This is a genomic window from Pelagicoccus sp. SDUM812003, assembly GCF_031127815.1.
GTDB lineage: Bacteria > Verrucomicrobiota > Verrucomicrobiia > Opitutales > Opitutaceae > Pelagicoccus.
Map to the genome: position 1 here is coordinate 115,344 of NZ_JARXHY010000004.1, position 230,686 is coordinate 346,029.

Here is a 230,686-nt window from a genome sequence, read left to right on the forward strand (position 1 = left end):
ATCGCGTTCAGGACAAGCGGATCAACTCCGAGCTAGCGAAGGCGACACTGGCTTTCCGCAGGACGCTTGAGAGGGCGAAGGCCAATGCCGCAGAACGTAGCCAGAATGCGAATACGGGTGATGTTCAGTTCGCCGCAGCCTACCACGGAAGCCCGCACCGCTTCGACAGATTCACGACGGCGAAGATCGGTACCGGAGAAGGTATGCAGTCTTATGGATGGGGGATGTATTTCGCAGGGAATAAAGAAGTTGCCGAGTACTACAAAAAAGCTCTCACCGAAGGCAGGGGACTAAGAGCTAGAGACGTCGCCGCCAGATTGCTCGAATCGCTTCCTGATACCATGAGCCTTCAAGAAAAGGAGCAGTCTGTTATCGAAGAGCTTGAGAGACGCCGCGACAGATCGACCAACCCAGAGTTTATCGAACGAATGAACTCCGCTATCGAGGCTACCCGTAACGGACTTACGGGAGCGTTCTACACAGTCGATCTCAAGCCATCAGAAGACGAGTATTTGCTTTGGGATAAGCAAATGACCGAACAGAGTGACAAGGTTAGAGAAGCCCTTTCAATAGACACTGATACGTTTTCCGTCGAGCCGGATGGAAGGCAATGGAAGGTTGTCAACGACCGTACTGGGGAAATTGTATCCAAAGGTTGGAACAATAAGAACACAGCGAACCGCATGGCTTCGATGGGAGTATCTCAAAAAGGCGAAGCCTATTATGCGACACTAGCTGCTAAGCTTGGCAACGAGCAGAGATTAGGAATAAACCGAGCCAAAGAAGCTGCATCCAAGTATCTCAGGTCTTTAGGAATTCGCGGCATCAAATTTCTCGATCAGGGAAGCCGCCAAGATGGCGAAGGCTCCTACAACTACGTCATCTTCGACGATGCGGACGTAGAGATAACCGACATCCGCTTTTCCCGTTCCTCCGACCGTATTCAAGAACTGAGGACACGGCTAGACGACCTGACCCGCCAGATAGAGGAGCTCGAGGCCAAGGGCGACGCGATGACCTACCGCGACACCGCCAAGCTCCGAAATCTGCTAGGCCAACGCTCCGAGGCGCGAGTCGAGCTGATAGACGCCGAACGCTTCAACGACACCGACGAGACGACCGACGCGCCTACCAACGAGCAGGAGACGATCGACCTCATCACCGACCCGGCGATCATCCGCACCGGAACCGCCACGCTCGAGAAGGAGCCAAGCGGCAAGTCGATCCTGAAGGACATCTACAAGGTCGCCTGGAAGGGATGGAGACGCTTCACCGAGCTGAACGAGGATCCGAAATGGCAGCGCTTCAAGGAGCAGATCGCCGATCTGGAACGTTCGGGCGAGATCATCCGCGAGGAGGTGAATCGAAATATCGAATACATCCTCGATCCGGTCAACCGAGGCCGCGAGGACGTGGGAGCGGATCTGCAGAAGGACTACCAGATCATCAGCAAACGGCTTCAGCAGGCCATGAACGCGGGCAAGTCCACCGCCGACCTTCAGAAGAAGGTTACGGACGCCTACAACCGCATGATCGAGGCCCCGTATCGGCTCTTCCGCCAGCTTGTGATCTTCCAGGACCTCAAGGTCCGCGCCGCCATGGTCAACCCCACCACCGGCAAGCCGCTCGCCCTGCCTAACAAGCTCACCCCGGAGCAGGTGGAGAAGCAGCTCGCGGCATTGGTGAAGAAGCTCAGAAACCACAAGGACCGGGCCAACGTTCAGGAGGCCATGCGACGCCACTACGACGCCATGGAGAAGGACCGCCAGCTTCTCGAGTCGTTCGGCTACGAGATCCCGCCTGACCAGAACAATCCCTACTACTATCCGCACAAGGTCATCGAGTACGAGATGAGCCGACTTCCCCAGCCGAAGTTTCTCAGCGACAAGCCGTTTCGCGGCTACCTGCAGGAGCTCACCGGCAGCGATAAGGACATCGACAGCGACTACCTTCAGGCGGTCTACTCCCACATGTACGAGGTGCGCCTGCACAATCAGCAGCAGCGGACCTTCGAGGAGGGCGTGAAGCCCTACGACATCGCCGACAAGGTGCTCAAGCAGGCGCAGGAGCGGGAGGACCGCGAGGCCGCGATGCAGAAGCGGAAGGCGCGCAAGTTCAACCGCAACATGATCCGCGAGGAGAACCTGCCCGAGGGCTACGTGAAGCACGCCCTGGACATCAACACGCCCATGCGGCTCGCCGACGTGATCGACCGCGAGGCTTTAGCCAAGGAGCTAGGGGTTCAGATCAGCAGCGAGCAGCCTCTGATGCGACAGCTCTTCCAGATGGGCGTAGACGCGAAGCTCACCCCGGAAATGCTCAGCCGCGCTCTTGTGGCCAGTCCGAAGCGTATCGTCGTGATCCCCAAGGAGCTCAGCCAGCAGATCAGGACCATGATCAGACAGCAGGACGCCCCGGAAAGCTTCGTCGGAAGGACCGCCAAGTCCTTCAACAGGTTCTGGAAGTTCACCAAGCTCTTTCTCCCCTGGAACTATATCCGCTACGAGTACGGCAACACTCTGACCGACCTCGAGAAGCTGCTCAGCGGAGACCCGCGCGTCTATCAGTTGCTAGGCCAAGCCCATCGCGAGGTTGTCGAATTCATGAAGACCGGAAAGGGAGGCGTCAACGTGCGTCAGGCCTTCAGGAACGGAGTCTTCGATACCGTCACCCAGCAGGAGATCGAGGCTCTGCCCAAGCTGAAGGCCTTCGAGAACTTCACCCCGTCGGGCGAACAATGGAAGGGGCAGCTCGAGGACCTCTGGAAGGGGACGGCCAAGATCAGCCGATATCGCGAGGCCCTCTTCCGCTACGCCAAGTTCCTGAGCGCCGTCGAGGCCTACGAGAACGGAGCCTATCCGAAGTACCAAGGCGCCTACTCGAAGGAGGTTGAGGCCATGACCGACACCTATCAGGGAGCCGGGGACGCCATGTATCGCAAGGCCGGAAAGATCAGCCGCGAGACCTTCGGCGACTACGGGGCGATAGGCTACAACGGAAACCAGCTACGCCAGCACATGATCCCGTTCTACTCGTGGATCGAGATCAACTTCCGCTACCATCGGAACATCCTCAGAAACTACCGCGATCTGATGCAGAACGGGCGTTTCGAGGACGCCAAGGGGGTAAGATACCATGGGGCCGCGATGGCCGCAGGATTCGCCGCTCGGCTTCTTCTGCCCTATCTGGCAATCCAGATGTGGAACAACTCCGACGAGCGCGAGGAGCTGGAGAAGACGCTCAGCGAGCACGACCGCCGACGCCTTCATATCGTTCTCGGAAAGGACGACGAGGGGAAGACCATCGTGGTCTACGCCCCGACCGCTCTCGGCGACATCGCCGAATGGTTCGGAGGCAACGACATGGCCCGCATCGCCGGCGAGATGTACCGCGGCGAGATCGATTTCGCCCAGGGGCTTGAAAGCTGGATGAAGGGCAGACCGGGAGATCTCGGAAACAAGGTGCTCCAATCAGTCGGTCCTGTATTGAAAATCCCATACACGTACCTGTCCAAGCAGTACTCGTTTCCGGATGCGTTTGATCAGCGATCGATTCCCGAGTATGAGATTCTTCCGGTCATCATCGGTCAGGCTTCTGATCAGTTCGCCGTGGACTTGATTCGCCGCATTGTTGATGAGGACTATTACCCGATCAAGGATCTGGGAGACTGGGCTCAGCAGCTCATTCTTCAGCGTCGCAAGCGCGATCCTGAGCAATGGGCCTACTACTCGATTAGGGACAAAGCCAACGACTTCATGTCGAAGCATGGGAAGTCGTTCGACCCCGGAGTCAACAACAGCGAAGACGCCCAGCTTCTGCGATCGTTTCGCAAGGCGATCTACGATGGGGACGTTCGCCTCGCTTCAAAGTTCTACCTGCAGCTTCTCGACCACGGCTACACCTACGAGAGGTTTCAAGCGAGTTTGAGATCGCAGAATCCTCTGTCTTTTGTGCCGAAGCGTGATGGGCTCAGACGCAAGTTCGTCGAAGACCTCACGCCATGGGAAAGGGAACAACTTGATTTGGCTTTTGCCTACTACGCGAAGATAGGCGACGCCCGCGGAAGCGAGAGGTTTCTTTTCCCTTCGAACAGAAAGCTCCAGAGCAGATCAGCGTTCGAACCAGAGCTGGATAGACTGCGGAAAGTAGTCGACCAGCAGCTAGAAAACGACCGAGAGGCGCTAGCGAAGCGGCTTCTGAAACAGTCTCTATAATTCATGACCAACAGAACGAAGGATAACATCGGCCCCCTGTATTTTATGCCAGCACCTAAAGGAAACGAATATTTGAAGCTTCGGAAGAGCAACGGTACCAAGCCGAAGTTTGATGACCCCGAAGAATTTTGGGATAAATGCTGCGAGTATTTCGAATGGGTTGAGGCGAATCCGATCATCGAGAAGCGGTCCATCAAGGTTCGAGACGTGTCAACGGAAGTGGAAGTCAACCTCGTCCGCCCGATGTCGCTTGCCGGCCTGCTTGAGCATATCGGATTGGATGAAGATGGTTTTGAACGGATAGGAAAGATCGACGGATATGCCTACTTCTTCGAGAGAGCAAAGTCCGTTATCTATGTTCAGACATTCGAGGCCGCTGCCGCGGGGCTGATTTCGCCAGAAGATGTGGCCTGGGAAATGTCAAAGGGCGACGAGTATGGCGCAGCGAAAAGCCCAAAGGAGGGAGAGCATGTCGGCTCCTAGAGGAAACGAGTTCTGGAAGTCTCGCAGCAAACACGGGAGAAATTTTCTCTTCGCGACCCCCGAGAAGCTGTGGAATGCGGCTTGCGAGTTCTTCGAGTGGTGCGACGACAACCCGTGGCTGAAGAAGGATTTCAAGGGCAAGGACTGTAAGGAGGTAGATCTGCCTACCCAAAGACCTTACACGCTCTCTGGGCTATGCTTCTATCTGCATTGTTCCGAATCCTATTTCAGGCAGTTCAAAAGCGAGCAGACAGGGAAGGATCATTCTGAAGGTTTTCTGACGGTCATTGAGGATATCGAGGCAGTGATTTACACCCAGAAGTTCGAGGGAGCCGTGGTAGGCGCGTTCAATGCGAATATCATCGCGAGAGAGCTAGGTCTAGCGGACAACCAGAACATCAAGCACGACGTCAGCGAGGAGCTCGCCACGCGACTAGCCAACGCCCGCAAGCGGCTTTCTAAACCAGAGGAGACCGACTCCCTATGAAACCAAGTGTCGACGCTTGAACTTGGTTTCGTATCAATCCCGTCTTTGGAGTGCCCAAGAAGAGCAAAAAGGACTTAATCAGGCTGATCGATTGGCCCAGTGACGAAAAGCTTCAAGCGATGCTCGAGGAGGAAGTCCCAAGCTCAATCGCTCGGAGAATTAGCGTAAAAACGAAAGACCTGCTAGCCTATTGCAGGAAATGCCGGATTCGAGTGCCTGAAGAGGAGTACTACTTCAAGCTCGATAGGCTGCTCGCTTCTTCTGCTGATAGGAGGATTGTCAGAAAGCCCAGAAAGACGCTTCAATGGCCTTTGCCTGCTCCATCTATTGCAGACTGGCAGGAGGATCTCATAGAGCTTTCAAGGTACTGTAAGGCAGGGGATGTCTACCGGGTCGAAGATTGGATATCCTTGGGATTGCCCATCCAGTACTTCAGGCGCGATGAGGAACTCGTCCGCGAGCTTCGTAAGTCTCCCCTTGTTTATGCGCTTGAGTCAGGCCACTATTCAGTCTGCGAGCTGCTCCTGTTGAACGGATTCGACCCGATGGCAGATGAGACATTTCACGCGAACAGACTGTTCGAATCCAGGCGACACGATCTGATCCACCTTCTATTGGATTTCGGTTGGTGGGACGACGATCTGGAGGCTGGCGAGGTTCTTTCGACGTACAACAAGAAGCTGGCTCTCCGACTGTTCTCGATGGGGTGGAATCCTTGTCGAGAAAACCAGCTAGCAGAGTCTCTGAATTGGACGCGAAACTACGCTCCCATCGCTGGGATCGTGAAGGAGCTAGTGAAATTGGATCCCGAGCGAATCCGGCCGCAACTCGACATGGCGTTGGCTGGGGAGATCAGGGATCGGAACCTATCCAAAGCCAGGAGCTTGCTTCACATGGGAGCTCGCAAGAAGTGGAAGGCGGTCGAGATTGAACAGCAGGGTTTTCGTCGAGGCCATCCGCTTTGGGAAGCCATCCACACAGGGAGGGCGAAGTTCTGGAATCTATTCGAGTTAGACTACTCGGATGTCGATCCGGTTTACTTGCTGAAGTTCGCTCTTTCGGAAGGGAATGATGAGGTCTTCGATAGCATGGTAGCTGGTTTCCGGCGCTATGGACAGCTTGACGACATGACCGATCAAGCAGTCCGATTCGAAGTGGAACGAGCCCTGGCCGACTAGTTTATTCCGAACTTGGCGGACGCGCTAGATTTAGGCTCTAGCGCAGTTTCGCTAGGCGACACTCTTCAACTCGTTCGACTGGCGGTTTCGGAGCACCAACGTTATTTCCTTATCTCGGTCGTAAGCCGTTAGCATTTGCTTCAGAGCTATGTTTGCAGCTTCTTCGAAATGGAAACCGCATTCCTTGAGAAGTTGGTCCAGAATATGTTGGTCGTCGTCTGATAGGCTTAAGGTAACTTTGCGTTTTTGTGTCATACAACAGTGGGTTTAATGGGTGGGTTTTGTAGACTATAAACTACAAACATAGAGATTGAGTCAAGCGAGATTGTAGTTTTTAATCTACAAATCATGAGTCTGGACATCGAATCGGTGAAAAAGCGGCTTGGGGAAGTTGTGAAGGAAAAAAGGGAGCTCTGCGGACTCTCTCAAACCAAGCTAGCCGAACTCTCGGGGATTCACAGAACTCATGTGGCGGGCGTAGAAAGCGGAGGTAAAAACCTCACTGTTGAGAGTCTTCTGAGACTCTCTGAATCACTCGGAACACTCCCTTCTAAGCTGCTCAAGGAATCTGGTTGCTAGCTAATGCTCTCCATTCGTTGAGAATTGGATGGATTTAATCTCTTGCTCCCTTTCTTGGAATCTGTTGCCACTCTACCGACTCATTCGAAATCCATGCAACTCCTAGTCCAAAATTGTAACCTAGTAATCGCGGGAGGCTGGAATCCTCACATAGTTTTGCAGCCAAACTGGTTAAGAGAGTTCCTATTTCCTGATGTCGAGGACTTCGAAATCGAATCTTTTGGGATTGGACCCATCATCAATCCGACAGTCAAAGCGGGGAACTACGTTATTTCCTCAAATGGGTCGAGATTGACGATTGGTAATAGAAAAGACCATGTTAATTGGGAAGATGGACTACAGGATGTCGCAACCAAGGTAGCTAACTTTTTGCCCCATACCCCAGTATCTGCGGTAGGATTCAATTACGATGTTGAATTCACAAAAGAAGAAGTTGGGGATCTGAAGTACGAATCGCCATTTGGTCATGCGGTAGATTCTCCTAGTCTAGAGATGCAATTTCATGAATCATTTGATTTAGGAACCGGACAGCTAAATGTTCGACTCATAGTGCACGAGAGTGGGCCTAACCCATTGCTAAAGGTGAACTATCACTACCCGATTAAGAAGATCGCAGGCGTAAAAGCGATTTTAGATGAAGCGTCGGTGTTGGAGCAAAGGAACAAAGCTGAGGAGTTGGCTAGTCGGATTTTAGAAAAATGATGGAGTTTTCAACAAATTCTGAGCGAGACGAAGAGCCAGGAAGTCTCTTTTTCGATTGTCAGGACCCCACAACCTCGAGCGACCTGACCCCGGAGACTTGGGGCCATTTTGTGACAAACAGTAGCGGGAAGTTTCAGAAGGTATCCCCAGAGAAAAACAGGATACCATCAGCCTTGGATGTGGCGGCGTACATCGTAGAACGTCTAGGAGAAATTAGCACTATGAAGCTTCAGAAGCTGGTTTACTATAGCCAAGCATGGAGCCTTGTTTGGGATGAAAGGCCTTTGTTCAAAGAACCCATTGAAGCTTGGGCGAATGGACCAGTAGTTAGAGATTTATACGACTACCATAGGGGGGCGTTTTCGATTGGAAGCATTCAGACCGGAAATCCCAATCGGCTGGACAGCACTGCTCGAGAGACCATCAACGCGGTTTTGGACTTTTATGGAAACAAGTCAGCTCAGTACCTAATTCAACTCTCTCATTCAGAAGAACCCTGGCTGAACGCTCGGAAGGGGCTAAAGGATGGAGAGCGGGGTAGCAGATTGATACCGAACTCGTTCATTGCTGAGTATTATAGTAGCCTCTAGGGGCGATGGCTAAAAAAAAGTCACCCAAAATCAAAAGCGATCCTCTTCCTTCAAAGCAACCTAGAGTCGCTGTGAAAGTCGAAGCAGGCGGGAAGCCTTGCTGGAGTTTCAGTCGGTTGGATTGGGACGGGCCCTTTGGGTGGTCAAAAGCTCCGTTTGAAGAAGTCGTACGCAAACTAGGCAGTACCGAGCAGATGGAGTGGAATGACATCCTCAAAAAGTCGCATCCCATACACATCTCTAAACTGTCGAAAGCGGCTCAAGATAGGCTTCGAGAGCTAAGAAATGAGGATATAGAAGAACTGTTTTCTTTAAGGATAACGGGCCCAAAGAGGATTTTTGGAATTCGAATAGGAGACCTAATTCGAATTATGTGGTGGGATCCCAACCATTTAGTGTGCGTCTCCCACCTTAGACATACTTAGTAAATCCTTCTGGCATAACATCAACCACTCTCGTCGCGTTTAATCGGTTGGCTCTATAAAGTTAGTCTGACTCAGGTCCTCATATATGTCGACCAATCCTCTAGTTCATTGGTGGTGAGATAAGGGATCCTAGGTCGTGTTTTGTGATCCGTTTGTGTGCCTGTAATGCCGGCTTTCGAGCTTGAGGTGTGGTTGGGGGCGTCGGTATGAGATAGTGATGAAATCCAATTCCTCTAGTCTTGTTTGGAGTGCTGTGATCGTGGGGTTGTCAGCAATAGTTTGTACCGTATTATTTATCGAGTACCCGCCAGATGGGCGTTTCGAATTAGAGAAAATAGACAGCCTAAATGCTATGTGGGTTGTGGATAAACAAACGGGACGTGCTCGATTCTACAGAGTTAACCTACAAACCCGAAAAATCGAAATTGTTAGTGAGGTCGATTACCAGTTTAAACCATGAACTCCACTGATATTCTTCAGTCGTTGGGCATTCTTACCGTGTTCTTGACATTTGTAGGAACTGTTTGGATACAGGAGCAACGTAGGAGGCACGACTTGTTGCGTGAGAAACTTGAAGCACTGATAGAACACTTGCACACTATCGCTTGGGCGCCTTTTCAGGTCTCTGTCGAGCTTTCAGATGCCAAGTGGGATTCTGATCCTGATTCGGTGTTGAGCCGAATTCGGATTTTAAACGAGGCAGGGTTTTCGAATTATATCCATTCGGTTAGTCGGTCTATCTCGATCGCTGATGTCTACTTTCACCGATATTCGAGGGATTTGTATGAACTAGCAGATCGTGCTCACGCGCTGCAGAACTATGTGAAGAATGGAGACCTTGATTCTTTCCTCGATACGCTCAAACCCACTATGAACAAGGCGGGTTCTATGCTTGAGGCAATTCACAAGGATTTTGCTTCGATAACCAAATCAACGCACATTCCAAGCGAACTGTAGTCGATCACTATGGATGATAATAGAACAAGATCGATCAATAGCTTCCTGGACACAATCAGTGCTGATCTAGGGAGCCTTTACAAGCCCAAGGCTATTTCTGAAAAGCTAGTGAATGTCGAAAGTTTGGATAAAACCGTCAGCGAAATCCAAAGCTCAGAAACCCTTTCGAGAGCCCAGAAGAGGCTCGCAATGCAAGAGGCTAGACGGCAGGTCAATATCGATTCCGTGGTCGAGAAAAGCCTTGAGGAGATTTCTGAAGAAATTCCGAGTAAGCAGATGGATCCTGATTGGATCGCGAGATTCTTTCAAGAAGCTAAAGATACATCAGATGAGGATGTACAGAGTATTTGGGCAAAGGTTCTCGCTGGTGAATATGAGAACCCTGGGAGTTTCTCGAAGCGCGCTTTGAGTATGGTGAAAGACCTCTCCAAAGAGGAAGCCGAAGAGATCCAGACAGCAGCCTCTAGGGTATGGGAGGTTGAGCTTTCGGACGGCTCTAAAGTGAAGTACCTGAACGTTCTAATCGTAGACAAATGGTCTCTCGGCACAGGGTATGATGAAAGCACCCCATTTGTTGCTGATTACAAGGGCGTTTGTCAGCTCCTACAGGATTGCGGTTTTCTGCACTCGGACGATTTCCAGTTCCATTTCTCGGGAGAAGGCTATCTTGACCCCGAAAAATATCGGCTTGGTGATAGTTCGGCCAAGGCTTTAACCTTCTATGACAAAAGGTTGGTCGCGCGAACGAATCAACCAGGGTTTTTAAAGGACGAGGGACCGACCGTCACTGAAGATGGAAGGCCTAAAAGCAATACCTGGCAGCGGCAGATCTTTTTCGATGCTTGGAGGCTGACAAGAGAGGGTGAGGCTCTTTTGAGGGTTATTAAAGCGAAGCCAGACCTTGCTCTATTCCAGAAGATCTCAGAGGTGCTCGAAGAAAGAGGATTCTCTTATGACACGGTTATTCTGAATGAATCGGACCCTGAAGAAGGCTATGAGAGATCTGGTCATAATGCTTCCGCTTAGGGTTTCTTGAATCCAATTTCTCGCTGTTTTCTTGCCAAACCAGATTCCACTCAAAACAACTCAATTCCCCTAAATAACAGGGGAATAGGCACTTTTGAGGCTCTCCCTAGGCAAAAAAGCGAATTCGATTCCCGGTGGCCCTAGAGTGCGAGGTTGGTGCTTAAACGGGATGGGAATCTCACCCGCGGTGGTCCGGTTCCGCTTTGCGAGGAACTCGTTCGAGTCGCCTCAGCGATAAGGGCTCGAACTTGATTAGCTGCGAGAGTCGCCGCCGGCTCCGCCGTCAACGCCGTCTCCCGGGAGGCCGGCCGTCTTGTCGATGGAAAGTTCTATCAGGACGGGCGTCTCCCATTCCTGCTGTGAGCCTTGCGTTGGCATTTCGTTGGAATTCGTTTCGGTGTGTGAGGCTTTGTCCATAGCGGTTCATACTAGAGGGTCGGTTTCAAATTGCAAATGAAGCGCGGGCTTTTCTTGGTCATCGTTGGCTGGCGGTGACGTCTGGGGATTGTTGTGGAGCGGTTTGCGTTTTAGATGCCTTTTGGAAAGACTTCTCCGTGATATGTTGTCCCGATGGTTGAATGCAGTTTTGTTTGACGATGCTTCTCTGAGCCAGTTTCGAGACCGTTTTCGGCGAAGCGGAGTATGTGTGGTGGACGACTTTCTGTCGCCGGAAATGGCGGACCGGATCAGCGCGTTTGTAGCGCGAGAAGCGGAATACGAAAACCGGTACGGAATTTTGGATACGAAGGGTGGCATCTCCCGGGAGGAGTGGGAATCGAAGGACGATGCCAGCAAGCTCTTCAGTCTCTCGCGCTTTTCGAAGGTGGGGGATCGCTACGCCCTCAGCCCAAACTGGCTTTCCTATTTACGTTTCACGAGCGCTAGCACTCAGCTTGAGCTGGGGAATCTCTGGGCTCGGATCTGTACTGACGATACCGCAGACGCGGTGGTCACGGGGAGTGAATGCCTTCTTGGGGCCTTGAGCGGAAACCAGTTCCTTCGCTATCATACGGACAAGGGCGAGGGCGCCGAACGTTTGTTCTGCACCGTTCTCTATTTGTCGAAAAACTGGCAAGAGCGCGATGGTGGCCACTTGCACATCGATGCCGAGGGTGGCGAGGTGGTGGTAGTCCCGACGTTCAATCGCTGCGTGGTGTTTTTGCCTGGGCTGAGGCACGCAGTTGGCGAGTTTGCGGAGTCTTCCACTGGTAAGACTCGGTACAGCCTTACGACCTGGTACACCTAGCGAAACGCTTCGAGCGCGATGGCGTGCGAGAGGGCTGGATAGATCTTGAACTGAATCGCGTTGTCCCAGTAGCCGTAGTTGTAGTTTCGCTGGTCGGAAAGCGTCTGATCGACAGCCTGCTCGACCTTTTCGAAGTCTATCGCTTCCTGGGCGATTTCGCTCTGTCGGGCGCGCTCGAGGAGCTGGCGGATCTTCGTTTCCTCGGCCCGAGCCGTCGCATGAAACGAAGGGACAAAGGCTCCTTTGCTTGTTCGCAAGCGCACCGAGTCTGGCAGGATCGACTTCATGGCTTCTCGCTGAAGACCTCGGTCCATGGGGTGATCGGCGAAATGCTGGAGTGGCAGCCCGACGGCGAATTCAAGGAAACGCGTATCGTAGTAAGGGCGCAGATTCTCTAGGCCAAGTCGGCGAAACATTTGGGCCTGCTTGGATCCCATTCTGCCGGAATCGAACTCGATGGCCATGGCTTCGCGGATATCGCGGACGGGGAGAAGCGCGAAGTCGACGTGCTCTCGCAAGAGCTCTTTCAAGCCGGTCGACTCGATGAAGCCTTTTCGGAGCGAGCAGCCTTGGAGGCGACGCTCGATGGCGCCTCCTCGACTCAGAGCGCGCATTCGTTCGACGAAGCGAGGGGCCAGAGGCCCGAGGATTTCAGCTTTTAGAAAACGCTTCACGCTCGGGTGTTTGCCGAAGCCGAGCTTGAGCAGTCGAAGCGTCTCCCATATGCCAACGGCGGGAAAGCTGGCTAGGGCGCAGCCGTATCCACGGTTCGAAGCAAGGTGGTCGCCGCCCATCCCGGCGATGAGGCTTCGGGCTCCACGTTGGGCGACCGCGGTACCCATTTGCTGGTAGATGTGTCCGTATTCCCAGCGCGGTTCGTCGAGGTGTCGAGCGAATGTCTCCAAGTCCCTGAACGGCCCGTATTCATCGGAAAATACAGCGAGATGTTCCAGGTTCGAGTGCGACTTGGCGACCGTATCCATATGTTGGATCTCTTCGGTAGCGATCGGATCCAACGGAATGCGTGGACGCGCGGAGACAGCGAAGATGCGCGCGTTGATCGTCGCCCCGTATCGCGCAGCCAATGCGGTGACAGCCGACGAATCCAATCCGCCACTTAAGTTGGTCGCAACAGGGAAACTGCTCTTCATCCGCGCTTCAACGGCTCGCTGCAGATGGTGGCGAATCCCTTCGATGGATTCGCTCAAGCTGAGTCGATTGGAATCGATGAACGACGCCAGCCGATGAAAGCGATTCATCTGCTCTCCATTTTTGGATACGCGAAGCGTGTGGGCGCTTTGAAGGCTGCGAACGGCCTTGATGAGAGTGCGCTCGGGGTAGGGATTGCGAACGCGGGCGATATTCATAGCCAGTACCAGCCGATCGACGTTTTTCGGAAAGTCTGGAATAGCGATGAGGGCATCGAGCGAACTCGAGAAGGCGAAGTAGTTGTCATTGCTCGCGTAATACAGAGGACGGTTGCCTTCCGGGTCGCGGGCGAGCAGAAGCGTTTGATCCGTATCGAAAGCCATGGCGAGGGCGAACTCGCCGTTCAAGCGGAGCGCGTCTTCCCCGTCCTTAAGAAACAGCTCCAGCACGAGTCGACCGTCGGGCGTGTCGGGCGGCAAGCGATTTCCGAGTCGAGCGAAGGCGATCTCCCGCTCGTAAAGTCGGCCGTCGAATACGATGGATGCTTCGGCTTCTTCATTGCGAAACCGCTCCGCGCTATCGGTCGCTTGGTTAGAGTCGATCTGGAGCGTCTGTTGAGAGAGCAAAACCCACGACCGCTGGTGAGTGAAGGCGCTGTCTGGTCCGATGGAACCCATTTGGGCTCGCATCGCTTCGAGGCGCTCTTGAGAGAATGCGCCGGAGGCTTGTTTGGACAGGATACCGCAGATGGCGCTCATGGCAGGTCTTGGAGTGAAACGTTTGCCTTTCGGAGAAATCGTCCGCGGGCTTGCGCGATGCTGCTCTCTGGCTCCCTTTGTGTACCATGCAGAGCCAACTCGCAACTCAACTGCTTCCGGACTCGTTTCTCGAGAAGGATTGGGAACGAAACTTCCGGTTTCTCGAATCCTTTTCCACCCTGGATCACAAATCCTACTTTTCGTTGGAGGATGCCGAATCGATCTTTCGCTTTGCTGGTCCGGTCTCCGAGGTGCGATGCTTGATGGCCTTCCGAGGAAAGATCGTCAAGCTGGATAGTCTTCTCGATGGCCCGCGAGCATTCAGGGTCGAAAAGATCATGCGTCATTTCAAAGGCGGAGCCACGCTTCGGCCGACCAATGTGCATGAGCGTTCGGAACGGATCCGCGCCTTGGCGTCGCGCCTCACGGCGGAAACAGGCTCCATCGCACGCGTCAATGCGTATCTGACGCCGTCTCGCTCCTATGCCTTCAAGCCGCATGCTGATCCATATAATGTAGTTGTTTATCAACTTCGTGGTAGGAAGCGCTGGAAAATCTGGTCCCGGCGGGCGGATCGTCCGCTGGAAGGTGAGCATCCGGAAATCGACGCGGACAGCTTGGGGGAGCCGGAGCGGGAATTCGATCTCGAACCGGGACAGGCCATCTACATCCCGCGTGGATTGGCGCATGCCGCGTCCGCTTTGTACAACGAGCCATCCATCCATTTGACGATTGGCTTGCACGCCCCGCTGTGGCTTTCGGTGGCCCACGACGCGCTGGCTGCCTGCGCCGATCGCGACGGTTTTCTGAGAGAATTCGCTCCGGTGGCCGGCCAGGTCGCCATGGATCGCGACACGGCGTTCGAGACTTTGGGTCGCGTTTTAGGAAGCGTCCAATTGGAGGACCTCGACGAATCGTTGCGTCGGCATGAAGAACTAAGGCAAAGCATGATCGCCGCCAAGGAAGATTCGCTCGCAGATGCGGAAGCGGTTCAGTCGCTGAACCTTGATTCGGAGGTAGGGGACGCTCGTTCGCGTATTCACGGTATGGATTTCGAGGATGACTACTTGTCATTGAATCTTGGGCACAGGAATTTGAAGTTGCAGCCGAGCCTCAGGAAGGCGGCGGAGTTCGTTTGGAAGACGGAGCGCTTTGAAGTGAGTTCAATCCCTGAGCTGCCAGGCGGTGAGCGTTCGAAGCTGCTTTTTGCTCGCTATTTGCTGAACAATGGCGCTCTCGGAGTCTAGCTGGTTGCGGCGATAGTGGTCAGGCAGTCTTCGATTTGTTGGCGCAGGGTTTCAAGGTCGGTAGGCTTGTGGGAGGGTCTTCGTAGTCGAATCACGGGTACGCTTGAAGCGACGATGATCGCGTTTTGAAGCAGTTGCGAATCTGTTCCGAGAGGCACCGTCCAATGACGTTTGAAGATGCTGCTCGCGATGAGCGACAGCTTTCGTTTCCCCGAGCAGGACATCAACTGGTGGGCCTCGATTTCCGGACGCGCTTGCACCGCGAATATGGCTCGAATGGGGATCGATGCCTGGTTGCTCCAATTCAGGTTGTGGAAGTGATGCTTATCCTCCACGAACGGGATTTCGCGTGGATCACGACCGAGGAGGGAAGCTGACGACGGGTCGAGACGATGGACTCGCGGCCCGCAGTCGCAAACGGGAGGTTTGCCTTGGAAAACGCGGATGGGAAGAAGGTCGTCGGAAACGATGGGGTGGCCGATCGTTTCGAAATAGGAGCTGATGGTGGATTTGCCGCTGCCGGAGTCGCCAGCGAACGCTACGACGGCGCCGTCAACCTCCACGGCGCTCGCGTGCAGGGGGACGATTCCGCGCAGGCTGAGAACGGTGGCCAGACCCACGCCGAGGAGATAGCTAGTCAGATCGGCGATGGCGTCGGGGCGCTCGAGTTCGACCTTGATGGTGTTTGGTCCGTCGACTAGGAAGCGTCCGGCGCTCTCGATTCGGCCCAAGAGCTTTCCCGGACACGCTTCAAACCGCGGCCGTTTCAGGAGCGGCCGTTCGAGACGATCGGGGACGGAGGCCCCTAGAAACACCAGATCAGGGGCATGGCTAAACGTTTGCTCGTTTCCGAGTTCGGGCAGGGCAAAATCGCTTTCGATCGCGAGGCCGCAGCAATGGTAGCGAAATCGATCTCCGCTTTGGGGCGAGGGGTAGAGGCGCCGCTTGGAGGATTTGTAATGCGAGGCCATCGCCTCTTAGGCGGTGACTTTAGTCACAAGTCCGTTTTCTTGGAGCTCGGAAATGAACTGGCCCACTTCCTCTCTGCAGGTCGATTGGTCGACTTTGAACTCGCTAAGAATCTGAGCATAGATCTGTTCCGGCGATGTCGGGGTTTCCAGAAGGTCCCAAATCCGACTAGCGACTTGGTTCATGCCGAAGTACTTTCCGGATTCGGCATCGAGAAAGACGCGAAGGTCCTCGAGTTCGGTATCGACGAGGTCCGAGCGACGTTTCAGAAGGGGGCTTTGAGTGGTGTTGTTCATAGTAGCTCGCTACAATCGAAGTGAGTTCAGCGGCAAGTCAAACGGTGTCTGGTTTTTTGTCCCGGGCTCTTCGCATCTCATGGTCCTTCCGGTTGCCAAATGCCCTGCTTCGTGTCCAAATGGACTTACATGACATCGCTCTTCCTCAAATTCGGCACTGGCAGCACGCTGCGAAGGGCTCCTCATGAAAGGCTATATGAACGATAGCGTATCCATACTTTGGAAGGCCTGCGTTCGCTTTATCCGTTTCGCTCCCAAGCGGCAGGCTGCGCTCATCGGTTTGCTCCTGTTGCAAGGGGTGACGACCGGGGTTGGGCTCTTGATGATAGTCCCGCTTCTGCAGGTGATTGGCATCGAAACCAGCGGCGAGGTCGGGCGGGGATCGAGCGCGGCGCTCAAGGCGATTGAATGGATCGGGATCGAACCGACTCTCGGGCTTATGCTCATCGTGTACGTCGGTGTGGTCGCTCTTGTAGCGACGGTGAGGTACTCCGTAGCCTCTCTTGCGGCGTCATTGCAATTTGGTTACATAAGCTACAATCGCGATTCGCTTTTTCGTTCCCTTCTCAGGGCGAAGTGGGAGTTCATCGTGACGCGGCGCATGTCGGACTTTTCTCATGTGCTATCCAGCCAGGTGCAGGCCATCGGACAGGCATCTTATTTGATGGTGAACTTCATCAGTCAGCTTGTATTGGCGAGCGTGATGATGGCTCTCGCTTTTTTCGCTTCTTGGCAGCTTGCGTTGGTCGCGATCGCAATGGGTGGAATTTTGCTGGTCATGCTTCTTCCGATCAATCGAATCGTCTACGGTTCCGGACGCCTGCAGCTGATCGGCTACAAGTCGGTATTTCAGTTGCTGACGGAGCAATTGGGGTGTCTAAAGATGATAAAAGGCTTCGGCGATGAAGAAGCCTACGCGGAGCGACTGTATCGGGCAGGTTCGACAGTGGAAACCCAGAGCGCTCGGGTCTTGAGGCTCAACGCCTTGACCCAATGGGTCTACGTCACCGGAGCAGTGGTGGCTTTCGCGGTTTTCTTTTATCTCTCCCAGACGCGCTTTTCGGTCTCTCTGGTGACGGTGATTCTTCTGCTCGTCATCTTTTCGCGGTTGCTGCCGCAGCTTTCCTCGATTCAAAAGACTTATCAGCAGCTTGTCCACAAGGTGCCAGCCTTTCGGGATGTAGAGGAGATGAAGCGAGAATGCGACGCGGCTTGCGAAGCGGGTGATCCTGTCGATGTCGGGCCGGTATTTGATCGAGAAGTCTCTATCGAGAACGTCTCCTATCGCTATCCCGGTCGGGAGGACTTCGCGCTTCGGCATGTGACTGCGTGTATTGAGAAGAATAAGACAACTGCATTGGTCGGACCCTCGGGCTCAGGGAAGTCGACCTTGGCGGATTTGGTGGCTGGGCTCTTGGAGCCGACGTGTGGAGAAATTCGTTGCGATGGGGTGGCGCTCACTGCCGAATCGCGTCGAGCATGGCGGCGGAGCGTCGCCTACGTGACGCAGGAAGTGTTTCTGTTTCACGACACGATACGGGCCAATCTGGAATGGGTGGCGCCGGTTCCTCCCGCTGAGGAGGCGATTTGGCATGCTCTCAAGCTGGCTGCCGCTGACGAATTTGTGGCGCGACTTCCGGATGGGCTGGACACCATCGTAGGGGATCGGGGGATACGCCTTTCTGGCGGTGAGCGTCAGCGGATCGCCCTTGCCAGGGCGCTGTTGGCGAAGGCCCAGTTGCTGATTTTAGACGAGGCGACCAGCGCTTTGGACTTGGAGAGCGAGCGTCAAATCCAGAGAGCCTTGGAAGGTTTGCGAGGCAAGGCGACGTTGCTGGTCATCGCCCATCGTGAAACGACTATCCAAATGGCGGATACGCGAATTGAGCTTCTAGATTCGCGAACGGAAGGTGCGAATCGTTTTGCAAGCGAGGAAGGGGCGAGCGACTGAGGCGCTTTAGTAGCGTTCTCAGATGCGCCTGTGAGCGAGGCTTGCTTTCAGGTGTGAATACGCGGCTTGGATCGCCTCGAGGGACCTTGATCCGACAAGCGTTTCTGTTTCTTGGGCGCATCGATTCGAAGGGGCGACATACGGCGGTTGCTCTCCCGCAACGCGTTTTGCGTAGTAGGAGTTCTGGGCGAGCATCATTGCTATGCTCGATTCGCTAGGCTTTGGGAGTGCGAAGTGATTGAGAATCGCTGTCAGGCTTGAGCTGATCTCTTCGTAGTCGACGAAGCGCAGGGTAGAGCTTTCTGCCATATCGACCGCATGGCGAGCGTGTGACAGGTAGGTAGCGACGGCGGCGTTCGCAAGGTCCGCTCTGGAAGGTGAGTCTTTTCCCAGTCTTGCGAGCAGCCAAGCTGGTGGACCGAGCGAGAGGGATTCGATGACAGGGACAGGGCTCCTGAAAAGGAGAAGCTTTGGGGTTTTGGGTATCGAAGAATCAACTACATTCCGATGCTCGAGGATCCAAGAAGTAAGCTTGACGACGAGTTTTCCGCCTCGAGATCTTGCCCATTCGCCATAGACCGAGAAGACGGCTCGCAACGCATCGACACGCTGTTCGTGGCTCAGGTTTGGCAACGCTAGAATATCTCCGAGAATCGGCGGCTCGCTCACCACGATTAGGTTGGGATGCTGCTTGAGCATCTGGCACAGCAGAGTCGATCCGCAGCGTCCGCAATGGTAGATGACTCCAGCTAGGTTGTTCGGTGATTTGCGAGTGGCTGACAGCAAGGAGTCCAGCGGTCCGATGGTGGCGTTTTGTTCCATCGAGGGCAGTGCCTTGGCGCTATCCTCGAAGAAACCCGCGGAAAGATCGAGATTCGTTCCGTTTATCCATCGCGTGAGGATCCTGTTTTGGACGCTCACTATTCGATGCGGGAGCAGTCGCTCGATAGGCTGTGAATCGAAGTTCATGGAGAGTGCAGGAAGCGAAGGCCTGCTGGGGCTAAGCGATTAACAAAGCGGACCCCAAAAGGTGGCGCACACGACCTCGGCCGACCTTTTGAGGAGTCTCCACTCTCTAATGGCCCGACTCAGTTGTAGTTGAAATAAGGTTACAGCGTTTTCCCTTTGCGACCGAGCGATGTCACTCGATCCAGGAGACGGTGGTGAGGCTGCTTTCGTCGAGGATGCCGTACTTGTGGCGGATTTCGAAAATCGTCGATTCGGCTTCGAAGATTCGAGAAAAGTTACCTTGGGTGGGGGCTTGCTCGTAGCACTTGATCTCGTAAGTGATGGTGGTTTCGTACCTCGAGTGAATGGTGGAGCTTTCGTAGGTCGTCTCTTCGTATTCCACCTTGCCGTTCTCCTTTTTCTCGGAGACTCCCTTGGTGGTGGAGGCGCTGGAAACGTGTATCGGATCGCTGGTGACATCATGGCCGTCTCCTTCGATGGAGAAATAGCTGAACTGGTACTCCTTGGTGACCTCGGCGCAGCGAAGCAGGCAGTAGTCGCGAAGCCTTTGCTCGTCGAAGCCCACGCTGGGCGAGGAGAAGGTCACGAGAAATCGGTCGTTGCCGAGCCGTTTGTGCGAGTAGCCGCCGTTGGCTCCGGCGGGTTGATAGGGAACGGCGCAAGCGGTTAGGAAGAGGAGGGAGAGGGCGGTGGCTGTTTGTAGAAGATGCTTCATGGCTTTTTAGGGGGAAGGTGGGATTGGTCAGCTAGGTGTTGATGGCGTCTGGGCGTGATATCCGTTTGGGAGAGCTCTCGCGTCGCTGATGCGTCTTGGCGGCTAGATGATCGGATGCTCTCGTTTCTCGGCCTCCGGCTCGTCCAGCAGGGACCGGTCTGGCTTCAGGTAGATGCTTCGCAGCGCCTCTCGAATAGCGGCGTCGTACATGGGCATTTCGTCCTTGGTGGTGATGACGTTCACCGAGACGAGCGAGCGTTCTTTCACGGTGGTCATGAGGTAGTTGTAGCGCCGGTCGTCTTCGTTCCGAGGGTAGAATTCCGCGAAAACCCACTTGTCGCCATTCACTTCAACCAGGCCGTAGAATTCGAATTCGACTCCGGGAATCGTCGATTCCAGGTGAGGTCGGGCATTCGCCAAAAGAGCGGAAAGGGAGAGGGACTTGTCCGGATAGTGAACCAGGTCGATACTGTAGATCGTGTTTTCGGAAGGGCTGACACTGCTCACCCAAGTTCGCTCGCCATCCGGCTTGATGGCTTTGGGATCGTCCGGCGGGATTGGCGTGAAACCGGCGGGAAGCACGAACGTTGGTTTGAGCGGGCCTTGGTAGTGATAGCCGGGCTCGGGCCCGTCCAGCTCCTCGATGAAGCTCTCCGTCCGGGCTGTCGATGCCATGATGCAGGCCAGAGCTAGGAAAAGGAGCGGGAGAGGACGCATGGCTTAAGGGGTTGAGGAATGTTGATCCCCATCGCGCGGGCTTTTGCCGGGGGCCTTCTTCTTGCCTTCATTTGGGCCGAACGCCGAGTGAACTACGATGCCGAGGACGCCGCCGACCGCGAAGACCAGAAGGACGAAGCCGACGCTTAGGCTGACGCTGCCGCCCAGGAGGAGGCCGATCAGGATGATGAGGGCGAGGGCGATCGTTGCGAACATGCCGCCGAGGAAGAACGCTTTGGTCCAGGTGAAAGGTCCCGTTTCTGGTGTTGCGAGATTCTCAGGATAGGGCTCGGGTGGTACGAAATCGTCGGGTAAGGGGGCTACCAATTCTTGGTTGTCGAGAATGCGCCGGGCTTTTTCCTCTTCCTCCGGGGGCACTTGCAGTCTGATGCCGTCTGGCACGTATTGAGCCCCGAGAGAGTAGGTGTGCTCGTCGGCAAGCGAAACGGCGATGCCAGCCGTTTCGAGAACGGAGCGGGCTAGCGAGGCTTGGGCTTGGCTGGAGAAGCTGCGGATGGTGATCATGCGAGTTGGCGAGGCATAACGAGTCTCTACGGCTGTAAAATACAGTTAGGAGAAACTACTTAAAGAAGTGGCGGTAGGTCAATGCTTTAGCGGTCGGAGGCCGAGGCGGGGCCGCATGAGACGTACAGCTCCAGCCGTTGGCGGCATCGACTCGCGTTTAGTGGCTGGGGAGCGGTGGAAACTCCGTTTCGCTAGGGTGGCCGCTTTTTTATGATACCGGTTGAGGTTCCGCGTTTTCGGGCGAGGCGTCGGTCGATTTCGTTTGTCGAACCACTACGGTGCCGGCGATGAAGTCGTGCAGGGCCCGACGTTTTTCGTTGGTCAGCATGGTGATGACCTCCGCGATGAACCAAATGCCGGCGATGGAGGGCACGATGGCGAAGGAGGCGCTTTGCTCGACGCTGCCGGATTCTGCTCCCTTGAAGGCGTAGGCGTAGAGTGAGATGGAGACCAGGAAAGGGATAGCGTCGCGCTTGAACGCCTGGACGAAGGTTATGGGCTGCTCTGTCTGGTGGTCGACCACGCGGATCTTGCATGCCAGCTTGCCGATTGTGCCGCCCCGGCTGCCATGAAAGTAGATCGAGTAGGCGTAGAAGAAGAGCGTGGTAGCGATGTTGATGGCGATGTGGGAGGAGGGCGTCAGGGCGAACGCGATGAAGGGAAGCAAGGAGGTGATGGGCCAAAGCACCACCGCGTCGATCGCCGGCGAGAGAAAGCGTGGCCAGAAGGTGGAATAGCGTTCGTTTTCCTGGATGTCCCGCTCCTTGTAGTGGCTGTATATCAGCGCCGCCAAAAGCAGGCTCACGCCGAGATTGATGAGGATGGAGAAGAGTTGGACGTCGTGCATGCTCGAGGATCTGGAGACTGGGCGGGGCTGCGCTGATCGGCTTTCGATTTGCGGAGCCGTTCAGGCGGGCTGGAGAAGGGTAACAGAACCTTTAAGCTGCCGTCGAAGGGCCTCAAGTCGTTTTTTAGCCCTTGTGTCGATGAGAGGCTGGACCGGGCGAAGCCATGCGTGACGCCACGCTAGAGCGCGCCTCGGATTTCCAGGGTCAGGGTGTGCGGGCTGGAAATCTCCTCGGGGATGAGCACGTGCAGCCCTTCGGCATCTCGGCTCCATTCGATTTCCTGGCTGGCGCCGAGCAGACGCACGCTTTGGATCGTCTTGTCGGACGCCAGATCGGAGTCGCTGCCTAGCGCCTTTATGGTGATCGTTTGATCGGAATCGGGATGCTGCATGACGATGGCGTAGAGCGCCTCGTCCTTGGTGGTGAAGCGGATGTCGGCTGCGGTATACGGAGCTTCGCGAACGTCCTTGGCGCCGCCGTAGTGGCCAGCTTCCGGTTCCTCCTCGGTGGACGGACCCTCGCCGTAGATTTTCCAAGGCCGAGTGCTGAAGATCGCCTCGCCGTTGATGTCCATCCAATCCGCCAGACCTTCGAGGAAGGCGATTTCCGCTTCGTCGAGCGTTCCGTCGCCGCGTATGGGGATGCTGAGAAGAAGGTTGCCGTTCTTGCTCACGATGTCGGCGAGCATGCGCGCCACTTGGGAGACGCTCTTGTATCGACCCTCTTCATACACGTCGCGATTGTAGTGCCAATCTCCGATACAAGTGTCGGTTTGCCAGGGGTTCTCGCGAATACCGAACGCCACGCCGCGCTCGATATCGTCGATCACGGCGCCCAAGCGGTCCTCCGAGGTGCCTTTCACGTTGATGACCGCTTCGGGCTCGCCGTCATGCCAGTCGAGGCTGGCGTTGTAGTAGTGGGCGGCCACATCGAGGCCGGCTTGGCCGAGCGGGAGGGTGTAGTTGTCGAAATAGAGCAGGTCGGGCTGATACTTGTCGACGAGGTCCTGCGCTCTCAGGAACCAGGTATCCACAAATTTCCTACCGAGCTCGCCTTCGGGTGGTTCCTCGGTCCAGTCGGCAGTGTTTTCGGTGTGCCACTTGGATTGAGCCTCGATGGTATTCAGGCCATCTGGCATCGCCATCAGCGGGCCGTTGTAGAGGGTTTGCGGGTCGAGGCCTTCCCACCATTTCCCTGCTCCATCCTCTTTGGTGAGGGTGTAGGCATCGTAGCGCTCCCCGGCTCTTGGCCCCGTCGCGTCGTAGGCGTACGCGGCCTGGTACCAGTGCCAGGAGTGGGCGGAGTGGTTGCTCACGCCAAATCGAAGCCCGTGCTGGCGAGCGATTCTCGCCCACGTCCCCACGATGTCCTTCTTCGGACCGACATCGACTGAGTTCCACTCGTGATGATCGGAGTCGAAGCAGTCGAAATTGTCGTGATGATTGGCGAGGGCCACGAAGTATTTCGCCCCGGCTCGGACGTAGAGATCCATGAGCCTTTCCGGGGCCCAGTTCTCCGCTTTCCAAAGGTTTTCGATTTCCATGAAGCCGGAATCGGCTGGGTGCCCGTAGCGCTCCAGGTGGTCTTCGTATTGGCGATGCCCTTGCAGGTACATGTGGCGGGCGTACCAGTCTCCCGCCTCCGGCTCGCATTGGGCGGACCAATGGGCCCAGATGCCGAACTTGGCATCGCGGAACCAATCGGGCGCCTGGTAGTTTTCTGCCAGCGACGTCCAGGTCGGCTCGAAGGGGCCTTCGGCGATTTCGCGCCGCTTGTCGGTTTGGCTCTCCTGGGCGTGGCTAATGCCGATGGAAGCGAGAAGGAGCGAAGCGGCGGCGAGGGCGGTGACCGGTTTCATTGGTATCCGAAAACGGGAGCAAGAGAGCTCTATATGAGTTCCTCGTCGAAGCACACCGCGACCTTGCCGCATTTGCCGGAGGCCATGAGCTTGTAGGCTTGCTCGACCTGGGAGAGTTCGAAGCGATGACTGATCAACTCCGCCGGGTGGAGGTTCCAGCGAACGAGGCGTTCCACCAGCTCCATCATCTTCCAGGTGGAGGTGACCCAGGATCCGTAGAGCGTCTTCTGGTCGTGGATCATGTCGGGGGACGGGTTGAGGCTCATGGGGCCGCCTTCGCCGATCATGACCATTTTGCCCCATTTTCGCGTGGCCTGTATGGCCATGTTGCGCGCGTTTGGATGGGCGGAACATTCCACGGCTCTCTCGACGCCCTGACCATGGGTGAGCGATCGGACTTCCGCGACGTTGTCGGGTCCTGCGGCCAAGGTCTCGTCGCAGAGCTTGAGCTCGCGAGCCAGCTGGTTGCGCTCGGCGATGGCGTCTATGCCGATGATCTTTTCCGCTCCCAGCTTGCGGCAAAGGGCGGCTGCGGCGAGTCCGACCGGTCCGAGTCCTGTGATGAGAACGGTATCATTTCCGCTGATACCGATCTTTTCCAGTCCTTCGTAGACGGTGCCGAAACCGCAGGCCACCTGAGCTCCGTCCGCGTAGGAAAGCTTGTCTGGAAGGTGGACCAGATCCTTCTCCTCAGCGATCATGTAGGCCGCCATACCGCCGTCGCGCTGCCATCCATAGGCGCGTCGAAGTGTGGGGTGGGTGCAGGAGATCATGTATCCTCGTCGACAGTCGTAACACTGTCCGCATCCGGAAATGTGATACACGATCGCTCGATCACCCTCGCGGAAGACGCGGCAGCCAGGGCCGGTTTTCACCACTTGGCCGGACGGCTCGTGTCCCACGATGACGCCCTGATAGCCCTCTGGACCCTTGCCGAGGTGTTCGTGATAGATGCAGCGAATATCGGAGCCGCAGATGGTTGAGGCTTTTACGCGAATGAGAACTTCGCCGAATCCCGGCTGGCGCAACTCGAACTCGTCGAGCTTGGCGGTGCTGTCGCCGGGAAGTATGGCTCCTTGGATACGGTCTGGAATGGTAGGGCTCATGATAGGAAAGGGCTATTGGGTGATGGCTCCGGCCAGGTCCCAAAGGTCTCGCCAGTCTTTGGCGGATTCCCAGAGGAAGACCTGTCCCTTGATGAGTCGGCAGTCGCGGTCGATCTTTGCGATGGCGCTCATTTGCTCGTCCGTCAGCGGGTCTTCGACCACGGCCTTGAGGTTGGCGAGGTAGTTGCGAGGGTTTGTTGACATGGGGATGGGAACCTGCCCGCGCTGGACAGCCCACTTGATGCAGATGGTGGCGGGATGTACGCCGTGCGCTTGAGCTATGGATACGATGACGGGATCTTCGATATCCACGGTATCGTCGGGAGTGCGATCGCGTTCCGGGCGGGCGGGCGAGCCGATGGGGCAGTAGCCGACCGGCAGGATCTGCTGGGCTTCAAGAAACGCGATGAACTCCGGTTGTTGGAAATGGGGATGGAGCTCCATTTCGTTGCAAGACGGTTTGATCGAAGCGTCCTCGAGCAAGCGCTGTAGCTTGGGCACCGTCATGTTGGAGGTGCCGATGTTTCGAACCAGCCCGCGTTGGACGAGGGACTCCATGGCGGCCCAAGTTTCCATGAACGCCTCGTGGCGATAGGGGGTCGCGTCCGGGCTGCGCGATTCGACGGAGCAGCCGGGAGGGTGGTGGTTGCGAAAGGGCCAGTGAACGAAATAGAGATCCAGGTAGTCGAGCTGAAGATTGCGGAGCGAGCGTTCGCAGGCGGCCGCCACGTCGGCGGGGCGATGGTGATCGTTCCAGACCTTGGAGTTGATCCAGAGCTCGTCGCGGGCGATGCCGCTTCCCTGCAGCCGTTTCAGGGCCTCGCCGATTTCCGCTTCGTTTCCGTAGACTTCGGCGCAATCGAAATGGCGGTAGCCGACGGAGCCGGCGCCTCGTACGGCTCGAGCCATTTCGTCAGCGGAAACGTGGTCGGATCCGAAAGTGCCCAAGCCGATGGCGGGCATGGCGCCGTCGGCGAGCTGTATTCTAGGCACTAGATTGGGGTCGACGGCGTCGAGAGAAGGGTGAGAGCTCATAGGATGGGCGGTTTGGAAATCTGGAGAAGCGAGAAGACAGGGGCGGAGATGGGGCGGGATGACGAATTTAGCGCAATCCGCGGTTGCAAGCCATGGATCGCATTGACAGAGTTATGGACGAATTTTACCTCGTTTACTCGTGTCGGATCCCCATGTTTCCCAGCTCTTCTCTTCGCAGACCAACCGAGGCCTCTACATGGTGCAAGAGGCTATGGGCGGAGGGGACGCCGCCGTGAGCGTGGTCTGCTCTGGTTGGGAGGAATGCAGCGCGGACTATCGAATCGAACGGGAGAGCTTTCCCTATTTCGCTTTGGAATACATTGCCGGGGGCGATTGGGAGATCCGTTTTTCCGAGGGGAAGAGGCGCCTTGGGCCGGGCGCCGTGATCTGCTACGGACCGGGGGTTCGCTACTCCATGCGGCCTCTGAGCGACGCTGGGCTGAGCAAGTACTTCGTCGATTTCACGGGAGAGGAGATGGAGGCGCGGCTGAGGCGGATCGGACTGCCGCCGGGCAGCGAGCGCATGGTTTTCCAGCACCGATGGTTGAGGGATCTTTTTGACCAGCTCATCGACACGAGACGGTTCGATGCCCAGGCGAGGGAACGCATTTCCGCCATGACGCTGGACCTCTTGCTCGAGCGCTTGCCGAATCACTTCGCGGGCGAGCAGCGCAAGACGCAGGCCTGGCAGAGTTTCGAACGCTGTAGAGCGTATCTTTCCGAGCACTACGCTCGAGCTCAATCCTTGTCCTCCGTCGCCGAGGCCTGCGGGGTTTCGCCGGCCTATCTGTCCCGCCTCTTCAATCGGTTTTCCAACGAGTCGCCCAAGGCCTTCCTCGACCGTCTGAAAATGAGTCGGGCCGCTCAGGAGCTGCTGCGGGGGAACGTGCAAGTCAAGGAGGCCGCCGCTGAAGCGGGCTACGAGGACGTGTTCCATTTTTCCCGGGTTTTCAAAAAGCGTTTTGGCCTGCCGCCGAGCGTGTTCGCCAATCGATCTGGAGCCCGGGCGAGCTCCCCGAGCGGTCGTTCGACGGGTGGCGCCTAGGGCTCTGCCATTAGCTTCGACGCGTGGCGTTTCATGCGCATTGCGTGCCGGATAGATGCGGATAGATGCAAAATGAGCCTAGCTCTTTTCCGTCCCGCCTTTGGCCTTCCGGACAAACCCTAGTTGGCGCAGGAAACGCAATTGGTCTTTCCTAGACAGAGCTGCAGGGCTGACGGGCGCTTCGAGAGGAAGGAATTCCTCGGGCGTCTCGGCGGGACTTTCCGCATCGGATCCACTCGGCTCGAAACCCATAGACTTATGAAAACGAAAACAGTAGCTTCAGCGGCGTTGCTCGCGTGTACCCTGTCGGCCTCCAGCGTCCTGGCCGAGATGGCGGAATCCACCAAGAGCGGCGACCTCACGGCCAAGGACTTCGACCTGTCCCGCGAATCTCAGGAGCGCTTGGAAAACGCGTTGACGGCGAAGGACCTGATCGGCGCGTCGGTCCTTGATCGATCGGGCGAAAGGATCGGCAGCATCGAAGACATTCGGATTTCGAGTCTGGCCCGGAAACTGGAGTCGACCGGCCTCGGCACTCAAGCCAGCTCGGGGCAGGCCTCTTCCGGTACCGGTCTGGAGCAGTTCGTCGATCCCGATCAAGGCGACTTCGCCTATCTCTCGGTGGGCGGACTTTTCGGAATCGGAGACGACTTGGTGAAGGTGCCTCTGGATCGACTGAGCGCCCGGACACCTGACGGGCCCTACGTGCTCCAGGGCTATTCGAGAGACGAAGTGGTGGCCTTTGCGGAGGGCGGCGCTACCGAAACGACGGTCGAAGTCATACAGGACGAAGCGACGTTGTACGAAGAGACAAGCTCGGCCGCCAAGATGGTCTGGACCGAGGACGATGTTTCCGTGATCCGCGAAGCGTTCAACGAGGATGAACGGATCAGTGGTGTGGCCTCGGTGATCACGATCGAAAAAAGGGGGGACAACATCGTGATCAGCGGTAGCGTCGCGAATGAAACGGAAAAGGAGGTCGCGGAAGAACTGGCCGCGCAGCATACCGATCTGACCGTGGTGAACGCTTTGGCCGTGCTGGGAAGCGACTAGGGGCACGGCCCTGCGTCGCGCCGTCGGGCGTGCGCTGAGGCGTTCGAACAGGAACGCGGTTGCCCCGATCGAGGCCTCGCTCCGGTTCGCGAGCCTGTTTTTCGGAATTCAAAAGCCAGTTCGCGACGCCCAGCTGGGAGGGCGCGTTGGCTAATGCCGTGCATTACGCCTGCTTCACTTTGCTGGCGTAAATTAGGCGCTCGGCGATGTTGGTACTTCGGTTGCTAGGCGGCCTTCGCTGGTCGTTATTATCCAGATAGTGGATACGATCGTGATCGAATTTAACCAATAGAAGAAATGTCGAAGGAAAACGTAGAGAAGCTATTGCTCGCAGGTGGCTCGGACAAGGCGCTGAGAGCGAAGTACAATGTGATCGAGACGAAGGAAAAGTTCGTGGCTGCGGCGGAGGCGGATGGCTACGTCTTTTCCGTGCAGGAGCTGGACGAGTTTTTGGACGAGGAAGGGCTGGATTTCGAGTGTTCTGGAAATCCGCGCTCCCGCCAGGTCTGGCTGCGTTGAGCGGTTGGCCGAAGCAGGCTCCTGCTTGGGGCGCTCCGAGTGGGCCCTTCGCGTTCTTGCGTCAACTGTCGAATGGGGCGAATCCTCCGTTCCGCTCTCGACCGCCGCTTGGCTCGACTGCTACCTGCTCTGCAGGGCTTGGGCGAAACCTTCGTTTCTAAACTGGCTCGTGTAGAGATCGTAGTAGTGCCCGCGTTGGGCCAACAGCTCGTCGTGCGTTCCTTGTTCTTCGATTTGACCTTTGTTGATCACGAGAATTCGGTCCGCTGAACGAATGGTGGACAGGCGGTGGGCGATGACGAAGCTGATGCGGCCTTCGAAGACTTGCTGCATCCCGTCCTGTATCCGCTTTTCGGTTTCAGTATCGATGGAGGATGTGGCCTCGTCCATGATGAAGATCTGCGGGCCGGCTAGCAAAGCCCGGGCAAAGGAGATAAGTTGGCGTTCTCCGGTAGACAGTCGGGCTCCGCCTTCGCCGATGACCGTTTCGTATCCATTTTCCAATTTCGAAATGAAATCGTGGGCATTGACGAAGCGGGCGGCGTTTTCGATCTCCTCGTCGCTGGCATCCAGACGTCCGTAGCGGATGTTTTCCTTCACGGTGCCATTGAACAGGTGCGGCGTCTGCAACACGATGCCCAATTGCGCCTGCAGCCAATCGAGGCTGCGTTCGCGGTAGTCGATGCCATTGAACAGGATTTTTCCTTTCGTTGGTTCGTAGAATCTGGATACGAGACTGACTATGGTGCTTTTCCCTCCTCCGCTCGGGCCCACGAGGGCGATGGTTTGCCCGGCGCTCACGGTGAGGCTGAAGTCGTCCAGCACAGGTTCCTTTTGGTTGTAGGAAAAGCTCACGTTCTGAAACTGAATCTCGTCGATGCGTTTGGGATAGCCGTCGGATGCCAGCTCGGCATCGCTCAGGCTCTCGTTCTTCTCGATGCGCTCGAGAACCTGTGGCGAGTCCTTGATCTTCGGCTTGGTCGCAAGCAGGCTCATGACCCGCTCGCCTGCGGCTTGGGCTCCTTGAATTTCCGCGAGAATCATCGCGATCTGGTTGATCGGGTGGAAGAAGTTTCCCGCGTAGCTGATGAAGGCGATCAAGGTGCCGATCTGTATGGATTCGTTCAATACGTTTATGCCGCCGTACCAAAGCGCTAGACCGGAGCCGACGCTTCCAATGAGCATGACCAGCGGCAGGTAGATGGCGCTGAGAAAGGCGCGCCGCACCGATGCGGCGAACATGTCCTGGGACATGCCTTCGAATTCGCCGAGGTTTTCCTTTTCTCGACCAAGGGTTTTGGTCGTTTTGACGCCTGCGATGCCTTCGTTGTAGGAAGCGGTGATGCGAGCGTTGTGCTTCCTGACCTGGCGCGATGTGATCAGCATGCGCCGCTGAAAGAAGATGCTGACTGCGATCAGGACTGGCATCGTGGAGAGCACGATCAAAGCCAGTTTCAAGTGTAGGAACAGCATGAATACGATCATGGCCAGCACGAAGCAGCTTCCCCACATGAGATCGAGAAAGCCCCAGGCGAGAATGCGGGAGAGGCGATCGCAATCAGCGGTGAGCCGAGAGATCAGCCAGCCGGTGGGTTGCTTGTCGTAGAAGGCGAACTCCAGCTCCTGCAGTCGACGGAAGCAGTCGCGCTTGATATCGTGGGCGATATGGTGCGAGATGCCACCGGCGCAATTGATGAAGATGAATACGCCGACGCCGAGGCACAGGGCCAGAGCGAGATAGAACGCCACCACGGGCAGCAGCTCCGAAGCGTCGCCTCCAGCGTGGATGACGTCGACCGCGAGTTTGGTAGCGATCGGAAAGCAGGCGTCGATCAAGCTGAGGATAAGGGCGGTGACGGAAAGCGGGATGAGCAGTCGCTTGTGTCCTAGGGCGAAGCGGAAGATGCTGCGCCAGAGACCGAGATCGATCTTCTTGCTGAATTCTTCTTCTGGATACGGAGTTGGCATTTTGGAGATTGGATTAGCGAGAGGATGGTGACGTTTGCGGTCGACCTTATCTCGTTTCGGCGGCGAGGCTCGCTTCGAGTTGGGTTTGGATGTTCCAGAGTCGCTGGTAGAGTCCCGGCTCCTGGCTTAGGCTGCGGTGGTTTCCGGTCTGGGTGATGCGACCGTTCTCCAGGACGATGATCTTGTCGGCATGCGCCAAGGTGGAGAGGCGGTGGGCGATCACGATCGTGGTGCGATTCCCGTGCCGTTTCTTAAGGGCTTCGATGATCGAGTTTTCGGTTTCCGCATCCACGGCGCTGAGAGCGTCGTCGAGCAGCAGCACTGGGGGATTTCGCAGCAGGGCTCGGGAAAGCGCAACGCGCTGACGTTGCCCCCCAGAGAGCGAAATGCCGCGTTCACCGATCTCGGTCTGGTAGCCTTCGGAAAAGGTTTGTATGGTATCGTGGATACAGGCGGCTCGAGCGGCCGATTCAATCTCCATCTGTTTGGCTCCCCCGACGCCGAAGGCGATATTGTGAGCGATGCTGCGCGAGTAGAGAAACGGCTCCTGGAGAACGACGCCGAACTGGTCGCGCAGGTAGGCCCGCTCCAGTTTTCTGATGTCGACGCCATCGATGCTAATGGTCCCGCTATCGCAGTCGTAGAAGCGAAGCAGCAGGTGCATCAGGGTGGTCTTTCCGGAGCCTGAAGGGCCGAGAATGGCAAGGGTCTCGCCAGCGTTCACTTCGAAATCGATATCGCGTACGGTGGGGTCTCCATCCTCTTCGTGAGAGAAGCTTACGTTTGCGAAACGAATGGCGCCCGAGGCAGGGCCCTTGGGATGTACGGATGCGTTGTCGGTCTCCGTTTCGAAAGGATGTGTCAGTATTTCTTCGATACGGCTGAGGGCGACGGAGGTCTTTCCGAAATCGGTGAGGATGCGTCCGATCATGCGGACCGGCCACAGCACCATATTCATCAGGGCCAGGAAGGCGAACAAGGTGCCCACGGTGGCGGAGCCTTGGATGGCGAGGTAGGCGCTGGCGAACAAGGCGATGCCGATCTGCAGCAGGCAGACCAGGTCGGAGATGGACCAGAACCACGACATGAGTCGGATGAGGTGGATGCCGGTGTCGCGATACTCGCCATTTGGTTTGGCGAACTTCTCTATCTCGAAGTCGTGGCGGCCGAACGCCCTGACCACGCGGATCCCGGTGATGTTTTCCTGCACCACCGTGGTCAGCCGGCCTTCGGCTTCGTCCACCTCCTTGAAGACGTGTTTGACCCGTTTGGTGTACACGTAGCTGTATAGGATAATAAAGGGTATCAGTCCCATTGATACGAGCGTGAGGCCGACGTGCATGGAGAGCATGATCGGGAGCACCGCGAGGATGAGCACCACCGAGCGACCGATTTCGACCACGTGGGCGGCGAGGAAGATGCGGATGGTTTCCACGTCCGAGGTGCAGCGTTGCAGCAGGTCGCCGGTCTGGCTCTGGTCGAGGTATCGATTGTCCAGCCGTTGGATGTGATCGTAGAGCTGGTCCTTGAGGCGCTTGCATATTCCGTCCGAGGCCTTGGCGGCGGCCAGTTTCTGGTAGTAGTTGAACACGCCGCCAAGAATGGCGAAACCGGCCATCGCGACCGCGGCGACCCAGAGGTGTTCTTTGATGAACGCTCCTCCGCCGATCGTTTTGATGACGAACGCGAGCAACCGGTTGCTGTTCTCCCCTTGATCGGTGAGAGAGAAGTCGATGGCGGCGCTCCCGATGAGCGGCGTCAGGAACTGGAACACGGTGGAGACGAAGAGGGCGGCGGCGGCCCAGCCGAAGAGGCCGCGATAGCCGCGCATCAGTCGCCACGCCGGGGCGAGCCCGGAGATTTCGGCTTTAGGAGAGGGAGTCGAGTTGGATGGCATGTCCGCGAGCGGTTTTCTGTAGAAACGAAAAAGGCGAAGGCGCGGCTTCAGTTTCGGATCGGAAGCGGACAAAAAAGAAGGCCCGCTGTTAAGCGGGCCATAGGGATGGGAGGGAAAATTCTTTTTGGCCCGCGATCGTTAGCGAAAGGAGCCTTCTTTTCGGTCAGTTTCTAGAGGCGCCCTTCTTGACGTGATAGAATCACGTTGGTCATGTGAATGGCGCGTTTCATAGTCTTAACCGATTACCTAGTGTTATCGCTGATAAGTTAGGATTCACGGACTAAAAGGTGTTGGATTGCTTCAGGCAAGAAAAACTTTGTGGAAAATGCTCTTTATGAGCAAGTATTGCGATTTTCCAGGGGGCAATGGATAAGAACGCTATGACAGGATACCGAGGACGTATCGCTCCCACACCTACAGGTCTGATGCATCTAGGGCATGCTCGAACCTTCCTAGAGGCGCAACGTCGGGCCCGCGAGGCGGACGGCAAGCTGTTTCTGCGTATCGAAGATTTGGATCAGGCCCGCTGCAAGTCGGAGTTCGTTGACGCCCTGAAGGAGGATCTCGCTTGGGCGGGCTTGAGCTGGGAGCCGGAGGTCTGGGTGCAGAGCCAGCGGTTGGCGAGCTTCCGAGAGGCTTGGCGACGCTTGAGGGAGGCGGGGGTGATCTTCCCGTGCAGCTGTTCGCGCAAGGATGTGGCGGAGGCGGCTCGAGCTCCGCACGAGGAGGGGCAGGAGCCGCTATATCCCGGCACCTGTCGAGAAGTTGAGCGTGAGTTCGAAAGCGAACGGGACGCTTTGTCGATCAATTGGCGCTTTCGCGTGCCGGAGGCGGAGGTGGTCGCGTTCGAGGACGGGAGGCTCGGCCCGCAGCGTTTCGTGGGACAGCGCGACTTTGGAGATTTTCTGGTGTGGCGAAAGGACGGTTTCCCCAGCTACGAATTGGCGGTGGTGTCCGACGACATCGCTCAAGGGATAACCGAGGTGGTGCGGGGGCGGGATCTGCTGACGTCTACGGCGCGGCAGCTGTTGCTCTATCGAGCGCTCGGCGCTGCAAGCCCCGCTTTCTTCCACTGTCCTCTTGTCGTGGATACAGAGGGAAAGCGACTTGCCAAGCGAGCGGGTTCGATGGGGTTGCGCGAGCTGAGGGCCCGTGGCGTCACGGTCGCGGACGCGTTGACGAAGCTCTCGACTTCGTGAACCCGCCATAGGCGATGGGGTATCGGCGCTGGAGGGCTGGAGGCGCGTGCTTCGGCCAAGGCGTTTCGGTCTGAGTCCTTGACCTCGCGCGGGGATGGCGTTGGCCTTTTCTCCAAACCCGTTTCCGTACGCATTGCCTGGGGCTTTTGACGTATCCGCGAGTAGGCGCGATGGTACGCATTGGCTCTGGCGGCGTTTTGCTTCTTCCGGCCGCGCTCAGGGCAGTCGGAGTTTCATCTCTCCGTTTAGGCGCCGCGTGTCGGACGTCGCATTCGAGGCCTGTTCCACAAAGGGCCGCACAGATCTCCCATGACTCTCTCAATCGATTTTCTTCTGCTTTCGGTCGTCTCGCTGTTCACGATCATCAATCCGTTTTCGGTGGTGCCGGCGTTTCTGGCCATCACGCCGGGCGATGCCGAGGAGGAGAGACGGCGTTCGGCGCGGCTCGCTTGCATCATCGGGGCCTGCCTTCTGTCTTTCATGGCCCTACTGGGGGAGTTCATTTTCAGTCTGCTTGGCATCACCATGCCCGCCTTGCAGATCGCGGGCGGCATCATCCTTTTTTCGATCGGCTTCGAGATGGTGAGGGCTCCGGACGCTCCCAAGCGCTTGAACGAAACGGAGCGCTCGGCGGCCCGAGAGAAGGAGGACGTAGCGGTCACTCCGCTGGCGGTGCCGCTGCTTTGCGGACCGGGGGCGGTCTCCACCGTGATTCTGCTGCAGGGACAGGCGGATGCGTTTTCCGAGAGCGTGATGCTTCTTGTGAGCGTGGTGGTGGTTTATGTGGCGAGCTACTGGATTCTGAGAACCTCGGCCAAGGGGGGCGATTGGCTCAATCCCATCCTGCTGCGCATTCTTCGGCGAGTGATGGGGCTGTTGTTCGCGGTGATCGCGGTGCAGTTCGTGGTCAATGGGGTGGAGCGGCTGCCATTTATAGAGGGAAAGGCGGCGTTGGAACAAAGCGCTGAGGAGCCGACCGGCGAAGCCGAGTCAGAGGAATTCTAGCAATCTAGAAACGAATCAATGGTTATGGAAAAACAAGAAGAGAAGAAGAGGAAATCCCCGTTTCGCATGGAGATCAATCCGCCGGTGTTCTACGGATCGGCGGCGCTGATACTGCTGTTTGTGCTCTTCGCGGCCTTGGCTCCCGAGCAGGCGGACGCTCTGTTTAGCGGTCTGCAGTCGCAGGTCACCGACAAGTTCGGCTGGTTCTACGTGCTGGCGGTGGCGGGCTTTCTGGTCTTCGTGATCTTTCTGGCGGTGAGCCGCTGCGGCGACGTGAAGCTCGGGCCGGACCACAGCAAGCCCGACTACAGCTATCGGTCGTGGTTCGCCATGCTCTTCTCGGCTGGGATGGGCATTGGGCTGATGTTTTTTGGTGTGGCGGAGCCGGTGATGCACTACGCGAGTCCGCCGGAAGCGGATCCCGGCACGATCGAGGCGGCACGCGACGCCATGCGCATCACCTTTTTCCATTGGGGACTGCATGCCTGGGCGATCTACGCGGTGGTGGCCTTGTCGCTGGCGTATTTCGCATTTCGGCACAAGCTGCCGCTCACCATTCGTTCGGCGCTCTATCCTCTGATCGGAGACCGCATCCATGGCTGGATCGGGCATGCGGCGGACATCTTCGCGGTTCTCGGCACGCTTTTCGGGGTAGCGACTTCGCTGGGATTCGGGGTCATCCAGGTGAACTCCGGCTTGAACTACCTGTTTGGCATGCCGGTTTCGCCGCAGATGCAGATCCTGCTCATCGTGGTGATCACTGGATTCGCCTCGCTTTCGGTCGGTTTGGGACTGGACGCGGGCATTCGACGGATTTCCGAGCTCAATGTGGTGCTCGCGGTGCTGCTGTTGGGATTCGTCATCATTTTCGGCCCCACCTTTTTTCTGGCCGAAACCTTCGTGCAGAACATCGGGATCTATCTTTCGAGCCTGTTCGACAGCACCTTCAATCTCTACGCCTACGAGCCGCGCGGCTGGATCGGCGGCTGGACCTTGTTCTACTGGGGCTGGTGGATCGCCTGGTCGCCCTTCGTGGGCATGTTCATCGCCCGCGTCTCCAGGGGGCGCACCATTCGGGAGTTCGTGGTGGGCGTGCTTTTCGTGCCGGTGGGCTTCACTTTTCTTTGGCTCACGGTTTTCGGCGACACGGCGCTGCACTTGATCATGCAACAGGGCATGCTGGACCTCGCGGAGGCGGTCTCGGCGGACACCTCGGTCGCTCTGTTTCAGTTTTTCGAAAACCTTCCGCTGTCCAGCGTGACCTCCTTCCTGGCCACCTTGCTGGTCGTGACCTTTTTCGTGACCTCCTCCGATTCCGGATCTCTGGTGGTGGACATGCTCACCTCGGGAGGCGATCTTGAATCCCCGCTTTGGCAGCGGCTCTTTTGGGCTTCGGCGGAGGGCGTGGTGGCCATCACGCTTCTGTTGGCGGGTGGTTTGGGGGCCCTGCAAGCGGCCACTATCGCCAGCGCCTTGCCGTTCACCCTGGTGATGGTTTGCATGTGCTGGGGTCTGATGCGGGCTCTCCGAGTGGATACGGCGAAGCAGAACGCGCTGCCAGGTTCGCGAACGGGGGCTCCCGCGGCTGGAGCTTCCCTGCCTTGGCGCACGCGTTTGAAGCAGTTGCTTTCCAACCCGAAGTTCGGAGAGGTCGAGGGCTTTATCGAAAAGACGGTCGAACCTGCATTTCGCGAGGTGCAGGCGGAATTCGCCTCCCAATCCATCGAGAGCAGGGTGGAGCGAGGAAGCGATGGCCGGTGTTGGATCGAAGTGGGCCATGGAGACGAGCCGGACTTCTACTACAGCGTTCATCCGGTTCCTTACGAGGCGCCCGCTTTCGCCATGCAGGACCTGCGAGGGAATCGTCTCGAGGAACTCAAATACTACCGTCCGGAAGTCTTCCTGAAGGAAGGCGGTCAGGACTACGAGATCATGGACTGGAGCAAAGAGGAGGTGATCCACGACGTGCTGGATCAGTACGAGAGCCACTTGAAGTTCATGGAAGCCATTCGATAGGAAGGAGTCGCATCATGAGAACGGGAAAACGAATTGTATCCACACTCTCTTACGCAGCCATCGTCGCGGCGATCGCTTTGCCGACGACTGGAATCGCTCAAGCCGCCGGGGACAGGGCAGAGCTCGCTCAGCGGGTCGTGGAGTTGGAAAGGGAGCTGGCGGAAGCGAAAGCCGCGTTGCTTGCGGCGCAGGAAAGCCAGACTGCCGAAGAGTCGGGTTTGGGCAGCGGCATCGAGATCGACGCTGGCGGTTCGGGGACTTTGGAGATCGGCGGGGCGGTGCGAGTGAACTACGTGCTGGGCGATTACCCCGGAGGGGGTGACGCTCCCTCGCGCGGCGGTCATGGTGGGGTGTTCGAACTCGATACCTTCCGAATCAACATGTACTATGAGAATGGCCCTTGGATGGCCAAAGGGGAATACCGTTTCTACAGCGGCTACAATTTCCTGCACACGGGCTGGCTCGGGTATCAGGTGAACGCGACGGACCACGTGGAAGTCGGCATGACGCGCGTGCCGTTCGGGGCTGGGCCGTACGGCGTTTCCCAGAGCTGGTTCTTCGATCAGCACTACTACGTCGGCTTGGCTGACGACATGGACCTGGGGGTGAAGTACCGGACGGAGCGGGGCGACTGGGCTTTCGATCTCGCGTATTTCGCCCGGTCGGAACAGAACTGGCGCGGCGGCACGGAGCGCAGCGCTCGCTACTCCTATGATGTGGTAGCGGAAGGCGGCGTGGGCTATGAGGAACGCAACCAGGTCAACCTCCGGGCCATTCGCTCATGGAGCGATGGGGCCGATCGCTCTGGCGAGTACGGAGCGTCGTTTCAGCTGGGCGAGCTCGATGGCGTCGGGGGACTGGATGACGAGACGCACTGGGCGGCGTCGCTGCACGCGGTCACGGATATTGGTAATTGGAAACTGGGTACGCAGCTCAGCTATTACGAGCTGAACGGCGTCGGCGACACGACGACATTCGGGGCCTACGACTTTCCTGTGGAGACCGCAGCGAAGGCCTGGGTGCCGGCCGTTTCGGTAAGCTACCTCGTGGAGACTCGATCCTTGGAATGGCTCGATTCGGTGCGTCCGTTTTTTGAATACAGCAATGTGATGAAACCGGAGGACGGTCTAAACGACAGCGCCTTCATGACCTTTGGCACAGCGTTCGCCAGAGGCCCTTGGTACGTTTATCTCGATTGGGTGTTTTCCAATGGAAACGAGTTCGTGGGCGGGGAGGTTCCCTATGGCGATCGTCTCGGCCGAAATCCGAACGACGAATGGCAGCAGCGGATCAATTTGAACTTCGGCTTGTATTACTAAAATCGATACGACGACGCAAGCGAGTTGCGAAGGTCGGTGACCTCGCGCGCTGCTCTAGCCTAGCGTAAACGTCGGCAGGGCGTTCGCGGCGCGGGCGATTTGCATCGCGAGCTTTTCGGCCCGCCGCATTTCCGCTCGATCGGATTCCTCGATATCGTCGAAACCGCAGAGGTGCAGGTAGCCATGGATGACGTACAGGGAAAGTTCTTCCGAGAAGTCCAGGCGTTCGCGCTGGGCGTAGTCGCGAGCCACTTCGGGACAAACGCAAATCTCGCCGGCAAGCTCGATATCGGGATCGCCCGGGAAGGTGATGACATCGGTGGGCGTGGGGTCGTCCATGAAGTCGGCGTGCAGGCGGGCGATTTCCTTTTTGCTCACGAACGCGATAGAAAGCTCGCCGGCTGGGGCGTCGAAAGCGCCGTCTCGGTCGAGGACTTCGATCAGGCGCTCGATCTGGCTTTCCTTGAGCCTTAGTCCCGGGCAGAGGTTATTTACTAGCGCCCGCTTCGGCTGCTCGTTCGTTCTTTCGATCATCGGATTTCTTGGACGGTTTCTCGATGGGCTTCTGTCCTGGGTAGGCGATGCGCGAGTGCAGCGAGTTGAGTAAGGTAAAGATGAAGCTTTCGCGGATGGCGGCCACTTCGGCGATGGTGATGGGGCAGTCGTTGAGCTGTCCGTCGTCGATGTTCGACTGGAAAATGCGGTCCACCAGTTCCTCCACGTTCTGCGGAGTGACTTTGGCGAGGGATCGGCTGGCGGCTTCCACGGAGTCGGCTAGCAGGATGACGGCGCTCTCCTTGAACTGCGGTTTCGGGCCGTCGTAGCGGTAGGTCGACTCCTGCACATGGGCCTCGTGGTCGGCCTTTTGTTTCGCCTTGTGGAAGAAGAAGCGGATCAGGTTGGTGCCATGGTGCTGGCGGATGACGTCGATGACCGGTCGCGGCAGCTTGTAGGTGAGGCCCAGGTCCACCCCTTCCTTCACGTGGCTCTTGATGACCAAGGCGGAGAAGGAGGGCGATTTCTCGTCGTGCGGATTGAAGCCGTCGAGCTGGTTTTCGGTGAAGTACTCCGGTTTCACCAGCTTGCCGATATCGTGGAACATGCAGGCCACGCGGGCCAGCAAGCCATTGGCGCCGATGGCGTTGCAGGCGTTTTCCGCCAGGTTCGCCACCATGAGGCTGTGGTGCCAGGAACCGGGTGCCTCCATCTGCATGCGACGCAGAATCGGGTGATTGTAGTCGCAGAGCTCCAGCAGGGTGATGTCGGTAGTGCGGCGGAAAATGCCTTCGAGAATCGGCAGCAGGCCCACCACCAGCACGCCCTCCGCCAGGCCGGTGAGCAAGCCGCCCGTCATCTGGTAGATGATGGTCGGCCAAGGCAGCCCGTCCACCCGATTGAAGAGCAGGGTGAAGATGGCCACGCTGACTCCGGCGAAGAAGCCGGCGGTGACCACGCGACCGCGTTTGCGCAGGTTGCGGCAAAAGTAGATGCCTACGGTGGAGGCCAGGAAGGACATCACCAGCAGGTCGAGGCGGTTGCCGAACATGACCGCGGTGAAGAGGCTGATCATCAGGGCCATGAGCAGGCCCGGACCGGTGCCGATCAGCACTGCCACCAGGATCGGCGCTAGCACGGTCGGGGTGATGTATGGCAGGATGGCGGACAGTTTGTTGTCGTAGAGGAAGGCCTCGAAATTGCCGAGCTCGAAGCACGCTCGCACCAGGATCAGGTTGATCACTACCAGCAGAGCCAGCAGTCCCAGACGTCCATTGCTTTGAAATGTGACCTTGTGCTCCAGGCGAATGAAGAAGGTCGCGGCGATCACCATGGCCAAAACAAGCAGAATGCGGCCGAAGAGCTGGTTGTCCAAGGTGCTGACGTTCTTGCCGGCGAGGTGTCGTTGGTAGGCCACCAGCTGCTCGTGCTGCTCCGGAGTGACCGGCTGTCCCGGTTCGATGATGCTCTCGCCCTCCTGCACCTGCACGATCACCGGTTCGAAGGAGGCCCGCATCTTTTCGCGCAGGCGTTCCATCTCCTGGGCGCTTTTGCGCAGGTTGGGCTTGAGGGCGTCGCGGAAGAGGCGGATGACGGACTCGGCGACCTTGGGCGGCACGTTGGTGGCCCCGAGATTGATGCGCACGGAGCGCAGGGCGTCGTCGATGGACTCCACCCGCTTCTGGCCGACCTTGTTTTCCTGATTGACGATTTGGAAGACGGCCACCGCGTTTCGGCCCACGTTGAAGGTCGGGTCGTCCTCGTCGTAGATGCCCAGCTTGTAGCTTTCCTCGATGCTGATCAGGCCGGTGTTGATGAGCTCCTTGAGGGTTTCGACGTTGGCGTAGTCGAGCATCGCGGCGACGTTTTCTGGGGAAAGCCGGTAGCCGCCGCGGGCGTTGAAGTCGTTGGCGATGCTCTCTATCCGGGCCTCGGCCTGGCTGGCGGTGAGGTCGTCGTCGATGGACTTGAAGTCCTCGATATCTTCGATGAGGGCCTCCACGTGCTCCTTGAAGGTGTTGTAGGGGCCCATGTCGATGCGGTAGACGTGGGGAACCTCCTCGAGGAGCTGCTGTTGCTTGCGTTCGCTGAGGATCTTGCTGCGGTAGGAAAACTCCTCGCCGGCCACGATGCGGATGGATGCGACCTGGTTGGGCAGGATCTGAAAGCCGGTCGGCTTGATGCCTACGAAGGTGGTGACCACGATAGCCGCTACGGTGAGGACGAAGACGGCGATGCCGACGGCGGGGCTTTCCTCGAGAAAGCGCGGCAGGGTGGATGGCGTCTCCGTGCGGCGCTTTCGCTTCTTATGGGGAAAGGCTTTTTGGATCCACGCCTTAAACTGCTCTGAGAACGGCATATGTCTGATGGACTCGCTGATATCGAAATGATTCAAACAAGGGCAAGTTTATCTTTGCGGTGGGCCAAGGGTGGTCCGATGCGTGAAAACCCGCTGCGCGAGCGCCTGTTTGAGTAACGGTTTTCGAGGACTGAGTTGAAGCGAATGCTTGGTTTGCTGGAAGCGGTGGGTGGTTTGCGGCCGGAGAGGAGGGGGGATTCGGCCAGCCGATTGAGTAAAGTCGACGGGAGCTCAGCTGTGCGCTTCCCGATAGCGACCGTAGGCGTCGATGATCTTCTGCACCAGATGGTGGCGCACCACGTCGCTAGATTCGAATCGGTGGAAGTGGATGCCTTTTAGGTTTTTGAGAATCTTTTTGACCTCCAGAAGGCCGGAGACGCGGGATTTTGGAATATCGATCTGCGAAACGTCGCCGGTGATGACCATCTTGCTGCCTTCTCCCAGGCGGGTGAGAAACATCATCATCTGTTCGGAAGTGGTGTTTTGGGCTTCGTCGAGGATGACGAAGGAGTTGCTGAGGGTGCGTCCGCGCATGTAGGCGAGAGGCGCGATTTCGATCAGGCCGCGCTCGGTGAGCTTTTCCACGTCTGTGGGGGTGAGCATGTCGTGCAGGGCGTCGTAGAGCGGGCGCAGGTAGGGCAGGATCTTCTCCTGCAGGTCTCCTGGCAGGAAGCCGAGGGTCTCTCCCGCCTCGACGGCCGGTCTGCTCAGAATGAGGCGTTCGATGCTGCCATCGAGCAGTTTTGAAACGGCGGCGGCCATGGCGAGATAGGTTTTTCCGGTACCAGCAGGTCCGATGCCGAAAATGACGTCGTTTTCGAAGATGGAGCGCAGGTAGCGTTTTTGGCCGAGCGTCTTGGGCACGATGCTCTTGCGCTTGGTACGGATGACGGTGCCGCCCTCGTAGAGTTCGGCCATCTCCTCCTGGCGACCTTCGGAGACGCCCAGAGTGGTCTTTTCGAAGTCGCGGTCCTTGACGGCGAGCCCTTGCTCGCGGCCCTGCAGCAGCAGGTCGAAGACCTGGGCGATGGACTCGATGGAGCTTTCCTTCTCCGCTTCGATCTGGATCCAGTTGTCGCGAGCGACCACCGAGGCGTCGAAGGTGCGTTCGAGCAGTTCGAGGTTTTCCTCATGTCCGCAGTAGAGCTCGTTGAGCTGCCGCGGGCTTTGGAAGTGGATTTTGCGGGAAGGCATGTTAGGGAGCGAATTCCGTGTGGCGAGTGATCGGGAAAGGATGGGGAGAAGGGGCTCTCGTTCTCCAATCAAAATTCACGTTTCAGGGTTTCTGAAAGGTGGTCCCACATGGCGGCGAGGGATTGCGGGAGGACTCGGGTTTCGCCCAGCACGGGCATGAAGTTGGTATCGCCTGACCAGCGCGGCACAATATGCTGGTGGAGGTGGCGCGGCACGCCCGCCCCGGCGGCTTCCCCGAGATTGATGCCGATGTTGAAGCCGTCCGGCCGGAGGGCTTTTTCGAGCAGCTTTTTGGCTTTGATGGTGGTTTTTGTGAAGCAGAGCAGCTCTTCGTCGCTGAGGTCCTCCAGATGGGGGGCTTCGCGGTAGGGCAGCACGAGCAGGTGGCCGGCGTTGTAGGGGTACCGGTTCATGAGGATGAAACTGTGGGCTTCCCGGGAGAGGACCAAGTTTTCCTTGTCGTTGTCCAACTTGGGCAGATCGACGAACGGTCGGCGCTCGGACGGAGTTTTGTCCTGCTTGACGTACTCCATTCTCCAATATGCGTGAAGATGCTCCATAGTGATAAGGGGCTGGAGAATAGGTGCCGCCGGTCGCTTGTCAATGAGAGCGAGACGGGGGCGCGATCGAGCGGAGGAGGTCGCCAGGGGCTGTCTCGGCGGCGTCGAATTTGCCGTTCGGGGAGCTTGCCTTGTGGGTCGGTCGTTGTTTTTGAAGGCGGGAGTGTTTATTTGGATCTACAGGATTCTGTTTCTGCCATTGGCCCTACTGAGCTTGCCGGGCTATCTGCTGCATATCCGCAAGCGCGGCGGGTACCGCGACCGTTTTGGCACCCGCTTTGGCAAGGGCTTGAAGGTGCCGCCGAAAGCTCCCGGGAGGAAACGCATCTGGATCCAGGCGGTCAGTCTGGGGGAGATGCTGGCCATCGAGCCCCTTCTCAAGCGGTTGGAGTCCGAGCCGGAAATCGAAATCTATCTCACCGTCACCACCAGCACCGGCTATGCCCTCGCCAAGGAAAAGTACGGCCGGCAGGCGGTTGGCATTTCCTATTTTCCCATGGACTTCTGGCTGTTCAGCCATCGCGTCTGGAATCGTATCGACCCCGATCTGGCGATCTGCGCCGAGACGGAGCTGTGGCCTGAGCACCTGCAGCAGGCCAAGCGTCGCGGGGTGCCGTTTCTGCTGATCAACGCCCGTCTTTCGGATCGATCCTTCCGCCGCTCGCTGCAGCTTCGCTGGCTCTACGGCGGTTTCATGAATCGCATTTCCCGAGTCTTCGCTTGCTCCGATCAGGACCGCAAACGCTTCATCAAGCTCGGAATGGATCCTGAGCGGGTGGAGACCACTGGCAACATCAAGGTCGACGTGACCATCGAGCCAATCCTGGACGAGCGGGAGAAGAGCGATCTCAAGGAGAGGCTCGGCCTGGGCTCCGGGTTTCTGTTGCTCGGCTCCTCCACTTGGCCCGGGGAGGAGGCGATGCTGCTCAAAGCCTTTCGAGCCCTGCGCGAAACCCAGCCCAGCGCCAGACTGCTCATCGTGCCGCGCCATGGCGAACGTCGGGATGAAATCGAAGCGTTGCTGCGTCGCGACGCCTCGGATCTGCGCACCCATTTCAAGTCGCGCGGACTTCCGCAGGGCGAGGTGGATGCGCTGATCGCGGACACCCATGGCGAGCTGAGGCAGTTGACCCAGCTGGCCGACCTGGTCTTTGTCGGAAAATCGCTGCCGCCGCACACCGAAGGCCAGACCCCGGTGGAGTGCGGCATTCTGGGGGTGCCGCTCCTTTTCGGTCCTGGCATGTCAAACTTTCGCAGCATTCGGGCGGGACTGCTGCAGTTTGGAGCCGCTCGCCAGGTGAACGACGAGCTCGAGGCCTTGGAAACCATCGTCTCTCTCAGTCAGGATGCCGAGTCGCGCAGAAGGATGGGGCAGGGCGGCAAGCGTTGGAAAGAGCAGAGCCAGGGAGCGGTCGATCGCACCGTGGACGGCATAAAGGCTTGGCTCGCTTCGAAATAGGGAGCGTTGCTCGATCCTCTTCCAATAGCGGGCTTCAGGCCGCGGATACCCACTTGACACTGCCAGCCGAATGGCGATTTATACGGTCTGTATGGCAGACAAATCCGAAAAGTGGTCCGACAACGTAGCAGGCAAGTTTTACGTAGATGAGCAGTGCATCGACTGCGATCTCTGTCGCGAAACCGCCCCTGACTTTTTTACCCGAAACGACGACGAGGCGTATTCCTTTGTCTTTAAGCAGCCGGAAAGCCAGGAGGACATCGATCTCTGCATGGAGGCCTTGGAAGGCTGTCCGGTAGAGGCCATTGGCGACGATGGCGACGAGTAGGACTCCCCACAGGTAGACTTTTGGAAAACGCGGTCCCATCGGGGAGCGCGTTTTTTTGTGTCGGGATCCTTTGGGGTCGGCTCAAGAAGGCCTCAGGAGAAACGCTTCCAGAGGGACGGAGAGAACAGGGCCAGGATCGCGTACAGCTCTAGGCGGCCCATGATCATGAGCAGAGACAGGAAGATCTTGGTGTGCGAATGCAGAAATCCGAAGTTTTCGGTGGGGCCGACCTCGGCGATGCCGGGCCCGACATTGAAGAGGGTGGCGTAGACCACGGAGAGGCAGGTATCCACCTGGTGCGTGGTTTCGAAAATGGCTACTACAACCATGGAGGAGCTGATCACGCCGCCGATGAGAATAAGGTAGTTGACCACGTCGGCCAGGGGCTGCGGTCCGAGAACGATGCCGTTTATCTTGATCTGGCGCACCACCCGCGTGCGGAAGGAGCGCTCGATGCTCAGCAGGCTCATGCGCGCGGCGATGACCACGCGGGAAATCTTGATGCCGCCTGCGGTGGACCCGGTGCAGCCTCCCAATACCATGAGCAGCAAAAGAAGCATTTGCGGCAGGGCGCTCCATTGGGCGAAGTCCTCGGTGGCGAAGCCGGTGGTGGTCATGATCGAAACCACCTGGAAGGTGCCGGCGCGGATGGCGTGCTCCGCGTCCCAGGCGGTCCCATCGAGCATGAGGTAGGCGCTCACGAGCGCGGATGAGCCGAGCAGGAGGCTGAAGTAGACGCGAAACTCGGTGTTGCGGCGCAGCAGGTGGAACTTGCCGAGGCAGAGGCGCAGGATGAAGAGGAAGTTCAAGCCGGCCAGGGACATGAAGACGATGGATACCCACTCGATGGCGGGGCTTTGGAAGGCGGCGAAGCTGTCGGTCCGGGTGCTGAAGCCAGCGGTGGAGACCGTGGTGAAGGAATGGTTGATGGCGTCGAACCAGCCCATGCCGGCGAAGTGGTAGGAAAGGCAGCAGGCGACGGAGAGGCCGAGGTAGACCCAGACCAGTCGCCCGACGGTGGATTGGATGCGGCTTTCCTCGAACTCGGCCACGGAGCCCGAGGCTTCCCCGGCGTAGAGCATCTTCCCGCCAACTCCGATGAATCCCAGCACGGCTACGAAGAAGACCACCACTCCCATGCCGCCGATCCATTGGCTCAAGCAGCGCCAGAACATGATGCTGGGCGGAAAGGACTCCAAGTCGGTGAAGACGGAGGCCCCGGTGGTGGTCAGACCGGAGGAGCTTTCGAAAATGGCGTCGGCGAGGGTGGCGTCCGGAAGGGCGATCACGTATGGGACCGAACCCACCAGGCTGGCGAGCAGCCAGGCGATGCCGATGGTGGCTAGGGCTTCCTTGCGGAAAAACTTCTTGGTGTGGCGGCGGCCGATCCAAAGAAAGGCGGTCGCGGCGGCCATGGAGATGCCGCAAGCGGTGTAGAACGCCTTGTGCGTGATGGCCGCGTGCTCGGGCGAGTCCATGAAGAACGACACGCCGATGCACAGGAAGAACGCCATGGCGAGGATCAGCATGGCGACGCCGATGAGCCGTGATACGAGGGGAAAATTCATGGATGCGAAAGCGGGAGGAAGCGAGCGGCGCGCCCAGCGGCTCGGGAGTGGTTTCGATCTATTTGGTCAGCTTTAGCAGCTCCTTGATGCGGCTCTTGCAGATGATGGCGATGATGGAGTCGCCCGCTTGCAGCACGTCGTCGCCGGTGGGCGTCTTGGGCATGTAGTTGTGTTCGTGCCCCACCAGCACGCATTCCTTGGGCCAGGCCACGTCGCGAATGCGCTTCCCGGCTACGGCGGACTTTTCCGCGATGTCGAGCTCGATGATGCAGTTGCTGTCCTGCGCGCCCTGAGCGTTTTCCTCCAGCTCGATGAAGGGCTTCTTGCCGATGTAGCGCAGCACCTCGTTGGTGGCCGCCACGCGCGGCGAGACCGCGAGCTCGACGCCGAGCGAGTTGCTGAGCTTTTCAAGAATCTCGATGTAGTCCGCCCGGTTGATGGCCAGCATGGTGTGCTTGGCCCCGAGCTTGAAGGCCTGCAGGCAGGTCATGATGTTGTCCTCGTCGTCCTTGCGGCAGGCTACGAAGAAGTCGGAATGTCCGACCTCCTCCTCTTCCAGGACGCGCAGCGAGGTGCCGTCGCCATGGATCATGGTCACGTTTGGCAGGCGCTCGGCCAGGGACTGGCAGAGTTTCAGGTCCTTTTCGATGATGCGGATCTTGAAGCGCGGATTGGAGAGCAGGCGGGCCAGCGAGATGGCGATTTCCGAGCCGCTGAGGATGGTGACGGCGATCTTGGCCGAGCCTTTCGACGAGGGATCGAAGAGGGCCTTGGTCTCGAAAAGGGAATCTGGATGACCGAAGACGGTGACTTGATCGCCGACCTTCAAGGTGGTGTTGGCGTTGGCGACCAGGTTTTCTCCCTCCCGATTGATCAATCCGATGCGGATGTTTCCGGGCAGACGGAGTTCCTTGAGCGGGATGTTCACCACCTTGGCCCCCTGCTGGATCTCGATGGACTTCACCTCGATCTGGCCGCGTCCGAAGTCCTCCACTGCGACTCGGCCGGGATTGCGGATGCGTTTGGCGAGTTCCACTGCGGCGAGGGCTTCCGGATTGACCAGGTGGTCGATGCCGAAGTGGCGCTGGTGATTGATGAGGGAATTGTCCCGGTAGGTGCTATCGTGAGCCCGGGCGAAGGTCTTTTCCGCCCCGAGAGCCTTGGCGAGCGAGGCGGAGACCAGATTGATCTCGTCGCTGCTGGTCATGGCCAGGAAGAAGTCGCACTTGTTCACCCCGGCTCTGAGCAGGGCGCTGGCGGAGCTGCCGTTTCCTTTGATCACCCGCGCGTCGATGGTCTCGCTGAGGGCGTCCGCCAGCGTCTCGTCGCGCTCGATGACGGTAACGTCATGATCCGCAACGCTTAGGGTTTCGCTTAGATGGGTGCCGACCTCGCCAGCTCCGACGATAACGATCTTCATTGAGAAGAGCGTCTAGGCGATCGAAGTAGACGGGGCAAGGAAAGCTTTTTGTGGAAAACGAGTAGGCGGAGCGGCGAACCGGCCGTCTCCGAACGCGGCTATCTCGTCCCTTTTTTGTACCAGGCGCCGTCTTCCGCTTGCAGCCAGACGCCGTCGGCGGACTTCTTTCGCAGCTCGGCGGCCCGACCTTGGCCCACTACCGCGGTGGTGAGTCCCAGCTTCTGAGCCACGATGGTGTAGAGGGCCCGGCGGTCGGCGTTTTCCTCGTTCATCAGCTTGGTCTGTTCCGGGGTGAGCATGGCTCGCTGCTCGAGCAGCCCGTTTTTGTTTTCTCCCACCAGACCTTTGGTTTTCAGGGCGTCGATCTGGTCGACGCGCTGGAGGATGCGCTGTTTGATGGCCTCTTCGTCGTCGCTTTGGGCTGAGAGCGGAGCGGTGGAGAAGAGCAGAGCGATGAGGGCGAGAAAGAGAGGGAATCGAACGGTGTTCATGGCTGTTTTGACGGATGGTTGTCTTGGAAAATTCATTGTTCGGTTACGGTGGAGGACGCGGCGTCGATTTCGCTGAAGATGTCGGCCAGCTCCTGTTGAAGCTGAACCTTCAGGTTGATATCGAGATTGAGGTAGATGGGGTCGAAGGTGCTGTGCGTTCGGACCGAGAGGCAGCCGGAGGCGCTCAGGGCGAGAAGGGCCAGGGTGGCGGCCGCGAGCATCGGTTTCGGCGAGGGAGTTTCAGGTGGTTTCATAGTCGGAATGAGCATGGAGTCTAAAGGGAATTGAGTCGAATGAGGAAGTTATAAAGTTCGCTCATGGTGCCGTGCACGCGCACTGAGATGACCACCGGTAGCGTCATCTCTTCGGTGCGCGCGGAACCGGAGAGCTGCACCCGCAATGGCGTATCGGGATCGTCTTCGGGAAAAAGCTGGGCGTCGAACTGGTCAATGGTCACGTTTGAGAGCGATCGTTCGACGATGCGTTCCGGCTCGATATTCAGAAATTTCAGCACTCGGTCGGAAAGGCTGGGCTTCTGCTTCGGTGCGTTGGGATCGGAATCGGTCAGCAATCCCTCCGCGTGGTAGCTCAGCGTGGCCGTCTCTCCGCTGGGAAGCTGCAGGTGGCCTCGTTGCGGCTCGAACTGCCCATCGCGCAGCCTGAAGGGAAGCCGACCGTTGACGTTTCCTTCCATCTCCCCATCGAAAAGGTCCGCGTAGCGCGACAGCTCCCCAAGCGAGATGCGCTCAAGCTGGATGCTTCCTGCGAAGTCGGATCCATCGAGTGGCAGCTGAAGGGGGTCGAGGCGAGCGGCTCCGGAAAAGAGCTGGAGCTGGGCCAGGCGAATGTCCAAGTGTGTCCCGTCGCGAACGATGAAGTCGACCGCGGCTCCCGAGGAGCGCAGATCGCCCGCTTGCAAGGCGTCGATGCGCAAGGACGATTGCAGATCGCCACCGTCCAGTCGGGTCAGCGATTCGAGAAGCACGCGACCTTCGATTCCGCTTGCCGAAAGCTGAGAAGGGGGATGGTTGAAGGATCCATCCGAGAGCTTGAGCGAGAGACTGGCGTCTGCTTCCGCAGCGGAGGCGCGGAACGCTCCCTCCGCTGAAATCGCCGCGGAGAAGGACGCTCCCATCGCCTGCGGAGCGAATCGGGACAGGAGATCCGAGTGGGCGAAGGTGGCGGGCTCGAGGTGGTAGCTTCCGGTGAGCTGGGCGTCGCTGAGCGGTTGGGCGAGATGGTGTTCGATGAGAAGGGAAAGCGGAACTCCGTCCAACATGGCGCTTGCGGTCGACGAGCCGCTGATCCCGTCTACAGTTCCTCGATGGGTTTGGTTCAGGTAGAGCTGATCCAGTCGCAGCGTATCGATGTTGAGGATACCGCAGCTCAGGGCGATTTCGAGCGAATAGTCGCCGCTCTCTTCGTTGGCGAACTGAAGTGAACCGCCGCTCCACTGCGCTCGTGCGGAGGCGCTCTCGATCTGGCTGGCTTGCCAATCGATTTTCGCGGTGAGCTTCGAAGCGATCCGTTCGAAGGAAGCAGGCCCTGGCGTCGTCTCCAACAGCTCGGTCGTGATGTCTGAAAACGCGACCTCTCCCTGTAGCGAAAGGCCCTCGCCGCGCAAGCTTTCGAACTGTGTAGAAAGGTTGGATACGGAAAACGTAGCGGTGCCGCGATAGGTTTCCGCGATGGCGTCTTCCGTCGCGTCAATGATGATCTGGAGGTCTCCCTCCGCGCTCGCTCCCTCCGCGCTGGCGAATAGCTGGGCTGCATCGGAGTTCTTCAAGGTCAGGAGATAGGTGGATTCTCGGTCCCCGATGGAACTGCCCAGAGAGAGCTCTAGCGGGGCGACGCTTAAGGCCACTGGAAACCCCTCCAGACCTTTGGCGTGGAGGATGGATTGGAATCGAAAATCGATCGGCAGTTCGTCGTCCTCCGGAATGCCGATGCTCCCTGTTCCGGCTTCCAGTACCGCGTCGCTTGAGCTGCGGAAGCGAATCGGATCCGATGTGAAGGCTATCTGGGAGAAGTCTCCGGAAAACCGAGTCGAAAATGGGGCTATGGCGTATCCGGAAACAGAAGACGTTTCGAATCTCGCTGCGCCTGAAAGTTGGGGAGATGCTTCATCGTCTAGCTGCAGGTTCGCTTCCAAGGTGAAGATGCCTTGAGCGGTGTCCTGATCATAACGCCAAGCGATCGGTTGAATCGATTCCACGGATACGCTAGTCGAATCTTCGGACCAGAGTTTCAGAGAAAGGGGAGTGTTCGGAACGAGGGCGAAGGTGTCCCACTCGAGACGCTGAGGCGTGGTCTCTAGCTGCGCCTCGAAGCTGTTCAGGTCGTCGCTATGAACGCTGATCTTGAGTTTCGGGAGCGTGGCGGTCAGATCGTCGTATGAGAAGTCGAGATCCGCTATTTCCAGGGTAGCCGTCGATTCGATTTGCTTGGCGTCGGAGAAGCGAAGCCCGAACTTTCCGTTTGTCTGCCCCAGGGTATGGATTGACGTATCAGGCAATCGACTACGCCAGTCGGGTAGGAGCCGGTCGAGTGTTGCGCTAGGGTCGGAAAGCTGAAATTGGGCGCCGATCTGCAGCTTTCCGTCGTTGTCAAGCACCCCATCGAGCGTCAGAGCGTCTGTGGCGTCAGCGAGCTGGAGGTCGAAGCGAAGCCCTTGCTCGGGCGTTCGGTTGGCTTTCGCATCGAAGGATATTTCCTCTACGCCAAAAGCGCTGACCACGGTCAGCGACGCATTTGAAATGCTCAGCGCGTCGAGGGGAATCTGTTGCAAGGGCAGGCTCTGAAGAAACGAGTGGAGATTGTCCGGGCTGAGCTCGAGGTCGCTTTCTTCATCTCCGTCGGATTCCGGGATGTGGACGCGCGCGCGAAGTCCTTCTATGGTTAGGCCGTCTATCTTGCCCGCTTCCCATAAGCCATCGATCGTGTAGTTGATGCGCAATGACTCTATTTGCGCCTCGCCGAACTGTGTCGCCAGAGAGATGCCGCTAGCCTGCGTGGTTTCCAGGGAAAGCTCGTCGACAGTGAGCTCCACGCTTTCAAAACCCAGTTTAGCGAGCTCGCGCTGCGCCAGGGAGCTCGCGATCGGAGCTCGAAAGATCCAGGCGCCGAGCAGCGCCAGGAGCAGGGCGATGGCAAAGGCGGCGAGAGATAAGCCGGCTTTTTTGGCGATGGCGGGGAGTCTTTTCACAAGATGCGACAACAGGAGTAACAGTTGACTAGTGAAAAGCTCCTAGGTTGCAACTGGATCGAGCAGCGAAACCTATTAGGGCTTGGAAAAATGCTTCCGCATCGCCGCCACCCCGCGGGCGAAGGATTCCGCAGGGTCGCCCTCGGGCGCCACGATCGTCGCCGCCTCCCGCGCCGCGGGCCAAGCGTGGTCCATGGCTACGGAGAATCCTGCGAGCTCGAACATGGGGATGTCGTTGTTGGCGTCGCCGAAGGCCGCTAGCTGTTCGGGGTCGATGCCGAGGTGCTTGACGAGGGCTTCGAGGGCCGAGCGCTTCGAGGTCTTCGGGTTGGCCTGCTCGAAAATGTTTTTCAAGCTGCGAACCGTGTACAGCTTGCTCTCCTTCAGGAAAGGATCCTTTTCCAGCTCGTCCAGGCGCTCATCCGTATCGAAATAGACGACTTTGAAAATGGCCTCTTTCACCACCTCCTCCGGAGTCGTAAGCGTAGGGCGGATACCAGCCAAGTCGCTGTAGTAGTCGATCCAAGGTCCCTCGCTGAGCGTGTAGATTCCCGAAACGGTGTAGATGGCGATGGCGAGTTCGTTTTTCAGTCCAAACTCGAGAGCGCGGGTCGCGTCGTCCGCGTGCAGATGAGATTCGAAGATCGTATGGGTGTTCTCGATGTCGGAGGCGTATCCACCCTGAGCGGACACCATGTATTCGATTTGGGGGAGCTTCCTGGCATGCGGCAGCATGCTCAGATAGTGGCGCCCGGAGGCGAGAATGATATGGACTCCCTGCGCATGGAGTTGCTCGATCGCGGCCCGGTTGGCGTCGCTGATCGACAGATCGGGAGCGAGCAGCGTGCCGTCAAGGTCGATGGCGACCGCTTTGATCGGAAGGGGTGGCGTTTGCGAAGCTTGGCTCATATCGGCCGCGAATTCAGGCCGAAGCCCGCCAACGGCGCGAGAAAATACCTTTGCCGACCCGCAATTGTAAGCAAACCGATTGCAACTCGTTTTCGCAACGTGGCGAAAAAGCGTTGCTCGCCAAGCCGCTCCGATGGAGCGGTCGTCAGTCGAAGTGCCTTAGCAGGGAATCGTGGATGTCGAGGCTGTCGAGCGCTTCGTCTTCGGTGGCTTGAGAGGAGATGTATACCGGCCAGTCGCGGGTGTGTTTCGGGGTGCAGCCGTGGGAGCCTTTGACTAGGCTGGCGTCGAGCGGGATTACATCGAGCAAGGCCCGGAAGCCGAGTTTCTTCTTGAGAAGGAACGTGGCGATTTTGGCCGGCGGGAAACGGAGTTTCGGATCGATGAAGAGCTCCACAGGGTCGTAGCCCGGCTTGCGATGGATATCGACGCAGCGGGCGAAGTCGGGCGCCACGGCGTCGTCGAGCCAGTAGTAGTAGGTAAACCAGCTGCTTTCGTCGGCCACCGCGATAAAATCTCCCGATCGGGCATGCTCGATGCCGGCTTCGCTTCGGCCGCTGCGATCCAGCACCTTGGCTATGCCGGGCAGCGCTTCCAAGGTGGAGCGGACCTCCGAGGCGATGCTTGGATCGTTCAGGTAAACGTGAGCGACCTGGTGATCCGCGATGGCGAAGGCTCGGCTGGCCCCGCAGTCGAGCTGTTCGCGTCCCAGTTCGTCCTTGATGGTGATCCAGCCCTTTTGGCGCAGGGCGCGGTTGATGTGAATCGGGCGGTCCACCTCGGTGATTCCGTATTCGGAAAGCAATACGACCTCCACGTCGCGACTTTGGTAAAACGCGATCAGATCGCCCACGACCTCGTCGATGAGCTGAAGATCCTTGCCGATGTCGGGATGGTTAGGGCCAAGGCGCTGCAGGTTGTAGTCGAGGTGGGGCAGGTAGACCAGACTGAGAGTTGGCTGGGACTCTTTCTCGGTCCATTTGGCGGATTCGGCGATCCAGCGAGAGCAGTCGATGCCAGCTTTCGGACCCCAGAAGGTGAAGAAGGGAAAGTCCCCGAGCTCCGCTTTGATCCGTTCCCGCATATCCATGGGCTGGGTGTAGATATCGAAAACCTTGCGCCCGTCCGCTGGATACATCGGTCGAGGGGTGATCGTGTAGTCGGCTGACGAGTACATGTTGTACCACCAGAAGAGCTTGGCGCAGGTGAAGTTGGGATCGCGTCGCTTGAGGGTCTGCCAAAGCTTGGGCTGGGTGACGAGGTGGTTGGACTGCTTCCAGAAATGGACCTCGCTGTACTGGCGATTGTACCAGCCGTTTGCCACGATGCCGTGGTCCTTCGGAGGCTTGCCGGTCAGGTAGTTCGACTGGGCGGTGCAAGTGACGGCGGGGAAGGCCGGCTTCACTGGGCGCGAGTGGCGGGTCTCGGCGAAGGCCTTGATGCGCGGCGTGCGCGCTCCGATGTGTCCTTGGGTGAGACCGACGACGTTGAGGACTGCGAGACGCATGGCGAAAGGATGAAATCCGTTTGGAGGGTGGCGGATGCGGCTTCGCTACGGCTATCGTCCTAGTTCGATGGATACGGGTAGGCGTAGGTCGCTGATCGACTGGAGAATGGTCTTTGTATCCATCTCGTGGATTTCAAGCCGTTTCCCGATGGCGCTGAGCAAGGTGATGGTGAGCTCGCCTCCGAGGTGCTCGCGAAATTCCTCCAAGCCCGCGAGGGTGGCGTTTTGCCCGAGATCGTTTTCCAGCTCCAATTCCGGAGCGTAGGTTTCGAAGCCCAGCTTGCGGATCAGATCCAGGATGCGCTGGGCGCTATGCGGGTCGAGCAAGCCCATCCTTTCGGAGTAGATGGTGTCGAGAGCGATGCCGATGGCTACCGCTTCGCCGTGGGAGATGCGGAAGCCGGATAGCTGCTCGAGCTTGTGGGCGGCCCAGTGTCCGAAGTCCAGCGGGCGCACGCTCCCGGTTTCGAAGGGATCGCCCGAGGTGGCGATGTGGGCCACATGGTGCTGGGCGGAGCGGTGAATGATCTCGCGCATGGCCGCGGTGTCGAAGGCCGCCAGGGCTTTGGCGTTTGCTTCGATCCATTCGAAGAAATCGCGGTCCCGAATGAGGGCCACCTTGATGGCTTCGATGTAGCCGTTGCGAAGGTGCTTCTCCGGCAGGGTGTCCAGCAGTGAGAAGTCGTTCACCACGGCGAAGGGAGGGGCGAAGGCGCCTACGAAGTTTTTCTTTCCGCGGAAGTTGAAGCCGTTTTTCACTCCTACCCCAGCGTCGCCTTGCCCCAGGGTGGTGCTAGGAAAGCGAACTAGGCGGATACCCCGATGGGCGGTCGCCGCCGCGAAGCCCACCGTATCGAGCAAGGCTCCGCCGCCGATGGCGACGATGTAGCTGTGTCGGCAGATCTTCTGGGCTTCGATCTCAGCGTAGATACCTTTCAGGTAGTCGGTCTCGTTTTTGATGGCCTCGCCGGCGGGCAGGAGGTGAATGCCGCGCAGGTCGAGCGTCTCCCCATGCACGGCGCAGTAGGAGGCGATGTTGCGGGCGAGCTGCGGCTGGGCGGCGGCCACGCCTTCGTCGATGTAGAAGATCACACGGCTGGCCCCCTGGTTGCTGCCTGATCGGATCAGGTTGCTGAACAGCAGGTTACGCGAGTCGAAGGCGTTTTCGGTGAAGAGGACGCGAAGTTGGTAGGGGATCGCGATCGAATGTTCGATGTTGGGCAGATTCGACATTGGAAAGGTGACGGCTAGGGCCCCAAGGGCGATTGCTTTAGAGATGGATTAGTAACAGGCGCTCAGGTCGACGCAACGTAACGTTGAGCGGCGGTGGTCGCCGCGAAGAAGGCGGCGAAGATGAAAAGGTGGTTTTGCGTAGCGAGTCCAAGAGTGGAGACGATCATCAGATCGAGCAGCGGAATGCTGGCCAACAATGGAGCAATTGTTTTGCCAATTACGAGTTTACCCTCGATTCGAGCGCGAAGGAAAGCCCTAACGTACCAGGCGAGCACCAGAGCGACGACGGCCCCGCGTTGGGCGTCGAAGGATTCGGATCGGTAGTAGAAGGCCCCGACGATGGGCAGGGCGATCATGACCAGGGCAGGGTAGTCGATGGCGTTGTCCGTGGCTTCGCTGCGGGCGAGGAAGGTGACTCCCATGATGAAGGTGAAGACGGTGCCGGCGGCGATGAGGTTGTAGGTGTCGATCCCGTTGGGGAAGGCGCCGGCCACCATGAGAAACAGGCCGGCGCGGCAGGCCGCCATGTAGACCGGAGAGATCGGGTTGTTCTTGTGCCCGATGTCGTAGAGCAGGATGAAAACCGTCACGCCTGCGGCGATGGCCAGCGGAGTCCATCCGATCCACCCGATGGCGGCAAGGCCGGCACCCAGGTAGGCGAAGCCCCAGTTTCGAACGGCGTTCGCGGGTATCTTTCCGGAGGGGATGGGCCGCTCCGGCCTATACCGCTGATCGAACTCGCGATCGAAATAGTCGTTGAGGTACATGCCTCCGGTGTAGAGCAAGCTCGAGCCGGCGAGGAATCCCGCGAGCTCGAGGGCGTCGTAGCCGCCCACGATGATCCAGGCGCAAACGATGTTTGACCAGACGGTGGCGAGGTTCGAGACGCGTCCGAGGACTAGGTGGGTGCGAAGGGATGTCACGTAGCGGCAGGATGCGACAGTTTTTGTAAAAGGAAAGCGGGAAGGGCCACGAGTATCCTGTCCCTCAGGGGAAGAAAGGAAAATCCCTGAGGAGCGAATCAACTTTTCTCGGTGAGTCTCCAGAGTGCGGGGCGAGCTGCGGGCCGCCTTGGCGCTTCTATTCGAGCTGTTTCCGCGCAATTGCGGATTTGTGTTGTGTCGGACGCGTCAAAACGCCGATGAATCTGTCGGTACAGTTTTATGCTAATTTGGGTGGATTTTCGAAGGGGGCGGGGGCGTCGGAAGATGGTGGCCGCCGCGCTGACGGGGCTGGTTTTTGCGGCATGCGCGATGGGGCAGGTTCTGGTGGTGAGCGAGCTGATGTATCATCCGCCGGGGCGCGATGCGCTCGAGTCCCGGGAACTGGAGTTTCTGGAGCTCCACAACCGTGGCGACCTGACCTTGGACCTGTCTGGCTACGCCTTTACCGAAGGCATCGACTTCGCCTTCGCGGAAGGCAGTTCTCTGGCCGCGGGGGAGTATCTGGTGCTGGTTTCATCGACAGCGGCATTCGCAAGCGTCTACGCCGAGGTGTCGCCGTTTGGCGAATACGAAGGGCAGTTGGCGAACTCCGGGGAGACTGTCGGGCTGGTGGATGGACTCGGCCGCCAGGTCGCCCGCCTGAGTTTCGGGGATAAGAGCCCGTGGCCTGTCACGCCGGATGGCTTCGGTCCGTCCCTGGTTTTGAAGGACGAGTCTCTAAGTGAAATCGCGTGGACGGATCCCGCCGCTTGGCGTGCGAGCTCCCGAATCGGCGGATCGCCTGGAGGGCCAGATGCCGCGTTGGAGGAGCCGGCGATCGTGGTGAACGAAGTGCTTTCGCATACCGATCTGCCGCAAGTCGATGCGGTGGAGCTGCGCAATCTGGAGAGCGAGGCGGTGGATATCAGCGGCTGGTATCTGACGGACAACTACGAGCAGCCGAAGCGCTACCGAATCCCGGAGGGCGCTGTGATCGAGGCTGGCGGCTATCTCGTCATAACGGAGGAGGCCTTCGCCGCGTTCTCCCAAGGGGAGAACGCGTTTCGTCTCGATAGCCATGGAGAAGCGGTTTGGATCTTTTCGGGCGACGAGCAGGGCGAGTTGAGCGGGTATGTTCACGGCTTCGAGTTCGGAGCCACCGCGAATGGGGTTTCGCTTGGCCGTTTCGTCGACAGCGGAGGCGTCGAAAGGCTGGTCGCCCTCGAATCGCTCAGTCTAGGGGAGCCCAACGGCGAAGCGTTGCTCGGGGATATCGTCATCTCGGAGCTCATGTTTGATCCGGCCTCAGGGGAAGCGGAATTCGTTGAGATCGTGAACCGGAGCGGCGACGCGGTGAGCTTGTTCGATGAAGCGAATCCGAGCAACGTCTGGAAGGTGCAGGGCATCGACTTCTCGTTTCCCCCTGGGGTCGTCCTGGCAGCGGATGAGGTCGCGATCCTCTGCGGCGTGGAGCCGGAGCTGTTTCGCGAGCGCTATGGACTGCCCGATTCGATCCAGGTATTTGGCCCGTTTGCGGGAAAACTGAGCAACGAGGGGGAGCGCCTGGCTCTCCAACGTCCCGATTCGCCGGACTTGTTGGAAAACGGCGAACTTTACGTGCCCTACGTCGATGTGGACTGGCTGATGTACTCCGATGCCGCTCCCTGGCCCGCAGCGATGTCGGAAGGGTTTAGCATCGAACGGCTTACGCTTGACGCGAAGGGATTCGATCCTGCTTCGTGGCGCCTCAGCCAATACCCGTCTCCGACGGCGGGCTGGGTTCCGACAGGGGTGTTCGAGAAGTGGATACAGACGCATTTCCCGGGAAACCAAGCCAATGAGCACGATGCCCAGCCCTTGGCCGACCCGGATCAGGACGGATTGGTGAACCTGCTGGAATATGCCCATGGTAGCGATCCGCGCCGCGCCAACCTTCCGTTGCCTGCGACGATCGCAGTGAGCCAAGCGACGCAGCTAGCGTTTGCGGGATCGAGCGATCCCAGCGACTTGAAGGTCCATCTCCTGGTCTCCTACGATTTGCAGTCGTGGGACGTCTTGCCGGAGTCCGCCTACGCGATTTCGGAGAGCCTGAGCCCGAAGGACGAAGGGGTGAAGCTGATTCGCTTCGCCTTGGGCGAAACGCCAGGCGAGAGTCGTTTCTATCGCATGGCGATCGAGCTGATGACAACGGATTAAACGCCTGGCCGCGGTTCGTGTTGCATTCACGTTACGAGTTGTATGCTGTGCATCGATCATCTATGGACGTCCGTAGGAATAAGTACGTTTTCGATTGCCGTGAGGTCCCACCATGGAGGGGACGAATTGCGAAGTGAAGCAGGATAATCCATTACTCTGTTCATCGGGAGGCGCGGAGACGGTCGAGGCGCCGCAGCCCCTGATCGCCCCTCCACGGATTAGGCATGAGCTGAAGTACATCGTGCCTGAGCGATACGCGGATGAGATTCGCGAGTACCTGCAGGTGTTTTGCGAGCCGGACTCCTTCGCCCAAGGGGAGCCACCCGTCTATACGGTATCCACGCTCCAGCTCGACACGCCGGCCTTGAGCTTGCACTTCGCCAAGGAACGCAAGCAAGTGAACCGTTTCAAGCTGCGCGTTCGCACCTATGGCGAGGAGCCCGCCGGAACGGTTTTTTTCGAGGTGAAACGCAAGGAGGAGAACTACGTGCGCAAGACGCGCTCCCGCGTCGCAGTCGCCGACTATGGGCCGCATTGCTTCGGCGAGTCACCGATGGTGCCGCGATTCAAGACCGAAGCGGAAGCGATGAACCACTACGAGTTTCTCCGACTCTATCGGTCCCTTGGGGCGTTGCCGATGGCCCATATTCGATACGAGCGCGAGTCCTGGATCGGAAATCCGGATACAAGCGTTCGAATCACCATGGATCGACGCATAAGGTATCGTCGAGCGAAGGACTTTTCGCTTCACGGCTTGTCGAAGCTTCCTTGGAGATCCATGGATACGCAGGTAGCCTTGCGTCGGCCTTTCGCAGGATTCGTGCTGGAGATGAAGTGCTCGTTGGAAGTGCCGACCTGGATTCTGTATCTCGTGAGGAAGTACAATTTGGAGCGGTCCGGGTTTTGCAAGTACTCCACCGCGATGCGGCTGGAGTCGCTGTTCCTGGGGGATACCTACACCGCGGGATCTGAACGTTGCTTTGGTTAACCGGAAAATGGATACGTTTATAGAAGGATTTGGGGCGATTCGCGAGCAGGGCCCGGTGGAGATCTTGACCGCTTTCGGCTTGAGCGCCCTGCTAGGGGTCCTGCTGGCATCGGTCTATCGTTGGACGCACTCGGGGTTCACCTATTCGCGTTCCTTCGTGCAGACGCAGGTGTTGGCCTGCGTGGTGGCGACGATCATGATATTGGCCATAGGCAACAACATGGCTCGAGGGCTCGGCATCTTAGGAGCTCTGGCTATCATACGCTTCCGCACGCCTATTCGGGACCCGCGCGACATCATCTTCCTGTTCGCCTCGCTCGCGGTAGGGATCGCTTCCGGGGCGGGCATCTACGCCATCGCGACCATCGGAGCCTTGGTGTTCAGCGCCTGCGTGCTGATTCTCAACTGGGTGCCGTCCTCCGCCAAGCGCAAGAACGAAGGCTTGCTGCGCTTCGTGGCGCCCAACGGGGTCAACTTGGAACTGTTGCTAGCGGACGTCTTCAAACACTACACCACGAGCGTGGAAATGGTCGCCATGCGGGAAGGCGCTCAGGGGGACGATATCGAGTATGCGTACCAAGTCTGTTTGGCTGACGCCTCCCTTTGTAGTGGTTTCATTGGTACGATCAAGCAAATCGAGGAGATTCGTGAAGCGAATTTCGTTATGCAGCGCGAGACGGTGGAGATCTAGGCCATGGCGGAGGATACGGAGACTTATCAGCTGCCGCCTCGCGTGAAGGCGATGATTCGGTTGAAGCGCTGGACCCGGCATTGGCCAGTTCTGCTTTGGGTCGGTTTGGCGTGGCTCGTGGCGCAGGGTCTTTTCTACTCGCGGGCTTCGCACGCGGTCTGGGGGATCGTCGACTACCGCAATGTTAGGGTGCTGGCGAAGGAGTCCGGAATCTTGAAAGAGGTCGACGCGTCGGTCGGGGGCGCGGTCAGACGCGGCCAGATCCTGGCGAGCGTGGACAGCGATCGCATCCGCTACGAGATCGCGGCGGTACGCAGTTCGGCTGATCGACGTCGAGTCGACGCGGATCGAGAGCTCTTTCGGGTCGAGCAGCGCATCGAATCGGAGTCGAGAGAGCTCGAGGCGCGACAAGCTCGCGAGCGGGCGGAGCGCGAGCTCCTGGTGGAGGAACTGGATCGGATGGAGGAGCTATTTGGCAAGCGGCTGATCGACCAATCGGCCGTAGTGGAAATGCGGACACGCTTGTCGGTGCTGGAGTCGTCGATCGAGTCGCTCTCGGAGAACCGCAAGGAGTTGGAAGAGGAGAGGGCGCGCATCGCTGAGCTGAGGCAACGCTGGCGTGACGAGGGGCAGCAGCATGGTGAGCTCGCGGCCTTGCTCGATTGGGAGCAGGCTCAGACGCTCTTGGCTCCCTGTGACGCCACGGTTTTGCGCGTGGATGCGCAGCAAGGCGATTTCGTTCAGGAGGGCGACAGCGTGCTCGAACTGTTGGCGGACGAAGCTCCGGTGGTTCGCGGATTCGCCCCATTGTCCTCCGGCTTGGATCTGATCGAGGGTCGCGAAGTGTTTTTGCGAGGTGAAGGCCTCGGGAGAACGGTTTGCGTGGGACGTATCGCTGCGGTGAATCCTTCGGTGGAGTCCCTGCTCGACACTTCCAACCCGATCATGAATCGCTCCATCCGGGGTCGTTTCTTTCAGGTCGCGTGCGACGGGCTGGAGGGACGCGTGGAGGGCGAGCGCTTGGAGATCCACTTCAAGGATCCCTCGGATAGTCCGGTGGCGACTTTGGTGGAAAAGGGATTCGCTATGCTGGGCTTCGAGAGATGAAGCCTCTGCGATCGAGTTGCGAGAGAATCCATCGGTATTCGTCGGAGACCTGATCGACAACGCTCTTGTTTTGTAGTTGATCAGGCAATACAGCCCAGGTGTAGGTTTCCATCTCGAAATGCTGACAGAGTTCAGGGGATTTCGAAATGAAGTCGAGCGTTTCGAGCAGATGGTCCGAAGTCGATTCGAGAGGGAGCTCGGGATCGGCGTGCAAGGGGATGTGAAAGTGGATACGCCACTCCTCGCTCGCGTCCCTCCCGTTTTCGCGCGCCTCGAGGGCGAGCGGCAGGTCCTCGTATCGAACGATTGGTGACTGGTTCGACCGTGCTAGGACCTGATGCAGGTAGGTTTCCTCGCGGAAGCTCTCGATAAGCGTTAGCGAAGGCTTGTCGAAGGTCCGAAGCTTGAGAGCGGAGCTGAGGTGGATCTTGCTCAACCTGATCCCGTTGCTTGAAAGCCTCTGGAGGGAATCGGCCGCCTTTTCGTATTCGAGAGCGAAGTGGCAGGTATCGTAGTTGAGCCCGACGCGTTGCAGCAGCTGTTCCGGGTCTGGATGACCGTCGACCAACTGGTCGAAAAAGGAAAGGGTTTCGGAGGTGTTTTCGAACCAGCCTAGCGGTTCCGGTTCCAAGCCGAGGTGCAGGTCGAGCTGATGCGTTTGGCAAAGGCTGTCGATATGATTGAAGCAGCGGTAGAGGTTTTGGCGCATCGCCTCGCTCTGCTCGGATGAATGGATGAAGCGCTTGAAGGATCCTGGCAGAGTGGATACGCTCCCGGAGACGCCCGGAGGGAGCAGCTGGGCGAGAATATCGAAGAGCCGATTGGTGTACTCGAGACGCTCAGGTGTGGTCCAGTCCGGGCGGTAGACTTGCTCCTTGACGCGCTGGTTGTGAAAGTTTCCGTAGGGAAAGCCGTTGATGGTGAAGACGTAGCAGTCGTTTTCCTGCAGCCAGTCGCGAAAGGCCAGCAAGGTCCGCGGATCGCTGAGCTCCTGGGCCGACGCGGCGCTGAGCCGCAGCCCGATGGCGTAGGGCTGCCTCGGGCATACGTTTCTTCGTACGCGCAGCACGTCGTTCTCCAGCGAACGGAAGGTCTCCTCCCAGTCTTTGCCTGGGTGAACGTTGGTGCAGTAGGCGAGGTGGGCGTTGTGGGCGAGTCGCATGGCCAGATCGTCAGGATCTCCTCAAGGGAAGGCCGTCTGGTGGAGGCTGGCAACCAAATGATTCGCCCTGATGGCGAAAGATGGAAGCCTCAGGAGGGGGGGCGGCTGCTGTGGCCGGCGCGGCGTTGGGCGATCTCGTGGCGAGCGCGTGCCAGGGCGGATTGCAGTTTCTCCGGCACGATCGGCTTGCTGAGGTAGTCGTTCATGCCTGAGGCGAGGCAGGATTCGCGATCGCCTTCCATCGCGTCGGCGGTCAGCGCGATGATCCAGGGGTCGGGATCCGTATCGGATAAACGACTACGAATGCGCTGGAGCGTCTCGAAGCCATTGATGCCTGGCATTTGGATGTCCATGAAAATGATGTCGTACTGGCGTTGCAGGCAGCGATCGAGGGCTTGGAAACCGTTTTCCGCAAGGTCAGCTTGATAGCCGAATTTGTCGAGCAGGCGAATCGCGACCATCTGGTTCACGTTGTTGTCCTCCACGATTAGCACGGACTCGGGATGGCGGACGCGCTCGGCAGGGAAGGGCTTGGGAGCGGAATTGGGGACCGGGGCGGTTTTGCTTCCCAGGCAGGTAGCGAGCAGGCATTGCGATAGATCGTAGGGGGAATAGGGCTTGATGATCCGGTTTGCGTAGAGCCCAGCTTCGCGCAAGCTAGGGCGGGCCTTGCTCAGGGGGGCCACGGCCACCAGCGGAAGCGGGTAGCGGCTATGCTCGATTTTCAGGGCGCTGGAGAGGTCGACCGCGGAGTCCGCCTTGAGGTCGAGATCGATCATGGCGCAGGAGAAGGGCGGTTCTTCGCGAAGCGCCGTCAAGGCTTCGCTTTCGGTGGATACGCGTCGGGACAGCATGCCGAAGGTCTCGAGCGTCTGGCTGAGGATCTCGCAGCCGCGACCTTCGTCGGCGACGATGAGGATGCGTTTGGATTGGAGCTCTGGGAGCGGAGCGATGGCGGGCTCGTCTTCGTAGTCGGCTTCGAGGATGCAGCGAAAGACGCTGCCTTTGCCGTACTCGCTCTCCGCTTCGATGCGGCCGTTCATGAGCCCCAGCAGGCGCCGGCAGATCGCGAGCCCCAGCCCGGTGCCGCCGTATTTGCGAGTGGTGGTGGCGTCCGCTTGGGAGAACGGCTCGAAAAGCCTCTTGATCTTTCCTTTTTTGATTCCGATGCCGGTGTCTCTGATCTCAACCACGATGCGTTTGACGTTGGGCCTTGCGGTGTCGGCATTGGTGAAGACGGCGAGTTCGATGCGGCCTTGTTCGGTGAACTTGATCGCGTTTCCCAGGAGGTTGACGAGGACCTGCCGCAGGCGGGTGGTATCTCCCACGATGCGCGCTGGGGTGTCGTCCGACACGGAGAACAGTAGCGCCAGTCCCTTTTCCGAAGCCAGAGGGCGAACCACTTCCAGGGACTGATGCAGGCAGTCCACCAGTTCGAAGGGCTCGTTTTCGGGCTCCACGCCTCCAGCTTCCAGCTTCGAGAACTGAAGGATTTCATCGATGATCGTGAGCAAGGCGTTTCCGCTTTCGGAGATGGTTTTGAGAAACGACCGTTGCTCGTCGGTGAGCTCGGTGTCTTCGAGAAGCGTCGCCATGCCGAGAACGCCGTTCATGGGGGTGCGGATCTCGTGGCTCATGGCGGCCAGAAACTGGCTCTTGGCCAAGTTGGCCTGTTCCGCTTTCACGCGGGCCTGCTTGAGTTCGTCTTCCGCCATCTTTCGTTCGGAGATCAGAGACATCGAGCCGATGAGGTGGTCGGGGTTGCCCGAGGAATCGTAGCTCGGCTTTCCGCGCAGCTGTATCCACTCCCATCGGTCCGACTTGGTGCGGTACCGGCATTCCACGTTGAAGCTGTCCGACGTCTTGAAGCGGATGCGGGAGAGTGCGGCTTCGAAGTGGGGCTTCTCTTCGGGATGCAGGCGCTCGAGGAGCTCGGTCAGCGTGTATTCGCGCTCGCGCATGTCCTTTTCCAAGTTCACCTGCCATCGTGGCGAGGTCCAGATGAGCTCCTTTTTCAGATCGATATCCCAGGCGCTCTCCTCGCTGGACTCCATGGCGTTTATCCAGCGGTTTGCCAGGCCGTGCAGCTTTCGCTCCTCAGCCGAGCGGTCCTCCACCACGCGGTCGAACCCGATGGCGACCGGCTGGCCGTTCAGCGTGAGGAAGGTGAGCGAGTACTCGATCAGAAACCGGTTGCCGTCCTTGTGCCGGTGCAGGGACTGGCCGGAAATGCTTTCCCCGACTTCGGGAGCGTCGAACCAGGTCTCATCCACCGTGGTGGTCCAAGGCACGTCGTGAAACAGGTCCAGGGACTTGCCGACCACCTCGTCGCGCCTCAAGCCGTGGCAACGGGCTGAAGCTTCGTTGCAATCGCCTAGAATGATAGGGATCTCCTTCGAAGGTCCCTTCACGATGAGATTTATTCCGTAGGGCGAGGTTTCCCAAAGGGCGTTGAGAAGCGGGTTTTCGCTGGCGATGTCCTTCAGGAAGTCGGGAGAGCGAGGGTGCTTTCCTGGCGGATGATCGATCGAGGGCATAAAGCGGAGAAGTTGATTGGCGTGAGGGAGGTGACCTCCGGTCTAGGTGTCGGAAGTCGCTCTCGAAGAGAGTTTAGGGGAAACGTTTGGGCGTTCAACGGCTGATTGGCTCTCTGTAGTGATAAAATCGTCAATCGCGCGGAGATTCGAGGACCGTAGAGGGCTTCGCAGGGCAGCTTCGCATCGCGTCCTGGAAAGGGGGCGTTCAGACCTCGAGGCGATCCTGGATCCAGCTGTGGGCTCTCTCCAGCACGCCGGTCACGGCCTCCACTCGGGCAGGTTTGGCCACGAAATCGTGCATGCCGGCCTCGATGCAATCCTCCTGGTCGCTCTGTCGAGCGTTGGCGGTGAAGGCGGAAATGTAGACTGGATGTTCGATCAGATCCGAGGCCAGGATGCGCCGAGCGCTTTCCAGGCCGTCCATCACGGGCATTTGCAGGTCCATCAAGATGGCGTCGTAGCGGATGCTCTCCGCGGCTTTCAAGCCCTCCTGGCCATTCTCGGCGGTATCGGGCGCGTAGCCGAGCTTCTTGAGCAGCTTGACCAGGACCTTGGTATTGATGGCGTTATCCTCGACCACCAGCAGGCGAAGCGGGTGCTTTGTCGCGAAGTCGCTGTCGTATCCTTTTCTTGGCGACGATTTGGATGGCTTTTGCTCTTGGCTGGATTTCTCTTCGGCCTCCGGTTCGGGCTTGGGCGCTACGGCCGGTTCTCGGGCGGGCTCCGAGTCGGATGGTCCGATGAAGATCGGCAGCTCTGTCGTTTGGCGGGATGGGCCGCCAAGCACGAGTTCGCACATCGAGCGGTGAAGCGCGGTGGGGCGAGCGGGCGTGCGGATGGCCTGACTGTTCACGCAAGGCGTCAGCTCGTCTTCAGTATCCAATGACAGGAGACGAATGAAGGGAGGAAACGCCCCCTTGCTTCGTTCCTGGCAGTCGATGAGAGCTCTTATGGTATCCAGTCGAGTGGCCGATGGGTCGACAATCAGCAGGTCGAATTCGTTTTCCACCAGGCTCCTGGTGACTTGGTCCGGGTTCGAGCGGCAACGCCGAGAGGACATGCTCCAGAATCCGAGCTGCGCCTGAAGGGCCTTCCACGCCAGTTCGCTGTCGGTGATCACGAGGACGTTTCGTCCACTGATGGGCGCAAGGGTGGTGACGGTTTCGATGGCGTCGGCCTTGATGGTGAAGGAAAAGCGCGAACCTTTTCCGGCTTCGCTCTGCGCGGTCACGCGTCCGCCGAGCAGCGACACGATATTGCGCGTGATGGTGAGGCCGAGGCCCGTGCCGCCATATTGGCGGGAGGCGGAGGACTCCACTTGATAGAACGGGTCGAAAAGGTGCCGGATCTTCTCCGGCGGTATTCCAATGCCGGTGTCCTCAATCGAAACCGCTAGCTTCTGCTGAGAGTGTTCGTAGTCGACGCTGACGATCGCTCCACCGGATTTGGTGAACTTGATGGCGTTTCCGATGAGGTTTACCAGCACTTGGCGCAGGCGGCTGGCATCTGTATCCACAATTCCAGGAACGCCCGGTGCAATGACCAGATGCAGCTCCAGACCCTTCTTCGCGCAGTCCGGAGCGAAGAGCTGGACCGTCTCCTCCACGCATTCGATCAGGTTGATGGGCCCGGTCGAAATCTCGAGTTGGCCCGCCTCGATCTTAGCGATGTCGAGAATGTCGTCGATGATGGCGAGCAGGGAGTCCGCGGAATAGCGGATGGTTTCCACGTACTCGCTCTGTTCCTCGCTCAGTTCCAGGCTGCTGAGAAGCCCTGCCATGCCGATGATGCCGTTCATGGGAGTGCGAAACTCGTGGCTCATGTTGGCGAGGAATTCGCTTTTCGCCCGATCCGAGGACTCCGCGGCGTCGCGAGCCTTGCGCAGGGCCTCTTCGGCCTCCTTGCGAGCGGTGATGTCGCGGGCGATCTCCACGAATCCGCCGGTCTCCGAGCCGTCGACCTTCGCCAGGCGGGAGAGGGTGACGTCCGCCCAGAAGCGCGTGCCGTCCTTGCGTACGCGCCAACCTTCGAAAGAGGCTTGGCCCGTCCGTCGGGCGATGATCAGAAGCTCCTCCGGCGCTTCGTCGCTCAGGTCGGTCGAGTGGAAGAGGCGGGAATACTCCAGAGCGTTGGCCTCTTCGGAGGAATAGCCCAGCATGCGCTCGGCGGCGCTGTTCCAGCGGAGCGGGCGTCCATGATCGTCCAAAGTGAAGATCACATGGTCTCTGGCTCCTTCGATGATGAGGCGCAGCCCCTCCTCGCTTTCACGCAGCCTGGACTCGCGTTGCAGGAGCTGGGCCTGGGTCTCTCTCAACTCGCTGACCGTGTTCTCGAGGTCGCGTCGCGAGCTCTGCAAGTTCGTGGTCATGACATTGAAGGCGCCGGCCAAGGCTCCGCATTCGTCATTGCTCTGGCAATCGACCCGTTGGGAGAAGTCCCCGCGTCCGACCGCTTCGGCGCCGCGCTTCAGGGCCCTCAGGGGACTTGTGATGCGGCGGATGAGTATCCAGATAATGAAGACGCTCGCGCTTATGCCTCCAAGACTGATGGCTAGGAGCAGGTTTCTCGTGTTTGAGAGGGCGAGCAGCTCCTTTTCGTAGGAGGTTAGCAACGTGTATCGAATCGGTGGTGACGAACTCGAATTGACCTGAAGCTGGTTTGTGAGGAGATGGAAGTGTTCGCCATTCAAGAGGGCGGTTTGGACAAACTTATCCTGTCTGCCGCCATGGTTCGAGACCAATTGCAGGGCTTCCAGCTCCTGCTGGCCTGAGAGCGAAGTGCCGAGGGTCGAACGATCCGAGACGAAAGCGAGCTCCGCTCGGGTGAGAGCTTTCAGCTCGGAGATCGGCTGGTCGCCAAGTTTGATTCCTATGGTTAGGCAGCCCACCGGGTAGCCGGCGTTGGTGAGAAAGGCCGGCACCGAGATGACGTTGAAAAGGCTTTCGTTGATCGCGTAGTAGTCAGCTGAGAGCTCTCCTCCGAGAGCGGTGTCTATGCTGTCGGCCACGGTGTCGGCAAAGGTTGACAGGTTGATGGTGGTGTCACGTCTGACCAGGCTCTGCTCGGAGCCGTCGATCGGCGTGTAGACCAGAGCGAGAACGTCCGCCTCGAATTCTCGAAAGAGGTTTCTCAGGTAGGAACGCATCGTTTCCTCGTCGAGTTGGGAAACCGCCTTGAAGCGAGGCTCGTTGACTGCGTTCTTGAACTGGATCTGTCGGGAGCGGCTGTGGATTTCCAGAGAGTTCAGGAGAACCGCTTCGGCGGTGGCCAGCTGGTCCTGAGCCTCTTCCAGGGTCATTTTTTGGACGTGCTGGTTTACCAAATACACCGTGCCTGCTGGCAGAGCGATCAGCAGAAAGAGCACTGGGACGAGTACCTTCGTCTGAAATGAAAAATATCGATTGCTCTTGCTCGGATTCACGGGTGGGGGTGGGGCTTAGATCTTGGGAAGGTCGAGCAGTCCCATCACGATATCGATCTCGAGGTCTCCCTGCTCGGGCACTTCGATGTCGAGGTATTTTGAGGGAAGCCGCTCGTGCCAGGCCTTAAGTCGATAGGAGCCAGGAGGGACGTCTTTGATCTCGAAGCGGCCCCGTCGGTCGCTTTTTGAAAAGTAGGCGTTTGGCAATACGAGCACGATGCAGTGCATTTGCGAATGGATGGCGCAGAAGACGTCGACTTGTCCTGGCTTATCGAATACGAGGCGTTTGGGGTCGTCTTCGCTTTTGTACATGCCGAGGTCGAATGGTCTGACCTCCGACATGGAGAAGACGTTGTGGTAGATCTCGTCGCGATTTGGCCACTCGACTTCCGTGCCTGCCGCGATGGGCAGCACGTGGGGAATGAAGGCGCCGTCCTTTTGCGACACGCTGGCGAGTTTGCTGTTTTGCCGAGCTTGATCGCTCTCCTCGATGGACTCGATGCTGACTACGAAATCGCGCAGGCTTTCGTAGTCGATGGTGTCGAGGAACTTGTATCTGCGAGATTGATACGCGCTGTCGTTCGAGCGGGAAGTCTCGATGTTCGGGGCGGTTGCCTGGATGGAGCCCACGATGTCGCCTCCTTCCGAGCAAGAGAGGGCGAGGCCGAGGCAGGCTGCGAGGCCGAGGATGGACCGTGTGGCTTGCATTAGAAGCGAACCCCCAGCTCCGCGGCGAATTGATCGGTATCCTGGCGTTTGTTTCCATCGGTCTGCTCGCCGTTTTCGATGGTGTATTCGACTTTCATGACGGTGTCGTCGTTGATCCAGTAGCCAAGGCCGAGAGAGGCGCGTTCGAGCTGTTCCGTGAGCGTTCCGCCGAAAAGGTAGATGGAGCGGGCTCCGTTGCCAGCGATAGGGTAGCCGCCATCCACCTCCATGGAGCTGAAGCGGGCCGCTAGGTAGAGCTGGTCGGAGAGGCTTTGACGAGCTTCCAGGTGGTAGAAGGAAAAGTCTCGGCCGTTGTCGCCAAGCGGATCGTCATCATGGTACCAAGCTTCGCCGTAGGCTCCGAGCAAGGAACCGCCCTCCCAGAGGTAGCTGAAATCCAACTGGGCGAGCTCGGCGCTGAACTGGGTGGTCTGGTCTGAGCCGATCGGCACGAACACCACGTTTCCTATCCAGAGTTCGGACTGCTGATCTCGAGCTGCGTCGAGGTCGCCGGTGCGCATGAGGCTGAGGCTCAGGTCGAGCTCGTTGGTGACTTGGTAGCCGATGCGGCCGGCGATGGATTTGTCTGAGTCGAAGTCGCGCAGCAAGGAGGTGTTTCCGTTTTGCACTGCCACTGCGTAGGAGAAGCGATCGAGATCGCCATAGAGTTCGACGCCTTGGTCGATGCCCCAAAGGTCGGCCACGGAATGGGAGATGAGCGGATTCTGCATGACGTAGCGATTCAGGTACTCTTCGCCGAAAGGAATGTCGAAGCGCCCGAGCCGGAGGTTTACCAGGCGGTCCAGCTCGCCCTCGAGTCCCAAGGCGTTTTCGAAATCCACGAAGAGAGAGCCCACTTCGATGCCTTCGTCGTCGGATTCGCGGCGAAACAGTTCGAGGCCGCCTACCAGGTAGATGCCGCGGCTCAGTTCGGCCTCGAGGAACAGTCGAGCGTCGTCCACGCGAAACTCCTCGTTGGGAAACTCGTTGTTCTTCTCGCCCGCGAAGAAGGCCAGACCCGCTTCGCCGGAAACGATCAGGCGCTCGTTGAGGCTCTTTCGGGCCGGCGCGGCGCTGCGCTGGAAGGCGCTGTCTTGCAGGTCTTGGATGGCGAGCTCCTGCGCCTGGTCCTCGCTTTCGAGGCTTTCCAAGCGCTGCTTGAGGGCGGCGATTTCCGCCTGCTGCTGCTGAGCCAGCTTGAGCAGGGTCTCGTTTTGCGTGGCGAGCTCGCTCAGGCGTCGTTCGAGATCGTCGTTCGATAAGGCGCTGCTAGCGATGGCGAGGCAAAGCGAGCAGGAGAGAACTCTGGAGAGCGTTCCCTTGGTGCGAGGGTTAGAGTAGGCCATACGAACACTAGGTATCGGCGGCCAGGGTTCGTAGCTAAGCCGAAGCTCGAATTTCTCGGCGAAGTCGTGCCAGCTTCGTCGCGTCTGCTTTCCAGGCGTGGCTGGGAGAGGGACTCGATGGGATGGGCCTTACCAGTCGAACCGAGCGAAATTCGGGCACTGTTTGAGAAAACTCACCGGGGTCTGGTAGAAAACCGTATCGATGATCTCGTCGTCGTAGCCGCGGCGTCGCATTTCCATGGCGGCGTAGGGCACGGCGAGAGGCACGCTGACGCCCCAGTCGCAGGCGGAGTTCATCCAAAGGCGGTCCGGTCCGTAGGTTTCCAGGATGTCGATGGCCCGCGGGGCGGTGGTCTTGGACTCCGGGTAGAGGGTGATGCCCCCGCGCATGCCGGCGTCCATGACGTACTTGGCGGTGTGTTCCTCCACGTGGTCGATCAGGACGCGAGCTGGATCGATGCGCGAATCGGATTTTATCAGATCCACGATCAGCTGCGTGCCCTTGAGCTTGTCCTCGAGGTGCGGTGTATGCACCAGAATGAGCTGGTTGTGGCGGGCTGCCAGATCGATGTGCATCTCCAGCACCTTCATCTCGTTGCGGCTGTTCTTGTTCAGGCCGATTTCGCCGATGCCCAGCACGTTCGGCTTGTCGAGAAATTCCGGTATGAGGGCGATGACCTCCTTGGCCAGCTCCACGTCCTCCGATTCCTTGGGGTTGATGCACAGCCAGCAGAAGTGCGGCAGCTTGAACTTCGCGGCTCGAGCTGGCTCGTACTCGGTCAGCTGACGGAAGTAGTCGTAGAACCCTTGGGAGGAGCTGCGATCGAAACCAGCCCAGAAGGCGGGCTCGCAGACGGCTTTGCACCCTGCGGTGACCATGGCGATGTAGTCGTCGGTGGTCCGACTGACCATATGGGCGTGGGGTTCGATATATCGCATGTGAGTTCGTGAACGTATCTGAGAGTTTGGATACGAGAAGGGAAAAGTCCTTCTACGCTGGTCGTCGAGTCAAGCGACCTGGCGCGGCGATGGCAATAGCTCAATGCGTGGAACGCTTCGCTGCGGTTTCCGTGCGAACGAGGGGGAGGGGGCGTTGTTTCGTGGCGGGCGGCCAGTCTTTGCGGCCGGCTACGCGACTTGCGGTTTTGCGGAGTTGGAGTCGGTCTTCTTTTCCGCCAGGCAGCTGGAGATGGCTTCGTAGAGCAGCGGAGCCTTTACCGGCTTGGTCAAAAACGCGTTCATGCCCGCCTCGTAGCAGGCGTTTTCCGAGCTAGCGTAGGAGTGGGCGGTCAAAGCCACGATAGGCAGCTCTGAATGGCGAGGGTCCTTGCGAATCGCTTTAGTGGCGGCGAGACCATCCATCACCGGCATGCTGATATCCATCAGCACCAGATCGTAGGTCCCGTTTTCGACCGCCGCGATGGCTTTTTCGCCGTTGTCCACGCAGGTGCTGCGGGCGGACATTTTTTTCAGCAGGGAGGTGACGACGCGCTGGTTCACGAAGTCGTCCTCCACCACGAGAATGTGCGGTTCGGATTCGAAGCGCGGTTTGGCGGCGGGGGAGGCGGTCTTGCCCGGGGTGGCCAAGTAGGACTTGACCGGTAGGCGTACAGTTACCTCGGTGCCCCGGCCGAGGGCGGAATCCACTTCGATCTCGCCTCCCATGGCGTTGCAAAGCCTTTCGCAGATGCTCAGACCGAGGCCGAAGCCGCAGCTCTCGCGGGTTTTGTCGAGGTGCGCTTGGCTGAAGGGGTCGAAGAGCTTGGGCAGGATTTTTTCCGGAATACCCGGCCCGGTATCGGAGACGACGATGGTGAGCAGGCTGTGGTCCTCGCCCTTTGCTCGGTCAAGGGTCAGTCGCACGGTGACGGAGCCTTTGTCGGTGAAGCGGATGGCGTTGCCGCCCAGTTCGTCGAGGATTTGCAGCAGTCGGCGCCTGTCGACGCGCAAGGCTTCAGCCCCGTCTGGCTCGACGATGACTTGGAATTCGAGTTGCTTGTTTAAGGCTTGGGTTTTCAATCGAGCGCAGATGGCGGATCTGAGCTCCTCCCAGAGGACGCGCTGCGGCGATATGGACAGCTGATTGTGTTCCAGCTCCGAATAGTCGACCACCTGATCGACCAAGTGCTGCAGGTGCTCGCCCGAGCGATTCATCAATGCGAGCTGTTGCCGGCTCTCCTGGCTGAGAGACGGATCGTCGGAGAGGATGTCCAGGAAACCGAGAATCGGATTGAGCGGGGTGCGCAGCTCGTGGCTGACGATGGAGAGAAACTGGTCCTTGGCCCGGGTGGCGGATTCGGCCCGGTCGCGCTCTTCGGTCAGCGTCTGAGCTTGCTCCTCCAAAAGGGCGGCCTGCTCCTGCAGTTGGGCCGCTTGCTGACTTAGCAGAGCGTTGGAATGCTCCAGCTCGGCCTCTCGCTGCCTGAGGGTGGAGATGGTGGCCTGGAGCGACTTCATCATCCACGAGGAGATCAGGCACACTGCGGTGGTATAGAGGGTGAAGATGGCGATCGAGACCGCCCATTGCCGAACGGAATGGCTGGAAACGGAATCCCCGTCATCGGCGATGCCGAGCGAGGAGTAGAAACTCGCCGCGAAGATCGATCCGACCGCGGCAAGGCCGATCGACGCGAGAGCGTGGCGAGAGCCGCATACGATCGAAGAGATCACGCAGGCGCAGACCAAGAGAACGAAGCGGCTGGGAGCGGGTCCCCAGGCGGCTACGCCGCAGACCCCGATGATCAGAATGTTTCCCACCACTATGTTGGTGATCACCCTGTTGGGAATGCTCTTGGCGAAAGGGTAGCAGGCGACGAAGACTCCGTACAGCGATAGCTGCACCGTGAAGTACCAGGTCCATCCCTCCTTGAGAGCCCGAATGAGGCTGAAAAGGATGACGGGCGAGGCAAAGAGGATGATGCATTTGAAGGCGATCTTGGTGATTCGCTCGCGCAGGGTGGCCAAGTCGGGCAGCGCCTCTGCATCGCTTTGCAAAAATACCTCTGTGACGCGCTCGATCATTTCATATGGGGACGGGTGAAGGTCCCTATCGGAGCAAACGGGGCTCGACTAGATGCCGAGGTCGCGATTTGAGGCGATATAGCTTCGCGTTTGAGGAGAACACCCCAGCTTCTAGGGTGCGCGACGGCAGGACGAGTTGAAACGATCCGCGCGTTAGGCTTCGCCCGGCCAGGCTCCGCATGCCGCTTTGGTGGTGGCCTGCGGGATTGGCTCGGTGGTCGGATCGCTGAAGGCCTTGAGCACGGCTTGCGCTCGCTGGCTGTCCTGCTGCAGCGCTTGCAGGGCGTTGAGGAAAGCCTGGTACCGAAAGTCGTCGGCGAGTCCGTCCTTGCCTACTCGGTCCATGAACGCCGCGATATCGATGAGCTTGGAGCGAGCGTCCATGAAGTAGAGGTCGACAGGATTTTGCGGAGAGCTTGGCTTCATGGTGGCGAGTGTGCCGATTGGCGGCTCGGTTGCAACGCTGAGTTGCGGCGAGATGGACCATGCCGGTCGGCCTGGTCTCAGTCAAAAAGCTGACTGGCGATCGTTTCCAGCCCGAGCTCGATCTGTTCGCTGCTTGGATGGGTGAAGTTCAGTCGCAGGTAGCGTCCGTGTCGCTGGCTGTCCGCAAAAAATGGATCCCCTGGCATGAAGGCCACGCCCTCCGAGAGGCAGTTTTCCAAGTCCGCGAAGAGATCGCGCTGCTTGGCAAGCTCCAGCCAGACGAACATGCCCCCGGACGGACGCAGCCAGCGAGCCCGCTCATGAAAGTCGTTTTCCAAGCAGCTGAGCATGAGGTCGCGCTTGGCTCGATAGCTGGCGAGAGCTCTGGCCAGCCGCTGCCGCAGGGAGGAGGCGTCTCGGAGCAAGTGGCAGGCGATGGCTTGTGAGGTGCGGCTGCTATGAAGGTCGGCCGCCTGCTTGAGCTTGAGCAAGTGCGGATAGAGGGCCTCCGAGGCGGCGAGGCATCCGATGCGTAGTCCTGGTAGCAGGATCTTGGATACGCTGCTGAGGTAGGCCCACGGAGCTCTGCTGAGAAACGAACAAATCGGCGGTGGCGGGGCGTCTTCGAAGTGGAGGTCTCGATACGGATCGTCTTCGATCAGCACGGTGTCGTATTCATCGAAAAGCGAAGCTACGGCCCGTCGCTCTTCCAGCGAGTAGCAGGCTCCGGAAGGGTTTTGGTAGGTAGGATTCAAATACACGAAACGAGGGCGTTCGGTTTGCAGCAGCTCGCTCCATTGCTCGAGGCTGAGCAGCGGAGAGCCGGTCGGCAGGGCGACCAGCTTCGCCCCGAAGAGCTGGAAGTTCTGCAATGCGGCCAGGTAGGTGGGCGACTCGATTCCGACGGGGGAGCCCGGATCGATGAATAGTTTGGACAGCAGGTCCAAGCCTTGCTGGGAGCCGGTGGTCACGATGAGTCGCTTAGGCGAGCAGGCTATGCCCAGCCCCTGCAAACGCTCGGCGAAGAGGTCGCGCATCGATTTGTCGCCCTCCGAGGGTCCGTATTGAAAGGCGCTTTTGGGTAGGCGCGGCAGATCCAGATCCTGCCACATTTCGGGGGAGGGCAGGCCGCCGGCGAAGGAGATGAGATCCGCGTCCTGCGAACGAGAGAGGATATGGCGGGCCACGGAGCCCTGCAGGTTTTCGATGCGACGAGAAAAGGCCAGCGTAGGACGGGGTTCGGTTTGCATGCCGAGAGTTTAGAAGGTTTGCCTATTTGGGTAAAATAGTATTGATGATAGGAAATGATATCAAATTGGTATGAAGCTCCCTAGCCATCGTCAGGTGCAGTGCTTTTTGGAGGTCTGCCGCGACTTTCACTTTACGAGGGCGGCGGAGCGATTGGGTATCCCGCAGCCGCCGTTGAGTCGTCACATCAAGGAGCTGGAGCGCTTGCTGGGGGTGGATCTGTTTTTGCGGCAGGGCAAGTCGGTGTCGCTGACTGCGGCGGGAGCGGTGTTTTTGAAGGAAGTCTATCAAGTGCCGGTCATTCTCGCTCGCGGGGTGGAGGCGGCCCGGCGGGCCATGGCGGGGGAGTCAGAGCTCTTGCGCATCGGCATCGTGGGAGCCTTGCTTGGGGATAGCTGGCTGAGCTCCGTCGAGGCCTATCGGCGACGGTTTCCGCAGGTGCAGCTTTCGCTGGTGGAGCTGAGTCCTTCGGATCTGATCCGGCAGGTGGAATCGGGCGAGCTGGACGGAGCCATGCTCGGGGTGCGTCCGACGGGGATTCCGTCGGGGCTCAACGCTCAGGTTTTTCGTCGGGAGCCGGTGGTGGTCTGCTTGCCCAACGATCATGAGCTGGCGCGGCGCAAGCGCTTGAAGACGCTCGATCTGGAGGGGCGAGCCGTTGTTTCCCTGGCCACCGCGGTGGCGCCGGCCTATCGGGACTTTTTAGAGGGATTGTTTCGACGTCGCGGATTGCGTCTGGGCAGGGTGACGGAGACCAATGCGGCGGCGGCCATGCTCAGCATGGTGGTTGCCGGGTGCGGGATCGCCATATTGCCGGAGTCGGTCGCTCGCTTGGGTGGGGCCCGCATATCCAGGGTGCCGTTGGCGGAGCCCAAGCTTCGTCTGGAGCAAGTGTTCGTCTACCAGGCGAATCCGTCCGGTCCTCTGCAGCATCTCGTGACGGTGTTGCGCGAAGGGGAAGCGAAGTGAGGGGCTGGAGGGACGGCTACTTGGTCGCCAGCCAGGCATAGGCCCGAACCAGCATGTTCGCGATGGCGTCCACACCCGCCGGTTTTGCTACGAAATCGTGCATGCCAGCCTCGGCGGCAGCCTTCCGGTCTTCGGCTCGCACGTTTGCGGTGAATGCCGAAATGTAGATCGGATGCTTGATCTTGTCGGAGGCGAGGATGGCCCGGGCGGATGTGAAGCCGTCCATCACTGGCATCTGCAGATCCATGAAGATGGCGTCGTACTGCTTGCTTTCGGCGGCGCGGGCGCCGAGTTCGCCGTTCACGACGGAGTCCGCTTCGTAACCGAGTTTCTTCAGCATGCGCAGCAGCACTTTGGTATTCACCGGATTGTCTTCTACGACGAGTATCCGGATCGGATATTGTTCAGCGAAGTCCGCGGAATAGAAATTTCGTTGCATCTATGGTGATATAAAAACGTCGAGAAGGCTCGGCGTGTCAGGTGGCGGCCAGACTTATCAAGTATCCTAATGCGTTTCCGCAGGTCTCTAGCTGTCAGCCTCCGAGTTGAGGAGATTGGAATGGGCGAAGGAAGCAGGGGCGGTGATTTAAGGTTCAATTGCGTAGCGAATCTAGATCCGCTTTCAAAGGTATTTGTGTATTCATTACAAAAATGTGTTCGCCTGAGCGCGTCCTTGATCGAACGGGCTTCGTCAAGCAGCGCTTTCGGACTGGTTGGCTGGCGGCTTGTTTCGAACGAATTCGAAAGGGAGAATCATGCGTTTGCGGCATCGAATTTTGGATAGGTGAAGGGCCGGAGGGGAAAAGCTGGAATGCGTTTCCGTCTCCGAAATCATGGTCCCCGCTTGTGGATCGGTTTCCGCTCCAAGGGAAGGCGAAAAGCGACGCTGCCGATGGAAAAATGGAAGGGGGGAAGGGGGAAGATTTTCCATTAGGTGAATGAATGTGGTCGGGTAGGGAATATAAGCAGCCTCTTTTATGGTTTACGTTTATAGCAGCTTGGGACAGCCGCAAGTGGCGGCTCTTTTTTTCAGGTTGATTCGTCACCGGGCTGATCTTCTTATGGCGCGATGAGCACCACTTCGGGTACCAAGATCGACAAGTCATCTCTGCCGGACGCGAGCGGCCATTTTGGCCAGTTTGGCGGCATCTACGTTCCGGAGACGCTCGTGACCGCTTTGGAGGATTTGAGCAAGGAGTACGAGGCGGCGAAGCGTGACCCGGAATTTCAAGCGGAGCTGGCCGGATACTTGAAGGAATTCGCGGGCCGCCCGACCGGACTCTATCACGCCGAGCGGCTTAGCGAGGAGCTGGGCGGGGCGAAAATCTACTTCAAGCGCGAGGACCTCCTGCACACCGGAGCCCACAAGATCAACAATGCCATCGGGCAGGCTCTGCTGGCCAAGCGCATGGGCAAGAAGCGGGTGATCGCCGAGACCGGCGCCGGGCAGCACGGGGTGGCCACCGCCACGGTCTGCGCTCGCTTCGGATTGCAATGCGTGGTCTACATGGGTGCGGTCGACATGGAGCGGCAAAAGCTCAACGTCTTTCGCATGCGTCTCTGCGGGGCGGAAGTGCGCAGCGTAGAGAGTGGCCAGAAAACGCTGAAGGACGCGGTCAACGAAGCCATGCGCGACTGGGTGACCAACGTGCGGGACACGCATTACATCCTCGGCTCCGCTCTGGGGGCTCATCCGTACCCCATGATGGTGCGCGACTTTCACAAGATCATCGGCGAGGAGACTCGTTTGCAGATGATGGAAAAGGAAGGCCGTCTGCCGGATGAGCTCGTAGCCTGCGTGGGCGGTGGCAGCAACGCGATCGGCTTGTTCTACGATTTTCTGGAAGACGAAGATATCCGCATGGTCGGCGTGGAAGCGGGCGGCTACGGCATCGAGCAAGGCAAGCATGCGGCTCGTTTCGAAGGCGGTCGCCTAGGTGTCCTGCAAGGGTCCAAGACGTACATTCTGCAAAATCCCGACGGGCAGATCGAGCTGACCCATTCCGTATCCGCCGGCTTGGACTATGCCGCGATCGGTCCCGAGCACGCCTATTATCGCGACGTCGGCCGCATCGAGTTCGCCTATGCCACCGATGACGACGTGATGGAGGCCTTCAAGCTGCTCTGCCGCACGGAAGGGATCATCCCCGCGCTGGAGTCGAGCCATGCCCTCGCTTACGTGACGAAGCGGGCCCCGCAGATGAGCAAGGAGCAGATCATCGTGGTGAGTCTCAGTGGTCGCGGTGACAAGGACGTGAATCAAGTCGCCCAGCTGCTGGGGGCGGACGTCTAAGCGAATCGTTGCCAGGCGTCCCTTTTATTATGAAGAGCATGACGGGATTTGGTCGCTGCGAGCTCGCCGAAAAGGGCGTGATCGTCGGCTTGCAAGCGAGTTCGGTGAACCGCAAGAACCTCGAGGTGATCTGCTCGCTTCCCAAGGACCTGCAGCAGCTGGAGCGCAAGGTGCAGGAGAAGGTGAGGGCGGTGGCGTCTCGCGGCAGGTTTCAGTTTTCCATCGAGGTGCGTGTGGATGGCCAGGAGCAGGGAGGTCTGCCAAGCGACGAGCAGCTGGACCGAGCCATCGAGCGCTTGAAGGCCGTAGCCGATCGCTACGGAGCCCCGTTTTCGGTAGATGCCCAGTTGCTGGTGCAGGTCGCCCGATTGATCGAAGACGAGGCGGCGGAGTTTCCCAGCGAAGTGGTTGAAGATCTGCTGCTGCGCTGCGTCGACGCGGTGCTTGTCGACTTGATAGCCATGAGGGAACTGGAAGGCGAGGCTTTGCTCAAGGACCTCACCGAGCGTCGTCAGAGGCTGGCAGCGCTGGTCGCTCAAGTGAAGGAGCTCGCTCCAGGCATGGTAGACAAGTACCGGGAGAATCTCTTCTCCCGCTTGGAGCAGGCCGGCTTGGAGTTCGATCTCGGCGACGAGCGCGTCCTGCGCGAGATCGCGCTGTTTGCGGACCGCTGCGACATATCAGAGGAAATCACTCGACTGGACAGCCATTTGGATCAGTTCGACCAGCTGCTCGCCAAGTCCGAGCCGGTCGGACGTCCTTTGGAGTTTCTCCTGCAGGAGGTCGGGCGCGAAATCAACACCAGCGGGAGCAAGGCCAGCTCCATCGAAGTGTCCAAGCTGGTGCTGGAAATGAAAAACGAGCTGGAACGCATCCGCGAGCAGGTCGCCAACGTGGAGTAGCGGTTCGGGTAGAAAAAAGGCCGCTGCGGCAGCGGCCTTTTCGTAATGGATCGAGGGGCTCGCTAGCTCCAGCGCCAGAGCTCCGGAACCCAACGGTATCCTTCGCCCGCTTTGGCGATGTGTCCCACCGCGGGGAAGGGCATATGGCTGCCGCTGACTTCGACGCCTTGTTCGGCGGCCATGGCGAGGCGCTTTTGCCGCGTGGCGATGGCTTGTTCGCCGTCGGTATCATAGTCGATGCCCCAGTCGGGATGAGCGAGAAAGAGCTCGTGGTTGTGGGCGAAGTCGGCGAGAAACCAATGCTGTTGGCCTTCCGATTCGAGCTTGAGCCCGATGTGTCCCTGAGTGTGCCCTGGTAGTGGAATTCCGGTTACGCCGGGAGCGATGACCGCGTCGGGCTCGATGACGTTGAGCTTAGGTTTGATCGCTTCCAGGTGCTGATGGATGCCGCGTACCATGTCGGCGAAGCCTTCTTGCTCGATGCTGTCGATTTGCTCGTAGAGCCCGTACCACTGGTCGAGCTCGGCTTGCGTGATGTGGTGCGCCGCTTTTTTGAATACGGGCTTTCCTGCCTTGTCAAGGGCGCCGAAAAGGTGATCCGGGTGAGCGTGCGTTAGCACCAGATCCGTGATATCCTCCGTGCGAAAACCGGCGTTGGCGAGGTGTTGGGTCAGAAGTCCGCTCTCGGGACCCCAAGCGCCGTTTAGACCGGTGTCGACGAGAATGGTTTGGTCTCCGGTCTTGATCACGAAGGTTTGCACGTGAGTGGGAACGACGTCGGTCGGCTGATAGGTCGCCGCGAGGGCCGCTTCTATCTCTTCTCGACTGGCCTTCCCGCTGCCGAAGACGTTGGAGTCGAGGGGAATGGATCCGTCGGCGATGACGTAGAGCTCGATCGCCCCGATGCGTTTCTTGTAGAAGCCGGCGCCCTGAGTCAGGGCTTTTTTCCCTTTGCCCAAGGCGGCTTTCGATGGGCTGGCGATTCCGATGGCTAGGCTTGCGAGGGCAAGCGACTTGAGGACGTCTCTTCGAGTGGTAGTCGAGGGCATGATACGTTGGGTGCTCGGGTTGGGTTTGGGAGCGGAAAAACGAACGCCGACGCGGTTTGATTGAGGCGGGGCGGTGTGTCGGGGGGGCGGCTACGGCTGATCCTTCTTCTCCTGGATCTCCGCGGCCTGCTTGCTGCGTTCCTGCTTGAACGAGAAATAGATGTAGATCGCCACGCCCACGGTGATGCCGGAATCGGCCACATTGAAGCTGGGAAAATAGAGGTCGCCGAAGTCCTTGCCGAAGAGGCTGACGTCGAGCAGGTGGAAATCCAGGAAGTCGACCACGTGGCCGATCCGGATGCGGTCGATGAGGTTTCCCACGATGCCTCCGATGATCAGGCCGAAGGCGATCTGGTTCATGCGCAGCTTGAGCTCGAGCGCTTTTCGAAAGACGAAGATGAGCGCCAGAGCCACGAAGCCGACCGCGGCCAGGGCCCAAGTGTAGTCGGAGAACATCGACCAAGCGGCCCCGGTGTTGCCCACGTGCACGATGTTGAAGAGGCCCGGGATCACTTCGATGGAGCTCGGAGGAAAGAAGGAGCCGTAGGGCAGGGTCTGGACCACCCAGACTTTGGTGGCCTGGTCGAAAATCAAAACGGCTGCTGCCAGAATCAGCAGCAGCCGGTATGGAAAGAGCTTGCTCACGCGTCGCTTGCGAGGGGGCGGTTACTACTCGTCGTCGTCTCCTCCGAAGCTGATGGAGTCTTCCGAGGACGCGTCGGCGAAGACGCCGCCGGCCTGGCTGCGGGAGCGGAAGGTGTTTTTTTCGATCTGCTCCTGGGTTTTCATGGAGTAGCGCGTGAAGGGCACAGCCAGCAGGCGCTCCTCTCGGATCTGCTTGCCGGTCATCTCGCAGATGCCGTAGGTGCCTTTGAAAATGCGATCGATAGCGGCTTCGATCTCGTGCAGGGCGTCCTGTTCGTTGGACACCATGCTCAGGGCGAAATCGCGGTCGAAGGTATCGGTGCCCGCGTCGGCCATGTGCTGGCTGTAGCTGGAAAGGTCGCCGGAGTCGTCCTTGCTGGAGCGCTTGAGGGTTTCCTCGGTATGGGCGTGCAAGCCTTCCTTCACGTGGTTTCGCAGTTCGACCAGCAGGTCGTAGAACTTGCGGTACTTGGCGGGGACTTGGCTCTCGTCGCGCTTCTTCTCCACCGGAGCGGTGGGGTTGTAGCCGAGGATGTCGGCCAGTGAAGCGGCTCCGTAGCTTTGCTTCTGGTGCTTGGCCTCGGCCTCTTCCAGAGCCTTGCGGGCCTTTTCCTTGGCGGCGATATCGGTATCCTTCTTCGAATCGTCGTCGCCTCGGGTGCTCGCGATAGCGATGGCGTCGTCGAGCGAGAAGCCGCTGCCCTTGCTTTTCGAAACTCCGTTTTTCTTCTTCGCTGGCTTTTTGGCGGCAGACTTTTTGGTTTTCTTAGGGGTCTTTTTTTCTTCGGGCATGTGTTCAGGCTTGAGTTAGAGCTTTCTCGCAGCGCGAACAGGTGTGTTCGTTTTCAGTGCCGCCTTCCAGCTGGGGCTCCCATCTCCAGCAGCGTGGACAGCGACCTCCGGTCGCTTTGCTGGCGGCGATGGCGAGCTCAGCCTTCTCGTGGGCTGCGAGTTCGACTTTGGAAACGATAAGTAGTTCCTCGAGAAAGTGTTGATAGCGGTCGAGACGTACGAACGAGGCGTCGCTTTGCTTGCCGGAAATCGTCACGTACGCGTCGAGCGAGCGTCCGATTTCACCGCTGGAGCGCAGGCCTTCCAGCTTTTCGTTCACCTGGTCGCGGAAGGAGAACAGCTCCACGAAGTCCGCTGCCAGCTCCGCGTCCTGCCAGCTCTTGGCGTCTGAAGGCCAATCCTGCAGGGCGAGGGCGTCGTCGGTGAAGTCGGTCTCCTCCTTGAAGTAGGCCCAGGCCTCGTCGGAGGTGAAGGGCAGGATAGGTCCGAGCAGGCGGACCAAGGTGTTGAAGATGTGGTAGATGGCGGTCTGGGAGGAACGACGCAGCGGGTGGCTGTTTTCCAGCGTGTACATGCGATCCTTGAGGATGTCGTGGTACAGCGAGGACAGGGTGACCGAGCAGAACTGGTTGCAGAGCTGGAAGACCTTGTGGAACTCGTAGTTCTCGTAGGCCTTTTCCACCTGTTCCGCTAGCTCTCCGGTCTTGTGCAGGGCCCAGCGGTCGAGCTCGTGCAGCTCCTTGATCGGCAGGGCGTGCTGCTCGAAGTCGAAGTCGTAGAGATTGGAGAGCTGGTAGCGGTAGGTGTTGCGGAAGAGACGATAGGCGTCTCCCACGCCAGCGAGGATTTGCTCCGAGATGCCGATGTCGGCCCGGAAGTCGGTGGAGGCGATCCACAGGCGCACCACGTCGGCCCCGAACTTGTCCATGTAGTGGACGAGCGTCATGGCGCCGTCGCTCTTGGAGAGCTTGGAGCCGTCCTGGTTCACCAGGAAGCCGTGGGTGAGAATCTTCTCGTAGGGCGCTTTGTTTTCGCGGATGACGCCGGTCCAGAGGGAGGACTGGAACCAGCCGCGATGCTGGTCGCTGCCTTCCAGGTAGAGGTCGCAGGGCCACTTGAGCTCCGGATTGCTTTTGAGCACCGAGAAGTGGCTGGTGCCAGAGTCGATCCAGACATCGAGCGTGTCGGTGCCGGCTTTGAGTTTCTTGCCTTTCCAGGATTCAGGCAGCTCGATGCCGGAGAGCAGTTCCTCGGAGGTGGAGGTGTACCAGAGATTGGTGCCAGCGGAAGCGACCTTGTCCGCGACCGCTTTGATGACGCCGGCGTCCATGTAGGCTTCGCCGTTTTCATCGTAAAACGCGGGAATGGGCACGCCCCAGGAGCGTTGACGGCTGATGCACCAGTCGGGCCGCGATTCCACGGCGCCGGTGATGCGCTTTTCGCCCCATTCGGGGATCCACTTCACTTGCTTGATGGCGTCGAGGGCCGTCTGGCGCTTGTCGGCCTTGTCGAGCGCGACGAACCATTGGTCCACGGCTCGGAAAATGACAGGTGTCTTGGAGCGCCAGCAGTGCGGGTAGCTGTGCTTGATGTTCTTCTTCTTCAGCAGGGCTCCCGCTTCGTCGAGGGCTTTGAGCACCTTGCCGTTGGCGGGCACCCAGCCGTTTTCCTCCAGCACGGATTCGCCCACCAAGTAGTCGGGCACCTGGCCGTCGTCGTCGTACTTGCCCTCGTCGTTGACCGGGCAGTAGATGTCCAGGCCGTAGCTCAGGCCCGTGAGGTAGTCTTCCTGTCCGTGACCGGGAGCGGTGTGCACGCAGCCGGTACCGGACTCGGTGGTGACGTAGTCGGCCAGCACGATGGGGCTGGGGCGGTCGATGAGCGGATGGCGAGATTCGACGCCTTCCAGATCCTGACCGAGGACCTCCTTGACGATTTTCCAGTCTTCGAGGTCAACATCCGCCACGAACTTCTCGACTAGGTCCTTGGCCACGATGAATACCGTTTCGCCCGCTTCCACGAAGGCGTAGGTGAGGCGAGGGTGCACGGCGACCGCGAGGTTGGCGGGAATGGTCCACGGAGTGGTGGTCCAGATGACGGTGGAAAGCGGCTTTTCGATGCCGAACTTGGCTTTTTCCGGAATGTCGAAGGCGACCCAGATGGAAGGGCTGGTGTGGTCCTTGTATTCAATCTCCGCTTCCGCCAGCGCGGTGGCGCAAGGGATGGACCAGTAGACTGGCTTCTTGCTGCGGTAGACCAGGCCTTGCTCGACGAAGGAGGCGAGGGTGCGTAGGATTTCCGCTTCGTAGGCGGGATTCTTGGTCTTGTATTCGTTTTCCCAATCCGCCAGCACGCCGAGGCGTCTGAACTGCTCGCGCTGCACGCCGATCCAATGCTCGGAAAACGCGTCGCACTTGTCGCGCAGCTCCGCGGTAGAGAGGTCCTTGCCCTCGGCCTGCAGCTCCTTGGTGACCTTGTGCTCGATCGGGAGTCCGTGGCAGTCCCAGCCGGGCAAGTAGGGGGTGCGGAAGCCTTGGGCTGCCTTGTAGCGCAGGACGATTTCCTTGAGCGTCTTGTTGAGGGCGTGGCCGAGGTGGAGTTCGCCGTTGGTGAAAGGCGGTCCATCGTGCAGCACGAAGAGCGGTCCGTCGGCGTTCTTTTCCTGAAGCTTCTGGTAGAGATTCGACGTTTCCCAGCGCTCTACTCTAGCCGGCTCTCGTTTGCCCAAGTTTGCCCGCATGGGGAAGGCCGTTTTGGGGAGATTCAGTGTGTCTTTGAAATTCGCTGACATGCCCGTCTTTTTAAGAATGCGCGGATACTGCGGATGCCGGTAGGCGTGTCAAGGGCGTAGCCGTGCGGATTTGCCTGCGGGTTTGCGCGTGCGCGGCGGGAGCGGCTGGAAGCCTCATGCCACGGCTAGAGACTGGATGCGCTGGAAGAGCTGGTGGGTGTTTTCCGGGGCGATGCGATCGGTGACGATGCACGGATCGTAGAGGAACTCGGTGTCGAGCCGCAGTCCGTTTTCGCTGCCGGGCCGCACGAAGTCCTCCACGAAGTCCATGCCGCCGCGGCTCTTGAGCCAGCGGTAGTAGAGGTCTGCGGCGTCGCTTTCGATCACGATGTCGACCTGAAGGCGCAAGGAGCAAATAAGCGTCAGGTCCCGGAAGGATGCGAACCAGGTCGGTGGATTTAGCAATTCGTCTCGTATGATCAGAATCATGGCGCTTGGTGCTGGGCGAAAGCCGCTTTCGACGTAGCCAAAAGCGTGCCAGCTAGGGGTAAGTATCGACCGCTTGCCCATGGTTTTTTACAAAGCAGGCCGTAGGCGTGATTTTCGACAGGAAGTTTACACGCTTGTTCGTCCCGCGCCCCTGGCGATAGCGGGGCCCGGCAGAATTTCCGCGAGGCGAGGGGAACCTTTTAGCCTCCTGCGGAAAACGGGTTTGCTTTCTCCTGTCAGATTTGCCCAATGTGCCAGCCTTTTTTGCGAAAAGCTATGAAACGGACACATCATTGCGGCCAGCTTCGCTCGAGCGACGTTGGAAAATCGGTAGCGCTGATCGGCTGGGTAGACTCCATCCGCGATCACGGCGGGATTCTCTTTATCGACCTAAGAGACCGCGAAGGCCTGACTCAGGTGAAGGCCAATCCGAATAGCGATGACGCCGATTTCAATGCGGCCATCAACAGCCTCAAGCCCGAGTCCGTGGCCGAGTTTCACGGCGAGGTGGAAGCTCGAGAGGAGGGCACGATCAATGCGAAGATGCCTACCGGCGAGATCGAGGTGCAGGCCCGCTCCGTCGTGGTGCACAACATCTCCGAAACGCCTCCATTCCCCATCGAGGACGACAAGGGCGACAAGGTGAACGAGGACCTGCGTCTGCGCTACCGCTACCTCGACCTGCGCCGCAACAAGATGAGCAAGGTGGTGCGCATGCGCCACAACACCACCAAAGCCATCCGCGACTACATGGATGGAGAGGGATTTGTGGACGTGGAAACGCCCATCCTCTTCAAAAGCACGCCGGAGGGGGCTCGCGAGTACCTGGTGCCCAGCCGCATCAACCCAGGCGAGTTCTACGCCCTGCCGCAATCGCCGCAGCAGTTCAAGCAGATGCTGATGGTGGCCGGTGTGGAGCGCTACTACCAGGTCGCCCGCTGCTTCCGTGACGAAGACCTTCGCGCCGATCGCCAGATGGAGTTCACTCAGCTCGACATCGAGCTCTCCTTCATCGATCGGGAAGACATGTACGCCCTCATCGAGGGACTCATGAAGAAAATTTGGAAAGACGTGCTCGATATGGAAATCGAAGCCCCGTTCCCGCGCATGTCCTTCCAGGATGCGATGGACCGCTACGGGGTGGACAAACCCGACACGCGCTTCGGTCTGGAGCTGAACGACTTTTCGGAAACCTTCGCCAAATCCTCCTTCAAGGTCTTCCAAGCCACCATCGCCAAGGGCGGTGTAGTCAAGGCCTTCAAGGCGCCCACGCTGGCGGACGTGACGCAGGGCGAGATGAAGCATCTCGAGGAGACTGCCAAGTCGCTCGGCGCCAAGGGATTGGCCTTTATCAAGGTCGCTGAAGGCGGGGAATGGAAGTCGCCCATCGTGAAGTTTTTCTCCGAGGAGGAAAAGGCGGCTCTCAACGAAAAGCTTGGCCTGGAGGAAGGGGACATCGTTTTCTTCGCCGCCTCCAAGTGGGAGGAAGCCTGCGCTATCCTCGGTCGAATCCGTCTGGAATGCGCCGAGCTGCTCAAGAAGCGTGCACGCTTGGAGATCCCCAAGGATCAGTTCAATTTCCTGTGGGTGGTCGACTTCCCGCTCATGTCCTACGACGACGAAGCAGGACGCTACGTGGCCACGCACCATCCCTTCACCGCGCCGGTGGCCGAGGACGTACAGTACCTCGACTCCGATCCTAAGCGCGTGCGCGGTCAGCACTACGACCTAGTGCTGAACGGCGTGGAGCTCGGTGGTGGCTCGATCCGTATCCATCAGCGAGCGGTGCAGCAGAAGGTGTTTGAAGACGTGCTCAAGATCCCTGCTGACGTGGTGAAGGAACGCTTCGGCTACATGCTGGAAGCCTTCAAGTATGGAGCTCCGCCACACGGAGGCATCGCCTTCGGCCTCGACCGTCTGGTGATGATTCTCGCCGGTTTGAGCAGCATTCGCGATGTGATCGCGTTCCCGAAGACGCAGAAGGGGCAGTGCCTCATGACGGACAGCCCGACTCCGGTGACGGCCAAGCAGCTCAAGGATTTGCACATCGATACTGTGGTGCTCGACGAGGAATCGTGAGCAGGTTGCCTATATATTAGAAGCAGGCGCGATGGGCGCCGCACCGAAGCGACTCATAGTCAAACGCTTTCCAAGACCGCTCAATTTCGAGCGGTCTTTTTTTGCACGGTGACATTTGAGCGCCCGCGAGCGAGGTGATGCTGTTCTAGAAATTATATTCATGGGTTTCTAGAGGCGGACTCGCAAAATTCTGTCAAAACTAGGTAGCTGGCATGCCAGTTGCTGAAAGTCCGACGGTCCTTGATCTGCCAACAGCAGCGTCAATCCCCCATCACTAACCACAACATGAATAATATGAAAAAACTCCTCCGAATAATTCCAGGATGCCTGCTCTTCGCGTTGGTCGCGTCGATGGCATTGGATCTCTCAACCGCGATGGCTCAAGAAGAAGAGAGTCCTGTCGCTGACTATCTTGAGATGGTCGAGTCCTACGGACCCGAATACGCTCCTGCTTTCGACTTTTTCACCGTGTCGATGCTCTGGACCGTGATGGCCGCAGCTCTCGTATTCATCATGCACCTCGGCTTCGCGACCCTCGAGGCTGGACTGACGCAGTCCAAGAACACCGTAAACATTCTCTTCAAGAATGTGTGGATCATCTCGATCGGCCTTCTCACCTACGCTTTGGTGGGTTTCAACACGCACTACCCGGGAGACTTCAATGGTTGGTTCTCCATCGGCGGCCCGATTGGCGATCTGAATGCTGACGGTGGTTCGACCTGGGGCTACGGCGGTCTTGGCCTGGCTATGACTGGTTTCGGCGACTTCATCTTCCAGGCGATGTTTGCCGCGACAGCTGCGACTATCGTTTCCGGAGCGGTTGCCGAGCGCGTGAAGCTCTCCTCCTTCATGATCTATTCGACGATCCTCGTGGCGTTTGGCTACACCATCGCCGGCTCCTGGCACTGGGGTGGCGGCTGGCTCAACCAGATGGAAAATCCTTTTTACGACTTCGCCGGTTCCACTGTGGTCCACGGTTTCGGAGGCGCAGCGGCCTTGGCGGCAGTTTTGATCCTGGGACCACGCAAAGGCAAGTACACCAAGGACGGCAAGATCAAGCCGATCCTCGGTCACAGCATGCCGCTGGCGGCAGTGGGCGTTTTCCTGCTCTTCTTCGGATGGTTCGGATTCAACGGCGGCTCGGTACTCTCCGCTAATCCTGGTCCTCTCGGTCTGGTCTTCACCACGACCGCTCTTGCCGCAGCTGCGGGGGGTGTCGCTTCGATCTTCATCTCTTGGATGGTTCTGAAGAAGCCGGACCTTTCGATGGCCCTCAACGGTCTGCTCGCAGGTCTGGTGAGCATCACCGCCGGCGCTGACTCGGTTTCCGTGTGGAGCTCGGTCATCATGGGCGCCATCGGTGGCGTGATTGTGGTTTTCTCGATCCTCTTCTTCGACAAGATCAAGATCGACGACCCTGTCGGCGCGATCTCCGTTCACGGAGTGTGCGGCATCTGGGGCACTCTCGCCGTTGGCATCTTCGGCGGAGCAAGCTTCGTTTCCCAGCTCATCGGTGTAGTTGGCGTCTACGTATTCGCGTTCGTCTTCTCGCTCGTGCTTTTCATGGTCATCAAGGCGATCATGGGTGTGCGCGTTGCGGAAGAAGAAGAGTTCGAAGGTTTGGACGTGGGCGAGCACGGGCAGGAAGCCTATCCGGACTTCTCTATCTCCTCTCGCTAAAGGGTATCTGTAAGGTTAAGAAGTACATTTACTTGCATAAGCAGATGCGATTCGTATCAATCACACTAAACCTCAAAGAATTCTCCCTATGAAATTAGTTGTAGCCATTATCAAGCCCTTCAAGTTGGAAGAGGTTAAAGAAGCGCTCTCTGAAATCGGCATCGAAGGCATGACCGTGACGGAGGTGAAGGGCTTCGGTCGCCAAAAGGGTCACACGGAAATCTACCGCGGTAGCGAGTACACTGTGGACTTCCTTCCGAAGGTTAAGATCGAGATCGCCGTTCCCGACGATATCGTTTCGAAAGCTGCTGAGGCGATCGTCAAGTCCGCCAAGACTGGCAAGATCGGCGACGGCAAGGTTTTCGTTCTTCCGCTGGAAGAAGCGATCCGTATCCGTACCGACGAGCAGGGCGAAACCGCTCTCTAATCGACTCCTCGGATAGGATTTCATTTTCGGCCGGCCTCCTCGCGAGGCCGGCTTTTTTTGTCCGTCACCATCTTGGAAGAGAGCTGGCTTGCTCCGTAGGTAAGCGTATTTGCTGTCCCGATGCTGGTGGACAGAGCTCGGGCCCCTAGGCAGGGCGCTTCTAATCATATTGGTCGGGCTGCTCGGGCGCCCATGGCGTGGCAGCGAAGGCTTCTTGTCTGAAGCCGGTTCTCGGAACCCCCTCGAGGACAGCTACTGGTCCTCGTCTCTCGGTCCTGTGAGCGTCCGCGGCATTCGGCGCCAGCCCCTAGTTCGAACGTGACGACCAGCGCGTGCGAGGCAGGGGCGGGAGAGCGACCTAGCGCTTTACGCAGACTTGACGGCGCGTGCCAATTGAAGCTGCAGCTCTTCGATGTCTTCCGGTACTTGCAGACCGGCGTGATGCTTGAGAGCCTCGATGAGGTTTAGGTTCGCTTTCAGCCGATCGTTGGACTGCTCTGCAGCGGCGACGCGACTGCGACGAATCGCTTCGCCCGAACGGACGGCTAAGTTGAGAGCGATCTGCTGTTTTTCGCTCAGCGGAGAGGCTTCCACCACTAGCTTTTTCGCCTCCTCCACGAGATCGTCGTAGAGCGATTTCAAGTGGCTTTCCCGTTCCGCGCCGGACAGCGCGTCCTGTTCGGGGGAGTAGTAGGCCACGGCCTTCTTGAAGGTCTCGGGGTGAATGGCCGAGACATACTGCATGGTGTTGACGTGCTGGATGAAGCGGAAAATGCGCAGGCTGTTGGGCAGTTCGGCCAGCATCAGAGCCATGTACAGGGCGTAGAAGATGGTCAGGAGGGCTCCCGCGCCCATCAGGAGCCCGGTGGTGAGCAGCACGAGGTTGAGCAGCAAGCCGGTGAAAAGGACAATGAGAGAGAGGACGCAACGGTCGAACTGGCGGGCGAACGGAACGGGGAAGGGTTTTAGCGTCTTCAGATCGTAGTAGCGCGCCGGCACGTCTCCGTAGACGATGCCGAGCAGGTAGAGGATCAGCGGCACGAACAGCATGGGCCAAAGCCAACCTGCTCGCTCTTCGATGCCTCCGGTGTAGTATTCGAAGAGCGTCGCTCCGAATAGCAGCATCACAATCAGCAGCATGCCCTTTTTCCAAGGGGTGATCTGGATCGGATCTGGCTTCGGCTCGTGCGCGGGATTCATGAGGAGGATCTGTCTGGGATGGCTCAGGCGAAGCCGTCTTTCAAGCAGATCTAGGGAACCTCTCCCTGATTGGAATGCAAAACGCCTTGGGCACAAAAAAAGGCAGCTTTGATGGCTGCCCGGCTTCGTTTTCTGAATGTCGTAAAGTGGTGGACGGGAAGGGACTCGAACCCCCGACCTACTGGGTGTAAACCAGTTGCTCTAACCAACTGAGCTACCCGTCCATCGGAAAAGGTGGGAAATAAGGAATATGCGTTGAGGCATGGCAAGGCAATTTTTCAGGAAAAAACAAATGCGGCGAACATGCTCCTTGCATGCCAGCGAGACCTCGCCTTATAAGGGCGGCTTTTCCCTATCCGATCACTCATGAGACACACCATCTCCGTCCTCGTAGAAAATAAATTTGGCGTCCTGGCCCGCATCGCAGGCCTCTTCAGCGGCCGCGGGTTCAACATCGACACCCTAAACGTGGCTCCGACGCACGATCCTGAACTGTCCCGCGTCACCGCTGTGGTCCGCGGCGACGACACGGTGCTCGACCAGATCACCAAGCAGCTCAAGAAGCTGATCAACGTGGTGGAAGTGCACGACTTCCAGACAGGGCAGGCGGTCAGCCGCGAACTGGTCATGGTGAAGCTCAAGGCCGGTTCCGATCATCGATCCGAAATTATCCAGATCTGCGAACTTTTCCGCGCCAAGATCATCAACGTGAACCATGAGGACGTGGTGGCGGAGATCACCGGCGACGAAGGCAAGATCGAGGCGTTTCTGAATCTAGTGGAGTCTTTCGGCATCCTAGAGCTGTGCCGCACGGGCAACCTCGCCATGCAGCGCTAGTCGGCGCGATCGGCTCAACGCTTTCGGAAAAGAGGATGAGCGCCCCGGATCGGGAATTTGTCATCGCGACGCGCAAGAGCCCTCTGGCCATGGCCCAAACCGAACTTGCGAAATCGCGGTTCGAATCAGCTATGCCAGATGCTCGATTTCGTATCGAAAAGATGGTGACCACTGGCGACAAGCGTCAGGAATGGTCGCTGGAGAAGCAGGGCGGCAAAGGGCTCTTCACCAAGGAGCTGGAGGACGCTTTGCTAGACGGTCGCGCGGACTTCGCGGTGCACAGCGCCAAGGACCTGCCTTCGGAAATGCCTCGAGGGCTTGCCTTGGCTGGCTTTCTCCCGAGGGAAAGCTGCGAGGACGTGCTGATCGTGCGCGAAGGTGTGGGGACGCCAGCCAGCATCGCCACCAGCAGCCCGCGTCGCCGCATTCAGCTGCGCTACCTGTTTCCGGAAGCGGAGTTCACCGAGATTCGTGGAAACGTGGATACGCGGCTCAACAAGATCGCTCGCGGGGTGGCTGACGCGACGGTGCTCGCTTCCGCAGGTTTGAACCGGTTGGGCATCTCCGAATGGGAGGGGGTTACGTTTCGTAAGCTCACGCTTGACGAATGCGTCCCTGCGGTGGGACAGGCCGCAGTCGCTATCCAGTGTCGGGAGGAGGACGTACCCTTGTTCGCTCCGCATCTCGACGAGGAAACCGCGGTGGCGGTTCATCTCGAGAGAGCGTTTTTGCAGACTTTGGGCGGCGGATGCCAGGTGGCGTTCGCGGTCAACTACACAGATACCGCTCTGCGGATCTTCCATCTCGCTTGCGGACGGGAGACGCGAAATCTGCCGCGGGAGTATGTAGCCAGTCACTACGAAAAGATCGCCAGCGGCTTAATCGAACAGCTCGAGCTAAAAGATGCCTGAGGGAATCGTTTATCTGGTCGGCGCGGGCCCAGGCAACCCGGAGCTTTTGACAGTGAGGGCGAAGGAGCTGATCGAATCCGCGCAGGCTTTGGTGTACGACTATTTGGTTCACCCCGCCTTCATGCACCTGGTCCCAAGGGACTGCGAAATGATCTGCGTGGGCAAGCGAAAGGGGTTTCACTCCAAGCCGCAATCCGAGATCCAAGCCATTCTCTTGCGCAAGGCGAAGGAGGGGAAGCGAGTCGTGCGGCTGAAAGGTGGCGATCCGTTCCTGTTTGGCAGAGGAGGAGAGGAGGCCAAGGCCTTGCAGGAGGCTGGCATCGAGTTCGAGGTGGTCCCCGGGATCACCGCAGCCATGGGCGCCTCGGCCTACAGCGGCATCCCGCTTACGGATCGCAACACCAACGCGACGCTCGTCTTCGTGACTGGCCATGAGGATCCCCAAAAAATGGATACGACCGTGGACTGGGCGTCGCTGCCGAAAAAGAACTCCATGATTTGCGTCTACATGGGCGTTTCGAATCTGGAGCCGATGGCGCGTCGCTTGATCGAGGGAGGCTTTCCCAGAGATACGCCGGTGGCCTGCGTCGAATGGGCGACGCTGGGGCACCAGCGAATTTGTCGGGGAAAGCTGGATACGATATCGGAGGTTTCCAAGGCGTTTGGCCTGAAGGCGCCGGCAATCATTATGGTAGGAGAGAATGCGGCTATGAGCGAAGAATTATCCTGGTTTGAGAAAAAGCCTTTGCAGGGGCGCCGCTTCGTGGTGACCCGAAGTCGGGGGCAAGCGAGCGAGCTGAGCGCCAAGCTGGAAAGGCTGGGGGCGGAAGTCATCGGGCTGCCGCTGATTTCCATCACCCGAAACATCGACCCGCAGACCAAGGAGGACGTGTTCAAGGAGATCGCCTCCTACGACTGGCTGGTGTTTTCCAGCCCGAACGGGGTGCGGTTCTTCTTCGAGGCCTTCTTCGAGACCTTCGAGGACATTCGTTCGCTCGGCTTTCTGCGCATCGCGGCAGTGGGTAAATCGACCGCGAAGGAAATCAAGAAGTACTACGTCACCACGGATCTGATACCGGACGAAGCGAACGCGGAGAGCTTGGCCGATGCTTTGATCGCCACCGACAGCATGGACAGCGCGAAGATCCTGGTGGTCGCAGGCAACCTTGGACGGGACGTTTTGATCGACAAGCTTGAGGAGGCTCGGGCCATCGTGGATCGTTTCGAGGTCTACAAGACCGAGCAGACGGATTTGAGCGAGCAGCCCGCGGCCAAGCAGTTTCGCGAGCAGGGGGCGGATGGCATCCTGTTTACCAGCTCCTCGGGCGTTCGTTCCTTTGTGGAGCAGGCCAAACACCTGCAGCTTGGCGACGGGGCGCTGCGTCCCAAAACCATCAGCATCGGCAAGATCACGTCCGCTGCCATGAAGGAGATGGGGCTGCCAGTCGATTTGCAGGCCAAGGAGGCCAGCCTCGACAGCCTCGTCGAAGCGGTGGTCAAACGCTTCGGCAAATAAGCTCCCTTTTTTCCGTTCTTATCCTAGAGTTTCCATCAAATGAAAGTTCCCTTCATCGATCTGCAGCGGGCTCACGCTCCGCTCAAAGAAGAGTTAATCGAAGCCTTTTCCAGGACCATCGATCATGGCGGCTACTGTCTCGGCCCGGACGTGGACGCCTTTGAAGCGGGCTTCGCGGAGGAGCAGCATGTCGCCGGGTGCGTTGGCGTGGGAAGCGGAACGGAAGCCTTGCACTTGATCGCCCTCGCCATGGGAGTCGGACCTGGCGACGAGGTGGTGGTGCCAGCCTTCACCTTCATCGCCTCGGCCTGGTTCGCCCAGTACGTGGGGGCGAAGGTCGTGTTCGCGGATGTGGATTCCAATACCTTCACGGTTACGCGCGGTAGTATCGAGAAAGTGGTGACAGATAAGACCAAGGCGATCGTGGTGACTCACTTGTTCGGCCAAGCGGCCGATATGGAGCCGATCATGGCCTTCGCCATGGAACGTGGCATCAAGGTGGTGGAAGACGCTGCTCAAGCCCACCTCGCCCAGTACAAGGGACGCTATGTGGGGGACATCGGCGACGCCGCCGCGTTTTCGTTTTATCCCACAAAGAACCTCGGCGGGCTCGGCGAGGGCGGCGCGGTGACCTCTCGCGACAGCGCATTGCTGGAACAGATCCGGATCCTTCGCGCCCATGGCTCGAAGGAGCGGTATTTGAATCATTTCGTTGGATACAACAATCGCATGGAGGGCCTGCAGGCCGCAGCTCTGAACGTGAAGCTTCCTCACTTGCGTGGCAAGACGGCGCGCCGTCAGCGAATCGCTCGCGGCTACCTCGGTGGGATTTCCAACAAGGACATTCAGCTTCCCATGCCCACCCGCTACGGCGAATCGGTTTATCATATGTTCACCATTCGCCACCCGGAGCGCGATCGCCTGAAGGCCTACCTTGCGGAGCAAGGCATCGGCTCGGACATCGTGTATCCCTATCCGTTGCATCTGCAGCCCTGCTTCAGCTTCCTCGGCTACCGGGAGGGCGATTTTCCCGTAGCGGAAGAGGTGGCGAAGACCTGCCTCAGCCTGCCGATCGTGCCGGAGTTGACCGACGAGGAGATTGATTATGTGATCAAAGCCTTGAACGCTTTCGCCTGAGGCTTGTCTCACCTAGGATGGTCAACGGAATCCAGTTTAAGGTGTGCGGTCTCACGCGGGCGGTTTGCGCTCAGGCTGCCGCGGAGGCTGGGGCCGACTTTCTAGGGTTCATTTTCTACCCCAAGTCTCCACGTCACATTCGCTTGGAGCGCTACCATGATATCGAAGGGCGCTTGCCGAAGCTGCCTCGCGTCGCGGTGACGGTGGCGCCTGACATCTTCACTTTCGCCAAGCTGGAGGCGGCGGGGTTCGACTATTTTCAGATCCATTTTCCGGTAGGCTTGAAGGAGGAGATACCCAGTTGGGAGCGTTTGGTGGGCAAGGATCGGCTCTGGCTCGCTCCCAAGATTCCGCCGGACGTCGAATTCGACCAAAGCATGTTGGACCACTGCTCCGGCGTGCTTTGGGACGCTTACAAGAAGGACGCCAGCGTCTATGGGGGTACCGGCCAGCGCAGCGATTGGAAATCCTTTGCCCAGCTTCAGCGGAAGTACCCGGATCACCGGTGGATCCTCGCGGGCGGCATTTCCCCCGAAAACGCGGCGGAGGCCATCGAGGAAACGGGAGCGAAGTGCCTGGATTTCAATAGCTCCCTGGAAGCGGAACCGGGATTGAAGGATCTAAATCGCTTAGCGGAGGTCAGAGATGCTCTGTCCAAGGTGTTGCTCTAGAACGGACCCGCGTTTTTGAGTGGCCATGCAGCGTGATAACATTTTATTTACCCAACAATCAAGCGCCCCGCCTTATGCATAAAATTCTACGTATCCCAACCGTCTGTCTTTTCACTGCATCCCTCGGGGCTTTCGCATTCGCTCAGGAGGATGCGGCGGAGGTTCAGGAAGCGCCAGCCGAAGCGGAGGCTGTCGAGGAATCGGATCCATCAGTAGGCACCAAGGCCTACGACGCGACCACCGTTCGCGAGATGTTCGACAAGCTGAAGCAGGAGAACCAGCGGCTCGCCGAGGAAGAGGCTCCCCATTTGAACTCGGATCATTTGGAGGTCATCGAACTGGCTCCCATCAATGTCGATCCGTATGAAGTGCGCAACTTGGACCTGCTGATCGATCGCCTGGATCCCCAGCCGCGACGTCGCCTGGAGCGATTGGCGGCCATCGACCCCGAAGCGGCGAACGAGCTTCGTGTTTCCATCCGCTCCGAAGAGCGCTTCTTCGCAGGCGAGAATGACGCGATAGACAATGCGGGCGGCCGCACCGCCAACGTTGATTTCCGCAAGGTGGGCAGCACGCTTGCCGATGCGGTCAAGAAGGCCAAGGAGTCGATGCGCAAGAAACAGGTCACCGACGACCAGGCTACGTTGCCGACCGAGGCCGAATAGGGCTTTGGGGTGGATCCCTTAGATTTTGAAAACGAAAAAGGCGGCTCATCATTGAGTCGCCTTTGTTGTGCCTAGGTCGATTTGAAGATTTGGTCTCTAGAAGGGGAGCTTGCCTTTGAAGCTGCTGAGGTCGGGCATGCCGCCGCCCATGCCGCCCATTTGGCTGGGGTCCATGCCGGAGCCTTTCATCTGCTTCATCATCTTCTTCATCTGGCCTTTGCCCATTTTGCCGCCGCCCTGCATCTTTTTCATCATCTTCTTCATCTGCATGTGCTGCTTCACCAGTTGATTGACCTCCGCCATCTTAACACCGGCCCCGCGGGCGATGCGGTTGCGGCGGCTGGAGTTGAGCAGCTGCGGCTTCTGCCGCTCCTTCTTGGTCATGGATAGGATGATGGCTTCGCTGCGCTTCATTTGCGACTCGGCCTTATCATCCATGTTCATGTTCATTTTTCCCATTCCGGGAAGCATGCCGAGGATGGAGGACATGGAACCGAGTTTCTTGATTTGACGAAACTGGTTGAGCATGTCCTCGAAATTGAAGTCGCCGGACATCATGCGCTCGGCCATGTTGGCGGCTTCGTCCTGGTCGATGGTTTCCTGAGCCTTCTCGACTAGAGAAACCACGTCGCCCATGCCGAGGATGCGGCTGGCCATGCGGTCTGGGTGGAAGACGTCGAAGTTGTCCAGCTTTTCGCCGGTACCCGCGAATTTGATGGGCACGCCGGTGATTTCCTTCATGGACAGGGCGGCCCCGCCGCGAGCGTCGCCGTCCAGCTTGGTCATCACGATGCCGGTGAGCTGCACCGCCTCGTTGAAGGTCTTGGCCACGTTGACCGCTTCCTGGCCGATGGCTCCGTCCACCACCAGCAAGACTTCGTCGGGGTTGACCCGCTTTTTGAGCTCCTTGATCTCCTCGATCAGCTGCTCGTCGATCTGCAGGCGACCAGCGGTGTCGAAGATGATCAGATCGTCGCCCGCGGAAAGGGCTTCCGAAAGACCGAGCTCGCCGATGAAGGGCACGTCGGTGGTATCGCGCTTGGCGAAGCAGGGCACGTCGATCTGGCCGGCCACGGTTTCCAGCTGGTCGATGGCCGCGGGACGATAAACGTCGCAAGCCACCAGACGCGGCTTGTAGCCGTCTTTCTTGAGGGCCTTGGCGAGTTTGGCGGAGGTGGTGGTTTTACCACCGCCTTGCAGACCGACCATCATGATCTTGAGCGGCTTCTTCTGGGAAAGTTCAGTGGAGCCTTCGCCGAGCAAAGCCACCAGCTCGTCGTTGATGATCTTGATGATTTGCTGGCCGGGAGTGACCGTTTTCAGCACCTCCTGCCCGACGCACTTCTCCTTAACCCGCTCGATGAAGGCCCGAGCGACCTTGAAATGCACATCGGCGGAAAGCAGGGCGGCGCGCACCTCCTTGAGGGCTTCGCCCATGTTTTCCTCGGAAAGCTTGGCGGTGCCACGCAGGTGGCGCATGGCGTTGGTGAGCTTATCGGTCAGACTCTCGAACATAAGGGGCGAAGGTTGGCGCGGATGCGGCGATTGGTAAAGACGAAGCTGCAGGGAGACGGAAATCGAGGCAGGTTCACGGTCGAGGATGGCTTCGTTTTCATGGTAGGGCGTGACCGCCGGGCACGCCGTGATGCTCGAGGTTTATTCCGGCTGGCGCGGCTCGCCCGGCGGTCGAGCCCTACCTTTGCGACAGGCTCTAGAATTTGGAGAGGGGCAGGTCGGCGAATCGCACGGGGCGGCCGAGGCGTTGGCGGATCCGGGCGCAGAGGGTGAGGAAGATCAGGGCGGTGGTGAAGGTGTCACCGAGGGCGGTGTGGCGGTCGATCATGTCGAGGCCGAGATTTGAACAAACTTCCTCCAGTTTCGGTGGCGGCTGGTTGGCGTAGCCGGTGCGGTGGAAGGCGGGCAGCTCCTGCTGGGCGAGGCTTGCTGTGTCGATCACGCGGTTTTTCAGTTTCACTTTGAAATGCCTGCGGGCGGCTTCGTTGAGCATTTCCATGTCGAAGCGAATGTGATGGCCGATGATGACGGAGTTTCCAATCAGGCCGAGCAGCTCGCCGATGACCTCCTTTTCCGGGCGGCCTTCCGCGGTATCGGAGGGCAGGATGCCGTGCACTTCGATGGCTTCGTTGATTGGGGCGTCTTTTTGGTAGATGAGCCAGTTGCGAGCGGAAGCGACGTGAACCTCCCGTTGACGGATTTCGATGGTTGCGAGCGAGAGCAGGCGATCGACGCCGATCTTGAAGCCGGTGGTTTCGGCGTCGAGGGCGACCACGGTGAGGTCCGCTACATCGATGTCCTTTTCCGGTCGCTGCTTGCACGCTTGGCGGTAGGCGGAGGCGACTGGATCTGTGTCTTGGGAAAAGGGCCAGATCATCGCGATTGCTGTTCGAGGCGGAAGGTGGTGCGGAGGGCGGTCTGCACCATGCGCATGACATCGAAGACGTTGGAGAGCTGGGAACGCTCGAGCTTGGTGAGGTCGGCGGGGTTGATATAGCGGCCGGTGTCGCCGCGCTTGAGACCGGTCTGGGTGCGCAGGCGCAAAAGGAAGTCGTAGGCCTCGTAGGCGAGTTTCGCGGTTTCGGCCAGTTCGGGATAGCGCAGACCGATTTCCTCGAAGCGGCCGCCGGTGGAGTGCCGCTTCGTTAGGCCCTTGTGCATGACCAGCACGCGGGCCGCATCGCGCAGCGGAGAGAGGGCCCGTTTCTTAATGTCGAGCTCGCCCGCGTTGCCGCCTTTTTTCTCCACGATGAACTTTCCCCAGAAGTTGAGTGGCGGCGGCGTTTCCACCGCCATGTTGGCCATGGAGCGAATCAGCAGCGTCTGCTTGCCCACGAAGTCGAACATGGCGTTTCGAATGCCGCGAGTCAGCTCTTTGTCACCGGTGACGTGTCGCAAATCGAAGATGATCATGGCCCGTAGCATTTTCGGTCCGTCGCTGGCTTGGATGGCGTTTATTTCCTCCATCCATTCGCGATCGCTGCGACACCATTTGGGATTGGAAGCCATCACACCGCCTTGGCAGCGAGAGAATCCGCACTGTACCATGCCAGCGATGATCTCTTCCGCGAACTGGAGAAACACGCCGCGGTTTTCCTCGTCCTTTTCCGAGTCTCCGGTGGATTCGAAGATCAAGGCGTTGTCCATGTCGGTGCGAAGCACTTGCTCCCGTCGACCATCGCTGCCCACGGAAATCCAGGACCAAGCGACCTTTGGCAGGCTCAGGCCCTGGTTCTTCAGCTTTTCCATCGCCAATTCAGCCAAGCGCTCGATGAGCACGTCGTAGAGCTCGGCGCAGATCTGGCCGAGGAAGATTCCGGAAACGCTCGCTTCGAGGTAGCTAAGGGCGATCTGCTGAATCTCGTCGCAGATCTCCCTCAAGCGAGCCAGACTGCGGGTCATGCGCATTTCTCGGATCAGGCCGGCGGGATGGTTGCCGCTTTGAGCTAGCAGGTCTTTATGGGTGCAAACATCGAGCGCGGGCGAATGGGTGGTGCCGTCTTCAGTCACGCAGATCTGGCCAACGCGCTCGCGCATCATGAGGATGATGGCGGCGGTTGTATTGGAATTTTGGGTAACGGTGTAGACCGGGCTGACCATGATCTCGGAGACCGGAGTGTCGGCGGAACCTTCGTTGAGCACGTTGTGGCGGATGACCGCGTTGCTGGTGACGATGCCCAGCGGGTGTCGTTGCTCGTTCACTACAAGGATGGAGTGAACGCGTTTGGCGACCATCAGTTCCGATGCGATACGAATGGAGTCGTCCGGCAAGCAGGTGAGCAATCGATCGAGCGGACGCGGACGCAGAGCCTGGCCGCCATCGAGGTGAGCTTGCAGGATAGTACGTTTTCCTTGGATACGTGCCTCTTCCGGAACGGAAATCTTCCCGCCGATGCGGGTGGCCCAGAAGAGGTGACGCCGCACGTAGTAGCGAGCCGCGTCGTTGGTGGCGATCATTCCCAGAAAACGCTCCCAGGAGATCATGTAGAGCATGCAATCCTCTACCACCTTGGCGGAAACGCGGAATGGTGAGCCGTCCAGCAATGCGGTCAGGCCTATCAGATCGCCCACATCGCGTACGTCCACCAGCTCCGAACCCTCGTCGTTTTTCCAATAGTACTCCACGCGACCGCGGTTGAGGAAAATGACGTCCTTGCCCGGCATGTCTCCCTGGTCGAACAGCGTTTCGCCCGCCACGCGGGCGCTGACTCGAGCGTCGGAGGCGAGACGGGCCACCTCGTCGGGAGTCATCATGGAGAAAGGGGGGTAGATGGACATCGCTTGGGCGATGCGGCCAGGGATAACGTTGCCAGTTTCCATTGAGAGGAAAAAGACTGATCTGTTCGCATTTCGCAACCAGAACTATGGTTCGCAGGCTGGCCTTTCCTGCGAACCGTAAAGTGTTACGCGTGTAGGTAGGGCGTGACTGCCGTGGCACGCCGTTGCGGTCCGTCACGGCGGACGGACCCTACCTCAAGAGAGCGTTGGCGGCCGGACTCTGCCTTTTTAGAACGAAGCGGTGGCAGAGGTGCCGGCTTTCAGTTCTGGCATGGCGATGACTTCTTTGGTGAGTTCTGGTGGGGTGGTGGATTTTTCATCCATGCTCACTGCGATCAGCTCCTTTGCGGTGAGAGCGAATAGCGTAGGTTCGCCAGCGAGTTCTCCAAACCAGATGCGGTCGCTTAGTCGTGTGTTTTCCAATACGCGGGGTTCGCCGCCATCCTGGTCGAGGCGTTCCAGCGCAGGCACATTCGTCCTGCGGTGTTGCACGGTTTGCGGTTCGGTGCGGTAGCCCCAGACGCCGCTTTCGTTGGCGGTGAGGGCGACGAATTTCCTGTCGGCTTCCATGTGACGGATGACTTCGTAGTTGGAACCGTCGCGCTTCAGTCGATACACCACGCCGAGTCGATTCTTGCCGCCACCGTGGGTCAATCCGTAGAGCCAATCTCCAAAGAGAATGGGACCATCGGTGATGCTGTCGCCGTCGAGGGGAAAGCCTTTGAGCTGGTAGAGCTTTTCCGGAGCGTTTCCATCGAGCGTAAAACGATAGAGACTTCGCTGATCCCATCCGTAGTAGTAACCGTCCTTTCCATCGATGAAGGGAACGAGCGTCTTGAAAATCGGTTGAGCGTCTTCCGGGTATTCGTTCGCTCGGTACACGGTTTCGATTTCTCCGGATGAACGATCGATTTTCAGGAGACCGTCTGTGCCGCTGCGTCCTGGGTTGGGTACGGGACCGATTGCCAGCAAGTCCCCATTCGGAGCGATGCCGTAGAGTTTGGGACTGGTGCGGGTTTTGCTATCGTAGGGATATTTGGATACGATTTCGTAGCCCGTGCCATCTGTTCGGATACGGAAGATAGCGCCAGCGACTCGTGGCTGTTCAGCGAAAAAGGAGTTGTCGCCTGCGGTGCCGTAGAGGTAGCCATCGTCTGCGAGGACAAGTGACGAGGCTTGGCGGGCATGTTGTCCGCCGCCGATGAAGTGGTGAAGGATTTGGAAATCGCTGCCGTCGCCATTGAGTCGATACAGCGCGCCTTGGCCGTATTCTCCACCACTGGCCACGCCGTAGATCAAGTCGCCGTCACGTAGCCAGACGTGGTCGAATTGGGTGACTTTGGTTTGTGGATCCAGGGCGAAGAGGGACGTGCCGCCGCCTTTCTGCTGGGCCTCGGCTCGAGCTTTTCCGTAAGCTTGCGCTGCATCGAGATCGACCGTGTAGCGGATGATTTCCTGATCGAATGAGGCGTAGAATTGAAGGTTGTTTTCGTCGGTGAAGCGTGGGTTGATGAGATCGCGGAACTGGAGATCGAGCAGTGGCTCGAGGTGGTATCCATCGACGATGAGCGTACCTGCGTTTCGGCGCTCGGGACTGAAGTCTCGAAGGTGGCCGAAGGCGGCGAAGTGTTTGTTGTCCGGACTGAAACCCATCCAGAAGGCCGGATCGACAGTGAGAGCGTCCTCACCAAGGGAAATGTTTTCGCCATCGATCCAAAGTTGCGATCCGGGTTGTTCTCCGTGGGCGTGGAACTGGCCGACGAGGGCGGCTCGGCTAGCGTCGGACGAGATGACGGGCTCGCCTTGCTGGCGTCCGTGTATAGGAAAGCTTTGCTCGCCGACCTGCAGTTGTAGCTGGTTTTGCGCTTGGTTGGTGTAGATCAGATCCTCTGTGCCCGGATGGAACTTGAGAGCTGTTTGCGGGCCGTAGGATTCGGTGGGGGTCTTGAGCATGCCGTTCACGTAGATGCCGCTTTCGTATTGGCCTTGGCCGAACCATGCGATGCTTTGTCCTGAATCGCTGGATACGATCTGGGAGACGTTGGAGTAGGGGCCGTATTCCATGCCGTCGAAGACCAAAAAGGCGTTTCTCCCGTTGCGAGCCACGTAATAGAAGTGCTCGCCACTGGCGGAGAATTCCGGGTTCTCTATCATTGGATATTCTGGTCCCATGATTCCGTCGACGATCACGTGCCAGACGGCTCCGTTGCCGCCTTGTAGGTAGCGAGCGGCCGCCCAACGGGAGCCGTCGGGACTGAGCTGAAAGTAGCGCGCGGTCTGTCGCGACTCGTTTTGATCGGCCTGATAGTCGAAGGCGGTCTGGCCATTTACCACCACAGAGACGGTGATCGGATCGGGATTGTTGTAGCGGTTTTGACGAGGATCGGTTTGGATGGGGCTTTCCAGCCAGGCGACGCCGTTGGCTTCTTCGGTGACGCGAAGGCTGTTGGCGATGAGGGCCCCTTGGGATTCGATGACCGTCCCGTCGAGGAATTGGATGACGGCTCGCTTATCGCGTTCGCCCGCTTTTTGGGCGGAGTAGACGGCGGCGAGTTTTCCGTCGACAGTAGCGAAGCACAGGGGATGCAGTTGAGTCTCTATGTTCAGGTAGGCGGGCCCGGGCACACCGTTGATGAAAACGCGATGTTCGTCCTGGCGGCGATTGTTAACCATTTTCTGGATACGTCCGATGTAGGCGTAGGCAGGTTGGCCTTCATCAGGTTCGTGGAAGGCCATGGTGTTTGGCTGTGTCATCGGAAACACGTCCGCTGGAGAAGGCGTTTCGTTGATAACTAGCGTCATGCTGGGGCCGCCCAGCTGATAGGATTGGTTTTCCTGGTAGACGCCGTAGATGAAGTTCCCTCCATCTGAAACCGCCGCCATGGTGAGCCGTCCGTTGGTGGGCCATTCCCGGTGGATGCCGTTCGACGCGACGATGAGTTGAGTGGTGCCACCTTGATTGGCCACGTAGACCGCTTCGTCGCCCTTTCCAGTGAATCGTATCGGGGCGTCTTTGGGTCGATATTGAAACGGAAGCCCCGGGCGGCGTACGGAATAATCCTTTTGGTAGACCCGAACCAGTTGTCTGCCAACCTGCGTGTAGAGCGGTCCGGCGATGCCGTCGATGATCATGTTCTCACGGCTTCCATCGCCGCCCATGAAGCCATAGTGCTCGCCGTCCGGCGAGGTCATGAGAGCGGTGTTGTAGTTGGAAACGCCGGGATGAAAGGTGCCGAGCTTCTCCGCTTTGATGATCGGGTCCCCTCGACCAGCGACCGCTGCCCCGAGGCAAAACAGCGAGACAATGGCTTTCGTGAAAGCCGATTGTGTTAGAAAGGACAGGCTAGCACGCGGCAGGGCCGCGCTAGAGCAGTCGACATCTAGCATGGGAGGAGGTGGATTAGGCGTTGGATGGATAACAGAGTAGGCTGAATGCGAGAAAAGAGCCCGAAGCGGCATTTGTCTAGAACAGTGTTTCGGTCTCCTTGGCTCGGTGGGACGAGGGCAGCCGCGAGTTTATTCGCCAGAAATCCGATTTTTCTTCCGCTAAATTTCCTGCTGGATCATTTGCCCACTTCCTGCAATGTGGGCGGATTCTATGAACGAGGTATTCAAGTTATTAGCTGAAGGCGAACGTCTCAATGAGAGCCAGATGGCCAAGATCCTTGGCATGACGCGCGAGGACGTGGACGCACAGCTAGAGGAATTGAAAGGAAAGGGAATCCTTCTCGGCTGGATACCCGTGCTTAATCCTGAAAAGGACGACTCCCTCGCCGTGAGGGCCGCGATCGAGGTGAAGATCACTCCCGAACGCGACGGTGGTTTCAATCGCCTCGCCCAACGCATTTCCCGTTTCGACGAAGTCGAGTCCTGCTACCTGATGTCCGGCGGCTACGATCTGCTGGTAGTGGTGAAAGGCTCTTCACTGCACAAGGTGGCCAGCTTCGTTTCCGAGCGCCTCTCTACGATCGAAGGCGTTCTGTCCACCGCGACCCACTTCATGCTTCGCGCCTACAAGGAACAAGGCTACTTGATCGAGCAGCCAGCGGAAGACAAGGCGCGTCTTGACGTGACGCCGTAGCGGAGGACGAAAAATCTTAATTCGAACCTCTTCGAGCGGCTGCGACTTTGGGTCAGGCCGCTTTTCCCGTTTCTAAAACACGCCTTATTTGCCAGCACTTTCACTCGAACCACCCGCCAAAAGCGCGGGATTCCGACAAAAAACCAAAATACGAACTCCAATGTCTAACGACCAAACCCGTTTCATCGCCGATCATGTTATCGGACTCCCGCGTTCGGGAATCCGCGACTTCTTCGAGCTGGTGGCGGCCATGAAGGACGTAATCTCGCTGGGAATCGGCGAGCCCGACTTCACGACGCCCTGGCACATACGCGAGGCGGCGATTTACGCATTGGAGAAGGGACGCACTCACTACACCTCGAACCTCGGACTGATCGAACTGCGGCGGGAAATCTCCGCTTACGTGGGGCGCAACTTCGGCTTGGAGTACAATCCGCACAACGAAGTGCTAGTCGCGGTGGGCGTTTCCGAAGCCATGGACATCGCCCTGCGGGCGGTGATCAATCCCGGCGACAAGGTGCTCTACCAGGACCCGTGTTTCGTATCCTATCACCCGACGGTGATGCTGGCTCATGGCGTTGGCGTGCCCATCAAGACGGATGCTAAGTCCGCCTTCACCCTCAAAGCTGAGGAAGTGAAAAAGGCCTGGCAGCCCGGCTGCAAGGTGCTCTTGATCAACCTTCCTTGCAATCCGACAGGCGGTGTGGCCGAGCGGGCCGAACTGGAAGAAATCGCCAAGTTCGCCGTGGAAAAGGACATGCTGGTCATCAGCGACGAGATCTACGCCGAGATGACCTACGAGGGGGAGCACATCAGCATCGGCACCTTCCCGGGGATGCATGAACGCACGATCTTCCTGCACGGGTTCTCCAAGGGTTGGGCCATGACCGGCTGGCGTTTGGGCTTCGCTTGCGCGCCCGCTCCGCTGACCGAAGCCATGATGAAGGTGCACCAGTATTCTATGATGTGCGCCTCTATCGTCGCTCAGGACGCCGGTATCGAAGCCCTGCGAAATGGAGACGACGGCGTGGCGAAAATGCGTCAGGCCTACCATCGTCGTCGCGATCTGGTGGTGAGACGTTTCAACGAGATCGGGTTGACCTGCCATAATCCCAACGCGACTTTTTATGCGTTCCCGAATGTTTCGGTAACGGGTCTCGATTCAGTGACCTTCTCCAAGCGCTTGCTGGAAGAGGAGAGGGTGGCTATGGTGCCTGGCACCGCTTTCGGTAAATTCGGCGAGGGCTTCGTGCGCTGCAGTTTCGCGACTGGCTATGACCAGATTGTGGAGGCCTGCGACCGCATCGAGCGCTTCGTCAACAAGTGTAAGTGATTTTTGAAGCGGGGGAGCGTGACTCCCCTGCGTTTCGTTTCGGTGTAACAATTTTCTGGATATGAACTTCACAGTGGCAATCGTAGGCCGACCCAACGTTGGCAAAAGCCGTCTCTTCAACCGATTGGCGGGCAAGCGCATTTCGATCGTGCACGATATGCCGGGCGTGACGCGCGACATCATTTCGCGCGATCTGGAAGATGGCTACACGCTGATGGATACAGGTGGCATGGGGCTGCTCGAAGGCATGAGCGATACGCCGGCGAAGCTGGTCACCGCGGTGGAAGGACAGATCGATTTCTCCATCGACGCGGCGGACCTCATTTTATTCGTGGTCGATGGCCGAGAGGGGCTGCAGGCGCTCGACGCCCAGATGGCCGAGAAGCTGCGCCGCACCCAGAAACGCGTGCTGCTGGTTGTGAACAAGGTGGATACCGATACCACTGCGATCCGCGACAAGGAGTTCTATCGCTACGGATTCGGCGAGCCGTTCCTTGTATCCGCGGAACACGGACGGGGAGTATCCGGCTTACGAAAGTCGGTGTTGAAGATTCGCGACGAAGTGGTCGGTCCGCCCGCTCCGGAGACCGAATCAGGCAAGAAGGTGATCAAGGTTTGCTTCATCGGTCGCCCGAATGTTGGCAAATCCTCCTTGAGCAACTGTTTGGTCCAGTCCGAGCGCTTCATCGTGAGCGACGTGCCTGGCACCACGCGCGACTCCATCAACATGCCTTTCACCTGGAAGTCGAAGCGCGGCGAGGATTGGCACTTCCAGTTGACCGACACGGCTGGGATTCGCAAAAAAACCAAGCTGAATTCATCGGTTGAATACTTCTCTCGCGTTCGCTCGCTCGACGCCATTCGCGATGTGGACGTGGTCTTTATGGTGGTCGATGCCAAGGAAGGCCCCACCAATCAGGACAAGGCCATCGCCGGCGAAGCCACCGCGGCCAACAAGCCGGTGGTCATCGTGGTCAACAAGTGGGACCTGACTTTGAAGGCATGGGAGAACGATGAGATCGACGGCTTCGAAACGGAAAAGGACTTTCGCGAGGCCTTCGAAAAGGGCATCCGCCGCGAGCTCTTTTTCGTTCCCGGATCGCCAGTGGTTTTCGTCTCCGCCAAGGAAGGAATCGATATCGAAAAGATCCTCTACCACGCCCGTCAGCTCGACAAGCGCATGGGCCGCAAGATTCCCACCGGCCGCTTGAACAACAAGATCTACAAGATGGCCGAGCGCATGCCAGCCCCGAAGAAGGACGGTCGCCGCTTCCGCGTTTACTACGCGGTGCACACAGGCAACCGCCCGTACCGCTTCAAGATCTTCTGCAACCAGGCCAAGAAATTGGCCGACTCCTACAAACGCTTCATGGTCGCAGGACTTGTTGAGGAGTTCGATCTCGACGGCTGCCCCATGGTCTTCGATTTGGTGAACAAGAAGAACCCGTACATCCAGGAAGATTAGGCAAGAGAGCGGGCCCGGACGTCCCGCTCCACCATCCGCCGGAAGCTAAACGGTGGAACGCGACCTCCGGGCGCGTTTTCATGTGTCGCGTATCAGATCAAGCTTACATCACATTCGTAACGTTGAAATAAAATGGCATATCGAATGATATTCATGGGCTCGGATCCCATCGCCTTGCCGGCGCTGAACGCGATTTGGGAAGGCGAGTGCGGCGATATCGAACTGCTCGCCATCTACACGCAGCCAGATCGACCCCGCGGTCGTGGCAAGAAAGTGGCGCCCAATGAAATCAAAACTTGGGCTTTGGAACGCGGCTTGCCGGTGCATCAACCGGAAAAGATGCGAAAGGAGCAGCGTCTGGAAATCGAGGCCATGCAGCTCGATTCAATCCTGGTGATGGCCTTCGGTCACTTGCTTTCCCAGAAACTGATAGAAACGCCGAGATACGGTATTTGGAATCTGCATACATCTTTGCTGCCCAAATATCGCGGCGCCTCGCCCATCCAGTGCGCGGTGGCGAGTGGCGATGCCGAGACCGGGGTTTCTCTCATGGAGATGGTACGCGAGATGGATGCGGGACCGGTGCTCGATGTGGAGAAGGTCAGTATCGAAGCCGAGGATACAGCCCTCGATGTCGAGGCCAAGTTGTCCGCGGCTTGCGTTCCGCTCTTGCGCCGCGGTTTGCCGCTCATCCACCGCGGTGAGGCGACGTCGCTGCCGCAGGACGAATCGCAGGTCAGTTTTGTTCGCAAGCTTGGCAAGGAGGATGGCGAGTTGGATTTTAGGGTGGAGGGCCGCGAGCTAGCGAAGCGCATCAACGGGTTGTTCCCTTGGCCTGGGGCGCGGGCTAGGCTGGGCGATCTGGTGATCAAGATCGGGCTGGCGACCTGGGATGAAGCGGATTGTTCAGGCCAGCCGGGGGAGGTGCTCGATTTGGAGTCGCGAGGGCTGAAGGTTGCTTGCGGGACCGGTAGCGTTTTTCTCAAGCGCTTGCAGCGACCTGGCGGCAAGATGCTCGACGCGGCCGATTTCATGCGCGGCTTCGAGTTGCCCGAGAAGTCGGTTTTCGAGTCGAAGCAGATGCCGCCACTGGTGACGCGCGATGGCCGGTAAGGAAATTGCTCCCGTCTTAGCACTTGTTTTCAGAGGAACTTTTTTTCAGATTTGCAGGATGTTGCGTAGCCCCTTTCTCGGTCTCCTTTTGGTAGTGTACCTGTTCGGTCTCGCTGTTGGTCCATCGGCGAAGGCCCAGAGCTCGTCGAATCTCCAGTACCAGGTAGCGAATCTCATCGCGGACGTGCGCATGCTCGATGAGCGACTGCGACAGATGACCAACGAGCTGGAGGAGATGCGCCGCGAAAACCGCCGCCTGCGCGAGCTGGTGGACAGCTACGAGCAAAGCGCCGACGGCAAGCTGGCTCGCTTCGTGACGGCCGATCAGCTCAACGCCTCGATTCGTCAAGCGGTGGCTGCCTTGGAAAAGCGCGACGAGGTGTTGAAGAAGGAGGTGATCGAGGAAGTCGGAAAAACCATCGAAGCGTTTGCTTCGAAGGTGAACAAGGCGCTTGGCGCCATTCCTCAGATCGAAAAGCCGGATCCAAACATCAAGACGAGCTTCTCGCTCGAAGGCGTTCCGTCGGAAGGGGTTCCCTACACCGTGGCCCCAGGCGACACCTTGGCCGGTATCGCGAAGAAGATGAATTCGCGAATGGATTGGATTCAGAACGCCAATAAAATTTCAGATCCTCGCCTGCTCCAGGTAGGTCAGGTCATTCTAGTTCCTCAAGAGAAGTAATCTGCGCCATGGCGAAAGGAAAACCCCGTTTGGGTAAAGGGCTTGCTGGACTCATCTCCGGCAACACTGCGAAGAAGTCGGCCGAACCGGTCGCCAAGGCCACGGCCGCTAGCAAGTCGACAGCGGCCAAGAAGGCCGCCCCCCCGGCAGCGCCGCCCGCGAAGAGCGACGAGTCCCCGGCCAAGGCGAATTTCATGGAAATCTCGGTTTCCAAGGTGGAGCCGAATCCCTACCAGCCTCGCCGCGAGTTCGAGGAGAGTCAGCTGAAGGACTTGGCCGAGAGCATTCGCAGCGAGGGCTTGATCCAGCCCATCGTGGTTCGGGAGGTCGACGGCATCTATCAGCTGGTGGCGGGAGAGCGGCGCTGGAGAGCTTTCAAGCTTCTCAAATTGAACAAGATACCGGCCCGCATCATTCAAGCGGGGGATTCGTCCTCGGCCTCCATGGCCTTGATCGAGAACCTGCAGCGGGAAAACCTCAACCCGATCGAAGAAGCCATGGGCTACGCCAGCCTGCTGCGCGATTTCGACCTGACTCAGGAGCAGGTGGCGGAACGCGTCGGAAAGGGCCGGGCCACAATCGCGAACGCCCTGCGGCTCCTGGCCTTGCCTGAAGAGATTCGAGGGTATCTTTCCACCGGCTTGCTGTCGGTGGGGCACGCCAAGGTGCTGCTCGGTCTGGAGAACAAGCAGGAGCAAACCTTGATCGGGCGCCGCATTATAGAGGATGGCGTCAGCGTGCGCGGCACCGAAGCCCTCATCGAGTCCACCAAGCGCAGCGGCAAGTCGAAATCCAGCAGCGGTCGCGAGGTTTCCTCGGCGGAGGCGGCGGCGATCGAGGACATCGAGAAGCGCATGACTTCCTTCCTCAACGCCAACGTGGCGCTCAAGCACAGCCCTAAGAAGGGAAGGATTCTCATCGAGTACACCGGAAACGACGACCTGCAGCGTATTCTGGAAAAGATCGGCCTGGAGGAAGGCTAGCCATTCCGTCGCCAAAGGGCGAAAAGAGCGTGGCGCGAAAGCGGCTTTTCCGTCCTTGACAAGCCAATTCCCTTTTTCGACTGTCTCCGATTCTTATGGACTCTCTCAACGCCTTTCTGACCATTGTTTTGGTCCTAGTCTCTCTCCTCTTGATCCTCGTGGTCCTCATGCAGCGCGGCAACGCAAACGGCGGACTCGGCTCCGCGATGGGTGGCGGCATGGCGGAATCCGCGTTGGGAGCGGAAACGTCTTCCGTGCTGACGCGTTGGACGAGAAACATTTCCATCATCTTCTTCGTCATGGTCTTTGGCCTCTATCTCGGCCGGCTTTACGTGCACGAGCACCAGGCGGAAACCGGTGGGACGCTGCCGCAGATCGAAGCCACCGAGCAGAACAACGCGGTGAACGCTCTGCAGGAGCTGATTTCCGCCTCCGAGCAAGCCGCCGAGGAAGCCGAAGCCACCTCTCAGGACGCTGCAGCTGCAGCGGAGGATGCGGCGGCTGGAGCTCAGGACGAGGCTCCTGAAACGCCTGCGGCTGAATAGCCGTTTCCAGGAAACTTTACTTTGCTTGGCCGGGTCTCTTAGCTAGCCCGGCCATTTTCATGTCTAGACCTCATCACATTCGCCCCGTTTTCGCGACTTTGCTGGCGCTGCTGCTCGCCCTGCAATCCTTTCAATTCGCGCACGCCCAGCGACGTCATGGCTCGAGCCCGCTGGATACGCTCGGAGAAGATGTGAGCCAGAAGGACGGGTTCGAGGTTCTGAGCAACTTTCGCCGCCTTGGCATCGCGGCGGACTATCGGCTGAACTTCCAGCTGCGCCTCATGCCGCGTGGGGAAAAAACCACTACGGTGCCGGGAGTGATGCTCGGCACCATGAACCAGATGGGACCGCTTTCGCGCCTCGACGTGGCGATCGAGCCGGCGGAGGTGAGCGAGCGAGGAGAGCTGACGCCTGCGGTGACGCGGCGTCTCTTGCTGCAAAACGGAATATTCGCCAACGCCATGGAGCTCGCGGAGACGGAGGAGGGACCGGTTCCGGTTTCGGTGACTGCTGAAGACTATTTCGAGCCCATCGCAGGCAGCGATTTCACAGTATTCGATCTGCTGATGCCGTTCAGCTATTGGCAGGAGTTTAGATACGAGGGACGCACCACCATGAAGGGTCGCCCTTGTCACGCTTTCAGCATGTTTCCGCCGGAAGGAAATGAAGAGCTGAAGGAGCGCGTATCCAAGGTGCGGATCTACCTCGACGAGGAGTTTTACGCCTTGATTCGAGTGGAGATCTTCGACGCGGACGAGGTGAAACGGAAAACCATTTCCGTGGTCTCCTTCAAGGTGGTCGACGGGCAGGCCGTGCTCAGCCAAGTCGATGTGCGCGACGAGCTAAGCCGCGACAAGACGCGCTTCAAGGTGCTGGACGCCGCCATGGGCGTAGAGCTGCCGTCCTGGGTGTTTCAACCCGAAGGACTGCTGCAGCCGGTCTATGGGACGCAGCTCGCGACCGCGGCCGCTGCTTCCGTCGATGAGCCTGAAGGGACCGCGGGCGAACAAGGCGAGTAACCTCGCCTCGATCGGAAAAGCCGCGTTTCGCGGAAACGCGGCCACGGAGCGCGAACATCAAAAGCGCCGCGCTTTGCGAGACGCGCTCGATCTTGGCGAGGGTCTGCGAGACTCCGCATTAGAATCCGCGAGCGATCATCTGCTCCACGATGTCATCGAAATCGGATGCGATGGGCGCGAGCTGGGTCGTTGCCCTCTGCTCGACCTCGGGGACGCCCTGCGCCGCCTTGTTTAGGACGGATGACGAGGCGATGAACGCTGCGGCGATCAATAGGCCGCAGAGCGCGGACCTGAGAAACGAGGATTTCCGGGAGGGAGTATTGGGTTTCATGCTCCCAGCATTCGCAGGGGCGATGCCGGAGATGGATTGCGTTTTTGCAACTGTATGAAGCTTAGGGGAATAGGGATTTATGTGATTTCGAAATGAGTTAGAACGAGTCCACCGCTTGCCGATATTGACTATCTTTCATGTGCAAATAGTGTACATCGATGCCGAGAAATCTGTTTACCCGCGAGCAATGGCCCCTTGCTCAGAAGCTAGCTGCGATCGTCTACTGCAATCCCTTTGAGGAGACGCGCTGGAATTTGGAGAAGGAGTGTCTCGGCGGCGACTATCAGGAGCGTGCCGCCTACGTGGCGCCGGGAGATTCGGAGGAGCTGCTGGCGCCGAATCTCAAGCGACTCCTAGGTCTCGCTCACGAGTTGATGGAATCGGCCCGGACCAAGCTGAAGGCTGCGGGGGAGGCGTCGCAGGAGGAGCAGGGCGTGTACGAGAACCTGATGCACTTTTTGGTCTACCACGAGATGATGGAGCGTTACGACAAGCTCATCGATAAGACCCTGTCGGGTCGGCCTCGAGCGGTGGAGGCGGAGTTTTACTACGAGTATCGAGAGCGGCAGCGCTACTATTTAGCTGTCAGTCCTGCCACTCGCTTTTCGACAGCGGACGAAGCCCTCTACTTCGCGCTCTATTTTCAGTTGAGACGGGCCTGGCTGAATATCTACCGCTACCTCGTGGGCGGCTCGCAGGCCATCTGCGAACTGCGCGGGCGCATCTGGAACTCCTGCTTCACCCGCAACATGCAGCGCTATCAGAGGTCCCTCTACAATCGCATGGGCGATATCGTGACCTTGATCACGGGACCGTCGGGAAGCGGCAAGGAGCTGGTGGCGAGAGCCGTCGGCATGTCGCGATTCATGCCGTTCGACGAGCGTAGCAGCTCCTTCGCGGTGGATTTCGGCAAGGCGTTTTACCCGCTGAACCTGTCCGCTTTGTCGCCGACCTTGATCGAGTCCGAGCTGTTCGGGCATCGCAAGGGGGCATTCACCGGCGCCTTGCAGGACCGCAGCGGGTATTTCGAGGAGTGTGGCGAATACGGCACGGTGTTTCTCGACGAAATCGGAGAGACCGATTGCTCCATCCAGGTGAAGCTCCTTCGGGTGCTGCAGACCCGCCAGTTTCAGCGGCTGGGCGACACCTCGCTGCGCCCCTTCGTGGGCAAGGTCATGGCTGCGACCAACCGCGACCTGCCGGACGAGATCGCCAAGGGGAGCTTCCGGGAGGATTTCTATTTCCGGCTTTGCGCGGATCGCATCCGCACCCCGTCGCTCAGCGAGATCATCGCCGGCGACACAAACGAGCTCGAGCTTCTCGTTCGCCACATCGCCTGCAAGGTGGCTGGACCGGAGGACGGGGAGGCTCTGGCGGAGGAATCCTGCGACTGGATCGTGAAGCGCCTCGGACCGGCCTATCGCTGGCCAGGCAACTTTCGCGAGCTCGAGCAATGCGTGCGCAACATCATGGTTCACGGCAGCTACGAGACGGTCGACTTCGGGCTGAGTCAGCAGGAGCTCGATCGAATCAAAGACGCGACGGAGCAGGGGCTGACCGCCAACCAGCTGCTCAGCCGCTACGCCCAGGAGGTCTACCTCCAGCGAGGAAGCTACGAAGAGACGGCCAAGGTTCTGCAAGTCGATCGCCGCACTGCCAAGCGCTACGTGCTCGGGGTGGATTGAGGCGCCCCATTGGTTTGTAGCGTGCGGTTGCGTCACGATGTGCAAAAAACGTCTGGATGGAATGGGTAGAAATAGTTTCCCGTGTGCCGGATCTACCGTCGATCGACCAAGCGTTATTCTTTCTAAGTTTCAGGTGTTGAGCAACTAAGGAGAATCGCGAGCCCGCTGTCTGCCTCGCTGGCATGGGCTGAGCGAATGGGGAGGCATGAACGTACAGACTGCTTCCCTGTTTTCCTACCGATTGATTCTAGCTCAGGCCTTGAACGCCTTTGGCGATCATGGGGCGAAGATCGTGGCGTCCTCGCTCGTGGCGGCGTCCTTTCCCGAGCGGCAAGCTGCCCTTTGGGTAGGGGTGATCTCCTTTCTCTACCTCGCTCCCTACGTGCTCTGCGCCCCGCTGGCGGGACGTTTGGCTCGCCGTCATTCGAAAGCTCGCATCGTGAAAGCCAGCTTTCTGTTCCAGGCTGCGGCCATGGGCGGGCTGGCGATCGGGGCATACTTCTCATGGTTCGGGCTTATGATGTTTTCCGTGTCCATGGTTGCGATACAGTCCTGCTTTCTGGCTCCAGCTCGCAACGCCTTGCTCCGGGATCTGTGCGGTCCTCGAAAGATCGGTCAGATGATGGGATTGATCGGATTGGCGGGGGTAGGGGCCACCTTGGCCGGTTTGGCGATCGGCGGGTGGTCCTTCGATTTGCTTTGGTCGAAATTCGGCACGCCATGGCGAGCGGCGTCGGTCGCCGCGGCGGTAGCGGCCTTGGTTTCGCTTTTGGCTTTTGTAGTTTCGTCTAGAATACGTAGCTCCAGCGAAACCAAGCTCGAGCAATGCAAACCGTTTCGGGAAACCCTGCGGGAGCTGGCGGTCACGCCCGGCCTGCGCTGGCCGTCGCTGGGACTGGCTTGGTTCTATGGCGTGGGAGCGATGCTGGTGATGATCCTCCTGCAGGATGGCCGTTGGGAGCATGGGCAGGGTCAGGGAGCCGCGAGCCAAGGCGGATTCATGGCGGCGTTGTTGGGAGCGGGCGTCGCCCTTGGAAGCGGCTTGGCGGCCTGCCTTTGTCGCAAGCGTGTGGAGCTGGGCCTTTCGTTTCTTGGGGCGATCGGCTTGATGCTCGGCGCTCCGCTGACAGCTATGTTTTGGCATAGCGACCTGCTTTCGATCGTGGGCGTGGCGATCCTTGGATTGGCGGGCGGCCTTTTCGCCACTCCGCTGAACGCGGCATTCGTTTCGCGTTCGCCAAGCGAAACCCGCTCCGCGAGCATCGCGGCCAACAACCTCGTGATCAACCTTGTCTCTGGTGGCTTCGTGGGGCTCGCTTCGATCCTTGGATACCTCGCGTGGAGCCCGGTCGCTCAGCTTTGGGTAGTCGCTGCTACGACAGTTCTGGTGGTTGTCGTAATGATTAAACTGATACCGGAAGGCTTGCTTCGGGTCGCCTTGGTTGCTCTTGCCCGAGTTCTGTATCCAACCCGAGTCAAAGGGCTTGAGAACCTGCCGGAATCAGGTGGGGCGTTGATCGTGGCGAATCACGTCTCCTTCGCCGACGCGGTGCTGATCTATGCCGCGGTCGATCGCCCTGTTCGCTTCGTAGGAACGGACGAGCTGTTGAAGAAGCCATTGATGCGTTGGGTGTATCGACGATTCAACGTCATTGCGGTATCGCCAAGCAAGGCCAAGGACGCGATTGCGAAAACGGTGCGTGCCCTGAAGGAGGACAAGTCGGTGGTCTGCATTTTCCCGGAAGGCGCCCTGACGCGAACGGGCATGCTGATGCCCTTCAAGAAAGGGACTGAATTGATCGCCCGCATGGCGCAGGCGCCGGTGATTCCCGCTTATATCGATGGCATGTGGGGATCCGTTTTCAGCTTCGCTGGAGAGCCGTTTCGCTATCGCCTTGGAATGCCCATGCGTCGTTCGGTGCGCATCGGGTTCGGTGCAGCCCTCCTCGGGGAGGATGCCAGCTCGGACGGGATGCGAGACGCCGTCATGCAGCTTGGATACGAATGCTTTTGCGCCCGGCCGGAGCTGCGTTCCAATCTGGGCTACCAAGCTCTGAAGGCGCTCAGGTCGAACCCGTTGAAAACCTGTTTGGTCGACTACGGGCTGCAGGGACGGAAGCTGAAGCGCATCGAGCTCCTGGCAGCGGCGCTGGTGGTTTCGCGCGAGCTTAAGTCGGCCCGAGGCGAGAGTCGCGTCGGGGTTCTACTCCCGCCGGGGGTGGCCGGTTGCGCCGCGAATCTGGGCCTCGCTTGGGCGGGGCGTTCTTCGGTGAACCTGAATCCCACCGCGGGCTCGGAAGCCCTGCGAACCATGATCGCTGACGCGGGCTTGAAACGGATCGTCACCTCTCGCAGGGCGCTTGCGAAGGTGCCAGGTCTCGATCTTTCGTCGGTATCGCTGCTCTACGTCGAAGATCTGCTTTCGAAAGCCTCCCTTTTCAAGCGAGGGCTGCTGGCGGCGTTGGCCATGGCCCTGCCAGCTCGCTGCCTCGCCAGCGTTTTTTCCATCGCCACTGATGGAGGGGATCGAGAGGCAAGCCTCCTCTTTTCAAGCGGCAGTTCAGCGGCTCCGAAGGGCATTCCGCTGACGCATTGTAATCTGATTTCGAATACGATGCAGCTCTCCGAATGCACCCTCATGCGGCCCGAGGATCGCATTCTCGCTAACTTGCCGCTGTTTCACAGTTTCGGTCTGACAGGGGGACTTTGGCTGCCCCTGCTGCGAGGCATGACCATGGTGTCCACGCCATCGCCGCTGATGGCGAAGGAAGCGGTGAAGGCGATCCGCGAGGGATCCGTATCGGTTGTGCTGGGCACGCCGACCTTTTTAAGAAACTACCTGAAGCGAGGGGAAACGATGGACTTTTCCAGCGTCCGCTTGACGGTCGCTGGCGCTGAGAAGCTTCCGGAACGACTGGGCTCGCAATGGCGAAAAGTGGTGGGCAGCCCCATCCTGGAGGGCTATGGCTTGACCGAGTGCTCGCCAGTGGTTTCGGCCAATTGTCTGAGAAGCGAGGCCTGCGCTGGGCGATACGTTCTCGAGCAGCGGGGAGACTTGGCGGGAACGGTCGGACGTCCGCTTCCAGGTGTTTGGCTGCGGCTCGTTTCGGAAGGGGATCGAGCCCGTAAGTGCCAGCGCGGCGAGGCCGGCTTGATTCAGCTAAAGGGGCCAAACGTCTTTCGTGGCTATCTCGATCCGAGTCAGAACGAGGAGCGCTTCACCGAGGACGGCTGGTTCGACACTGGAGATATCGGGTGTATCGACGAAAATGGATACTTGAGCATCGAAGATCGCGTATCCCGCTTCTCGAAGATCGGAGGCGAAATGATCTCTCTCGCTCGCGTGGAAGAGGCTCTGGAGCGAGCGTTTCCGGACGATGGATCGAGCGGAGAGATCCGCTTTCTCGTGGCGTCACGGTCCTGTCCCCAGAAGGGCGAGGAGCTCGTGCTGATCAGTCCGTTGCGGATCGATCTGGGAGAGGCGAGAACGCGTCTGCGAGCGCTCGGCATTCCCAATCTGTGGATTCCGCAAAAGTCTGTCGCCGTGGAGCGGATACCGCTTTTAGGAACGGGAAAGCTCGATCTGAAGGCCTGTCAGCAGCTCGCTCTCGCCGCCTGAACGGGTCGGCATGCGACTAGGTTGCGGCGAGGTTTCGCCCTGAGCTCGCGTCGAAGAGGTGGGCTTTGCTTATCTCGAACGCCAGTTCGAGCGTCTGGCCGGCGGAGAACTTTGCGTCGCTGCCGACGCGACCGATCAGGTTTTGCTGCCCGTTGCGCAAATACAGAAAGGTTTCGTTTCCCATCGGTTCCACCACCTCAAGCTGGAGCTTAGCGGTCAAACCTGCCAGGTCGCTCGCTTGGGACGCAACCTCTCTCATGTTTTCCGGACGGATGCCCAGCACGACTTGCTCGTCCAGGTGGCTTCGCCCTTGCTCGGCGAGTCGAGCGTCGAGCTTGAGCGCGATGTCCGATTGCTCGGCGTGAAAAAAGAGGTGGGCGTCTACGCTTTCGAGACGGCCCCTTAGCAGGTTCATGGGCGGGCTCCCGATGAAGCCTGCCACGAAGAGGTTGGCAGGCTGGTTGTAGAGCGTGAGGGGGTCGTCGACCTGCATGATGTCTCCATGGTTCATGACGCAGATGCGGTCTCCCATGGTCATGGCTTCCACCTGGTCGTGGGTGACGTAGATCATGGTCGAGTCCAGGCGATCGTGCAGCTTGGAAATCTCGGCTCGCGTGCTGACTCGCATCTTGGCGTCGAGGTTGGAAAGCGGCTCGTCGAAGAGGAAAACCTTGGGCTTGCGTACGATGGCCCGCCCGACCGCGACCCGTTGCCGCTGACCGCCTGAAAGCTCTTTGGGCTTTCGGTGTAAGAGATCTTCGATACCGAGAATGCGAGCCGCTTCGTCGACGCGTCGCTTGATCTGTTGCTTGCTGAACTTTCGCAGCTTCAAACCGAACGCCATGTTCTCGAAAACGCTCATGTGTGGATACAAGGCGTAGTTCTGAAACACCATGGCAATATCGCGATCCTTCGGGGGCACATCGTTGATGAGGTTTCCGTCGATGGAAATCTCGCCGCTTGTGATGTCCTCCAGTCCCGCGATCATGCGAAGGGTGGTGGATTTGCCGCATCCGGATGGTCCGACCAGCACCATGAATTCGCGATCCTGTATGCTTAGGTCGATACCGTTGACCGCAGTGACGTCCTTGTTCTTGCGATCAGGATAGATCTTGGTGAGGGAGCGGATTTCGACAGTGGCCATGACACGGGAATCCTATCGGCTGTTTTTAGGAAAAGGCGAGTCTAGGCTTTCTCCGTTTCCTTGGCCAAAGCTGACAGAAACGTCGGGACAGCGTTGATACGAAACTGTCTGGCAGAACAGGTTCGGCGTATCCATTGGCTCGATCGAACCCCGCATTCGAATCGTATCGAAGATCGTCCTACTGGTGTAAAAGCGAAGAAAGGGAAGCCTGCTCGAAGCTCGAGTTTCCCCTGTATCGAAATTCCTGATCTGGATACAGATCGAAGGCCTCGAAACGTAAAAGGTGACAAAAAATCTGAATACACCGCCGTTTTAGGCCAAAAATATTGTAAAAACAGGGTGTAACCAAAAAATACTAACAAGTTTAGGTTTGAAAAACTACGGTATAAGAGTAAAAGAACGTTTCTTCAGGTTTAAGAATTCCCACTTAATAAACCGTTAATCCTAACCATACTAACGTTATGGCCGCTAAAAAAAGCGCTGAGAGTTCCCCTCTCACATTCGATCTGAAGGCAGACCTCATCGCTGTCCTCGATAAGTACCAAAAACAGCTCGGTGTATCCAAAAGCGAAATCATTCGCTATGCGATCGCCGGCTTCGACTATGCTGGCTTTGCGCCAGCTGTGGAATCGCATCGTCAGATCTCCGTGCGTCTTCCACTGGATCAAAAGAAGGATCTGGTTAAGCTCGCTAAGTCCAAGAAGGTGAGCATCGGCGAACTGCTTCGCGCAGCGCTCGAAACCCTTCCGACAGTTCCTGCCAAGTCAGGGATCGAGAAAGCGGCTCCTGCTCCTAAGAAGGCTGCCAAGAAAGCAGCGAAAAAGGCAGCTAAGAAGGCGGCAAAGAAAGGCGCCGCTAAGAAGGCTGCCAAGAAAGCCGCCAAGAAAGCCGCCGCCAAAAAGGCTGCCAAGAAGGTAGCGAAGAAGGCGGTCAAGAAAGCTGCGAAGAAAGCGGCGCCCAAGAAGGCGTCCGCCAAGAAGGTAGCGAAAAAGGCTGCTAAGAAGACAACCAAGAAGGCTGCCAAGAAAGCCGCCAAAAAGGCACCGAAGAAGGCTGCCAAGAAGGTCGCTAAGAAAGCTGCGAAGAAGGCTGCTAAGAAGAAAAAGAAGTAATCCGCTTCGATTCCTTTTATCACTTCAAATCAAAGCCGAGGATTCGTCCTCGGCTTTTTGCTTGCCTGTTCGCTCAGGCGCTTTGCGGCTTTTTCGCTGACATAGGAAAGTCTCGGGAGCAACGCTGAGGGGCGTGCGCTCAGGCCTGCGACGTCAAAGCGGCGGCAGCTGAGCGTGCTTGATCCCTTTTCGAAGGCTGCGGATCACGGTATCGAGGGTTTGGATGCGAGCCCGCATCTTGCAGTTTGCGGGGATGATATGCCAAGGGGCGTAAGCGCTGTTTGTCTTGTCGATCATCTCGTTGACCGCTTCTTCGTAGAGCTCCCACTTTTCGCGGTTGCGCCAATCCTCGTCGGTTATCTTCCACTGCTTGAGCGGATTCTCCTGACGGGCTTGGAAGCGTTCCAGCTGGGTCTCTTTGTCGATGTGCAGCCAGAACTTTACGATCTGGGTGCCGAAGCGAGCGAGGTGGCTTTCCATCTCGTTCATTTCCTGGTAGGCGGCCTGCCATTCCTCGTTGCTGCAAAGCCGCTCGACGCGTTCGACCAGCACACGTCCGTACCAGGACCGGTCGAAAATGGCGATCTTGCCCTGCTGCGGCATTTCCTTCCAGAAGCGCCAGAGGTAGTGGTGGCTCAGTTCGAGTCGGGTCGGCGCTGCCACAGGGGTGACATCGTATCCGCGCGGGTCGATGCTTTGCACGAGACGTTTGATGCAGCCGCCTTTGCCCGCCGCGTCCCAGCCGCAGAAGACGATAACCACCGGCACCTTGTGAGAGTGCACTTCGTGTGCCAGTTCGTGGATGGTGTGCTGCCGCTTCTTTAGCGTAGCCTTGTATTCCGCCCGATCCATGGGTTCGGGGAACTCGGTTTGAGCGAGGTAGTTGGTACCCTTGTAGGGTATCCATGTTTTGGATCTTTGCTTGGAGTTTCGTGGCTTTTGGCGGGCCTTTTCCTCCTCGATGGCTTTTTCGAGCTGATCGATGATGCGATTGTAGATTTCGATGGAGGCGCCTTTGAAGGACTGGGTATCCACGACCTGCCAGGGAGCGTAGTCGCGGTCCGTGGCTTGGATCATGCGTTCGACCATGCCCATCAGCGTTTTGTACTGGCGGTTTCGACGCCAGTCTTTCGCGGTCACCCGCCAGGCGGTCTTGGGGTTGCTCTCCAGCTTTTTCAGGCGTTTCGCCTGAACCTTCTTGGGCACGGTCAGGAAGAGCTTGATGATCTTCACTCCGCTGTCGTGGAGCTGGCGTTCGAATTTTACGATGTCGTCCCAGTAGCTCTCCATCTGTTCGTCGTGCAGCTTGCCTTCGGCCCAGGTGTCGAGGGCCAGGTAGTAGGGGCCGCGGTCGTAGAACTGGATTTTCCCTTTGGCGGGGGTGTTGTTCCAAAACCGATGCAGCAAGGGGTAGCGACGCGGCTCCTGATGGGAGGCATGGGTCGAGTAGACCTTGAAGGAGCGGCTGTCGATCTCGAGCAGAATTTGGTTGAGCAGCTTCCCTTTGCGCGAGGCGTCGAGAGCTTCGATCATGACCAGCACGGGGATATCTAGATCGTTGGCTTCGCGCTGCAGCACGCCGAGCTTGATGGCGAGGTCCTTCAGAACGCTCTTGGACGGTTTTTCGGATTCGGAGGCGTCAGACATGTGGCAAACGATACGCCGGGTATGGGCGTTGCCAAGTCGAAGCTCAGGTTTTTGCGGATGCGGTCCGGATCTGGATTTCGTCTATTGATTCCATCGCGAGTATTCGCAGATTCGTTACTTCTATGATCGTGCGCATGTACATGACGAGCGGGGTTCAAACCATCGATCCCGATACCAAGCCCTCCGTCGCTGCCAAGCTGATGCGCGAGAAGCGGATTCGTCGCCTGATCGTGAGTCAGGCGGGCGAGGTGCATGGCATCGTTTGCGCTCGGGATCTGACGCGCGCGGCGGAGCGCGTGGGCACCAGCAAGCAGGTGCAGCGGGTGCGGGAAATCATGAAATCCCCCGTGATATCGGTCGGGCAGGACGATCCCATCGAGAAGGCGGCCCGTTTGATGACCAAGCATCACATTGGCAGCTTGGCGGTGATGAGCGGAGCGAAGCTGATGGGAATCATCACTGAGTCGGACATTTTTCGGGCCTTGACCCAAGTCATGGCGGGTGGAGGGAATTCGGCTCGTATCACCTTCGATATTACAAAGGGCGATCAGACGCTGGAGTTTCTCATCAGCAAGTGCAAGTCGATGGGCGTTCGTCTTCTAAGCTACTTGAGTTTCGAGGACGGCGATCGGCTCATGGCGGTGGCGCGAGTGCGCGGCGATCGGACCAAGGACTTCGTGGACGATCTTTGGGACTCCGGCGAAGTGGTGGTCAACGTGATCTACCTGAAGTAGGCGGTCGGATCTCGGTTTCGCGGAAGGGGAGCGGGCGTACGCTATGCCTGGGCGCTGGGGGCTCTGTATCCGAAAAACTGATGCTGCTTGATGACGGCGACGGCTTTTTCGGGCACCATTTCCTTCCAGCTCGGATCGTTGTCGGCGATGGCCTTTAGGATATCTCTCGAGAAGATTTCCAGCAGCGATTCGTCGATCCCGCGCAGGTGTTCGATGTAGCCGTTTTCCAGCAGGTGGAGGTAGAGGTTGGAGAGCTTGGAGTCGATGCGCAGGTTGTTGCAGGTGATGAGCATTTCGTCCGCGATGCCGCCGATGGTCTGCGGGGAAACGCTGCCGGGCTCATGGGTCGCATCGCCGTTTTTCATCTGATCGAGGTAGCGGCGGTAGGCCTTTTGCTTCATCGGGTAGATGTACAGCTTGACCGCGTTTTTGAAGAGCCGTCCGAAGCTTTCCAGGATGCCGCCTTCGAGGTGGGCGTAGTAGCGTTCGTTGAAGACTTCGAGCAGGTTGTTGATGCCCATGACGACTCCGATCATTTCCTTGGTGTATCGACGAAAGTAGGACGTGAGGCGATAGAATTCGAAGTAGTTCGAAATGAGCACGTAGTTGCCAGTGGCTCCGATGGTGTCGATGCGCTGCAGGAAGTCGTCGTAGTCGAGCTTTCCCGACGCCAGCAGGTTGTTCATGGTCAGTTCCGCCATCACCAGCACGTCCTTGCCTTGCACCGAAGGCTCCTGCACGAACTGGGCTCCGGAGCATTTGAGCATGTCGATATTGACGCGGGTGATGGGGCGAAAGCTGCCTCGTTCCACCAGCACCGCCTTTTTATAGATGGCTTCGGACGGCTGCGTGATTTCGCCGTGCGGCGAGAAGAGCACCGCGTTGGTGAGGCCGCGTCGCACGAGGTGGAGGTTGGCGATGCGGTTATCGACGTGGGAGAAATCGGGACCGCTGAAGTGGATCAGGTCCACTTCGATGCGGTCGTTTCCTACGTTGTCGGCCAGCGATTCGATGAGCTCCTCGATGTTGTGATGCAGGTAGGAGGCGCCGTAGATGAGGTTGGTGCCGAGGATGCCTACGGCGTGCTGCTGCTGCACGTTTTCCGGATCCCACATGCGGGTGTGGAGGATGATCTCGTTCGGCTCGGCGTTCGGTGTAAGTTGAAAACGGATACCCATCCAGCCGTGCGTATCGTCGCCGCCGCGGTAGCTCTTGGCTTTCATGGTATTGGCGTAGGCGAAGAAGCAGCGCTCGTTTCCGACCTCTTCGGAGAGGCGTTCCACCAGCAGCGAGTACTCGTGGTCGATCATCTTTTGCAGGCGTTCGCGTGAGACGTAGCGGCCGGACTTGCCGTAGATGGAGTCGCTGAAGGTCATGTCGTAGGCGGACATGGTTTTGGCGATGGTTCCCGCGGCTCCGCCCGCTTGGAAGAAGTTTCGGCAGGTTTCCTGTCCGGCTCCGATCTCCGCGAAGGTGCCGTAGCGTTTGGCGTCGAGATTGACGGTGAGGGCTTTGCGGTTGGTGGTGAGGAGTTCCTGTTCCTTCGGAGAGTCCATTTGGTGGGTGGTGCTGTGGATTGTTTTCGCCGTGCGGTGGGGAATCTGGGCGAGTCGGCGAGTCAGGTCAAACTGGGATGCGCCGCGATGGGCGAAAGGTCCGGCTTTCCTTGGCCGGTCACGGTTTGGGTCGAGCGGACTTGCTCTAAAAAGAGGATTGCGCCGCGTCGGTGGCGGTTTTCCAATACGGCCGTTCGAACGACGTTTCTTTCGGCCCCCTTTCCCCAGCACCGAGCCCTATGCAGACTCTATTCATCGCCATCGGAGCGGGCGTCTTGTATCTTGTCGCGTACCACACCTACGGCAAGTACCTCGCTCGCCGCATTTTCAAGCTGCGTGACGACGTGCCGGCGCCCAGCGTGGCGCTCAACGACGATCGCGATTTCGTGCCGACCGACAAGTTCGTGGTGTTCGGCCACCATTTCACCTCCATCGCCGGCACGGGCCCGATCGTGGGTCCGGCCATCGCGGTGATTTGGGGATGGGCGCCTGCCTTGCTTTGGGTGTTGTTTGGCTCGATCCTATTGGGGGCGGTGCACGATTTCGGCAGTCTGGTGGTCTCGCTGCGAAATCGGGGCCAGACGGTGGGGGAGATTTCCGGACGCGTGCTTAATCCGCGGATACGCCTGCTGTTTCTCATCATTCTTTTCTTCACCCTCACTATCGTGCTGGCGATTTTCGGTCTGGTGATCGCGGTGGTGTTTCGCAGCTATCCCAGCGCCATCTTTCCCTGCTTGGTGCAGATCCCATTGGCGGTGGCGATCGGCGTGTGGCTGCATCGCAAAGGCGTCGGCCTGCTGATCCCGTCGGTGCTCGCTCTCGTGGCGATGTACGTTTCGGTAGCTTTCGGCGACCGGGACGGTCCCATCCACGCCTTCAACGCCGCTTTGGCGGCCTGGCCGAATGGGACTTGGGTGGTGGCCCTGCTGCTGTACTCCTACATCGCTTCGGTTTTGCCGGTGTGGTCGCTGCTGCAGCCGCGCGATTTCATCAACAGCCTGCAGCTGATCACGGCCCTGGCCTTGGTGGTGGTCGGCTTGTTGGTGGCGGCGTTTTTCGGCGGAGCGCCCGTGGGCGGCTCCCAGCTGCGTCCGAGCCTGGAGATCGCTGCTCCCGCTTTCCAGAGCGCGGATTTGGGAGCGCCTTTGATCTTCCCGTTTCTTTTCATCACGGTGGCCTGCGGGGCGATTAGCGGGTTTCACTGCCTGGTCTCCAGCGGGACTTCGAGCAAGCAGCTGCGCTGCGAAACGGATGCTCAGTTCGTGGGCTACGGTTCCATGCTGCTGGAAGGCTTTCTGGCCACCCTGGTGATCTTGGCCTGCGTGGCGGGCCTCGGCCTGGGCATCACGGGCAAGGGCGGGGAGCTGCTGATGGGGGAGGCGGCCTTCGCGGATCGCTACGCTTCCTGGGCGGCGGCGGGCGGTCTGGCTTCCAAGGTTGGGGCCTTCGTGGACGGTTCGGCGAATTTCCTCAAGGCGATCGGCTTGCCAGCCGGGTTCTCGGTAGCGCTGATGGGCGTGCTGGTGGCCTCGTTTGCCGCCACCACTTTGGATACCGCATGTCGGTTGCAGCGCTACGTCGTCCAGGAGCTGGCGGGACTGTTCGTGGAGCGCGATCCCGGCGGGAGAGCGATCGTTTCCGCCAATCCGGTTTCTTGGCTGACGGACAAGCACGGGGCCACGGTCTTCGCGGTCGGGACGGCTTTCCTGCTCGCCGCCTTTCCGCCCGCAGGCAAGGAATGGGCTTGGGAAAACGTGGGCGTTGGTGGGATGATCCTCTGGCCTATGTTCGGGGCGACCAACCAATTGCTAGGCGGATTGGCCTTTTTGGTGGTGGCGTTTTGGATGTGGCGACGACGCTTGCCGGTGTGGTTCGTGGTGTTGCCGACGGCGTTCATGCTGGTCATGCCGGCTTGGGCGATGGGCTATCAGCTGCTTCACCCTGAAACGGGTTGGCTGTTCGCCGAAGCCAGGAATTGGCCGTTGGTGCTGATCGCTCTCGCGACCATCGTCCTGGAAGCCTGGATGCTGGTGGAGGCATTTCTCTGCTGGCCCAAGGCGAAAGGAGTGCTGGAGCAAGGCGTCGGCGGAGTCGGAGGCGCCGAGGCTTCGGCAGAGGGAGGGCGTTCCTGCTAGTTGATTTAGGTTGCGACCCGGGCCCTTTGCCCTGTTGTTTGGCCATCCCACGTCTTGTTATTTACGATGAAGCAATTCCTAAAAATGTTCTTCGCTTCGCTGCTTGCGATCTGTTTCGCGGTGGTGATGTGCTCCCTGTTCTTCGCGTTGCTGCTCAGCATGCTCATCGCCATGAGCGAACCGCAGCCGGTGGTGAAGGCGAATAGCGTGCTGGTGTTCGATATGTCTGTCGCGGTGCAGGATCGCCCTGTGGGACAAACCGGCCGAGAGTTCATCGATCAGGCCATGGGCATGCCAATCGCCGGCGCGGTGTCGATGCGTTCGCTCACGGAAGGGATTCGCCTGGCGGCGACGGATAGCGACATCAAGGCGCTGCTGCTAAAAGGATCTTTTCGCGTGGATGGGTACAGCTCAGGCTTTGCGGCGCTACGGGAGGTCAAGGAGGCGATCGAAGCGTTTTCCGAATCTGGCAAGCCGGTCTATGCCTACACCTATTATCCGACGGCTCGCGATCTCTACGTCTTGTCGGCGGTCGATACGGTTTACATGAATCCGGAAGGTCTAGTGGCGGATACCGGCATGTCGATGAGCGGCATGTACCTCGGCGGTTTCATGGACAAGTACGGCATCGGGGTGCAGGTGACGCGAGCGGGCGAATACAAGGCGGCTGCCGAATCCTTCGTGCTGGAGGGCATGAGCGAACCGGCCCGCGAGGCGAACCAGGCGCTGCTGGAAGATTTTTGGCAGGAATATTTGGATACGATCGCCGCAGGCTCGGATCTCGAGCCGGGCGTCTATCAGGAAAAACTGAACGAACTGGGCATGCTGCAGGCCTCCGAGGCCCTGGAGCTTGGCTTGGTGGACGAGCTGGCGCATTCCCATGTTCTCCTGGAGGAGATGCAGCGGATTTCCGGCGAAGAGGAGGATGGACTCTCCTTCACGCAGACCAGCATGTCAGCCTACCTGTCGGCCAAGGTGAAGCCAAGGTATTCGAGCAGTGGATACGTTTCGGTGATCTATGCTGAAGGGCCTATTGTGGATGGGGAGGGCGATCCGAGTGAAGTCGGCAGCGACCGTTTCGTCCGAGAGATTCGCAAGGCGCGTCTCGATGAGGACGTGAAGGCCATTGTGCTGCGAGTGAATTCGCCTGGCGGCAGCGCCCTGGCGAGCGAGATGATCCAAAAGGAACTGCGTCTAGCTCAGGAGGCAGGCAAACCGTTGGTGGTTTCCATGGGGACCTACGCTGCTTCGGGCGGGTATTGGATTTCCGCCTACGCGGACCGGATTTTCGCCCAGCCGAACACCCTGACCGGTTCCATTGGCGTGATCGGCATCTTCTTCAATTTCGAGGAGATCGCCGGTACGCATGGGGTCAATTTCGATACGGTCAAGATGACTGAGCACGCGGATTTGATGGACAGCTTCCGAGCGAAGACGGAGGAGGAGATGAGTTTGGTGCAACGGCAGGTGGATATGGTGTACGATTCCTTTCTCAACAAGGTCGCGCAAGGGCGAGGTCTGGACGTGGAGCGGGTGCGGGAGATCGCTGGAGGCCGTATCTGGTCGGGAGTGGACGCGCTGGATCTAGGCCTGGTCGATGAGCTGGGAGGGCTGAACGACGCCATCGCCTTCGCTGGTCGAGAGGCCGGTTTAGGCTCCGAGCCAACCATCCAGGAACGCCCCGAGCCGGTGGATTTCTTCAAGCAACTAAGTGAGAGCCTTGCCAAGCAGGGAGCGAGCGTGAACCAGGAGCTGCTCAAGCCGGTGGCTCGGTTATACGGAGAGCTCAATGAATTGGGAAGCCGCTACAACGATCCGAAAGGCGTGTATGCGATTTTACCCTACGAAATAGAGATAGACTGAAGGACGAGAAGGTATGGAGACGAAACTCATTCGAAACTGCAGCGCGACTGCGATTCCCGCGGGAACCGCGGCAACTTTGGAAAAAGGAACGTCCGTCCTGGTGACGCAGACGTTGGGCGGCAATGTCACTGTGCGCACGGATCAAGGCCTTTTCCGCATCGCAAGCGTGGATGTGGACGCATTGGAGGAGATCGAGCTGGGCGAAGGCGGAGACAGCTCCCAGCCATCGGAAGACTCCTTGGAAGATCAGGTTTGGGGCGCTCTCAAGCAGTGCTACGACCCGGAAATACCGATCAATATCGTGGACCTTGGCCTTGTCTATGACCTGCGCGTGGAACCGGACGGTTCGGGGCAGAGCAATGTCTTCGTCAAGATGACGCTCACGGCGCAGGGATGCGGCATGGGACCTGTCATTGCCGAGGATGCTCGCACTCGTATCCAGCTTTTGGATGAGGTGAAGGAAGCCACGGTCGACATCGTTTGGGATCCAGTCTGGAGTCCGCAGATGATTTCCGAGGAAGGCCGCAAGGTGCTGGGGATCGAGTAGGCGTCCGCGAACGATTGGGGCAAGGTCGCTCCCTTCCCTCAGCTCTCGCAATTGGGACGGGCGACGACGCCCTCGAACGGTTCATCTGCGAAGAAGCGTCCAGGCTCGTCGGGCATGTGGCGATCGCAGATCTCGAAGAGCTGATCCTCCGTTTTGGCTCGCCGCATTTCGTAGAGGAACGCGCCGTCGGGATCGACTCCTTGGCCGACGAAGTTGAGGTATTTCTTCATCTTGTTGACCTTCCCTCTCTCGGGGAGGTGCGGCTTGCTGACTTCCGAGTACAGCATGTGTACATACCGGTTTACTTCGTATAAGGGAATTCTGGATACCGGCAATCCAGCTTGCTCCTCGCGGATCTGCTTGAAGATCCATGGATTTCGGATGGCGTGGCGCCCTACCATGACTCCCTCCGCTCCGGTGAAGTCGAGGGCCCATCGAGCTTTCCTTGCCGAGGTGATGTCGCCGTTTGCCAGCACTGGACAGGATACCGATTCCACGGCCTGCTTGATATAGTCGTAGTGGACTTCGCTGCGGTACATTTCCTTCACAGTTCGACCGTGGAGGCTAAGCATGTCGACCTGATGCTTGTTGATGAGCTCGAGCAGCGGCGCGAAGTTTTCGGTATCCTGAAAACCTATACGCATCTTCACAGTGAAGAGTCCGGGGATCGCTTGGCGCAAGGCGCCTAGGATGGCGTCGACTTTCGCCACATCGCGCAGCAGCCCGCCTCCGCACTGCTTCTTATAGACGGTCGGGGAGGGACAGCCCATGTTGAGGTCGATGCCGGCGACCGGATAGTTGAGCAGCTCCTTGGCGCTGCGCAGCAGGTGGCGGGTATCTTCGCCGATCATCTGGGCGAAGACTGGCCGGTCGGTGTCGTTTTGGGTGATCGCCTCCAGGATGTGCTTCTCGAGTCGCGACTGGGCATGCACGCGAAAGTACTCCGTGACGTAGTAGTCCGGCGCTCCGAAGGCGCTGATCACGCGCATGAAAGGGCGATCCGTCACGTCCTGCATGGGAGCGAGGGCGGTGATCGGCTGGCCCTCCACGATAGGTGCGGGCAAGCGGGTTCGCTGGGCGTTTCGGATTTCGGAGCTCATGAACTAGGCAGAAGGAAGAACCGCAAACGCGGGGCGAGACAAGTCCGTTTCGCTGAATGTCGCCAGCTCGGGCTTGGAAAAGGCTGACGGCAGTCCGTCTCGTCTAGAAGGCGATGGCGATATGGCTTTGCAGCGGCTGCTGGTGAAACTGGTCGCTATCTCCGCGGTCTCCGCGGTCGCCGCTATGCACGGCGAGGGCGATCGAAACGGCTTGGGACGGACGGTAGCGCATGCCTAGGGAAGGGGACAGGGTCGTCTTCCAATTCGTGGCGCGCAGTCGCGCTTCGTAGCTTCCCTCGACGTAGAGGGAGAGGCTGCGTTCGGCGTTTTTCCAGGCCATGCTCGCTTTTCCTTTCACGGCGTTGGCCGAACCGTGATCGTAGACCTGGAAGCGGCTTTCAAAGGCGGACTGGCGGTGGCTCTGGAGGAATGTCTCTAGTTTACGGATACGCTGTTCTGTTTTTTCGTCGGTGGAGTTGGCTTTGAGCGCGTAGGAGGGGTGCGGAGCGGTCTCCCTGACGCTGGTTTCGCTGAGGCGTTCGCTTGCTTGGCTGGATAGCCCAGCGAAGCAGGCGCTCGCGATGAGAGCGAGTTTGGCTATGGGCATCGGTTTCGATTTTCGGACAGATGGATCTGTTCGATCGGCGAGGTCTTGGCGGTCGCTCTTAAACGGGACGATGCGAATTCGGGAAAGACGAAACCGCTGGCTGAAAGGCATTTCGCCGCTGTTTTATGGTGGCTGCTCCATTTCGCCATGATGGCATCAGGGAACTGCGGATAGGGCTCAAGGGAAGACGGCGACGGCGGGCGGAACTGGGACGAAATGCCATGCCAGTTCTGCTTGCCGATTGACGCTGCGAGACGATTTGCTGTATCGTTCAATCTACTACTTTCTCGCTTTTGCGGCGCGCCGACCGCTCTCTGGCTGACGCGCTGCGTCGCCCGCTTCATATGGTAAACGAACGACGCTCGGAGCCGACTCGAGCCGATCGCTCCCTCGCGATCGCCCCGGAGGGATGGCTCGAATCCAAACTCGCTCTGGTGAGCGAGGCGGCGCTGTTGTTGGGCAAGGCCGCTACCGCGGACGACGTGCTGCGCGAGGCGGTGGTGGTGGCTCAGGAGCGGCTCGAGTTCAACCGCATCGGCACCTGGTTTTTCGAGGACGATGGCAAGGTGGCGATCGGGGCCTACGGTGTGGACGAGAACGCCCGACTATGCGACGAGAGGGGACACCGGATTTTCGACCGCACCGGAGTGCTCGCTCGCATGCGCGAGCACTGGGAGAGGCCGCCCTTTTTCTTCGTGCAGACCGGGATCGAGCTGTGCAATTCTCGAGCCGAGGTGGTGGGGACCGGAAATCACGTGACGGTGCCGATGATACACGATGGCAAGATCATGGGATTCATGGCGGCTGACGATCTTTGCCAAACGCCGGTGATCAACGATAAGGTCGGCTACCTGCTGCTGCAGTACGCGCATGTGGTCTCCAGCATCTACTTCCACAAGCTCGAGATCGACCGCACCCAGAAGGCGGAACAGGCGCTCGAGCAGGCCGAGCGCATGAAGTCCGAGTTTCTCGGCATGATGGGGCACGAAATTCGCACGCCCTTGAATGCCATCATGGGCTACGCCCAGCTGCTGGAAATGAACTGCACCCTCGAAAACGCCCGTTCGCTTTCCCGCACCATTTCGAGCTGCAGCGAGCACCTGACCTCTTTGATCAACGGGATCCTGGAGTACTCCCATCTTTCCGATTCCGATCTGACGGAGCTCTACAAGCCCTGCGATCTGATCGAGGTCTGCCGCTCCACGGTGGACTCGTTTTCCCAGGCTTACGAGCGCAAGGGGGTGGTCTTGAGGTTCTCCCACGAAGGCACGAATCCGGGGTTGGTGAACACCGATGCGGTGGCAGTGCGGCAGGTGGTGGGAAACCTCTTGCAGAACGCCCTGAAGTTCACCGACCAGGGCGAGGTCAAGGTCGCGGTGCAATCCCAGCTGAAGTCCTTGGGCACCTCCGAGTTCTTCATCTCCATCGAGGATGAAGGCATCGGCATCGATCCGGCCCACCTGCAGGACATCTTCAAGCCTTTCAAGCAGCTCGATTCCTCGCTCACGCGCAAGGCGGGCGGGATCGGCATGGGACTGGCCATCGTGGAGCGTCTGGTCAAGGCCCTCGGCGGAAAGCTGGAGTGCGAGAGCGAGCGCGGCAAGGGGACTAAGTTCACCATCGACTTTCTCTTCCAGAACGCGCTCGGACGGACGGTGGACGAGCGCTTCAAGGGGGAGAGCAAGCTGCCGCAAAAGAAGCGGGAGGAAGTGAAGATCCTCACCGTGGAAGACCACGCTCCGAGCGCCCAGGTGCTGCTCAAGATGATCGAGGGTCTGGAGTATCCAAAACCGGATACGGCTGCTCATGGAGCCATCGCCAAACGCATGTTGCGAGAGCGTCCCTACGACCTGGTGCTGATGGATGTGGAGATGCCCTACATCGATGGCTTGAGCTTGACCCGCCAGATTCGAGCCGGGGAGTGCGGCCCCATCAATCGAGATGTCACCATCGTGGGCGTGACCGCCTATGCCATGAAGGCTAATCGCGATACCTGTCTGATCGCGGGGATGGACGACTACATCCTCAAGCCGCTCAAGATGGAGCAGCTGAAGCAGGCTCTGGAACGCTGCGTGGTCGCCTAGTGGGGACGCCGCGTTTCGGGCAGTCTGGTGTTTGGGCAGCTTGGCTAATCTGCGTTCGGGCGACGCAAAGCCGTGGCGGAAAGCGGGGCGGAAACGCCCGGGCGCTGGACGGCGCTCAGCCTTCGTTTTCCTCGTTTTGCTGCTTGAGCACCCGCTCGAGGATGGAGCTCATGTCCTCGGTGGAGTTGAAGACCTTTTCCGCAACGTAGATCGGCACCTTGTTTTGCAGCGAGAGCACGATGGAGTCGCTCGGGCGGGCGTCCAGCTCGATGATCTTGGTATCGACCTCGTTGCTCATCTCCAGGAAAATGCGGGCGAAAAAGGTGCTTTCCTGCACGTCATTGATGATGATGCGGGTGATCTTGGCCTCCAGACCCAGCAGCATGGCGGAAATCAGGTCGTGGGTGAGGGGACGCTCCTTTTTCACGCCGTTGAGGGCCATGGAAATGGCGTTGCCCACGCTGTGATCCACGTAGATCACGAAGACCTTGTCATCGTTGCCGAGGAAGACGGCGCAGCCGTTCACGGTCGGCATGACTCCTTTCACGGAAACTTGGATGACGCTGGTATTCATTCGTTCGGGCGGTCGCGTTCGCTGGCGAGATTAGCGGTTTGCTGAGTCGTGATCGTAAACAGGCATCGTCAGCGGAGAGCAAACATTTAAGACAGCCTCGGATAATTCCCGTTTCATTGCAATGCTTCGCTCTCAGCATTTGGACGGAGGGGAGTCGACGGAGCCTCACGGCGGGCGCGCATCCAGTCGGGAGAAGAGGATTTTCGGATCAGCCTGGGGGGGCGACTGAGGCCCGAGCCGAGCGGGGCTGCGGACTGCAGCGCCAGGTCACGCCGCTGGCTTTCGACCCCGAATGCAGGCTAATCCGTTACGAATACGCGACTTAGCTAGCTTCCCTTGACAGGGGTGTGGCGACCGTCGATAGTTCGCACACGAATTATTTGCGCACGAACCGTGCAATCGAATCGATGGAAGCAAGAATGGCAGATGAAATGCAGGAATCCGAGCTCCCCGAGGAGGAGGTGTCGGAGAGCCTGCCTGTTTTGCCCAAGGAGCGCTACGACTTGCGCATCTTGAGATCGTTGCGTCGCATCATCCGCTCCGTGGACAGCCACTCGCGTCGCCTCGCCACGGAGCACGGCATGACGGTGCCTCAGCTGCTCTGCATGCTCAAGATCGACGAGCGCGGCCCGTTGACGGTGAAGGAGCTATCCAGGGAGGTTTTTCTCAATCCCAGCACCATCGTCGGCATCGTGGATCGTCTGGAACGATCAGGCATTTTCGCTCGCGAGCGATCGGACAGCGACCGGCGTCGCGTGCGCATCTCGCTCACGGATGAAGGCAAGCGACGAGTGGCCTGTTCTCCATCCCCCTTGCAGGACAATCTGGTCCAGGCGATCGACAGGCTCCCGGAGCTGGAGCGCGCCACGATCGCGCTCTCACTAGAAAAGCTCATCGAGTGTATCGATGCCCCGCTTGGCGGCTCCAAGGGACTGCATTCCGACCGAACTGCGCCCGTGCTGGAGTCCGCCAAGGACCTGGAATCAGGTCCCCCGTTTCGTACCGAAATCGCGGGCTAAGCGCCTGCTTGTCAGTCGGAAGCTCAACCCCGGACCCATGCTCCCTCTCAAACCCTCTCGCATAGCTGTTTTCATTTTGCTCGTCGCGGCGTCACTTGTCGCCTTGCACGGTCGAGCCTCGATCTTTTCCTCGCCCGAGACGGACGACTACTTCACCGACGACGGCACCGTGCCTCTGGCCTGGGCCGCGACCACCGAAGGGGACGAGTTCGAGGTGCGCCGTTGGCAGGCTGGTGGCGACCCTCAAGGCGTGCTTGTCTACCAGGGAGGGGACACCGCCAGCTTCCTTTCCGGACTGCCGGAAGGTGTATTCGAAATACGGGTACGATCTCGCGGTCAAGGCGAGCCTTTTCCCGAGTGGGAGGACGCCCATTTGCGCGTCACGGTCGACTACAAGGACATGCGAGTGGTGGCGGCGCTCATGGGAGCGGGTTTTCTGACCTTTATCGCAATCGTGGCGACCATCGTGGTCGGGCACCGGCGGGCTCTGCGAGAGGCCGCAAAATAGCGCATGGCGACTAGAGATCGAAGAAGCCCCGTCTTGAACCTCCTTTTCCCGAATCCCTGACGTTTCATCCTATGCATCAAAACGAAACAGTGCTCAATCCCACCCTTGGATGGACCTTGTTGGCCATTTTCGGCATACTCTGGGTCGCGCTCGGGCTTTTCTGGGGCCGCCGCGCCAAGAGCCTGGAAGGCTTCATGCTGGCGGGCAGAAACGTGGGCCTGGCCCTCGGCGCCGCTACCGCCATGGCGACCTGGGTGACTTCCAACACCATCATGGTGGTGCCGCAGTTCGGTCTGAAGATGGGAGTTTGGGGCCTGCTGGCCTTCACCACGGCCAGTTTCGGCCTGTTTCTTTTCGCCCCTATGGCGTCTCGGATCAGATCGCTGATGCCTAAGGGCTTCACTTCGGGGGATTTCATTCGCTTGCGCTACGGCCGACCCGCTTGGGCCATCTTTCTGCTAATCTCCTTCTGCTATTCCATGGCCTGGCTCGTTTCCATGGCTATGGCCGGCGGCATCGTCCTAGAGGCCTTGGCTGGCATCGACTATCTCTATGGCATGAGCATGATCCTGTTGGTCTGCGTCATCTACACCTTGGTCGGCGGTCTGTACGCGGTGATCGGCACTGACTTCATTCAGAGCATTATTATCCTTCTCGGAATCGTTATCGTAGGCGTGACGGCCTTGAGTAAGATCGATCTGGATACGGCTTATCAGACTGCGACGCGCACCCAGCCGGCGCTCTTCAACGCCTTGCTCCCGGTGGCTTTGCTTTCGCTGTTCAACAACATGTTCTTTGGATTCGGCGAGGTCTTTCACAACAACGTCTGGTGGAGCCGCGCTTTCGCCATGCGCAAGACGATCGTATCCAAAGCTTTCGGTTTGGCTGGCTTGTTCTGGCTGCCGATTCCTCTGGCGGTCGGCTTCGGAGCTCTCTTCAGCAACAGTCTTGGTATCAACATTACGGATATAGACATGACCGGTCCCTTGATCGCGGGTAATCTGTTGGGATCCGCTGGCGCCGTTATCTTGTTCGTAGTGGTGTTCTGTTCCCTCGGTTCCAGCATTGACAGCTTGCTCGCGGCTACCTCGGACCTGCTGGCGGAGGACGTTTATAAAAAGATGTTCAATCCGCAGGTCAGCGACGAGACGCTGCGTCGCGTTTCCACCGGGATCATCATCGGGCTAGGGCTGGTCACTTGGCTGATCTGCTTGCCCAATATCGGAAACCTCATGACGGTGCTCTTTTTCGCAGGACCGTTTGTCGGCAGCACGATCTGGCCGGTCATCACCGGGCTGTACTGGCGCAAGGCCAATCAGATCGGAGCGGTGCTTTCGATGCTGCTAGGGATCAGCTCCGGCATGTATGCGTATTTTGGACACGGATGGTACACGGCATCGCTTGTGGCGACCGTGGTATCCATGATTACTACTTTTGCTTCCGTGGCGCTCTCTCGAACGGAATTCGATTGGGAGCTGCTGAATGAAAAACACTAACCCCTAAAAATGAAATGATCTTATTTCCGGAATCCATCGTATCGGGGCTGATCGTGGGCGCTTTGTGCCTCACGGGCATAGCCATCGTTTCGTTGATCGCTATGATCATCAAGGACTATCTAACAAAGGACGTTTGGTAGAATGAGCGACAAACTAGAGTTAAACAAGCGTGCCGAGTTCCTTTCGCCTCCCGATGGGGTGGAAACGCTCAGGCCCGAGCCTAATAGTCTTTTTGAAAACAACCCCGTGCGGCTGTCCGTGCTGCGGGCTTTGGAAGGACGCTCCATCCTTTCGGTGAAGGACTTCACTCGGGAGGAGGTGATCGAAATCGCTAAGCTAGCGGCGATCTTGGAGAACTTCGAGATCGCGCCTTACCACATCATGGACGGCAAGATCGTCACAACCGCCTTTTTCGAGGCGAGCACTCGGACCCGGCTCTCTTTCGAAAGCGCCGTGCTGCGCCTCGATGGGAAGGTGCTTTCCATCCCCGAAGGCGGGGTGACCGGCGTGCGCAAAGGCGAGTCGCTGGACGACATCGGCATGATGTTCAACGCCTATTGCGATATGGTGATCATGCGGCATACGGAGACGGATTCGCTGGAGCGCCTGACGAAGGGGCTGCGCGTTCCGCTTATCAACGCCGGCAATGGAAGCGGGGAGCATCCTACCCAGTCTCTCGCAGATTGGTACGCCCTGCTCAAGTGGCGCCCTAAGCTGGCCGAGACGGATCCAAGCAAGCGGAGCAAGAAGCTCTGTCTTGGGATTTTGGGTACGCCAGGCAGCATGCGCGCCGTGAAGAGCTTTCTTCTGATGTCGCTGATGTTCCAGGATCGGATCAGCAAGGTCATCGTGATATCTCAGATGGCGGATCCCTTTGGGGAAGACTTGGTGACTGAGCTCGAGAAAGCGGGTATTCAGTACAAGGTTACGAACAACATGAAGAAATACGTGCCCAAGCTGGACGTTATCTACATGAACTCGATCGCGTTTCTAGGGGACAGCTACAAAAATCTCGATGCCGAGTTCCAGCTCAACAAGGAAAGCGAGTTGAAGGAAGAGGCGGTTATATTGCACCCGTTGGCTCGGCTTAGCGAACTGGACAAGTCTCTCGACGACACGGCTCACAATCTATACTTCTCGCAGGCGCATGGAGCCGTTTTCGTACGGCAAGCCCTGCTCATCGCAATCAGCGGTCGTCTCGATCGCTTGCCAAAGGAAATTCCGGTCGTCGACTAAGTGGCCGTTTCCTTCTCACCGCTACGGTCCATGAGCTCCGCTTGTGGACTGCCGAAGCTAACTCAGGAATAAGATACCTAAATGTGTGGAATAGCAGGATTTTTCTCAGCAGCGCCATTGTATCCAGAAGACGATGCCACCTTGTCTCGAATGCTGGATACGATCTATCATCGGGGACCCGATGGAGAGGGCGCTCATATCGATCATGCTCGAGGAGTAGCCATGGGGCACACTCGACTGTCGATTATCGACTTGAACACCGGCGAGCAGCCGATCTTGAGCAAGGACGACCGGTTGGCGCTCACCGTCAACGGCGAGTTCTACGACTTCAAGAAATATCGATCCCACGCCATGGCGGAAGGAGACCGGTTTCGCTGCAAGTCGGATAGCGAGATCGCGTTGAGCTTGTATCGAAAATATGGATTGAGCTTTGTCGACCACCTGCGCGGAGAGTTCGCGTTCGCTCTCTACGACAAGGAGCAGGACCAGATGATTTTCGTCCGAGATCGATTCGGCATCCGTCCGCTGTTCTTTCACAACAATGGTGAGATGCTGGTTTACGGTTCCGAGGTCAAGTCGGTCATCGCTCATCCCAAAGTGCCGAAGCGCCTATGCCGCAAGGCCGCCTTGCATCAGCTGATGCAGACGATCAAGCCGGGGACTTCCGCCTTTGAGGGAGTCGTCGCTCTGGAGCCGGGACACATGATGGTCGTGAAGCGACGTAACGGAAAACTGGAGACGAACGTACGAAAGTACTGGGACCTCGATTTTCCAGAAGTCGACCAGCGCGATGCCTTGCTGACGGAGGAGGATCACATCGAGCGGATTCGCGAGAAGCTGATCGAATCGATCGTTTTCCGTTTGGAAGCGGACGTGCCGGTTGGTTGCTACCTTTCGGGCGGGATCGACAGTTGCTGCATCCTTGGCTTGGCCAGCGGGGCCATGCAGAGTCCGGTCAAGGCCTTCACCATCAGCTTCGACGACGACAAGTACGACGAGGCCCACATCGCCAAGGAGATGTCCGACAGCATGGGGGCGGATCAGGAGCAGATAAACCTCAAGGCTGCCGACCTGTATGGGGAGAACTATATTCGTACGGTGTGGCATGCGGAGCGTACCTTTTACAACACCCTTGGTGTAGCTAAGTACCTCATGAGCAAGCGTGTCCGCGAATGTGGATACAAGACGGTGGTTACTGGCGAGGGCGCGGACGAGCTTTTCGGCGGGTATCCGGCGTTCAAGCGCGACATGTTCCTCTATGGACTGGAAACGGAGGATCCCAAGGAGCGCGAGCGCTTGCAGGGCTTGCTCGACGAATCGAACAAGCTGTTCAAGGGCGCCATCCTCGCCGAGAATCGCTTGCGTCACCCGGCGTTCGAAGAGCTGTGCGGTTTTACTCCTTCGTGGATTCAGCCTTGGATGGCTACGCTGGAGCTGGCGCGGCCGCTCCTCAGCGACGATTCGCTGGAGGAGATCGGTGACTACGACCCGATCGAGCAGATCGCTTCCAAGATCGATGCCAAGATGCTTCTGAACCGTCACCCGCTGGACAAGGCTCAGTACACCTGGAGCAAGTGCCAGCTGGAAGGTCAGATCTTGAACTGGGGCGGCGACCGCGTGGATATGGCGAATTCCATGGAGTCTCGTCCGGCTTTCCTCGACCACCATCTAGCAGAAGCAGCCATTCAGGTGCCGCCGAATCTGCGCATCAAAGGGAATGTCGAGAAATGGGTCCTGCGCGAGGCCGTCAAGGGCGTGCTTCCCGAGGTGCTATACAAGCGCGAGAAGTTCGCCTTCATGGCCCCGCCCGCCCATACCAGTCCGGACAAGTTGGCCAAGGTGAACGAGCTGATCGAGCGATTCCTGAACCCGGATAGCGTACGGGAGGCTGGCATCCTCAGTCCGGAGCGCACCGAGACTTTCCTCAAACACTATCGCGAGGACAAGGACCCGATCTCCCTGACGCGAAAGGATACGCTCCTCAACCACCTGATTTGCCTGCAGATCATGCACGACAAATTCATCGAAACGGAGGCAGCATATGGGAAGCCGAACTGACTACTTGAATACGGACAAAGGGGCGTCCGTTCGGGCCGGCATTCGGGACACCTTTCTCGAACAGGTTGCGGACTTAGACGTGCGCTACCAGCGTGGCGGCGTGAGCCGACTCTCCGCTTATGCGAAATCCGACGGTGACAAGCGGCCGCAGAGGCCGCTCTACAGCCCGGAGGAAGCTCGCCGGTTGATCGAGCTCGGAGTCGAGCAGCGCATGAAGGTCAAGATCAGCGACCACTACAATGCTCTGGTGCAGGGTAGCGGCAGCATGCCTCCAAGCGAAGCTCTGGCGAACCTCGTCACGGCGCGCGGCGAGGAAGTGGCCGACCTCTCCGGCGAGATCGACCCCAGCAATCAGCTCGGCTATAGCCCGTTGCCAGGAGTGCTGCACAAGTACGAGATGGCTCTGCTGTACGTAGCGAAGACCTGCAGCGCCCATTGCCGCTACTGCTATCGATCTGACCTCTTTTCCGGCATTTCCGGAAAGCAGCTGGCCAAGATCGATCCAGTTGTTGAATACATCGAAAACCACAATGATCAGGTCGTCAAGAACGGCGGCAAGCATCCGAAAAGCGGTCACCCTGCGTTGAAGGAGGTCTTGTTGTCCGGAGGCGATCCAATGATCCTGAGCAACAAGAAGCTCGCCCAATGGCTGAGCGCGCTTGCGGATGCCGGTATCCAAAAGATAAGGATCGGAACCAAGGAGCTCGCATTTTTCCCTCAGCGTTTCGACGACGCGTTCTTCGCCATGTTGGACGCGTTTCACGAATACTACTCAGACACGCGCATCGTGTTCGCGACTCACTTCACGCATCCGGACGAGTTTCTGTTTCGCGACGAGGAAGGAGATCCGTGCGATTTGGGAAACGGAAGGCTCGAATGGCTTTCGCCGGTGTACAACGCGGTAGCCCATCTAGGCGAACGTCGACACTTCGTTTCGCTGGAAAACCAGACGCCGATCATCCGCGACGTGAACGATGATGCGAAGGCCCTGCGCGTTCTTCAGCGCGAGCTGTACGCCCATGGAATTGGGAACCACTATTTCTTCCAATGCCGACAGATCCAGGGCTTTCGAGCCTTCGCGATTCCGGTGGAGGAGACGCTCTCGATCTTCAACGAGTCCAAGCGCGGCCTCTCGGGTGTGGAGAGTCACGCTCGGTTGGTGATGTCGGCGGAAGAAGGGAAGATGGAGATCTGCGGCGTGGCGGGCGACCAGATCGTTTTTCGCCGTCTACGCGTACCTGGCGCCGCTGAAGAGCAAGGTAGGCTCTACATCGCTCCTCGCAATCCCGACGCGTATTGGATCACCGACTACGATTTGAAATCCACCTAGCGACTGAAACGGAAGGGAAACCATGACTTGTATTGATATCGAACGTTTGAAGCGGGACTTTTTCGAGCTTTCCGAAATCGGAAGGAACGAGGAGGACCGAGGCATCTACCGGACCGCGTTTTCGGAGGCCGATATGGAAGGGCGAGCATGGTTTCGCTCCAAGCTGGAAGAGATCGGCCTGGAGACGCGCGTCGATGGAGCGGCAAACGTTTTCGGCCGTCTCAAGTCTTCGGATACGAAAGCGAAGACGGTTATCGTGGGCTCGCATCTCGACACGGTGCCCTGCGCGGGGGCTTTGGACGGGAGCCTAGGCGTTCTGGTCGGCCTGGAATGCCTGCGGGTCTTGAAGGAGCGTGGCGAGACGTTCGATCGCCATCTAGAGGTGGTGGCATTCAGCGACGAGGAAGGGCGGTTCGGAGGGATGTTTGGATCGCAATCGGTAGTCGGCTCGGTGACTCCGGAAACCTTGGAGTACTACAGCGACCAGGAGGGATGCACGCTGGGCGAAGCTATGAAGCGTCGCGGGCTCAAGCCGTTTGACGCGTTGGACGCCGCCCTGGATCCGGCGGATATAGAAAGCTACCTGGAGCTGCATATCGAGCAGGGACCGGTGCTGGACAACCTACGCAAGTCGGTGGGCATCGTGGAAAACATCACCGGCCTTTTCAAGTGGCTCATCAAGATTCGCGGCACCGCGAATCACGCCGGCACCACGCCGATGGAGATGAGACAGGACGCCTTCATGGGGCTCGCCGACTTCGCCCATGAGATCCCTCGCATCCTAGAGGAAAACGGTTCGGAGCTCAGCCGGGCTACCATCGGGCGGGCCCAGATCCTGCCCGGAGCCCCGAACACCGTGCCTGGTCTGGTGGAGCTGACCATCGACGTTCGCGACACTTCGAAGCAGATCCTGGAGGAGCTCGGGGAGGCGTTTCACCGGGCTCTGTCGGCGATCGCGAGGCGCCGGAAACTGATGTTCGACTACGAGATCCAAAGCGTGATCGAGCCTACGCAGTGCCACCCGGAGATCGTAGATTCCCTAGAGTCGGCGGCCAAAGAACTCGATCTCAACTACTTGCGAATGCCAAGCGGAGCGGCCCACGATGCCCAGATCATGGCTCAGCTGACGCGGGTGGGCATGATCTTCGTGCCGAGCAAGGACGGGAAGAGCCATTCTCCCGCAGAGTGGACCGCGTGGACCGACATCGAGTCCGGAGCGAATCTGGCCTTGCATGCCCTCAAGCGAATGGCAGGCGCCTGAGGCGAAATCCGTTTACCTATCTATCGTTTTGAAACAAACCGTTCGCATGCACGAAGACCCACTCAAAACCGTCTATCACGAGTCGATCGTCGATAATCCCGGGCATTTCAGCCAGCTGATCAATCACAACACCGCCTTGCTTTGCATCGACCTGCAGTATCTGGACGCGGTGGAAGGCTATGGCGTCTTTCGCGATCCGGAGACCTCGGGCGTACCCAAGGAAGGGCGCGACTACTACTTCAGCCGCCTGCAAAACACGGTGCTTCCCAACGTGCGCAAGCTGCAGGAAGCCTTTCGCGAGAATCACCTGGAAGTAGCGCATACCCGGATACAAGCTTTGACTCGTGACGGACGCGACCGCAGCGCTGGCCACAAGCGACTCAATCTGCTGGCGGCCCCCGGTTCGCAGGAAGCCAAGTTTGTGGAATCGGTGGCTCCCGCTGGAGACGAGGTGGTGGTGAACAAAACCGCGAGCGGGGTGTTCTCGTCCACAAATTTCAACTACGTTCTCGCGAACATGGGCATCAACGCCTTGTTTGTCTGCGGCGTCTATACCAACGAGTGCGTGGAAACGACGGTGCGGGCGGCGAGCGATCTCGGGTTTTTCGTCACCATGATCGACGATGCCTGCGCCACCGTGACGCCCGAGCTGCATCAGGCCAGCATCGCCACGCTCAAGGACCGCTACGCCCGCGTGATCACAACCGAGGAAGCGTTGGAAGACATCGAGCGCTTCGTGCATGGTCAAAACGTTTTCGAGCGTTCGCAGGGGTAGTCGAAAAACGGGTACGGCGATTTTGGCTAGGTCGACTTGCCCGCTTTCGGCTCCGGAGAGATGCTAGTTGTCGCCCCATCCGCCCCATGGATCCTCATCCTGGGAGGGGAGCTGCGACTCCTTCGCTCTGGCCTCGATCCCCAGAATGGTCATGTCGTCCTGGGCGTCATCGCTGCGGCTAAACGCTGCCAAAGCGGCGTAGACCGCTTCGATGCTGTTTTCCAGCGAGAGACCTCGGGTCGCGGCGAGGGTTTCGCAAAAGCGCTGCATGCCGTACTCCTCGTCACGATCGTTGACGGTTTCGAGGAATCCGTCGGTATAGGCGTAGAATCGGTCTCCGGGGCGAAGCTGCGCCTTGTGCGAACTGCGCTCCACTAGGTCGAGTAGGCCGACGGCGAAATCTCCGTTTTCCAGCAGCTCGTAGCTGCCATCCTTGCGCACGATGACTCCCGCAGGATGGGCCGCGTTGGCGTATTCGAGCTCCACCGATTCGGTGGACTCATCGTAGCGGGCGGTTGCGGAGATGGCGGTGAAGAAGCCGTTTGGAATCTGCCCGTAGAATTCCATATCGAGGTAGTTCAGAAAATAGCCAGGCAAGGCGCGGACTTCCTCGGGGGCTTCCTGGGAAATGTATTTCAGGAGGGCCATGAACAGAGCGGCGGTGACGCCATGACCGGTCAGGTCAGCTAGGAGCAGGGAGTAGGCGTCGCCATCCAGATTGCGAAAGCTCATGTAGTCGCCGCCGACCTTCTCCATGTAGCGGTAGCGAAACGCCACGTCGAGAAAGGCGCAGGGCTCGGCTCGCTTTCCGAGGAGGAACTTCTGAATCTGTCGGGCTGAATCGAGATCGAACTCGATGGTCTTGTTTCGCTCTTCCAGTTCCTTCTCGTGAGCGAGGATCCTGCGTTCCGATTCGCGGTGTTCGGTCACGTCCAGATAGGTCACCAGAATGCCGGCGGGTTTCTGGTCGTGGCCTTGGAGGGGGATGCGGCTCACGATGAGGTTCGCCGATCTGCCATCGGGCAGGATCGCTTCGACTTCCCTATCGAGGGCCGGTTCGCCGGTGGCCAGGACTCGGGAGTCGTCGAGCTCGATCTGGCAGTTTAGCGGGCCGGAGAAAAGCGCTTCTTCGGCGCTGCCGACGGGGTGCTGGTCGCGCTCGCACGGTGGCAGGCCAAGCAGGGAGAGCAGACGTTTGTTGCAGCCGCGCACGCGTCGGCAGCGATCCTTCCACAACGAGGCGATGGGAAGGTCCCTATGCATGGCTTCGTAGTGCTGGGCGATGCTGGTAAGCGTGGGGGTTGAGTGAATCGCTTGCTCCACTCCTAAGAGATCGGTACCGATCGCCGACAGTTTGCTGGCGAGGCGCATTTTTACACTACATTCGCTAGAGCCTGGCTCGGGCAGGCGGCGAATCGCTCCCCGGCGGAATGAGCTACCCCTCTCCGCCGATCTCGGCCGCAGGCGCGTTTTCATCGTCGGCGATTGTCGGCGCGCCTCATCGACGCTTGCCAGTTGCCTTTTCGTTTGGCCGATGGTTGGATATCGCCACGTTTTACCCCTACCATGAGCGAGCGAACCCAGCAGGCTGCCAAACCCGAACTGTTGATCGGAGGATTGCTAACGAGCAAGGACCGTGTCGAGATTTTGGAGACGCTAGAGAAACGTATTCACGACGCCGAATACAACGCGTTGTCCCTTAAGATCCCGCGGGACGACGGACGGCTGCAGAAACGGCCTGGCATGCACTTTCATTTCAAGCCGGAAATCTTTATCCAGATCTCCGGTTTCACCGAATTCTCGGTGCCTGGCGAAGTGCTGACGGTCCGTCCGGGAGACGTGTGCATCATGCCCGCCGGGGTGCCGCATCAGGAAACGATCTACTCGCAGAAGGGGGCTTCCTTTCGCAACCTCGTGGTCGGCTTCTACAGCAATGCCATTAGCGTGCACCTCGCCTTCGAGGTCGAACCGCACAAACCCGAGATCGATGTCATCGCGTTCTACGACGCCCCGAACTTGGATGTGTTTCTCACCTTGGCGAACTCTTTGGTGAACAACTACCACAAGCGAAAACCCAGTCGGGATCGCATCGTCAAAGGCCTCTCCATCGCTTTGCTTTCGATGGTTAAATCCTTGGTGGAAACGGGTAGCGACGGACTCAATCAAGACATCGGCAAGGTGTTCCAGGTGAAGTGGCTGGTGCGCGAGCAGATCTCCAACGCGAAGCTCAACGTTAAGACCTTGGCGGACCGCTTGAAGTGCTCGCCCGACTACTTGTCGCATCTCTTCATCCAGCAGACGGGAGAGAAGTTGACCCACTATATCCAGCGTATCCGCATCGAGGGAGCGGCCTTGGCCTTGCAGACCACGCCGCTCTACGTCTCCGAGATCGCCTGGTCGAGCGGCTTTTCCGACCCGGCCTATTTCGCTCGGGTATTCAAGAAGTTCATGAACGTGACCCCGCAGGAATACCGGGCCCAGCGCGAGGAAAAACGCCGCCAGGAGGAAGCCGCCCCGAAAACGATCTACTACGATCGCGAGGACTACTCGGCAGGAACGCCGCATCGCTAGGTTGAGACGATCCGCTCGCAGATCTCCAAATGTGGCAGGGTCCTGGCGCCGTCCCGGACCTGAAGCGGCCATCACGTTCGTATCCCGCCTCCGTATCTCAATAGCTGGGTCTTTCCGCCAGCGCGAGGCGTGACGCGACGGTCACGCCCAACCTCTTCTTGCGAAAAGCCGCACTAGCGGTTCTCTTCCACGAAACGTAGTGAGAAAGCCGCTACAAGAAAGGCGATGCCGCCAGCGACGACGGCCAATGACGCGTCGTTCGCGAGGAGATGCTTGACGATGGGACCTAAGCCCAGCGAAGCCACGATCTGTGGGATGACGATGAAGAAGTTGAATACGCCCATGTAGAAACCCATCTTTGTCCCGGGAATCACGTTGGACAGCATGGCGTAGGGCATAGAGAGTATGGATGCCCAGGCGATGCCCACACCGACCATGGAGACGAGAAGCAACTCTGGCGACGATATGAAGTTTGTGGATACAAGCCCAACTGCTCCGAGAGTCAGGCAAACCGTGTGGATCCCTTTAGCGGAGAAGCGTTTGGTGAGGGCGATGAGGGCGAAGGAGAAGAGGAAGGCGATGAAGTTGTAGGCGCTCAAGCAGACGCCTGCCCACTCGACGCCCTTCTGGTAATCGGCATCTCCCACCACGCCGCCAAAGAGTCGCGTGGCCACCGCGGGCGTGAAGTACAGCCACAGGCAGAACAGGCCAAGCCAGGTGAAGAACTGGGCCACGGAAAGCTGCTTCATGGCCTTGGGCATGCTGAAGATGCCTTGGAAGATTTCGGAAAACATGTGACCGACGCCGGCGGACTTTCGTTTTTCCTCCTCGAACGCCTCAAGGTCCGCGGGTGGCTTCTCCTTGGTGGTCAGCACCGTGTAGAGCACCGCCACGAAGAAGATCACCGACCCGATGTAGAAGGAGAGCTTCACCGAAAGCGGGATGGCGCTGCCTTCAGCCGCTCCACTCGCTAGCCCGAACACGTTGGTGAAGAGCCATGGCAGCGAGGACGCGGCGACCGCTCCCAGTCCGATGAGCAGCGACTGCATGGCGAAGCCGGTCTTGCGCTGGTCTTCGGGCAGCAAATCGCCAACGAAAGCGCGAAAGGGTTCCATGGATACGTTGACCGAAGCGTCGAGGATCCAGAGCAAGCCCGCCGCCATCCAGAGCGATGACGAGTTTGGCATGGCGATGAGGGCTAGACTGGCTAGTACGGCTCCGACGAGAAAGTAGGGGCGGCGACGTCCCAATCGCGTCCAGGTACGGTCGCTCTTGTATCCGATAATTGGTTGCACCAGCAATCCCGTTATGGGGGCGGCCAGCCAAAGCAGGGGGATCTCGCTCTCCTCGGCCCCGAGGTATTGATAGATGGCGGACATGTTCGCCATCTGCAGCCCCCAGCCGAACTGGATGCCGAGAAAGCCAAAGCTCATATTCCAGATCTGCCAAAACGAAAGACGCTGTGATTCCATGGAGGCGGGGTTGTTTGTCCAGGGTGGGGGCGTTGAAGGAGAGTCGATAGCGCTTTTCATAGGAAAACTCAAACGGCGGGTTGAACGGGAGCTTGGGGGGTGGTTTTGCGAGCTTTGCGAGGCGACATTTTTGGAGGGATGACCGACGAGCGGGGCGGGGCGCTGAAGTCGCGCTGCGCCGTGTCGTCGATGCGATGGTAGCGTCGGTGACGTTTTTGGTACGCAGGCGCGTGCACGCGCATCAGCTCGTCTAGTTGGGTCCGATCCAAGCGCCACTGCCAGTTGCCCGTGGTGGTGCCGGGTCGGTTCATTCGCGATTCGGATCCGAGTCCTAGGATGTCTTGAAGGGGCAGCACCACGAGACGGGCCACCGAACCGTAGGCGGCGTCGATAAGGCGGTCGCAACGCGGGTGTTCGTGCAGATCATAGTAGTCGAAAACGCTTCGACGCGTTTCGCCCTCCAAGTTGTCGATCCAGCCCTGCGTCGTATCATTGTCGTGGGTACCGGTGTAGACGACTTGATTGAAGGAAAAGAAGTGGGGCAGATTTACGTTGTTGTCATCGTGGCCGAATCCGAACTGCATGATCTTCATGCCTGGGTATCCGGTGGCTTCTCTGAGCTTGAAGACGCGACGATTGATGTAGCCCAAATCTTCGGCGATGTACTTGCCGCCTGGAAGCGCGTCCTCGATGGCCTGGAAGAACTCAAGGGAAGGGCCGTCCTGCCAATGTCCCCGGGACGCGTCCATGGCGTCGGCGGGCACCACCCAATAGTCTTCGAAGCCGCGGAAGTGGTCGAAGCGCAGCACGTCGAACAGCGTCAAGCTCGCTCGAATGCGATCGATCCACCAGCGGTAGCCGGTGCGAGCGAGGTGTTCCCAGTCGTAGAGCGGATTGCCCCAGCGCTGGCCGGTGGAGGAAAAGTAGTCGGGAGGAACGCCGGCCACGGAGTCCAGGCGTCCGTCCTTGTCCATGAGAAAGTTTCTTCTTCTGCTCCAGGTGTCGGCGCTGTCCAGTGCCACGTAGATAGGCATGTCGCCGATGATTTCGACGCCTCGCTGATTGGCGTAGCGTTTCAGGCGCCCCCATTGGCTGAAGAAGAGGTATTGGTAGAAGGTGTGGCGGGACTTCTCGATCCGGTCCCATTCCGTGGCGAGCTGTTCGGCGGCGGCGCTGGGACTGCGGAACTGGTGCGGCCACTCCGTCCAGGACTTGTGATCGAAACGGTTCTTGAAGGCCATGAACGTCGTGTAATCGTCGATCCAATACACGTTTCTCTCGATGAATTCGCTGAAGGATTCGCTGTCCGGCAAGCGGAAGCTTCGCGAGTCGAAGCGATCGTGGGCTCGGGCCAGCGTATCCCAGATGCGATGGTAGAGGGCGCCGTAGTCGACCTTCGACGTGGGCAGCGTCTTGTGAGGGAGGATTTCCTCCGCTTTGAGCAAGCCGACTTCCACTAGCTCCTCTAGGTCGATGAAGTAGGGGTTGCCGGCGAAGGCTGAAAAGGACTGGTAGGGGGAGTCGCCGTAACCTGTCGGCCCGAGGGGACAGACCTGCCAGTAGGAGAATCCCGCTCGAGCGAGGAAGTCGACGAAGCGGCGGGCGTCTTTGCCCATGTTGCCGATCCCGCTTGAGCTGGGGAGGCTGCTGACATGGGCGAGAACTCCGGCTTTGCGTGAGTCGAGCCAGCTGGATGATGAACTGCTCATAAGGATTCTTGGGAAAGGAGCTTCCTTGTGTGTCGAAAATTTGGATACTTCTCCAGCCCTTGTTTGACTCGGCTGGTCTGGGAAAGGGAGCGCCGCCCGTTTGCGAGAGCGGCGCTCGGCGAGTGGTTGCGAAGGCTCGGGAGAGGCGTGGCGTATCTGCCACGCCCGACCTGTCGACTCTTCGATCTAGAACTTGTAGGCGACTCCTACCGAGTACTGGGCGCCCCAGCTTTGGTAATCTTGCACCAGGCGGTCGTCCTGGTCGCCTTGGGTGGCGAAGAGCGGCTCGTCGGTGAGGTTGTATCCCTGAAGGATGAGGCTCATGCCTTCGAGGGCTCCGCTTTGGAAGGCGTAGCTGACTTGGGCGTCGACCACCGTTTCCGGCTGCAGGCTGCGGAAGGTTTCTCCGCGAGGTCCGAAGGTCGAGATGTCGCCGCGGTACTCGGAGCGGTAGCGAGCGCTGAGGCGGGCGGAGAAGCCGCGCTGGTTTTCGTAGTACACGGTACCGTTAACGACTTGCTCGGAGAGTCCGGGAATCGGCTGGGATGGGTTGCCCGGGTCGGGCTGAATGGAGCTTTCTGTGAGCGATCCACTGAGCGTCATGCCGAAGCCGCGCAGGCTCTCGGAGAGTTTTTCGCCTGGAAGAGAAAGGGCCAGCTCCAAGCCGCGCAGGCTGCCGCCGCTACCGTTTTGCGGAACGGTGTTGTAGCCTTGGTAGATCGCCGGGGTGACATCCGAAGCTCCGGTGGAGTAGCCGGTGAAGTCCCAAAGAATTGGCTCGTCGAAGGTGTAGCTGACGAGGTCCTTGTAGAAGCCGTTGATGGCCCAGTATCCCATTCCGTCCTGGAAGTACCTTTCGTAGGTCAGATCGATGGAGTTGGAGCGCCAGGGCTCGAGCTTCGGATTGCCGCCATTGGCTTTCCATGGGCTGTTCGTGGGATCGGTGGAGTTGGCTAGGCTTGGATTGAACTCGTAGGTGGAGCCGGCACGCATGTCGCGCATCTCCTGGCGGGCCAGCTGGCGGGCTACGCTGAAGCGCACTGTGCTGCGCTCGCCCACCGCGAAGTTCAGGCTGAGGCTGGGCACGAAGTCGGTGTAGTCGTGGGAGTCGGTCACGTTGAAGGTGGTGACGCCGTTGGTGGCGAGTCCGCTGGACTCCTGCTCGGACTGAATGACCTGAGCCCCGAGGAAACCGGTCACTGGCACGTCGCCCCAGCTGGTGGAGATGCCCATTTGCACGAATCCGGTGGTGATGTCTTCCTGGATCTCCCAGTTCTCGGAGACGTAGGCGGGGTTGTCGTTGGGGATCTCGTCGTAGTAGCCGCTCTCGTAGAGGGCCCGAGCGTCGTAGCTGGGCATGCCTTCGATGCCGATGAAACTGAGGCTGGTGGTGCCGATGATCTCAGGCAGCGGGGCGCTGGTGGCGCCGTTTGGCAAGGCGAGGAAGAATCCTTCGGTGCCGTCCGGGCCGGCCTCGATCTCCCACTTGTTGCGGGTGGTGTAGGCCACGCCGCCTTCGAAGCTGCTGAAGATGCCGCGGTCGATGTTCTTTCCGACTGACAGCTTCAGTTGGTCGAGCGAGTCCTTCGCTTCCGGTCCCTTGAAGAAGCCGACCTGGCCGCCTTCTACCGCTCCGGAACCCCATCCCTGGGGACTGGCGAGCATGATCTGGCTGGCGTCGGTGTAGTCGAGCGTAGGAGTGAAAACGGCGCCGGCGCCGCCTTTGAGCGAGAAGCGCATGATGTCCTCGGTGCCGTTCTGGTTGCTGGCGAAGCCGGAGTAGGTCTCCAGCACGTTGTCCTTGCGCTCGACCTGGGAGGTGCTGAGGTCGGCGGTGAAGAGCCAGTTTTCGCGCGACTCGTCGCCAAGCTTGATGTTCCAGCCCGCGTTGAAGACTTCCGCGTCGCGCCAGACGATGTCGTTGCGCATGACGCCGTAAACGTTGCTGTATACGCCTTCGGTGACGAGTCCGTCCTCGACCACTTCCGAGCCATCGACGAACTCGGCGGAGCTCCAGGCAAGCGGGATTTCGATGCCGCGCAGGTACTGCGTTTCGGAAAACTCCGAGTAGAAGAGGTCGATCTTGGAGTGAAAGCTATCGGATGGACGGTTTTCCAAGACGCCGAGAAAGCTCTCGCGGTCCAGGGTGCTGGAGCGCACGAAGGGCTTGGCCCCGCCTAGGATGTAGACGTCTCCGTATTGCTCGGTTTCAGCGATAGGATAGCCCCAGGCATTCCATTGCTCTCCCTGTCCGGGTTGGTCGGTCTTCACGTACCCGAAGGCGATGCCGGTCTTGCCCTCCTGGTCGAGCTGGTCGATGTAGTTGAGGGAGTAGCGGATGCCAGCGTCGTCGGCCTCCGGATTCAGTTTTCCGAGGTCGGACCATTCGTAGAATAGGTTGGCGGCGACGGTGCGCTTGCCGTGCTTGAGCGGGCTGACGGTGGCCATGTCGATAGTGCCGGCCAGACCTTGGCCGATGACAGTGGCGTCGGCGGTCTTGTAGACGACCACGCCATTTAGTAGCTCCGCGGGGTATTGGTCGAACTCTACGGAGCGATCGCTGCTGGTGCTGACCTGCTGACGACCGTTCAACAAAGCGGTGCTGAAGTCGCCAGTGAGGCCGCGGATGACAATGCCCTGAGCTCGGCTGTTGACGCGCTGGCTGGTGAGGCCCGGGAGACGGGCGAGGCTTTCGGCGATGGAGGTGTCAGGCAGCTTGCCGATGTCCTCCGCGGAAATGGCTTCCACAATGACGGGTTTGTAGCGCTTCACTTGCGTCGCTGCGGCGAGGCTGCCAGCGTAGCCGCCAGTGACCTCGAATGCGTCGAGCTCGAAAACGTCGTCGGCTTTGGATTGGGCGAAGAGCGTTGGTGAAAAAGCGAGGCCAATGGCGCTGAGAACGGCCGCGCTTCGCGTAACAGCTAGGGGTGTCTTGGATGACGCGAATCTAGTGTGCATAATCTGATTGATTTCCTTGGTTCGATGGCGCCTCGCCGGTTGAATGAGCCCTGGTGATGTGGGTGGGCTCTGGGAGCCGGATGGGGCGCCGATTGGGTGGGGGTACCAGAGCGACGCTGGCCAGGCGTGACTTGCTCCGATGCTATTACTAAACGCGACTCGTCTCTCTTTAGCCAACCGGAAGCTGGGGAGAAAACAGATATCGATAGGACAAAACCTAGATGGAAAACAAAAGGTGTAACCTCGGTTGATCGATGGGTTTTGGTGTTCACGGATTCGTAACTATCAGGATATCAGGTGAAAACGAAAATCCCTCGCCGCTTTGGCGAGGGTTGGGGGCGGACAGGATCGGAGCCGCTGGACAAAAGGCTACGACAAATTCGCTGATATGGTTATCTCGATTTAGGAGTGATATAGGGCCTGTTTTTGATGACGCATTGGCGAAGCGGTTTTACATATTGGTAGGGCGTGACCGTGGCGCTACGCCTCGTCTTAAATGCGAAAGGTCCGGGACGGCGCCCGGACCCTAGCTCTGAAGGATGCTAACGATTGAGTTCGATGATCAAGGCGCTTCTCGCATCGATCTGAAGCTCGCTCTTCAGTTCGAGCTCCTCGCTGGTGGGAACTCGTTTTGCTTGGCTGAACGTTTTCAGCACCTCCTCGAATCGGGAGAGCGTCAGCGCTTTTGACTCATCGTTGCTGTTCACGACGGTCATGATGGCTTCGTTTTCCAAAACTCGAAAGTAGACATAGATGCCGTCTTCGGGGGCGAAGTGAAGGAAACTCCCGCTTTGAGCCGCTTCGCAGGTGGCTCTCCAGTGGTTGAGAGAATGGGTGAAGGCGAGTATCTCCTTCTCTTTCGCGGTGCGTCCTTTTTCTGTGAATACGCTTCGCTCATCGTCAGGCCAGCCGCCGGGCATGGTTTGACGCCAGGCTTCATCGTCGCCCCCGCGATCTTCGTGGCCCATCATGAGCTCGGTACCGTAGTACACGACAGGGATTCCTCGGCTGGTGAGGAGGATTTGGTAAGCTATCTTGAACAAATCCTCGTCCCTGCCGAGCTGCTCGTAGATGCGTCCCATGTCGTGGTTGTCCAGAAAGATGATGTTGTGATTGGGATCCGAATACAGGGCGTCTTGTGAAAATAGATAATACAAGCGAGTGATGCCGGTTTCCCACCCGAACTCCTCCATAAGTCCATTTCGGACCGCAAAACAGTAGGGGAAGTCGGTGACCGAAGGCAGGTGGGACTGATACCCATCGTCAATGCCTGGGAGGTCCTTTTGCCAATAGGCTTCCTGGGCGACGGTTTCCACCCAGGCTTCCCCGACGATGTTGAAGTTCGGATAGGCGTCGGTGATCTCTTTGGCCCAGCGTGCCATGTAGTCTGGATACGGGTACAGATAGGTGTCCATGCGAATGCCGTCGATACCGCTGTACTCGATCCACCATATGGTGTTTTGAATCAGATAGTCCGCCAGCAATTCGTTGCGCTGGTTGAGGTCGGGCATGTAGGGAACGAACCAGCCTTTTATCAGTCGATCTTTGTCGGCCTGAGAGGCGTAGGGGTCCGAGGGGATGGGACCGCGGAAGTTGGTGTATCCATATTTCTCGACATCATGCACCCAATCGTTGGTGGGAAGGTCGGACATCCACCAGTGGTCCAGTCCGATGTGGTTGTGGATCATGTCCATGATGACTTTCATGCCGCGCTGATGAACGTCGTCTACGAGCTGCTTGTACTCCTCGTTCGTCCCGAGTCGTCGATCGACTTGATAGAGATCGGTGGCCGCGTAGCCGTGGTAGCCACCGTAGTCGGGAGGGGAGTTGTTCTCGAAGGTTGGAGTGAACCAGATGGCGGTCATGCCTAGGTCGTCGATATAGTCGAGATGGTCGCTTATGCCCTTCAAGTCGCCTCCTTGGCGCTTGGTCGGATCGCTGCGGTCGACGCCTTCCATCAGGCCTTCGATCTCGTCGTTTTCGATGTTTCCGTTAGCGAAGCGATCGGGCATCATCAAGTAAACCAGATCGCTGGAGTCGAAGCCCTGATGCCGGTCGCTATTGTCCTCGCGTTGCTTCAACTCGTAAGGGATTTTGACCTGGGAATCTTGATACGTGAGATTGATCTGCAGCGTGCCGGGCTTGGTTTCTGGACCGATCTCGAGATAGAGGAAAAGATAGTTTCTCGAATCGACCGAAAGCTGCTTGGTCAGTCTGACGCCGGGGTAGTCGATCTCAGCCCTGAAGGGGCCAATATTGGGAGCGTATATCTGAATTTGCAGAGTGGATACAGGCATGTCGGTCCACCAGAAGGGCGGCTCGACGCGTTCGATCTTCCCCCAAGCTGCGATGGGAAGCAGAGCGATGGCTAGCAGGGTGCAGAGATTCGGTTTCATTCGATTGCGGAGAGAGGGTTAACGAGTGAAAATCTTGAACTGCCAGGCGTCGAGCTGGAGCGAGGCGGGGTTTGAAAGCGTGACAACGCTTTCGGAGTCGAAGCTCTGGAAGATTCCGTGCAAACTATTGCTTGCCGAGAAAAACGCAACCGGTCGGTCGGTGAGATTCGCAATCACGATGACTTCGCTTTGCCCGTAGGTGCGGCGGAAGGCGAAGATGTGTTCATCAGCCGTAGTTGGAATGCGCTGGAAAGCTGCGTCGCTTCGCATAGCGGGAACGGTTTCCTTGAGAGTGGTCAGGCTCTTGTAGAAGGCCGACTCTGACAAGTCGGACCAATCGATCGGATCGCGTTCGAAGAATTCCAGACGCTTCGATAGCCCGGCCTCTTGTCCATTGTAGATAAGCGGAACGCCCGGAAGGGTGAACATGAGGACTTCGAAGGCTCGTTTCGCTGGGCCCATGCGTTCGGCCGTCGTGCCGTTCCAGCTGTTTTCGTCATGGTTGGTAACGAAGTTTAGCAGGTGAGTGTCGTGCGGGAAGTAGATGGTTTGCCGATTGAGCTGATCGAGGATCTTCGAAGCTGGCTCCTCGCCGCGGGCGATGCTGTTAAACACATGGTGCATGGGCCAAGCGTAGGAAGAGTGGAAGCTCTCCACGTTGAGCTCGGGCGATTCTGCTTCAGCCAGAAGATAGACATCAGGCTTGGCTTCGCGGAGAGCCATGGTGGCATCGTTCCAGAAATCGACCGGTACTCCCGCCGCATAGTCGCACCGAAAGCCGTCGATATCGTATACACTTACCCAGTACAGCATCTCGTTTTTCATGATCTTCCAAAGCTCCTTGTTTTGAAAATCGAGCTGAATGACATCGGTCCAATCCGTGCCATGAGGCGGCACGAAGCTGCCTTGGGAATCCGTTTCGTAGAAGTCTGGATTGCTTTTCGTCCATGGATGGTCCCAAGCGGTGTGATTGGCTACCCAATCGATGATGACCTTCATCCCCCGATCGTGAATGGCATCGACCAGCGAATGAAAGCTCCGCTCGTCTCCAAACTCTGGATTGATGCCTCGATAGTCGGCCACCGAGTAGTAGCTGCCCAGCGGGCCTTTGCGATTGATGGCCCCGATCGGGTGGATCGGCATCAGCCAAATGACGTCGATGCCCAGATCTTGGATACGATCAAGCTGCTGTTCCACGGCCGTGAAAGTTCCCGATTCGGAGAATTGCCTCACATTCAGTTCGTAGATGGTGGCGTTTTCGATCCAGTTGGGAGAGGCGGGAGCGGTTTCAGTGAAAAGCGGAACGCCAAGCTCTTCGGGCGGATTTGCCCAAGCGAGGAAGTGTAAAGCGCACGCGATAGCTGCTGAGACGAAGAAGCGATTGACCGTCATGGTGATTCTAGGGGTTAAGTTAGGCGATGATACAAGCCGAGGTACGCCTTATATTACGAAGCACGCCTCTATAAAATCTCGCCATCAAACTCTGGGAGAAAGCCAAACACGGTAGGACAAAACTTAGGTCGCCGATCGCTCACCTGCTCCGAAATTCGTTTCCGCCGAGCTCTCCGCCCAGTCGAACCGCCGAACGTGGTCTCGCCGATCGCCTAGCTTTTCCGATTGGGTGATTGGCGCTGTTTTCTCGCGATTAGCGCAGTAGAAGTTGAAGGACGATTAGCGCAATTGCGATGGCGCTGAAGCAGGTGAGAAGCGAGATCGTGGTTCGCGGAGAGGGCCGCTGCAATTGCTTGTGATGCGTGCCTTTTTGCGAGAGGGCGACGAGTCCCGCTATGCTCACCAGGAAGCCGCTTAGGTTCCACCAGAGCCAGCTAACTTGTGGGAGGAAGAGCCATAGGGCAACGTTGGAGGCGATGCCGGCGCAGAGCGAAAGCACGGAGTGTCGTGGGCGGATGCCACCTCTTGGGAGGAGTAGGAAAACGAAGCAGGCAAGGATCGGGCCATTGAAGGCGGAGCTTACGGCGTTCACTAGAACCAGAACGGTGGCTTGCGAGCCGCTGAACAGGATAGCGAGCAAGCAGCAAAGCACGCCGAAGACGAGCGTGAAGCTGCGGGCCCGCTGCAGCGGGTTACGAAAGCCAGGCAGAGGAATGCGTCGCTCCTTGAGAAAATCGTTTTCCAGAGCGGCGCTCATGGAGTTGATGTTGGAGTCCAGACTGGACATGGCCGCCGCTAGGATGCCGGCCACGATGACTCCTTTGAGACCGGTCGGCATGTATTCGATGATAAAATACGGAGCGATGAAATCCGGGTTCGTTCCGACCATCTTTTCCTGAAGCCAGCTTGATTCCTGGTAGAAGAGTCCTAGCAGCAGCCCGAATGCGCAATAGGTGAGCACAAGCGGAAAGCGCAGGCAGCCATTCAGAAACACCGCCTTGCGAGCGGTTCTCATATCGCGGGCCGCAAGCAATCGCTGAGCCTGGCTTTGGTCGCATCCATAGTAGGCGAGGTATAGAAAGAAACCACCGATGAGCATGGGCCAAAGGGTGTAGGAACTGTCGCTGGTTAACCCAAAACCGCTCGTATCCAGAACCTGAAGGCGGCTGGGGTCGAAGTTAGTTAGACGTTCCGAAGGCGACTCGATCAAGGTGAGCAGATAAGCGCCACAAGCCATGGCGCTTAGCCAGAGGATGATCAGCTGAATGATGTCGGAGTAGATATCTGCCTCAATGCCTCCGATGGTGGTGTAGAGCATGGAGAGACCACCGACAATCAGGATGGCGGTCAATAGTTCCGTCTCCAGACAGACCGCCACCACAACCGACATGGCGTAGAGCGCGACTCCGGTAGCCAGACCACGTCCGCTGAGGAAGAGCAGACTCAGCGTCTTTCGGGTCGGAGCGCCGAGACGTTTTTCCACAGCTGAGAAGATGGTGACGACTCCGGGCTGTTTGTAGGCGCCAACCAAATACAGGATCCCAATCGCAGCCAGAGGGACCGCCAGTTCATACTGGAGCCACTTCAAGCCGCCACCCTGTTTGATGGCGATGAACGCGGGAGCTCCGATGAGGCTGATGGCGCTGCATTGCGTGGCGATCATGGAGCCGGCGATCGTCCAGGAGCCAAGCCGATTGCCAGCGAGATAGTAGTCGCTCTGCGCTTTTTGGCGGGCGCCCAACCAAAGGCTGAGTCCGATCATGCCCGCGATGTAGAGGGTGACAACGATCCAGTCGAGAGGGGCCATGCCCGAGGCGCAGCAGTATTTGCGCTAGGGGGGGGCTTCGCCGCGTGGGTGGTTTCTTTTTGCTCTATTTCCGCAAAGAGCAAGACGGTGACTACGAAAACGAAGGTGGCGGCTTGGTGGTTCGTCCCCTGAGGTAGCGGGGCTTTCCTGCTACCAGGCAAGTATCTCGCGAGCAACTTTGCGTCCGGAGCGTAGCGCACCCTGGATCGAACTGGAGAATCGATAGTCGCCGCATAGCCATACGCCGCTTTGGTGGCGGAGGGCAGCGGTTTCGAACGGAAGGTCGCCCGGGCGCTGACGGGGAAGCGCTCTGGGAATGTGGTAGGAGCGAAGGAAGGTGAATGACTGGGCTGTTTCGCCAAACCATTGGACCATTTCAGATTTCAAGGAGTCCGGTTCCGCTTCGTGTATCGAGTTGGTGGAAACGCAGATCAGAGCCTTGCCGTCGGGGGCGTAGGATGGAGAAATGTCGCTCGGCACGCAGAGGTTTTGGATCAGCCCCTTGCCGGAGGCGTTCAGCGCGATCATGGGACGCCTTAGCGGCGAATGGTCTGCGGCGAAGTAGCTGCAGCGGGCGCTATTCCAGGGGCGTTTAAGTGAGTCGTCGTTGCCGAGACGGCTTGCTTCGTCCATGTCGGTGGCGACCACGACCGCTTTTGATCGCAGGCTGCTTCCGTCGCTAAGGGTCACGCCATTCTCTCGTATCGCTTCCACTGGAGAGTTCAGTCGCAAGCAGCCAGCGGGCAGTGAGTCGGCGAGCTGCTGTGGGATGGCTCGCATGCCGTTAGCAGGCAAAGCGGCGTGGCCCCGTCCGAAGCTTTTGAATACGAAATCGAACATGCGTCCGGAGCTCGCTAGGTCGGGCTCGAGGAAGATGCCGCAGAAGAACGGCTTGAGAAAGCGCTCGATCATCGTTTCGGAGAAGTCTCGCTGCTGTAGCAGCTCCAGGCTGGAGCGCTCTGGCGATTGGTAAATCGCGTCATCCGCTTGCCGAGCAAGGCGGAGGTTGAGCTTCCCGATGCGCAGCTTGTCCCCGAGAGAGCCAGCGGAGCTGGCAAGCGAGCTAAAGGCGAGCTCCGGTTGACGGATTGGATCGGCCACTGTCTCCAACTGGGATCCGTTCCATAGGTGCGCCCCAGGGGCGAAGGTTCCTAGGTCGAGCTTGTCGTAGTCGAGCAGGTCGCGGCATTCCGAATAGTCGGTCAGCAGCACCTGGAAGCCGCGATCGAGCAGAAAGCCTTCGTGCTGATCGGTACGAAGGCGGCCGCCCACCCGATCGCTCGCTTCGAGCGTGAGCAGGCGCTTGCCGGCTCTGGCTATCTCGATCGATGCAGCGAGGCCCGCTAGGCCAGCGCCTACAACAATGACGTCGTATTCAACTTCTGGGTTCATAGGTCGATTCGGTTGGGTTGCGGCCTAGTTTCCGTCTGCGGCGGCAGCGATCGGAGCAATACTTCACCTGCTCCCATGCTTCGGCCCACTTTCGTCGCCATACGAACTCCCGTTCGCAGACTGGACAGCGCTTGCTTGGCAGTAGCGACTTTTTCATGCTCTAAGGCTGGATGTCGATTCCAGCAATCGAGGAAGCTGTTTTTTCATGGTGAAGAATCCCCCGGTGGCATAGGGGTAGAGCTCGTTTTCCCACCACTCCCTGTAGGTTTCGATCTGGTAGCCTTCAGCTTCAAGCAGAGGGCGATTTTCCTTCCACCAATCGCCCCAAGGCCCCGTCTGCGGCTGCCGGAGTACGATGGTCGCCAGCTTGTGCTGTTTCGCCCATGCGATGATGTACCGAGCGGTTGTTGTTTCGCTACGTTCCACCGGGGCGAGATTCGCATCGCGTAGCCTCTCGATCTGATCGTTCAGCGAATGGCTTCGAAACGTTTTCACGGTATCGGCGATTCCGTAGGCGGCGTAAATGGATTTCGGATACAGGGCGAGAATGGCCTTGCTGCGGGGGATCCGGCTAACGGAGCCGCCGAGGTCTTCATCCAGCAGCAAAAGACCGGCAGTCGCGAATCGAGGTTCGTCCGGCTGCAGTAGCGGCTCGACAAGCTGCAGCGCAGCGGGGTGAAACGGTTCTGGCGGCGTTGCCCGAGTCGCCAGATTCTCGACTGGACTGAAGCGGGATTCGGTATAGCGATCGATGTTGCTGGGTCGCGCCAGGTAGGTTTTTCCTTTTGTGTGCAGCCCAGCTACCCACCTCCACGAGAGGGTGTTGGAGGCGGGATCCCCATCGAGCAGATGCCGGAAAAAGAGGTCCGCTCCGAGCTGCCAAGGCAGACCGAGAGTGAAAATCCAGATGCTGGCGAACCACATGCGAGCGTGGTTGTGCAGGTAGCCCGTTTCGTAGAGTTCGCGTATCCAGAAATCGAAGCAGGATATTCCGGTGTTGCCTGCTAGGGCGGCTGCGTAGTCGGGGTTGCCCTTGTATTGCTCACCTAGACGTGGGAGCTGCTCGCGATACTGCTCCCACAGGTCGGGATGGTTCTCCAGATAGCCCTTCCAGTAGGTTCGCCAGAAAACCTCTTGGATGAACGTTTCGGCGCTGCGGTAGCTATGGCGCCCGAGGATGGCTTGCGAGACCTCCCATTCGCTCAGGAGCCGGTTGCGCAGGTAGGGCGAGAGCGTGGAGACGTTGCTGCGATCGGCCGGACCGAGATCGTAGTTTCGCCGAGCGCGGTAGGTCGAGCCGGCAAGAGGTATGAAGCGCTTCAGCTTGAGCAGACCCGCCTCTCTCGAGGGATTGAATTGTTTTAAGCGTTCGAGCTCCGCTGCTATCATATGCTGTCAACGAGGCGACAGCCGGTTCGAATTCCGAAAAGTTCTCGCTTGTTTCGAGTTCTCGTGCGTTTCGCGTTTAGATTGTCGCAAGTGCGCTTGCCTAAGCGCCCCTGAGCTCTGCGAATAGCGCTCTGTAGTCGATGAGCGACTACGAAAGGAGATTCGTTCGCCTTTAGCCTGGCGCCTCGCTCTACACGAGAGCGATAGCCAGTACTAGGGAAACGATCGACATGACGGTGCTGAGGATGACGATGTTTCGCGCCATGACTCCGTCGTTGTTGAGCATTTCAGCCAGCACGTAGGAGAAGACGGCGGTGGGGCAGGCCAAAAAGATGACCGCGACCTTTAGGCTGATGGGATCGAGTCCCAAGGCTTTGCCCACGAAGTAGCCCAGCAGCGGACTAAAGGCCACGTTGATCAGTGAGGCCACCGCCGAGAGGCCGATTTGCCCCTTGAGCTCCTCGAACTTCAAGCCAGCCCCCAGCCCGATGAGCGCCAGAGGTAGAGCCAGCTGCCCGACTGCCTCCAAGGAGCGGAAGATCATGACAGGGATGGTGATGTTCGCGAGATTCAGGGCGAACCCGATCACGCAGGCGAGGATAAGCGGATTGCTGATGCCGTGGCGCCAGATGGCTCGGAGGGGACGCTCTGTTCTCCCTTTCGAGTGTAGTATCAAAAGCGCTACGCCGGTGACGTTGTACACGAGGATGCAGATGCCGCTGGAGAACATGCCTAGGTCGAGGCCCTCCTGGCCCAGCGCGAAGAAGATCACGGGAAAGCCTACGAAAGCGAGGTTGCCACGATAGCATCCTTGGATGAACGAGCCAATGGAGTCGCGGGGAACCTTGAGCAGGAAGACGAACAGGTATCCGAGCAGTACGGTTGCCCCGATCGCGATGAGCAGCGTATAGAGAATGCCGATACCGGCTTCGGTCTTCAGGTCGATCTCCGCCACCTTGTAGACGAGCAAGGCGGGCAGTCCCCAGAAATAGGTGAGGCGATTGAGCTCTTTGAAAAAGCCTTGGGCGAAGAAGCGGGCCTGCGAAAGGGCTTTGCCGAAAGCGATGAGAATTAGAACCGGTACGATGCTCTCCAATACGACCATGATAGAGGTGCCCTAGCAGCTCCTTGGCAATCTGGCGAGCAGGCGATGGGAAAACCGCTCCACCGGTAGGGCGAGTCGTCCGGATGCGCGCTCGGCCGAGCTCCGGTTCGTATCAAGCCGACGGAAAGCGCGGCGCGGTCAATCGGTGAAGACGATCGCCACCGCCTTCACGTTGTAGATGAAGGTTTCGTTTAGCTGGCTTCGCTCCTCCTCGATTTCGATAATGGCGTCGGCCCCTTGTTCCCGGGCGAGCTGCTGCAGGCGGGGGAGGGCTTCGGCGAAAGCGGATTTTATGAAGAACGTCTTCTCGAGATGCACGTTCAGGCGAGCGATCTCTTGGTAGTCGCGGCTGGGTAGCTCCTCGCGGAAAACGTCCACTGCAGCGTCCTTCGGCTTGGCAGGGTAGCTGACCGAGCCGATGGGAAAGACGGAGTTCTGCACGCTGGCGCACCCCGCCAGCGAGAAGAGGAAAAGCAGACAGGCCGCGCCGATGAGCGTGGAGCGAGGACTATTCGAGAGCATGAACGATCGTTTGAGCGACCTCTTCGTTCCACAGTTTTTGTCCCACCAAGCCGACCATGGTCTTCTTGGTTTTCACGGTCACTTCGCAGGTTCCGTCGCCCATGTCCACGATGTCGACGAAAAGCTTTTCGCCGCCGGATCCCACTGCCAGACCTACCTTGTTGGGACGCTTGCCCTCGATTGCCGTCTTGTTGTTTTTCTTGATTTTGCAGCCGATGCTGGCGAGGGCCTCCAAGGCGGCTTCGCGTACCTGATCAGGCGTCGCGGCGACGGTCACCATGGTGGTGTTGCGCTTGCCGTCTTCTTCGGACTGTTCAGGAGCCTCCTCATCTTCGGCGTTCTTGTTCTTGGCCGAGAGTTCGCTGGTGGAAAAGCAGAGGGTGAGGAGGAGGGAGAGAGCGAGAAGAAACGACGTTTTCATCTTTGTCATGGGGTTGAAGGAAACGCGTTCTCCGACCTGGAAAACGCGTGTATCGAGAATCTGAATAATCCGCAGCAGATATCAAGCACATAGATGGGGACGCGCGCATTGGCTGCCGGGGTATTGGGAGACAAAAAGGAAGGCTGCCGCAACTGGACAGCCTTCCCGGAAAGCGATGCGATCGACCGGCCGTTAGCTGTTCTTTTTCAAGGACATCAGGTATTTGGTGACGGCGATGGCGTCATCCTGGTCGAGACGAATCGTAGGCATCGGAGGCAAGGTGGGACCGAGACCATGAGGACGTTCCCCGGTCATGAGAAAGGTTATCATCGAGGCTTCGTCGTAGTGCGGCGGCAGTCCGGCTAAGTTGGGAGCGAGCGGCGCCCATGGCATGGGTACGGTCGCTACGAAAGCGAGCGGCGAGCCGGTCAAGTCCTTCCCTTCCAGGAACTGCCCATCCGGTCCGCGGGGCGAATGGCAATCGATGCACATCGCTACGCTGTGGACAAGATAGCGTCCTCTTTCGACTTGTTCGCTTTGGGATGAGGACGAGGTTTTGCTAGTGGGCGCGCTCTCTGAGTAGAGCGGATTGATTGAAGCCCACGCGAGGAGAAGCAGCGTAAACGCAGCTGGGCGCGACAGGAGACAAGTTTTGGTTTTCATGGTGTTGAACGTTTTCTGAACAGGAAAGCATTGTGTAATTGTAAACGAACTACGCTAGCCAGCGAAGCAAGGCGTCTGTTCGGTCTGCGTTGCCAGACTCTCGAGAAGGGATACGACGGGCGATTGCTCGCTTTCCGATCGTATCGCCTTGCCGAGCCGTTTCGCGTTTCGGGAGAAGCTTGGTTCGTCGATCAGTCTACGAATGGCGTATTCGATTTCGGATACGCTTGATCCAGCCTCGAGTTTGAGCCCGGCTCCGCGCTCCACGACGCGAATAGCGTTGTTGTTTTGATCCCGACCATGCGGGATGATGAGCAAAGGCAGGCCGAAACTGAGGGCTCTCATCACCGTGCCATGGCCACCATGCGTGATCACAAGCGCCGCCTCCTTCATCACTGCGTCGTGGGAAACGCTTTTGACGAAATGGGCGTTTTTGGTGGATCGGAGGGATCCGGGCTCGATTTGTCCCAGAGTCACCAAGGCTCGGATGGAGAGAAGGGAGCAGGCGTCCACCACCTTTTGCAGCGCCGCGGCGTGGTTTTGAAAGGTCGTGCTGAAGCCGACCAAGGCCAATGGCCGCTGGTCTTTTTTCGTCCAAGGCGATCTCCAGCTACGCGTCCCGCCCAGCTCGTCCAGCTGCGGGCCCACGTAGCGCAGCTTTTCAGGCAGAGCGTCGACGGGGAAGTCGAAGGCTTCGCTTGTGCCGACCAGAAAAAGAGCCACGGAGTTGATCTGGTCGGTGACGTGGTCTAGCGGGGCGAGCCCTAGTCGAAGTCGAGTCGCGTTGTAGGATGAGAGTCCGGTATCGAACAAGGCGATGGTTCCGGCCTTGACGGCCAGGTGCAGAGCTCGGTCTTCGTCCGTCTTGGCGGGTGGCAGCCCCGGTCCGAAGGCCGGCATGCCGGGAAAGGGATAGAAGCAGAGGTTCGCCGAGAAGACGGCTGTCCGTTGATCACGACTCTCGCAGGCGGCCATCACGCCGAGCAGCATTTCGCTGGTCACGACCAGGTCCGCTGGTTCGCGATCCAGCTCCTCCAGCAGGTCTTGGGCGTAGTCGCCCGCCGGAGCGACCATGATCTTGTCCATCAGCCTTTGAATGCCTTCCTGTGGCGAGTTCGCTTCCCAGTCCTTCACTGGACAGGACGCGGGCGAGCCATCGGGGCGATTCGGGGCCCGCCGCCAGGGCATGAAGGCGATTCTGCGGTGCTCTAGGGTCGCTTTGCGGGCGCTTTCGTCGCACATGAAGCGGACGAGGTGTCCGCGGTCAGCTAGCTTACGAGCGACGGTCAGGGTGGGAGCGACGTTTCCGCCTCCCTCCCAGGTCGTGAAGAGGAAACGCATCGGTTTCCCTTGAGTTGCGGTTGTATTCATACATTTGGCACAAGAAAAAGACGTTCGCTCGCCCGCGTTCAGCTGTGTTCCAGAGCGGCATGGATCAGGGTGCGGCACACGTTCTTAAACTCGGAAACTGGTCGCTTCATGTCGCGTCTGAGCAATTTCCAAACGTAGAGGTCGGTGGCGACGACGAGCGCATCCAGGCGCTTGCGGCGTTTCGCGGGGCTGGCATGGGTCAGCTCATTGGTGAAAACGGATTCCAGCCACTCGCGATGGCCATGTCTCCCTTTTTCAACTACAGGTTGGATCGCTTCGTGACGGTCCTCCTGATTGAGGAAGCGAAGAATCAAGTCGCCCACCGATTCATAGTCGTCAGCCAGGGCTTTGACGGTGAAATCCACGTCGCCCTGCCGCACTGGCCGACGCACCGCGATCTCGTCGCCCAGCTGCTTGATCGCCGCTTCCAAAAGCCCGGTCTTCCCTCCGAAGCGGCGAATCACCGTTTGAACCGTGACGTTGGCGTCCTGGGCTACGGAGTCCAAGGTGATATCCTCGTACCACTGGTCGCCAAGGCGTTTCAGGAAAGAGGTGACGATCGTTCGAGCGGTCTCGGCGCTGGCCCGAGCCCGCGCTCGCTGGCGGTAGCTCCGCTGCTTCTGCTTTTTCTCCACCTCTTCTTTCATGTTAGTACGAGTAACATCAAAGGCGCCTTCGTCAAACTTTATGTTAGTAGGATTAACACGAAAGTGCTTTGACCTAGTGAAAGCCCCGAGGAGCGGGGACTGAGCATTGGAGCGTGGCGGGGGCGGTTTTTCGTGGAAGCGTCGGGTGGCGGGTGGCGTTTCGCGTGCGATATAGCAATGGAACAGGCTTGCTTTGAGCGGTGGCGCTTTTTCTATCGTGGAATGCCTGAGTCCGAGTCGAAGCGCCCTCTATACATTCCCTACGCGGGACCCGTTCTGCTTGAAGTCCCCTTGCTCAACAAGGGAAGCGCCTTCACTGAGCGGGAGCGTCGGGAGTTTAATCTGGAAGGATTGCTGCCGCACAGCATTGAGACGATCGAGGAGCAACGGGATCGCTCCTACCTGCAGTTCAGTCAGCTGACCTCGCGCATGGAGAAGCACATCTACTTGCGCGGCATTCAGGATACCAACGAAACGCTCTACTACTCCCTGCTCACTCACTACCTGGTGGAGATGTTGCCTTTGATCTATACGCCGACGGTAGGCGAGGCTTGCCAGCGCTTTTCGGAGATCTACCGGCGCAAGCGAGGCTTGTTCATTCGCTACGAGGATCGGGATCGTATCGATCGCATTCTGCGCAACGCGACGCGCAAGCGAGTGAGCGTGATCGTAGTGACGGATGGGGAACGCATTCTCGGCTTGGGCGATCAGGGCATCGGAGGTATGGGGATACCGATCGGAAAACTCGCGATCTATTCCGCCTGCGGGGGTATCAGCCCAGCCAATACGTTGCCCATCACGCTCGACGTGGGTTGCGACAACGAGGAGCTGATCAACTATCCCATGTACATGGGAAAACGCTCGCCGCGGGTGCGAGGCGAGGCGTATTTCGATTTTGTAGACAAGTTCATCAAAGCGGTGAAGGACCTCTGGCCGGACGTCCTGCTGCAGTTCGAGGACTTCGCCCAGCCCAACGCCATGCCGTTGTTGAAGCGCTACCAAGACGAGCTGTGCTGCTTCAACGATGACATCCAGGGGACGGCTGCGGTAGCGGTTGGCACCATGTTGGCGGCTGTGGCCCGAAAGGGCGAGAGCCTGGCGGAGCAACGTATTTGTTTCGTGGGCGCGGGATCGGCCGGCTGCGGGATAGCGGAGCATCTGGTCGCTCACCTTCGGTCCGAAGGCTTGTCCGAGGCGGAAGCCAAGGGGCGTATCTTCATGGTGGACAAGGATGGACTGCTCACCTCCGACATGAAGGGGCTGCGGGACTTTCAGGAGGAGTTGGCGCAGCCAAGCTCGCAAGTGGATTCCTGGCGTGACGAGAAGGGCCAGGTGCCGTTGATCAATGTGATCAAGCAGGCGCGTCCGACCATACTGGTAGGCGTCTCCGGCCAGTTCGGTCTCTTCAAGGAGAACCAGATTCGTTTGATGGCTAGCCAGATCGAACGGCCCATCATTCTTCCGCTCTCCAATCCGACCAGCCTTGCGGAGGCGACCCCGCAGGATGTGATCGCCTGGACGGAAGGCCGCGGCATCGTGGCGACTGGAAGCCCCTTCGATCCGGTTAACTACAAGGGCAAGGTGCATCAGATCTCTCAGTGCAACAACAGCTACATCTTTCCCGGCATCGGGCTAGGGGTGCTGGCCAGCAAGGCGCGTCGGGTGACGGAGGGCATGCTCATCGCGGCCAGCCGTACCCTAGCGGATAGTTCGCCGCATCAGAGCAACGTCGGAGCCCCTTTGCTTCCTGCTCTGGAAGAGCTGCGCGAGCTCAGCCGCCTCATCGCTCGTCGCGTTGCCCGGCAGGCCATGGAGGACGGAGTGGCCACCGATCTGACGGAGCTGGCCTTGGAAAAGGCCATAGACAAGGTGTATTGGGAGCCGAAATACAGGCGCTACGAACGGACCTCGCTGTAGGTTCCGAATCGAACCAGAGCTTTGTCAGGAACAGGTCCTACTCCGTTGGGCCGGTTTGGAGAGGAGTTTCTTCCAAATAGATGCTCGGCGTATCGGCGGTACCGTTTCTTACGAGTCTCCAGCGAAAGAACTGGCCGGTGGAGCTCGAATTTCCCGATACGATCTCGGCTCGATACGAGAGGTAGTTTTCCGTGGAATCTTGGAGGGTAAGGGTGGGGCGCGTCAGATTCCACTCGACCAAATCCAAGCTGCTTTCGAAGACCATGGAGGATGCGCTGCTACGGGCGAGCTGGTAGTCCAGGGTGGCTTTCGCTTCGCCGCTTGGGGAAAGCGTGACTTGGAACGCGGGAATGGGATCGCTGCGGAGCGGATGGAGGTTGAAGGTGTATTCCAGCCAGTTGGGGATAGAATCGTTGTCTAGGTCTTCCTGTTGCCCGAGGTGGGAGGAGGGAGCAAGGATGTGTTGAGAACCGAGATCGCTTCGCCACTGCTCGTACGAATAGGCAGCGAGAGGGGAGATGATCAAGCGATCGATGGCTTGGTAAGCGCTGGAGGGTTCACCCGCCGGCTCATCGTTGCTTTCCTTGACCCGTATATTGAAGGCGCGAGACTCGCCGGCCGCGATGTAGCCCAGCGGACGGAAAGTCCAGTCTGCGGCCCTTTCGACTTCGTCGAGTTCGAACCCATCTCCTTTGATGTAGTATCCCGCGATCGCGGGGCCGTCGATTTCGATCCTAAGGCCGCTCTCCTGTCCGTTTCCGATTTCACCGGAGCGGAGGCAGCTCGGCCCCGCGACGCTTTGAGATTCGTCGATGCCCCACAAGGCATGGCCCCATGTGCCAAGGCGAACTCCGGGGAAATCGATGGCTAGGTCGAAAGGAAGCTTCAGCAAGGAAACGGTAGCGACTTCGCTGTAGGTTTCGCCCCCGGCGCTTTCTATTGCGATGGCTTGATAGCGTCCCAGGTCGTCGAGGGAAAGGTCTTCGATCGATAGGAAACCGTCTTCTCCGCCGGCGATTTTTCGACCATTCTTTTCCCACCGATAGGATAGGGGATTGATCGGGCTCAGGGCCTCGGCCCGCAGTGAAATGCTGTCGCCAAGAAAGGTGGCGTGGCTCATTGGCTGCTGCTCGAAACGCACGCGATCGTCGAGAGCGACCTTATCGATGAGCACGCGAGCGTTCGGGTTGTCGTTCGATGGGATAAAGACGTAGCAATCATCCAGATCGGAGGAGATCGAGACTTCGGTCCACTCTGTTGGAGGAGGAAAACTGCTTGTCATTCCTCGGCCAATGGATACGGAGAACTCGTCGTTCGGATCGAAGCCGACGGTCTTCATCCAAAGGCTTTTCGCATTGTATGAGAACTGGAACGGAGCCTGTTCATCGGAAAACGGTCCAGCGATGGAAAGAGACGAGCCGCCATGGACGAAATCCTGGTAGTCGTAGCGGCTGCCGCTGGTCAGACCGTAGAGGGAGTAGATGGGGGCATCGAGAACGGCGCTGTAGGATTCGATGAAGGCGACGCTCATGGGGGCGGACTCCACGGTAGCTCCGACGGCGTCCGTGACGGTGCAGGTGTACTCGCCTTCCTGGTTCTTGTTGGGAGCTGTGGAAAACAGTCTGTGGATACCAGAGCTTTGGTTTGACTCGGTTAAAATGAGTTCACCGTTTCGGTACCACTCGAGAGAGAGCGGCTCGATACCGCCGACCGCGATGAATGGCGGTTCGTTGTTATCGAAGCTTTCAATTTGAACGCCGTAGAACTCGGCTTGACTGGTGATGATGGGATCGCTTTGGGTCCAAATGCCGTAGAGCTTTGACCAACCTGTATTCGACCCGCCGGAAAGGGATAGAGTGATGGTGTTGCTGTCGCTAGAAAGTGAATACGCGGAAAGGCCTCTTTCACTGTGGTCGCCGAGAGCGTAGGCTTTTCCGTCTATCGTGATGGAGGCGTCGCCGAGGTTGCCTTGGTAGTCCAAAACCAGCACTCCGGGTCCGCTCGCTTGAGCGGCGAGGGAGACGCTTTGGCCGTTTTCCAGACGCGCTTGGAAGTAGGGATGGCCGGTTTCCGGGTCGGTCTGGCTGGAGTCTATGAACTCGCTCCCTTCGATGGCGAAGTCGACGTTTGAGCCGATACCGTGAGCCAGCGACGGTATTCCCTCTAGCTGTGCTTTCTGGGTCTGAGCGGAGCCGAAGGAGTTGCTGCCCCGTAGATGGTAGGATGCGATATCGCTCTCGGAGAACTCCTCGATCACGAGCTGACGTTGATTCGCTCCCGGGATTTCCTGGTCATCCTTGAACCACTGTAGAGCAAGCTCGGGGCCGGTGATTTCCGCTTTGAGGCATACTCTGCTCCCAAGGGCCGGCAGGTCGTGAGCGATCTCATGTAGGATCGCAGGTCGCTTCGTGGGTAGGTATTGATCTACCCATGCGGTCACGGGGCCGGAGGTGGAATGAAGGGTGAAAACGGTGGCTTGAGAAAGCTCTCCTGAGGAAAAGAGAAACTCTTGCCATTGGCCGGTTCCCACCAGGGTTTTCGAAAAGAGCTCTCCTCGAGAAACCACGAGACGAGTGCCCAGGTCGCTCTTCCAAAAGAAGCTAACGTTGGTATTGGGAGGCGTTCCCATGACGTGGAATTCGCTAGCTTGAGGCGCGAGCCCATCGTGAGTGATCTCTAGAGCGTCGATGCCATCGCGAGTGACCGTGGATTGGCTGCGAACGTCTATCCTTCCTATTGTGTAGTCATTGGTCGAATACACAACATACCGGTTCGCGTCGATCGCCTCATTCAGGGACGAGAGTACGTGCAAGGTCGTTTCATGGCTGGTGATGGTGCCGAATCGATTGCTGATTTCCGCGAAATAGGTTCCGGAGTCTTCGATCTTGGGAGCGCGTATTGGGAGGAGGTTGCCAAGTTCGCTTTTGGGGAGCTCCACTCCATCTTTGAACCATTTGATTTGGTAGCTCTGCGTCCCTAATACTTCTCCGATGCTTATCAAGACAGGAGACGAGCCATTTTCGATGGCGTAGATCGTTTGGTCCTCAGGGGAGCTCGAGAGGCGGGGAGGGCGTCGATCGTCCGAGGCGACGACGGTGATCGAGTGGCCTTCGCATCGATAGCTTCCGTATTGGTTGCTCACCTCGAGATGGTAGGTGCCAGTGTGCGCTTCGGTGACGGGTCCGAGGGCGAGACTGGGGCCGGAAGTGGGCAAGGGCTGGGTCGGCATCAGCGGAGTTGAGCGATACCATTGATAGACGATGGGAGGTTCTCCCACCACCTCGCGCGAAAGCTCGATGGACTCTCCAACAATCAGTGTCGTGGTCTCGTACGCGGCATCGAGAATCGTCGCGGGAACAGGCGTGTCGTCGATAGATAGTTCCGCGACTTGGCTTTTGGCGGAGCCGAACGGGTTGGTAACAAGCGCATGGTATCGTCCGGCGTCGTTTTCTTGGATCGGAGATAGCTCGAGGGTGGAGCTTGTCGCTCCGTCGATCAACCGATCGTCCTTGAACCACTGATAGTTCAAGTCTTCGCCTTCCGCGTCGCAGCTGAGTTTCGGTTTTGAGAAGAGGGAGACTGTTCTGGAGCTCGGGTGGCTGATGATGAAAGGCGGCGCTTGTTGTGACTGGAAAAACACTGCTTTTCTCAACGCCAGGCCCCCTGCGGGAGCTGTGAATGTCGATAGGCGGGTGCCGTAGGTAACCGTCACCCTCTGGTCGCTTTGATAAGGTAGAAACAAGCGACCGGTGGTCCAATCGCTATTTGGCAACTCTAGCTCATAGATGTCGCTTTGGATTTCAGCCACCAGACCGATCACCCGATTTTCGCCGAGCTTGGCTTCGAATTCGAGAAGGCCTTCGCTGGGGGCGAGCAGAACGAGTTTGGCCAGGCGTCCGTTTGACTGCTCGGCGGCGCTGACGTAGGGCGCGGCATCGGTTTCGTCTTGAACGATTTGCCAATCGTCCTCGTGGGAGGCGTAGATCGGAATGTCGCTGCCTAGAACGTTTTCGATGGCTTCAACTCTTGGATACACGATCAGTGAGAAGCTGCCATAGACGCTACCGTCCGCGTTGCTGACTTCGACGGTGTAGGTTCCTCTACTCTCGGCCGGTACGGCGTCGAGGTTTAGAGCGGCGTTGGTTTCTCCTTCGAGGGGGCTCTGCTCGAAGTACCACTGATAGGCTAGTTCGATATCGCTTTCAGCCGTGACTCTGAACTTGGCTGATTCGCCTTCCAAGATGGTGACGCTTTGTTCAGAGGAGTCCGTGATGCTGGGGATTTGGGGGATTCGGATCATTTCGAGGCTGTTCGCAAGATTCACGATCCCTGAGCACATGGCGAAATAACGTAGTCCGGGCCGCGTTTCAGCCGAGGCGCGGAGGCGGGCGATCTGTTCGTCGATGTCGCTATCCGGGTGCTGGGCGAGGTTTAGGGCGAGGGTTCCTGAGACGAGCGGGGCGGCCATGGAGGTGCCGCTTAGGCTCGCGTAGGCGTTGGTCCTGCTGTGCCAGCTAGATAGGATGCCGCTCCCTGGCGCCATGACATCCAGCGTTCTCCAGCCGTAGTTAGAGTAGGAGGCCCGTTCTCCGTCGTCATCGACGGCGCCCACGGCAACGACGCAATCGATCGGGTAGGCCGCGGGGACGGGGAGCTGAGAGGAGGCATCGTTTCCAGCGGCAGTCACGAAGAAGATACCGGCGTCTTGGGCTCGGTATATCGCGTCTCTCAATGCCGGCGCGAAACCGTAGCCTCCCCAGCTTGCGTTTATGATATGGGCTCCATTTTCGATTGCGTAGTCGATGCCATCCACCAGGGAGCTTACGGATGCTTGGCCGTCTTTGTTGAGACACTTGACTGCCATAAGGTTCACATCCCAGGCCACGCCAGCAATCCCTATGGAATTGTTTCCCACGGCGCCTGCAATGCCAGCGACATGCGTTCCGTGCCCATTGTCGTCGTTGGCGGAAAGGCTTGGCGCTATGGTGTTCGCCCCGTGCACGTCGTCGACGTAGCCATTGCCATCATCGTCTATGCCGTTGTTGGCGATCTCGCGACTGTTTGTCCAAAGGTTGGCTTTCAGGTCCTCGTGATCCAAGCGGATGCCGGAATCGGTGATGGCGATGATGATGTCGCCGGCGCTCGTTCTCGTCCGCCAGCCCTCCGGGGCGTCGATATCGTTGTCCTGCCGATGGTTGAGCGCCCACTGTTCGCCGCGCCCATAGGAGGGATCGTTTGGGAAGGCGCTAGCGTAGAAGATAAGGTTGGCGCTGACTTGAATGCCAGTATCCGAAAGATCGATACTTTCGAGAGCGTGTTGTACGGTATCGGCTGTAAAGTCCGTGGTGAAGAGTTCGGCTAGGAAGGGGCTTCGGATGGTAGAGCTCAACTGCCAGCCGAGCGCTTGGGCGATTTGCTCGACATCGTCTTTTCGAAGCGGGGTGGCGGAGTGGAGCAGAATCCGGTTTGCTGCCATGGCCGAGACGAGCTCGGTGTATTCATCGTTTGAATTCGGGTCGACATAGACCGCTTCCTCCAGGCGGATAGGGAAATCGAACCCATCGGTGGTGACGATTCTAATTCTGCTGTAGGAAGCGGAGGCCAGGTCCTGGCTGGGATGGCGGGTTTCCGAATGCAGTTTGGCGAACTCCCAATCACGTGGATCTCGCCATGCGACCTCTTGGGGCTCCAACGCTGGGGGCGATGCGGGCCGAGCTCTTTGCTCTCGCCGTGAAGCGTCGCCGGATTCGGCTGGGGCGCGGCGTGGCGTGTTTTCCTTTTGTTTTACTATCGCTTCGATGTCTCCGGGGTTTACGGCGTTTTTCCAAGGGATGAAAATCAACGAAAGACCGAGTATGGCGAGGGAGGCGACGGAGACGAAGAGAAGGGGTTTTTTCATTCGAGTGCGATGAGGAGCGGGATCCGGATCCAGCGGATTGCGACATATCGCAGCTCAAAGGTCAATCTACTTAGTAGGATCTGCGTACTCGAAAGGCTCTATTTCAAGGCGTCGTTGGGAGAAGCCAGCCCAGCTGTTTCTAGCTGGCGTAGCTGTGCACGCTTTGGCTGGCGATGGGCATGTAGTTTAGCCCGAACCAGCAGAGCAGCAGCACCACCCAGGCGACGGCGAGGAATGCGAAGGCTGAGGCGCGCTTATTCGGAAATTGGATACGGTGGTGAACGTAGCCGAGGTACGCGAGCCAGGTCAGCAACGCCCACGTTTCCTTGGGATCCCAGGTCCAGTAGTGACCCCAGGCTTCCTTGGCCCAGATGGCTCCGATGATGAGGCCGAGGGTGAGCAGGCCGAAACCGATTTGAGCGGACCGATCGGCGAAGGCGATGGCTTGAGCGGTTTTCGCTTCGTCGCCTTTGGCCCTCCAGCCGCGAAGACTTCCCACGAAAGCCGCGGAAAGAAAGGCGTAGGCGAGTAGGTAGGCGAGCACGTGTGGTACGAACCAAGGACTGCGCAAGGCGGGCATGAGCGTACTGTCCCAACTTTCTGGATGCGCCCAGGTGATGCCCAGAAACAGACCAGCCAGCGGAACCGCGTAGAAGAGCGGCCAGAGCAGCCTCCAGCGATAGCTGATCAGACCTGCCGCTACCGGAAGCATAAAGGCGTACCAGAGCCGTGTTTCGCCAAGCGTGCGCATGGGCGGTCGCTCCAGAGTGATCCAGATCAGGACCAAAAAGCCGCCGAGGCACAGGCAGCCGGCGCTGAGAAGCAGTATGCCAAGTACGCGCCGACGAGACAAGGCGAGCATTCCGCCGATCCAGGACGTCAGCACCACCGAAGCGAGCAGGGGAAAGCTTTGGGCGGTATTCATCGCTCGATCTCCTTTTCTGTATCGATCGAAGGACTACGGTTTGCCCTGGCTCGAGAAAAGAGGGTTAAGGTCGCTCCGAGCAGTATCATGCCGCAGGCGAAATAGATGATCGGCATCCAAGGGTCGCGCACCGCTTCGATGACGGAGAGGCGAGAGGCCTTGCCGGCCGACTCGTCGTAGGAAAGCTGGTTGAGAGACCAACCGGCGATGTGGATTGGTTTGTTGACTTCCAGCAACGCTTCCCGCGGCTCGGTGTCCGGTTCGAAAAGGGTGACTTTTGAATAGAAGCGTTTGGGGCGAGGCATGGCCATGGCGAAGCGAAACGAGTCGCCAGCCAAGAGCGTTCGGGTTGGCGAGGCGATGCTGCCGCAGGTGATCCAGCCCTCGACCGTTTCTCCATTTTTCGTATTGGTAGCTAGGATACGAGCTGCCGGAGCGGCGTAGGGCGATCCGCTCGCTTGGTAGCCGTCGCCGTCAGGAAGGGCGGAGGCAATGCTTTCGAGAACCTCTATCCGCCAAGCCCTGATTTGGCCGATGGCTTCTTCTTCGAGATCGATCAATGGTTCGCCCTTTTCCCAAATGATCACCGATTCGCCGACGTCGACGAGGGTCAGCTGAGGAGCGAAGAACTCGATGCCGAAGTCGTTGAGAGCGACACCGAAAGGCAGGTAGCGCGACTCGTGTCCGGCGGCCCGGGTGGCCAGGGCGGTGGCGTTTCCCTCGGTGACGGAGATTTCCCAGCGTTCCAGATCGGATGAAGACATCAGTCCGGCAGACAGCAGGAGCCAGATGCCAAGGTGGTTAAGGGCGAAGCGCAGCTTGCCTCTTTTCCGCTTTAGAAGGCGGGTGGTCGAACCCAGCCCGAGGTTGGTGAGAAAGAGGAGCAAGGCGGCGTTGAAAGGAATGCTCGCCGTCGGTTGGGCCAGTCCTAGAGACAGGGCGACGGGGTGAAGCTCCGTTTCCGGTTTGGCGGGAATCAGGCCCGCCACCAGCACCCAGAGAAAGAAATGGGCGATGGCGCATTGTGCGAAACTGATGCCGCCAAGCAATTGCACGGGGCGTAACCGTCGCCCGAATACGCTCGTGGTGACGATCCACAGAGCGTATAAGCCCAGCAAATACGCGTTTCCTGGAAATGGGGGAGCGGAGAGCGGTTTTCCTCCAAGGGAGGCGGAGAGCGCGATGGCGATCACGCTCGTGCCGAGGCAGATCGCGGCGCTGATCGCGTAGTCGCGGCCGATTGCGGTGTTGAAGGTTGGGCGAGCGCTGGCGTTGAGGTCGGGGCGCTCGCACGAGGGTGTCGCGGCTTGCATGCGTTGTTCTTGGCTGGTGGTGGTTTCGAGGCTCGAACAGGGCGCGGCCACCACGCCGCGCCCTACCTAGAGATGAAGGGCCTAGTAGAGGCTCTTCTTGTCGGAAACGTTGTCGGGAAGCCCCATGGCCTCTTGGCGAGCGGCTGCGGTTTCGTCCCACGCGGGGAAGAGCTCTTGGCGATGCTCTGCCTTGGTTGATTCCAATTCTTCAGGATCGAGCCCGATGAAGCGCTGGGCCTTTTCCTTGGTCGAGATGTCCGGCATTTCGATGGGCTCTGTGATGCCGTGCGACCACAGGACGCGAGCGATTTCCTGGCGAGCGGCGCCGGCCTTTTCGATGGCGGTGCCGAGAACTTGCAGGGCGGTGTTGGGAGCGTGGAAGCCCGCGGAGTTCGCGGCGGCGACCCAGTCCCAACGCCATTGAGCATGGCGGATGAGGGTCAGCGACTGCTTCATTTCCTCTTCCGTCGCCCCAGCGTCCCAAGCGGTTTTCGCCTCGATGTGTGCCTTGGCCAGCAAGCCTTCCACGATGCCGCGAAGCTCCATGACCTTGGCCTGGCGGGAGTAGACGTCGGTCAGCAAGGTGGCTTCCGATTCCCGGTGGCACACCTGGCAGGAGCGATCGATGGCGTTGAGCGGGCTCTGGATGTGGTGATCGGTGAACTTCGCTCCGCCTTCGGACTTGTAGGGCATGTGGCAATCCGCGCAGGAGACGCCGCGCTGGCCGTGCACGCCGGTCATGTAGAGTTCGTAGTCCGGATGTTGGGCTTTGAGCATAGGCGCACGGGAGAGCTTGTGGGTCCAATCGGAGAACTCGAGCTGGTCGTAATACGCTTCCATGGCTTCAGCAGAGAAACCGTTGTCCCAGGGAAACTTCAGGTACTTGGCCGGCTCCTTTTCGAAGTAGTACTCCACGTGGCACTGGGCGCAGACCAGGGAACGCATTTCCTGATGCGTGGCTTCGTTGATGTTCTTGCCCATGTCGTTGAAGGCCTCGGCCAGAGCCGGTCGCGAGATGCGCAGGTTCATGTTTTGCGGGTCGTGGCAATCCTGACAGCCGATGGCGTTGACGATTTGTTCCCCGCGGTCGAACCAGCTGCCGTCGTAGAATTCGGCGACGCCCATCTCGTTCATGACGCGCGGCACGTCGGTGGACTTGCAGGTCCAGCAGGTGGCCGGCATGCCAGCGTTGGTACGGTAGGTCTCGCGGATGTCGTCGATGGCATGAGCGTGTCCGCGGCCTTGCTCGTAAGCTTTGGAGAAACCGTAGCCCGCCCAGAGGATCACCAGATTAGGATACTCTTCCAGATAGTCGGTCTTGGCCGAACCGCCGTGGGCGCTTTTGAAGTCGGTTTCCAAAGTCTTCTTCCAGCCCTCGTATTCGCGAGGGAAGTTGGCTCCCCAAACTTCGTTGCGCGGCTCCCATTGGGCGATGGGATTGGTCATCTTGGCCTGCTTGGCTTCGACGCGACGCTCCATGACGGAAGTGATGAGGAAGCCGACCATGAAAACGCCGATGAGAGTGGAGAGGAATAGGATCCAGCCCATGCGCGAGCCAGAAGAGCTAGTTTGCCGATTCATTTTTGTTCTTCGTTAGGGTTGGAGAAGTGGTTTTGCATCCATTCGGGCATGACGGAGTCGAGATCAGGCGTGCGCGCGAACTCGGTAGCGGAAAGAGAGTTGACGGAGCCGTGCGGCGTTTCGCTGTGGCAGTCCCAGCAGAGCTTGCCGTGGCCTGCTTGGGATTCCTCGAAGGTCACCATCATGTTGGGCGTGTGGTTGAGCAGGTTCTCGTGGCAGCGGATGCAGTTTTGCTGCACCACGCCCATGCCCGGCTCGTGCACCTTGATCACTTGCGGCTCCATGTGGAAAGTGAACATGAAGGCGTGCCGCAGCCCGTCCTTGGCCTTGAAATAGTACTTGTTGGCCAGGTTGTCGTGCGGCACGTGGCAGTCGTTGCAAGTCGCCACGCGAGCGTGGCTGCCGCGCTCCCAGGTGGCGTACTGCGGGTTCATGATATGGCAGTTCACGCAGGCCGACGGTTCGTCCGACAAGTAGGAAGTCGCGTTCGACACCCGCAGCAGCACGCAACCCAGGCCGAGCAGGATGGCGGTGCTCAATATCAGGGGAAGTCGCCAGGCCGGGGAAGGGGAAAGACGCTTCCAGAGCGAGGGCTTTTCCGAATCGGAGTCAGGAGGGCTTACGGACATCTTAAAAGTGGTAAGTGAAATGCAACTTAAGCTTCGCTTATCTTCAATCAAGAATAAAAGATAAATTACTAATGATTAGCCCGTCCTGATCGAAGCGTCGTAGATCGGAATCGATTTGCTGCGGCTCAGTTGGCTTGGTTCGGAACGCGCTTGTTCTGCGCTGGCGAGGCGTATTGAAAACCGAAATACGAGGAGCTGAGGGCGCGCGCCGCTCTCGGCGAAGCCGATTCCGTTCCGCGTTCTATTCGGCTGCCGTGAATTCGCTTGTTTCGAAGGCTCGGAAAAAGACTTCGGTATGATGCGGGGAAATCGGAACGCTACGCCGGGTTGACCCGGTTTCGCTGGAGGTTGCGGGCGGGTTCGCTCTCCAGTTTATCAAATCAGGGGAGCTTTCGATGAAGAAGGACGCTCCTTCGGCGACTGCGATGTCGAGCTCGACCGAGTCGGTTCCCACCTCGACGGAGAGCGGCAGTGGCAGGTCGGACCTGAGCCGCCAGGTCGTGAAGGCGTCGTAAACGGGAAAACGCGACGAGCTCAGGGCGAGCGTCGAATGGTGCGGATCGAAGAACAGCTCGCACTCATGGAGGTCGACGCCGTATTGATCCAAGATCAGCTCGAAGCGATCCGTTGGATGGCCTGTTTCGCGATCGACGAAGCACGCTTCGTTTTCCGAGCTGATGAGCAGCAATCGATCTGGTAGTGAAACGTTGAATACGAATCTCGGGGTCGAGCTGAACGGATTTTGCAGCCGCTCGAGCGGCGCGTCGGTCTTGAGCGAGAGCCGTGTGAGCAGGTAGGATCCGTCGATCTTTTCCACGAAGTAGAGCCATTTCGAGTCGTCGCTTACGCAGAATCCGTAGGTCGGACCTGAAAGAACGAGCTCTTTGGATGTGTAGGTCCGGTTTTGGTGGTCGATGGTGAAGATGTGCAGCAGACGCTCAGGCGTGCGATCGGGGTCTTGGGTTTGAATGATCAGCGAGCGGAAATCCGGCGAAATGGCGGTTTTTCTATACAAGGTATTGCGATCGACTTCGAAGGGGATGGAGACCGTCGCGGTGTGGGCAGTCGCATCGAAGAAATGGTGTTCGCCGCTCTCTTCGTCGAGGAAGGCTAGGTAGCTTCCGTCTGGGGAGAGCCAGCCGGACGAAACGTTTGATTCGGCCTCTAGCTCCCATTTCGTTTCACCTGTATCCAGGTCTGAGATACGAATCGATTTCCCGTACGAGCTAAGCAGCGTTCTAGACTCGGCGCGCGCGGCTAGCAGATTGCCGTCGGGCAACGCGTAGGGCTCATGGCTCGTTGGCTCGAGCGTTTCGCTGCTGAAATAGGAAACCTCACGCTTCTGATCGATCACGTAGAAGAGACCAGCGCTTCGATCGAAACCGGCAAGCTCGATGCTGCTTCGAGCTATGGGGCGGATCGCTTGGGATTCGAGGTCCGTGTCGAAGAAGACGAGGTCCCTTTGGTTTCCGAATACGAGGTGATGGCTGTTGGGGGAAAAGCGAAAGCGGACGGAGATCGGCGCGATGCCTTGCGGAAAATCGCGTGGCGAGGACGGGGAGTCGACATCCCAGACGCGTATGCTTCCGTCGCTCAGTAGGGCGGCGAGGCGCTGTCCGTCATCTGAAACGGCGATCCAAGCCGCGGACCGGCTGTCTGTCGGGAGCGAGAAAAGGAGGGTTTTGCTTTCCGTATCCCAAACCTCGATACCTGAATCGACGCGTACGAATAGACGTTTCCTTTCGAGGTCCACGGTCGCGCGATCGGTTTCCGGAAAGCCGAATTCCGCCAGATCGAGGAACAGGCTGCCGTCATCGGTGTTGAAAATCCGGTAGCTGTTGTCGTTGAGGTCGTTTTTGAGCATGACCAGCTGCCCGTTGGCGAGGAAGCGTCCGAGTAGGACGGATTGATCTTCGCCTACCGGGATGATCTCGCCGGTGTCGCTATTGACGATAGCGGTCTTGTGGTAGGTTTCTCCGATGGTCACACCGTTTAGAAGAAGGTGCTTTCTCGCCCCTTCGAAGAAAGTGAAGTAGAACTCCGAGTAGACGGTGAGCTCGCGGTCCAAGAGCGCGTCTCCGGTATCGGTATCGATCACGATGATTCGATCGAAGTCGTAGAGGTAGCTTTCGTCCATCCATCTGAGAAGGATGAGGCGCGAGTCGTTCGGATAGTGGAATTGCTTGAAACGCCCCTCGTAGGCCTTCTGCCAGCGGCGCGCGCCGGATTCGATCTCGATCGCGCCGAGGGTCAGAGGATATTGGCTGGCCGCGTAGAAGATGCCTTCGCCGTCCGAGGTGAAGGTGGCGGCGCTCAGGTGGCCTGGGAGGTCGATAGGACGGGGAGGGCTTTCCGAATCCAGCTGGGTGAGAAACAGTTTTCCGAACCTGCCGAGGTGCAGGGCCGACTTTCGATCCTGCGAAAGGTCCAGGGCTTTGCGAAAGGAATGCCTCGTTTCGTTTCCCGTGATTTGCGAAGAGGAATCAAGATCCCAAAAGGTGGAGAGGTGGGGGTAGTCGGAGTCGTTTCCCCGATGGGTTTTGAGCACGCCGTCATGTCGAAAGTCGAACGACAAGTAGTAGTCGAAACCAGTGAAGGGGCCGGGTTCGGCTCGGTTGCGGGCTTCTTGGGCGAAGGAGCTATGCAGGCAGCAAAGCGAAGCGAAGAGGGGAAACAAGTAGCGATGCATAGCAGGAACGTTTAGGGGTAACCCACCCGTTATGGCTTCATTCGCTCGCTCTTGTCAATTCACTCGGGGCCCTGGGGTGGAAAGGGCTTGTTTGGCTGCTGCCAGGGAGCTCGGCACTCCAACCAGCAGAAGGAGGTCGCCCGCTTCGATGAGGTCGCTGGCTTGGGCGTGGCGGGTTTCCTCTCCCTTTTTCCGGATCGCCACCACCTGCACTCCTAGGAGGCGAGGCCAGTTCAGGGACTTGAGCGACTTGCCGAGGCATTCGGACGCTTCCGGCACGATCACCGTTTCCAAAATGGCGGCGCTGTAGTCGATGGCGTCGTCCAAGTCGGTTTCCGTGTCCTTGGCGAAGAGGTCCCTCAGCTTTCTGAGGCTTTCCATGCTTCCGGTGGCGAACACGCGATCTCCAGCGAAAAGATGGGTGTTCGGCCCGATCGATGGCAGGTAGTGGCCTTGCCGCTCGATTCCCACGATGGTGGCCCCGGTGCGTTCGCGGATTTCCAGGTCGGCCAAGGAGCGCCCGGAGATGCCGGACGAACTGAGCAAGGTTTCCTCCAGTTGGATGCCCCATTCGCGCCGCGCCTTGTCGAGAGCCAGCTCCTCCTCTTCCGAGGAGTTGTTGGTGGTGACGGTTTGCGTGATGGAGTAGGTCGCCTGGCTGTGCAGAAAGACCATCCGGCGCCAGCCCACGGCGATCAGGATCAGTACGCAGAGCAAGGTCGCCGCCAAGCCGTAAGGGCCGATCCAGCTGAAGGGGATCAGGTTGATCAGCCAAAGGGCGAGAAACGAAAGCCCCAGGCCGCGCAGCAGGAGGATGATGGCGCGCTTGGCCGGCGATCCGTGAGGGAGTTGTTGCGTCAGAGCGTCGCCGACGAGCAAGGACATGGCGTTCAGATTGCGAGCGAGCGCGATGGTGGGAGTCAAGGCCAGCGCCGCCACCACGATCCAGTAGGAAATCCGATAGGCGCCACGCTCGAGCAGCTCCATGGTGGGCGGATACTTGGCGAGCTGCGCGTAGATGGGCGAGGAAAACGCCAGGATGGCGGAAACAAAAAGGAGCTCGGCCACGATCTGGGGGATGCGCGGCTTGAGCAGCCTGAGTAGGATGCTGCTCTTCTGGCGTTTTGAGAAGCCTGTCCAGATCTTGCGGTAGGCGCTGAGCCCGAAGCCGATCCACTTGAGACGCCCGGGATTGAGGGCATTGGCGATGCCGTCGTTTCGCTGGATGATCCAAGGCGAGAGAATGGCGGTGACGAAGGCGATGCCCACTGCAGCGGCCTGAAATCTCGGTTCGAGCACGCCGGCGGCCACGCCGAGGTTCGCGATCACGAAGGAGAACTCGCCGATAGGGGAGAGGCTCAGGCCGGCCCGCGTCGCGTCTACCGGCTCTTCGCAGGTCAACAGGAGACCAAGCGTCGCGGCCAAGGGCCGCAGCGCCAGGGCCAGAGCGGAACCGACCGCGATCAGCAGGGCGGCGTCGCCGAAAAGCGAGATGTCGATGCTCATGCCGATTGCGACGAAGAAAACCGCGGCGAAAAGGTCCTTGAGCCCGGAAAACGAGCCGCTGATCTGGCGACTCTGCTTCGACTCGGCGACCAGCACGCCGCAGAGGAAGGAACCAAGCGCCAGGCTGTATCCGGAAAGCAAGGTCAGCAGCGCCATGGCGAACAGCACGGCGCAGACGAATAGAGTCTGCAGCTCCTCCTTGTCGCTTCGCATCCTGCTGATGCGCTTCAAGGTTCGAGGCACGAAGATGATGCCCGGCAGCAGCAGCAAGGTTATGAAGCCGATCAGCATGCCGACTTGGGTGGCGAGCTTCAGGCTGCTCGAGGCCGACTCCACGTCCATGGCGGCGTAGGAGCCGAGAATGGTAAGCAGTACGATGGCCACGATGTCTTCGCAAAGCGTGATGCTCAATGCCAGTTGGCCGAAACGCTGATGGGTCACGCCCTGGCTCTGCAGGCACTTGCCGATGACGGCGGAGCTGCTGACCATCAGCATAGCCGCGAAAAAGAGGCTGGCGTCCGCCCCTAGCCCGATCCAGCCCGCCACCGCCCTGGCGATGGTAAGCGTCAGCAAAGCCGTGCAAAGACAGGCGATCACCATGCCCATGCCGAGCTGTTTGAAACGTTGGATACGAAAGCTCAGCCCGATGGTGAACATCAGAAAGATGAGTCCAAGCTGCGAAAGCAGGTGGATGCGGGCCGTGTCGGTGACGTAGATGAAGGTGATCTGCGGCGTGCCGACGATGATGCCTGCCAGCAAGTAGCCCACTACCGGAGACAGGTTGACGCTTTTGCACAAGCCGGCCGCGATGATGGCGGACACAAGTATGACCGCGAGGTCTTGAATGAGGTAAAGGGGCTCGTAGGTCAGCATGGCTTGGACTGCGGTTATGCGGCGGAGCCCGCCGCTTTTCAAGCCTCAGTGAAACGCGACCGGTCCAAGATTCGATCGCATCGGAATCGCACAGCCACGCAGGCCTGCTCAGACGACGTTTGCCAGGGAAATGGAGGAGACTCGGCGGGCTATTCGGCTTAAAGATGAAAACGAGTCTCAAAAGCAACTTGACCTTTGGGCTGGTGTTCCTATCGCTAACGATCTTGCGACTCATTCTCATAAAACTGCATCTTTATCTCGGCCTGGTGGGCGGCGCTCTGTTGAGCGTGATCGCCATCACGGGGGCCTTGTATGCCTACGAGCCGCAGTTGAGGGCTTGGTGGAGCGAGAAGATTGAGGCCTGGACTCCGGCGTCGGTCCTCAGCCCTCGGGAGTTGAACGAGACCGTTTGGTCGTGGGGAGTGGACGGCGCGGCCACGGCGTATCGGTGGCCGGAGGACGATCAGGCCCCTGTTTGGGTGATCTGGCGAACGGAGCAGGGAGAGCGTCTAGACTTCATGCTTGATCCGAGCACGGGCCAGCGCCTGCCGCGGGCGGAGGCGGCGCGGGTGTTCTTTCATGGCGTCCTGGACATTCACCGCACCTTGACCATGGGCGAGGCGGGCACGAAGATCGTGGGCGGAGCATCGGCTGCCTTGCTGGTCTTGACGATTAGCGGCCTGTTTATCGGGGTGCGTCGGTGGCGGGACGCTAAGCGCGTCTGGATTCCTGCGAGGTCGGAAAGTCGCTCCAGGCATCCCTCGGTTCGTTGGCGTTTTCTGCACCGCATCGTCGGAGCTTGGGGAACGCCGTGGCTGCTGTTGATGCCGCTGACGGGGATGGTGTGGAGCTTCGACACGTATTCGGCCTTCTTGAAGCAGCTCGGAGGTCCGCCCCAGTTTCCCGCTTATCCCACCTTGCAGGCGAGCGGCGAGGGAGATGCAGCCGTGGATTTGGATCGAATCTGGGAGAATTGTCTTACCAAGGTGCCGCAGCAAACCGCCATGCGCTTGATGCTGCCGACCAGTCCGAGCCAGCCAGCGCGCTTCGAATGGAGCCCGGAGGCTGCGGTCTCCTTCGCTATGCGTTCGAAACTGTTTCTGGATCCGAAAACTGGATACGTTATCGAGCAGCATCCTTGGGAGGCGTTCAGCTCCGGCGAGCAGCTGGTGCGCTGGGCCTATCCGCTGCATACGGGGCGCATCGCAGGCGTCTTCGGCCAGACCGTCGCCTTTCTGGGCGCCCTCACCATGCCCTTCTTTTTCGGAACGGGACTCTATCTCTACCTTGCTCGAAGGCGAAAGCGTCGAGCGTCTGAACTTAGAACTGCAAAATAGATGAATACACTGAAACTCAACAAACACGCTTTGACCGCCACGAGCGCGGTCATGCTCGCTGCTTCGGCTTGGGCTCAGCAGGATCTGGGCGCCGCCTACGAACTGGATCCCTACACCGTGACCACTGCCACGCGGGTGGAAAAGCAGATCAGCTCGATCCCGCAAAGCGTTTCGATCGTATCCGAACAGTCGTTACAAGATCAGTTGTCGATCTCCAGCGACCTCATTTCGGCTCTTTCGCAAATGGCGCCTAGCTATTCGCCGAGCCGAGGCAAGATGACGGGTGCGGGTGAAACCTTTCGCGGTCGCAATCCGCTTTTCATGATCGACGGTGTGCCCCAGTCAAATCCGTTACGCGATGGCAGTCGCGATGGCTACACTATCGATCCCGCGATGATCGAGCGCATCGAGCTGGTGCATGGGGCCTCCGCGGCTCAGGGCATGGGGGCGACTGGCGGGATCATCAACTACGTGACCAAGCGCGCTCCTGCGGTGGACGGTTTGAACCAATGGGCGGAGTTCGGCCTCAGCTCCAGCGATCAGTTTTCCTCGGACGGGGTCGGCTATCGTTCAGCCTATGGGCTTGGCTATCGCCAAGGGGACCTCGGTCTTGTGGGCGGCGTGACTTACGAGTGGCGGCCCATGTCCTACGATGGCGACGGAAACTTGGTCGGCATCGACAACGTCCAAGGCGACACCATGAACTCTAGCGCCTTGGACTTGTATGGAAAACTCACCTACCAGCTCGATGAGGACCAGGAGCTTCGTTTCATGGTTAACACCTTCGAGATGAAGCAGGATCTGGAGTACGTGCAGGTGGCCGGCGATCGCGAGGCGGGCGTACCGACGACTTCAATCGAAGGAGAAACCATCGGCAAAGCGACGCAGAACGATGTGACAACCCTGTCCGCTAGCTATCGTCACAACGCGATCGGCGGCGGGAAGCTGTCGGTCGATCTCTTCGCCAACGACTTCGCCGCGACCTACGGCGGTGGCACCTATGGGACCTTCATCTACGAGGGTGAGCTGATATTCGACCAGTCGGAAAACCAGTCCGAAAAGAAGGGGGCGAAGGTCACCTTCGTGCGCGATCTGGACGAGTATTTGAACCTCGGTCTGGTCACGGGCATCGATTTCTTCGAAGACACTACGCAGCAGGTTCTGGTGCAGACCAACCGTCAATGGGTACCGGAAACGACCTACGAAAGCTGGGCGCCGTACCTTCAGCTCGATCGCTTGGTTGGCGACTTTGTAGTGACTACGGGAGTACGCTTCGAGAACGCGAAGCTCGACGTGGGCGATTTCACTACGCTGGAGTCCTATGGAAGCCAAGAGGTCGCGGGAGGCAGCCCGGACTTCGACGAATGGCTGTTCAACCTCGGAACTACCTACCGGGCGACGGATGCCTTGACGGTTTTCGCAAGCTACACCCAAGGATTCGGCATGGCGGATGTGGGGCGTGTGCTGCGCGGAATCAACGAGCCCGGGCAGGACGTGGATGACTTTCTCGATCTAGAGCCTGTAGTGACGGACAACTACGAGCTGGGCGCTCGCTGGTCGTCGGAGAACTGGAAAGCCTCGCTCAGTGGCTACTGGTCGACCTCGGACCTTGGTAGTCGCCTGCAAGCGAACGAGGACGGCATCTATCTTGTTCGTCGCGAGAAGACGGAAATCTGGGGCGCGGAGGCCGAACTCGAGCGCGACCTGGATGCCCGTTCCAGCATCGGCGGCGTATTCGCTTGGGTAGACGGCAAGTCGGATACGGATGGTGATGGCGAAGTGGATACACGTTTGAACGGAGCTAACATCCCGCCGGCTCGCCTCAACCTCTATTGGAATCGAGTGTGGGGCGAGGGTTTGCGAACCCGTTTTCAAGCGTCCAACTACTTCGACAGCGACAGCAGGGGCTTCAGTGGCTATACGCTCTTCGATCTGCTGCTATCTTACGAGCTGGGAGAGGGGGCTCTTAAGGTCGGATTGGAAAATGTATTCGATAAGCAATACATCACCTACTATTCGCAGACGGTAGGAAACGATAGCCGCTACTTCGCGGGGCGGGGCAGAACGCTGACGGCCAAGTATTCCTTCGAGTTCTAGAGCGCGTCGTATTCGACAGGTGGGGCGGGACCTCCGGGCCCGCCTTCCCGTTTTCGCGGAGATTCGTTCGCGACTTTTCAGGACGTCCGGCATTTGCGGGGCGTCTTTTTTATCGGCTCGAAAGCGGCCCCGGAGGTCTCGCTCCACCATCGGCGAGAGCTACCCCTAGCTAGTTGTCAACGAAACGTTGCTACTGTTTTGATTGGGCGAATACGGACTTCAAGCCCATGCTGATCGATGGCGCCACCATGGTGAAATGGTCGAAGCCGGGCAGCACTTTGATTTCAAATGAGCCGGGTTTTGCCCAACCGCCAGAGAGTTTCGCTTCGAGCGGCTTCAAGTCGTTGAGGAAATAGACAGCGTCTTCCTCGTCGCCTGTGACAATGAAGAGGCGACAAACGCGAGCATCGGCGCCGCTCGCGGTATCCGAGAGCAGGTCGAGCTGTCCGGCGAGAAAGGGGCTGCCGGCGACGATGCCTTGAAAATCGTCACCGCTTTTCGAATACGTGTAGAGGGCGAAGAGTCCGCCGAGAGAGTGGCCGAAGAGGTAGCGTTTTTCGGGGTCCGCAGGGTAGCGTTCTTCGATGAAGGGAATGGCCTCGGTGAGCAGAAATTGATGAAACTTCGGACCACCGCCGGACTGCGGCTCGTTTCCGTAGGGCTGGGGGCTCAGGTCTCGACTGCGGTGGTTTCCGTTCTCCAGATCGAGCGTGCCGTATCCAATTCCCACTACGATGGATGGGGGCACGGCTCCCGACCAGCCGAGCTCGGTGACGATGGAGCACATCATGGGGAAGGTATGATCTCCGTCGAGAGCGTAGATCACAGGGTAGGTTGCGTCTGGATTCGCTGCTGCCTCAGGCGGGACCCGCACGTAGAGCGTGAAGTCGTCCCCAACCGATTCGGAAGAGAGGACGGTGACTTGCGTGCCAGTGAGCACAGGAAGTTCGCTGGTGGAAACGTCTCCCATAAGAGGCGAAACGAGGAGTAACGCGCTCGCCAGGCAGAGCAGATGCTGGAGGAGGGAGCGTGAACGGGCGAGGAGGCGAAGCTGTTTCGACATAAGATCCGGTGAGCAGTTTCGATGCCACGACTTGGGTTCTTGGCCTCTGGGCAGCGGGAGAGACTTGTTTACTGTTTGATTGTACGCGCCCGCATAGGCGTTGCAATCGTCCGCAAAACCGTATTGTCTGCTTGACCGATGAAATACGTCTTAACCCCTCTCATTTTCGCAGCTGCATCATCCCTTGTAGTTGCAGAACCAGTACATGAGCTCACTATCGATGCTGCCGGCGACAACGGTCACATCAGTGAGCATATCTACGGCCATTTCGCGGAGCATCTTGGCCGCGGAATCTACGACGGCTTTTGGAAAAAGGATGCTTCTGGCGAGTACATTATTCGCGACGACGTGGTCGCCGCCATGAAGGAGCTCGGCGTGCCAAATCTGCGATGGCCGGGCGGTTGCTTTGCCGATTACTATTTCTGGGAGCACGGCATCGGCCGCAAGGATCAGCGTCCCACGGTGGTGAACAATCTCTGGGGTGGCGTCACCGAAGATAATTCCGTGGGCACGCACGAGTTCATGGATCTAGTGGCCGAGCTGGAGGCCGAGCCCATCGTGGTCGGCAATGTCGGCAGCGGCACGGTCGAGGACATGGCGAATTGGTGGCAGTACATCAATCATCCGGGCGAGAGCCCTATGGCCAAGCTGCGCCGAGAAAACGGCCGCGAGGATCCTTGGAATGTGAAGTACTGGGGCGTAGGCAACGAAAGCTGGGGCTGCGGCGGACACATGCGCCCCGAGTACTATGCGGATCTCTATCGACGCTTCGCGACTTTTCTGCACGGCTATGGAGACGTAAAACCTTTCCGCATCGCCACTGGCCCTGCGGAGGCCGACTACAACTGGACCGAGGTGGTCATGGAGCGAGCCGGTCACATGATCGACGGCCTAGACCTGCACGTTTACACCATCGACGGCACTTGGCAGACCCACAAGGGGCAGGCAGTCAATTTCGATGAGAGCGGCTGGTATCGCCTGATGCGCCGCGCCATGTGGATGGACGAGCTCATCACCAACCATAAGGCCATCATGGATGAGCACGATCCGGAGAAACGCGTTTGGCTCATCGTGGGAGAGTGGGGCACCTGGCACGAGCAGGAGGAAGGCTCAACTCCAGGCTTTCTCTACCAGCAAAACACCCTGCGCGACGCCCTGACGGCCTCGGTCACGCTCGACATTTTCCACCAGCATCTGGACCGCGTGAAGATGGCCAACATCGCCCAGACCATCAACGTGCTGCAGGCCATGATCCTCACCGACGGCGAGCAAATGCTGCTGACGCCGACTTACCATGTGTTCGACCTCTACAAGCCGCATCGCGAGGCCAAGGCCTTGCCCTTCGAGCTGGATCGCGGCGAATATATGTACGAAGGCGAGGAAGGCGACCCGCTGCCCGCGATCAGCGCCACGGCGTCGATCAACGACGAAGGCCAGGTCCACATCAGCCTGACCAACATCGACCCGCACCAGGCGCGCACCATCGAGATCTCGATGGACGGCTTGAAGGGCAAGAAGGTCCGCTGGGCCAAGATCCTCACTGCTGACGAGATGAACGCTCGAAACACTTTCGAAGCCCCCGAAGCCCTCGTGCCCGAGAAGTTCAAGGGAGCCAAGATCAAGGGCGGCAAGCTGATCGTCGAGATGCCAGCCAAGTCGCTAGTGACTCTAGCCCTCTAGGAAAAGCGAGGCGACGAATGCCGGTCCGAATAGATTCGTTTCGGATACGGCGCCCCGCCGCTTGCGGAGGAGAATTCTGTTTGAAAGGCCGAGCCATGGAGCTCGGCCTTTTTTGGGGACTCGATGCCGCGACCGATGCGTGCGGAGCAGGGGATGCACGGGGAGTTAACTTGGCTGAGCTCGCAGCGCGCATCCTGGCGGCGCGGTTCAAGCGGAAAACTGGCTCTATCGATCGCTGAGGACCAGCCGTATCAGGGCGGGATCCGAGGGGAGCTGCTGGAAACTGATTCGGGCCAGACGGGCCTGCCCTGCGACATCGACGGCGCCGGGCGTCAAGGCCTCCAGGGAGTAGGTGCTCCAATCGACGCCGCCGGTTTGATCGTCCTTTTTTCCGATTTGCAGAGCGAGCGACGCGATCGAGGTGCGGCTAGGAAGGTATGCCATGAGAGACAGGGCGCTGGCCGAGTCGAATCGCGGTTCATGTTCGGGCAGCTCGCCTCGCAATTTCACGATCGATTGGGGACCGGGACCCGAGGCGGGCTGGTCCATAAAACGCTGCTTGAAAGCTGCGAGCAGTTCCGAATCGCTGAGATCGCTCTCGATCGCCCATATCCGAAAATCGAATACGCCTGGATTTGTGCCTAGAAGAAGCTCCCGCTGGTTTTGCACGCCGTCGCCGTCTAGGTCGCCACTGCTGGTGAACTGCGTGCCTCGAGCGAAGGACCTCAGTGGGACGGCGGCCTCCAGCTTGAGCTTGAAGGCATCGCTTTGTTTCTCGGGCGTGAAGGTCAAGTTGTCGAGGTGGACGGTTCCGATCCAGTAGTAGTTGATCGAGGTGGAAACGATTGAGACGAGTCCGCCGGAGGATGGAATGTTGAGGGAGTAGTCATTTCCGTCCCAGAGGGTTTCGATGATCTGCCCGTTGATTCTCACCTCTCCAGGGAACGGTTTGAAGTCCCATTCCCTTCGGTATCCAAAACTCAATACGCCGCCTTGGTCGAGGTCGAGATGGATGGCCGAATTGACAAGGGTCAGGTCCATGCCTTGCGACAATTCGGAACCGCGTGTCACCGTAAGATCGTTTTCGTAGTCGAAGATGTAGAAGAGATCGCTCTTCTGCATTTCCTCGACAGGCCCCCGCTCGAGCGGGAAGACTTGTCCGACGAGGTGATCGCTCACGGTGAAGGTGAGAGGCAGCGTCGCGGCTGCGCCGAACGTATCGATGAATACCGGAGCGTCGAGATCGTAGACCTCCGCCTTTTCGCCCCAGTCCACGGTGATCTGATCGCCTGCTTTATAGGACTGCTTTTCTGGCGCGATCGAGAGCTTGTGGTAGTCGCTTTGCACCGTCAGGTCTACCTTCAGACCCGGCACGTAGGCGACCGGAGCTGCTTGCAGTCGAGTTGACTGAGAAAGGTGCAGGCGCTGCTTGCCTGCTGGAACGAGAAAATAGGAATGCCCGCTGGAGGTTTGGGTCATCTTCTGCAGTCGGCCGTTGATTCTGAGTTCGGGGTTTCGATCGAGATTGGTATCGAATGGAAGAGCGAGACTGCCAGGTCCTTCGACGACGGTGGTGTAGGTGTAGCGATCGTCGATCTGATGAAGCAGTGTCCACTCGCTACCAGTGTAACCAGAAACTGATGACGCGGAGACCAACGCGCTCACCTCGGTGTGTTGACTGATGGTCAAGGTCAGCGGGTTCTGGGCGCTCGAGGCGTCGCCAGTCCACTGCTGAAACGAAAACCCGTCGAAGGGGCGGGCGAAAAGCGTCACCTGCTCTCCTCTGGTGTAGTAGGGCTTCTCCGGGTACAGCGTGACTGCAGCGTTCTGAGCTGTGGCGGATAGCGTGTATCCGTTTATCAATTGCACGTCGTTTATGACGCTTTCCCAGCGATCATCGGTAGCGCTGTAGATCAATTCCACGGTTTTCGTTCCAGCTGGGATCGTGAAATAGGAGGGGGTGGACTGGTTGTGTCTGGGGTGGGCGACGAGATAGCTCTCGTTTCCGATCCGGACCTCGACGTTCGCTTCGAATTGCAGATAGGCATCGACCATGAGCACGGCGGGTCCTTGCACCTGTTTGGTGAAGGTGATGGGGCCTTTCTTCAGCAGGATGCGACCGTTTGTATCGAGTTCGCTCGGGGGGTCGAATTGAGGCACTTCGCCTGTGGCGGTCAGACCGAAGGGCAGTCCCGCTTCCTCTTCCTCCGGTAGGCCGAAGAAGCCGATCGCTGGTAGCGGAGTATTCACCGACTCCGTGATGGAGAGTTCGTAGGTCTCCTCCGGAGTGAGCCAAACGTGAAACGCTTCGGGGGAATCGGGGACCGCCTTGAGGGTCACGCTCCCGCTTTGAGAAACGACGCCGTTGACGGGCTCGATCTGAATCTGACCCGGTCCGAAGGATATGAAAGGAGCCGCGTACCCGGATATCGTTTTGATCGAAGAGATTCGGCTCGTTTCGTAAAGAACGCCACCGTCCGCGATCGTGAAGGAGATAAAGGTCTGGCCGACCGGGACGGGGAGCCCGACTCGCATCCACTCGCCGAGCCCTTCGACCGGGATAGGCACGCCTGGCGACAGCGTTTCGAAGAGCGCATAGTCGCCCTCTGGGAGGTAGAGGTAGAAGGTGACGAACTTGTCGCCCGCCGTTTCGATGCGCACGATGGAGTCCGGATCCAAGGCCTTGCTCGTAGCCCCCGTAGGGTCGAGCTCGTTGGATGGACGATTGGCGCTGCTGGGAATGGTGGTGAGCAAGCCCTTGGAGCGGACGAAGGATGGGCCGACGTTTCCGGTGACGAAGGTATCGCCCTTGATCGTCACTTGATATTGGCGCACGAAATCCGAGCTCTCCCACTTCGTTTGCGAGTGGTCGAAGGAGGAGGTGACCAAGTTGCTGAATACCGAGCTTTGCGGTACCGATGACGCCAGCGAGATGGTTACTTTTTCGCCCCAGGCGTAGTCCTCCTTGGCTGGCGTGACCAGCACGTTCTCGGTTTGCAGGCCGAAGTCGCCGGTAAGGGAGAACCGATTGCGGGTCAGGGCGTTGACGATCGAGAGGCTTTCGCTTGAGTTCGCATCGATCTGAACTTCCAGCTTGGCGGATCGCGCGGTCGTGGACGGGGCGAGGGCGATGGTGGAACCCGCATAGACGAGCTGAGGGCTTCGACCGTCCACCGTCCACTTGGCGGTTCCGGTGAAATCGCCATCCAGATCGAAACGAAACTCGTGGTCCGCGGGTATGGAGAAGGTGAATACGCTCGGGGAGGCAGAACCCTTGATCTGGAAGGATGGGCTGTACTCGTCCGTGGTTGCGAGCGCATTCGAGCCTTGGCCGACGGTGTAGGTGGTGGGGAGGAGACTCGCGGTCGGTCGGTAGCGTGGAGCGACCAGGCGATGCTGGTTCATCACTACCGTTGTGGTCCGATTGGCGCCGCTGGCGTCGCCAGTCCAGGATAGAAACTGATTTCCCGTGGTCGCGTCCGCGGTGAGCGTCACGGACTGGCCCTTGGCGAAAACGTTTTTAGGCGACGAACCCGAGACGCTGTAGCTTCCCAGCATGCTCGATGTAGGCCGCACCGCGAAACCCTTGGTGTAGCTCATCGCTGGCAGGGGAATGGGGTCCGCGTAGCTTGATTCGTTTTTACGGCTGACGTCGATGCTCAGTCGGGTCGTTCCATCTGGGATAAGGTATTCGTGAATGTAGGTGTAAGCCTGCTGACCGAAAGAAATGCGCGGTTCGATGTAGTCGCCTTCTCGATACACCTCTGCGGAGAGGGAATCGAGGACGGTCAGTTCCAGGACGCCAGGCCCCTGCAGTATTACGTCAAGCGTTTCCGGGTCGTTGACCAGCTTGTCGTCGATGGTTTCGAAACGGTTGAAAACCGGATTGAAGTGCCAGTCCTCGAAGTTGCTCAATGGCAATTCCAGACCAGAGATGCCTAGGTCGAAGATGAACTTCGGCTTCAGGTCGATGTTTTGGTAGAGGGTGACGGGAAGCGAAAGGGACGATCCGCTGAGGTCAGGGTCTTCCCAGCCGAGGAAGGTATAGCGGTCGTCGACTTCGACTTTGATGTCGAGAACTTCGCCCACCTTGGCTTCGAAGGGAAAGCCCGATCTCGCCACCACCCGTCCGCCATGAGCGGTCTGCGTGGCGTTGATGGTTTGGTGGACGCCGAGAAATTCGAGCTTCATGGCGCCGACGCCAGACTTCGAACGAAAGGAGACCCGGAAGGGACCCGCTTGAGCAAGCCTCACTCGCACCATGTTGTCGAAGAACGTAGACGCTTCAGCGCTCTCCCCTGCGGCGTCTACCATGACCGATATCGAGCTTGAGGAGGTGTCCACCAGACGAAATATCAAGGTGCAAGGACCTTGCGCCTCGCCGTTGATGGCGGAGGCGAATCGATCGCTCAGGTTGGTGGTTAGCAATCCGTTGTCTTTGGAAAACGAATACGGAGAGGACCAGCTCAGCGGAATGGGCGACTCGAATATTGCTGGCGTCCGGTAGTAGGCAGCGAGGGTGAGGTTGCCGTTCGCGATTGGCTCGATGTCGTAGGATAGGGAATGGACGTCGCCCTTCCACTGCTCGAATCCTTGGCGCTTCGAAAGCGAGATGCTAAGCGGGATCGCGCTGCCGTAGGCGTAGGGTCCGGCGGGCGCGGCGACGGCGCCGGCGGGCGCGACCAGCTGCAGGCCGACTTCAATCTCGTCGATCGGAACGAAGGTGAAGGTGTAGGTCGAGGGAGAGAAACGGCCGCCTTGGTAGTCGCTAGCGAGCTTGAAGAAGCGTGGGAATTTGGAGCTTCGTTTCCCTTCCCCCGTAAAGCCCTCGGTCGAGCCCAGAACCTGTCCCGCTGGAAGATCCAAAGCGTAGGCCTCGATCGGCAGGCGCTCGAAGCTGGAGACGTTTTGGGTATCGAGGATGGAGAAGGTGATGGTGCCGCTTTGGTCGTTCCCGACCGAGATCTGGGCGGAGCCTCCGTGGGCGAAGAGGAAGGACTTTCCCTCCCAATCGAACCGCTCTCCGAACACGGCGTAGAACGACTGGGCGTGGGTTAGGGTTGGAGAGAAGGTGGCGTCATGCGAGATGAAGCCTCCCGTTTGGCGCGACCGCCAGCCGATGAATTGCCAGCCGGGGGCGGCGAAGGCGTTCAGCGTCGCTGTGACCGACCCGTCGGATGCAGGAACGGAATGAGCCATGGAAACGGATCCTTCGCCGATCGTCGAAGCGAAGGCCTGCGCTTCAGTGACGTACCTGAGATTATGGATACGCATGTTCGCCCGAGATCCATAGCCGTCGCGAGTCGGATGAAGAATCCAGTTGACCACTTGAGGAGGGGTTTCGAAGGCGAGGTGGACGGTATGGGGCGTGTCGCCATCGGCGGTGACGTAGATTGTCTCCAGGTGATTGGTCAGGCCTTGCATCGAGGAGAACTCCAAATTGCCCGACATGGAGGGAACTACCTCGAAGGAGAGAACGCCGGGGCGGGAAAGGCCTTCCGCCTGCGCTTCCATGACGAAGTCTTCCGGCTGCGCATTGGGTTGGTCGTAGGGGCTCGGCGCTTCGAGGGACCACGCCTTGCCGCCTTGCATGTCGAGTTGAGCGTCGAAGATGGCGCTCGCGACCGAATGGCCGTGCAGCAGCACGCTCAGTTTTCCGGTTTTCGAAGTGATGTAGGAGCGTTCCGGGGCGGAGCCGGAAAGGGTTCGCAGCGCCAGCGAATTTACGCGGTAGCCAGAATCGGGCAGAGCCTCGATGGTCACGCGTTCCGTCGGGGCGTAGGCGCGCTTGTCGGGTGAAAGGGATAGGGTTCCGCCATCTGCGGTTTCTTTTCTAACTTGTCGCCCGTAGCTCAGCTTGAAGTCGTCGATGAGGAGAGCGGCGTTCAGCGCGGCTTCGCTGAAAATCTGAAACTCGATGGAAAACGTGCGCTGCGAAGGCGCGGAGACAGGGACGATCACCGTCTGCCAGGCCGATCCCGAAACGTCGATGACTTGAATATCCAGACTGCTGCCGTCGATCTTCGGCTTGATCGTGTAGTTGTAGTCGAGGTTTCGGCCCTTCAAGGAAAAGCTGACCACGGCATCGCGATCGATCGTTTTGCTGAGGGTGTAGGAGACCGAACCGCTGGGCTTCTCGGCGGTGCGGGTCAGGGCCAAGCTGTTGGCGCCGCGAATCGAGTCGGCGTCGATCGCCAGGGCCGCCGTATCGGCGATGCTGAAACCGCTTGACGGAGAGAGGTCCAATGCGGTGAGGGCGTCGTTGTTGGAAGGAGCTGCGAATCCCTTCGAGCAGAGACAGAGTCCGATCAACACGGACAGAATAATGCTAGGGTGCATAAGTTTGGGAGCCCGCGGAAAATGATTGCATGCATTGCGAAAGTCAATCGCGAGCTAGAGCCGGTCATCGCTCTCTTCTCCCTGTCCAACAAGGAGCGGCTTTCCGCTGGCGAGAAGCCAAGGGCGTAGGGCCAGGGGCGGAGCGGACGGTTCAGATTTGTCAGACTCGCCAGCGTGTGGGTGCAGGCAGGCGGCAGTGCGTGGAAATCTCCAGCTTTCGCTTGTCGAATCCAGTGCGATTGCGCTCTAGGCGCCGGCTCCCTTGACGAGCTCCCAGAACTCCTCGCGGTTGTTGCTGCGAGGGAAGGGGCTGACGGGAACGTCGCGGCCTAGGAAGGCGCAAAGGGGGTCCCAGCCTTGGGCGACCTCGAAGACGAGCAGCTGCGACTCGGGTATGGCGGCTTTGACCCGCTCGTTGTGAGCGGCGAAGTCTTGCTCGAATCGTTCGGAGGTGGAGCCGATGGTGAACCCGGTGCGTTCGATGACGGCGCAAGCCATGTCGAGCCATTCCCACATGGCTGGCGGGGCGTTTTCCTTTCCGTCGATCAAGGTGTTGATGGTGCTGGCAAAGCTAGCGCTCCAGCTCTCGGGACTGCGAGTGGTGAGAACGAATTTCGCGTCAGGATAAACGGCATAGAGCTCTTCGTAGAAGCCTGCGGTGGGCCAGTCGACGGCGCTGCCGTATCCAGCGTAGAGGGAGGTCCAATTGGGCGAGCCGGCGAGCGCGGACTGCCACAAGGGAAGGTGATTGGGCAGGTCCCGCGCGACTTCCTCCATGTGGTAGCACGGTCCGTAGTCGAGCGCTTGCAGGGCGAGTTTGAGCGAATAGGTGCCGGTGCGTCCGACTCCCACGCCGATGACGTTCAGTTTCATTCAGGCAAGGATTGTTGTGGATTGGATCGGGATAAGCGGGACTGGATGGTGGGGTTAGGAAAACTAATAGGCAAACTCTATTCGCCGAAACGAGAGGGCGTTCGGGGCCGATCTGTCGTCGCTTGGGGATCTCGTTTCGCTTTGCGCCGTGAGCGGACGATCGCCTTCTGCTGGGGCCGCGGGTTTTCACTCAAACGATAGCAGTTGAAACCGGGTGGCGTTCGTTGTGTTGTCTCCGTCGCTCGCTCTGACGTGGGTGAGTGTCAGGAACTCCTCCTATGCGAAAACGAACGCTTGCGGAAAAACCGCTTTTGCTGCTGCTGGCAGCCGTACAATTCACCCACATAATGGACTTCATGATCCTGATGCCATTGGGGCCGCAACTGGTGCGTGAGCTTGGCATCGGACCGAGCAAGTTCAGCGCGATCGTGGCGGCTTACGCGGTCAGTTCTGGGGTGGTGGGACTTTTGACTGCTCCGTTTATCGATCGCTTCGATCGGCGCACGGCTTTGTTGGTGGTGTACGCAGGCTTTACGGTCGGTACGCTTGTTTGCGGGTTGGCTCAAGATGCCAGCGCTTTGATGATGGGCCGCATGATTAGCGGCGGCTTTGGAGGGGTGGCGACTGCTCTGGTGCTTTCCATCGTTGGCGACGTGGTGCCACCGCAACGACGGGCCGCCGCGGTGGGACTGGTGATGACTGCGTTTTCAATCGCCTCTGCGTTGGGGGTGCCAACTGGGCTTTACATCGCTCATGCCTTCGCATGGGAAGCCCCCTTTTTGATGCTCGCGAGCTTGGCGACCGTCATGTGGCTGGTCGCGTTTTTCGGTTTGCCATCTGTGAGCGGTCATCTTGAAGCCGATCCGAAAAAGCGGGCCGCATCCTTCCTCGCTTTGCTGCGGGACGCCAATGCGGGCAAGGCCCTGCTTTTCTACGCGGCGCTCGTTTTCGGCCATTTCGTGATCATTCCGCTCATGGCTCAGTACTTCGTGGCAAACATGGGCCTGCCGGAAAGCAGAGTCTTTTTGGTTTATCTGATCGGGGGCGTTCTGACGGTTTTCACCGCGCCCCGCATTGGGAAGCTCGCTGATCGCTTCGGCCGGGTTCGCGTGCTTGGTTTCCTGGTGGCGGTGGCGAGCGTGATCACGCTGACTATCTCAAATGGCGGGCCGATGCCGATATGGCTCATTCTGATCATCGCGGCGAGCTTCTTCGTGTTCGCCAGCGGTCGTTTCGTGCCGGGCCAAGCGATCATGACGCTGGCGGTTTCACCGACGCGGCGTGGGGCCTTCATGAGCTTGAGCGGCTGCGCTCGGGACATCGCCTCCGGTTTCGCCTCGACGGCGGGCGGTTGGATCGTATCCGCCGATGCCACGGGACGCTTGATCGGCTACCACTGGCTCGGATGGTTGGGGGTCGGCGTCAGTTTGCTGGCCTTCGCCATGTCGCGCACCGTGCGCGAAGCCGATCAGGTCATGCCCGCGAAAGTGGCTGTGGAAACGTAAGATCCGGTGTCTTCGAGCTGACGATACAGAAAAGCCGAGCGCTGCGGCTCGGCTTTGCAAAACGTATGTTCGCGTCTCTTAGCTGTCTTGCTCGTTCGGGAGTATGACTTTGTCGATGACGTGGATGATTCCGTTGCTAGCTTTCACGTCAGTGGCGACGACATTGGCTCCGTCCACCTTGACCTTGCCGTACTTGACGGAGATGGTGAGCTTCGAGCCTTGGGCGGTTTCAACCATGCCGGAGGAAACGTCCTTAGCCATGACCTTTGCGGGTACGACGTGGTAGGTCAGGATGGCTGTGAGCTTGTCCTTGTTTTCCGGCTTGAGAAGAGACTCCAGCGTGCCCTCGGGCAATGCGGCGAAGGCTTCGTTGGTTGGCGCGAAGACGGTGAAAGGTCCTTCCCCCTTTAGAACATCCACTAGGCCCGCAGCCTTCACGGCGGCAACTAGGGTCGAAAAATCCTCGTTGGACGCTGCGACATCCACGATGTCCTTCTTGGTTTTGTAATCCCCAGCCTGGGCCATGCCGAGGACGACGAGACTGGTGAGGGTAGCGATGAAGAGTTTAAGCGTTTTGTTGAATAGCATGTTTTTCCTCCGATTGGTTTTCTGATGGCACCGTGAACAGACATTGAACTCGGTTGTGCTGAAATACGAAGAACGATTCGCGTTGATTGGGTAAATGATGGACATGAATAGAGGTCTTTACGCGCTTCAAGGATGGTTCAAAAAGCCAGCCCTAGGTCTTATTGTGCTCCAGTGGAGGGAGTTGCCGAATGCTGGATTGTCGCAGCGTGCCGCATCGAAATCGCTTTGCGGAGGTCGCTTTTCTTATCGCTTGGCAAGCGGGGAGGATTTTTTGGGGTCTTCCACTTGGACCACCAGACAGCGTTGACAGTTCACGAGCACGCCGGAGCTCGCTTGGTCGGTCGGCCGGCTTTTGCCTTTATCGAATTACGCTAGCTGGAGATGCCAGCAGCAACAGTGAACGCGTCAGCGCAGAGCAAGGATGCGAAGCCCGAAATCGATGTGTTTGAATGATGGATACGGCGACTCGTATTGGTTGCCTTGAGGAACCGTGACTTTGTTTGTTATCGATTGAAAACGGGCGCGTTGTTGGGCGGGGGCGGAGTAAGTGCGTCCTGTCGTTGCAAGATTTCATCGCTCAGGGTAGCCGAAGCTCCCTTCACCGCTTCCTCAACCTGACCTAGGCTCTTCGCTCCGACGATCAACGACGTCATTGCGGGCTGGGTCAAAGCCCAGGCAAGGGCATACTGCGTCATGCTCAGGCCGGACTCCTTTGCTAGTTCTTCCGTGGCTTCGATCTTATCGTAGATCTCTTCGCCAGGTTCGGCTAGCCAGCTGCTATCCGCCATACGAGAGCCGGCGGGGGCGGAGTGTCCGCGGCGGTATTTGCCGGTGAGCAGCCCGCCCTGCAGGGCCTGCCAAGGCGTCACTCCGATGTCGTGTTTTTCGCAGAACTCCAAATCGTTCTGGTAGTCGCGTCGCAGCAGACTGAACGGGATTTGCGAGGCAACGACCTTCGGCCAATTGCGCTTATCCGCTATCCAGAGCAGTTCGCAAAGCTGCCAGGCGAAGTGGTTGGACACGCCAAAGGCTCGGATCTTGCCTTGGCGATAGGCGGTCTCCATGGCCGAGAGCACCGTCTCCAGTGGAGTCTGGGCATCGGGCCAATGCACGTGGTAGAGGTCGATATAGTCGGTTTGCAGGCGCTGCAGGCTACGGTCGAGCTCGCGCAGGATGGTTTTTGGGGCGAGTCCCATGTCATGAGTGCCCGTTCCGTTGGGAGCTCCGCATTTCGTGGCGAGCACAACCTCCTCGCGCCTATCCTTGATCGCCGCTCCCAGAATCTCCTCGGATACGCCGCCCGCCGAACCCATGAAACGACTGTATCCCTCGTACACATTCGCTGTATCAATGAAATTGATACCCGAATCCATGGCTCCATGCACGATGCGTATCGCATCGTCTTTCTCCACAGGCGAACCGAAGGTCATTGTTCCTAGGCAGATGGGGGACACCATCATTCCACTCGATCCCAATCGTCTCAACTCCATAGAGGAATGATTGGCGTGATTTCGAAAATCGCAACGCAAAGGCTGCGCTTTCAAATTAAGCTTCGTCGCTGTACCTGAGCTGACGGCGCGAAGAGCCGATTAGCTGGAACTCCTATTTTTCGATGGTGGAGCTTCAGGAACCCGGCTCTGCCTTGCGATCGGCGCTGGGTGAGGTGCCGGTGATTCGCTTGAACGCTTTGCTGAAGGAAAACGCCTCGGCGTATCCAATTTTCAATGCTATATCACATTGAGTAAGCTGGTCGTTGAGTAGCGACTGCGAGGCTTTTCTTATCCTCCACTGGGTCAGGTAGGTGAAGGGCGATCAATCCCGCCATGGGCTTCCCGAACTAAGCGCGAGCTAGGGGGAACTGGGGTTGCGAAGATGTTTCGAGCCAAATCTTCTTCGATCGGCTAGAGGCTGTTAGCAGGATTTCTGGTTGCCGGTGCCGGTGGCGCGTCTGGATGTTTCGTTTTCTCTGCTTTGTCCGTCGCGGCGCCGAGCGGTTTGTCGGCGACGTAGATCATGTAGGCTTCGCGGCGGGAGGAGCCGAAGACTTTGGCCGGCATGGCTTGTACCTTGAAGCCGACTTTTTTGAGCATGCGTTCGATAGTCGCGTCGGGAGCGGCAAACCAGATGGCGGCACGACCGCCAGGGGCGAGAGCGTTCCAGATTTTGCGAATTCCGTTTTTCCCGTAGAGATTGTGGTTTTCCGTCTTCACCATGGCGGTGGTGTTGTTGTCGATGTCGAGGGCGATGGCGTCGTAGGGCGTTTCTGCAGATCGGGAGATGACGTCGGAGACATCTTCAGTTAGCACCTTGACGCGTTCGTCTGCGAGGGCGTCGCCGTTGAGACCGGCCATAAAGGTGCGGTTCCATTCGACGATTTCGGGGAAGAGTTCGACCACGTGCACAGTGGCTCGGGGACCAGTTGACTGGAGTACGCTTTTCAAGGTAAAGCCGAGGCCGAGTCCGCCGATCAGCACCTTGGGTTGCTGGTCTTCGGTTCCGTGGCGTTCGCAGGCGATGCTGCCCAGCTTGATCTCGGAGGTGGCGACCTTGGAGTGCATGAGCTGCTGGCCGTTTACCCGAATGCAAAAGCTGCCGTCGTGTTCGACGAGCGTCATGCGAGCCCCGTTGGGGGTGGTGGTTTCGGCGAGCGTGATGTTGGGCTTCATGGGGAGACAGCAGAGACGGACTGGCACCTGAAAGCAAGCGCTGTCGAGGAACGAGCTTATCGGAAATGGAGAAGTAGCGGACTAGGAGACTGCCAGTGGGGAGGGGAGGTTGGAGGCGGTTAGTTACTCGGAGGGAGTGAATCGGTTTGCGGAAGCGTGGATCTCCGTCCATGCATGTGGAAGTCGGCGCCGACGTTTCGAAACCCCAGTATTTGTTTTCTATGATTCGTTATCTCATCTGTTTTTCGCTTTCTTTGGTTGTTTCCGTATCCAGCGTGTCTGGTCAGCAGGCTTCGTTGGTCGAGTCCGCTGAGGCCTTGCTGGAGCAAGAAGACTTGGGACCTTATCGCGGGTGGCTGAAGTATCTGATATTCGACGCGACAGTGGTGGCAGAAAGAAAGGGTGTCGATGCGGCACAAGCCGAGGCGAAGCGGGAACGTCTGGAATCTTGGATACAGACACTCAAGACGAACCCGAACGTGATCGACGATCTGCGCGGCGTGCAGGAATGGGCTTACGAGTCGGAGGTCGATGGTTCCGGCCAGCCGTTCATGATTAACATCCCGCAGGATTACGATCCGTCGATCGCGACGCCGCTTTCCCTTTACATGCACGGTTTGGCCGGAAACCACTCGGAGCACTACAGCGGTAGCGACCAGCTTGAGGGGATCATCGAAGTTTCGGTTCTGGGTCGTTCGCGAGGCGGAGGTTATGTCGCGCTCTCCGAAGCGGATGTGATGAGCGTGCTCAATTACGTGCAGACCTTTTGGAATGTCGACCCGGATCAGATTCACATTCTCGGCGGGAGCATGGGCGGGAGTGGAACGCTTCGCCTTGGCAGCCGGTATCCGCACCTGTTCGCGTCCGCTCGCCCGACTTGCGCCTTCGCGGGCGATAAGCCGTATGGAAACCTTCTAACCTTGCCAATCTACGCGATCCACAGCGACGATGACTTTGTTGTACCCATTCTTCAATCACGCGGACCTTTGGAGCGCTTGCGGGAGCAGGGCGGCGAGGTGATCTTCGATGAAACGACGGGTTACGGTCACGCTTCTTGGGATTATGCAGAAGGCGGAGCACGGGCTGCCAAGTGGTTTCGCGAGCAAACGCGTCCCGATTCCCGTTCGGTCACGCATCTCGACTACACGGCGTTCGATGGTGTGGCGACTCGTTCCTGGTGGGCTGAGATCGCGAAGTGGGGCAAGGAGCCGAAACCTGCGACGTTCGTTCTCAAGGCAGGCGATGACAATCGCCTCTACGCCACCCTGAACAACGTTTCCCGTTTGAAGCTGCGCATTGGCGAATCCCCGTTCGATGCGACGCGTCGGCTAGCTGTTTCCGTCAACGGCGCTGTGCCGATCGAGCTGGAGGCTCCCTTGCCACGCACGGTTTATCTGACTGCGGACGAAGGTTCTTGGAAACTGGATACGACGGTCCCTGAGACCGAGGTTCGCGACCATACGCCCGGCGGACCAAACCTGCTCTACAACGGCGAGCCGCTGCTTATCGTCTATGGCACGCAAGGTAGTGAAAAAGAAAATACGGCGATGCTGGCGGCGGCAAAAGTGGCGGCGAAGAACAGCGACGCCCGCTGGAGCAGCCCGCAATATGGCGCCGCTTGGGATGAGATCGCCCATAGCGCCTTGCTCTATGGAGACCTGGTGATTCGCAAGGATGTGGATCTCACAGACATGGACATTCGCGACCACCATCTCGTGCTTATCGGAACAGCCCGCCAAAACAGCGTAGTGGCCCGCTTAGCGGACCGTTTGCCGGTTTCGATTTCGGAGACGAAGATTGAGTTTTCCGATGGCGAAACCTATGCGGCGGACGGATTGGGGCTTGGGCTTGTGCACTACAATCCGGAGTCGCCGCAGAAGCTGGTCTACTGGGTGGCTTCGAACGATCCCGGTCTTTATCGGGCAGACTCCCCCGTGCCTTCCCAGATGACTTCGGTCTTCGGCGGACTCGGTTCAATGGTCGCTCCAGGGTTCGGTTGCCTAATTTCCAAGGTCGAACACGCAACTCTTGTAGCGGGTCGCAGTTTTGACGCGGACTGGCAGTGGCTTCCGCGAAACGAGACTGAGCCGGTCGTAGCTGCCAGTATCAAGAGCGCTCGCGACTTTAAGCTCGAGATCGAGAAAGCGTTGCGAGTAGCGATGGCGACCGATTTTTCCTTCGCGGGAGAAACGATGGTCGATGGCTCATCGGAATCGCCTGTCTTAGGAGGTGTGACGCGGCTCAGCGATTTCGCGAACCGTTTCTTCTACGAGCCGATCGGCGTAATGGAGCTCGATGGCGTTGAGCTTCTGGAGATGCAAAGCAAGCTCGCGAGCAAGGGCCAGAGTTTCTATCCCAAGCCATCTACTAGCGACGTGGATCCAAAATCTAGATACAGAGTAGCGGTCCCCGAAGCCAGTCTGTGGATTTTAGTACCTGCAGCCGAGCACGCCCCGAAAGACTATCGATTGACCGACATGCAACTTTCGACAGTGGTAGAACGCTTCTTTCCGACAGAATAGGAAGGGGTTCTAGGGAATTGCGCGTCTGGACTTCCCATTCTCTCGGAAAGGCGCTGGTCTATCTGAATGCTATGGATATCGGAGAGGGTGGGAATTCCGCTCAGTGAAATTGAGTTCAAGGCAACGCTGGCGCAGGGCTCAGGCGGACAGAATGTCAACAAGGTTGCGACCGCGATTCAGCTCTTCTTCGACATTTCCGCTTCGTCGCTGCCAGAGCCAGTGAAGCAGCGATTGCTGGCGCGTAGTGACCATCGCATTACAGAAGCCGGCGTGGTCGTGATTAAATCGCAGGAGGCCCGCTCGCAGGAAGCGAATCGCGAGGCGGCGCTGGAGCGGCTGAGGGAGCTGGTGGCTGGCGCCTTGGTCGTGCCGAAAAAGCGGAGGCCCACCAAGCCTACGCGGGGCGCGAAGAAACGGCGACTCAAAAGCAAGGCCATCCGCTCGAAGACTAAGGGGCTTCGGGGTCGACCCGGTTTGAACGACTAGCCGCCGAGAGAACGGCGGTATCGAGAGGCGACGTGACGGTTTCGAGCCCGCCGTTCGGGCCAGTCGTTCGTAATCTTCTTCCCTTGTAGATGTTTGCTGTATCAATATGATTAATACATAGATCGATAATTTCCTGTGCGATGCGTATTGCTTCGTCCTTTCTCAGGATGAACCAAGGCTCATTGTTCCTAGGTCGATGGGGGGGCACCTTGCCTGAACGCGAGAACTGCGGTGGCGAGGGCCCATGGCTGGACTGCCGATGCCCAGCAAGCAGACGACGCGGGTGGTCTCGTGGATTTCCCTAGGCACGTTTCACAATCGCGGAGATCGGTGAAAATGGCGCTTAATCGATCGCATGCTTTGGAACAACTCTAGTCGATGGGAAGGTCGCTTATTTGGTCGCCTTAGTTCATGGTACGAAAAGCGTTCATTTATTACCATATTTGTGGTTCGTCTTTGCAGGTGTGACCTGAGCTATCTGGATTTTCGTGTCTCTTGAGCAATCGGCGTTTAATCGGTTGCGGTTTGACGCTATTTGCTGGTGATTGGGTTTGGGGCCAGCATGCCTGTGATTCGGGAAAATGAAAACGTACCTTCGCAACCTATTCGAAACTGTTAGCCAAAGTCTTTGGTTGATGCCTGCCGTGTCGATCGCCTTGGCCATGGGGACGGCTTACGGGATGCTCTACTGGGAAGATCTCGGGCTAGGTGATTGGGAGGACCTACCTCTTATCAATCGCAGCAGTCGCGAGACATCGCTCGCTATTGTGGGTGCGATCGTGGGTTCGCTGATAACCGTAGCGGGTGTTACCTTTTCCATTACTATTGTCTCGCTGACCTTGGCGTCATCGCAATTCGGTCCGCGGCTTTTGCGCAACTTCCTGCGAAGCGGTTCGTCGCAGGTTACGCTAGGAGCGCTGATTGGCTCATTCATCTACGGGATCTTGATCATGCCAGCGATGGATGAAAATTGGGAAGCGGGGAAGGCGCACCCTTCGGTTACTTTGATGATTCTTTTGGCGTGCGTGTGCGTGTGTTTGATAGTCCACTACATCCATCATGTGGCTACATCGATCCAAGCTGACTCCCTCGTGGCTTCTGTTTATCGAGAGTTGGAGCGCAAGATCGATACACTGCAGGAACGCGAGGAAGAAGATGAGGATTCCCGGCCCCCGAATTGGACCGGCCCATGTAGCGCCATATGCGCCCGTCGTTCCGGCTATCTGACAGCCATCGATCAAGAAGGTCTGGCGTCAGTTGCCAAGGAACAGGATGCCCGAATACTGATTTTAAAACGTGCTGGACATTTCGCGGCCAAGGGGGAGGTGATCGCAAAGGTCTATGGAGCGGAGACAAACTCGTCGTATTCTAAGTCCATCTCTGAAGCCATTTTCTTGGGAGACAAACGCACTCCTGAGCAAAATTTGGAATTTCTCATCGATCAATTGGTGGAGCTCGCGCTTCGAGCGATATCCCCCGGTATCAACGATCCCAATACGGCAATCGTTTGTATCGATTATCTCTCTGCCGCACTGCTTCAAGTGACAGGCAAGTCTTTGCCGAAGTCAAAGATTGAGGATGAGAGTGGAGAGCTGCGCGTGTATTGTCCTCGTTCGACCTTCGAAGGCTTGGTAGACGATACTTTCAATCAGCTTCGTCAATCAGGCGTTGCGTATCCAGAGATCTTGATACGCATTGCCAATTCTCTGGAAAGGTTGGGCGCCGGATTGAAGCCAAGCGACGAGCGAAAGAAGAATCTGCGAAAGCAACTTGATCAGATCGTCGAACGAGAGAAGTCTACTGCGAATCCCAGAACCGCAGGAGACAGAGAGGATATCGACACGGCGATTGCAAGCTGCCGAAAGGTCCTGGAAGACTCAGCGAGCTAGAAAGGCCTAGCCAATCAGGATACATCTTCGATAAGGCTCGGGCCAGCTAGTACTTGTACCTCGATTGGACCTACCAATGCATAGCGACTGGGTATGAAAATTAGGTTTTGCCGCGGCAACCATTGAAAAGGGCTCAGAAGCCGATGAGCTGGATCTTCTTTTTGGCGGCGGTGGCGAGGATCTTTTCCTTTTCCACCATGATGACGGAGCCGGCTTTGAGCACTGCGGTGCCGATGCGGTGCTCGGCCATGATCTCTAAAGTGCGTAGTCCGAAAACGGGTACATCGAAGCGGTAGTCCTGCTGGCGTTTGACGGTTTTGACGAAGACCAGCTGATCGGCTTTGAAACCACCAGCTCGCTTGAGCATGGGGTCGGTGCCTTCGAAGGCTTCTACGGCTAGCACGGTGCCTTTGCGCACGACGACGCCCTGTCCGATATCTAGACGAGCCATCTCGGTGGCGATCTCGATGCCGTGTTGAATGTAGGTGTCCTCGACTTTCTCATACGCTTTGGTCATGAGTCCGGGCGTCGCCATCTGATCGTCGAGGAAGCAACGGGCGTCAAGAGCGGTCTGGCCGTTGGCGGCGAGCTCGTTGGCGATGGCTCCGAAGATAGTGTGGGCGTTCTTGCGCTTGAGTTTGACCAGCAAAGCGGTGGCCTTGAAGTCGGGCTTGAGATCGCGGAAGAGTTTGCCCGGCTTCACCTGCCCAGCGGCGATTGTGTATTTGCAGCCGAAGGTGCGGAGGGCTTTGAGCCATGAACCCACTCTGCCGACATTGATGATTTGGCGTTTGTCTTCCGGAAAGACGTCGATGGTCTCTTGGGCGGCTTCACCCTCGAAGGCGATGAGGCGCATGTCGATGCCTGCGGCGAGGGCTTTCTCCGCGATGAGACGAGGATAGACGCCGCGCCCGGCGATGAGGCCGACGGTGGCGGTACGATCGAAGTCTGGAGGGAGAAATTGGGACATGGGAGACTGCCCACGAATATCACGAATAGTCACGGATTGATGGGGTTCTGTTGATCGCGACCCGAGTTCGCTTCCCACATTTCGGATTCGTGAAGATTGGTGTGATTCGTGGGCGGATATTAGTTGGCGACGATGTTTAGGATCTTTCCGGGGACGTAGATGACTTTGCGAATGGTTTTGCCGTCGATATGGGCGGCGACTTTGGGGTCGGCCTTGGCGATGGCGAGCACCTCGTCCTGTGTTGCGCTTTTGGATACGGTCGCTTGGCCGCGGACCTTGCCCATGACTTGGAAGACCACATTGACTTCGTCGACCACCAGAGCGGATTCGTCGACTGCGGGCCAGCCTGCGGTGGTGATGCTGGCTTCGCCGCCTAGGCGGCTCCACAGCTCTTCGCCGATGTGCGGGGCGAAGGGGGCGAGGAGTTGAATGAACTTCTTGACGGTGTCCTTGCTGACCGAGTCGGTGGACTGAAGGTGGTTGGCGAAGATCATCATGGCGGAGATGGCGGTGTTGAAGCGGAGGTTTTCCACGTCGTCGGTGACCTTCTTGATGCATTCGTTGATAGCCTTTAGGGTCTCCTTGTCGTCCGCGTCGGAGCTGTCCTTGATCTTTGGAGACAGGCCGTCTTCGGCGACGACGCAGCGCCAGACTTTTTTGAGGAAGCGATGCACGCCTTCGATGCCCTTGCTGGACCAAGGCTTCATGGCTTCCAGCGGTCCGAGGAACATCAGGTAGAGGCGCAGAGTGTCGGCTCCGTACTCGTCGATGATGACGTTCGGGTTGATGACGTTGCCGCGGCTCTTGGACATCTTTTGTCCATCTTCTCCGAGGATGATGCCTTGGTGGAAGAGTTTGGTGAAAGGCTCCTTGGTCGGCACGACGCCTTCGTCGAAAAGCACCTTGTGCCAGAAACGGGCGTAGAGCAGGTGAAGCACCGCGTGTTCGGCCCCGCCGATGTAGAGATCGGGCACCTGCCAGTAGTCTTGCTTGGAGCGGTCAGCGAACGTATCCGAATTTTTGGGATCGATGTAGCGCAGGTAGTACCAGCAGGAGCCGGCCCACTGGGGCATGGTGTTGGTCTCGCGAGTGGCCCGCACCCAGCGATCGCCAGCGGGTTTATCCTGAGATGCAGGGACGTATTCGCCGGTTTCGTAGTTGTACCAGATTTCCAGCCAGTCGGTGGCTTTCGCGAGTGGAGACTCGCCGGAGCCTGACGGCTCGTAGGATTCCACATGCGGGAGGGTGAGCGGAAGGGCCTTTTCCGGAACGGGTAGGGCGTAGAGAGTGGAGGACTCGGTTTCGAACACCACTGGTTGTTCCGGTATCCAACCTTCGAGGACGCCTGAGGCGACAGCCGAGTCGTAGTCGGACTTGGAAACCCATGCCACAGGGAAAGGCTCGCCCCAGTAGCGCTGGCGAGAGAAAAGCCAGTCGCGCAGCTTGTATTGGGTGGAGGCCTCGCCTTGGCCCTTGGCGGCGAGGGATTCGGTGATCTTTTCCTTGGCTTCCTGCCAGGGCAGACCGTCGTATTCGCCGGAGTTGATGAGCACGCCGTCGCCGATGTACGGGAGTTCGTCATCGTCGCCGCCCTTGATGACGGGCACGATGGGCAGATTGAACTGCTGAGCGAACTCGAAGTCGCGGGTGTCGTGGGCGGGCACTGCCATGATGGCGCCGGTGCCGTAGGAAATGAGAACGTAGTCGGCCACCCAGATCGGAATCTGTTTTCCCGTGATGGGGTGGATGGCGTAGGAGCCGGTGAAGACGCCGGTTTTGTCTTTGGCGAGGTCGGTGCGCTCCAGATCGGACTTGTTGGCCGCGGCCAGCTTGTAGGTCTGCACCGCTTCCGCATTGCTTGTCGTGGTGAGCTCGTCGATGAGCGGATGCTCGGGGGAAACGACCATGTAGGTCACGCCCATGAGGGTGTCCGGACGGGTGGTGTAGATTTCCAGCGTCTTGTCGGAGTCCACGATGCCGAAGCGAGCGGTGGCGCCGGTGGACTTGCCGATCCACTCGGTCTGCATCTTCTTGGTGGAGGACGGCCAGTCGACGGTGTCGAGATCTTCCAGGAGGCGTTCCGCGTAGGCGGTGATTTTCAAGACCCACTGGCGCAGGTTCTTGCGAACGACTGGGTGGCTGCCGCGCTCGGATTTTCCGTCGATGACCTCCTCGTTGGCCAGCACGGTGCCGAGGGCTTCGCACCACCAGACCGGGCGCTCGTCGACGTAGGCCAGGCCGCGCTTGAAGAGCTGAAGGAAGATCCACTGAGTCCAACGATAGTAGTTGGGATCGGTGGTGTTCACCTCGCGATCGTAGTCGTAGTAGAAGCCGATGCGCTGGAGCTGCTCGCGGAAGTTGGCGATGTTTTTGACCGAGGTTTCCTGCGGCGGCTGGCCGGTCTGGATGGCGTATTGCTCGGTCGGCAGACCGAAGGCGTCCCATCCGATGGGGTGCAGCACGTTTTTGCCCTTGGCGCGCTGGTAGCGAGCGAGGATGTCCGAACCGGTGTAGCCCTCCGGGTGGCCGACGTGCAGGCCTGCTCCCGAGGGATAGGGGAACATGTCGAGCACGTAGTACTTCTCCTTGTCGGTCTCGTCGGAGGCCGCGAAGGTCTTGCGCTCGTCCCAGTATTTTTGCCAGGACGGCTCGATTTCGCTGAAGTTGTAGTCGGAGGATTTTGTTGCCATGACGGAAAGCTGATCGGGTTGTTTTACCACAGATGACACGGATTTGCTCAGATTGTGATGGTGGGATGGGGATCGGTTGCTCTAAGCGTGGGTGGTTTTGGTTTCGTGAGTTTTCTAGTGGAAAAAGAGGAGGGATGTTGGGGAATTGCGAGGGGGCGTCAAGGGCGGGGGTCGCCTCGACGAAAGCAATTATTTTTTGTAACGTTGCCGAAAACGGTTGCGGGTGCTGCGCGAGGGGGAATTCGGGCGGTTAGCGAGGGGAGGCCTCGTCTGCGAGTCGCTTTGGTTGGTGGGTTAGACTGATTTCTTGCTCTTTCTAAGCGCTGTCACTAGGGCGATGGTCACGACTCCCTGATAATGAGAATTGCTGCCCCTTTTTTCGCTCTGGTTGCTGGAGCTGGTTTCGCCTTGCTGGTTCCTCAGATCGTTCGATCCGAGGTCTTGTTTTCTGACGACTTCGAATCCTTCGAGCTGGGGAAGGCTTGGACGTATCAGGACGAGGGCGGTCGCTACTGGATCGCGGACTTTTCGCTGGATGAATATCGGAGCAAGTGGCTGGTGCTTGATACGGAGGCTGCCGGCGCCTATGTGGAGAACAAGCTGAGCGTCGATGTGGTGGTGAAGGGGCGAGATCGGGTCGAAGTGTCATCGGATTGCTTTAGCTTAGGGGAGGGAGGTCCCGTTTTCACCGGTGCACCTGATGCGATCCTCTTGAGCGTCGATGGAGGTCTCGAACGGTCGATCGTCTGGCTGTCGGACTTTTGGCCAAACGATTCTGGGAAACGGCAGGTTCGGTACTCCTTTCGCATGACCGAGGCGGTTCCTGACTACGATCCGACCAAAGAGTACCGACTCACTTTCAGCTTGTTGCAAAGCGACGATGAGCCGTGGCCGAGGGGCGGCTGGGCTTTCGACTATTTTCAGGTGGAAGCGCACCATGCGGAAGGCGTTTTTTTCTATCATCCCCAGTCTGTGGGCGAAGCGGAAAGCGCGTTCGAAGTGGAGGTGAAGGAGGCCCGGCCTCCTGAGGCGGCGGCTCGCTATCAATTCTATTTCGAAGGGCGGTTGCAGGGGGAGGGCGTCTACCCCGCCGGCGCGGACGCTGCCACGTTTGCGGTTTCGATAGAGGACGACGCGGTCGTGAATGGTGAAGAGGTGAGGACCTACGTCGTCAAGCGAGACGGTGTGGAAATAGAGGAGCTCTCGGTGTGGTCGTTGGACGACGAGGACTTGTCGGTTCGTTTCGACTTTCCAGATTCTGTGGACGAAGGAGAGACTGTGGTCGGACGAGTATCCGTTTATCCTGCGTTCGAGAACGACGTGATGGTGCGTTTGGTGTCCGCTACGGAGGATCGAATCGCGAGTGAATGGGTGAAGCTGCGAGCGGGCGACGCTGAAGTGGACGTCGCGCTTCAGGCCACGGAAAATGGAGATATCAATCTCGACGAGGCAGTGCAGATGACCTTCGAGGTCGGGGGACGAAACGCGAACGTTGCGATTCGTGTGGTGGACAACGACGAGTACCGGCTGAGGCTCGTTGATTATCAGGGGAGCCGCTACGCGGAGGGCGATTCTCTGCAAGCCGCTCTTTCGCTCGGGGCGAACGCGCTCGAAGACGTGGTAGTCGAGCTGAGCAGCGACTACGAGGGATTGATTGAGTTTCCCGCCGAGGTTGTCATTTCTCAGGGAACGAGCCGCTCGACTCAGTTCGAAATAAGGTTCCCGGAAAACAACGATCGCACGGGGGCCACGGTGTTGAATCTCGTGGCGCAGGCGAGAGGGCTTAGTGAAGCGGGGCGGGTACGGGCGCAGTTCACCGTTCTAGACAACGAAGCTTCCGGATTCGCAGTGCATTTTGGTCCGATGCTGGAGGAGGGCGTCGAGTACGGGCTAATGGTACAGGCGCTCGATTTCGAGGGTGAATTGGAAAACAACTACAACTCGACGGTCTCGGTTAGCTTGCTGGCTGCGGACGGGACGAGAAAGGCGCTGGGAAGCGGCCAGGTAGGGATGGCCGGTGGAGGCATGACTCTGTGGCTGGTGGCGACTGCAGAGATGAACGGCGCCCGTGTCTTGGTCGAAGGGCCTAATGATGAAGTCGGCATGACGCTGGAGCCCTTGCGGGTATGGTCCGGCTACGATTTGCATCTTTCCGGCGATGCAGTCTACAACCCCAACAGTGGTACCTTGTTTGCGACCTTGGGCGCGAATGCGGCCGAGCCCTGGGCGAATTCCTTCGCCGAGATCGATCCGAGCAACGGCGAAATCAAACGCTATCTAAGCTTGGGCGAAGATAGCAATGCGTATCGTTTAGCGGTGAGCTCCGATTTCAAAAAAGCCTTCGTGGCTCTCAATGGCCGCTTCAGCTTGGCGCGAATCGATCTGGAGCGTTGGGAGCTGGAGACCGAATTCGAGATGGCGACAGGGAGCTCTGCGTCGGGACAATCTGAATACGAAAAGCGTTTCGTTGCGTGGAGGCTGTTCTGTCCGGAGGGGCGTCCAAACGACGTCATCGTTTCGCAAAGCGAGGCGGGAACATCGGCCTACGAGACCGTCTACTATCGCGACGGTTCGCCCGGCGTTTCCGAAGTGGGACATCCCGACATGTTGCTTTTGGTGCAAGGCGAGGATGATTCGCACCTGTATTCGGTGGATGGATTCAGTTCCTCTCGGCGAATCAATAGGATCGCCCTTGGCGAATCGGATTTCCAGATAGAGGAATCATTGGAGACGGGCCCTTTGGAGGACTATCAAGGCGATGCGCTTCGGGCGGGCGACAAGCTTTTCGGCTTGGGGGGACGCATTGCACGCTTGCCGGACTTGAGCTTGGAGGGAGTGTTTGAGGGCCTCGGGGATGTGGCGACGAATCCATCGGACTTTGCTGTGGATAGCTCCTCCAATCGAGCGTTGTTCGTTCTGAAAAACAGCATTTGGGTCTATGACTTGGAGAGCTATCGACGAGTGGCAGACTTGCTTTTCCGTTCAGATGGAGACGTGCCCAGCAGGGTGATCCTTTTGGACGAAGGACGGTTTTGCTTGATCACTGAGACGGGCAAACTCGTGGTCTTCGATGACCCTCGTTTGCTTCCTAGAGGCGAAGAGGGAGACGTCTCTGCGCGTTTGCTTTCGCAAAGCGGTCGCGCCCAGATCGGCGAGCCGTTTGAAATCCGGTTCGAAGTGGCGAATGGTTCGCAGCAAGTGGCGAGAAACGTGAGAGTGCTCGTTACGACTGAGGGCAGGCTTCTCCCGCATGGTGTAGACGTGGAAGAGGCGTCGGTGGCGATCGATCTTGATCGGGGGATCGAACTGGGATTCGACGCCTTGGAGGCGGGGGAGTCGCGAGAGGTGTCGCTTCGACTGACTCCGGTTGATCTAGCCGCCTTCGAAGTGCGTATCTGGGCGCTGTCTGAAAACGTGGATACAGTGTCGAGCAACGATCAGCTCGTCGTTTCCGGTCAAGGTAGCAAGACGCTGAAGTTGAACGAGTGGGTAGAGATCCCGCATGCCATCAAAAAAGCGCGATGGAATCCGCTGCGCCGGAAGCTGGTCGGATACACGAACTACGAGGAGGATTACACCGTTGGGAAATGGACTTCGGTACGCGAAGTGGATCCCTACACCTCGGAAACCCGGCGTGTCGCGAGTTTCGATGAGCCGATTGTCGGAATGCAGATTTCCGAAGACGGCGAATCGGTTCTGATTGGGTTCAGCGGGCCAGCTCGGATCGTACGTCTGGATCTCGAAAGCGGGCAAGCCACAGAGGTTTTAGCCCAAGATCTCGATGGAGCTTTGGAGTTTGGCTTGTCTGGATTTCTCGTATTGGACGAAAGCCAGCGCGATTGCGTATTCGTAGGAGAACGACGCATTGCAAGGAGTCGAAATGGGGCGATCCTGCCATCTACGATCGACGTGTTCTCGGGCGAGTTTGAAGATGTCTTCGTAGATGAGGCTGGCCAGCGGATCTATTATCTGAGAGGCAACTCGCCGCATTGCTACGTTGGCCGCTTGGAGTTGGTTGAAGATGGAGTGCGGAAGGCTGAGCCGTTCGAGCGAGAGATTGGTCGCTACGAGAATCGAATCGATTTGGTCGGTGATGTGGTTGTTGGAGCGCAGGGTTCTCGAGTCGCGACCGAGAGTATGAACGTTCTCGGCCCGCTCGCTATCGATGAAAGCGGCTTGAGTGACGTTTCCTATCAAGGCCAGTTCACCGATGTGCTCTACGAGGAGTCCAAGCGAAGGCTCTACTTCTCCGACAAGCGATCCGTGGTCAGCTACGATAGCGTGCGAGGCAGAGAAATCAGACGATTGGCTTTGCCGGATCTAGCCGAGGAAATCGTTGGGTTGGAGCGATGGGGCGAAGATGGACTGGCGCTGAGCTTGACGAATGGGAGGATTTTGGTGGGGCGTTTCGATATCGTACCAATGGGCTGCTGGCCCTTCGACCTGGTGATCGATAATCTGGATACGAGCGAGCTTTCGACGAATGGCGCTGTATCGATCGACGGAAGAGTGTTCGCCCCGGATCCCATTTCCACGATCCGACTGGGTGGCGAAGAGCTCGTGTTTAGCGGTGAGGAAAATCGCTGGAGCGATTCGATCGATGGATTGGAAGCAGGGCGCTATCGCATCGTCGTTCAGGCGATCAGCGAAGCGGAAGAGGATGCGAAGCTGCTGCATTTTTTCGATATCCTGGCGCCGACCGACCTTGATCGCGATGAGGATGGGATTTTGGATACGTGGGAGCTAGAGCGTTTCCCAGGGAAGGATTTGATATCGATCGCGCCGGATGCTGATGCCGGTGAAGACGACTTGGACTTGCGCATGGAGTTTCTGCTAGGAGGAAACGAGAGTCGTTTCGACAATCCGTTTCAATTGAGCCTGGAGGAAACGGAAGATGCGGGTTGCCTATCGGTGCAGGTTCGCATCCCCGCGGAAGAGGGGTTTCGGCCGTATTTCGAATGGCTCAACGTGGAGAGTGGCGAGCGCTTTCCGGCTCTCCTTCAGCGTATCGATTCTGTGGATGCGGATGGTTATGAAACCTTTCGCATGGACGCCCCATTCTCTGAAGGACACGAAATCTGGAGACTGCAGGCCGAAGCAATCGGTGCAGCAGTGCTCGAGAGGTGAGTCGACCGCGCTGAGGGGATGCAACTCGATTTTGCAACGTTACAGGAAAGGGTTGCGCCTAGTGATCCTCAAGCGATGGACGCCGGGCGTGGCGTGGCGTGGCGTGGGGTGCTGGGACGTGTCGGCGAGACTGTTTCAGGCTTAGGCTGAGGAGCGCAGGCGAGCGTCGTCGGCAGCGAGCATTTCGAAGACGGTTTGGGGCTTGAGGCGCTGGACTTCGGGGTAGCGTTCGGCGAGGGCGACCGGGAAGACGTTTTCTAGCGGGTAGCCGGGCTTGCCGAATTGGGGGGCGTCGCGATTCCAGGCTTCGATTTTTTCGGGCGTGACATCGGGGTGGTCGAGAAAGGCGCGGGCGGCGGCTTGGTCAGAGAGGGCAGCGAAGCGTTCGATGTCGTCGCGAGTCAGTTCGAAGCGCTTGAGGAAGACGCCGTCCATGCCGTGTGGCGAACAGAAGAGGCGGGCGAAGGATTCAGGGAGCTGGCCGCTCGCGATGAGGCGAGCTTTTCCGAGGATGCGGGGAAGCCACATGCAGTTGGCGAGCGTTTCGGTGGGCGCGGGTGGGATCATGGCGGGAATTTGAAGAGAGGTTGTTTTTTAGAAACGAGGCCGCGGCCGGGCGGAGGATCACAGCAGGTGGGTGGGCAAGTCCTGGTGCGATCTCTGGATGGCTGCTTTGAGCAGGGTGAGGGCGGCGTGTTTCGCTAGGTCGGCCGCTTGGGGGGAACTGAAGGTGTGGGCGCGTACGATGGCTCCTTCGGCCAGAAGGTAGATTTGCTGGGCGAGCGAGGTGGGGTCGTCGGCGCCGGCTTCTTCGCAGAACGATTCGATGAGATCGATAAGGGCCTGTTTCTGCTCTTGCACAAGCTGATTGATCGGGTGGTCGGCGTCGGGGAATTCGCCCACCGCTCGAATGAAGGCGCAGCCCTTGAAGTCGGCGGAGCGAAACCAGGAGCCGTAGCCGTCGAAGAGAGCCGCGATCTTGTCGAAGGGATCGCGGCCAGCCTGCGAAAGAGCGTTTTCCCGATGGACGAGGATGTCCTTCGCTCGCCGATCGAGGGCGGCTGCGATGAGCTCGTCCTTGGATTTGAAGTGGTTGTAGAGGGTCATCTTGGCCACGCCCGCTTCAGCCAGAATGGTGTCGATGCCCACCGCGTGGTAGCCGCGCTCGTTGAAGAGTCGGAAGGCGGTGGCGAGCAGCAGATCCCGTTTGGGAGAGCTGCGAGGGGCTGGCGACTGGATTTCAGACATGGCGCTACGCTTGCGGTTTGCGATGAAAAGGCAAGAATAGACAGAACTGTATATTTAGGAGTTGACGAGAGGTATACAGATCAGTCTATTTGTGCTCATTGCCTATGAAAACGAAATTGAAGACAGCGATCATTATCCTCACGGATGCGAAGGATGCGACTCAGGAAGCCCTGACGCGCATGTTGAATGCCCTTGCTATGGCCGACGAGTGCCGTAGGGCGGGGGACGAGTTGGCCATCGCCTTTGTTGGCTCAGGCACGCGTTGGCCGGCTAAGTTGAGCGAGCTAGGCCACCCGGCCAATGCGATCTACGACCGGTTGCGCCCTCATATCGTGGGAGCGTCGCGGAGTTGCGCGGTGCGCAATGAAGCGGTGGAAGGGCTGGAGAGCGCGGGGATAGCTCTTGTGGGTGACAATGAGGTCGAGGGAATGGCAGGTGTATTTAGCATCCGCCGGTATTTGGCCGAGGGCTGGAATGTAGTGACGTTTTAGGAGAAGGGTACGTCTTCCATGATTATCTGCCCGCCGTGACGGCGGGCTCTAACTGTTGGGCGCTTTATGAGGAATCAATACAGACGGATATTGCAGACGGAGGCGGTTGAACGAGCCCAGCTCGAAAACTATAGACGGGTCGGTATGGTTCGCGATGATGGCGATCGACTGATTGCGATGGGCTTGGCCGAAAGGACGTTTATCGCGGAGCGCGACAGCTTTTATTTGGCGAGTGCAAACGAAAACGGCTGGCCGTACGTGCAGCACCGAGGCGGAGCGAAGGGGTTTTTGAAGGTCCTGGATGAGAGGCGGCTGGCCTTTGCGGACTTGGAGGGAAATCGTCAGATGATCAGCGTGGGCAATGTGTCGGCGAATGATCGGGTGTCGCTGTTTCTTATGGATTATCGAGCTCGCGAGCGGCTGAAGATCATCGGTCGGGCCAAGGTGATTTCGCCTCAGGATGATCCGGAGCTGGCGTCGTTGCTGGGGCTGGAGCCGGCGGGGCACGGGCGGATTTTCGTGATCGAGGTGGTGGGCTTCGACTGGAATTGCCCGAAGTTCATCACCCAGCGATTCACTCGGGTGGAAGTGGAGGAGGCGATGCGTCCGCTGCGCCAACGTATCGAGGAGCTGGAAGCTCGGTTGGGGGAACTCAAAAGCGGATGAGGAAAGGCGTGGGGCGGCGGCCCCGCCCTACCGTTAGGGCATCATGGCCTTGATGGCGAAGGCGATGGCGATGCCGGTGGTGAAGCTGAGCAGAGTGCCGAGCAGGACGTATTCGGTTTGCTTGCGGTCTTCTTGGGTTTTCTGAAAGCGAAAGACCGATTTGGCGGCGATGAGGAAACCGGCGGCGGCGAGCTGTCCGGTGATGACGAAGAGCAGCAGCAACAGGCGCTCCAGGTAGCCGATGTAGCGCCCTGCCTTGGCGAAGCCGGTGTTGGACTGCAGCTCGACGGTGTCGGTGTCGAGCAGCTTGGGGAGTAGTTTGGAAATGAATACGCCGGCGGCTTGAGTCACGGCGATGACTCCGCCGAGGAAGAGCAGGGTGTTGAGGTAGCCTTCGGGATTGTGAGGCTTCCACCAAGGGGCAAGCATGCCGACGCGGGTCCAGTCAACGGCGCTGACGGCGAAGATGATGGCGAAGTGGGCCAGCTGATCGACCACGAAGGCCGCGGCGTCGCGCGAGGAATTGGGGGCGAGGCGAAGCTTGAGCAGGTCAATGATGCCGTGGGTGGCGGCGAGCAGGAGAGGAATGCGCCATTCGCGAAAGTCGCCCAGCAGCAGGTAGGCGCAGAGTCCGGTGATGAGGATATGCAGCAACAGGGTGCCGATGCGTTGCTTGTTGCGGGCGATGGCGTCCGGTTGCAGGGCGAAGTCGGAGAGGAAGTGGGCCGCTAGCAGAGGAATGAGAAGAGTCAGATCGAAGGAGGGCACGGGAGGATGGTGAGTTCTGAAGGCCGAGGGGTGAATGCTTTTTTTTGGAAAATCTTGGCTGCCGGTCTAGTCGCCGACCTCGGCGAGGAGGTCGCGGAGTCCGTGTTCGATGGACGAAAGGGCGTCCTGGATGAGGGGCCATTTGGCGGCGGCGAGGTGTTTGCCGAAGGCTTGGGGGGAAATGGGAGGGGAGACCTTTTGCGCCAGTTCGTAGTTGGGCAGATCGAGATGGGCCAGAGCGACAGCGAGGGCCTGTTTGCCCGTCCATTCCGCGACCAATCCATCGAGCAGGGCGACCGCGGCCTGGAGAAGGTGTTGGTCTTTTTTGTGAAAACCTTCGCTGAGTTGGATGCTGATGCGGCGATCGTCTGGCATGTCCTTGAGGGCTCGGCCGGAGAGCACGAAGGCTTCGCCCTGAGAGAGGGAGATTTTCTCCGTCACCAAGCTGTCATAGCCGCCCACCCCGATCGAGATGCGTGTCTCTATGCCGTGGTGCCCGAGCAGGTAGGCCCGCATGGCGACGGCCAGCGAGAGGGCGGAATGGGGCGGGTGACAAGTGGTTTGCCAGCTGTCGCCTCCGAAGACTTCGAGAGAGGTCGAGAGACCAGCGAGCCCGGCCGCCCCAGCCAGATGGCTCGGCAACGCCTCCAGCAGAGACGCCTCGAGGGTTTGCGAGCTGACGATATCGCCCGTGAGAACGGAAATCATGAATAAATGTAAAAAGGTTTATTTTATAAAAGTAAACATAAAAAGGTTTAATTTAGATTTATAACCTAAAAGAGGTTTATGTGAGTCTCCATGTGTCGGCACGTCGAGAGGCGAAGGCGTTTTCGGGGGCGACGATCTTTGGCTTTGCAAGTGTTCGGGGGCTGGTCATGGTTGCGATTCGCATATGTTTACCGGAATTGTTGAGGAAAAAGGGCGGGTGGTTTCGCTCGAAGAGCTGGAAGGTTCGTGGCGCTACACGGTGGCGGTCGAAACGGTCTCGGAGGGCTTGTCGATTGGCGATAGTCTGGCGACCAATGGGGTTTGCCTGACCGTGGTGGAAGTGGGCGATGGCACGCTTTCCTTCGACGTTCTGGAGGAGACGCGACGGGTGACCAACCTGCGCTTTCTGGAAACGGGAGGCACGGTGAACTTGGAGCGCAGCCTGCGTTTCGATGGCCGCATCGGCGGGCATTTCGTGTCCGGCCACGTGGATTGCACCGGCGTGATCAAGACCCTGCGGCCGGAGGGCAAGGATGTGTTGCTGCAGATCGAGATCCCGGAAGGCTTTGAGCATTATGTGGTCTACAAGGGCTGCATCGCTATCGATGGCATGTCGCTGACCATCGCCAAGGAGGAAGGGCGGCTGATAACCATCTGGCTGATCCCGCACACCATGGAGGTCACGACGATTGGCGAACGCAAGGCGGGCGACTTGGTAAACCTGGAGTTCGATCTGATCGCCAAGTATACGGAAAAGATCGTGGCTCAGCGGGGTTGAGTCGCGTGAGAATTTGGAACCACTACCGAGGAATGGAGTGACGACACTCGAGCGTAGCGAAGACAATGGGCGCAGATAGGCGCGGATGTTCTTTTGGGTGATTGATTGCAGGATAGGAGCGTATGAAAGCGGAAGTTGAGGCCTTGGTCGACGAGTTGAAACGGTTGCGAAAGGCGGGCGTGTCTCGGGTAAACGTATCCGAGGACGCGATACGCGCTCTTAAGCAGTTCGCCAAGGCTCCGCAGCTGGACGAAGCGACACGTACCCAAGTTTTGGAGTCGATCCCCGAGCAGGTGCGTTCCGCCAACGCGTCGGACTTCGACGAGGTGTTCAAGGCGTCGAAAACTGAAGTCAAAAAGAAGGCGGTTCGAGCGGGACAGGGAGCCAAGCTGCCGCGCCCGCCGAGCGTGACCTTGCCCGAGGGCGATAAGAAGACCCGCTGGGAGGCCTTGCGGGATATGGTGCTGAATTGCCGCGTGTGCAACCAGCACGTGAAGCCCGGCAAGAAAGTGGTCTTCGGGGTGGGCAACATCGACGCGGATATCTTTTTCTGCGGCGAGGCTCCGGGGGCGGACGAGGAAATCCAAGGCGAGCCATTCGTGGGCAAGGCGGGGCAGCTGCTGACCAAGATGATCCAAGCCATGGGGCTACAGCGAGAGGACGTCTATATCGGCAACATCATGAACTGGCGTCCGGAGATGCCCACGCCGACCGGCAATCGTCCCCCCACGCTGGAGGAGATGAATTTCTGCCTGCCTTACTTGAAAGCTCAAGTGGCGGTGGTGCAGCCCAAGCTCATCGTGGCCTTGGGGGCCACCGCGGTGAAGGGCTTGCTGGGGGCGGACTCGTTTCGCAGTCTTCGCGACGTGAAAGGGCAGTGGCAGGAGTTCGAGGGCGTGCCGGTGATGCCGACCTACCATCCTTCGTATTTGCTGCGCAATGACACCAAGCGCGACAAGCGGGCCGCTTGGGAGGATTGGCTGAAGGTGATGGAGAAGGCAGGCTTGCCGATCAGCGAGCGTCAGCAGGGATTTTTCCTGTAGGGAAGATTTGGTGACGCGGACTCCTTAGTTGTCGCCCGCGGTGTCTGAGTCTTTCCAGCTCGCGAGTTGAAGCGAGTTATGGATGGGGACGAAAGCCTTGTCGGGAGATTTGTCTTCGCTCTGATCGTAGGAGCTACTTGCTGGGCGGGCGAAGATCCGGTCTATGAAAGCTCCTTTTGAGCCGATCGCTCCAGAGGCGTTTTCGTGGGATAGAGCGAGCTCGGACTGTTGGCGTTTCGCCTCTTCCTTAAGCTCCTGTTTTTGCTTCAGGAGCTGGACGATGTACTCCATGGCAGCTTCGAATTCCTCGGGGCTGAGCACGCCGTCCCGATCCATGTCGAAGCGTTCGAAGATCAGTTCCAGCTCGATTTTCGGAAGCTCCTCCGATTCGAACAGGCTCGTGAATTCCTTGAGTTCTACCTTCCCGTCATTGAGGGCTTCCGAAATATTGCGTTCATGGGCGTGCGGATGCTCGAACTCGGCGTTTGTGAGGATGCCGTCGTTGTTGGTGTCGAATTGTCGTGCGTCGGTAGTTGCGTTTCCGCGAGTTTGTTCGGTGAAGACGTACTCGGTCGAAGCATTCGAAGTCGACGGCGTATCGGCAAAGCGAACGTAAAAGGAATCGGCATCGAAGGACTCTCTCTGTTCGTGGGCGCTCATGCGGGCGTCTAGTCTCATCAGCGCGAACTGCTGGATCTGGTTTCGGCCTTCCCAGCTGATATTGTGTTTTAGGAGCGCTTGGCTCTTGGGCATGGCTTTTTCACGGATCGCTTGGGTGTCGGATTGGCGGCTGGAGGCGGCCAGTCCGGTATCGGTATAGCCTTGGCTCGTGGAGCTTGCCAGCTCGAGGGCCGCTTCAAACGCTTGTTCGCCGTCTTGCGCTTCGTCTTGGACAGTGGAACGCTTTTCGTAGTCGCTACTCTGAGAGCGGGCGAAGTCGAGTTTCGGAGATTCCTCTATGGTTTGCATATCGCTTTGCTTCTAGGCAATTGTTGCAGTCGAGCCTGGGGTGGGGCTTACGTAGCAGTGCAAGTACCATGGTCGACAAAGCGGTTTCATTCATCGGTTTTTTACCGATGAGCAAGGGGCGATGCGGTGCGAGCGTCGCGTCTAGGATGCGCTCGGTTCGGAGAGGGTGACGCGGAAGAAGCCCGTAATATTGGAAAACGTGAGCGTGTGCATGGCCTGGCCGTTAGATTGTGTGGACGAATTTAGGTCGAGCTGAGGAGTGGGGACTACGTCGGGCCATGCGAGCTCGTTTATGTCTGTCCAAGTCTGCATGTCAGGCGAGTACTCGATCAGCACTTCGACGCCTTGAGCTCTAGAGGGGAAGGTGAGAGTGAGCGGGCTGCCGTCGCTTTGTCTGATGATTGGGTAGCGAGCGGTGCTATCGATGGCTAGGGGGTCTGTTCCGGTGAGATACTCCTGAAGATTGTTGCGTCCGTCCTGGTCGGGATCGGCGGTTCGGGCGGTGTCGGCGAAATCCCACTCGATGAAGTCGACCCAAGCGTCGTAGGTGGTGGCGTCTGCGGCCTCGGCGGCGAAGGTGACGGTGAGGGTTTGGGCGTCGTCGAGAGAGACGATCTGTTCCTTGGTTTCGCCGTCGAAGGTGACGGTGATCCGGTGGGTGCCTTTGAAGGTGTTGGCGGTATAGTCGCCGTTCGCCGACGAGCTGCCGCTATGATCTTCCCACCAATCGCCGAGAACCCTGTCGATGTAGAGCTGGCCGGTCTCCTTGAGCACGGGTTCCTGGTGGATGCGGTTGCGGTCGGTGCTGCCCTCGGCGAGGTTGTCGTACATGATGGCGTTGCCGCGCCAGTGCCGGAAATCGTCGAGGCCCCAGATGGTGATGCCGTCGACGGAAGGGTGCTCGAAGGCGGCGGACATCACGGCGTCGGTCTGAGCGACTTGTTCTTCCATGGTGGCGTTGGTCCAGGGAACCCAGCTGGCGTTGTGGATCTCGTTTTTGACCGCCATGTCCAGCTCGGTGATTTCGATGCGCAGTCCTGGGAGGCCGTTGGGGTGGTTTTCGGTGGGAGCCATATCCGCCGCGAGCAGATCGAGGCGACGGGTGATCACTTCCCTGGAGATATTCGGGTGGTCGATATGGGCCTGGAGTCCGATGCCATCCATCTGGCCGCCAGCGTCGCGCACGGCGTCGATGAAGGCCTTGTAGGCCTTCACCTGGTTGTCGGTGTTGCTCCAGTCGTTGAGGATATTGAAGTCGTTGATGAAGAGGATGGCGTTGGGATCCGCTTCTTTGGCCTTGTTGAACCAGCGGGCGACTTCGGCGGCCTGGGCGGCCATGTCGTCCGGCGAGGCGATCTTGTCGATTAGGAGTTCGGGGACGTTGAAGTGCTCGTTGTAGAGGTCGTAGTTGTCGATGCCGGAGTCCTTGAAGGTGGTGTGGTAGTCGAAGACGTGGTTGAGGATCTGCTCGCTGATGTAGGCTCCGTCATCGGAACTCCGCACGCGGTCGGGGACCTGATACTCGGCTCCCCAGACGGTGACGTGTCCGCGCAGGCGGAGGTTGTCGGGACCGTCGAAGGCGTTGAAGGTTTGGGGCAGGGCGGCGAGGGCTTGGTTTACTTCATCAGTGCGGGCCTCGTAATAGGTCCACTTCATGATGTTTCCATAGGTGGTGGAATTGAAGTACTTCTGAAGCTGGGTGACGGTGAACTCGTCGTAGTCGTTCGAGGATGGGTTGATGTCGTCGTACTCCACGGCGCAGCCGAAGCGGAAGGCGTGGTTGAGCATCTCGATCTCTACGGTGGCGCCTTCGAGGGGCGTGCCGGAGCCGGTCTGCACCTGCACGGTGAGGTCTGCTTTGCGGTGCGAGATGTCCTGAGCGGACAGGCTGCTGCTGGCGATAGCCGCAATGGCTAGAAAGGCGGTTGCGGCGGCGAAACGGGTAGCGGTTTTCGTCATGTTTGTTTGGGGGGAGTTGCGAGCAGTGAACCGGGCAGGTCAACGCCATGCAACGCGATCGTATTTGCGCGTTCGAAAAGCGCGTGGGACGCCTTTTGCGGTAGGGCGGCTACGAGGTAGGGTGTCGCTTGGCAGGCGACCGATCGTGGGTCCTATCGGCGAGCTAGCAGATCTGAGATCTTGCGATTGAGCACGTCGAGGGGGACGGGCTTGCCGATGACTTCGTCGATGTTTTCCGGCAGGTCGCCGGAGTCTTTTATCAAGTCGCCGAAGCCGGTGATCATGAAGATCGGGGTGTGGGGCGCGACGCGTTTGATGGCCGCGGCGAGCTGATCTCCGCTCATGAGGGGCATGGCTCGGTCGGTGATGACCAGGTCGTACTCCTTGTCTTTGAAGGCGTCTACGGCGTTGTTCGGATCGCCGTAGACGTCGACGGTGTGGCCCCCGCTGACTAGGAGTTCGGAAACCACCTCCAGCAGCACCTCTTCGTCGTCTACGAGCATGATGCGCAGAGACTTGTTGTCGGCGGCTGCTTCGGGACCGGTTTCCGCTTTGCGGGTGGATTGGATGGCGGGAAAACTCATCAGGATGCGGGTGCCTTGGCCCTCCTGGGAATCGATGGTGAAGCTGCCGTGGTGGCGCTGCACCACGCCGAAGACGATGGATAGACCGAGGCCGGTACCCAGTTTGCCCTTGGTGGTGTAGAAGGGTTCGAGGCATTTGCGGCGCGTTTCCTCGTTCATGCCGCAGCCGGTGTCGGCGATTTCGATGCAGACCTTCTCGCCGCGATCGCAGACGGTGACGGATATGGAGCCGTCCGCCTTCATGGCGTCGACCGCGTTGATGATAAGATTGGTGAAAACCTGTCGCAGCTCCGGCTCGTTGCCCATGATGGCTCGACCGGATGAGATATCCATCTTGAACTGGATGTTCAGGCCCTTGGCTTCGGCCTGGTTCTTCCAGCGGTGGCGGGTGAGCTCCTTGACCTGCCAGAGCAGCTCCTCGGGCTGGATTTGGATGAACTCCTCCGGGCTGTTCTGGGAGCGGTAGAACTCGCGCAGTCGGCTGACCACGGCGGCTCCGTCTTGAGCGGCCACTTGAATCTTCTTGAGGTAGCTCTTGAGCTTGGCCTCGTCCTGCATGGCCTTGGGCACGGTGAGCAGGAGTTCGGAGAAGCCGAGGATGGGAGCGAGCAGGTTGTTGAAATCGTGAGCGATGCCGGAGGCCATCTGGCCGAGGGCTCGCAGGCTTTCCTGTTGGATCAGGTTCTTTTGGGTTTCCTTGAGATCGGAGAGGGCCTGCTGCAGCTCGTCGTTCTTCTTGGCCAGTTCGTCGGAGACGGTGCGCACCTCGGTGGCGTCCTCGAGAATAGCGGCGAAGTAGTTGGCGTCGCCGGTATTGTCGCGTAGCGGGATCAGGTAGGCGTTGGCCCAGAAGGAGTCGCCGCTTTTGCGGTACAGCAGCAGGTTGCCGTTGTGCTCCTTTTCGCGTTGCAGGGCTTCTTCGATTTCGAGGATGGCTCGGGCGTTGGTCTTGGGACCGTGCAGGCAGGCCAGAGAGCTGCCGGCGACGCGCGAGTAGCGGTAGCCGGTCATGTCTTCGAAGGCTCGATTGGCGTAGCATATGCGGAAGCTCGGGCCGACCTTCATGAGCAGCAGCACGCTCTCGCGCACCAGCTCCACGGAGGTCTTGAGCAGGTCCATGGCCGGGTTGTCGCCCTCCACGGTCATGTTCTTGGCTTCCACGATGAGCTTGCTTTGGGAGGCGTCGCGTCGGGCGGAGAGCAGCAGTGACTTGATGCGGCCGGCGTCGGCTCGAAAGCGCAGGATACAGGAGAGCACGGAGTCGGAGTACTGCGAATCGGCCAGGAAGTCTTCCAGGCGATCGCGGTCCGCGTCGATGATCAGGTCGCCCAGGGAGAGCTCCTTGAACTGTTCGATGCTTCCGCCCAGCAGCTCGGCCCAGCTGGCGCTGGCGGATTCGAACTTTCCGTGGAAGGAGTGGGTCGAGGAAAGGTTCAGGTTGACGGGGAAGGCCTTGGCGTTGCAGGGGGCGTCGGTGGCCGGCACAGCCTTCACCACCACGCGGGTCTGGGACGGCTGGCTGCTGATGAAAAGGGGGATCGCCTTCAGGTGGAGGCTGCGATGAGCGAGGATGGATTTCGACAAGTCGGCCCGGAAGGGCTCGCATTGCTGGGTCGCCTCGACGTCGAAGAGCCAATGGCGCAGGTCCTGATGGTTGGCTACGAGGGAGGCCAAGGTCTCGGCCTTGAGCTGGATGGGGCTGTGGCCCCAGATGCGGCTGGCTTCCTTGGTGGCTTCCAGGAAGCGCAGGGTGCCGTCGTGCAGCGTGTAGGCGGCGTTTTCGCCAGGGATGTTGAGCGATGCGAAGAAATTCCAGTCGGGAACGATACCGCTGGGCGCGGCTGGTCCGAGCTGGGACGGGCGAGGCGCGGGGGAGCGTTCGGCTTCGGGGAGCCGATCGGAGGCGCAGGTCCGTTGTGAGTCTTTGCTATTGCTTTCGCTTAGCATCTAAATCCATCCGTGGGTTTGGGAAATGTGGGTTTCTCCGAGTTGAGTCCTTTCAACTCAGAGCCGCGAGCGGGGATCCTTCCCCGAACGCGGTCTTGAAAGTGTGAACGAAGGATCGCTGCCGTGGGGCGGGACGATCGATCGGTGGTGTTGAGAATAGGCGCGTCGCTTGGGGGCAGCGCTTAGGAAAGCGAGATGAGTTCGTTCTTGATGGCGTAGCGGGTGAGGGCGGCCACGTCGTGGAGGTTGAGCTTGCGCATGATGTTGGTGCGGTGGTTGTCCACGGTGCGCACGGAGATGTTCAGGCGAGCTGCGATTTCCTTGGTGGAGAACGATTCGGCCACGAGCTGCAGGATCTGCTTTTCGCGGTCGGAAAGGGGGATTTCGCTCGATGCGGAGTCGGGGTTGAGGATGAGCGAACGCATCACGCTGGCCATCTTCGGGCCGATGAAGGTGCCGCCTCCGGAGATAATATCGAGAGCCTTCTTGAACTCATCGAAGCCATCCATCTTGTCGACATAACCTTGAGCTCCGGCCGACAGCAGTTCGCGGATGTTCGCGGAGCTCGCTCTTCCGGAGAAGACGAGTACTTTGACACCGGGCACGTGCAGGGTAAGGCCGCGCAGAACTTCGGTTCCGCTGAGCTCAGGAAGTCCAACGTCGAGGATAACTGTTTCGGGTTTCAGCTTGATGCAACCCTGCAATCCTTCTTCACCGGTGCCGAACGAGCCCACGATCTCATAGCCAGGAAGCATTGAGATGAACTCTGACACCATTTCGCGGATTGCGGTTTGATCTTCTATAATTACGACGCTTTTCATTATGAGAATTTTTCCTGTTGCTCCTATGAGTTACGGACTCGGGTTGTTTTTCTTAAGCGTCTTTGTGGGTGGCGTGCAGAGGAGCGGCAGATTTTCTGGGTAGCTTTCGCAGGCCGATGCGGGGGAATTCTCCCAGATATCGGCCTTAAGCCTTTTCCTTACCGGGGTTCGCGGCCCGTTGGTAAATCGGATTTGAAAATCGCAGATTCTCTTTATCCGGCCGAAAATGGGCGCCTGGAGGCTGACATCGCTAGGGGATGCGTACCGCGTAGAGCGCGTTCGCCCTCCGTGGCTGGAGCGGGGAGCGGATCGGATCGAGCGCCGCGCCTAGGCGAGCGGGCTCGGTTGTCTAGGGCGGAGGGCGACTGTCAAGCGTCGAGGGAGCTGGAGCGCGGAAGGAGTCCTAGGGAACGCTTGCGCTCGAGCGAGGGTAGCGAGAGAGGCGTTGGGGCGCGGATGGCGCTGGGCCCTAAGCTCGAAACGCAAAAAAGACGGGCCCCGGTTTCCCAGAGCCCGCCATCCTATTCCTGCACCACAAAATGCGTGGATAGCGTTACCTTTATTACTACTACCTAAAAATTTCCTATCGGAGCAGGGTCTGCCACTGGCGCTCCTTCGCTTGGAAGGCGGCCTTGATGGCTCCGCTGGCGACGCGGGTCTTGTAGTCCTCGCCGACGCTGGTCACCACGGTGCCTTCGAAGCCTTCGTCGGTGAGCAGCTTCTGCAGAGCGGCGTCGAGTCCCTTGATCATGCTGCCGCCACCGGTGATGATGATGTTTTGCAGCAGGTCAGGCACGCTGTCCGGATCGGCTTTGACGATCAGGTTGCGAACCGCCTCGTAGATCTTGCCCAGCAAGGTGTCGCAGGCCGAGCCGACCGCTTCGGCGACTTCCAGCTGCTTGATCTTGCCACTGATCATGACCGGATGGGTGGCTTCGGTGGTGGCGCCGTGCACGAAGGAGTGCTTTTCCTTGATCTCGCGGCACTTGGCGATGGAGATCTGGCTGTCCGGATACTTGTTCAGGAGCGATTCCTGAATCATTTCGTCGACGGCGTCGCCGGCGAACGGGAAAGAGATCTGGTCTTCGGCGGAGGGATAGTAGCCCTGGATGAGGCAGACGTCGGTGGAGCCGGCGCCGATGTCCACGAAGAGCGAGTTGCAGACCGGATCGACGTAGTCGCCGCTGACCAGCTGGTCTTCTTCGCGGCTGCCCAGAGCGGCCAGGAAGGGCTCGGGGATGAGTATGACCTTGTCGAAGATGCCGGTCACCGCGAGGCGAGTGTTTTCGCGAGCTTCCGCGTCAGCGTTGGCGGGCATGCCGATGACGGCGCGCACTTCGGCGTCCGGAGAGATGCCGGCGGTTTCCTTGAGGTGAACGAGGAAGTCGCGGGCCGCGTCCATGTCGGCGATGATGCCGTCGCGCAGGGGCTGGACGAGGTCGAGGTGCAGCTTGTACTTCAGAGCGAGCTGACCGAACAGGGTGGTGGCGTCGCCAGGGATGATGCCTGGGAGGATGCCTTCAGTGGTGTAGCCTACGATCGATGGAACGAGTTCGCAGGTGTCGACTTTGCCGTTGGTGGGTTGGGCTACCTGGATGCAGGTCGTATTGGTGCCGAGATCGAGCCCGACGAGAAGCAGTTCGTCCGACTGCTTGGCTTTCGCGTTAGTTGTCACTGATTTTGTTTTGGTGGTACTCATCTTGTGGTGTGGTTGGTTAAGTGTGATTGGGAGCTTTAGGCTGCTGGTTCAGAGTTCGGGATTTTTCTTGGGAGAAATCGGATTCAGCTTTTCGAATCGAGGATGGGATCGATCTGGGCGTCGTTCATGCCTTTGACGATATCTTCGAGAGAGAGAATGGAGTCGGCGAGGGCGTCGCTGTCGTTCTCCTGCAGGGCGTCGATCATGCCGGAGATGTCGCCGAGCTTCACCTTCTGCTTTCCGGTGTTGAATCCCAACGGGGCTGGGGATTCGGCGGGTTCGCCGTAGGAGGGGCGGACCCATGAACCGGACAGCTCCTCGTTTCGCAGGCTGCGCTTCTGGTCGAGCTTGGAAACGTAGATGGAACGGTACTTGGAGGCGATGCGGGCCTCGACTTGCGGGATGATGCGCTTGACGAGGGTCTCTTTGAAAAGGCGTTGGAGCTTGTGTCCCTGATCGACGATGCTTTGCTCGCGGGTGAACATGTCGCGAAGGTCCGCCTTTGCGTCCTCCTTCAGGCCAACAGGCAGGATTTGCATCCACGATTTGATCAATGGAGGAAGCTCCTCTTTGATAATGCGTCGGGATTCCCATTCCTTGCCGTTGCGGTGAAGGATGCAGGCGGCGCGGAAACGCTCCACAATGGCGTCCCATTTTTGCTGCGCACGTTCTGTAACTTTCATCGAAGCGATCATGGTGATAACGGCGCAGTGCATAGCCGCTGACGTGCCAAATTTCGCAAAGCGTTGATTAACAACGACAAGAAATTTCGTGAAACTTTCTGCCTGTGCGTGCGCGGCAGAAAGTTTCCGCTGATCCCTTAGCCCGGTCCCTTTTTGCCTAGGCGCTATCGGCTAGTGAATCTTAGAGGAGCCGGTCATCGCAGCAAGCGGTCTTGGCCTGACAGGGAGGCGATCGGCGCGAGGAGCAGGGCAGGGCGGGATGCGGCGTCCGGCCTATTCGAACTGGGCGCGGAAGGCGGCGAGCTCTTGGCGCAGGGCTGCCAGCTCTTCGGCCTGACGGGCGACGGTTTGCTCGAGGGTGGCGATGCGGGCCTCCGCTTCGGCGGGCAGGGTGGTGGAGACTTCTACCTTGAGGGGACCGCCGATAGCCGCAGTTTCGCCGGAGGCGATTTCGGGTTCACCCGAGAGCAAGTGGGCGAACCGGGCGTCTTTCTTGCCGGGCTGTCTCGGAAGCTCCACGACGAGGGGGAAGTCGCCGCTGGCCATCTGCCCGAGCTCCTCGCGAACTTCGTCCAGGGAGGCGAAGCGGTGCATGCGCTCGCAGCGGGAGCGCAGTTCGCCGGCGGTCTGGGGGCCGCGCAGCAGCAGTTCGGTAAGAATGGCGCGTTGAGGGTCGGGAATGGGATAGACCGAATCGAGGGTGTGCTTGAATTTCGCTACGCGAGCTTCGGCCTGGGTGACGCGGGCGGCGAGGTGCTTGGCCCGCAGCGATTCGGTGCCAGCGTCCACTGCGGAATCGTCCAGCTCCAGGACTGGGGCGCGGTTGGACTTTTGGTTGCAGGCGGCGATCAGGCTATTGAGCGTCAGCGGGTAGTAGTCGGGCGTAGTCGCCTCCTTTTCGCAGAGGCATCCTAGGATGCGGGCTTCGACGATGGAAAGCGGCTGGTGCGGAAGGGTGGATGAATCGCTCATTTTCGAGATATGGGGTCAGTTTGGATTGCGGCAAACTTGTTGCTTTCTGGGCGGACCAGTCAAGCCGTTCGCGCCCTGGGGAGGGTAGCGGGAAACATTGCCGTCGCATTACAGGTCTGTTAGGTTGGCTCTTAACGCTTTACAGGTGGCGGAATCCGCATTGGAACTCTGAGCGTACAACTCCAAATCCCGAGCTATAGCCTATATGAGAAAGAGAAGCGGTTTTCGAAACAGGAAGGCAGGTTTCACCTTGGTGGAAATGCTGCTGGTCATCGGTCTGATTGTGATCTTGGCAGGGGTCGCCATTCTCAACGTCGACACCATCTTCGGCGACAACGCCGCTAAGCTGACCGCCTTCAAGGTCAGGGAAAGCTTCAAGACTCCGCTTTTCAAGTACCGCATGGACACCGGCAACTATCCTACCACTGACCAGGGCTTGCAGGCTCTGCTGCAGAAGCCGTCCAATGTGAGCGGCAAGTGGAGCGGTCCCTACATCGAGGGCAAGGACGACTTGGTCGACGCCTGGGGCAACGAGCTCAAGTACCGCTACCCGAGCTCCAACAATCCGGGCAGCTACGATCTTTATTCCTTGGGGCCGGACGGAGTCGAATCGGAGGACGACATCCGAAATTGGGGCGAATAGCTTCTGCTGACGGTCGGAGCGAATCCGGCGATTGCCATGATGGTCACGGCGCGACGCAACCGAACCGCGGGGTTCACTCTGATCGAGGTGCTCTTGACGGTTTCCCTGATCGCCATGCTCTCGACGCTGTTCGTCATCAACATCGGCGCCCTGTTGCGTGACGGCGAGCTGGAGACCTTGGAAAACGAATACTGGCGAGCGGTGGACGCGGCGCGTACCGGGGCGGTGTTTCGCCAGTCTCCGCATTTCATCGAATGGGACGACAAGGCTCGCAGCTTCGTGGTGAGCTCCTCCGGGGTGACGGAGCGCTTCCATGTGGATACCAAGGCTTTTGGCGACGTCGACGTGGCGGTGCGCTTCGAGGAGATCGCTCCGGAGAACAGCTACGTGCTGATTCGCGGGGAGCTGGTTTCCCGCAGGGACATCGCCACGGTAGGCTTCTATCCCGACGGCACCTGCTCTCCCTATGTCGTTTCCATGACGATCGGCGATTTCGAAACCAGTTTCCAGATGGACCCGTGGACGGGCGTGCAGCTGGTGGATCCGGAAGAGGGCCATGCGGGCATCTGACAACGCCATGCCAGCGCGGACGAGTGGCCGTGGCGGATTCACCTTGCTGGAGGTTCTTGTCGCCCTGGGGCTTTTTTTCATGTCGGTGACCTTCTTCTCCATGGCTTACCTCAACACCCTGAACGCCATGGCCAGCGTGCGTGTCAATCAAGGACTGGAGCAGGACTTGGCGATCATTCGCCGCCAGGCCTTGCTGCTCAGCGACGTGGAGGAAGTCGAGGAAGGCGGGGATGTGATCACCGGCCAGCACGGCACGGCGCGCTGGCGGATCGAATACGAGCCCACCAAGGTCGCTGACTTGTTTTTCGTGCGGCTGAGCGTGGAGCTGGAACCGGAGGACGAGGAGCAGGGAGTGAGCGAAGCGGTGGAGGAGTTCTACCTCACACGACCGACCTGGTCGGACCCCGTGGAGCGCGACGAGTTGAGAACCCAAACCCGCGAGCGACTGCTGGATCGGCAGCGAAATCTCAATCGATGAAGGGACTGCTAGATCGTACTTCGAAACGGGGAAAGAGGGGCTTCACGCTTCTGGAGGTGTTGCTGGCGGTGACGCTCAGCGCCTTCATTCTGACCTACCTGACCAGCTTTCTCTTCAGCATGGCGGAGTTGTGGGGGTACGGTGCGAACGAGCGCCTTTTTCAGAAGCATGCCCGCGGCGTATCCAGATTCTTAGAACAATCCTTCACCTACGCCTCCGCCAAGTATCAAGCGGGCGATCAGGGGTCGACTCCCGTATACTGGATGGAGTGGGAAGGCGATGGCAGCCAAAACCTCGAGTACTTGACCTTCGAGCTGGAGAAGAGCCCCGGGGCGTTCGTCTGGCCGGAGGAACCCATGCCGCACGTGGTTTGCTCGCTCGATTTCGACGAGGACGAAGGCCTGTTCATCCTGTGGCGTTCCCGTCTGGAAAAGGAGTTCGACGAAAAGCCGCCCCGCCGCACCTTGGTCTCGCCTTTCGTGACCGAGGTTCGGTATCACTATATCAACTACGAGGAGGAATATCCCGAATGGGAGATCACCGACCAGCCCAAGGAAGAGGCGGATCGCAGCAATATCCTGCCGCAGCGCATCGAGCTGGTCTTTCGATTCAAGGACGATCGGATTTCGCGTCAGCTGATCCTGCCCGCGCCCATGGGAGGGACGCCTATTCTCTGATGAGAGCGACGCTGCAGCGCAGGTCCTCGCGACGGGGATCGGTCCTCCTGATGACGCTGGTGCTCATCGTGGTGGTTTCCTTCGCTCTGACCATGTACATCGAGCGCGCGGAGGTGGAGATCAAGAGCGAAGGCTACTACTGGAAGCGCGCTCAGCTGCGCAAGGACGCGTGGTCGATGATGGAGGTTGCGGTAGCGGCGCTGGCTGACGTGAAGGCCATCGACCGGTCTCTCTACTCGCCGTCCCAAGGATGGTCGGACCCGCTCGAATACGCGGGCATCACCCCGCGCCCAGGCCTGGAGGTTCACTTCGAGTTCATCGACGAAAGCGGAAAGCTGAACCTCAACGGGGCCGAGTCGGATACCTTGATCCTGCTCTTCGACGAGCTCGGCTTCGAGCTGGACGTGGCCATGCAGCTGGCGGACGTGCTGCTGGATTGGATAGACGGGGATGACGAGACGCGCATCGATGGCGCGGAGGAGCGGGAATACAGCACTCTGGAGCTGGACGCCCATCCCGCGA

At 58.6% G+C, this 230,686-nt stretch carries 178 protein-coding genes and 1 tRNA gene (2 of these 179 only partly in view); 81 read left to right on the top strand and 98 right to left on the bottom strand.

From position 1 onward, the window contains the following. The 9 genes from QEH54_RS07155 to QEH54_RS07195 all read left to right on the top strand — a co-directional run. Positions 1 to 4,214, top strand: partial view of a hypothetical protein gene (locus QEH54_RS07155; RefSeq protein ID WP_309017964.1) — the 3' portion only. It extends 2,761 nt beyond the left edge of the window; the window shows 4,214 of its 6,975 coding nt (coding positions 2,762-6,975); its start codon lies off the left edge, out of view; it ends in the stop codon at positions 4,212 to 4,214. 3 nt (positions 4,215 to 4,217) lie between these two features. Continuing rightward, a complete protein-coding gene (locus tag QEH54_RS07160) occupies positions 4,218 to 4,697 on the top strand; it encodes a terminase small subunit (protein ID WP_309017965.1) in 480 nt (159 codons plus the stop codon). Then, a complete protein-coding gene (locus tag QEH54_RS07165; protein ID WP_309017966.1) occupies positions 4,684 to 5,184 on the top strand; it encodes a DNA-packaging protein in 501 nt (166 codons plus the stop codon). Before QEH54_RS07160 ends, QEH54_RS07165 begins: the two co-directional genes overlap by 14 nt. Before the next feature lie 545 nt (positions 5,185 to 5,729). After that, on the top strand, positions 5,730 to 6,362 hold the full coding sequence (locus QEH54_RS07170) for a hypothetical protein (protein WP_309017967.1): 633 nt from the start codon (positions 5,730 to 5,732) through the stop codon (positions 6,360 to 6,362). A 348-nt stretch (positions 6,363 to 6,710) separates the two neighbouring features. Then, entirely contained in the window at positions 6,711 to 6,941 is a 231-nt protein-coding gene (locus QEH54_RS07175) for a helix-turn-helix transcriptional regulator (RefSeq protein WP_309017968.1), read from the top strand. 93 nt (positions 6,942 to 7,034) lie between these two features. Beyond that, positions 7,035 to 7,643, top strand: a complete 609-nt coding sequence (locus QEH54_RS07180; RefSeq protein ID WP_309017969.1) for a hypothetical protein — start codon at positions 7,035 to 7,037, stop codon at positions 7,641 to 7,643. After that, a complete protein-coding gene (locus tag QEH54_RS07185; protein WP_309017970.1) occupies positions 7,640 to 8,233 on the top strand; it encodes a type II toxin-antitoxin system antitoxin SocA domain-containing protein in 594 nt (197 codons plus the stop codon). The genes QEH54_RS07180 and QEH54_RS07185 overlap by 4 nt, the downstream gene beginning before the upstream one ends. A gap of 881 nt (positions 8,234 to 9,114) precedes the next feature. Continuing rightward, positions 9,115 to 9,615, top strand: a complete 501-nt coding sequence (locus QEH54_RS07190; RefSeq protein WP_309017971.1) for a hypothetical protein — start codon at positions 9,115 to 9,117, stop codon at positions 9,613 to 9,615. Positions 9,616 to 9,624: 9 nt separating this feature from the next. Continuing rightward, positions 9,625 to 10,641 (top strand): DUF2806 domain-containing protein, encoded by a 1,017-nt coding sequence (locus tag QEH54_RS07195; RefSeq protein ID WP_309017972.1) that lies wholly within the window; start codon positions 9,625 to 9,627, stop codon positions 10,639 to 10,641. A 252-nt stretch (positions 10,642 to 10,893) separates the two neighbouring features. On the opposite strand, the gene QEH54_RS07200 is transcribed toward QEH54_RS07195, so the two are convergent. Then, positions 10,894 to 11,058 carry a hypothetical protein gene (locus QEH54_RS07200; protein ID WP_309017973.1) on the bottom strand — a complete coding sequence of 55 codons (165 nt, stop codon included), beginning with the start codon at positions 11,056 to 11,058 and terminating at the stop codon, positions 10,894 to 10,896. Between the two features lie 229 nt (positions 11,059 to 11,287). Between QEH54_RS07200 and QEH54_RS07205 the strand changes: the two genes are divergently transcribed. Beyond that, a complete protein-coding gene (locus QEH54_RS07205; RefSeq protein WP_309017974.1) occupies positions 11,288 to 11,887 on the top strand; it encodes a 2OG-Fe(II) oxygenase in 600 nt (199 codons plus the stop codon). Here the strand turns inward: QEH54_RS07205 and QEH54_RS07210 are convergent. Continuing rightward, on the bottom strand, positions 11,884 to 13,794 hold the full coding sequence (locus QEH54_RS07210) for an asparagine synthase-related protein (protein ID WP_309017975.1): 1,911 nt from the start codon (positions 13,792 to 13,794) through the stop codon (positions 11,884 to 11,886). The two genes, QEH54_RS07205 and QEH54_RS07210, sit on opposite strands and share 4 nt — an antisense overlap. An 86-nt stretch (positions 13,795 to 13,880) precedes the next feature. On the opposite strand from QEH54_RS07210, the gene QEH54_RS07215 reads away from it, so the two are divergent. Continuing rightward, complete coding sequence (locus QEH54_RS07215; RefSeq protein ID WP_309017976.1) at positions 13,881 to 15,041, top strand: cupin domain-containing protein; 1,161 nt, start codon at positions 13,881 to 13,883, stop codon at positions 15,039 to 15,041. Here the strand turns inward: QEH54_RS07215 and QEH54_RS07220 are convergent. Both QEH54_RS07220 and QEH54_RS07225 read right to left on the bottom strand, forming a co-directional pair. Then, a complete protein-coding gene (locus QEH54_RS07220) occupies positions 15,038 to 16,012 on the bottom strand; it encodes a hypothetical protein (protein ID WP_309017977.1) in 975 nt (324 codons plus the stop codon). The genes QEH54_RS07215 and QEH54_RS07220 overlap by 4 nt on opposite strands. Before the next feature lie 6 nt (positions 16,013 to 16,018). Then, positions 16,019 to 16,306 (bottom strand): PqqD family protein, encoded by a 288-nt coding sequence (locus tag QEH54_RS07225; protein ID WP_309017978.1) that lies wholly within the window; start codon positions 16,304 to 16,306, stop codon positions 16,019 to 16,021. 184 nt (positions 16,307 to 16,490) lie between these two features. On the opposite strand from QEH54_RS07225, the gene QEH54_RS07230 reads away from it, so the two are divergent. Then, on the top strand, positions 16,491 to 18,257 hold the full coding sequence (locus QEH54_RS07230; protein ID WP_309017979.1) for an ABC transporter ATP-binding protein: 1,767 nt from the start codon (positions 16,491 to 16,493) through the stop codon (positions 18,255 to 18,257). 18 nt (positions 18,258 to 18,275) lie between these two features. On the opposite strand, the gene QEH54_RS07235 is transcribed toward QEH54_RS07230, so the two are convergent. From QEH54_RS07235 to QEH54_RS07270, 8 genes are all read right to left on the bottom strand, one after another. Beyond that, on the bottom strand, positions 18,276 to 19,226 hold the full coding sequence (locus QEH54_RS07235) for a hypothetical protein (RefSeq protein ID WP_309017980.1): 951 nt from the start codon (positions 19,224 to 19,226) through the stop codon (positions 18,276 to 18,278). Positions 19,227 to 19,398: 172 nt separating this feature from the next. Continuing rightward, on the bottom strand, positions 19,399 to 19,941 hold the full coding sequence (locus QEH54_RS07240) for a hypothetical protein (protein ID WP_309017981.1): 543 nt from the start codon (positions 19,939 to 19,941) through the stop codon (positions 19,399 to 19,401). 102 nt (positions 19,942 to 20,043) lie between these two features. Next, a complete protein-coding gene (locus QEH54_RS07245) occupies positions 20,044 to 20,658 on the bottom strand; it encodes a hypothetical protein (RefSeq protein ID WP_309017982.1) in 615 nt (204 codons plus the stop codon). Positions 20,659 to 20,661: 3 nt separating this feature from the next. Further along, positions 20,662 to 21,183 carry a DUF2007 domain-containing protein gene (locus tag QEH54_RS07250; protein ID WP_309017983.1) on the bottom strand — a complete coding sequence of 174 codons (522 nt, stop codon included), beginning with the start codon at positions 21,181 to 21,183 and terminating at the stop codon, positions 20,662 to 20,664. 208 nt (positions 21,184 to 21,391) lie between these two features. Then, entirely contained in the window at positions 21,392 to 22,030 is a 639-nt protein-coding gene (locus tag QEH54_RS07255; protein ID WP_309017984.1) for an RDD family protein, read from the bottom strand. Positions 22,031 to 22,209: 179 nt separating this feature from the next. Beyond that, on the bottom strand, positions 22,210 to 23,889 hold the full coding sequence (locus QEH54_RS07260; protein ID WP_309017985.1) for an alpha-L-fucosidase: 1,680 nt from the start codon (positions 23,887 to 23,889) through the stop codon (positions 22,210 to 22,212). 29 nt (positions 23,890 to 23,918) lie between these two features. Then, positions 23,919 to 24,995, bottom strand: coding sequence for a zinc-binding dehydrogenase (locus tag QEH54_RS07265; protein WP_309017986.1), 1,077 nt, complete (start codon positions 24,993 to 24,995; stop codon positions 23,919 to 23,921). A gap of 12 nt (positions 24,996 to 25,007) precedes the next feature. Continuing rightward, the gene (locus QEH54_RS07270) at positions 25,008 to 25,958 is read right to left on the bottom strand and encodes an aldo/keto reductase (RefSeq protein ID WP_345785642.1); all 951 of its coding nucleotides are present in this window, start codon (positions 25,956 to 25,958) and stop codon (positions 25,008 to 25,010) included. A gap of 211 nt (positions 25,959 to 26,169) precedes the next feature. On the opposite strand from QEH54_RS07270, the gene QEH54_RS07275 reads away from it, so the two are divergent. The 3 genes from QEH54_RS07275 (at position 26,170) to QEH54_RS07285 (ending at position 28,647) form a co-directional block, all read left to right on the top strand. Continuing rightward, positions 26,170 to 27,075 carry an AraC family transcriptional regulator gene (locus QEH54_RS07275; protein WP_309017988.1) on the top strand — a complete coding sequence of 302 codons (906 nt, stop codon included), beginning with the start codon at positions 26,170 to 26,172 and terminating at the stop codon, positions 27,073 to 27,075. 258 nt (positions 27,076 to 27,333) lie between these two features. After that, the gene (locus tag QEH54_RS07280) at positions 27,334 to 28,128 is read left to right on the top strand and encodes a PRC-barrel domain-containing protein (RefSeq protein WP_309017989.1); all 795 of its coding nucleotides are present in this window, start codon (positions 27,334 to 27,336) and stop codon (positions 28,126 to 28,128) included. A gap of 297 nt (positions 28,129 to 28,425) precedes the next feature. Further along, on the top strand, positions 28,426 to 28,647 hold the full coding sequence (locus QEH54_RS07285; protein WP_309017990.1) for a Nif11-like leader peptide family natural product precursor: 222 nt from the start codon (positions 28,426 to 28,428) through the stop codon (positions 28,645 to 28,647). Positions 28,648 to 28,767: 120 nt separating this feature from the next. Here the strand turns inward: QEH54_RS07285 and QEH54_RS07290 are convergent, their stop codons facing one another. Then, positions 28,768 to 30,615, bottom strand: a complete 1,848-nt coding sequence (locus tag QEH54_RS07290; protein WP_309017991.1) for an ABC transporter ATP-binding protein — start codon at positions 30,613 to 30,615, stop codon at positions 28,768 to 28,770. A gap of 46 nt (positions 30,616 to 30,661) precedes the next feature. After that, positions 30,662 to 32,512 (bottom strand): ABC transporter ATP-binding protein, encoded by a 1,851-nt coding sequence (locus QEH54_RS07295; protein WP_309017992.1) that lies wholly within the window; start codon positions 32,510 to 32,512, stop codon positions 30,662 to 30,664. Between the two features lie 380 nt (positions 32,513 to 32,892). Here QEH54_RS07295 and gluQRS point away from each other — a divergent pair, with 380 nt between their 5' ends. The 4 genes from gluQRS to QEH54_RS07315 all read left to right on the top strand — a co-directional run bounded on the left by gluQRS (position 32,893) and on the right by QEH54_RS07315 (position 38,051). After that, complete coding sequence (gene gluQRS / locus QEH54_RS07300; protein ID WP_309017993.1) at positions 32,893 to 33,711, top strand: tRNA glutamyl-Q(34) synthetase GluQRS; 819 nt, start codon at positions 32,893 to 32,895, stop codon at positions 33,709 to 33,711. A gap of 309 nt (positions 33,712 to 34,020) precedes the next feature. Then, the gene (locus QEH54_RS07305; protein ID WP_309017994.1) at positions 34,021 to 34,716 is read left to right on the top strand and encodes a MarC family protein; all 696 of its coding nucleotides are present in this window, start codon (positions 34,021 to 34,023) and stop codon (positions 34,714 to 34,716) included. A 24-nt stretch (positions 34,717 to 34,740) separates the two neighbouring features. Continuing rightward, the gene (locus QEH54_RS07310; RefSeq protein WP_309017995.1) at positions 34,741 to 36,732 is read left to right on the top strand and encodes a BCCT family transporter; all 1,992 of its coding nucleotides are present in this window, start codon (positions 34,741 to 34,743) and stop codon (positions 36,730 to 36,732) included. Positions 36,733 to 36,746: 14 nt separating this feature from the next. Further along, complete coding sequence (locus QEH54_RS07315; RefSeq protein WP_309017996.1) at positions 36,747 to 38,051, top strand: hypothetical protein; 1,305 nt, start codon at positions 36,747 to 36,749, stop codon at positions 38,049 to 38,051. A 54-nt stretch (positions 38,052 to 38,105) separates the two neighbouring features. Here the strand turns inward: QEH54_RS07315 and ybeY are convergent, their stop codons facing one another. The 4 genes from ybeY to QEH54_RS07335 form a co-directional block, all read right to left on the bottom strand. Then, complete coding sequence (ybeY, locus tag QEH54_RS07320; RefSeq protein WP_309017997.1) at positions 38,106 to 38,585, bottom strand: rRNA maturation RNase YbeY; 480 nt, start codon at positions 38,583 to 38,585, stop codon at positions 38,106 to 38,108. After that, positions 38,539 to 40,905, bottom strand: coding sequence for an HDIG domain-containing metalloprotein (locus QEH54_RS07325; RefSeq protein WP_309017998.1), 2,367 nt, complete (start codon positions 40,903 to 40,905; stop codon positions 38,539 to 38,541). The genes ybeY and QEH54_RS07325 overlap by 47 nt, the downstream gene beginning before the upstream one ends. A gap of 231 nt (positions 40,906 to 41,136) precedes the next feature. After that, on the bottom strand, positions 41,137 to 42,099 hold the full coding sequence (locus QEH54_RS07330; RefSeq protein ID WP_309017999.1) for a PhoH family protein: 963 nt from the start codon (positions 42,097 to 42,099) through the stop codon (positions 41,137 to 41,139). Positions 42,100 to 42,167: 68 nt separating this feature from the next. Then, positions 42,168 to 42,659 carry an HIT domain-containing protein gene (locus QEH54_RS07335; protein ID WP_309018000.1) on the bottom strand — a complete coding sequence of 164 codons (492 nt, stop codon included), beginning with the start codon at positions 42,657 to 42,659 and terminating at the stop codon, positions 42,168 to 42,170. A gap of 199 nt (positions 42,660 to 42,858) precedes the next feature. Between QEH54_RS07335 and QEH54_RS07340 the strand changes: the two genes are divergently transcribed. Together QEH54_RS07340 and QEH54_RS07345 are read left to right on the top strand one after the other, a co-directional pair. Beyond that, on the top strand, positions 42,859 to 44,118 hold the full coding sequence (locus QEH54_RS07340; RefSeq protein WP_309018001.1) for a glycosyltransferase N-terminal domain-containing protein: 1,260 nt from the start codon (positions 42,859 to 42,861) through the stop codon (positions 44,116 to 44,118). 91 nt (positions 44,119 to 44,209) lie between these two features. Next, on the top strand, positions 44,210 to 44,446 hold the full coding sequence (locus QEH54_RS07345) for a ferredoxin (protein WP_309018002.1): 237 nt from the start codon (positions 44,210 to 44,212) through the stop codon (positions 44,444 to 44,446). 92 nt (positions 44,447 to 44,538) lie between these two features. Here the strand turns inward: QEH54_RS07345 and QEH54_RS07350 are convergent, their stop codons facing one another. The 9 genes from QEH54_RS07350 to QEH54_RS07390 all read right to left on the bottom strand — a co-directional run bounded on the left by QEH54_RS07350 (position 44,539) and on the right by QEH54_RS07390 (position 55,702). Next, complete coding sequence (locus QEH54_RS07350) at positions 44,539 to 46,014, bottom strand: TrkH family potassium uptake protein (protein WP_309018003.1); 1,476 nt, start codon at positions 46,012 to 46,014, stop codon at positions 44,539 to 44,541. Between the two features lie 58 nt (positions 46,015 to 46,072). After that, positions 46,073 to 47,434, bottom strand: a complete 1,362-nt coding sequence (gene trkA, locus QEH54_RS07355; RefSeq protein WP_309018004.1) for a Trk system potassium transporter TrkA — start codon at positions 47,432 to 47,434, stop codon at positions 46,073 to 46,075. A gap of 98 nt (positions 47,435 to 47,532) precedes the next feature. Further along, positions 47,533 to 47,925: a YdbL family protein gene (locus tag QEH54_RS07360; RefSeq protein ID WP_309018005.1), complete on the bottom strand. Its 393-nt coding sequence runs from the start codon at positions 47,923 to 47,925 to the stop codon at positions 47,533 to 47,535. 32 nt (positions 47,926 to 47,957) lie between these two features. Further along, positions 47,958 to 48,179, bottom strand: coding sequence for a hypothetical protein (locus QEH54_RS07365; protein ID WP_309018006.1), 222 nt, complete (start codon positions 48,177 to 48,179; stop codon positions 47,958 to 47,960). Between the two features lie 20 nt (positions 48,180 to 48,199). Next, positions 48,200 to 51,130, bottom strand: a complete 2,931-nt coding sequence (locus QEH54_RS07370) for a YdbH domain-containing protein (protein WP_309018007.1) — start codon at positions 51,128 to 51,130, stop codon at positions 48,200 to 48,202. Positions 51,131 to 51,205: 75 nt separating this feature from the next. Continuing rightward, positions 51,206 to 52,039 (bottom strand): HAD family hydrolase, encoded by an 834-nt coding sequence (locus tag QEH54_RS07375; RefSeq protein WP_309018008.1) that lies wholly within the window; start codon positions 52,037 to 52,039, stop codon positions 51,206 to 51,208. Between the two features lie 145 nt (positions 52,040 to 52,184). Next, positions 52,185 to 53,546, bottom strand: a complete 1,362-nt coding sequence (locus QEH54_RS07380) for an alkaline phosphatase family protein (protein WP_309018009.1) — start codon at positions 53,544 to 53,546, stop codon at positions 52,185 to 52,187. A gap of 51 nt (positions 53,547 to 53,597) precedes the next feature. After that, positions 53,598 to 54,779 carry a 3-dehydroquinate synthase gene (locus tag QEH54_RS07385; protein WP_309018010.1) on the bottom strand — a complete coding sequence of 394 codons (1,182 nt, stop codon included), beginning with the start codon at positions 54,777 to 54,779 and terminating at the stop codon, positions 53,598 to 53,600. Between the two features lie 62 nt (positions 54,780 to 54,841). After that, complete coding sequence (locus QEH54_RS07390; protein WP_309018011.1) at positions 54,842 to 55,702, bottom strand: UbiA family prenyltransferase; 861 nt, start codon at positions 55,700 to 55,702, stop codon at positions 54,842 to 54,844. A 285-nt stretch (positions 55,703 to 55,987) separates the two neighbouring features. Between QEH54_RS07390 and QEH54_RS07395 the strand changes: the two genes are divergently transcribed. The 4 genes from QEH54_RS07395 (at position 55,988) to QEH54_RS07410 (ending at position 60,684) form a co-directional block, all read left to right on the top strand. Then, a complete protein-coding gene (locus QEH54_RS07395; RefSeq protein WP_309018012.1) occupies positions 55,988 to 57,898 on the top strand; it encodes a lamin tail domain-containing protein in 1,911 nt (636 codons plus the stop codon). 112 nt (positions 57,899 to 58,010) lie between these two features. Beyond that, positions 58,011 to 58,886 carry a polyphosphate polymerase domain-containing protein gene (locus QEH54_RS07400; RefSeq protein ID WP_309018013.1) on the top strand — a complete coding sequence of 292 codons (876 nt, stop codon included), beginning with the start codon at positions 58,011 to 58,013 and terminating at the stop codon, positions 58,884 to 58,886. Positions 58,887 to 58,893: 7 nt separating this feature from the next. Then, complete coding sequence (locus QEH54_RS07405; RefSeq protein WP_309018014.1) at positions 58,894 to 59,577, top strand: DUF4956 domain-containing protein; 684 nt, start codon at positions 58,894 to 58,896, stop codon at positions 59,575 to 59,577. Between the two features lie 3 nt (positions 59,578 to 59,580). Beyond that, entirely contained in the window at positions 59,581 to 60,684 is a 1,104-nt protein-coding gene (locus QEH54_RS07410) for an HlyD family efflux transporter periplasmic adaptor subunit (RefSeq protein WP_309018015.1), read from the top strand. Here the strand turns inward: QEH54_RS07410 and eboE are convergent. The 9 genes from eboE to QEH54_RS07455 form a co-directional block, all read right to left on the bottom strand. Further along, complete coding sequence (gene eboE, locus QEH54_RS07415) at positions 60,662 to 61,846, bottom strand: metabolite traffic protein EboE (protein ID WP_309018016.1); 1,185 nt, start codon at positions 61,844 to 61,846, stop codon at positions 60,662 to 60,664. The two genes, QEH54_RS07410 and eboE, sit on opposite strands and share 23 nt — an antisense overlap. 89 nt (positions 61,847 to 61,935) lie before the next feature. Continuing rightward, a complete protein-coding gene (locus tag QEH54_RS07420; RefSeq protein ID WP_309018017.1) occupies positions 61,936 to 64,383 on the bottom strand; it encodes a response regulator in 2,448 nt (815 codons plus the stop codon). A 205-nt stretch (positions 64,384 to 64,588) separates the two neighbouring features. Then, on the bottom strand, positions 64,589 to 67,804 hold the full coding sequence (locus tag QEH54_RS07425; protein WP_309018018.1) for an ATP-binding protein: 3,216 nt from the start codon (positions 67,802 to 67,804) through the stop codon (positions 64,589 to 64,591). A 15-nt stretch (positions 67,805 to 67,819) separates the two neighbouring features. Then, a complete protein-coding gene (locus QEH54_RS07430) occupies positions 67,820 to 68,512 on the bottom strand; it encodes a carboxypeptidase regulatory-like domain-containing protein (RefSeq protein ID WP_309018019.1) in 693 nt (230 codons plus the stop codon). Continuing rightward, the gene (locus tag QEH54_RS07435) at positions 68,512 to 69,858 is read right to left on the bottom strand and encodes a hypothetical protein (protein WP_309018020.1); all 1,347 of its coding nucleotides are present in this window, start codon (positions 69,856 to 69,858) and stop codon (positions 68,512 to 68,514) included. Before QEH54_RS07435 ends, QEH54_RS07430 begins: the two co-directional genes overlap by 1 nt. A 129-nt stretch (positions 69,859 to 69,987) precedes the next feature. After that, on the bottom strand, positions 69,988 to 70,797 hold the full coding sequence (locus QEH54_RS07440) for a TatD family hydrolase (RefSeq protein ID WP_309018021.1): 810 nt from the start codon (positions 70,795 to 70,797) through the stop codon (positions 69,988 to 69,990). A 189-nt stretch (positions 70,798 to 70,986) separates the two neighbouring features. After that, positions 70,987 to 72,879 carry an ATP-binding protein gene (locus tag QEH54_RS07445; protein ID WP_309018022.1) on the bottom strand — a complete coding sequence of 631 codons (1,893 nt, stop codon included), beginning with the start codon at positions 72,877 to 72,879 and terminating at the stop codon, positions 70,987 to 70,989. Positions 72,880 to 73,032: 153 nt separating this feature from the next. Next, positions 73,033 to 73,305, bottom strand: coding sequence for a hypothetical protein (locus tag QEH54_RS07450; RefSeq protein ID WP_309018023.1), 273 nt, complete (start codon positions 73,303 to 73,305; stop codon positions 73,033 to 73,035). 77 nt (positions 73,306 to 73,382) lie between these two features. After that, a complete protein-coding gene (locus QEH54_RS07455) occupies positions 73,383 to 74,555 on the bottom strand; it encodes a PLP-dependent aminotransferase family protein (protein WP_309018024.1) in 1,173 nt (390 codons plus the stop codon). Positions 74,556 to 74,625: 70 nt separating this feature from the next. Between QEH54_RS07455 and QEH54_RS07460 the strand changes: the two genes are divergently transcribed. Then, entirely contained in the window at positions 74,626 to 75,522 is an 897-nt protein-coding gene (locus QEH54_RS07460; RefSeq protein WP_309018025.1) for a LysR substrate-binding domain-containing protein, read from the top strand. Between the two features lie 16 nt (positions 75,523 to 75,538). On the opposite strand, the gene QEH54_RS07465 is transcribed toward QEH54_RS07460, so the two are convergent. After that, entirely contained in the window at positions 75,539 to 75,961 is a 423-nt protein-coding gene (locus tag QEH54_RS07465) for a response regulator (RefSeq protein ID WP_309018026.1), read from the bottom strand. A gap of 630 nt (positions 75,962 to 76,591) precedes the next feature. Here QEH54_RS07465 and trpB point away from each other — a divergent pair. Then, positions 76,592 to 77,815, top strand: coding sequence for a tryptophan synthase subunit beta (gene trpB / locus QEH54_RS07470; RefSeq protein WP_309018027.1), 1,224 nt, complete (start codon positions 76,592 to 76,594; stop codon positions 77,813 to 77,815). Positions 77,816 to 77,844: 29 nt separating this feature from the next. Then, positions 77,845 to 78,717, top strand: a complete 873-nt coding sequence (locus QEH54_RS07475) for a YicC/YloC family endoribonuclease (RefSeq protein ID WP_309018028.1) — start codon at positions 77,845 to 77,847, stop codon at positions 78,715 to 78,717. A gap of 62 nt (positions 78,718 to 78,779) precedes the next feature. Here the strand turns inward: QEH54_RS07475 and QEH54_RS07480 are convergent, their stop codons facing one another. The 5 genes from QEH54_RS07480 to QEH54_RS07500 form a co-directional block, all read right to left on the bottom strand. Then, complete coding sequence (locus QEH54_RS07480) at positions 78,780 to 79,766, bottom strand: MBL fold metallo-hydrolase (RefSeq protein WP_309018029.1); 987 nt, start codon at positions 79,764 to 79,766, stop codon at positions 78,780 to 78,782. 90 nt (positions 79,767 to 79,856) lie between these two features. Further along, complete coding sequence (lspA, locus tag QEH54_RS07485; RefSeq protein ID WP_309018030.1) at positions 79,857 to 80,411, bottom strand: signal peptidase II; 555 nt, start codon at positions 80,409 to 80,411, stop codon at positions 79,857 to 79,859. 24 nt (positions 80,412 to 80,435) lie between these two features. After that, positions 80,436 to 81,203, bottom strand: coding sequence for a TraR/DksA C4-type zinc finger protein (locus tag QEH54_RS07490; protein WP_309018031.1), 768 nt, complete (start codon positions 81,201 to 81,203; stop codon positions 80,436 to 80,438). A 4-nt stretch (positions 81,204 to 81,207) separates the two neighbouring features. Next, positions 81,208 to 83,994, bottom strand: coding sequence for an isoleucine--tRNA ligase (ileS, locus tag QEH54_RS07495; protein WP_309018032.1), 2,787 nt, complete (start codon positions 83,992 to 83,994; stop codon positions 81,208 to 81,210). A gap of 114 nt (positions 83,995 to 84,108) precedes the next feature. Beyond that, a complete protein-coding gene (locus QEH54_RS07500; RefSeq protein WP_309018033.1) occupies positions 84,109 to 84,423 on the bottom strand; it encodes a hypothetical protein in 315 nt (104 codons plus the stop codon). A gap of 276 nt (positions 84,424 to 84,699) precedes the next feature. Between QEH54_RS07500 and aspS the strand changes: the two genes are divergently transcribed. The 3 genes from aspS (at position 84,700) to QEH54_RS07515 (ending at position 88,609) form a co-directional block, all read left to right on the top strand. Further along, a complete protein-coding gene (gene aspS / locus QEH54_RS07505) occupies positions 84,700 to 86,502 on the top strand; it encodes an aspartate--tRNA ligase (RefSeq protein WP_309018034.1) in 1,803 nt (600 codons plus the stop codon). Positions 86,503 to 86,796: 294 nt separating this feature from the next. After that, on the top strand, positions 86,797 to 88,182 hold the full coding sequence (locus QEH54_RS07510; RefSeq protein ID WP_309018035.1) for an ammonium transporter: 1,386 nt from the start codon (positions 86,797 to 86,799) through the stop codon (positions 88,180 to 88,182). Positions 88,183 to 88,270: 88 nt separating this feature from the next. Continuing rightward, on the top strand, positions 88,271 to 88,609 hold the full coding sequence (locus tag QEH54_RS07515; RefSeq protein ID WP_309018036.1) for a P-II family nitrogen regulator: 339 nt from the start codon (positions 88,271 to 88,273) through the stop codon (positions 88,607 to 88,609). Between the two features lie 366 nt (positions 88,610 to 88,975). Here the strand turns inward: QEH54_RS07515 and QEH54_RS07520 are convergent, their stop codons facing one another. Next, a complete protein-coding gene (locus QEH54_RS07520; RefSeq protein ID WP_309018037.1) occupies positions 88,976 to 89,809 on the bottom strand; it encodes a hypothetical protein in 834 nt (277 codons plus the stop codon). 147 nt (positions 89,810 to 89,956) lie between these two features. Beyond that, positions 89,957 to 90,033, bottom strand: a tRNA-Val gene (locus QEH54_RS07525). Between the two features lie 142 nt (positions 90,034 to 90,175). On the opposite strand from QEH54_RS07525, the gene ilvN reads away from it, so the two are divergent. The 6 genes from ilvN to QEH54_RS07555 all read left to right on the top strand — a co-directional run bounded on the left by ilvN (position 90,176) and on the right by QEH54_RS07555 (position 95,546). After that, complete coding sequence (gene ilvN / locus QEH54_RS07530; RefSeq protein ID WP_309018038.1) at positions 90,176 to 90,646, top strand: acetolactate synthase small subunit; 471 nt, start codon at positions 90,176 to 90,178, stop codon at positions 90,644 to 90,646. Between the two features lie 35 nt (positions 90,647 to 90,681). Further along, positions 90,682 to 91,557: a hydroxymethylbilane synthase gene (gene hemC / locus QEH54_RS07535; protein ID WP_309018039.1), complete on the top strand. Its 876-nt coding sequence runs from the start codon at positions 90,682 to 90,684 to the stop codon at positions 91,555 to 91,557. Further along, positions 91,550 to 93,073, top strand: a complete 1,524-nt coding sequence (gene cobA, locus QEH54_RS07540; protein ID WP_309018040.1) for a uroporphyrinogen-III C-methyltransferase — start codon at positions 91,550 to 91,552, stop codon at positions 93,071 to 93,073. The genes hemC and cobA overlap by 8 nt, the downstream gene beginning before the upstream one ends. Positions 93,074 to 93,112: 39 nt before the next feature. Further along, positions 93,113 to 94,210, top strand: a complete 1,098-nt coding sequence (locus QEH54_RS07545) for a DegT/DnrJ/EryC1/StrS family aminotransferase (protein WP_309018041.1) — start codon at positions 93,113 to 93,115, stop codon at positions 94,208 to 94,210. A 17-nt stretch (positions 94,211 to 94,227) separates the two neighbouring features. Then, on the top strand, positions 94,228 to 94,881 hold the full coding sequence (locus tag QEH54_RS07550) for a hypothetical protein (RefSeq protein ID WP_309018042.1): 654 nt from the start codon (positions 94,228 to 94,230) through the stop codon (positions 94,879 to 94,881). Between the two features lie 74 nt (positions 94,882 to 94,955). After that, entirely contained in the window at positions 94,956 to 95,546 is a 591-nt protein-coding gene (locus QEH54_RS07555; protein WP_309018043.1) for a hypothetical protein, read from the top strand. Between the two features lie 96 nt (positions 95,547 to 95,642). On the opposite strand, the gene ffh is transcribed toward QEH54_RS07555, so the two are convergent. The 4 genes from ffh to QEH54_RS07575 form a co-directional block, all read right to left on the bottom strand. Further along, the gene (gene ffh / locus QEH54_RS07560; protein WP_309018044.1) at positions 95,643 to 97,061 is read right to left on the bottom strand and encodes a signal recognition particle protein; all 1,419 of its coding nucleotides are present in this window, start codon (positions 97,059 to 97,061) and stop codon (positions 95,643 to 95,645) included. Between the two features lie 196 nt (positions 97,062 to 97,257). Beyond that, positions 97,258 to 97,938 carry a 3'-5' exonuclease gene (locus tag QEH54_RS07565; protein ID WP_309018045.1) on the bottom strand — a complete coding sequence of 227 codons (681 nt, stop codon included), beginning with the start codon at positions 97,936 to 97,938 and terminating at the stop codon, positions 97,258 to 97,260. Next, on the bottom strand, positions 97,935 to 99,881 hold the full coding sequence (locus tag QEH54_RS07570) for a DUF294 nucleotidyltransferase-like domain-containing protein (protein WP_309018046.1): 1,947 nt from the start codon (positions 99,879 to 99,881) through the stop codon (positions 97,935 to 97,937). The genes QEH54_RS07565 and QEH54_RS07570 overlap by 4 nt, the downstream gene beginning before the upstream one ends. A gap of 186 nt (positions 99,882 to 100,067) precedes the next feature. Further along, the gene (locus tag QEH54_RS07575; protein ID WP_309018047.1) at positions 100,068 to 103,226 is read right to left on the bottom strand and encodes a choice-of-anchor tandem repeat GloVer-containing protein; all 3,159 of its coding nucleotides are present in this window, start codon (positions 103,224 to 103,226) and stop codon (positions 100,068 to 100,070) included. Between the two features lie 211 nt (positions 103,227 to 103,437). Here QEH54_RS07575 and QEH54_RS07580 point away from each other — a divergent pair, with 211 nt between their 5' ends. The 8 genes from QEH54_RS07580 (at position 103,438) to QEH54_RS07615 (ending at position 111,060) form a co-directional block, all read left to right on the top strand. Beyond that, positions 103,438 to 103,920 (top strand): Lrp/AsnC family transcriptional regulator, encoded by a 483-nt coding sequence (locus QEH54_RS07580; RefSeq protein WP_345785643.1) that lies wholly within the window; start codon positions 103,438 to 103,440, stop codon positions 103,918 to 103,920. 160 nt (positions 103,921 to 104,080) lie between these two features. Next, entirely contained in the window at positions 104,081 to 105,253 is a 1,173-nt protein-coding gene (locus QEH54_RS07585) for an aminotransferase class I/II-fold pyridoxal phosphate-dependent enzyme (RefSeq protein ID WP_309018049.1), read from the top strand. Positions 105,254 to 105,314: 61 nt separating this feature from the next. Next, on the top strand, positions 105,315 to 106,718 hold the full coding sequence (der, locus tag QEH54_RS07590; protein ID WP_309018050.1) for a ribosome biogenesis GTPase Der: 1,404 nt from the start codon (positions 105,315 to 105,317) through the stop codon (positions 106,716 to 106,718). A gap of 132 nt (positions 106,719 to 106,850) precedes the next feature. Continuing rightward, entirely contained in the window at positions 106,851 to 107,831 is a 981-nt protein-coding gene (fmt, locus tag QEH54_RS07595) for a methionyl-tRNA formyltransferase (RefSeq protein WP_309018051.1), read from the top strand. Positions 107,832 to 107,889: 58 nt separating this feature from the next. Further along, positions 107,890 to 108,513 carry a LysM domain-containing protein gene (locus tag QEH54_RS07600; RefSeq protein ID WP_309018052.1) on the top strand — a complete coding sequence of 208 codons (624 nt, stop codon included), beginning with the start codon at positions 107,890 to 107,892 and terminating at the stop codon, positions 108,511 to 108,513. Positions 108,514 to 108,521: 8 nt separating this feature from the next. Beyond that, positions 108,522 to 109,496, top strand: a complete 975-nt coding sequence (locus QEH54_RS07605; protein ID WP_309018053.1) for a ParB/RepB/Spo0J family partition protein — start codon at positions 108,522 to 108,524, stop codon at positions 109,494 to 109,496. Positions 109,497 to 109,591: 95 nt separating this feature from the next. Next, on the top strand, positions 109,592 to 110,041 hold the full coding sequence (gene secG, locus QEH54_RS07610) for a preprotein translocase subunit SecG (protein WP_309018054.1): 450 nt from the start codon (positions 109,592 to 109,594) through the stop codon (positions 110,039 to 110,041). A gap of 59 nt (positions 110,042 to 110,100) precedes the next feature. Next, positions 110,101 to 111,060 carry an outer membrane lipoprotein-sorting protein gene (locus tag QEH54_RS07615; protein WP_309018055.1) on the top strand — a complete coding sequence of 320 codons (960 nt, stop codon included), beginning with the start codon at positions 110,101 to 110,103 and terminating at the stop codon, positions 111,058 to 111,060. A gap of 118 nt (positions 111,061 to 111,178) precedes the next feature. Here the strand turns inward: QEH54_RS07615 and QEH54_RS07620 are convergent, their stop codons facing one another. Beyond that, the gene (locus QEH54_RS07620) at positions 111,179 to 111,391 is read right to left on the bottom strand and encodes a hypothetical protein (RefSeq protein WP_309018056.1); all 213 of its coding nucleotides are present in this window, start codon (positions 111,389 to 111,391) and stop codon (positions 111,179 to 111,181) included. Between the two features lie 158 nt (positions 111,392 to 111,549). On the opposite strand from QEH54_RS07620, the gene QEH54_RS07625 reads away from it, so the two are divergent. Beyond that, a complete protein-coding gene (locus QEH54_RS07625) occupies positions 111,550 to 113,076 on the top strand; it encodes a sigma 54-interacting transcriptional regulator (RefSeq protein WP_309018057.1) in 1,527 nt (508 codons plus the stop codon). A gap of 205 nt (positions 113,077 to 113,281) precedes the next feature. Next, positions 113,282 to 116,695 carry an MFS transporter gene (locus QEH54_RS07630; RefSeq protein WP_309018058.1) on the top strand — a complete coding sequence of 1,138 codons (3,414 nt, stop codon included), beginning with the start codon at positions 113,282 to 113,284 and terminating at the stop codon, positions 116,693 to 116,695. Positions 116,696 to 116,711: 16 nt separating this feature from the next. Here the strand turns inward: QEH54_RS07630 and ugpC are convergent, their stop codons facing one another. Next, positions 116,712 to 117,839: a sn-glycerol-3-phosphate ABC transporter ATP-binding protein UgpC gene (gene ugpC / locus QEH54_RS07635; RefSeq protein WP_309018059.1), complete on the bottom strand. Its 1,128-nt coding sequence runs from the start codon at positions 117,837 to 117,839 to the stop codon at positions 116,712 to 116,714. 461 nt (positions 117,840 to 118,300) lie between these two features. On the opposite strand from ugpC, the gene QEH54_RS07640 reads away from it, so the two are divergent. Further along, positions 118,301 to 118,951, top strand: coding sequence for a CopG family transcriptional regulator (locus QEH54_RS07640; RefSeq protein ID WP_309018060.1), 651 nt, complete (start codon positions 118,301 to 118,303; stop codon positions 118,949 to 118,951). 153 nt (positions 118,952 to 119,104) lie between these two features. On the opposite strand, the gene QEH54_RS07645 is transcribed toward QEH54_RS07640, so the two are convergent. Continuing rightward, positions 119,105 to 120,598: a hypothetical protein gene (locus QEH54_RS07645; protein ID WP_309018061.1), complete on the bottom strand. Its 1,494-nt coding sequence runs from the start codon at positions 120,596 to 120,598 to the stop codon at positions 119,105 to 119,107. Positions 120,599 to 120,720: 122 nt separating this feature from the next. Between QEH54_RS07645 and QEH54_RS07650 the strand changes: the two genes are divergently transcribed. Next, the gene (locus QEH54_RS07650) at positions 120,721 to 121,332 is read left to right on the top strand and encodes a CBS domain-containing protein (protein WP_309018062.1); all 612 of its coding nucleotides are present in this window, start codon (positions 120,721 to 120,723) and stop codon (positions 121,330 to 121,332) included. A 41-nt stretch (positions 121,333 to 121,373) separates the two neighbouring features. On the opposite strand, the gene QEH54_RS07655 is transcribed toward QEH54_RS07650, so the two are convergent. Then, a complete protein-coding gene (locus QEH54_RS07655) occupies positions 121,374 to 122,888 on the bottom strand; it encodes a TonB-dependent receptor (RefSeq protein ID WP_309018063.1) in 1,515 nt (504 codons plus the stop codon). Positions 122,889 to 123,127: 239 nt separating this feature from the next. Between QEH54_RS07655 and QEH54_RS07660 the strand changes: the two genes are divergently transcribed. The 3 genes from QEH54_RS07660 (at position 123,128) to QEH54_RS07670 (ending at position 127,433) form a co-directional block, all read left to right on the top strand. After that, positions 123,128 to 125,023 (top strand): carbon starvation protein A, encoded by a 1,896-nt coding sequence (locus tag QEH54_RS07660; protein WP_309018064.1) that lies wholly within the window; start codon positions 123,128 to 123,130, stop codon positions 125,021 to 125,023. 66 nt (positions 125,024 to 125,089) lie between these two features. Further along, the gene (gene sppA, locus QEH54_RS07665) at positions 125,090 to 126,886 is read left to right on the top strand and encodes a signal peptide peptidase SppA (protein WP_309018065.1); all 1,797 of its coding nucleotides are present in this window, start codon (positions 125,090 to 125,092) and stop codon (positions 126,884 to 126,886) included. Positions 126,887 to 126,899: 13 nt separating this feature from the next. After that, complete coding sequence (locus QEH54_RS07670) at positions 126,900 to 127,433, top strand: iron-sulfur cluster assembly protein (RefSeq protein WP_309018066.1); 534 nt, start codon at positions 126,900 to 126,902, stop codon at positions 127,431 to 127,433. 38 nt (positions 127,434 to 127,471) lie between these two features. On the opposite strand, the gene QEH54_RS07675 is transcribed toward QEH54_RS07670, so the two are convergent. The 3 genes from QEH54_RS07675 to QEH54_RS07685 form a co-directional block, all read right to left on the bottom strand. Continuing rightward, complete coding sequence (locus QEH54_RS07675) at positions 127,472 to 128,533, bottom strand: tRNA-dihydrouridine synthase family protein (RefSeq protein WP_309018067.1); 1,062 nt, start codon at positions 128,531 to 128,533, stop codon at positions 127,472 to 127,474. Positions 128,534 to 128,636: 103 nt separating this feature from the next. Continuing rightward, a complete protein-coding gene (locus QEH54_RS07680) occupies positions 128,637 to 129,140 on the bottom strand; it encodes a hypothetical protein (protein ID WP_309018068.1) in 504 nt (167 codons plus the stop codon). Continuing rightward, positions 129,131 to 129,484 (bottom strand): hypothetical protein, encoded by a 354-nt coding sequence (locus QEH54_RS07685; RefSeq protein WP_309018069.1) that lies wholly within the window; start codon positions 129,482 to 129,484, stop codon positions 129,131 to 129,133. Before QEH54_RS07685 ends, QEH54_RS07680 begins: the two co-directional genes overlap by 10 nt. On the opposite strand from QEH54_RS07685, the gene QEH54_RS07690 reads away from it, so the two are divergent. Beyond that, positions 129,485 to 131,224: an ATP-binding protein gene (locus tag QEH54_RS07690; RefSeq protein ID WP_309018070.1), complete on the top strand. Its 1,740-nt coding sequence runs from the start codon at positions 129,485 to 129,487 to the stop codon at positions 131,222 to 131,224. 115 nt (positions 131,225 to 131,339) lie between these two features. Here QEH54_RS07690 and QEH54_RS07695 read toward each other — a convergent pair whose 3' ends face one another. Then, a complete protein-coding gene (locus QEH54_RS07695; RefSeq protein ID WP_309018071.1) occupies positions 131,340 to 131,798 on the bottom strand; it encodes a bifunctional nuclease family protein in 459 nt (152 codons plus the stop codon). 407 nt (positions 131,799 to 132,205) lie between these two features. Between QEH54_RS07695 and QEH54_RS07700 the strand changes: the two genes are divergently transcribed. From QEH54_RS07700 to QEH54_RS07740, 9 genes are all read left to right on the top strand, one after another. After that, a complete protein-coding gene (locus QEH54_RS07700; protein ID WP_309018072.1) occupies positions 132,206 to 132,817 on the top strand; it encodes a MarR family transcriptional regulator in 612 nt (203 codons plus the stop codon). A gap of 37 nt (positions 132,818 to 132,854) precedes the next feature. Further along, complete coding sequence (locus QEH54_RS07705; RefSeq protein WP_309018073.1) at positions 132,855 to 133,325, top strand: hypothetical protein; 471 nt, start codon at positions 132,855 to 132,857, stop codon at positions 133,323 to 133,325. A 71-nt stretch (positions 133,326 to 133,396) separates the two neighbouring features. After that, a complete protein-coding gene (locus tag QEH54_RS07710; RefSeq protein ID WP_309018074.1) occupies positions 133,397 to 134,821 on the top strand; it encodes a hypothetical protein in 1,425 nt (474 codons plus the stop codon). A 14-nt stretch (positions 134,822 to 134,835) separates the two neighbouring features. Beyond that, complete coding sequence (locus QEH54_RS07715; RefSeq protein ID WP_309018075.1) at positions 134,836 to 134,961, top strand: hypothetical protein; 126 nt, start codon at positions 134,836 to 134,838, stop codon at positions 134,959 to 134,961. A 1-nt stretch (position 134,962) separates the two neighbouring features. Next, complete coding sequence (locus QEH54_RS07720; protein WP_309018076.1) at positions 134,963 to 136,057, top strand: hypothetical protein; 1,095 nt, start codon at positions 134,963 to 134,965, stop codon at positions 136,055 to 136,057. Between the two features lie 81 nt (positions 136,058 to 136,138). After that, complete coding sequence (asnB, locus tag QEH54_RS07725; protein WP_309018077.1) at positions 136,139 to 138,115, top strand: asparagine synthase (glutamine-hydrolyzing); 1,977 nt, start codon at positions 136,139 to 136,141, stop codon at positions 138,113 to 138,115. Next, entirely contained in the window at positions 138,099 to 139,445 is a 1,347-nt protein-coding gene (locus QEH54_RS07730) for a hypothetical protein (RefSeq protein WP_309018078.1), read from the top strand. Before asnB ends, QEH54_RS07730 begins: the two co-directional genes overlap by 17 nt. A 22-nt stretch (positions 139,446 to 139,467) precedes the next feature. Next, positions 139,468 to 140,706, top strand: coding sequence for a Zn-dependent hydrolase (locus QEH54_RS07735; protein WP_309018079.1), 1,239 nt, complete (start codon positions 139,468 to 139,470; stop codon positions 140,704 to 140,706). 46 nt (positions 140,707 to 140,752) lie between these two features. Further along, positions 140,753 to 141,481 (top strand): isochorismatase family cysteine hydrolase, encoded by a 729-nt coding sequence (locus QEH54_RS07740; protein ID WP_309018080.1) that lies wholly within the window; start codon positions 140,753 to 140,755, stop codon positions 141,479 to 141,481. A gap of 63 nt (positions 141,482 to 141,544) precedes the next feature. On the opposite strand, the gene QEH54_RS07745 is transcribed toward QEH54_RS07740, so the two are convergent. Continuing rightward, positions 141,545 to 142,852: a SpoIIE family protein phosphatase gene (locus QEH54_RS07745; RefSeq protein WP_309018081.1), complete on the bottom strand. Its 1,308-nt coding sequence runs from the start codon at positions 142,850 to 142,852 to the stop codon at positions 141,545 to 141,547. Positions 142,853 to 143,047: 195 nt separating this feature from the next. Here QEH54_RS07745 and QEH54_RS07750 point away from each other — a divergent pair, with 195 nt between their 5' ends. Beyond that, positions 143,048 to 144,052 carry an AraC family transcriptional regulator gene (locus tag QEH54_RS07750; RefSeq protein ID WP_309018082.1) on the top strand — a complete coding sequence of 335 codons (1,005 nt, stop codon included), beginning with the start codon at positions 143,048 to 143,050 and terminating at the stop codon, positions 144,050 to 144,052. 173 nt (positions 144,053 to 144,225) lie between these two features. Here the strand turns inward: QEH54_RS07750 and QEH54_RS07755 are convergent, their stop codons facing one another. The 15 genes from QEH54_RS07755 to QEH54_RS07820 all read right to left on the bottom strand — a co-directional run bounded on the left by QEH54_RS07755 (position 144,226) and on the right by QEH54_RS07820 (position 163,296). Further along, positions 144,226 to 145,524 (bottom strand): MFS transporter, encoded by a 1,299-nt coding sequence (locus QEH54_RS07755; protein WP_309018083.1) that lies wholly within the window; start codon positions 145,522 to 145,524, stop codon positions 144,226 to 144,228. Between the two features lie 68 nt (positions 145,525 to 145,592). Beyond that, positions 145,593 to 147,233, bottom strand: coding sequence for a 4-alpha-glucanotransferase (gene malQ, locus QEH54_RS07760; RefSeq protein ID WP_309018084.1), 1,641 nt, complete (start codon positions 147,231 to 147,233; stop codon positions 145,593 to 145,595). Positions 147,234 to 147,419: 186 nt separating this feature from the next. Continuing rightward, positions 147,420 to 150,191 (bottom strand): TonB-dependent receptor, encoded by a 2,772-nt coding sequence (locus QEH54_RS07765; RefSeq protein ID WP_309018085.1) that lies wholly within the window; start codon positions 150,189 to 150,191, stop codon positions 147,420 to 147,422. Between the two features lie 542 nt (positions 150,192 to 150,733). Beyond that, positions 150,734 to 152,587 (bottom strand): glycoside hydrolase family 13 protein, encoded by a 1,854-nt coding sequence (locus QEH54_RS07770; RefSeq protein ID WP_309018086.1) that lies wholly within the window; start codon positions 152,585 to 152,587, stop codon positions 150,734 to 150,736. An 18-nt stretch (positions 152,588 to 152,605) separates the two neighbouring features. After that, positions 152,606 to 153,979: an alpha-amylase family glycosyl hydrolase gene (locus tag QEH54_RS07775; protein WP_309018087.1), complete on the bottom strand. Its 1,374-nt coding sequence runs from the start codon at positions 153,977 to 153,979 to the stop codon at positions 152,606 to 152,608. 253 nt (positions 153,980 to 154,232) lie between these two features. Beyond that, on the bottom strand, positions 154,233 to 155,786 hold the full coding sequence (locus tag QEH54_RS07780; RefSeq protein WP_309018088.1) for a hypothetical protein: 1,554 nt from the start codon (positions 155,784 to 155,786) through the stop codon (positions 154,233 to 154,235). 150 nt (positions 155,787 to 155,936) lie between these two features. Then, a complete protein-coding gene (locus QEH54_RS07785) occupies positions 155,937 to 157,178 on the bottom strand; it encodes an NAD(P)/FAD-dependent oxidoreductase (RefSeq protein ID WP_309018089.1) in 1,242 nt (413 codons plus the stop codon). Beyond that, complete coding sequence (locus QEH54_RS22910) at positions 157,162 to 157,335, bottom strand: DUF2256 domain-containing protein (protein WP_345785641.1); 174 nt, start codon at positions 157,333 to 157,335, stop codon at positions 157,162 to 157,164. The genes QEH54_RS07785 and QEH54_RS22910 overlap by 17 nt, the downstream gene beginning before the upstream one ends. Next, on the bottom strand, positions 157,332 to 158,567 hold the full coding sequence (locus QEH54_RS07790) for an FAD-binding domain-containing protein (RefSeq protein WP_309018090.1): 1,236 nt from the start codon (positions 158,565 to 158,567) through the stop codon (positions 157,332 to 157,334). The genes QEH54_RS22910 and QEH54_RS07790 overlap by 4 nt, the downstream gene beginning before the upstream one ends. 190 nt (positions 158,568 to 158,757) lie before the next feature. Further along, positions 158,758 to 159,672 (bottom strand): AEC family transporter, encoded by a 915-nt coding sequence (locus QEH54_RS07795; RefSeq protein ID WP_309018091.1) that lies wholly within the window; start codon positions 159,670 to 159,672, stop codon positions 158,758 to 158,760. A gap of 138 nt (positions 159,673 to 159,810) precedes the next feature. Then, positions 159,811 to 160,194 (bottom strand): hypothetical protein, encoded by a 384-nt coding sequence (locus tag QEH54_RS07800; RefSeq protein WP_309018092.1) that lies wholly within the window; start codon positions 160,192 to 160,194, stop codon positions 159,811 to 159,813. Then, positions 160,181 to 160,624: a hypothetical protein gene (locus QEH54_RS07805; RefSeq protein WP_309018093.1), complete on the bottom strand. Its 444-nt coding sequence runs from the start codon at positions 160,622 to 160,624 to the stop codon at positions 160,181 to 160,183. Before QEH54_RS07805 ends, QEH54_RS07800 begins: the two co-directional genes overlap by 14 nt. Before the next feature lie 183 nt (positions 160,625 to 160,807). Further along, positions 160,808 to 161,278, bottom strand: a complete 471-nt coding sequence (locus QEH54_RS07810; RefSeq protein WP_309018094.1) for a hypothetical protein — start codon at positions 161,276 to 161,278, stop codon at positions 160,808 to 160,810. 54 nt (positions 161,279 to 161,332) lie between these two features. Further along, positions 161,333 to 162,649, bottom strand: a complete 1,317-nt coding sequence (locus QEH54_RS07815; RefSeq protein ID WP_309018095.1) for a nucleotide disphospho-sugar-binding domain-containing protein — start codon at positions 162,647 to 162,649, stop codon at positions 161,333 to 161,335. Between the two features lie 38 nt (positions 162,650 to 162,687). Next, positions 162,688 to 163,296, bottom strand: a complete 609-nt coding sequence (locus QEH54_RS07820) for a TetR/AcrR family transcriptional regulator (protein ID WP_309018096.1) — start codon at positions 163,294 to 163,296, stop codon at positions 162,688 to 162,690. A gap of 222 nt (positions 163,297 to 163,518) precedes the next feature. Here QEH54_RS07820 and QEH54_RS07825 point away from each other — a divergent pair, with 222 nt between their 5' ends. After that, positions 163,519 to 165,213 carry an NAD-dependent malic enzyme gene (locus tag QEH54_RS07825; RefSeq protein WP_309018097.1) on the top strand — a complete coding sequence of 565 codons (1,695 nt, stop codon included), beginning with the start codon at positions 163,519 to 163,521 and terminating at the stop codon, positions 165,211 to 165,213. Between the two features lie 37 nt (positions 165,214 to 165,250). Here the strand turns inward: QEH54_RS07825 and QEH54_RS07830 are convergent, their stop codons facing one another. The 7 genes from QEH54_RS07830 to QEH54_RS07860 form a co-directional block, all read right to left on the bottom strand. Further along, on the bottom strand, positions 165,251 to 171,112 hold the full coding sequence (locus QEH54_RS07830) for a S8 family serine peptidase (protein ID WP_309018098.1): 5,862 nt from the start codon (positions 171,110 to 171,112) through the stop codon (positions 165,251 to 165,253). A 139-nt stretch (positions 171,113 to 171,251) separates the two neighbouring features. Beyond that, a complete protein-coding gene (gene ccsA / locus QEH54_RS07835; protein WP_309018099.1) occupies positions 171,252 to 172,037 on the bottom strand; it encodes a cytochrome c biogenesis protein CcsA in 786 nt (261 codons plus the stop codon). Next, a complete protein-coding gene (locus tag QEH54_RS07840) occupies positions 172,034 to 173,350 on the bottom strand; it encodes a cytochrome c biogenesis protein ResB (protein ID WP_309018100.1) in 1,317 nt (438 codons plus the stop codon). The genes ccsA and QEH54_RS07840 overlap by 4 nt, the downstream gene beginning before the upstream one ends. An 81-nt stretch (positions 173,351 to 173,431) precedes the next feature. Further along, positions 173,432 to 174,931 (bottom strand): ammonia-forming cytochrome c nitrite reductase, encoded by a 1,500-nt coding sequence (gene nrfA, locus QEH54_RS07845; protein ID WP_309018101.1) that lies wholly within the window; start codon positions 174,929 to 174,931, stop codon positions 173,432 to 173,434. Beyond that, positions 174,928 to 175,560 (bottom strand): cytochrome c nitrite reductase small subunit, encoded by a 633-nt coding sequence (gene nrfH, locus QEH54_RS07850; RefSeq protein WP_309018102.1) that lies wholly within the window; start codon positions 175,558 to 175,560, stop codon positions 174,928 to 174,930. The genes nrfA and nrfH overlap by 4 nt, the downstream gene beginning before the upstream one ends. A gap of 241 nt (positions 175,561 to 175,801) precedes the next feature. Further along, entirely contained in the window at positions 175,802 to 178,249 is a 2,448-nt protein-coding gene (locus QEH54_RS07855; protein WP_309018103.1) for a hypothetical protein, read from the bottom strand. Between the two features lie 54 nt (positions 178,250 to 178,303). Beyond that, positions 178,304 to 180,628 (bottom strand): cation:proton antiporter, encoded by a 2,325-nt coding sequence (locus QEH54_RS07860; RefSeq protein WP_309018104.1) that lies wholly within the window; start codon positions 180,626 to 180,628, stop codon positions 178,304 to 178,306. Between the two features lie 164 nt (positions 180,629 to 180,792). Between QEH54_RS07860 and QEH54_RS07865 the strand changes: the two genes are divergently transcribed. Next, positions 180,793 to 181,965, top strand: coding sequence for a PepSY-associated TM helix domain-containing protein (locus QEH54_RS07865; RefSeq protein ID WP_309018105.1), 1,173 nt, complete (start codon positions 180,793 to 180,795; stop codon positions 181,963 to 181,965). Further along, positions 181,966 to 184,062: a TonB-dependent receptor gene (locus tag QEH54_RS07870; protein ID WP_309018106.1), complete on the top strand. Its 2,097-nt coding sequence runs from the start codon at positions 181,966 to 181,968 to the stop codon at positions 184,060 to 184,062. It abuts the gene before it with no gap. A gap of 190 nt (positions 184,063 to 184,252) precedes the next feature. Here QEH54_RS07870 and QEH54_RS07875 read toward each other — a convergent pair whose 3' ends face one another. Beyond that, positions 184,253 to 185,032 (bottom strand): alpha/beta hydrolase-fold protein, encoded by a 780-nt coding sequence (locus tag QEH54_RS07875; RefSeq protein WP_309018107.1) that lies wholly within the window; start codon positions 185,030 to 185,032, stop codon positions 184,253 to 184,255. 231 nt (positions 185,033 to 185,263) lie between these two features. On the opposite strand from QEH54_RS07875, the gene QEH54_RS07880 reads away from it, so the two are divergent. Further along, positions 185,264 to 186,805, top strand: a complete 1,542-nt coding sequence (locus QEH54_RS07880) for an alpha-L-arabinofuranosidase C-terminal domain-containing protein (RefSeq protein ID WP_309018108.1) — start codon at positions 185,264 to 185,266, stop codon at positions 186,803 to 186,805. A 225-nt stretch (positions 186,806 to 187,030) separates the two neighbouring features. Here the strand turns inward: QEH54_RS07880 and QEH54_RS07885 are convergent, their stop codons facing one another. Then, on the bottom strand, positions 187,031 to 193,144 hold the full coding sequence (locus QEH54_RS07885) for a hypothetical protein (RefSeq protein WP_309018109.1): 6,114 nt from the start codon (positions 193,142 to 193,144) through the stop codon (positions 187,031 to 187,033). 246 nt (positions 193,145 to 193,390) lie between these two features. Continuing rightward, entirely contained in the window at positions 193,391 to 194,017 is a 627-nt protein-coding gene (locus tag QEH54_RS07890; protein ID WP_309018110.1) for a sulfotransferase, read from the bottom strand. Between the two features lie 278 nt (positions 194,018 to 194,295). On the opposite strand from QEH54_RS07890, the gene QEH54_RS07895 reads away from it, so the two are divergent. Beyond that, positions 194,296 to 195,522, top strand: coding sequence for an MFS transporter (locus QEH54_RS07895; RefSeq protein WP_309018111.1), 1,227 nt, complete (start codon positions 194,296 to 194,298; stop codon positions 195,520 to 195,522). Positions 195,523 to 195,600: 78 nt separating this feature from the next. Here the strand turns inward: QEH54_RS07895 and QEH54_RS07900 are convergent, their stop codons facing one another. The 3 genes from QEH54_RS07900 to QEH54_RS07910 all read right to left on the bottom strand — a co-directional run bounded on the left by QEH54_RS07900 (position 195,601) and on the right by QEH54_RS07910 (position 198,776). Further along, positions 195,601 to 196,047, bottom strand: a complete 447-nt coding sequence (locus QEH54_RS07900; protein ID WP_345785644.1) for a fasciclin domain-containing protein — start codon at positions 196,045 to 196,047, stop codon at positions 195,601 to 195,603. Between the two features lie 566 nt (positions 196,048 to 196,613). Continuing rightward, the gene (locus tag QEH54_RS07905) at positions 196,614 to 197,600 is read right to left on the bottom strand and encodes an aldo/keto reductase (protein ID WP_309018113.1); all 987 of its coding nucleotides are present in this window, start codon (positions 197,598 to 197,600) and stop codon (positions 196,614 to 196,616) included. A 411-nt stretch (positions 197,601 to 198,011) separates the two neighbouring features. Then, positions 198,012 to 198,776: a spermine synthase gene (locus tag QEH54_RS07910; RefSeq protein ID WP_309018114.1), complete on the bottom strand. Its 765-nt coding sequence runs from the start codon at positions 198,774 to 198,776 to the stop codon at positions 198,012 to 198,014. 221 nt (positions 198,777 to 198,997) lie between these two features. On the opposite strand from QEH54_RS07910, the gene QEH54_RS07915 reads away from it, so the two are divergent. The 3 genes from QEH54_RS07915 (at position 198,998) to QEH54_RS07925 (ending at position 203,673) form a co-directional block, all read left to right on the top strand. Next, a complete protein-coding gene (locus tag QEH54_RS07915; RefSeq protein ID WP_309018115.1) occupies positions 198,998 to 201,298 on the top strand; it encodes a hypothetical protein in 2,301 nt (766 codons plus the stop codon). 66 nt (positions 201,299 to 201,364) lie between these two features. Further along, positions 201,365 to 201,784 carry an alternative ribosome rescue aminoacyl-tRNA hydrolase ArfB gene (arfB, locus tag QEH54_RS07920; RefSeq protein ID WP_309018116.1) on the top strand — a complete coding sequence of 140 codons (420 nt, stop codon included), beginning with the start codon at positions 201,365 to 201,367 and terminating at the stop codon, positions 201,782 to 201,784. A gap of 581 nt (positions 201,785 to 202,365) precedes the next feature. Further along, positions 202,366 to 203,673, top strand: a complete 1,308-nt coding sequence (locus QEH54_RS07925) for a DUF2254 domain-containing protein (RefSeq protein WP_309018117.1) — start codon at positions 202,366 to 202,368, stop codon at positions 203,671 to 203,673. A gap of 133 nt (positions 203,674 to 203,806) precedes the next feature. Here QEH54_RS07925 and lpxI read toward each other — a convergent pair whose 3' ends face one another. Continuing rightward, entirely contained in the window at positions 203,807 to 204,643 is an 837-nt protein-coding gene (lpxI, locus tag QEH54_RS07930; protein WP_309018118.1) for a UDP-2,3-diacylglucosamine diphosphatase LpxI, read from the bottom strand. Positions 204,644 to 204,762: 119 nt separating this feature from the next. Next, positions 204,763 to 207,333, bottom strand: a complete 2,571-nt coding sequence (gene leuS, locus QEH54_RS07935) for a leucine--tRNA ligase (RefSeq protein WP_309018119.1) — start codon at positions 207,331 to 207,333, stop codon at positions 204,763 to 204,765. A gap of 357 nt (positions 207,334 to 207,690) precedes the next feature. On the opposite strand from leuS, the gene QEH54_RS07940 reads away from it, so the two are divergent. After that, positions 207,691 to 212,460, top strand: a complete 4,770-nt coding sequence (locus tag QEH54_RS07940; protein ID WP_309018120.1) for a hypothetical protein — start codon at positions 207,691 to 207,693, stop codon at positions 212,458 to 212,460. A 141-nt stretch (positions 212,461 to 212,601) separates the two neighbouring features. Here QEH54_RS07940 and QEH54_RS07945 read toward each other — a convergent pair whose 3' ends face one another. Together QEH54_RS07945 and QEH54_RS07950 are read right to left on the bottom strand one after the other, a co-directional pair. Next, positions 212,602 to 213,027 (bottom strand): DUF5069 domain-containing protein, encoded by a 426-nt coding sequence (locus QEH54_RS07945; protein ID WP_309018121.1) that lies wholly within the window; start codon positions 213,025 to 213,027, stop codon positions 212,602 to 212,604. Between the two features lie 57 nt (positions 213,028 to 213,084). Then, positions 213,085 to 213,708 carry a TetR/AcrR family transcriptional regulator gene (locus tag QEH54_RS07950; RefSeq protein ID WP_309018122.1) on the bottom strand — a complete coding sequence of 208 codons (624 nt, stop codon included), beginning with the start codon at positions 213,706 to 213,708 and terminating at the stop codon, positions 213,085 to 213,087. A 104-nt stretch (positions 213,709 to 213,812) separates the two neighbouring features. On the opposite strand from QEH54_RS07950, the gene QEH54_RS07955 reads away from it, so the two are divergent. Together QEH54_RS07955 and QEH54_RS07960 are read left to right on the top strand one after the other, a co-directional pair. Then, positions 213,813 to 214,199: a hypothetical protein gene (locus QEH54_RS07955; protein ID WP_309018123.1), complete on the top strand. Its 387-nt coding sequence runs from the start codon at positions 213,813 to 213,815 to the stop codon at positions 214,197 to 214,199. A 66-nt stretch (positions 214,200 to 214,265) separates the two neighbouring features. Beyond that, positions 214,266 to 214,865 (top strand): pyridoxamine 5'-phosphate oxidase family protein, encoded by a 600-nt coding sequence (locus tag QEH54_RS07960; protein ID WP_309018124.1) that lies wholly within the window; start codon positions 214,266 to 214,268, stop codon positions 214,863 to 214,865. Positions 214,866 to 214,898: 33 nt separating this feature from the next. On the opposite strand, the gene QEH54_RS07965 is transcribed toward QEH54_RS07960, so the two are convergent. Next, on the bottom strand, positions 214,899 to 215,633 hold the full coding sequence (locus tag QEH54_RS07965; RefSeq protein ID WP_309018125.1) for a DUF3307 domain-containing protein: 735 nt from the start codon (positions 215,631 to 215,633) through the stop codon (positions 214,899 to 214,901). A gap of 66 nt (positions 215,634 to 215,699) precedes the next feature. Further along, positions 215,700 to 216,341 (bottom strand): hypothetical protein, encoded by a 642-nt coding sequence (locus QEH54_RS07970; RefSeq protein ID WP_309018126.1) that lies wholly within the window; start codon positions 216,339 to 216,341, stop codon positions 215,700 to 215,702. A 184-nt stretch (positions 216,342 to 216,525) separates the two neighbouring features. Here QEH54_RS07970 and QEH54_RS07975 point away from each other — a divergent pair, with 184 nt between their 5' ends. Then, entirely contained in the window at positions 216,526 to 217,119 is a 594-nt protein-coding gene (locus QEH54_RS07975; RefSeq protein WP_309018127.1) for a riboflavin synthase, read from the top strand. A gap of 122 nt (positions 217,120 to 217,241) precedes the next feature. Further along, positions 217,242 to 218,162 (top strand): uracil-DNA glycosylase family protein, encoded by a 921-nt coding sequence (locus tag QEH54_RS07980; RefSeq protein ID WP_309018128.1) that lies wholly within the window; start codon positions 217,242 to 217,244, stop codon positions 218,160 to 218,162. A 24-nt stretch (positions 218,163 to 218,186) separates the two neighbouring features. Here the strand turns inward: QEH54_RS07980 and QEH54_RS07985 are convergent, their stop codons facing one another. The 7 genes from QEH54_RS07985 to QEH54_RS08015 form a co-directional block, all read right to left on the bottom strand. Continuing rightward, complete coding sequence (locus QEH54_RS07985) at positions 218,187 to 219,131, bottom strand: EF-hand domain-containing protein (protein WP_309018129.1); 945 nt, start codon at positions 219,129 to 219,131, stop codon at positions 218,187 to 218,189. Positions 219,132 to 219,272: 141 nt separating this feature from the next. Further along, complete coding sequence (locus QEH54_RS07990; protein ID WP_309018130.1) at positions 219,273 to 221,090, bottom strand: endo-1,4-beta-xylanase; 1,818 nt, start codon at positions 221,088 to 221,090, stop codon at positions 219,273 to 219,275. Between the two features lie 152 nt (positions 221,091 to 221,242). Next, positions 221,243 to 223,621, bottom strand: coding sequence for an ATP-binding protein (locus QEH54_RS07995; RefSeq protein ID WP_309018131.1), 2,379 nt, complete (start codon positions 223,619 to 223,621; stop codon positions 221,243 to 221,245). 182 nt (positions 223,622 to 223,803) lie between these two features. Further along, positions 223,804 to 224,442, bottom strand: coding sequence for a response regulator transcription factor (locus QEH54_RS08000; RefSeq protein WP_309018132.1), 639 nt, complete (start codon positions 224,440 to 224,442; stop codon positions 223,804 to 223,806). A 583-nt stretch (positions 224,443 to 225,025) separates the two neighbouring features. After that, positions 225,026 to 226,141, bottom strand: a complete 1,116-nt coding sequence (locus QEH54_RS08005; RefSeq protein WP_309018133.1) for a rod shape-determining protein — start codon at positions 226,139 to 226,141, stop codon at positions 225,026 to 225,028. A gap of 83 nt (positions 226,142 to 226,224) precedes the next feature. Next, positions 226,225 to 226,824: a hypothetical protein gene (locus QEH54_RS08010; RefSeq protein ID WP_309018134.1), complete on the bottom strand. Its 600-nt coding sequence runs from the start codon at positions 226,822 to 226,824 to the stop codon at positions 226,225 to 226,227. Positions 226,825 to 227,097: 273 nt separating this feature from the next. Continuing rightward, the gene (locus QEH54_RS08015) at positions 227,098 to 227,796 is read right to left on the bottom strand and encodes a YceH family protein (RefSeq protein WP_309018135.1); all 699 of its coding nucleotides are present in this window, start codon (positions 227,794 to 227,796) and stop codon (positions 227,098 to 227,100) included. A gap of 205 nt (positions 227,797 to 228,001) precedes the next feature. Here QEH54_RS08015 and gspG point away from each other — a divergent pair, with 205 nt between their 5' ends. The 5 genes in view from gspG to QEH54_RS08040 are tightly spaced (at most 36 nt apart) and all read left to right on the top strand, a layout consistent with a single transcriptional unit that may run on beyond the window. Then, positions 228,002 to 228,439, top strand: coding sequence for a type II secretion system major pseudopilin GspG (gspG, locus tag QEH54_RS08020; RefSeq protein ID WP_309018136.1), 438 nt, complete (start codon positions 228,002 to 228,004; stop codon positions 228,437 to 228,439). Between the two features lie 36 nt (positions 228,440 to 228,475). Next, positions 228,476 to 229,009 carry a prepilin-type N-terminal cleavage/methylation domain-containing protein gene (locus tag QEH54_RS08025; RefSeq protein ID WP_309018137.1) on the top strand — a complete coding sequence of 178 codons (534 nt, stop codon included), beginning with the start codon at positions 228,476 to 228,478 and terminating at the stop codon, positions 229,007 to 229,009. A 7-nt stretch (positions 229,010 to 229,016) separates the two neighbouring features. Continuing rightward, a complete protein-coding gene (locus QEH54_RS08030; protein WP_309018138.1) occupies positions 229,017 to 229,487 on the top strand; it encodes a prepilin-type N-terminal cleavage/methylation domain-containing protein in 471 nt (156 codons plus the stop codon). Further along, positions 229,484 to 230,164 (top strand): prepilin-type N-terminal cleavage/methylation domain-containing protein, encoded by a 681-nt coding sequence (locus QEH54_RS08035; protein ID WP_309018139.1) that lies wholly within the window; start codon positions 229,484 to 229,486, stop codon positions 230,162 to 230,164. Before QEH54_RS08030 ends, QEH54_RS08035 begins: the two co-directional genes overlap by 4 nt. Next, positions 230,164 to 230,686 carry the 5' portion of a type II secretion system protein GspK gene (locus QEH54_RS08040; RefSeq protein WP_309018140.1) on the top strand. Its footprint extends 515 nt past the window's final position, so the window shows 523 of its 1,038 coding nt (coding positions 1-523); it begins with the start codon at positions 230,164 to 230,166; its stop codon lies beyond the right edge, outside the window. Before QEH54_RS08035 ends, QEH54_RS08040 begins: the two co-directional genes overlap by 1 nt.

What these genes read in the sequence shown, in the direction of transcription:
- QEH54_RS07410 (WP_309018015.1), top strand. Translation starts at nt 59,581, where the DNA reads ATGGCGGAGGATACGGAGACTTATCAGCTGCCGCCTCGCGTGAAGGCG.
- QEH54_RS07660 (WP_309018064.1), top strand. Translation starts at nt 123,128, where the DNA reads ATGCAGACTCTATTCATCGCCATCGGAGCGGGCGTCTTGTATCTTGTC.
- arfB (WP_309018116.1), top strand. Translation starts at nt 201,365, where the DNA reads ATGCTATGGATATCGGAGAGGGTGGGAATTCCGCTCAGTGAAATTGAG.
- QEH54_RS07795 (WP_309018091.1), bottom strand. Translation starts at nt 159,672, where the DNA reads ATGGTCGTATTGGAGAGCATCGTACCGGTTCTAATTCTCATCGCTTTC.
- QEH54_RS07475 (WP_309018028.1), top strand. Translation starts at nt 77,845, where the DNA reads ATGAAGAGCATGACGGGATTTGGTCGCTGCGAGCTCGCCGAAAAGGGC.
- QEH54_RS07420 (WP_309018017.1), bottom strand. Translation starts at nt 64,383, where the DNA reads ATGCCCTCGATCGATCATCCGCCAGGAAAGCACCCTCGCTCTCCCGAC.
- QEH54_RS07715 (WP_309018075.1), top strand. Translation starts at nt 134,836, where the DNA reads ATGATCTTATTTCCGGAATCCATCGTATCGGGGCTGATCGTGGGCGCT.
- QEH54_RS07970 (WP_309018126.1), bottom strand. Translation starts at nt 216,341, where the DNA reads ATGATTTCCGTTCTCACGGGCGATATCGTCAGCTCGCAAACCCTCGAG.
- QEH54_RS07510 (WP_309018035.1), top strand. Translation starts at nt 86,797, where the DNA reads ATGAAAAAACTCCTCCGAATAATTCCAGGATGCCTGCTCTTCGCGTTG.
- sppA (WP_309018065.1), top strand. Translation starts at nt 125,090, where the DNA reads ATGAAGCAATTCCTAAAAATGTTCTTCGCTTCGCTGCTTGCGATCTGT.
- aspS (WP_309018034.1), top strand. Translation starts at nt 84,700, where the DNA reads ATGAAACGGACACATCATTGCGGCCAGCTTCGCTCGAGCGACGTTGGA.
- QEH54_RS07730 (WP_309018078.1), top strand. Translation starts at nt 138,099, where the DNA reads ATGGGAAGCCGAACTGACTACTTGAATACGGACAAAGGGGCGTCCGTT.
- QEH54_RS07280 (WP_309017989.1), top strand. Translation starts at nt 27,334, where the DNA reads ATGAAAACGAAAACAGTAGCTTCAGCGGCGTTGCTCGCGTGTACCCTG.
- QEH54_RS07915 (WP_309018115.1), top strand. Translation starts at nt 198,998, where the DNA reads ATGATTCGTTATCTCATCTGTTTTTCGCTTTCTTTGGTTGTTTCCGTA.
- QEH54_RS07260 (WP_309017985.1), bottom strand. Translation starts at nt 23,889, where the DNA reads ATGAAACCGGTCACCGCCCTCGCCGCCGCTTCGCTCCTTCTCGCTTCC.
- trkA (WP_309018004.1), bottom strand. Translation starts at nt 47,434, where the DNA reads ATGAAGATCGTTATCGTCGGAGCTGGCGAGGTCGGCACCCATCTAAGC.
- QEH54_RS07960 (WP_309018124.1), top strand. Translation starts at nt 214,266, where the DNA reads ATGAGGAATCAATACAGACGGATATTGCAGACGGAGGCGGTTGAACGA.
- QEH54_RS07185 (WP_309017970.1), top strand. Translation starts at nt 7,640, where the DNA reads ATGATGGAGTTTTCAACAAATTCTGAGCGAGACGAAGAGCCAGGAAGT.
- QEH54_RS07600 (WP_309018052.1), top strand. Translation starts at nt 107,890, where the DNA reads ATGTTGCGTAGCCCCTTTCTCGGTCTCCTTTTGGTAGTGTACCTGTTC.
- trpB (WP_309018027.1), top strand. Translation starts at nt 76,592, where the DNA reads ATGAGCACCACTTCGGGTACCAAGATCGACAAGTCATCTCTGCCGGAC.
- QEH54_RS07855 (WP_309018103.1), bottom strand. Translation starts at nt 178,249, where the DNA reads ATGCATCGCTACTTGTTTCCCCTCTTCGCTTCGCTTTGCTGCCTGCAT.
- QEH54_RS07705 (WP_309018073.1), top strand. Translation starts at nt 132,855, where the DNA reads ATGCTCCCTCTCAAACCCTCTCGCATAGCTGTTTTCATTTTGCTCGTC.
- QEH54_RS07245 (WP_309017982.1), bottom strand. Translation starts at nt 20,658, where the DNA reads ATGCGTCCTCTCCCGCTCCTTTTCCTAGCTCTGGCCTGCATCATGGCA.
- QEH54_RS07925 (WP_309018117.1), top strand. Translation starts at nt 202,366, where the DNA reads ATGAAAACGTACCTTCGCAACCTATTCGAAACTGTTAGCCAAAGTCTT.
- QEH54_RS07215 (WP_309017976.1), top strand. Translation starts at nt 13,881, where the DNA reads ATGCAGAGCCAACTCGCAACTCAACTGCTTCCGGACTCGTTTCTCGAG.
- QEH54_RS07800 (WP_309018092.1), bottom strand. Translation starts at nt 160,194, where the DNA reads ATGCTCTCGAATAGTCCTCGCTCCACGCTCATCGGCGCGGCCTGTCTG.
- QEH54_RS07710 (WP_309018074.1), top strand. Translation starts at nt 133,397, where the DNA reads ATGCATCAAAACGAAACAGTGCTCAATCCCACCCTTGGATGGACCTTG.
- QEH54_RS07325 (WP_309017998.1), bottom strand. Translation starts at nt 40,905, where the DNA reads ATGCCGTTCTCAGAGCAGTTTAAGGCGTGGATCCAAAAAGCCTTTCCC.
- QEH54_RS07650 (WP_309018062.1), top strand. Translation starts at nt 120,721, where the DNA reads ATGATCGTGCGCATGTACATGACGAGCGGGGTTCAAACCATCGATCCC.
- QEH54_RS07985 (WP_309018129.1), bottom strand. Translation starts at nt 219,131, where the DNA reads ATGCAAACCATAGAGGAATCTCCGAAACTCGACTTCGCCCGCTCTCAG.
- QEH54_RS07265 (WP_309017986.1), bottom strand. Translation starts at nt 24,995, where the DNA reads ATGAGCCCTACCATTCCAGACCGTATCCAAGGAGCCATACTTCCCGGC.
- QEH54_RS07980 (WP_309018128.1), top strand. Translation starts at nt 217,242, where the DNA reads ATGAAAGCGGAAGTTGAGGCCTTGGTCGACGAGTTGAAACGGTTGCGA.
- QEH54_RS07910 (WP_309018114.1), bottom strand. Translation starts at nt 198,776, where the DNA reads ATGAAGCCCAACATCACGCTCGCCGAAACCACCACCCCCAACGGGGCT.
- QEH54_RS07815 (WP_309018095.1), bottom strand. Translation starts at nt 162,649, where the DNA reads ATGAATACAACCGCAACTCAAGGGAAACCGATGCGTTTCCTCTTCACG.
- QEH54_RS07365 (WP_309018006.1), bottom strand. Translation starts at nt 48,179, where the DNA reads ATGAAACCACCTGAAACTCCCTCGCCGAAACCGATGCTCGCGGCCGCC.
- QEH54_RS07975 (WP_309018127.1), top strand. Translation starts at nt 216,526, where the DNA reads ATGTTTACCGGAATTGTTGAGGAAAAAGGGCGGGTGGTTTCGCTCGAA.
- QEH54_RS07360 (WP_309018005.1), bottom strand. Translation starts at nt 47,925, where the DNA reads ATGAACACCGTTCGATTCCCTCTCTTTCTCGCCCTCATCGCTCTGCTC.
- QEH54_RS07225 (WP_309017978.1), bottom strand. Translation starts at nt 16,306, where the DNA reads ATGAACAACACCACTCAAAGCCCCCTTCTGAAACGTCGCTCGGACCTC.
- fmt (WP_309018051.1), top strand. Translation starts at nt 106,851, where the DNA reads ATGGCATATCGAATGATATTCATGGGCTCGGATCCCATCGCCTTGCCG.
- QEH54_RS07520 (WP_309018037.1), bottom strand. Translation starts at nt 89,809, where the DNA reads ATGAATCCCGCGCACGAGCCGAAGCCAGATCCGATCCAGATCACCCCT.
- QEH54_RS07625 (WP_309018057.1), top strand. Translation starts at nt 111,550, where the DNA reads ATGCCGAGAAATCTGTTTACCCGCGAGCAATGGCCCCTTGCTCAGAAG.
- secG (WP_309018054.1), top strand. Translation starts at nt 109,592, where the DNA reads ATGGACTCTCTCAACGCCTTTCTGACCATTGTTTTGGTCCTAGTCTCT.
- QEH54_RS07755 (WP_309018083.1), bottom strand. Translation starts at nt 145,524, where the DNA reads ATGGAATCACAGCGTCTTTCGTTTTGGCAGATCTGGAATATGAGCTTT.
- QEH54_RS08000 (WP_309018132.1), bottom strand. Translation starts at nt 224,442, where the DNA reads ATGAAAAGCGTCGTAATTATAGAAGATCAAACCGCAATCCGCGAAATG.
- QEH54_RS07900 (WP_345785644.1), bottom strand. Translation starts at nt 196,047, where the DNA reads ATGGCCCAGGCTGGGGATTACAAAACCAAGAAGGACATCGTGGATGTC.
- ileS (WP_309018032.1), bottom strand. Translation starts at nt 83,994, where the DNA reads ATGTCAGCGAATTTCAAAGACACACTGAATCTCCCCAAAACGGCCTTC.
- malQ (WP_309018084.1), bottom strand. Translation starts at nt 147,233, where the DNA reads ATGAGCAGTTCATCATCCAGCTGGCTCGACTCACGCAAAGCCGGAGTT.
- QEH54_RS07550 (WP_309018042.1), top strand. Translation starts at nt 94,228, where the DNA reads ATGGTCAACGGAATCCAGTTTAAGGTGTGCGGTCTCACGCGGGCGGTT.
- QEH54_RS07490 (WP_309018031.1), bottom strand. Translation starts at nt 81,203, where the DNA reads ATGCCCGAAGAAAAAAAGACCCCTAAGAAAACCAAAAAGTCTGCCGCC.
- QEH54_RS07500 (WP_309018033.1), bottom strand. Translation starts at nt 84,423, where the DNA reads ATGATTCTGATCATACGAGACGAATTGCTAAATCCACCGACCTGGTTC.
- QEH54_RS07735 (WP_309018079.1), top strand. Translation starts at nt 139,468, where the DNA reads ATGACTTGTATTGATATCGAACGTTTGAAGCGGGACTTTTTCGAGCTT.
- QEH54_RS08030 (WP_309018138.1), top strand. Translation starts at nt 229,017, where the DNA reads ATGCCAGCGCGGACGAGTGGCCGTGGCGGATTCACCTTGCTGGAGGTT.
- QEH54_RS07240 (WP_309017981.1), bottom strand. Translation starts at nt 19,941, where the DNA reads ATGAAGCATCTTCTACAAACAGCCACCGCCCTCTCCCTCCTCTTCCTA.
- QEH54_RS08025 (WP_309018137.1), top strand. Translation starts at nt 228,476, where the DNA reads ATGATGGTCACGGCGCGACGCAACCGAACCGCGGGGTTCACTCTGATC.
- QEH54_RS07885 (WP_309018109.1), bottom strand. Translation starts at nt 193,144, where the DNA reads ATGCACCCTAGCATTATTCTGTCCGTGTTGATCGGACTCTGTCTCTGC.
- eboE (WP_309018016.1), bottom strand. Translation starts at nt 61,846, where the DNA reads ATGCGACTCGCCCACAACGCCCACCTCGCCTACTGCACCAACGTTCAC.
- QEH54_RS07455 (WP_309018024.1), bottom strand. Translation starts at nt 74,555, where the DNA reads ATGCAAACCGAACCCCGTCCTACGCTGGCCTTTTCTCGTCGCATCGAA.
- QEH54_RS07345 (WP_309018002.1), top strand. Translation starts at nt 44,210, where the DNA reads ATGGCAGACAAATCCGAAAAGTGGTCCGACAACGTAGCAGGCAAGTTT.
- leuS (WP_309018119.1), bottom strand. Translation starts at nt 207,333, where the DNA reads ATGGCAACAAAATCCTCCGACTACAACTTCAGCGAAATCGAGCCGTCC.
- QEH54_RS07750 (WP_309018082.1), top strand. Translation starts at nt 143,048, where the DNA reads ATGAGCGAGCGAACCCAGCAGGCTGCCAAACCCGAACTGTTGATCGGA.
- QEH54_RS07330 (WP_309017999.1), bottom strand. Translation starts at nt 42,099, where the DNA reads ATGCCTTCCCGCAAAATCCACTTCCAAAGCCCGCGGCAGCTCAACGAG.
- QEH54_RS07445 (WP_309018022.1), bottom strand. Translation starts at nt 72,879, where the DNA reads ATGATCGAGCGCGTCACAGAGGTATTTTTGCAAAGCGATGCAGAGGCG.
- QEH54_RS07310 (WP_309017995.1), top strand. Translation starts at nt 34,741, where the DNA reads ATGGAAAAACAAGAAGAGAAGAAGAGGAAATCCCCGTTTCGCATGGAG.
- QEH54_RS07890 (WP_309018110.1), bottom strand. Translation starts at nt 194,017, where the DNA reads ATGAAACTGAACGTCATCGGCGTGGGAGTCGGACGCACCGGCACCTAT.
- QEH54_RS07655 (WP_309018063.1), bottom strand. Translation starts at nt 122,888, where the DNA reads ATGGACTCTCCGAAGGAACAGGAACTCCTCACCACCAACCGCAAAGCC.
- QEH54_RS07640 (WP_309018060.1), top strand. Translation starts at nt 118,301, where the DNA reads ATGGCCGCTAAAAAAAGCGCTGAGAGTTCCCCTCTCACATTCGATCTG.
- QEH54_RS07165 (WP_309017966.1), top strand. Translation starts at nt 4,684, where the DNA reads ATGTCGGCTCCTAGAGGAAACGAGTTCTGGAAGTCTCGCAGCAAACAC.
- QEH54_RS07870 (WP_309018106.1), top strand. Translation starts at nt 181,966, where the DNA reads ATGAATACACTGAAACTCAACAAACACGCTTTGACCGCCACGAGCGCG.
- QEH54_RS07685 (WP_309018069.1), bottom strand. Translation starts at nt 129,484, where the DNA reads ATGAAGCGGGCGACGCAGCGCGTCAGCCAGAGAGCGGTCGGCGCGCCG.
- QEH54_RS07995 (WP_309018131.1), bottom strand. Translation starts at nt 223,621, where the DNA reads ATGCTAAGCGAAAGCAATAGCAAAGACTCACAACGGACCTGCGCCTCC.
- QEH54_RS07290 (WP_309017991.1), bottom strand. Translation starts at nt 30,615, where the DNA reads ATGCCAACTCCGTATCCAGAAGAAGAATTCAGCAAGAAGATCGATCTC.
- QEH54_RS07450 (WP_309018023.1), bottom strand. Translation starts at nt 73,305, where the DNA reads ATGAAGCCAAGCTCTCCGCAAAATCCTGTCGACCTCTACTTCATGGAC.
- ilvN (WP_309018038.1), top strand. Translation starts at nt 90,176, where the DNA reads ATGAGACACACCATCTCCGTCCTCGTAGAAAATAAATTTGGCGTCCTG.
- QEH54_RS07765 (WP_309018085.1), bottom strand. Translation starts at nt 150,191, where the DNA reads ATGCACACTAGATTCGCGTCATCCAAGACACCCCTAGCTGTTACGCGA.
- QEH54_RS07305 (WP_309017994.1), top strand. Translation starts at nt 34,021, where the DNA reads ATGACTCTCTCAATCGATTTTCTTCTGCTTTCGGTCGTCTCGCTGTTC.
- QEH54_RS07180 (WP_309017969.1), top strand. Translation starts at nt 7,035, where the DNA reads ATGCAACTCCTAGTCCAAAATTGTAACCTAGTAATCGCGGGAGGCTGG.
- QEH54_RS07580 (WP_345785643.1), top strand. Translation starts at nt 103,438, where the DNA reads ATGAACGAGGTATTCAAGTTATTAGCTGAAGGCGAACGTCTCAATGAG.
- QEH54_RS07645 (WP_309018061.1), bottom strand. Translation starts at nt 120,598, where the DNA reads ATGTCTGACGCCTCCGAATCCGAAAAACCGTCCAAGAGCGTTCTGAAG.
- QEH54_RS07565 (WP_309018045.1), bottom strand. Translation starts at nt 97,938, where the DNA reads ATGATCTGGCCCTTTTCCCAAGACACAGATCCAGTCGCCTCCGCCTAC.
- QEH54_RS07515 (WP_309018036.1), top strand. Translation starts at nt 88,271, where the DNA reads ATGAAATTAGTTGTAGCCATTATCAAGCCCTTCAAGTTGGAAGAGGTT.
- QEH54_RS07585 (WP_309018049.1), top strand. Translation starts at nt 104,081, where the DNA reads ATGTCTAACGACCAAACCCGTTTCATCGCCGATCATGTTATCGGACTC.
- QEH54_RS07945 (WP_309018121.1), bottom strand. Translation starts at nt 213,027, where the DNA reads ATGATCCCACCCGCGCCCACCGAAACGCTCGCCAACTGCATGTGGCTT.
- nrfA (WP_309018101.1), bottom strand. Translation starts at nt 174,931, where the DNA reads ATGAATCGGCAAACTAGCTCTTCTGGCTCGCGCATGGGCTGGATCCTA.
- QEH54_RS07250 (WP_309017983.1), bottom strand. Translation starts at nt 21,183, where the DNA reads ATGATCACCATCCGCAGCTTCTCCAGCCAAGCCCAAGCCTCGCTAGCC.
- asnB (WP_309018077.1), top strand. Translation starts at nt 136,139, where the DNA reads ATGTGTGGAATAGCAGGATTTTTCTCAGCAGCGCCATTGTATCCAGAA.
- QEH54_RS07790 (WP_309018090.1), bottom strand. Translation starts at nt 158,567, where the DNA reads ATGATAGCAGCGGAGCTCGAACGCTTAAAACAATTCAATCCCTCGAGA.
- QEH54_RS07210 (WP_309017975.1), bottom strand. Translation starts at nt 13,794, where the DNA reads ATGAGCGCCATCTGCGGTATCCTGTCCAAACAAGCCTCCGGCGCATTC.
- QEH54_RS07315 (WP_309017996.1), top strand. Translation starts at nt 36,747, where the DNA reads ATGAGAACGGGAAAACGAATTGTATCCACACTCTCTTACGCAGCCATC.
- QEH54_RS07895 (WP_309018111.1), top strand. Translation starts at nt 194,296, where the DNA reads ATGCGAAAACGAACGCTTGCGGAAAAACCGCTTTTGCTGCTGCTGGCA.
- hemC (WP_309018039.1), top strand. Translation starts at nt 90,682, where the DNA reads ATGAGCGCCCCGGATCGGGAATTTGTCATCGCGACGCGCAAGAGCCCT.
- QEH54_RS07905 (WP_309018113.1), bottom strand. Translation starts at nt 197,600, where the DNA reads ATGGAGTTGAGACGATTGGGATCGAGTGGAATGATGGTGTCCCCCATC.
- QEH54_RS07700 (WP_309018072.1), top strand. Translation starts at nt 132,206, where the DNA reads ATGGAAGCAAGAATGGCAGATGAAATGCAGGAATCCGAGCTCCCCGAG.
- QEH54_RS07375 (WP_309018008.1), bottom strand. Translation starts at nt 52,039, where the DNA reads ATGAGCCAAGCTTCGCAAACGCCACCCCTTCCGATCAAAGCGGTCGCC.
- cobA (WP_309018040.1), top strand. Translation starts at nt 91,550, where the DNA reads ATGCCTGAGGGAATCGTTTATCTGGTCGGCGCGGGCCCAGGCAACCCG.
- QEH54_RS07820 (WP_309018096.1), bottom strand. Translation starts at nt 163,296, where the DNA reads ATGAAAGAAGAGGTGGAGAAAAAGCAGAAGCAGCGGAGCTACCGCCAG.
- QEH54_RS07805 (WP_309018093.1), bottom strand. Translation starts at nt 160,624, where the DNA reads ATGACAAAGATGAAAACGTCGTTTCTTCTCGCTCTCTCCCTCCTCCTC.
- lpxI (WP_309018118.1), bottom strand. Translation starts at nt 204,643, where the DNA reads ATGTCCCAATTTCTCCCTCCAGACTTCGATCGTACCGCCACCGTCGGC.
- QEH54_RS07720 (WP_309018076.1), top strand. Translation starts at nt 134,963, where the DNA reads ATGAGCGACAAACTAGAGTTAAACAAGCGTGCCGAGTTCCTTTCGCCT.
- QEH54_RS07620 (WP_309018056.1), bottom strand. Translation starts at nt 111,391, where the DNA reads ATGAAACCCAATACTCCCTCCCGGAAATCCTCGTTTCTCAGGTCCGCG.
- QEH54_RS07395 (WP_309018012.1), top strand. Translation starts at nt 55,988, where the DNA reads ATGGTGGCCGCCGCGCTGACGGGGCTGGTTTTTGCGGCATGCGCGATG.
- QEH54_RS07335 (WP_309018000.1), bottom strand. Translation starts at nt 42,659, where the DNA reads ATGGAGCATCTTCACGCATATTGGAGAATGGAGTACGTCAAGCAGGAC.
- QEH54_RS07780 (WP_309018088.1), bottom strand. Translation starts at nt 155,786, where the DNA reads ATGGCCCCTCTCGACTGGATCGTTGTCACCCTCTACATCGCGGGCATG.
- QEH54_RS07880 (WP_309018108.1), top strand. Translation starts at nt 185,264, where the DNA reads ATGAAATACGTCTTAACCCCTCTCATTTTCGCAGCTGCATCATCCCTT.
- QEH54_RS07430 (WP_309018019.1), bottom strand. Translation starts at nt 68,512, where the DNA reads ATGCAAGCCACACGGTCCATCCTCGGCCTCGCAGCCTGCCTCGGCCTC.
- QEH54_RS07950 (WP_309018122.1), bottom strand. Translation starts at nt 213,708, where the DNA reads ATGTCTGAAATCCAGTCGCCAGCCCCTCGCAGCTCTCCCAAACGGGAT.
- QEH54_RS07200 (WP_309017973.1), bottom strand. Translation starts at nt 11,058, where the DNA reads ATGGACAAAGCCTCACACACCGAAACGAATTCCAACGAAATGCCAACG.
- ybeY (WP_309017997.1), bottom strand. Translation starts at nt 38,585, where the DNA reads ATGATCGAAAGAACGAACGAGCAGCCGAAGCGGGCGCTAGTAAATAAC.
- QEH54_RS07435 (WP_309018020.1), bottom strand. Translation starts at nt 69,858, where the DNA reads ATGGCCTACTCTAACCCTCGCACCAAGGGAACGCTCTCCAGAGTTCTC.
- QEH54_RS07575 (WP_309018047.1), bottom strand. Translation starts at nt 103,226, where the DNA reads ATGCTAGATGTCGACTGCTCTAGCGCGGCCCTGCCGCGTGCTAGCCTG.
- QEH54_RS07460 (WP_309018025.1), top strand. Translation starts at nt 74,626, where the DNA reads ATGAAGCTCCCTAGCCATCGTCAGGTGCAGTGCTTTTTGGAGGTCTGC.
- QEH54_RS07555 (WP_309018043.1), top strand. Translation starts at nt 94,956, where the DNA reads ATGCATAAAATTCTACGTATCCCAACCGTCTGTCTTTTCACTGCATCC.
- QEH54_RS07940 (WP_309018120.1), top strand. Translation starts at nt 207,691, where the DNA reads ATGAGAATTGCTGCCCCTTTTTTCGCTCTGGTTGCTGGAGCTGGTTTC.
- ugpC (WP_309018059.1), bottom strand. Translation starts at nt 117,839, where the DNA reads ATGGCCACTGTCGAAATCCGCTCCCTCACCAAGATCTATCCTGATCGC.
- QEH54_RS07810 (WP_309018094.1), bottom strand. Translation starts at nt 161,278, where the DNA reads ATGAAAACCAAAACTTGTCTCCTGTCGCGCCCAGCTGCGTTTACGCTG.
- QEH54_RS08035 (WP_309018139.1), top strand. Translation starts at nt 229,484, where the DNA reads ATGAAGGGACTGCTAGATCGTACTTCGAAACGGGGAAAGAGGGGCTTC.
- QEH54_RS08015 (WP_309018135.1), bottom strand. Translation starts at nt 227,796, where the DNA reads ATGAGCGATTCATCCACCCTTCCGCACCAGCCGCTTTCCATCGTCGAA.
- QEH54_RS07350 (WP_309018003.1), bottom strand. Translation starts at nt 46,014, where the DNA reads ATGAATTTTCCCCTCGTATCACGGCTCATCGGCGTCGCCATGCTGATC.
- QEH54_RS07545 (WP_309018041.1), top strand. Translation starts at nt 93,113, where the DNA reads ATGAAAGTTCCCTTCATCGATCTGCAGCGGGCTCACGCTCCGCTCAAA.
- QEH54_RS07615 (WP_309018055.1), top strand. Translation starts at nt 110,101, where the DNA reads ATGTCTAGACCTCATCACATTCGCCCCGTTTTCGCGACTTTGCTGGCG.
- QEH54_RS07465 (WP_309018026.1), bottom strand. Translation starts at nt 75,961, where the DNA reads ATGCAACGAAATTTCTATTCCGCGGACTTCGCTGAACAATATCCGATC.
- nrfH (WP_309018102.1), bottom strand. Translation starts at nt 175,560, where the DNA reads ATGTCCGTAAGCCCTCCTGACTCCGATTCGGAAAAGCCCTCGCTCTGG.
- QEH54_RS07480 (WP_309018029.1), bottom strand. Translation starts at nt 79,766, where the DNA reads ATGCCCTCGACTACCACTCGAAGAGACGTCCTCAAGTCGCTTGCCCTC.
- QEH54_RS07235 (WP_309017980.1), bottom strand. Translation starts at nt 19,226, where the DNA reads ATGAACTTCGATTCACAGCCTATCGAGCGACTGCTCCCGCATCGAATA.
- QEH54_RS07775 (WP_309018087.1), bottom strand. Translation starts at nt 153,979, where the DNA reads ATGACGGTCAATCGCTTCTTCGTCTCAGCAGCTATCGCGTGCGCTTTA.
- QEH54_RS07875 (WP_309018107.1), bottom strand. Translation starts at nt 185,032, where the DNA reads ATGGGAGACGTTTCCACCAGCGAACTTCCTGTGCTCACTGGCACGCAA.
- QEH54_RS07295 (WP_309017992.1), bottom strand. Translation starts at nt 32,512, where the DNA reads ATGCCATCCAACTCGACTCCCTCTCCTAAAGCCGAAATCTCCGGGCTC.
- QEH54_RS22910 (WP_345785641.1), bottom strand. Translation starts at nt 157,335, where the DNA reads ATGAAAAAGTCGCTACTGCCAAGCAAGCGCTGTCCAGTCTGCGAACGG.
- QEH54_RS07830 (WP_309018098.1), bottom strand. Translation starts at nt 171,112, where the DNA reads ATGAAAAAACCCCTTCTCTTCGTCTCCGTCGCCTCCCTCGCCATACTC.
- gspG (WP_309018136.1), top strand. Translation starts at nt 228,002, where the DNA reads ATGAGAAAGAGAAGCGGTTTTCGAAACAGGAAGGCAGGTTTCACCTTG.
- QEH54_RS07955 (WP_309018123.1), top strand. Translation starts at nt 213,813, where the DNA reads ATGAAAACGAAATTGAAGACAGCGATCATTATCCTCACGGATGCGAAG.
- QEH54_RS07860 (WP_309018104.1), bottom strand. Translation starts at nt 180,628, where the DNA reads ATGCTGACCTACGAGCCCCTTTACCTCATTCAAGACCTCGCGGTCATA.
- QEH54_RS07670 (WP_309018066.1), top strand. Translation starts at nt 126,900, where the DNA reads ATGGAGACGAAACTCATTCGAAACTGCAGCGCGACTGCGATTCCCGCG.
- der (WP_309018050.1), top strand. Translation starts at nt 105,315, where the DNA reads ATGAACTTCACAGTGGCAATCGTAGGCCGACCCAACGTTGGCAAAAGC.
- QEH54_RS07695 (WP_309018071.1), bottom strand. Translation starts at nt 131,798, where the DNA reads ATGAATACCAGCGTCATCCAAGTTTCCGTGAAAGGAGTCATGCCGACC.
- QEH54_RS07745 (WP_309018081.1), bottom strand. Translation starts at nt 142,852, where the DNA reads ATGCGCCTCGCCAGCAAACTGTCGGCGATCGGTACCGATCTCTTAGGA.
- QEH54_RS07825 (WP_309018097.1), top strand. Translation starts at nt 163,519, where the DNA reads ATGCCTGAGTCCGAGTCGAAGCGCCCTCTATACATTCCCTACGCGGGA.
- QEH54_RS08005 (WP_309018133.1), bottom strand. Translation starts at nt 226,141, where the DNA reads ATGAGTACCACCAAAACAAAATCAGTGACAACTAACGCGAAAGCCAAG.
- QEH54_RS07675 (WP_309018067.1), bottom strand. Translation starts at nt 128,533, where the DNA reads ATGAGCTCCGAAATCCGAAACGCCCAGCGAACCCGCTTGCCCGCACCT.
- QEH54_RS07175 (WP_309017968.1), top strand. Translation starts at nt 6,711, where the DNA reads ATGAGTCTGGACATCGAATCGGTGAAAAAGCGGCTTGGGGAAGTTGTG.
- QEH54_RS07400 (WP_309018013.1), top strand. Translation starts at nt 58,011, where the DNA reads ATGGAGGGGACGAATTGCGAAGTGAAGCAGGATAATCCATTACTCTGT.
- ffh (WP_309018044.1), bottom strand. Translation starts at nt 97,061, where the DNA reads ATGTTCGAGAGTCTGACCGATAAGCTCACCAACGCCATGCGCCACCTG.
- QEH54_RS07190 (WP_309017971.1), top strand. Translation starts at nt 9,115, where the DNA reads ATGAACTCCACTGATATTCTTCAGTCGTTGGGCATTCTTACCGTGTTC.
- QEH54_RS07690 (WP_309018070.1), top strand. Translation starts at nt 129,485, where the DNA reads ATGGTAAACGAACGACGCTCGGAGCCGACTCGAGCCGATCGCTCCCTC.
- QEH54_RS07440 (WP_309018021.1), bottom strand. Translation starts at nt 70,797, where the DNA reads ATGCGATATATCGAACCCCACGCCCATATGGTCAGTCGGACCACCGAC.
- QEH54_RS07785 (WP_309018089.1), bottom strand. Translation starts at nt 157,178, where the DNA reads ATGAACCCAGAAGTTGAATACGACGTCATTGTTGTAGGCGCTGGCCTA.
- QEH54_RS07195 (WP_309017972.1), top strand. Translation starts at nt 9,625, where the DNA reads ATGGATGATAATAGAACAAGATCGATCAATAGCTTCCTGGACACAATC.
- QEH54_RS07405 (WP_309018014.1), top strand. Translation starts at nt 58,894, where the DNA reads ATGGATACGTTTATAGAAGGATTTGGGGCGATTCGCGAGCAGGGCCCG.
- QEH54_RS07220 (WP_309017977.1), bottom strand. Translation starts at nt 16,012, where the DNA reads ATGGCCTCGCATTACAAATCCTCCAAGCGGCGCCTCTACCCCTCGCCC.
- QEH54_RS07160 (WP_309017965.1), top strand. Translation starts at nt 4,218, where the DNA reads ATGACCAACAGAACGAAGGATAACATCGGCCCCCTGTATTTTATGCCA.
- QEH54_RS07990 (WP_309018130.1), bottom strand. Translation starts at nt 221,090, where the DNA reads ATGACGAAAACCGCTACCCGTTTCGCCGCCGCAACCGCCTTTCTAGCC.
- QEH54_RS07170 (WP_309017967.1), top strand. Translation starts at nt 5,730, where the DNA reads ATGGCAGATGAGACATTTCACGCGAACAGACTGTTCGAATCCAGGCGA.
- QEH54_RS07255 (WP_309017984.1), bottom strand. Translation starts at nt 22,030, where the DNA reads ATGCACGACGTCCAACTCTTCTCCATCCTCATCAATCTCGGCGTGAGC.
- gluQRS (WP_309017993.1), top strand. Translation starts at nt 32,893, where the DNA reads ATGACAGGATACCGAGGACGTATCGCTCCCACACCTACAGGTCTGATG.
- QEH54_RS07740 (WP_309018080.1), top strand. Translation starts at nt 140,753, where the DNA reads ATGCACGAAGACCCACTCAAAACCGTCTATCACGAGTCGATCGTCGAT.
- QEH54_RS07285 (WP_309017990.1), top strand. Translation starts at nt 28,426, where the DNA reads ATGTCGAAGGAAAACGTAGAGAAGCTATTGCTCGCAGGTGGCTCGGAC.
- QEH54_RS07865 (WP_309018105.1), top strand. Translation starts at nt 180,793, where the DNA reads ATGAAAACGAGTCTCAAAAGCAACTTGACCTTTGGGCTGGTGTTCCTA.
- ccsA (WP_309018099.1), bottom strand. Translation starts at nt 172,037, where the DNA reads ATGAATACCGCCCAAAGCTTTCCCCTGCTCGCTTCGGTGGTGCTGACG.
- QEH54_RS07770 (WP_309018086.1), bottom strand. Translation starts at nt 152,587, where the DNA reads ATGAAACCGAATCTCTGCACCCTGCTAGCCATCGCTCTGCTTCCCATC.
- QEH54_RS08010 (WP_309018134.1), bottom strand. Translation starts at nt 226,824, where the DNA reads ATGAAAGTTACAGAACGTGCGCAGCAAAAATGGGACGCCATTGTGGAG.
- QEH54_RS07605 (WP_309018053.1), top strand. Translation starts at nt 108,522, where the DNA reads ATGGCGAAAGGAAAACCCCGTTTGGGTAAAGGGCTTGCTGGACTCATC.
- QEH54_RS07385 (WP_309018010.1), bottom strand. Translation starts at nt 54,779, where the DNA reads ATGTCGAATCTGCCCAACATCGAACATTCGATCGCGATCCCCTACCAA.
- QEH54_RS07840 (WP_309018100.1), bottom strand. Translation starts at nt 173,350, where the DNA reads ATGCAAGCCGCGACACCCTCGTGCGAGCGCCCCGACCTCAACGCCAGC.
- QEH54_RS07680 (WP_309018068.1), bottom strand. Translation starts at nt 129,140, where the DNA reads ATGCCCATAGCCAAACTCGCTCTCATCGCGAGCGCCTGCTTCGCTGGG.
- QEH54_RS07570 (WP_309018046.1), bottom strand. Translation starts at nt 99,881, where the DNA reads ATGGAAACTGGCAACGTTATCCCTGGCCGCATCGCCCAAGCGATGTCC.
- QEH54_RS07630 (WP_309018058.1), top strand. Translation starts at nt 113,282, where the DNA reads ATGAACGTACAGACTGCTTCCCTGTTTTCCTACCGATTGATTCTAGCT.
- QEH54_RS07230 (WP_309017979.1), top strand. Translation starts at nt 16,491, where the DNA reads ATGAAAGGCTATATGAACGATAGCGTATCCATACTTTGGAAGGCCTGC.
- QEH54_RS07270 (WP_345785642.1), bottom strand. Translation starts at nt 25,958, where the DNA reads ATGCCCGCCATCGGCTTGGGCACTTTCGGATCCGACCACGTTTCCGCT.
- QEH54_RS07380 (WP_309018009.1), bottom strand. Translation starts at nt 53,546, where the DNA reads ATGCGTCTCGCAGTCCTCAACGTCGTCGGTCTCACCCAAGGACACATC.